Raw genomic sequence first — 226,312 nt, 5'->3', positions numbered from 1 at the left:
GCAACCGTTGGGGCCGACCACCGCCGCCATGTTGCTCGGGAAACTGACCGTCGTCGGGTCGACGAAGGACTTGAAGCCCGCCAGCTTGATGCACTTGAGCCGCATGCGCCCTCCCCCGGATGCTTATCGTTCGGCCAGCGCGGCCAGGACCAGTTGGCTGTTGCGCCGACTGTAGTCGAGCAGCACCTCGCGGATCGCCGCCTCGTCACGTCCGACCACGGCGCGGAGCAATTGCTCGAAGCTGCCGATGAACTGGCTCATTTCGCCTTTGCGGCGTTCCAGGGCCAGATGATAGGTGCGGCTGATGGCCGGCAGGAGGTTTTCCACGGTTTCCTGCAGGTAGGGGTTGGCAGCAAACGGGAAGGCCGCGCGCATGATGTCGAAGCTGGATTCGACGAAAGCGTTGATGTCGCCGCGCTCCAGGTTGTCGAGCAGGCGCCCCTGGATCGCCATGAAGGGCGCCAGATCGCCTTCCTCGCGCCAGGTCCGAGCCACGCTGCTGGCGAGCATGATGTACAGCTCGGTGACCAGCGAATACAGGCTCTCGACATGCGCAGCAGAAAGCTCGGACACCTGCGCGCCACGGCGCGGCAGGATCACCACCAGATGGCGGCGCTCGAGGATCAGCAGCGCCTCGCGCACCGAGCCACGACTGACGTTGAGGGTCTGGGTGACCTTCTGTTCCTGGATGCGCTCGCGTTCCTTGAGTTCGCCCCGGATGATGCGTTCGGCAAGGTGGTGCGCGATCTGCTCAGCCAGGCTGTCCGGGGCCTTGAACGTCATGGTTGTCCTTAGTGATCGGGGGCGCTTTCGAAGGGGTGGTGCGGCCGCGAAGTGTAACACAGGGTGTTACCGCGCCATCCCCTCCGGCGGATGGACGACAGAACAAAGGTTGGTGCGTCCGGCGGGAAGAACGGGCGCAGGATTGTCTGACAATCCTACACATAAAGACTTTTCGGGAGCCGCCCATGTTCGCCTTCCTTTCCCCCGCCTGGATGCTGCGCCTGAAGAAGGCCGGTTACTGGATCTGGCTGGTGCCGGTCTTCGGCATTCCCGTCAGCTATTGGTGGTCGTATGGCAGCGCCCACCCCAACGCCTGGGCCTGGCTGGTGATCACCGTGGTGTTCGGGGTGATCCCGCTGCTGGACTTCGTGGTCGGCCGCGATCCGGCCAACCCGGACGAAATCGACGAAGTGCCGCCCATGGAGCGCGAGGGCTACTACCGCTTCCTCAGCCTGGCGACGGTGCCGCTGCTGCTAGGCATGCTGGTGTACGGCGGCTGGGTGCTGGCCACTTATGACGCCTGGAACTGGGTCGGCCAGCTGGGCTGGATTCTCTCGGTGGGCACCGTGATGGGCGCCATCGGCATCACCGTGTCCCACGAACTGATCCACAAGGACCCCGAACTGGAGCAGAACGCCGGCGGCCTGCTGCTGGCGGCAGTCTGCTACGCGGGCTTCAAGGTCGAGCATGTGCGCGGCCACCATGTGCATGTTTCCACACCGGAAGACGCCTCGTCGTCGCGCTACGGCCAGAGCCTGTACGCCTTCCTGCCGCACGCCTACAAGCACAACTTCCTCAACGCCTGGAAGCTGGAAACCGAACGCCTCAAGCGCAAGGGCCTGCCGGCGCTGCACTGGCGCAACGAGCTGATCGGGTGGTACGTGATCAGTGCGCTGTTCCTGGCGGGCTTCAGCGTCGCCTTCGGCTGGATCGGCGCGCTGTACTTCATCGGCCAGTCGGTGATGGCCTTCACCCTGCTGGAGATCGTCAACTACGTCGAGCACTACGGCCTGCACCGCCGCCGCCTGGAAACCGGCCGCTACGAGCGGACCACCCACGAGCACTCCTGGAACAGCAACTTCCTGCTGACCAACCTGTTCCTCTTCCACCTGCAGCGGCATTCCGACCACCACGCCAACGCCAAGCGGCGCTACCAGGTGCTGCGCCACTTCGACGAAAGCCCGCAATTGCCCAACGGCTACGCCGGGATGATCGTCCTCGCGCTGTTCCCACCGCTCTGGCGAGCCGTGATGAACCCACGGGTGCGGGCCTACTACGCCGGCGAGGAATACCAGCTGAGCGCCACGCAGCAAGCCTGACCCACGCGTTCCAAGCCTTGGCGGCAAGCCTTTACCCCGGCTTGTCGCCTTTTTTGCTTCTGGCTCTTGGTAGGAGCGAGCTTGCTCGCGAAGCTTCTGTACCTGGGACCGCCCTCACCCCAACCCTCTCCCAGAGGGAGAGGGAGAGGGAGCGCATCGGCATGCCCGACTAGTACCGCGCTCACCGGCAATTTGGGCTGTTCGCGAGCAAGCTCGCTCCTACGAAAAGCCGACCTCCCCACACCACTCATCACCTGCGGAAAAACTTTCTGACCTTTTGGACAGAATTTTTATTGACTCGAAAGTCAGCTTTTCATAGATTCACACTCCAGCGCCCTACCAAAAACAAGAACCAGCCTGGAGGCAAGCCTTGATCAGGTTCCTGCTCAACCGCGAGCTGCGCGTCGAAGACCGCCTCGACCCCAATCTCACCGTGCTCAACTACCTGCGTCAGACCCTGGGCAAGACCGGCACCAAGGAGGGCTGCGCCTCCGGTGACTGCGGCGCCTGCACCGTGGTGGTCGGCGAACTGGTCGGCGAAGACGGCGCCGAGCGTATCCGCTATCGCACCCTCAACTCCTGCCTCACCTTCGTTTCCTCGTTGCACGGCAAGCAGCTGATCAGCGTCGATGACTTGAAGCACCGCGGCGAACTGCACGGCGTGCAGCAGGCGATGGTCGATTGCCACGGCTCCCAGTGCGGTTTCTGCACCCCCGGCTTCGTCATGTCGCTGTTCGCCCTGCAGAAGAACACTGCCGGCGAAACCGCCGAGGAGCGCAAGGCCGAGGCCCACGAAGCGCTGGCCGGCAACCTGTGCCGCTGCACCGGCTACCGCCCGATCCTGGATGCCGCCGAGCAGTCCTGCTGTCAGAAGCAGCCCGATCAGTTCGACGCCGCCCAACCCGAGATCATCGCCCAGCTCAAAGCCATTGCCCCGCAGGAGACCGCCGAGCTCAACAGCGGCGACAAGCGCTGCCTGCTGCCGCTGACCATTGCCGACCTGGCCGACATCTATACCGCCAACCCGCAGGCGCGCCTGCTCGCCGGCGGCACCGACCTGGCCCTGGAAGTCACCCAGTTCCACCGCGAACTGCCGGTGATGATCTACGTCGGCCATGTCGAGGAAATGAAGCGCGTCGAAGTCTTCGACGACCGCATCGAGATCGGCGCCGCCACCCCGCTGACCGACTGCTACGAAGCGCTGTCCCGCGACTACCCGGACTTCGGCGAGCTGCTGCACCGCTTCGCCTCGCTGCAGATCCGCAACCAGGGCACCCTGGGCGGCAACATCGGCAACGCATCCCCCATCGGCGACTCACCGCCGCTGCTGATCGCCCTGGGTGCACGCCTGGTGCTGCGCAAGGGTAGCGAGCGCCGCGAACTGCCGATCGATGAATACTTCATCGACTACAAGGTCACCGCGCGCCAGGAAGGCGAGTTCATCGAACAGGTGATCATCCCGCGCCCGCAGGCCAACCAGGCGTTCCGCGCCTACAAGGTCTCCAAGCGCCTGGACGACGACATCTCCGCCGTCTGCGCGGCGTTCCAGATCACCGTGGAAGACTGCCGGATCACCGCCGTGCGCACCGGCTTCGGCGGCATGGCCGCCATCCCGAAACGCGCCAAGGCCTGTGAAGCCGCCCTGCTCGGCCAGACTTTCAACAGCGCCACCTTCGAACGCGCCGCGCAAGCACTGAGCGAAGACTTCACCCCGCTCACCGACTTCCGTGCGAGCAAGGAATACCGCCTGCTCACCGCACAGAACCTGCTGCGCAAGTGCTTCCTGGAACTGGAAGCTCCCCAGGCCGTAACTCGGGTGACCTCTTATGCATAAGCCACACAAGACCCAGGAAGAACTCGCCGAACTGTTCCGCGCCGACCTCACCACCGGCGTCGGCCGCAGCGTCAAGCACGAGAGCGCGCCCAAGCACGTCAGCGGCGAAGCGCAATACATCGATGACCGCCTGGAATTTCCCAACCAGCTGCACGTCTACGCCCGCATGAGCGACCGCGCCCACGCGCGCATCACCAAGCTGGACGTCAGCCCCTGCTACCAGTTCCCCGGCGTCGCCATCGCCATCACCAAGGACGACGTACCCGGCCAGCTGGACATCGGCCCGGTGGTCGCCGGTGACCCACTGCTGGCGGACGGCAAGGTCGAATACGTCGGCCAGATGGTCATCGCCGTCGCCGCCGACAGCCTGGAAACCGCGCGCAAGGCGGCCATGGCCGCGATCATCGAGTACGAAGACCTGGAGCCGGTGCTCGACGTGGTCGAGGCGCTGCGCAAGAAGCATTTCGTGCTCGACAGCCATCAGCACAAGATCGGCGACTCGGAAGCCAAGCTCGCCACCGCGCCGAACCGCATCCAGGGCACCCTGCACATCGGCGGCCAGGAGCACTTCTACCTGGAGACGCAGATTTCCTCGGTGATGCCCACCGAGGACGGCGGCGTGATCGTCTACACCTCCACGCAGAACCCCACCGAAGTGCAGAAGCTGGTGGCCGAAGTGCTGGGCATCTCCTTCAACAAGGTGGTCATCGACATGCGCCGCATGGGCGGCGGCTTCGGCGGCAAGGAGACCCAGGCTGCCGCCCCGGCCTGCCTGTGCGCCGTGATCGCGCGCCTGACCGGTCGCCCGGCGAAGATGCGCCTGCCGCGCGTCGAAGACATGCAAATGACCGGCAAGCGCCACCCCTTCTACGTCGAGTACGACGTGGGCTTCGAGGACGACGGCCTGCTGCACGGCATCAACATCGAACTGGCCGGCAACTGCGGCTACTCGCCGGATCTCTCCGGCTCCATCGTCGACCGCGCGATGTTCCACTCCGACAACGCCTACTTCCTCGGCAACGCCACGGTGAACGGTCACCGCTGCAAGACCAACACCGCGTCGAACACCGCCTACCGCGGTTTCGGCGGCCCGCAGGGCATGGTCGCCATCGAAGAGATCATGGACGCGGTCGCGCGCCACCTCGGCAAGGACCCGCTGGACGTGCGCAAGCGCAACTACTACGGCAAGGACGAGCGCAACGTCACCCACTACTACCAGCAGGTGGAGCACAACCTGCTGCAGGAGATGACCGAGGAACTGGAAGCCAGCGCCGAGTACGCCAAGCGCCGCGCCGAAATCCGCGAGTTCAACGCCAGCAGCCCGGTACTGAAGAAAGGCCTGTCGCTGACCCCGGTGAAATTCGGCATCAGCTTCACCGCCACCTTCCTCAACCAGGCCGGCGCACTGATCCACATCTACACCGACGGCAGCATCCACCTGAACCACGGCGGCACCGAGATGGGCCAGGGCCTGAACACCAAGGTCGCCCAAGTGGTGGCCGAGGTCTTCCAGGTCGACATCGACCGCGTGCAGATCACCGCGACCAACACCGACAAGGTGCCCAACACCTCACCGACCGCTGCTTCCTCCGGTGCCGACCTGAACGGCAAGGCCGCGCAGAACGCCGCCGAGATCATCAAGCAGCGCCTGGTGGAGTTCGCCGCCAAGCACTGGAAGGTCACCGAGGACGACGTCGAGTTCCGCAACAACCAGGTGCGCGTGCGCGACCTCATCCTGCCGTTCGAGGAGCTGATCCAGCAGGCCTACTTCGGCCAGGTATCGCTCTCCTCCACCGGCTTCTACCGCACGCCGAAGATCTACTACGACCGCAGCCAGGCGCGCGGCCGGCCGTTCTACTACTACGCCTATGGCGTGTCCTGCTCGGAAGTGATCGTCGACACCCTCACTGGCGAGTACAAGATGCTGCGCAGTGACATCCTCCATGACGTCGGCGCCTCGCTGAACCCGGCCATCGACATCGGCCAGGTGGAAGGCGGCTTCGTCCAGGGTATGGGCTGGCTGACCATGGAAGAGCTGGTGTGGAACGCCAAGGGCAAGCTGATGACCAACGGCCCGGCGAGCTACAAGATCCCGGCGGTTGCCGACATGCCCATCGACCTGCGGGTGAAGCTGGTGGAAAACCGCAAGAACCCGGAGCAGACGGTGTTCCACTCCAAGGCCGTCGGCGAGCCGCCGTTCATGCTGGGCATCTCGGTGTTCTGCGCGATCAAGGACGCCGTGGCGAGCCTGGCCGACTACCGCGCCCAGCCGCAGATCGACGCCCCGGCCACCCCCGAGCGCGTACTCTGGGGCGTGGAGCAGATGCGCAAGCTGAAGCTGGCCCAGGCGGAGAAGGCGCAGGCCGCAGTAGAGCCGGCGTGATGTGACCATGGGGCACCGCTGGCAGGGAAAGACGTCCCCAATCCCGTCCTCCACCCTGCCAGCGGCGCCCCACCCTTACACCAAACCCTGTAGGAGCGAGCTTGCTCGCGAACCTTCGAGCCCCGCGCCTTGTTCGCGAGCAAGCTCGCTCCTACAAGAACAGAGCCCCACCCAGAGGTTCGTAACGATGAACTGGATCAGTGCCCTCGCCGACCTGCAACAGCGCGCCGAAGCCAGCGTGCTGGTGACCATCATCGAAGAACGCGGCTCGACTCCGCGCAACGCTGGCTCCAAGATGGTCGTCAGTGCCGACAAGCTCTACGACACCATCGGCGGCGGCCACCTCGAATTCAAGGCCATGGCCATCGCCCGCGAGATGCTGCAGAACCGCGAGCGCGAGCCGAAGCTCGAGCGTTTCAGCCTCGGCGCCAGCCTCGGCCAGTGCTGCGGCGGCGCCACCGTGCTGCTGTTCGAGCCCATGGGCCAGCCCCAGGCGCACATCGCCGTGTTCGGCGCCGGCCACGTCGGCCGCGCCCTGGTGCCGCTGCTCGCCAGCCTGCCGTGCAAGGTACGCTGGATCGACTCGCGGGAGGCCGAGTTCCCCGACCACATCCCCGAGGGCGTGACCCGCGCGATCAACGAGGACGTGATCGACGAAATCGACGAGATGCCCGCCGGCAGCTACTTCATCGTCATGACCCACAACCACGCGCTGGACCTGGAGCTGACCGCGAAGATCCTCGAGCGCAACGACTTCACCTACTTCGGCCTGATCGGCTCGGACACCAAGCGCGCCAAGTTCGAACACCGCCTGCGCGACCGTGGTTTCGCCGCCGACACCGTGCAGCGCATGCGCTGCCCCATGGGCATCGGCGAGGTGAAAGGCAAGCTGCCGGTGGAGATCGCCGTGTCCATCGCCGGCGAAGTGATCGCCACCTACAACGCCACCTTCGGTCAGGAGACCGGCAAGGGCGAGAACACCGTGGCCAAACTGTTACCCACGAGCCGCCGCGCGCGCACCGCCGAAAGCGGCGCCTGAAATTTCCGTAGCATGGGCCCATGCCCATCAAGCTCCGGCGCTTGCGAGCGCCCCGGCCCCGAAACACGACTGAAGAGAGATCGATGAGCACTCAAGCCAAAGCCTACCGCGCCAGCATCCTGCACAGCGTCGCCGACCCCGCCGAAGTCGGCGTGGAGAAGTCCTACCAGTACTTCGAGGACGGCATCCTGCTGGTGGAAGACGGCAAGGTCGCCCGCGTCGGCCATGCTGCCGAGCTGCTGCCGCAACTGGGTGGCGTGGAAGTGGTCGAGTACCGCGACGCGCTGATCACCCCCGGCTTCATCGACACCCACATCCACTACCCGCAGACCGGCATGATCGCCTCCTACGGCGAGCAACTGCTGGACTGGCTGAACACCTATACCTTCCCCACCGAGAAGCAGTTCGCCGACCCGGCCCACGCCGCCGACGTCGCCGGCATCTTCCTCAAGGAACTGCTGCGCGCCGGCACCACCACCGCGCTGGTGTTCGGCACCGTGCATCCGCAGTCGGTGGACGCACTGTTCGGCGCGGCCGAGAAACTCGACCTGCGCCTGATCGCCGGCAAGGTGATGATGGACCGCAACGCCCCGGACTACCTGACCGACACCGCCGAAAGCAGTTACACCGACAGCAAGGCGCTGATCGAACGCTGGCACGGCAAGGGCCGCCTGCTCTACGCGGTGACCCCGCGCTTCGCCCCGACCAGCACCCCGGAACAGCTGGACGCCGCCGGACGCCTGCTCAAGGAGCACCCGGGCGTGTACATGCACACGCACCTGTCGGAAAACCTCAAGGAAATCGAGTGGGTCAAGGAACTGTTCCCGGAGCGTAAGGGCTACCTGGACGTCTATGACCACCACGGCCTGCTCGGCCCGCGCTCAGTGTTCGCCCACGGCGTGCACCTGTGTGACGGCGAATGCCAGCGCCTGTCCGAAACCGGATCGGCCGTGGCCTTCTGCCCGACCTCGAACCTGTTCCTGGGCAGCGGCCTGTTCGACCTGGCCAAGCTTGAGAAGCACAAGGTCAAGGTCGGCCTGGGCACCGACGTCGGCGCCGGCACCAGCTTCTCCCAGCTGCAATCGCTGAACGAAGCCTACAAGGTCATGCAGCTGCAGGGCATCAAGCTCGACCCGTTCAAGTCCCTGTACCTGGCCACCCTCGGCGGCGCCCGCGCGCTGGAGCTGGAGGACAAGGTCGGCAGCTTCGCCCAGGGTAACGAGGCCGACTTCGTGGTCCTCGACTACAAGGCCACCCCGCTGCTGGACTACCGCCTGCAGCAGGCCAAGACCCTGGAGGAGAAACTCTTCGCACTGGTCATCCTTGGCGACGACCGTACCGTGAAGGAGACCTTCGCGCACGGCCGCAGCGTGCATCGTCGCGGTTGACCCTTACGGCTTCGGCGCCGGGTCCTTGCTCAGGACCAACCCGGCGCCGGGGCCGCTTTTCTTTCCGGCAGCAATGCCCGCTCCACCGCGTTCACCGGCTCTCGTAGGAGCGGACCTTGTCCGCGAAGGCCAATCGCCGCGCCGATTTCGCGGATAAGATCCGCTCCTACAAAAGCGGCACCCTTGTTATTCCCGCACCTCGACCAGCACCGGGCACGGCGCCCGCTCGATCACCCGCTGCCCCACAGACGGGTCCAGCAACCGCTCGATGCGCCCCAGGTGCCGATGGCCGATCACGATCAGGTCGCACTCCAGCCTCTCGGCCTCACGTAGGATCGCACAAGCCGGATCACCTACCACCACGGCACCCGACGCCACGCACGGCTGCAACTGCGCCACGGCGTCATCCACCAGCGCCTGGGCCTCGTGCTGCTCATGTTCGGCCGGCGGGTACTCCAGCGCGTCCTGGCGCGGCATGGCGAAGGCGCGGTCCACGGCGCAGACCACATGCAACTGCGCGTCATTGCAGCGCGCCAGCTCCCCCGCCGTGGCGACGATGCGTGCTGACTGCGCCGTGCCATCGATGGCCAGCAGAATCCGTTTGAACATGCCTTTCTCCTTCGAAGAGCCAAATCAGCGGTCATTCTTCGGGCCGGAGAACGCACCGTAAAGGCACGCCAAACGTAATGAACCATTGCGTCAAACGCACGCTTGCCCGCCAAGTCCGTCGCAATGGAACATGTCCGCCTCGCCGCCAACCCTTTCGGAGTCGCCATGGCCCTGCCCGATCTCAACCTGCTGGTCGCCCTCAACATCCTGCTGGAAGAAGGCAGCGTGGTCGGCGCAGCGCGGCGCATGCACCTGAGCCCGCCAGCCATGAGCCGCACCCTGTCGCGCATCCGCGAGGCGGTGGGTGACCCAATCATGGTCCGCGCCGGGCGCAACCTGGTGCCCACGCCACGCGCCCTGCAATTGCGCGAGGAAGTCAGCGACCTGGTGGAGCACGCCATGCGCCTGTTCAACGCCAAGGAGAACCTGCGCATGGACCAGCTCGAACGCTGTTTCGTGCTGCGTTCCAACAACGTGCTGGTGGGCGGCTTCGCCTCGCGCATGCTGGCGGTGATGCGCGACGAGGCACCGAGTTGCAGCCTGCGCATCGCCCCCGAAGCGGACTTCGACGACGAAGCCCTGCGACAGAACCGTATCGACCTTTACATCGGCGCCACCTCCACCCTGGAGCCGGAAATCCGCACCCAGACGCTGTTCACCACCAACTTCGTCGGCCTGGCGCGACGCGACCACCCGATCTTCGACGGCGAAATCACCCCGGAGCGCTTCGCCGCCTATCCGCAGATCAGCGTGTCGCGGCGCGGCCGTGCGGTCGGGCCGATCGACGACGAGCTGGCCAACCTCGGCCTCAAGCGCGACATCCGCCTGATCGCGCCGACCTTCCATTCCTCGATCTTCGCCCTGCTGGAAACCGACCTGGTGCTGCCCATCGCCGAGCATTCGCTGTGGCGCCTCGACCGCCTGGGCTTCGCCCTGCGCCAGTTCGACATTCCGCTGCCGCTGAAATCCGTCGTGATCCTCCAGGCCTGGCACCCGCGCTTCGACAACGACCCGGCGCACAGCTGGCTGCGGCAGACGGTGAAGCGCGTGTGCATCGAATTGCGCGAGAGTTCCGGCCTGCTGAGCTGACTGCACAATCAGTGCGCTAAACGCACTGATTAGCTGCAATCATTTCAATTTTCACAGCTATCGCCCTTCCCTAGACTCGGTCGCAAATACCCGAGTTGATTCCTATGCCTTGCACATCACCGCCCACCGGTGGCGGCATCGGCCACCCCCGTGGAGGCCGGCCATGACCGCGCTCGCCCCGATTTCCGTCGCCACTCCGCAACCGGCCGCGCAGCCCGCCAAGCCAGTTGCCCAACCATTCGGCCTGCGCATCGTGGTCGGCATGCTCGGCGTGCTGATCGCCTCCCTCAGCGCCGGTCTCAACGAGAAAGTCACCGACCTGGCCATGACCGATGTGCGCGGTGCGCTGTCCATCGGCCACGACGAAGGCACCTGGCTGCTCGCCCTGTACTCCGCGGCGCAGGTGGCGACCATGGCCTTCGCGCCCTGGTTCTCGGTCACCCTGTCGCTGCGCCGCTTCACCCTCGGTGCCATTGCCGCGTTCGCCCTGCTCGCGCTGCTCTGCCCGTTCGCGCCGAACGTCGAGACGCTCTACCTGCTGCGTCTGCTGCAGGGTTTCGCCGGGGGCTGCATGCCGCCGATGCTGATGACCGTGGCGCTGCGCTTCCTGCCGCCGGGCATCAAGCTCTACGGCCTGGGCGCCTATGCGCTGACCGCCACCTTCGCGCCCAACCTGGGCATGCCGCTGGCAGCGCTGTGGACCGAGTTCGTCGGCTGGCAATGGGTGTTCTGGCAGGTCATTCCGCTCTGCGCCGTGGCGCTGGCCGCCGTCGCCTGGGGCATCCCGCGGGACCCGCTGCGCCTGGAGCGCCTGCGTCAGTTCGATTACGTGGGCCTCGCGCTCGGCTTGCCGGGCATCCTGATGCTGGTGATCGGCCTGTTGCAGGGCGATCGCCTGGACTGGTTCGAATCCGACCTGATCAGCCTGCTGGTGATCGGCGGCGCCGGGCTGCTGGTGGCCTTTTTCATCAATGAGTGGACGCACCCGCTGCCGTTCTTCCGCCTGGACATCCTCAAGCGGCGCAACTTCACCCACTCGCTGGTCACGCTGGCCGGCGTGCTGGTGGTACTCGGCGCCTGCTCCGGCGTGCCGGCCTCCTACCTGGCCTCGGCCCACGGCTATCGACCGCTGCAATCGGCGCCCATGGCGCTGCTGGTGGCTCTGCCGCAACTGATCTCGCTGCCGCTGGTGGCCGCGCTGTGCAACATCCCGCGGGTGGATTGCCGCTGGGTGCTGGCCATCGGTATCAGCCTGTGCGGTCTGTCCGCGTTCGGCATGAGCCAGCTGACCAGCGAATGGACACGGGAGAACTTCTACTGGCTCCTGGCGCTGCAGATCATTGGTCAGCCGATGGCCATCGTGCCCCTGCTGATGTCCGCCACCAGCGTGGTCGCCCCCATCGAAGGGCCGTTCGCCTCGGCCTGGTTCAACAGCGTGCGCGCCTTCTCGGCGGTGCTGGGCAGCGCCATCGTCTCGTTCCTCATGACCTGGCGCGAGCACTACCACTCCAACCGCCTGGTCGACCACCTGGGCAACGCTTCGCAAGCCCTGGATCTGCGCCTGGAGCAACTGGGCGGCGCCGAGAGCCTCGTCCGCCTGGCCGGCCAGGTGCGCGGCCAGGCCGGCGTGCTCGCCGCTTCCGACACCCTGCTGGCGATGGCCTGGCTGGGCGCTGCCCTGCTCGTCCTGATTCCCCTGATGCCGCTGCGGGTCTACCCGCCGCGCCCCGTCACTCCCACTCACTGATAGGTCTGCCCATGTCGAAACTGAGCTCCCGTCGCGGCAGTCTGGCCCTGGTTGCCGTGCTGCTGCTCGCCCTTGTCGTCTACCTGCTGCTGCGCCTGCTCGGTCCGGGTCATGAGCAGAGTACCGACGATGCCTACGTCCACGCCGACTTCACCCTGGTGGCGCCGAAAGTCGCCGGCTTCATCGAGGAAGTGCTGGTGGAAGACAACCAGTCGGTGAAGGCCGGGCAGGTCCTGGCACGCATCGATGCCCGCGACTACCGCGCCGCGCTGGCGGCCGCCGAGGCCGACGTGCTGGCCGCCGAGGCCCGTCATCACCACGTCGCCGCCGACCTGGAGCGCCAGCAGGCGGTGATCGCCCAGACCGCCGCCCAGGTGCAGGCCGACCAGGCCGCGCTGACGTTTGCTTCGCAGGAGCTGAACCGCTATCAGCATCTCGCCAGCCAGGGCGCCGGCACCCTGCAGAACGCCCAGCAGGCGCGCTCCCGTGTCGATTCGGCGAAAGCCGTGCTGGACAAGAACAAGGCAGCCACCCTCGCCGCCCGCAAGCAACTCGACGTGCTGCTGGCCCAGCAGGCCGAAGCCCTTGGCGCGCTCAAGCGCGGCCAGGCGCAGCTGCAACAGGCGCAACTGAACCTCTCCTACACCGAAATCCGCGCGCCCTTCGACGGCATGGTCGGCCGCCGCGCTGTGCGCGTCGGCGCCTACACCACCCCGGGCAATGCGCTGCTGGCGGTGGTACCGCTGCAGGACGCCTACGTGGTCGGCAACTTCCAGGAAACCCAGCTCACCGACGTACAGCCCGGACAGGCCGTGGAAATCAGTATCGACACCTTCCCCGGCGATAAGCTGCGCGGCCACGTCGACAGCATCGCCCCGGCCACCGGCCTGAGTTTCGCGCCCATCGCCCCTGACAACGCCACCGGCAACTTCACCAAGATCGTCCAGCGCATCCCGGTGAAGATCGTCCTCGACGCCGACCAGCCGCTGCGCGACAAGCTGCGCGTGGGCATGTCGGTTATCGCGCGCATCGACACCGGCGCGCATGCCGCGAAAGAACAGAAGGTCGCCGTACAATGATCGCCGCCCGCACGCCCCTGTTCCTCGCCCTCCTCGCGCTCGGCGCTTGCAGCGTCGGCCCGGACTTCCAGCGCCCGGAAGATGCCAACGAGGTGAACTGGTCCGCCCAACGCGGCGACGCGCCGAGCCAGGCGCTCAACGCGCCACAGGAAGCTCAATGGTGGACGCTGCTCGGCGACCCACAACTGGACGACCTGCAACGCCGCGTGGCCGCTGCCAACCTCGACCTGCGCGAAGCCGGTGCGCGCCTGCAGCAAAGCCGGGCGATCCGCCAGGCACTGGGCGGCGACGCCGTGCCCAACGTCGGCGCAGACCTGGGCTACCAGCGCAAGCGCAACAGCGAAGTCGGCCTGAATGACCCGTCCGGCAAGGCGGGCAAGGACAGCTTCAACCAGCTCGATGGCGGCTTCGACCTGTCCTGGGAGCTGGACTTCTGGGGCCGCGTGCGCCGCGAACTGGAGGCGGCCGACGCGAACGTCCAGGCCAGCGAGGAAAGCCGCCGCGACGTGCTGGTCTCGGTGCTCGCCGAGACCGCGCGCAACTACCTGCAACTGCGCGCCGAGCAGGACCTGGAAGCGATCATCCGCAGCAACCTGGAGATCGCCCAACGCAGCCTGGAACTGACCCGCCTGCGCCGCGCCGATGGCGTCGCCACCGAGTTGGACGTGGCCGAAGCGCTGACCCAGGTCGCCAGCATCGAGGCGCGCCTGCCCGACAGCCAGAAGCGCCAGGCACGGCTGATCAACGCCCTCGGCTACCTGCTCGGCGAAGCGCCCGGCGCGTTGCAGTCGGAACTGGCCGAAGCCAGGCCCGTACCGCAACCGCCGCGCGGCGTGCCGGTCGGCCTGCCGTCGGAGCTGGCCCGGCGCCGCCCGGACATCCGTCGCGCCGAAGCCGCGCTACACGCCGCCACCGCCAGCATCGGCGTGGCCAAGGCGGACTTCTACCCGCACATCAGCCTGAACGGCAGCTTCGGCTTCCAGGCGTTGCAACTGTCCAACTTCGGCGACTGGAACAGCCGCACCTTCGGCATCGGCCCGAGCCTGTCGCTGCCAATCTTCGAAGGCGGCCGCCTGAAGGGCATGCTCGCCCTGCGCGAGGCGCAGCAGCAGGAATCAGCCATCGCTTACCGCCGCACGGTACTCAACGCCTGGCGCGAAGTGGACGACGCCCTCACCGACTACGCCGCCGACCAGCGTCGCCTGGCCAGCCTGGACAGCGCCGCCGAACACGGCCGTACCGCCCTGGCCAACGCCCGCGAACAGTACAAGGCCGGTGCCGTGGACTTCCTCAACGTTCTCAGCGCCCAGCGCGAACTGCTGGCCACCGAGGAGCAGCAGGTGCGCGGCCGCGAAGCCGTGGCGACGACTCTGGTGCTGCTTTACAAGTCCCTGGGTGGTGGCTGGCAACAGGCCGAGGAAAGCGCGCGTCGCGACTGATGCGGCGGTTGCCTGCCGCGCCCCCTTCGGCCACGCTGTGGGCCATCGAATCGGCCACGGCGGGCAACATGACCTACGACTTCTGCATCATCGGCGGCGGCATCGTCGGCCTCGCCACAGCCATGCGCCTGCTGCAACTGCGGCCAGGCGCCTCACTGCTCCTGCTGGAAAAGGAAGAGAGCCTCGCTCGCCACCAGACCGGCCACAACAGCGGCGTGATCCACGCCGGCATCTACTACGCGCCGGGCAGCCTCAAGGCCGATCTGTGCAAGCGCGGCGCCCAGGCAACCAAGGACTTCTGCGACGAGCACGAGATCCCCTACGACGTTTGCGGCAAGCTGCTGGTGGCGTCCAGCGCGCTCGAACTGCAGCGTATGGATGCCCTGCTGGAGCGTTCGAAACTCAATGGCCTGGACGTCAGTCGGGTGGATGCCGGCGAGCTACGCGAACTCGAGCCGAACATCGTCGGCCAGGGTGGGCTGTTCGTCTCCAGCACCGGCATTGTCGACTACCGCCAGGTCTGCCGGGCGATGGCCTCGGTGATCGAGCGGGCCGGCGGCGAAGTGCGCCTGGAAGTGCAGGTCAATGCCATCCGCGAGGGCGGCGAGCATGTGCTGATCCGCAGCGGCGAACAGACCTGGAAAGCGAAGCAGCTGGTGGCCTGCGCCGGCCTGCAATCCGACCGCCTGGCGCGGCTGGCGGGCATCGAGGTGCAACACCAGATCATCCCGTTCCGGGGTGAGTACTACCGGCTGCCGGCCAGCCGGAACGACATCGTCCAGCACCTGATCTACCCGATACCCGATCCCACACTGCCCTTCCTCGGTATCCACCTCACGCGGATGATCGACGGCAGCGTCACCGTCGGCCCCAACGCGGTACTCGGCTTCGCCCGCGAGGGCTATCCGAAGTTTTCCACCAACCTGTCCGATGTGGCGGAATACGCGCGCTTCCCCGGCTTCTGGAAAACCATCGGCGCCAACCTGCGCTCGGGCCTGAACGAAATGAAGAACTCGCTGTTCAAGGCTGGCTATCTGGAGCAGTGCCGCAAGTATTGCCCGTCGCTCGAACTGTCCGACCTGCAACCGATGGAAGCCGGCATCCGCGCCCAGGCGGTACTGCGCGACGGCACGCTGGTGCACGACTTCCTGTTCCTCGAGACGCCGCGCATGCTGCACGTGTGCAATGCGCCCTCGCCCGCGGCGACCTCGGCTATCCCCATTGGCGAGATGATTGCGGAGCGGTTACTGAAACCCGCCGGATGAACAGCCTGTAGGACCGAGGGGACGCCTAGTCCTTGCTCGCGAACGGAGTCACCGGTGGCTCCGGAGTTGAGGCATTTCGCGAGCAAGCTCGCTCCTACAAAAATCCACCTGTGCCCCAACAAAAAAGCCCCGCATTGGCGGGGCTTTTTCATGCTCGGCGATCAGGCCGCCGAGTCGGCGTCCGCCTTGCTGCGGCGCGGCTTCTTCTTGCCGGCCAGCAGGTGTGAGAACACCGCGTGGAGGTCGCCGGAGGCGCCGTCGACATCCAGGTTCAGCTTGTCGTCGATGTGCGCCATGTGGTGCATCATCAGGGTCACGGCCTTTTCCTTGTCGCCCTTCTCGATGGCATCGAGGATCTCGTTGTGCTCGTCGAAGGAGCAGTGCGAGCGGCCACCGCTTTCGTACTGGGCGATGATCAGCGAGGTCTGCGACACCAGGCTGCGCTGGAAGCTCACCAGCGGGGCGTTCTTCGCCATCTCGGCAAGCTTCAGGTGGAATTCACCGGAGAGACGGATGCCGGCGCCACGGTCGCCACGGGCGAAGCTGGACTGCTCCTGCTTCACCATGTCGCGCAGCTCGGCCAGCGTATCGCTGCTGGCGTTGTCCACGGCCAGCTCGGTGATGGCGCGCTCGACGGTGCGGCGGGCGAAGAGGATCTGCCGGGCTTCGTCGATGCTCGGGCTGGCCACCACGGCGCCACGGTTCGGGCGCAGCAGCACGACCTGCTCGTGGGCCAGGCGCGACAAGGCGCGGCGAATGATAGTGCGGCTGACGCCGAAGATTTCGCCGAGGGCTTCTTCGCTCAGCTTGGTGCCGGGAGCGAGGCGCTGCTCAAGGATCGCGTCGAAGATGTGCGCGTAAACGATCTCATCCTGAGTGCCGCTGCGGCTCTTGCCATTGCGCGGCTGCTTCCTGATCTGTTGCAACTGGTCGGTCATTGGTGTCGAACCCTGATCAGCCGGAGCGGAGCCGGCGCGAAATCCGTGGGGGCTGGCGATGAGCTGGCGTCGGCCAGGTATTGGGCAACAGTGTACACAAAATGGCCACTATCGTGCAGCCATCACGAGCGAGTCGCGGCTGACGCCAATGGCGCCTCCTCCAGCGGATGTGTCCGACTGCATCCTGCGACCATTCCGAGTCTTTTCTTGTAAAAAATCTTCACTAACACACTAAACATTATTTGAACTTTTTGTACACAACTGCATAATCGCGACGTGACTTCCTGACCCAAAGGTCAACATTCACACCCTCACAACTCTTTCCGTTAGCGCAAGGGACGCAGGTGAACCAGCCGACGGCAAAGGGACCAACAACAAGAGCGTTGAGGAGCACCGCTGTGGAAAGCACCAAACAAGAACAACAAGCCTTTGCATCAAGCCCGCCCGCTACCGGCCTGCTCGAACGCCTGTTCAAGCTCAGCCAGCACGGCACCACCGTGAAGACCGAACTCGCTGCGGGCCTCACGACCTTCATCACCATGGCGTACATCATCTTCGTCAACCCCAACATCATGGCCGACGCCGGCATCGATCACGGCGCCGCGTTCGTCGCGACCTGCCTTGCCGCGGCGCTGGGCTGCTTCCTGATGGGGCTGTACGCCAACTGGCCGGTGGGCCTGGCGCCGGGCATGGGCCTCAACGCCTTCTTCACCTACACCGTGGTCAAGACCATGAACTACAGCTGGGAGATCGCGCTGGGCGCAGTGTTCATCTCCGGCATCGCCTTCATGATCCTGACCTTCTCGCGTATCCGCGAATGGCTGCTCAACAGCATTCCGGTGAGCCTGCGCTTCGCCATGGGCGCCGGCGTCGGCCTGTTCCTGGGGCTGATCGGCCTGAAGACCGCCGGTATCGTGGTTGCAAGCCCGGCCACCCTGGTGCACCTGGGCGACCTGACCAGCCCCGGCCCGCTGCTGGCCGCCATCTGCTTCCTGATGATCGCAGTGCTCGAATACCGCCGCGTGTTCGGCGGCATCCTGATCAGTATCCTGACCGTTACCGTGGCCGGCATCGCCCTGGGCATCGTCAAGTTCGGTGGGGTGTTCTCCATGCCGCCGAGCCTGGCGCCGACCTTCCTGGCAATGGACATTTCCGGCGCGTTCAACGTGACCATGATCAGCGTGATCCTGGCCTTCCTCTTCGTGCACATGTTCGACACCGCCGGCACCCTGATGGGCGTCGCCCAGCGCGCGCACCTGGTGCGCGAGGACGGCCGCATCGAGAACCTGTCCAAGGCAATGAAGGCCGACAGCACCTCCAGCGCCTTCGGCGCGGTGCTCGGCGTACCACCGGTGACCAGCTACGTGGAAAGCGCCGCGGGTGTCGCCGCCGGTGGCCGTACCGGCCTGACCGCTGTCGTAGTGGGCGTGCTGTTCGTCGCGGCGATGTTCTTCGCCCCGCTGGCCGGCATGATCCCCGCCTACGCCACCGCCGGTGCGCTGATCTACGTCGCCATGCTGATGATGGGCGGCATGGCCCACATCGACTGGAAGGAACACACCGAGACCATCCCGGCCATCGTCACCGTGATCATGATGCCGCTGACCTTCTCGGTCGCCGACGGTATCGCCCTGGGCTTCGTGACCTACGTGGCGATGAAGGTCTTCACCGGCCGCCACAAGGACGTGACCGTGAGCCTGTATGCGCTGTGCGCCATCTTCGTGGCCAAGTTCATCTTCCTCTGAACCTCTGTGCTGCAAAATGGAAAACCCCGGCATGCGCCGGGGTTTTCTGCATCAGAAACACACTTTTTGCGGTGCGCCGGTCAGCTCGCGGCGTCGGGGAGAAACATCTCCAGCCACACGTCGGTGCCCACGCCTGACTGGCTGGAAACCCCGATCTGGCCGTCCATCAGTTCTATCAGGCTCCGGCAGAGAGCCAGCCCGAGCCCGGTGCCGCCGCGGCGGATACGCTGCTCGTCCAGCTCATAGGCGAACGGATCGAGCAGACCGGCCAGCTCCGCCTCGGGAATGCCGATGCCCGAATCGCTCACCTCCAGCCGCACCTCGACCAGGCCGCTGCCCTTTCCGCGGGCGCAGAGGCGCACCCGGATCACGCCCTGCTCGGTGAATTTCACCGAATTTTCCAGCAGGTTGGAAAGGATCTTCCGCATGTGCAGCGGGTCGCACCAGACTTTGGGCTGAAGCGCCAGGGCGAAGTCGGTTTCCAGCCCCAGCCCCTTGGCGCTGGCGCTTTCGCGGATCAGCTCCACCTGCCGCTCGACCAGCGCCTGCAGGTCAACTTCCTGCAGCGCCAGTTGCAAGCGGCCGGTCTTCGCGCGGCTGAGCAACTGCAGGTCGTCCAGCACGTGCAGGAGGTTGCCGGCCACCGACCGCGCCACGGTCAGCGGCTCCCGGCGGCGCTCGGGATTGTCCTGGTTCAACGCCAGGTCGATCATCGCGATGATGTTCTGAAGAGGCCCCTGCATCTCGCCGCCGATGCCCGCGAGGAAGAGTGTCTTGCCCCGGCTGATCGAGTCGATGCGCGCGTTGGCGTTGCGCAGGGCACGGACCAGGTCGTCGCGCTGTGTGATATCGATGTTGCCGGTGATGGCTCCCAATAAGGTGCCCTGCGTGTCCCGGTAAGGCCGGGACCAGAAGTGCACAACCTTGCGGCCCTTGATCGAGCTGAACTCCACATCCGCATCGATCGGCTCGCCCTGGACGATTGCCGCCAAGGCTCTGCCCTTGAGCAACTGGGCCTCCTCGTTGCTGGCGAAGATGCCGAGATCGGTGAGGGTGTTGCCGAGCATTTCCTCGCGCGTCTTCCCCAGCACCAGTTGAGCCGCCGAGTTGCAGTGGACGATGCGTCCATCCAGCCCACGGATGCTGACCGGATAGGGAATGGATTCCATCATGTTGCGCAGCAGGTCCAGCTCGCGGCGCTGCTCGTCGTCGAGCTCCTGTTCCACCGTCCCGGACTCTTCCCGTGCCCCACCCTCCACCAGGCCATGGCGGCGACCGATATCGATCAACTCCACCAGTGACTTGGCATGCAGTTTCTGCATCAGGCGCACCTTGTAGGTGCTCACCGTCTTGTCGCTGATCGCCAACTGGTCGGCGATGGCGATGTTGCTCAAGCCGCGCGCCAGCAGTTGCAGCACGCTCAGCTCGCGCACCGACAGTCCCTTGAGGAGGTCGCCATGCCCCGCCTCTTCGGCCGCGCTGACGCTGCCCAGCGCATGACTGGGGAAATAGCTATGGCCCTGGGCGATGGCGCGCACCGCTTCGCGTACGGCCTGCGGGTCTTCCTGCTTGCTGACGAAGCCGGCGGCGCCGGCGGTCAGGCAACGCCCGGCGAAGTATTCGGAGTCCTGCGAGGTCAGCACCAGCACCTTGACTGGCGATTCCTGGGCCGCAAGCCGCTGCAGCACTTCAAGCCCGCCCAGGCGCGGAATCGACAGCTCGAGGATCATCAGGTCCGGCTTGCACTGGCGCACCTGGTGCAAGGCGTCGGGGCCGTTATCCGCCTCGCCGACCACCTCGTGCCGGTCCGCCTCCATCATCAGCCGCAGCGCGTGACGGGTCACCGGTTGCTCATCGACGATCAGAATCCTGCTCATACCGCTCCCTAAAAACAGATTTTTCCCCACTCCTTCTAGCCCAATTACGCCCGAAGCGCCCAGGATTGCTGCGCAATTTTTCCTAAACGGCGGACAAAAAAAAGCCCGCAGTGTGGGCGGGCTGAGGAAGACTCCACGAAGAGTCCGGGAAGGTCTTGCGATGTACTAGCTACCGCGATAGGTGGAGTAGCTGTAGGGGGAAATCAGCAGCGGCACGTGGTAGTGGTCGGCTTCGGAGGCGATGCCGAAACGCAGTACGACCTGGTCGAGGAACGCCGGTTTCGGCAGCTCGACACCACGGGCGCGGTAGTAGTCGCCAGCATTGAACAGCAGCTGGTAGACGCCGGCGCGGAAGTCCTCGCCCTGCAGCAGCGGTTCGTCGCAACGGCCGTCGTCATTGGTCACGCGAGTGGCGATCAGCTCCAGCTGCTGACCTTCGACGCGGTACAGCTCGATCTTGATGCCATGGCCCGGGCAGCCGTGGGCGGAATCCAGTACGTGAGTGGTCAAGCGTCCCATGGGCTTATCGATGTCTCCGGCGCTGCCGGCGGACACCTTCCTCCTCTGTCTTGTTGATTCGAATTCGGTGGGCTGTCGCTCGGACAGCCGGCAAGTGCGTTTGCGCGGAACCGAATATACCCAGTCGCAGGCTTGATTGTATACAAAAAAGTGATTCAGCGTTGCAAAAGCAGCCTCAGCCACCCCCGGAACTCGGGTACCAGAAGCCCGCCGGCAGGGGCCGAAGCCGCCGCTAGACGCGGCCGGACGGGGTCGCTGCGGCGATTTGCGCATCTATAGGGAGGAGAAACAACTGTTGTGCAGATTGTATTTACAGATAGCCAAACATTTTGTATACAATGCACGCATCAACGGCAGCGCCAGGTCCATCGACTCCGCGCAGACCGCCAACCACAAGAAGGAACACTGCAGTGAGCGCCGACTACCCACGCGACCTGATCGGTTACGGCAACAACATTCCCCACCCCCACTGGCCGAACGATGCCCGTATCGCCCTGTCCTTCGTCCTCAACTACGAGGAAGGCGGCGAGCGTTGCATCCTGCACGGAGACAAGGAGTCCGAAGCCTTCCTCTCCGAAATGGTGGCCGCACAGCCGCTCAAGGGCGAGCGCAACATGTGCATGGAATCGCTGTACGAGTACGGTAGCCGCGCTGGCGTATGGCGCCTGCTGAAGCTGTTCAAGAAGTACGACCTGCCGATGACTGTCTTCGCCGTGGCCATGGCCGCCCAGCGTCACCCGGAGGTGATCCGCCAGATGGTCGCCGAAGGTCACGAGATCTGCAGCCACGGCTACCGCTGGATCGACTACCAGTACATGGACGAGGCGCAGGAGCGCGAGCACATGCTCGAAGCCATCCGCATCCTCACCGACCTGACCGGCCAGCGCCCGCAGGGCTGGTACACCGGCCGCCTGGGCCCGAACACCCGCCGCATCGTGCGCGAGGAAGGCGGCTTCCTCTACGACTCCGACACCTACGATGACGACCTGCCCTACTGGGACCCGGCGAGCACCGCCGAGAAGCCGCACCTGGTGATCCCCTACACCCTGGACACCAACGACATGCGCTTCACCCAGGTGCAGGGCTTCAACAAGGGCGACGACTTCTTCGAATACCTCAAGGACGCCTTCGACGTGCTCTATGCCGAAGGGTCCGAAGGCGCGCCGAAGATGCTCTCCATCGGCATGCACTGCCGCCTGCTCGGCCGTCCGGCGCGCATGGCCTCGCTGGAGCGCTTCCTGCAGTACGTGAAAGGCCACGAGAAAGTGTGGATCGCTCGCCGCGTCGACATCGCCAAGCACTGGCACGAGAAACACCCGTTCCAAGCCCAGGAGAACCAGGCATGAGCCGCTTCCAGACCCTGACCCCGGCCAGCCTCGACCGCGCCGCCTTCGTCGCTGCCTTCGCCGACATCTACGAGCACTCGCCGTGGGTCGCCGAGAAGGCCTATGACCTGGGCGTCGACGACAGCCTGAACGACATCGAACTGCTGCAGCAGCGCATGGCCGACATCCTCCTGTCCGCCAGCCATGACGCCCAGCTGGCCCTGATCAACGCGCACCCGGACCTCGCCGGCAAGGCCGCCATCCGTGGCGAGCTGACCGCCTCCAGCACCGCCGAACAGGCCGGTGCCGGCATCCAGGACTGCACCGCCGAAGAGTTCGCCCGCTTCACCGAACTCAACGACGCCTACAAGGCCAAGTTCGGCTTCCCCTTCATCAAGGCCGTGAAGGGCAGCAACCGTCACCAGATCCTGGCGGCGTTCGAAGAGCGCATCCACAACACGCCGGAGCAGGAGTTCCAGACCGCCCTGGCGGAGATCAACAAGATCGCGATGTTCCGCCTGCAGCAACTCTGAGCACGCGGATCTTCATGCCCTCTCCCCTGCGGAGAGGGGTCCATGCGAACAACGAATAAGTAGACCAGCCATGCGTACCCTGAAGATCGAGCCGTTGACCAAGGAAGCCTTCGCCCCGTTCGGTGATGTCATCGAAACCGAAGGCAGCGACTTTTTCATGATCAACAACGGCTCCACCCGCCGTTATCACAAGCTCGCCACCGTCGAGACGGCGCAGCCCGATGACAAGGCGATCATCAGCATCTTCAGCGCCGAATCCCTGGAGATGCCGTTGCGCATCCGCATGCTGGAGCGCCATCCGCAGGGCAGCCAAGCGTTCATTCCGCTGCTCGGCAATCAATTTCTGATCGTGGTCGCGCCAGTTGGCGATGTACCTGTATCGGGTCTCGTCCGCGCTTTCCTGTCCAACGGCAAGCAGGGCGTCAATTACCACCGCGGCGTCTGGCACCACCCGGTGCTGACGATCGAAAAGCGGGATGACTTCCTGGTGGTCGATCGCAGCGGTTCTGGCAACAACTGCGACGAACATTTCTTCACCGAGGACGAACAGCTCCTCCTCGACCCCCAACTAAACTAATAAGAGTGGCCCAAGCGCTGCGACAACGGCGTCCGGGCAAGAGGTAAAAACAGTGGAAGCACATCTCATCGAATGGGCGAACCTGCTGGTTCGCTGGGTACACATGATCGTCGGCATCGCCTGGATCGGTGCCTCGTTCTACTTCGTCTGGCTGGAGAACAACCTCAACCGCGTCAACCCGCGCGAAGGGCTCTCCGGTGATCTCTGGGCGATCCACGGTGGCGGCATCTACCACCTGGAGAAGTACAAGCTCGCACCGCCGAAAATGCCGGACAACCTGCACTGGTTCAAATGGGAGGCCTACTCCACCTGGCTGTCGGGCGTCTGCCTGCTGACCATCGTGTTCTACCTGAACCCGACCCTGTACCTGATCGCTCCGGGCAGTGACCTGGCCCCGGCCGCCGCCATCGCCATCGGCATCGGCTCGCTGGTCGCAGGCTGGTTCATCTACAGCACCCTGTGCGACTCCCCGCTGGGCAAGACCCCCGCCCTGCTCGGCGCCATCCTGTTCGCCCTGATCGTCCTCGCCGCCTACCTGCTCAGCCAGGTGTTCAGCGGTCGCGGTGCCTACCTGCACGTGGGCGCCATCATCGGCACCATCATGGTGGGCAACGTGTTCCGCGTGATCATGCCGGCCCAGCGCGCGCTGGTTAAGGCCATCGAGGAAAACCGCCAGCCCGATCCGGTGCTGCCGGCCAAGGGCCTGCTGCGTTCGCGCCACAACAACTACTTCACCCTGCCGGTGCTGTTCATCATGATCAGCAACCACTTCCCGAGCACCTACGGCAGCCATTACAACTGGCTGATCCTGGCGTGCATCGCGGGCCTGGCGGTGATCGTGCGTCACTACTTCAACACCCGCCACGAAGGCAATGGCATGGCCTGGGCCCTGCCCGCAGGCGCCGTCGGCATGATCGCCCTGGCCTTCGTCACCGGCCCGAACCTCCCCAGCAGCGACAGCGCTGCCAGCGCCCCGGCCGCGAAGGTGGAGTACCAGCCGCTGCCGGAAACCGCCGTCGGTGGCAAAACCGCGACCGAGCGTGCCAAGGAAGAAGCAGCCAAGCCCGCCGTGACCGAACAAGCCCCGGCCCAGGCGCAAGCCTCCTCCGCCGGTAGCGATGCAGGCTTCGACAAGGTCCACCATGTGATCCAGGAACGCTGCGCCGTGTGCCATTCGGCCAAGCCGACCAGCAACCTGTTCAGCACCGCGCCGGCCGGCGTGATGTTCGACACCCCGCAGCAGATCCAGCAGCTCGCCCCGCGCATCCAGGCGCAGGCCGTAGCCTCGCAGGTCATGCCGCTGGGCAACATCACCCAGATGACCCCGGAAGAGCGCAAGCTCGTCGGCGACTGGATCGCCAAGGGCGCCCAGGTAAATTGAGCCTGCGGCACGGCCAGAAGAACCGCACCTTCGGGTGCGGTTTTTTTATGCCCGCGAAACGCCCGGAGTCTGCAAGGGCGTAGGGCGTATAACGTTCGACGTTATACGCCGTTTGACCTTGATTTCAGGGCATTCCAGCCTCAACCGCGGCGCAGACAAAGTGGCCAGGTAAATCGGCGTACAACCGCGAACGGTTGTACGCCCTACGCCATTTTCGAAACAAAAATGTAGTCCATTCGACGTATGGCTACATTTTCCTGTAGACCAGTACACACGCGGCCTAGAGCCTTCCGACACCACCGAGACGAAACGTGACCAGCTAGTTGTATACAAAAATCGATTGAACCCAATACACATCGCAAGTATAAAGTCCCGCACCGCTTCACCCGCTCGGCCCCGGGGGTGAATGATGGCCAGTATCTCCCGGCTGCCGTGCCCGTCCGGCAGCCTGTGACTGACAACAATAAAAACCGAGGTGTTGCATGTCCGTGGTATCTGAGCGCCGCATTCCCGGCTCGCCTGTCGATCAGCGTTTGCCCTTGCTGCAACTGCTGCTGGTCGGCTTCCAGCACGTTCTCCTGATGTACGGCGGCGCCGTCGCCGTCCCGCTGATCGTCGGCCAGGCCGCCGGCCTCTCCCGTGAAGAAATCGCCTTCCTGATCAATGCCGACCTGCTGGTCGCCGGCATCGCCACGCTGGTGCAATCGCTGGGCATCGGCCCGGTGGGCATCCGCATGCCGGTGATGATGGGCGCCAGCTTCGCCGCCGTCGGCAGCATGGTCGCCATGGCCGGGATGCCCGGCGTGGGCCTGAACGGCATCTTCGGCGCCACCATCGCCGCTGGCTTCTTCGGCATGCTCATCGCGCCGTTCATGAGCCGCATCGTGCGCTTCTTCCCGCCGCTGGTGACCGGCACCGTGATCACCTCCATCGGCATGTGCCTGTTCCCGGTGGCGATCAACTGGGCCGGTGGCGGCGCAGGCGCGGCCAACTTCGGCGCGGTCGAATACCTCGCCTTGTCCTCCTTCGTACTCGCCGTCATCCTGCTGATCAACCGCTTCCTGAAAGGCTTCTGGGTCAACGTCTCGGTACTGATCGGCATGCTGCTGGGCTACATCATCGGCGCCAGCATGGGCATGGTCAGCCTGGACGGCATCGAGCAGCGCCCCTGGTTCGACGTGGTCACCCCGCTGCACTTCGGCGCGCCGGAGTTCCACCTGGCTCCCGTGTTGTCCATGTGCCTGGTGGTGGTGATCATCTTCGTCGAATCCACCGGCATGTTCCTCGCCCTGGGCAAGGTCACCGAGACCGAGATCTGCCCCAACCGCCTGCGCCGCGGCCTGCTGTGCGATGCCAGCGCATCGTTCTTCGCCGGCTTCATGAACACCTTCACCCACTCCTCGTTCGCCCAGAACATCGGCCTGGTGCAAATGACCGGCGTGCGCAGCCGCTACGTCACCGCCGCCGCTGCGGTCTTCCTGATCATCCTGAGCCTGCTGCCCAAGGCCGCCTTCCTGGTCGCCTCGATTCCGCCGGCAGTACTGGGCGGCGCCGGCATCGCCATGTTCGGCATGGTCGCCGCCAGCGGCATCCGCATCCTCCACGAGGCGGACATCGTCGACCGCCGCAACCAGTTGCTGGTGGCGGTGAGCATCGGCATGGGCATGGTGCCGGTGGTGCGTCCGGACTTCTTCGCCGCACTGCCCCAGTGGATGGAGCCGATCACCCACAGCGGTATCGCCATGACCTCGATCTGGGCGGTGGTGCTGAACATTCTGTTCAACATCCTCGGTGAACATGGCCGGGACGCCCTCTGCGGACATCACTGAGTCCCTTTCGCGGGCGCTTCCCGGGCGCCCGCTTCAAAGCCGCGCCCACTCCTGCGCGGCTTTTTTTCGCCGGCGATTCAGCCCTCCGGGCGATAGCCCAGGCGCAGCCCACCCCACTGCCGGCCGCCGACGACGATCGGCACCGAGAGGTCATGCATCAGCTCGCCAGTATCGCGGCAGTATGTCTGCAGCAGCATCGGCTGGCTGTGGCTGCCGCAGCGCAGGCCAGTGCGATCATTGAACAGGCGCTTGCTGCGGCTCTTCAGCATGTCGACCTGGACATCCCCGGTAGGCGGATGATTGAACGCCTGGTTGTGGGTCGGCACATAGCCTTCGGCGGTACAGGCAATCGCGAAGACCAGTCCTTCGTGACGCTGCAGCAGGTCCTCCTGAATGCGCGGCAGGACCTCGTCGGTATAGCGGTCGAAGCGCGTGCGGTACTTCTGCGGACGAGTGCCCGGCACCGGCTGGTAATCACGATCGAACAGATCGCCGAGGGCGATTCGGCCGGCATCCAGATCCGCCTCGAAACGCGCGGCAATGGCCTGCGCGCCTTCCCGGGCCAGGTCATAGGCGCGCTGGTGATAATCGTCCAGGGCGACCTGGGCCAAGCGCTCACTGACCGTCTCGGCCTGGGTTTCCAGTTGTAGCGCCGCTTCGGCCAGACGGTGGGTCTGCTCGTCGCTCGCGCGCAGGTCGCCGCGCACCTGCTCGACTGCGGCGAACAGGCTGTCCAACTGGTTGCGGTTGATCTCCGCACCTTCGGCGATTTCGGTGATCTGGGTTTCCACGGTGGCGGCCAGGCCGGCGATATCCTGCAACTGCCGCCCGGTGCCTTCCACCTGGCCGACACCTTGCACCAGGTCGTCGGCCAACTGACGGATCTGCTCCACCACCTCGCTGGTCTGGCGCTGGATGTCCTCGACCATCTGCCCGACTTCGTCGGTCGCCTCGGCGGTGCGCCCGGCCAGCCCGCGCACCTCCTCCGCCACCACCGCGAAGCCGCGCCCATGCTCGCCGGCGCGCGCCGCCTCGATGGCCGCATTGAGCGCCAGCAGGTTGGTCTGGCTGGCGATGGACTGGATCACCTGGGTCACCCGCGCAATGTCCTCGCTGCGCGCATTCAGCGTCTCGATCAGCGCCCGGCTGGCATTGGCGCGCTCGCTGAGCTGGTGCATACAGCCGATGGCTGCCTGCAGATCGCCGCGCCCCAGATCGCTGCCAGCCCTCGCGCGGGTCGCCGCGTCCATCGCCTGGCGGGCCAGGCTGGAGGTGGCGCGCTCGGTATGGATCATCACCTCGGCGCTGCCGACGATCTGCTCGGCAGCCACGACCTGGGACTCAAGCTTCTCCACCAGGCGCTGCACCGAGTAGGACACACCTGCAGCGGACAAGGCATTGCGGCTGGTCCCCCGCGACAACTCACGGGTGAGCTCGGCAACGTCCGGCAGCACCGCCAGCGCACTGGTCGGGACGGCCCTCTGGCGGATGAACCAGGGCCCCCAGAGCAGCGCCGCGGCGAGCAACAGGCACAGCGAAAGCGGCCAGCCGCCCAGCGCTTGCGCAATGAACAGCAGCACCAGGCCACAGGTTTGCAGGGAAAGGATGAGGACGATACGCGGACGCGCGGTATCCATGGCGGCAGCTCTCTTCTGGCGGGCTGTCGGCCGGGACTCGTGCGGCCCGGCCGGGAACCCTGATTATTCTTGTCAGGGCCATTAGGCCGTCTACGCCGGGCTACCGCTATCGTCCCTTAGTAGCACGGGTGGCAGACAGATCGACCGCCCGCCGGTTTCCGTGCGCTCGGCCGGCAAGACCGGTAAAATCTCCGCCCTTTCCGCCGGCGCGAGCGATTTCGCGCCCCCAGCGACCCGCGATCCGACGTACCGATGACCACTGCCACGATGACCGCCACCGCCCGCCCCGAGCCTTCCCGCCGCTTCTCCGTGGCGCCGATGATGGATTGGACGGACCGTCACTGCCGCTTCTTCCTGCGCCAACTGTCCAGCCATGCCCTGCTCTACACGGAAATGGTCACCACTGGCGCGCTGTTGCATGGCGATGCCGCGCGCTTCTTGCGCCATGACGCGTGCGAGCACCCGCTGGCCCTGCAACTGGGCGGGAGCAATCCGGCAGACCTGGCGGCGGCGGCGAAACTCGCCGAGGCCGCCGGTTACGACGAGGTCAACCTGAACGTCGGCTGCCCCAGCGACCGCGTGCAGAACAACATGATCGGCGCCTGCCTGATGGGCCACCCGGCGCTGGTGGCCGACTGCGTGAAAGCCATGCGCGATGCCGTGTCGATCCCGGTGACGGTCAAGCACCGCATCGGCATCAACGGCCGCGACAGCTACGAGGAACTGTGCGACTTCGTCGGCCAGGTACGCGACGCCGGCTGCCGCAGCTTCACCGTGCACGCGCGCATCGCCATTCTCGAAGGCCTTTCGCCCAAGGAGAACCGCGAGATTCCGCCGCTGCGCTACGACATCGCCGCGCAGGTCAAACATGATTTCCCGGACCTGGAAATCATCCTCAACGGTGGCATCAAGACCCTGGACGAGTGCCGCGCGCACCTGCAGGTATTCGACGGCGTGATGCTCGGCCGCGAGGCGTACCACAACCCCTATCTGCTGGCCCAGGTGGACGCCGCGCTGTATGGCTCGGACGTGCCTGCTGTCACCCGCGCCGAAGCCCTGGCGCGCCTGCGCCCCTACATCGAGCGGCATATCGCCGAGGGCGGCGCGATGCACCACGTGACCCGCCATGTCCTCGGTCTGGCCCAGGGTTTCCCGGGGGCGCGGCGCTTCCGCCAATTGCTCTCGGTCGACGTCCACAAGACCAAGGATTCCCTCGGGCTGCTCGATCAGGCCGGAGAACTTCTCGCTGGTCATTGAGTCCCGTTGAGCGGCGCATCGGCCTCGGGTAAGGTCGATGCATCCTCCACGGAAAACTCGCCATGACCTCCAAGCTCGAACAACTCAAGCAATACACCACGGTCGTCGCTGATACCGGCGATTTCGACGCCATTGCCCGCTTGAAGCCGGTGGATGCCACCACCAACCCTTCGCTGCTGCTGAAAGCCGCCGCCCTGCCCCGCTACGCCGAACACCTGGCCCGCGCCACCGAAGGCACCCAGGGTGACGTCGGCCTGGCCTGCGACCGCTTCGCCGTTGCCGTGGGCAAGGACATCCTCGGCGTGATTCCGGGGCGCATTTCCACCGAAGTGGACGCCCGCCTGTCCTTCGATACCGAAGCCACCCTGGAGCGCGCCCGCCGCCTGATCGGCCTGTATGACGAGCACGGCGTGGGCCGCGAGCGCGTGCTGATCAAGATCGCCTCCACCTGGGAAGGCATCCGTGCTGCCGAGCAACTGGAACGCGAAGGCATCCAGACCAACCTGACCCTGCTGTTCTCCTTCGCCCAGGCCGCAGCCTGCGCCGATGCCGGCGTGTTCCTGATCTCGCCCTTCGTCGGCCGCATCTACGACTGGTACAAGAAAGCCAATGGCCGCGACTACGTCGGCGCCGAGGACCCCGGCGTGCAGTCGGTCTCGCGCATCTACCGCTACTACAAGGCCAACGGCTACGAGACCGTGGTGATGGGCGCCAGCTTCCGCAACCTCGGCCAGATCGAACAGCTCGCCGGCTGCGACCGCCTGACCATCAGCCCGGACCTGCTGCAGCAACTGGCCGACGCCCAGGGCGACCTGCCACGCGCCCTGCAGCCCGGTGGCGGCGAAGCGCGTCAGGTGCTGGACGAAAGCACCTTCCGCTGGCAGATGAACGAGGACGCCATGGGTACCGAGAAGCTGGCCGAAGGCATCCGCCTGTTCGCCCGCGACCAGGAAAAGCTCGAAGCGCTGCTCTCCGGCCGGTAAATCAGGCGCGCGCAAACACAAACCGGCGCCCGAGGGCGCCGGTTTTCATTCAGGGACCGGAATCAGTGACGCTCGAGGGCGCTCACCAGGTCGTGGAAAGCCTCGCGATTGGACTCGTTGAGTCCCATCAGGATGCGGTGGGCTTCCAGCACCTTGTTGCGCACCACGTCCTCGGACTGGTCCTGCGGCGGCAGATCGGTGAGGCAATCCGTGCACGGAATCGGACGATCGACGATGTTGAACACCTGATCGAAGCCCATCGACTGCAACAGCCGGGTAATGTCCGGGTTGGTGGTCACCAGCGTGGGCAACAAGCCAACCTTTTGCCGCGACAGGATCGACAGCTTGGCCAGGAGGCCCAGCGTAGTGCTGTCGATGCTCTGGGTTTCCGTGAGATCGATGATGATCGCCGAGAAATTCAGCGCGGCGAAGATTTTTTCAATGGTGGCATCCAGCGCCGAACACAGGGTCAGTCGGACTTCGCCCACGAACTTCAGGACAAATGAGCCATCCTGCTCGGCGAACTGGATTTTACCGGTACTCATGCAAGGTTCCTGCTCAACACCAGCAAGGCAATATCATCCGGCATCTCGGACAACTTGGCCAGTCCGAAGACCTGGCGCAGGCCATCCAGCGTTCCGCCGGCGGCGACGACCTGCTGTGGCAGGGCCGTCTCCTTTTCTTTCAGGGTAGCTCCCGGCAGCACATCGAGAAGGCCGTCGGAGAACAGCGAAAGGCTGAAGGACTTGGGAAGATCCATTACATGATCCTCGTAGGTCGCTTCGTCGAACAGCCCTACCGGCAGGCCACGGCCTTCCAGGTAGCGGGCTTCGCCATCGACATAGAGTACCGGCAGCGGCAAGTGGCCGCCGATGCTGTAGGTCAGGCGATCGGTATCCAGGTCGATCACGCCGCCGAGCATGGTCACGTGCTTGCCCAGCTTGCAGTTGATCAGACCACGGTTGATGTGCGCGAGTACGTCGGACGGCTTGAATTCCGGCAGCATGCCGTTGCGCCGGGACTCGTAGAGCAGGCGCGTGGTCATGAACTTCAGCAGCACGGTGACGAACGCCGAGGAGGCGCCGTGACCGGATACGTCGGCCAGGTAGAAGCCGATGCGGCGGGCATCGACGCGGAAGTAGTCGACGAAATCGCCCGACAGGTACAGCGACGGGATGATCTGGTGGGAGAACACCAGGCCGTCGGATTCCCACGGGGTTTCCGGCAGCATGTTCATCTGCACCTGGCGACCGGCGTTCTGGTCCTCCTGGAGCAGGTTCAGGCTGGCCTGCAGCTCGCGGTTGGCGGCTTCGAGCTTCTCGCGGTAGCGGCGGTTTTCCGAACGCAGGTAGGCACGGTCCAGGGCGCGGCGAACCGAATGCTCCAGGACGGCGAGGTCTTCCAGCGGCTTGATCAGGTAGTCGGCGGCGCCCAGGCGCAAGGCCTCGACCGCGTCGCTCATGACACCGGCACCGGAAAGCACGATGACCGGGGTTTCCACCGCCATCTCGCTGACGCGACGGATAAGCTCCAGGCCATCCATCTGCGGCATGCGCAGGTCGCAGATCACAAGGTCAGGCAGCGCGTGCTCGAATACTTGCAGGCCCTGCTGGCCATTGGTGGCCTGCAGGACGGTGAATCCGCTGTCTTCCAGGTAGGCGGCGAGGCTTTCTCGAACGACGTCGTCGTCATCGATGATCAGCAGCGAGGCACTGGGTTTGTGCATGGGTCATCCAGGCAAACGGCGCCGGAGGTAGTGGTGATGGCGCTCATTCAAGGGAACAACGGCGCGGGTCGGGTGCGACAAGGCGCAGACACTACTCCCATCCGCCCGAGGGTTCAAGCGGGCGCCGCCCGCGACCGGGTCTGCCGGACGCGGGGGCCTGCGCCTGCCGGGCGAAGGGGCCGGATCAGAAGTCGTCTTCGACCTGGCCGTCCTTGACCTTGAACTCGCGGTTCTGCAGGTAGGCGTTGCGGATGAAGTTGTACTTGTCACCGCTGATCAGCTTCTCGGACTTCAGCAGGTCGGCGCGGGTATCGACGATGTCCACGCCGCGCATGCTGTTACGCACCGGCACATTGTCGATGTACGGATAGGGGCCGGTGTAGGAATCCGGGATCAGCGACGGCGCGTCGCGCAGGGTGCTCGGGCCCAGCAGCGGCAGCATCACGTAGGGGCCGCTGCCCACGCCGTAATGGCCGAGGGTCTGGCCGAAGTCTTCGTCGTTGCGGCGCAGGCCCATGTGGGTGGCGACGTCGATGAAACCGGCCAGGCCGAAGGTGGTGTTGAACAGCAGGCGGCTGGTGTCGACGCCGGCACTCTGGAACTTCAGCTGCAGCAGGTCGTTGACCAGGTTCTTCACGTCACCGATGTTGCCGAAGAAGTTGTGCACGCCGTCCTGGACGAAGTTCGGGGTGACGTACTGGTAACCCTGCGCCAGCGGCTTGAGCGCATAGGTGTCGAGGGTGTCGTTGAAGGTGAAGATCGGGCGGTTGACGCTCTCCCACGGGTCATCCTCGCTCGCGGCCTGGGCCAGGAAGGGAATAGTCGCCAGGCAGGTAGCGGCGAGCAGGCTGAGGCAGCGTTTCGTCCATTGGACGCCAAGTGGGCGCATTGATGATTCTCCAGTAAATGACATTCCGGGCTGACCTGAGCAGACCCGCTATGCGGGCGGATTATATAGAACCCCGAGCATTTTGATGACAAGAAGGGGGGCTCGGCGGACTTCGAAATACTCACCGCCGACGACTGACTCACCCTTTGCAACCCAAAGCATAGTGCCACTTCAGTCCGGGAAGCGTGCGTCGATGACAATTTCCAGCGCATCGGAGCGCCAGAACTCCTGGTCCCACTCCACCAGCCGCCCGTCCGCAACGTAGCTGCAGCGCTCCACATACAGGCCTGGCGAGCCGGGCGTGAGCTGCAGCGGCACGGCCTGGGATTCGACCAGCGCCGTGGAATGCATCGCCAGCTCGCAGCGCGACAGCGTCAGTCCCAGGCGCTCGCGCAATACCCTGGTCAACGACCTGTCCAGCGCTTCATCGAGCAGGCCGGGACACCAGTTGGCGTCCAGCGTGATCTCCTCCAGCATCACCGGCCGCTCATCGACCCAGCGGCGACGGCGGACCCGGAACACCTCGGCTTCATCCGCCAGCCCCATGCGCCGCGACAGCGCCGGGCCGGCGGAGCAGCGCTCGGCCGACAACACCTCGGTGCGCGGCGTGCGCCCCTGGGCCTGGACGTAATCCATGAACCCCGTGGTACGCGTCGGGTTGTAGCGAATCCGCGGCGGTGAAACGAACCAGCCGCGGCGATTCTCGCGGTACAGCACGCCTTCGGTTTCCAGCTGCTGCAGCGCCTCGCGCAGGGTCACGCGGGTGCAGCCGAAACGCTCGGCCAGCTCGCGCTCGGGCGGCAGGCGCGGGCCCAGGGCCGACTCGACGACGTCCCGGGCCAACTGGTCGCGGATGCGCAGGTAATGGGGAATGGGTTCGACCGGCATGCGGCTGCCTCCAGAAAATGCGCGGCGAGTATAACGGCTGGAACGGCGACTTCATCGGACCGTCACATTGATCCGCTAGCCTGGCCTAGACCAATTATTAGAAAACCCCACCATGCCTGCCACTACCGACCTTCCGCGCTTCACCACCCTGCTGTTCGGACTGTCCGGCGATCTGGTGGACTTCGGCGCAAGGACGCTGCCGGTTGCCCTGCAGCGCACCTGTCCCGACTGCCCGCCGGAGCGCCTGGCCGTTGCTCTCGCCCTGTCCCCGCACAAAGCCCTCGACCATGCGCTGGGCCGCAGCGCCGATGCGCAGGAGCGCAGTCGCTTCCAGTCCGCCCTGGACGAAGCGGCCCGGGCCCACGCCGAAGCCACGCCCGGCGCCCTGGCTGCCCTGCAGGCGCTGCACAAGCACGGTGTGCCCTGCGCCTGGCTCGACGAACTGCCGACGCCCACCACGCTGCACCTGGCCACCGCACTGGACGAAGGCTTGGCCGCCGGGCTGGCAGTCGGCGGCCGCCAGTGGCCGGCGCCGGATGCCTGCTGGCAGGCGCTGATGCAGCTGGGCAGCCCGCGCCTGGACGGCTGCGTGCTGGTCAGCGGCCAGCCGCGGCTGCTGCAGGCGGGCTTGAACGCCGGGCTGTGGACCATCGGCCTGGCCGCCAGCGGGCCGCTGTGCGGCCAGGCACCGGGCGACTGGGATGCCCTGGCGAACCTGGAGCGCGACCGCCTGCGCGCCCAGGCGACCCTCGGCCTGTACCGCCTCGGCGTGCATTCGGTCATCGATCACCTGGGCGAGCTGGACTCCTGCCTGCAGGACATCGCCGGCCGCCGTCTGAAAGGAGAGAAACCATGAAGCACGCTCGCCACCGCTTCATCGACGAACTGGCCGAACGCTTCGCCAGCCATGGCGCAGAGCCCTACGGCGAGGCCATCAGCCAGGCCGAGCACGCCCTGCAATGCGCAACCCTGGCCGAACGCGCCGGCTGCGCCGACAGCCTGGTGATCGCCGCCCTGCTCCACGACATCGGCCACCTTTACGAAGACCCGGCCGTGCTGGAAACCCGGGACCTGCGCCACGAAGAGTTCGGCGCCAACCTGCTGCGCGAGCTGCTGCCCGAGTCGGTGTGGCAGCCGGTGCGCCTGCACGTCGCCGCCAAGCGCTACCTGTGCGCGGTGGACCCGGCCTACCAGGCCAGCCTGTCCTGGGCCTCGCGACAGAGCCTGGCGCTGCAGGGCGGCGCCTTCGACGAGCGCGCCGCCACCGCCTTCATCAGCGCCCCTCATGCGCAGGACGCCATCACCCTGCGCCGCCTGGACGACCTGGGCAAGGACCCGTCCATGCGCACCCCGGAGCTGGAACACTTCTTCCCGTTGCTCGAACGTCTGCTGCGGGTTGATCGGCATCAGGCAGGGGTGCGCGCGGCGAGTTAAGCTCAAAGGCATGGCGATGGACCTTCTCCCGTCGGGCAGGGTCCATCTTGGTTACGCATCGCAGAAGGACACCACCATGCCGACACAACGCCTCCAGCAAGAACTCCAGACCCTGCGCGAGCAACTGGAGCGCCAGTCACCGCTGACCGAGGAAGACCGCGCTGCGCTGCGCGAGCTGATCAAGGACATCGAGATGCAGCTGGCCAACGAAGAGGCGCTGGCCGACGAGACCCTGACCGACAGCATCAACCTGGCCGTGGAGCGCTTCGAGACGCGCCACCCGACCCTGGCCGGCGCCCTGCGCTCGATCATGCAGAGCCTGGCGAACATGGGGATCTGAGCCCGGTTTCACAAAGCCCGAATGCGAAAAACCCGGCCTGCGCCGGGTTTTTCGTATCCGCGTTTTACTGGCGCGCTGACTTTTACTGGCGCACCAGCCGGCGATTTTCCGGCTGCACGGCTTCGCTGCTGCGGTAGGGGTTGATGTCCAACCCGCCGCGGCGCACGTAGCGTGCGTAGACGGTCAGGCGGGTCGGCTGCAGCAGGCGCTGCAGGTCCAGGTAAATGCGCTCGACGCACTGTTCGTGGAAATCCTGGTGCTGCCGGAAGGACACCACGTAGGCCAGCAGGCTCGCGGCATCCAGGGCCGGGCCGCTGTACTCCACCACCAGCGTGCCCCAGTCCGGCTGGCCGGTGACCGGGCAGTTGGACTTCAGCAGGTGGCTGTACAGCACTTCGTCGACGCGGCGGGTGTCGTCGCAGCGCAGCAGTTCCGGGCGCGGGTGGTCGTAGCTGTCCACCGCCAGGTCCAGGTCGTCGATGCAGGTGCCGTCGAGCAGGGCCACGCCCTCGCCAGCCACTTCATCCAGGCTGCGCACGCGCACGCCCACCGGCGCGCCGGCGGCGGCGGACAGGTCGCGTTCCATCACCGCGCGCACGGCCTCAGCACTGTCGAAGGCGGTCTGGTTCAGTGAGTTGAGGTAGAGCTTGAAGGACTTGGACTCGATGATGTTCGGCGACTGCGCCGGAATGGCGAACTCGCCGATGGCCACCACCGGCTTGCCCGAAGCGGTCAGCCAGGACAGCTCGTAGCAGTTCCAGATGTCCACGCCCTGGTACGGCAGGGTTTGCGCGGTCAGGCCCAGCTCGGCCCACTTGGTGGTCCGGGAAATCGGGAACAGCAGTTCCGGCGCATAGGTGGAAACGTATTCGCTGGATTTACCCAGGGGCGAGTGTTCGGCGGGATGGTGCATGGGGGAACCTGCTGGATCGGCGATGCGGGTGGTGGCGCGAGGTGGCGAGTGTATACAAATTCGCCGGCCCTTTCAGCAGCTGACAGACGAGCCGGGCACCACGTCAACCAAGGACGCTGCATGATCTGCCCTACAAGATCAAAGGCCCCTCACCCTAACCCTCTCCCGCAAGCGGGAGAGGGGACCGTTCGGTGCAGGATGCAGACTTGGTGTCAGCCGGCACGGACAGCTCCCTCTCCTTGGGGAGAGGGCTGGGGTGAGGGGATTGCACTGGCACGGACTAACCGGCGCAACGCCGTTGCTCCTACGAATGCGCCCCGCACAACCAAGGTGGGCATGGCGCCAGGTCAGAACCACATCCGCACCCCGGCGACCCAGTAGCCCTCCTCATCGACCTCCCCTTCCGCTCGGGCGATATCGCCGCTGCGGCCATAGGTCTTGTTCCAGACGTAGCCGAAATAGGGCGCGAACTCCCGGCGCACTTCGTAACGCAGGCGCAATCCGGCCTCCAGATCGCTACCGCCGGCGCCCACGCCGATGTCCCGGTCATCGGCCAACGCCAGGTTGTATTCCAGCGAAGGCTGCAGGATCAGCCGCTGGGTCAGCAGCAGTTCGTACTCGGTCTCCAGGCGCAGCGAAGGGTCGCCGCGTTCGCTGAGGAACAGGTTGGCGTCCACCTCGAACCACTGCGGCGCCAGTCCCTGAATGCCGAGCACCGCGTAGGTGCGCGACGGTCCCGGCTGGTCGTCGTAGCGCACGCCTGCCTGCCAGTCCCAGAAGTCGGCGACCAGGCGCTGGTAGAGCAGCTGCGTTTCGTTGTCGGTGGTCGGACCACCGGCGTCGCGCTCACCCTCCAGCTTCAGGCGCAGCTTCTGGTAGTCGGTGCCGTACCAGCCCTGGGCCTCCCAACCCAGCGCCTGGTCGTTGCCGTGGAAGCGGCTTTCCAGGCGCTGGATCAGCAGCGAGCCCATGGGCATGTCGTCCATCTCGGCACTTTCGGCGGGCAATGCGAGGCCCAGGGTCGCCGCGCAGGCCACCGTTGCTATGCGTTTCATGGCGGTTCCTCAGAGGCTGGCGCTGGCGGGGGCCGGCTCGACTATGACCTTGCGCATCATGCCGGCGGCCATGTGGTAGATCAGGTGGCAGTGGAAGGCCCATTCGCCCAGGGCGTCGGCGGGCACGTCGACGTCCAGGGTGCTGCCCGGCGCCACGCTGACCACGTGCTTGAGCGGGTTGAAGCGGCCGTTGCCCTTGTCCAGCTGCATCCACATGCCGTGCAGGTGCATCGGGTGGGTCATCATGGTGTCATTGACGAAGCGGATGCGTACCCGCTCGCCGTAGGTCAGGCGGATCGGCTCGGCCTCGGAGTACTTCTTGCCGTCGATGGACCAGAAGTAGCGCTCCATGTTGCCGGTCAGGCGGAATTCGAGGGTGCGGTCCGGTGCGCGGTAGTCGGCGTACGGGCGCATGGCCTTGAGGTCCGCGTAGACCAGCAGGCGATTGCCCGGCTCGGCCGGCTGCGGGGTAAGGCCGCTGCCGGGGGCGTAGTCGGACTTCGGCGCGGGAGCGCCGCCCATGGACGAATGGTCCATCCCGGCCATCTGCGAGTGATCCATGCCCGCCATGTTGGAAGGCTCCATTGCAGCCATGCCCGAATCATCCATGCCCTTCATTGTCGAGTGATCCATCCCCGTCATTCCGGAATGATCCATCGCCCCGCCCTGCCCCGGCATCGCCATGTTGCCGTGGTCCTTGCCGCCGTGAGCCATGCCCATGTCCGCCATGGTCAGCAAGGGCCGCTCGCGCAACGGCGGGATCTCGCCCTGCATCCCGGCGCGCGGCGCCAGGGTCGCGCGGGCGTAGCCGCTGCGGTCCATGGCCTCGGCGAAGAAGGTGTAGGCACGGTCTTCCTGCGGCTGCACGATCACGTCGTAGGTCTCGGCCACCGCGATGCGCAGCTCGTCCACCGTCACCGGCTGCACGTCGTTGCCGTCGGCCTGCACCACGGTCATTTTCAGGCCGGGAATGCGCAGGTCGAAGTAGCTCATGCCCGAACCGTTGATGATGCGCAGGCGCACCCGCTCACCGGGCTTGAACAGCCCGCTCCAGTTCTGCTCGGGGTCCTGGCCGTTGACCAGGAAGCGGAAGCCGGCGATGTCGGCGATGTCCGTCGGCGCCATGCGCATGCCGCCCCAGTCCAGGCGGTCGCGCAGGGTCGCCATGAAGCCATTGGCGCTGGAGTCGGCGATGAAGTCGCCAAGGGTGCGCTGGTTGCGGTTGTAGTAATCGCTCTGCTTCTTCAGGTTGGCGAACACGGTTTCCGGTTTGGTGTCGTGCCAGTCGGCCAGCAGCAGGGTGTACTCGCGGTCGTAGCGGTACGGCTCGCGCGCCTTGGGTTCGATCACCAGCGGGCCGTAGAGCCCCTCGATTTCCTGGAAGTCGCTGTGGGCGTGGTACCAGTAGGTGCCCGACTGTTTCACCGTGAAACGGTAGGTGAAGGTCTGGCCAGGCTTGATCCCCGGGAAACTGATGCCCGGCACGCCGTCCTGGGTGTAGGGCAGGATCAGCCCGTGCCAGTGCAGCGAGGTATCGCGGTCGAGGGTGTTGGTGACCCGCAGCTCGACGTCCTCGCCCTCCTTGAAGCGCAGCTCCGGCGCGGGCGTCCGGCCGTTCACCGTGAGCGCCTTGCGCGCCCCGTCGGAGAGCGTCAGCTTGCCCTCGCCAATGGTCAGCTCATACACGCCCGCCTGCACCGCCAGCGGTGCCAGCAGCAGCGCCCCCAGCGCCAAACTCCTTGCGCGGATCATCTCGGCACTCCCGGCTCAGGGCTTGACGTTCAGCTTGCCAACCATGCCGGCCTGGTAGTGCCCCGGGATGTTGCAGGCGAACTCCAGGCTGGTGGCCTTGCTGAAGGTCCAGGTGAGTTCGGCGGTCTTGCCCGGCTCGATCAGCACGGTGTTGGGGTCGTCATGCTTCATCATCTGGCCCATCGGCATGTCGCCGTGGCCCATCTTGCTGTGGTCCATCTTGCTCATGTCGTGCTGCATGCCGGTGGGCGTGAGCATCCCGGAATCCATCATCTGCTGCATTTCCTTCTGGTGGGCGACGTGCATCGCCGCGCTGCCCAGGTTGAACTCATGCAGCAGGTTGCCGCTGTTGTGGATGACGAAGCGCACGGTTTCGCCCGCCTTGACCTCGACGCTCTCCGGCTCGAAGTACATGTCCCCCAGCTTGATCTCCACGGTGCGGGTGGCCTGGGCAGCCTTGGCCGGCTTGCCGAAGTCGTAGCTGGCATCGGCCAGGACTGGCAGGCTGAAGCTCGCGGCGATGGCCAGGGCAGAGACGCAGAACAGGTGACGCAGGGACATATCGCAACTCCTCGATTGGTTTTGATTCATCCTCGCCTTCCGCGCCTGCCGCCTGGCTGTCGGGAAGATTACAGTTCTGTCAGCTTCGCACCCTTCCCGCCTGGCGGGTTTATAAAGGCGACGAAAAAAGCCCGCCGGTTGGCGGGCAAGGGACCTCACGATGAACAGGTTTCAACGATGACGGCTGGCGTCGGCGGCAAGCGCCTGCATGCGCTGGAAGGTGATGTCCCCTCCTCCATCGGCCAGCGCCGGGGCGGCAGGGAACAGCAGAACGGAGAACAGCGTGGCAATGAGCAGGTGCATGGTGGGCCTCCACGAAGAATGTACCGGCAGTTTGCGCGGCCCCGGCTGTCAGAGCGCTGACCCAGTGATTACCCTATCGACAGCTGCGCCACCGGCGCATGAATGGATACCCCCAGATGAAACTCCTGATCGTCGAAGACGAACCCCGCATAGGCCAGTACCTGCAGCAGGGCCTGAGCGAAGCCGGCTTCGCCGTGGACCTCTGCCAGGACGGCGACGACGGCCTGCAACTGGCGCTCTCCGGCGAACACGACCTGCTGATCCTCGATGTCATGCTGCCCGGACGCGACGGCTGGCAGATCCTCCAGGCGGTGCGCCAGACCGGCAGCGCGGTGCCGGTGCTGTTCCTCACCGCGCGTGATGCGGTGGAAGACCGCGTGCGCGGACTGGAGCAAGGCGCCGACGACTACCTGGTGAAACCCTTCGCCTTCGTCGAACTGCTCGCGCGGGTGCGCACCCTGTTGCGCCGGGGTGGCCAGCAGTTGCAGGAAACCACCCTGCAACTGGCCGACCTGGAGCTGGACCTGCTGCGCCGCCGAGTGCAGCGCGCCGGCAAGCGCATCGACCTGACCGCCAAGGAATTCGCCCTGCTGGAACTGTTGCTGCGCCGCAGCGGCGAAGTGCTGCCCAAGTCGCTGATCGCCTCGCAGGTCTGGGACATGAATTTCGACAGCGACACCAACGTCATCGAAGTCGCCATCCGCCGCCTGCGCGCCAAGGTCGACGACGACTTCCCGCAGCGCCTGATCCACACCGTGCGCGGCATGGGCTACGTGCTGGAGGAGCGCGACCCATGCTGAGTGCCCGCCTCTCCCTGGGCGTACGCCTGAGCCTGCTGTTCGCCGCCTGCACCGCCACCGTCTCGCTGCTGGCCGGCATCGTCTTCAGCCGCGCCAGCGAGGCGCACTTCGTCGAGCTGGATCAGCAGTTGCTGAGCGGTAAGCTGGCCATCTTCCGCGACGTGTTGAACGGTGTTGGCAGCGCCGACCAACTCGCGCCACACATTGCTGAGCTGCGCCGCGAACTGGAGCGCCACCCCGACCTGGGCCTGCGACTGCAAGGCCCTGACGGGCAACGCTGGTTCTGGCAACTGCCGACGATGAACATGGCCAGCGACGAGCCCCCTGCCTACCGCGAACTGCAAGCGCCATTGAACGCCGGCCGACCCGATGGCCCGCAGCTGACGCTGATCCTCGACATCACCCACCACCAGCACTTCCTGCAACGCATGCAGCAGCTGATCTGGCTGACCATGAGCCTCTCGGCGCTGGCCACCGCGCTGCTCGGCGCCTGGGCGGCGCGCAGCAGCCTGCGCCCGCTGCGGCGCATGAGCGAGGTCGCCGCGAAGGTCTCGGCGCACTCGCTGACCACCCGCCTCGACGCCGGCCAGATGCCGCAGGAGCTGCGCGGCCTGGCGGCGGAACTGAACGCCATGCTGGCCCGCCTGGAAGAGGCCTTCCAGCGCCTGTCGGCGTTTTCCGCCGATATCGCCCATGAGCTGCGCACCCCGCTCACCGGCCTGCTGACCCAGACCCAGGTGGTGCTGTCGCGCTCGCGCGGCCTGGAGGATTACCGCGAGGCGCTGCACGGCAACCTGGAAGAACTGGAGCGGCTGACCGCCATGGTCAACGACATGCTGTTCCTGGCCAAGGCCGACCACGGCCTGCTCACCCCGAATAGTCAGCCGTTGGCGCTGGCCGGCGAAGTAGACGAGTTGCTGGAGTTCTATGGCCCGCTGGCGGAGGAAAAGTCGATTCGCATGGAGCGCGACGGCGAGCTCCAGGTGCAGGGCGACCGCGCCCTGCTGCGGCGGGTGCTGGCCAACCTGCTGGACAATGCCCTGCGCTTCACCGCCGAAGGCGGTACCGTCCGCGTGCGCCTGGCGCCGGGGCGCCTGAGCGTGGAAAACCCCGGCCGGGAGATTCCCGCCGAGCGCCTGCCGCGCCTGTTCGACCGCTTCTACCGCGCCGACCCGGCCCGCCGCGAGGGCCAGGGAGAACATGCCGGGCTGGGGTTGGCGATCTGCCGGTCAATCGTACGGGCCCACGGCGGGGAGATTCGCTGCGAGTCGGCGGACGGCTGGACGCGCTTCATCATCGAGTTTCCGAAGCTGTAGGCGCTGCCGGGCTGCTGCTCGCGAACGCGCATCCCGGCGCATCGACTCCGACGTCCCGCCGCCGGCCCTGCAGGCCGGTGACGGGACATTCCTGCATCCGCGCCGTTTGCTCTACTGCGCGCGGCAATGCGCGACGACTTCGTCGACCGCGCGCTGCACGTCACCACGCCGGTAGCCCAGCAGCGCGAGATCGGCGGCGTCGGGCTCGTAGGACACCACGTTGCCGCGCCCCGTGTAGATGGCGATGTCGGGCAGCAGCGGATGCTCCTGGTCGAGCGACGGCACATCCTGCGAATGGCCGGCCGCGCGGAAGAACGCCGCAAAGTAGTCGGCGAAGCTGAGGTTCTCGTCGCCGACGAGATAGGCCTTGCCGGTTTCACCACGCTGCAGCGCCCCCCAGATCGCCTCCGACAGCGATTGCGTCGAGATGAAGTTACTGCCGCCGGCCGGCCCGAATACCGGCAACCCCGCAATCTTGCCTTCGGCATAGCCGGTGTACGCGGCGAACATCTCGTTGCGCAGGCCCGGCACCGAGCCGACGACGAACGGCGCATTGACGCTGCACACCACGAACGACGGCGTCGCCAGCGCACGCACGCGTTCGTCGGCCAGGTGGCGCGAGCGCACGTACGGTACCGACTCGATCAGCGCCGGCGCGACCTGCGGATAGAAGCTGCCGACCAGTACGGCGCGCTTCACGCCTGCGGCGCGGGCCAGCGCGAAGAAGCGCGGCACCGCCTCGACGTTCGCGCGCTCCCAGTGCGCGGCTTCGTCAGTGCCGGCCGGCAGGTGGCGAATGTCGTTGCCGGCCGCGAACACGACCGCGTCGAACGGCACGAGATCCTCGCGCGTGAAGTTATCGGCCACGTAGTCGCGCAGCAGCACGTCGAACTGCGCGAGTGCGCTGTCAGCCGCGGGCGGCTTGCGCGCGGCGAGCGTGACCTGGTTGCCCTGCGCGTGCAGGTGCAGCGCGGCATGGCCGCCAATGAGACCGGTACCGCCGACGATCAGGATCTTCATAGTATCTCCGGTAGCGGCGCAGGCGCGCCGCGAGAAATGAACGGATGAAGCCGCTGGCGTGCGGCTGGCGCTCAGAAATTGAAACCGTTGCCCGTGACGACGGGAATGTTGGTCCAGAAGCCCTTCGGGTCGCGATACCAGCCGGCCGCCGCGAGCGCGCCGCCGTCGACGTGCAGCGTCGTACCGGTGACCCATGCGGCGAGCGGGCTCGCGAGGTACAGTGCGGCGCCCGCGATGTCGCCGGGCTCGCCGAAGCGTCCGAGCGGAATCCAGCGCGAGATGTGCTCCTGGTGTTCGGCCGCGACCATCACGCTGACGGGCACCTGCGGCGTCTCGGTGGTTTCGGGCGCGATCTGATTCACGCGGATGCCGGCCGGCCCGAGTTCGAGCGCGAGGCTTTTGGTGAAGCCGGTCAGCGCCGCCTTGAACGACGCGTACACGGTGCAGTTCGGAATCGCACGGAAACCTTCGATCGACGACACGCCGACGATGCTGCCGCCCGCGCCGCGCTTGCGCAGCAACGGCAGCATCGCCTGCGTGACGATGAACACCTGGCGCAGGTTCACGTCGAACAGCCGCGCGATGTCGTCATCGGTGCAGTCGTCGAACGGCTTCGCGATCTGCAGGAAATCGCCGACGTTATTGACGAGCACGTCGAGCCCGCCGAAACGCGCGTCGACCGTCCGCGCGAACGCTTCGACCTCATCGCGGCGCGTGACATCCACGATGCCGACGAGCGCGTCGACCCCCGCCGCCTCAAGCGCGTGCCGCACGTCCTGCGCGCGGGCCGCGTCGATCTCGGCCACGGCGACGCGCGCACCCGCCGCACCGAACGCCTCAGCACAGGCTCGGCCGATACCCGCGCCGCCGCCGGTGACCAGTACAGTCTTGCCGGTGAATGAAATCATCGATGCACTCCTTGGAATGGACAAGCATTGCGCCGCATCACAGCGACGACACCAGTTGCGCGTTGTCGATCCGCAGTTCCGCGCCGTTCACGAAGCGCGATTCGTCGGATGCGAGGAACAGCACGAGATTCGCGACATCCTGTGGGTCGCACATGCGCGCCATCGGATCGCTGCCGATGCCCAGCGCGGCCGGGTCGAGACCGGGCATCAGCGCCTGAGTCATCGGCGTCCAGATCCCGTCGGGATGGATCGAGTTGCAGCGAATCCGGTAGCCGCTGCGCTTGCAGTGCACGGCGACGCTGCGGGTGAGCGCCGTCACCGCGCCTTTCGAGCCGGTGTAGGCGCACATCATCGGCAGCCCGCCGAGCGCGGCGACCGACGACATCATCACGATCGAACCCGGCGTGTCGTTGCCCTTCATCGCGCCGATCGCGTACTTGCAGCCGAGGAAATAGCCGTCCGCGTTGGTGCGCATCACCCGTTGCCAGGTGTCGAGGCTGGTGTCCTCGATCGAGCCGACCGGGCAGATCGCCGCGTTGTTGACCAGCACGTCGAGGCGGCCGAAGCGCTCGAGCGTGGCGGCGATAGCGTGCCGCCAGCCGTCTTCATCGGCGATGTCGTGACGCACGAACATCGCGGCGTCGCCGATCTCACGCGCGAGCGCGTGTCCCGCGTCTTCGTTGATGTCGGACAGCACGACGCGGGCGCCTTCGGCGGCCAGCAGCAGCGCATCCGCGCGGCCGACGCCGCTCGCAGCGCCGGTGACCAGCGCGACCTTGTTTGCGACTCGTTTCATGGATGATCGATTTCCCGTGGTGTGGAAAGAAGGCAGGCGCTCATGCGGCGCCCGGCACGCGACCGGCCTTTACCGCGGCGAGTGCCGCCGCGCCGTAGATATGCGCAATCGTGTCGTCGACGCAGGGGTTGGTGCGCAACTCGTTGCCGCCGTCGACCGCGAAGCTCTGGCCAGTGACCCAGCCCGATTCGGGGCCCGCGAGATAGCGCACCGCGTGCGCGATCGCGTCGGGTTCGCCGAGCGTGCCGAGCGGGACCTGCTCGAGAAAGCTGTCGACCAGCGCGCGGTTGTCGAACATCGGCGCGGTCGCCTCCGAGCGCGTGAGCCCCGGACGCACCGCGTTGACACGGACCTTCGCACTCGCCAGCTCCTCGGCCGCCCCGCGTACGAGCGCCTCGAGCGCAGCCTTCGCGGTGCAGTACCCGGACAGCCAGCGGAAGTTGATCCGCGCGGCGGTCGACGAAATGCAGACGATCGCGCCGCCACCGCTGTCGGCCAGCCGTGGCGCGGCATGACGAATCGCGAGGAACGCGCTGTGCAGGTTCAGGTCGATTTCCTGGCGGAAAGTGTCGGCGTCGTGCATCAGCAGCGGACGGAATCCGGCGCCGCCGACCGTCGGCACGACGATATCGAGGCGTCCATCGAGCGCCCACGCGCAGTCGAGCGCCGCTTGCAGGTCGGCTTCGTCGCACGCGTCACCCGCATGGATCGCGACGCGGCCGCCGGGCACCGCGTCGGTCAGTTGCCGCTGAGTGCGTTCGAGTGCGTCGCGGCGGCGGCCCATCAGCAGGACGGCCGCACCGTCCGCGAGCAGCGCCTGCGCACAGGCCGCGCCGATGCCGCCAGCGCCGCCGGTAACCAGCGCGGTCTGGCCTTCAAGAGGTCGAGACGTTGGCATCGCTCAGCCCTCCAGCGGCAGGTCTTGCGTCCAGTCGAGGTGCAGCGTGCGCGCCGCGAAGCGCCACGTGCCGCCGTCGAACAGGCAACGGTCTCGATAGCGCAGCCCCCAGTCGAGCTTGCGCTTCACCCCGTCGCGCACATAGACGTGGCACGCAACGCCGTAGGTCTCGACGTCGGCCACACCGCCGTCGAACGTGACGAGCTGGTTGTGTACGTGATGCTGGGTGGTTTCGTAGCGTTCGATCGCCCCCATGCCCGCAACGATCGCGTCGCGGTCGTCAAAGCGGAAGCCGGGGCCGGCAAGAGATGCATCGGGGGTGAAGAGCGTGCTGAGCCGCGACCAGTCGCGTCGGTCGACAGCTTGTGCATAGCGGCACGCGAGCTCGTACAACGCGTGGTGGGGATTTGAATCGGTCATGCCGTGCTCCAGAACAGGAAAAGGACGGCCGCGCCGAGCGTGCAGACGCGGAGGCACTACGACAACGGCACGCAGGCTCTCATCGGACCGAACGGGGCTCATCGCCCATACTGATTAGTCGGAATGGAGGATGATCCGTGGCCGGTTACCGTGTACGCCCACTCTCTCCCCGGCAGGACAGCCGACGGCTGCCATCCGGAACGCCTACAAGAACCTTGCCGCTTGAGCAAACAGGCGTGGCGTTCCGGAAAAGAAAAAGGCCCCAACCGGGGCCTTTTTCATCAGCAGGTGGCAGCAATCACTGCCGCATCCCCCGCCCGCTCACCAGCAGGCGCACGCAGAACACATAGAGCACCACCGTCGCCACCAGCATGAACACCACAGCGACACCGATACGAATGTCCGACACGCCGAGGATGCCGTAGCGGAAGGCGTTGACCATGTGCAGGATCGGGTTGGCCAGCGAGACGGTCTGCCAGAACGGCGGCAGCAGGGTGATCGAGTAGAACACCCCGCCCAGGTAGGTCAGCGGCGTCAGCACGAAGGTCGGGATGATCGAGATGTCGTCGAAGTTGCGCGCGAACACCGCGTTGACGAAGCCGCCCATGGAGAAGATGGTCGCCGTCAGCAGCACCACCAGTACGGTGATGCCGATGTGGTGGATCTGCAGGCTGGTGAAGAACAGCGACAACAGCGTCACGATCAGGCCCACCGCCAGGCCGCGCAGCACGCCGCCGGCGACGAAGCCCAGGAGGATGGTGTGCGGCGATACCGGCGACACCAGCAGCTCCTCGATGTTGCGCTGGAACTTGCTGCCGAAGAAGCTCGACACCACGTTGCCGTAGGAGTTGGTGATCACCGACATCATGATCAGGCCCGGCACGATGTACTGCATGTAGGTGAAGCCGCCCATGTCGCCGATCTGCCGGCCGATCAGGTTGCCGAAGATCACGAAGTACAGAACCATGGTGATCGCCGGCGGCAGCAGGGTCTGCGGCCAGATGCGCAGGAAGCGGCGGACTTCGCGGTAGACGATGGTGTTGAGGGCGACCCAGTTGGCGCGCAGATCGCTGCTCATACGGCCACCTTCGACAGATTCTTCTCCACCAGCGACACGAACAGTTCCTCCAGGCGATTGCTCTTGTTGCGCAGGCTCAGCACTTCCACGCCCTGGGCGTTGAGCTGGGCGAACAGGCCGTTGATGCCCATGGCCTTGTCCACCTGCACCTCCAGGGTGTGGTCATCCACCAGGCGCACGGGGTAGCCATCGAGCTTTGGCACCTCGGTGAGCGTCGCCTTCAGGTCGAGGTAGAAGGTCTCCACGTGCAGCTTGCTCAGGAGCTTGCGCATGCTGGTGTTCTCCACGATGGTGCCGTGGTCGATGATCGCGATGTTCCGGCAGAGCTGCTCGGCCTCCTCCAGGTAGTGCGTGGTGAGGATGATGCTGATGCCTTCGCCGTTGAGCTCGGTGAGGAAGTTCCACATCGAGCGGCGCAGCTCGATGTCCACGCCGGCGGTGGGTTCGTCGAGGATCAACAGGCGCGGCTCGTGGACCAGCGCGCGGGCGATCATCAGGCGGCGCTTCATGCCGCCGGACAGCTCGCGGGAGGCGGAATTGCGCTTGTCCCACAGCCCCAGCTGGGTCAGGTACTTCTCGGCGCGGCCCTTGGCCACGCTCATCGGGATGCCGTAGTAGCCGGCCTGGGTGACGACGATGTCGAACACCTTCTCGAACTGGTTGAAGTTGAACTCCTGGGGCACCACGCCCAGGCAACGCTTCAGGCCGTACGGGTCCTTGTCCAGGTCATGGCCGAACACGTTGACCGTGCCGCTGGTCTTGTTCACCAGGGTGGAAAGGATGCCGATGGTGGTGGATTTGCCGGCGCCGTTGGGGCCGAGCAAGGCGAAGAAATCGCCTTCGGCGACGTCCAGATCGATGCCCTTGAGGGCCTGGAAGCCGTTGCCGTAAGTCTTCGTCAGTTGACGGATGGACAGCGCGGAACTCATGGGGATTCCCGTTGCAAGTCTTAGGAATGTCGCAGGTCTTTGGAAAAAGGCCTGCTTGATAATGGTCCGCCGCGAGGATTGCAACCTCCGCGGCGCGCGGCAAAGCCTCAGGTCAGTTCGGTCATCACTGCGTCACGGTAGGCCGGACGCGCCTTCAGGCGTGCGTACCAGGCCTGCAGATGCGGCTGTGACGGGCGCTCGATGGGCATTTCGAACCAAGCATAGATGAAGCTGCCCAGCGGAATGTCACCGATACCCAATTGTTCACCGGAGAGATAGGGCTGCTTGGCCAGCGTCTGCTCGGGGATGTCCAGCAGGCGCGCGCAGGCGTCGAGGGCGGCCTGGATGGCGGCGCTGTCACGCTGCTCCGGCGGGGTGCGCAGGGTGCCCCAGAACAGCGTGCGGAAGGGGCCGGCGAAGGTCGAGGTGGTCCAGTCCATCCACTTCTCCGCGCTGGCGCGTTGCTGCAGGTCCTGCGGGTAGAGCGCCGGGGCGTAGCGCGCGGCCAGGTAGCGGACGATGCTGTTGGACTCCCAGAGGATGAAGCCGTCGTCGTCCAGGGTCGGCACCACGCCGTTGGGGTTCAGTGCGCGGTACGGCGCCTCGTTGACCAGGCCGAACGCGCCGCCGGCGTCGATCCGCTCATAGGCCAGACCCGCCTCCTCCGCGCACCAGAGCGCCTTGCGCACGTTGGAGGAATTCTTCCGGCCCCAGATCTTGAGCATGCTGCGCCTCGCTTGTTGTCGTCATTCGATGGCATCGCGCCCTCCGGGCGCGACTTCGGATGACGGCACCCTACCGACTCGGGCGCCAGGAAAAAAGGCGTCTGCGCTGATGATGACTATCGATTGTGTTCATGCTTCGCCGCTTCGATGCGAAGGTCGCCGGCCAGCGGGGTATCACCGCCGGTGAACAGGTGCGGATAGCACTGCTGCAGGTAGCCGAAGAAGAAGTCCTCCGGCACGTCGGCGAACTGGCCGTGGTCGCGCAGGTATTCCATGTGCCGCTCCCCCGCATGATTGAACGGGTGGAACACACTGTCCTTACGGCCATCGAATTCCAGCGGCAACACGCCGAAAGCCTCGCACAGGCCGATATCGAAAGCCGGCGTGGCCTTGACCCAGCGGCCTTCGAGGAACAGTTCGGTATAGCCGTGCATGGCGAACATCTCGCTGCGCAGCATCTCCAGCAGGCGCGGCGTGGCCAGGTGGTTCTTCACATCGGCCAGGCCGATCCGCGCGGGAATCCCGCAATGCCGTGCGCAGGCCGCCAGCAGCGTCGCCTTGGGCACACAGTAGGACTGCCCGGCCTGCAGCGCGTGGCTGCCGCACAGGGTCTGCGGGTCGAGGCTGAACACATAGGGGTTGTAGCGAATCCGGTCGCGCACCGCGTAGTAGAGCGCTACCGCCTGTTCCAGCGGGGTGCCGCCCTGGCCCCGGTGATTTTCCGCGAACTCGACCACCGCGGGGTGGTCACTATCCACGAAGCGGCTGGGCTTCAAGTATTGCTGCATGGCGCTGTCTCCGCGATCCCTGTCGTTGATGGCGCCGCCAGTCTAACCAGCCGGCGTGCCCGGCAGGCACGGCGATCCGGCCAAGCTGTCCGGTCATGCGGCCATTGGTCATGTTCGGCGGTCTAAGCTTGCGGGGCGTCGCGCCAGGCGCCCACCGCCCTGCCCGCGCACCATTCGTCACCAAGCCCGTCGCGGCCGGTTGCCGTCGTGGCGGACTGTCATGGAGGAATCACCATGCTGCTCATCTGGTTGCTCGTCCTGATTCTCGGCATCGCCTGGCTGGCCCATCGACGCGCCTCGCCGCTCAAGGCCATTGGCCTGGTGGCCGTGTACCTGGTGCTGATGAGCCTGTTCAGCCACGCCCACGCCTGGATGGTGCCGCTCTGGCTGCTCTGGGCGGTGGTGGCAATGACCATCCTTGCCGCTGACCTGCGCCGCGGCCTGTTCAGCTCGCGGCTGTTCGCCTGGTTCAAGCAGACCCTGCCGCCGATGTCGGACACCGAGCGCGAGGCCATCGAGGCCGGCACCGTCTGGTGGGACGGCCAGCTGTTCAGCGGCCGCCCGGACTGGAGCACCCTGCTCGCTTATCCCAGGGCGCAACTGAGCGAGGAAGAACAGGCCTTCGTCGACGGCCCCACCGAGCAATTGTGCGCCATGGTCAGCGACCATGACATCGGCCAGCGCATGGACCTGCCGCCCGAAGCCTGGGCCTTCATCAAGGCGCAGGGTTTCTTCGGCCTGATCATCCCGAAGGAGTACGGCGGCAAGGGTTTCTCCGCCCTCGCCCACTCGCAGGTGGTGATGAAGCTCGCCAGCCGCAGCGGCGACCTCGCCTCCACCGTAATGGTGCCCAACTCCCTGGGCCCGGCCGAGCTGCTGCTGCACTACGGCACCGACGCCCAGCGCCAGCGCTATCTGCCGCGCCTGGCGACCGGTGAAGAAATCCCCTGCTTCGCCCTGACCAGCCCGCAGGCCGGCTCCGACGCCGGCGGCATGACCGACATCGGCATCGTCTGTAGGGGCCAGTGGAACGGCGAGGAAGTCCTCGGCCTGCGCCTGACCTGGGAGAAGCGCTACATCACTCTCGGCCCGGTGGCCACCCTGCTCGGCCTGGCCTTCAAGTGCCATGACCCGGACCACCTGCTGGGCGAGGAAGAAGACCTGGGCATCACCCTGGCGCTGATCCCCACCGACACCCCCGGCGTCGAGATCGGTCGCCGCCACCTGCCGCTGGGCGCGGCCTTCATGAACGGCCCGAACGCCGGCCGGGACGTATTCGTGCCGCTGGACGCCATCATCGGCGGCGCACAGATGATCGGCAAAGGCTGGATGATGCTGATGAACTGCCTGTCGGTGGGCCGTTCCATCTCCCTGCCGGCGGTGGGCACCAGCGCGGCCAAGACCGGCAGCTACGTCAGCGGTCGCTACGCGCGCATTCGCGAACAGTTCAACGTGCCGCTGGCGGCCTTCGAAGGCATCCAGGAGGCCCTGGCGCGCCTCGGCGGCAACGCCTGGATGATGGACAGCGCGCGCATCCTCACCGCCAGTGCGGTGGACCTGGGCGAGAAGCCTTCGGTGCTCTCGGCCATCCTCAAGTACCACCTCACCGAGCGCGGCCGCGAGTGCATCGCCCACGCCATGGACATCCACGGCGGCAAGGGCATCATCATGGGCCCGAACAACTACCTGGGGCGGGCCTGGCAATCCGCGCCGATCTTCATCACCGTCGAGGGCGCCAACATCCTCTCGCGCAACCTGATGATCTTCGGCCAGGGCGCCATCCGCTGCCATCCGTACGTGCTCAAGGAAATGGAGCTGGCGCATCGCGAGGACCAGGACCAGGCCGAGCGCGAGTTCGACCAGTTGCTGCTGAACCACATCGGCTTCGCCGTCGGCAACGCCGCCAGCAGCCTGCTGCTGGGCCTTGGCCTGGGCAGCTTCGACCAGGTGCCGGGCGACCGCCTCAGCCGCCCCTACTACCGCGCGCTCAACCGCCTGGCCGCGGCCTTCGCCCTGCTCGCCGACGTCAGCATGATGCTGCTCGGCGGCGAACTGAAACGCCGCGAACGCCTCTCGGCGCGCCTGGGCGATGCGCTCAGCCATCTCTACCTGGGCTCGGCGGCGCTCAAGCGCTACCACGACCAGGACAACCCGGAGTACCTGCAACCGCTGCTGCGCTGGGCGCTGGAGGAGAACCTGTGCAAGGCCGAGGCGGCGCTGGCCGGGCTGATCGACAACTTCCCCAACCGCCCGTTCGCCTGCCTGCTGCGCATGCTGGTGCTGCCGCTGGGCCGCCGCCATCGCGGCCCGGGTGACAAGCTGGACGCCGAGATCGCCGCCATCCTCGGCGCTCCGTTGGAGAACCCGGCGCTGCAGGCGATCATCCAGGGCGCCTTCCTGCCCAGCGACCCGCAGGACCCGATCGGCAAGCTCGGCGTGGCCTACGACCAGCTCGTCGAGGCGGCCCCGCTACAGGACAAACTGCGCCAGGCGCTGCGCGACGGCCGGGTAATCCCCGCCGCCGGCCAGTCGCCCATCGACGCCGCCCGCGATGCCGGCGTGCTCGAAGGCAACGAGGCGGAAGCCCTGCACGAAGCCGAGCGCGCACGCCGCGCGGTGATCGACGTGGACGACTTCGCCCAGGAGGAGCTGGGCGGCAAGGCCGGCTGAAGCATCCGCCGATAGCTCGGGGGCGCCTGCGGGCGCCCTTCCCGATTGCGCCTTTACCGACGCACAGCAGTGCCGTCTGCGGCCACAGGGTGCACACTGCAGCTGTACCCGTCATGGAGAACACGCCATGCACAGAAGCCTTCCCCTGCTGCTGACGATGCTGCTCGTCGGCGCCGCCCAGGCCGACTCCTGGCTCTACCCCAGTCAACCACGGCCGGTAGCGCCGCCCACGCCGGTCATCGACCCCCTCCAGCAACAGCAGGACAGCCTGCGCCGGCAAAGCGAGATGCGCCAGAACGAGCAGGAGCGTCAACGCCTGCAATACGAAAGCGATCGCCTGCAGATACAGCAGGAGAATCTCCGGCGCCAGCAGGACAGCCAGCGGCTGCAGGACATGCAGCGCCGGCAGAGCGACCAGTTGATCCAGCGGCAGCAGAGCGATCTGCAGCAACAGCAGCTGCAGCAACAGCAACGCCTGCTCGACCAGCAGCAACAGCGGATCGACAACCGCCTGCGGCAGATTCAGTCACGACCGCTGCGCCCCTAGGGCGGCAGAGCCGGTGAAACCCGATATACTCCGCAGCCGTTTCAACGCTGTCCCAGAGGAAGCACCATGGCCAACGCCTATCTCGACCACCACCTCGCCCTGCTCAACCACCTGCGCATGATCCTCGGCGCCCTGGGCGAAGCCGAGCAGGTGCCGGAAGACAATCACGGCCTGTTCCTCGAACGCTTCGACGAACTGATGGCCGAGCTGCCGCGCGATCCGGAAGGCGCCCAGTACCTGGGCCAGGACCTGATCAGCCAGGTCTTCCACCGCTACCCGCAGATCGCCCACCTGGTCCCGCGCGACCTGCTGTGGTTCTTCGGCGGCGACTGCCTGCACTTCATGCCCGACGAAGAACTGCAGATGTACCAGCAGCTCGACGAGCGCCGCTTCGAGGCTGAAGAGAACGGCGAGCCCTTCGACTGGAACCACGAGAAGCAGCTGCTGGCCCTGCCGGACGACACGCCCAAGCACTGACACGCAGTTCGCTTGAACAAGAAAGCCCGCATCGCGCGGGCTTTCTCGTTTCAGGCAGCGAGTGGTCTCAACGGTCGGAAACTACGCCCGCCACCTCTTCCTTGGCCGGGAACAGCAGGCTGGCCACTATCCCCACCGCCAGAATGGCCAGGACGATGAACAGGCTGGTATTGGCATCGATGCTGTAGCCATGGTGGAACAGGTGGTCGGTGGCATTCAGGCCCAGCTTGGCGGCGATGAAGAAAAGCAGCACCACGACCGCCTTCTCCAGGTGCACCAGGTAGCGCTTGAGCGCTTCAAGGACGAAATAGAGCGTCCGCAGGCCCAGGATCGCGAACAGCATGGCGGAGTAGACGATCAGAGGTTCGCGGCTCACCGCGATCACCGCGGGCACCGAGTCGAAGGCGAACAGCACGTCTGAAACCTCGACCACCACCAGGCAGAGGAACAGAGGGGTGGCGAAGAGTGCCCCTCTGGCGGCCAGGCTCAGGCCCTTGTTCTCGGTCTTATGGGCTTCCACTTCGAGCTTGCGGCGGGGCACGAAGAAATGGCGGCCGTACAGTTTCGGCCAGACCGGGAAAAGCCTGCTGGCGAACCTATAGGCTAGATGCTGGGAATAGTCCTCCTCCTCGTCATCGTCGCCGCCGCCCTTGAGCATCATCACGGCGGTCCAGGCGACGATCAGCGAGAACACGATCTCGACCCAGGGGCCGAGGGCCAACAGGCCGGTGCCGATGGCCACGAAGATGCCACGGAAGACGATGGCGCCCAGGATGCCCCAGTACAGCACGCGGTGACGCAGCCCGTCCGGCACCTTGAACCAGGCGAAGATCGCCATGAACACGAACAGGTTGTCGACGCTCAGCACCTTCTCCAGGGCATAGCCGGTCAGGAACAGGCTGGCCGCCTGCGCGCCGTGCTGGACATAGAGGAAACCGGCGAAGGCCAGGGAAATCCCGACCCAGAAGATCGACCAGCCCGCCGCCCGCGCCAGGGAAATGGGGCGGTCGTCGCGGTGCGTCGCCATATCCAACAACAGGGCGGCAAGGGCCAGCCCGACGAATACCGCCAGGGTCAGCGGGGGAAATCCCAGGTGTGTCAGTTCCACGATTGCGTTTCTCTGGATGGGGGTTCAGCCGGCTGTTCCGGCGATGGGTCGGGTCAGGCGGCCGGCCGGGTCGGGCCGGGTGTGCGCCGCCACGGCGGATGGAATGCCCGCCAGTGCGGGTCCTGGGCTGCACGCAACAGGGCATGGTCGCCACGGGTGTCGCCCCAGGCGCGCAGCCGGTAGCGGGTCAACGGGCCGTACGCTGCCTCCAGGCGCAGGACCTTGTTTTCGCAGCGGCAGTTGCCGCCGAGGATGCAGCCGCTCAGGCGGCCATCCCGCACTTCCAGTTCGGTGCCGATCAGCCCGACGCCCAGGCGCTTGGCAAACGGCCGCAACAGCAGCGTCGGCGACGCCGAGCAGAGGGTGACTTCGGCGCCGGACTCAAGCTCGGCCTCGACGCAGCGCAAGCCCGCCGAGCGCAGCAGATAGCGCCAGACAGACCGGCAGTAGGCATCCGCCCGCGCAGATAGCCACTGCACCTCGACACCGCAGAGAAAAGTCGCGATCAGGCAGGCCTTGAGCTCGTCACGACCCAGTCGGCCGACGGCGAATTTCAGGCAAGGCACGGCGAGCCTGGGCAGGCGCCGCAGGAACCCGACGCTACCAAAGGCGAACCACAGGAACGGAATGAAGCTGTCATGCCGGGTCAGGGTGCCGTCGAAATCGAACACCGACAGCACCCTGGCTTCGCCGCGAGGCGCCATGGTCATGCGCGTCTCCATCACGGCGACTCCGGGCCAGCGCCACGCACTTCTGCCGGTGGGCTGGAGTGGACAGGCCGGCGTGCTGACATCGACAGGTCCGGGAAAGGGATCAGCCATGGCATGGGCGTCGAAGCCTCGATCGAGCAGCCTTCAGGAAATCCTGTTCAGCCCGCGCGCAGCGGGATGAACGGAGCCACCTCGATCGCAGTGCAATCGAGCGAAGGCATTCTCAAGCGGCCCCACGACCCGAAATACGGGATTCTTCCCGGGGTAACGTCAGAATCTTCTTGAATGCCGGCGAGCGTCGGTCCTGGCGCCGTCGCCGCCCGGCCCCACCCGGAGCAGCCCGAAGAACAGGCAGAGCGGGTCACGGTGTTGGTGGGTTCGAGCCAGCCCTGAATGACCGGGTTACAGGCTACGCAGCCCGAACGGTGCTCAGGCGCTCTCTCCTCATTCCCAATCGACCTATGCGCTGCAGCCGAGTGCATCGGCCCGTCGCCCTCCCACGTAGTCCGAATCTCCTATCCCGCCTGGGAGTATCGGCCGATGCGAGCCTCCCCGCGGTCTCCCCATAGTGATGGCACGTAGCCGTATAGGGCAAACGGCCAACCTCAATGACTGAAACCGCGCGGGAGAACGTCATGACTACCCATAAGAAAAATGCATCGCCAACGAGCGATGTATCTGTCAGCACCGACCAGCAAGATTACGCACCCGGTAGCACGGCCAACATCACGGCCAGCGGCTTCGCCGCCGGCAGCACCGTGACCTTCCACGTGCAGCACGTCTCGGACGCCGGTCCGGACGGCATCTGGGGCACGCCCGACGACGTGATCGAAATCACCTCCGGCGCCGGACACGACCCGTGGTCCGTGACCGACGGCGGCCCCGGCGATCTCGACGGCGAGGTCAACGGCAGCATCACCACCTCCTGGTACGTGAACCCCGACGACTCGCTCGGCGCCACCTTCCTGCTCACCGCGCAGTCTGGTGACGCCCTGGCGACAGCCTCCTTCACCGACGGTCCGATTGTCGTGGCGACCGGCGCGACCGCTTCGCTGGACGAAACCGCTGGATTGCAGAACGCCACGGCCACCCCCAGTCCGGCGGGAGACGCCAACGACAACGACATCGCGCTGGCTTCCCTGCCCGGTGTCTTCACCACCCGCCTGACGGCACTCGGCGCGGGCACCGCCACGGGTGCCGCCCTGAGTGGCTATACGGGCGCCGCAGGCAACACCGGCAGCAACGCGTTCACCCTCAACCCCGCGCCTGGGGCCGTGATTACCGACGTCAGCTTCACCGACAGTCTCGGCGCGGCGCTCAACGGCCTGGACAGCGGTCTGCAGACCCTCGATGGGACGCACATCCTTCTCTATACGGATACGAACAACAACATCGTCCTGGGCCGCGCCGGAAGCTCGTCGGGCACCATCGTGTTCGCGGCCTATATCGAAGAGACCGGCTCACCGCTCTCGGGCGGCAAGATCTGGACCGTGGAGTACCAGCCACTCAAGCATCCGGATGCCACCAACCCTGACGACGCCGTCAACCTGCTGAACAAGGTGTTCATCGGAGCCGCCCAGGACCTGACCTTCAGCCTGGCCAACGCCCCCTCCGGACAGAACCTGTTCCTGATGTTCACCACGGCGAATCCGACGACCTTTACCGACGCCAGCAATGTCGTGCGGATTTCCAGCCCCGCCATCATCGCCACCGGCAAGGACCCCGCGGACCAGTCGGGCGGGGCCAATATCACCACCGGCGACACCATCAATACCAGCCAGGCGGGCGGCCCGACCACCTTCGGCACCAATAACCAGATGATCGTGGAACAGGAGGGCATTCGCTTCACCTTTGTCACCGGTGCCAGGCAGGACATGACCATTCCCAACCTGGACCAGACCGAAGCGGATGTGGAATCCAATATCGACTTCACCGGCATGTTTAACGCGAGGTCGGCCAGCTTCGACGTGGTGCAGTTGCAAAGCGGCAAGAGCGCGGTGGTGACGATCAACGCCTTCAATACGGCTAAAGAATCCGGCGTGGACTTCGTCAACGGTTATGCAGGCGATACGACGGTCAACATCACCAATGTCCGTGTGATCAACAACAGCACCGGACTGGTGATCGAGAATTCGGACGGCACGGTGAATGATCCGAGCATTGTCATCACCATTACTTCCGGCGTGGCAACCATCACCGGCGTCAAGGCCGGCTACAAGATCGAGTACACCACCTCGGCTGATCACAACCGCGTGCTCGTCCAGAACGGGGCCGCCCTCAATGCCTCGGGCAATAACCACGCCGCCTTCGATATCGGTGGCTTCAAGCTGCTCCAGGTCTCCAATGCGACCGCTGAAATCGGCTCCTCCATGATCTTCGAGGATGACGGGCCATCCGCGACCGGCACCCCGGTGACCGGCACCGTAGACGAAGACGGTCTGCCCAACGGCATTCCCGGCGGGGTCGGCGACGTGGCCGGCGAGGCCACGGTCGCCAGCGGCAGTGTGACCGGCATCTTCCAGTCCGGCGCGGACACGCCGCTGACCTATTCCATGTCCAGCGACACCAGCGGCTTGCCGACACTGAGCTCCGGCGGCACGACCCTGGTCTACAGCGTCGTCGGCAACACGCTCACCGCCACTGCCGGCGTGGGCGGCGCCACCGTGTTCACCTTCAGTCTCACCTCGGCGGGCGCCTACACCTTCACCCTGGTCGGCCCGCTGGATCACCCGGCCGGCAACAATGAAAACGACATCACCCTCAACCTCGGCACCTTGCTTCAAGCCTCCGACAAGGACGGCGATACGGTAACGGCCGCGGCCGAGAAACTGGTCATCACCGTCGATGACGACTCGCCCAACGCGACCGGCACCGCCGTGACCGGCACCGTCGACGAGGACGGCCTGGCCAATGGCATTCCCGGCGGGGTCGGCGACGTGGCCGGCGAGGCCACCGTCGCCAATGGCAGCGTGACCGGCATCTTCCATTCCGGCGCCGACGTACCGCTGACCTATTCGGTGTCCAGTGACACCAGCGGCTTGCAGGCACTGAGTTCCGGTGGCACGGCCCTGGTCTACAGCGTTGTCGGCAATACGCTCACCGCCACGGCCGGCGCGGGCGGCGCGACCGTGTTCACCTTCAGCCTGACCTCGGCGGCCGCCTATACCTTCACCCTGCTCAAGCCGCTGGATCACCCGGCCGGCAACAACGAGAACGACATCAACATCAACCTCGGCACGCTGCTGCAAGCCACCGACAAGGACGGTGACACGGTGACGGCCTCGGCCGAGAAACTGGTGATCACCGTCGATGACGACACGCCGACGGCCACCGGTACCCCGGTGACCGGCACCGTCGACGAAGACGGCCTGGCCAATGGCATTGCCGGCGGTGTCGGCGACGTGGCCGGCGAGGCGACCATCGCCAGCGGCAGCGTGACCGGCATCTTCCAGTCCGGCGCCGACGTGCCGCTGACCTACGGCTTGTCCAGCGACACCAGCGCCTTGCAGGCGCTGAGTTCCGGCGGCACGGCGCTGGTCTACAGCGTTTCGGGCAACACGCTGACCGCCACGGCCGGTGCAGGTGGCGCCACGGTGTTCACCTTCAGCCTGACCTCGGCCGGTGCCTACACCTTCACCCTGCTCAAACCGCTGGATCACCCGGCCGGCAACAATGAAAACGACATCAACATCAACCTCGGCACGCTCCTCCAGGCCACCGACAAGGACAGCGATACAGTGACCGCCGCGGCGGAAAAACTGGTCATCACCGTCAATGACGACACTCCGACCGCGACTGGTACTCCGGTTACCGGCACCGTCGACGAAGATGGCCTGGCCAATGGCATTGCCGGCGGTGTCGGCGACGTAGCCGGCGAGGCCACGGTGGCCAGCGGCAGCGTAACGGGCATTTTCCAGTCCGGCGCCGACGTGCCACTGACCTATGGCTTGTCCAGTGATACCAGCGGCCTGCCGGCACTGAGTTCCGGCGGTACGGCATTGGTCTACAGCGTCTCGGGCAACACCCTTACCGCCACAGCCGGTGCGGGTGGCGCCACGGTGTTCACCTTCAGCCTCACCTCAGCCGGTGCCTATACCTTCACCCTGCTCAAGCCGCTGGATCACCCGGCCGGCAACAATGAAAACGACATCACCCTCAACCTCGGCAGCCTGCTCCAGGCCACCGACAAGGACAGCGACACAGTGACCGCCTCGGCCGAGAAACTGGTCATCACGGTCGATGACGATACCCCGACGGCGACCGGCACCCCGGTCACCGGAACGGTTGACGAAGATGGCCTGGCCAATGGCATTGCCGGCGGTGTCGGTGACGTGGCCGGTGAGGCCACCGTGGCCAGCGGCAGCGTGACCGGCATCTTCCAGTCCGGCGCCGACGTACCGCTGACCTACTCGATGGCCAGCGATACCAGCGGCCTGCCGGCACTGAGTTCCGGCGGTACGGCACTGGTCTACAGCGTCTCGGGAAATACCCTCACCGCCACGGCGGGTGCGGGGGGCGCCACGGTGTTCACCTTCAGCCTGACCTCGGCGGGTGCCTACACCTTCACCCTGCTCAAGCCGCTGGATCACCCGGCCGGCAACAATGAAAACGACATCACCATCAACCTCGGCTCGCTGCTCCAGGCCACCGACAAGGACAGCGATACGGTGACCGCCTCGGCCGAGAAACTGGTGATCACCGTCGATGACGACACCCCGACCGCCACCGGTACGCCGGTCACCGGCACGGTGGACGAAGACGGCCTGGCCAATGGCATTGCCGGCGGTGTCGGTGACGTGGCCGGCGAGGCCACCGTGGCCAGCGGCAGCGTGACCGGCATCTTCCAGTCAGGCGCCGACGTGCCGCTGACCTATGGCTTGTCCAGTGACACCAGCGGCTTGCCGGCACTGAGTTCCGGCGGCACGGCACTGGTCTATGGCGTCGTTGGCAACACGCTCACCGCCACGGCCGGCGCGGGCGGGGCCAGCGTGTTCACCTTCAGCCTCACCGCTGCAGGCGCCTACACCTTCACCCTGCTCAAGCCACTGGATCACCCGGCCGGCAACAATGAAAACGACATCACCATCAACCTGGGTTCGCTGTTGCAGGCCACCGACAAGGACAGCGATACGGTGACCGCCGCGGCGGAAAAACTGGTCATCACCGTCGATGACGACACTCCGACCGCGACTGGTACTCCGGTGACCGGCACCGTCGACGAAGACGGCCTGACCGGTGGTATCCCTGGCGGCATCGGCGACGTGGCGGGCGAAGCCACCGTGGCCAGCGGCAGCGTGACCGGCATCTTCCAGTCCGGCGCCGACGTGCCGCTGACCTATGGCTTGTCCAGTGACACCAGCGCCTTGCAGGCACTGAGCTCCGGCGGCACGGCGCTGGTCTACAGCGTCCTGAACAACACCCTCACCGCCAAGGCCGGTGTCGGCGGCGCCAACGTGTTCACGCTGAGCCTCACCGCCGCGGGTGCCTACACCTTCACCCTGCTCGGCCCGCTGGATCACGCGACCGGTAACAACGAGAACGACATCACCATCAACCTCGGCACCCTGCTGCAAGCGACCGACAAGGACGGCGACACAGTGACTGCCTCGGCCGAGAAGCTGGTCATCACCGTCGACGACGACACGCCGACCCTCGCCTTCGGCAACCTGATCGGGACCGGCAGCACCCTTCCGCAGACCGGGTACTGGGACAAGGCATACGGCGCCGACGGCCTGGGTGCGACCGGCCTGGACATCACGCTGGTGAATGGCCAGTTCACCCTGGTCAGACCGGACAACACGACCACCACCGGGACCGGCACGCTCACCGAGCAGGCGCCTTCGCCGGACGTTAATGGCGCGTACCACTTCGGCGGAGCCCTGACCGGTGACTTTGACAACAACGCCGCAACACCGAACACCAGCGTCGACTACACCCTGACTGCCTATGCCGATGGCAGCTACACACTGGACCTGGTGCAAGGCTTCAGTTCGACGGTCACCTTCAGTAGTGCCGACGGCGCACTGGGCGCCGGCGGGCCTGACCCAGTGCAAACGCTGACAATAGGTACCGAACATGTGGTGTTCTTCAACGCAGTTGCGACGGCCCCGCAGACCGGCGCCAACAGCATCCTGAGCGGCATCGGGCAAGGAGCGACCGACCCCACCGAAGCGCAACTGGAAGCCCTCCCCGCTAACCAGAAGCTGTTCATCGGCGCCTCCAACATGAACGTCAGCACCTCCGGTATTGGTGTCGACAACAACATCCTGCAGGGAACCACGGCGGGCATCGGCTCCGGAGACGAGAGCTTCGTCGTCAACCCCGAGACCTTGTTGACGTCCGTGAAGGTCTTCATCGACAACTCGGTGAGCGGTTACAACCCGGCGACGGAAGAGCTGTACTACACGGCCTACTACGACGACGGCACGACGTCCGGTGCGCCGATCAAGGTACTTGCCGCTGACCTGCACTCGGAGCCTAAGGGACAGGTGTCCTTCACCATCCAGACGGCCACCAACAAGCTGATCGACGCGGTCCAGCTCATCATGGGCAACGGCGACGTCAAGATCCCAACGATCCAGTTCATCAAGCAGGTCGAAAACCTGGCCAGCGACGTCAAGCTGTCGTTCAACGCCACGATCACCGACAAGGATGGGGACACGGCGACCAGTGCCTTCAACGCCAACCTGTTCGCCAGCGACGGGGCCGCTGCAACCTTCAACTACACGCTAGTTGGCACGAGCGGTGCGCGTGACGCCTTCAACGTCGATCTGGCACGCACCGAGAACACCTACCAGGTCACCGGCTTCGATGTGACCGCCGGCCACCACGACGCCATAGTGCTCATTGGCGACCAGGCCTCCACCTTCTCGATCAACAACGCCGGTGCAAACAGCATCGTGACGGTCAACGAGACGGGCGGCCAGGTCACGACCATCACCGTGGTCGGGGTCGACCTGCTCAATACCGATATCGTGCATGGCAGTGCCTGATCCACTGGGCAAGTGAAAGGATGCGAGGGTGGTGTGGAAACCACCCTCGCCTTTCCGCCCCACCGCATCCGCAATGAACGCTCGCGCGCCGCGACGAGCGATGCCTTCGCTCGCCCCTTTCAGATAGGCCGAATCTCCCACCTCGTCTGGGAGTATCGGCCGATGCCCAATCCCTCGCACATCCCCATAGTGGTCGTATGTGGCAGTAAGAGGCCGCACCCCGGCCTGCCTGAGTGGCACTGCCCGGGAGAAAGCCATGACCACCCCGAAGAAATACACGCCGCCTACCGTCACGACTGACCAGCAAGACTATGCCCCCGGTAGCACCGCCATCATCACGGCCGCCGGCTTCCCCGCCGGCAGCACGGTGAGGTTCCAGGTGCAACACGCCACGGGAGCCGGCGCGGATGGCATCTGGGGCACGCCCGACGACGTGCTCGCTACCACCTCCGGTGCGGGACACAACGCCTGGTCCGTGACCGACGGCGGTGCCGGCGATCTCGACGGCAAGGTCAACGGCAGTGTCACCACCTCCTGGTACGTGAATCCCGACGACTCGGCCGGCGCAACCTTCCTGCTCACCGCAACTTCCAGTGACGGGACTGTGGCAACGGCATCCTTTACCGACGACCCGGTCGTCGTGGCGACCGGCGTGACCGTTACCCTGGACGAAACCGCCGGGCTGCAGGACGCCACGGCCACGCCCAACCCTGCGGAAGACTCCAACGACAATGACACCCTGCTGGTCTTGCCCACGGCCTTCGCCACCCGGTTGGGAGTTCTGGGGGCAGGTAGCGCCACGGGCGAAGCCCTGAGCGGCTTTACGGGCGCAGCTGGCGACACCGGCAGCAATGCGTTCACCCTCAATCCCCTGCCCGGCGGGAGCATTACCGATGTCCGCTTCGCCGACAGCGGCGGCGCGGCGCTCAATGGCCTGGACAGCGGCCTGCAGACCCTCGATGGCACCCACATCCTTCTGTATACGGATACCGGCAACAACAACATCCTTGTGGGGCGAGCCGGGAGCGCAGGCGGCGCAATAGTGCTTGCAGCCTATATCCAGGAAACCGGATCGCCGGTCTCGGGCGGCAAGATCTGGACCGTGGAATACCAGCCACTCAAGCATCCGGACGCCACTAATCCCGACGATGCCGTCAACCTGCTGAACAAGGTCTTCATCGGCACCAGCCAGGACCTGACCTTCAGCCTGGCCAACGCGCCTTCCGGGCAGAACCTGTTCCTGATGTTCGCCTCGGCGAACCCGACAACCTTCACCGACGCCAGTAATGTCGTGCGGATATCCAGCCCCGCTATCATCGCCACCGGCAAGGACCCCGCGGACCAGTCGTCGGGCGCCAACATCAACACCGGTGACACCATCAATACCAGCCAGGGCGGCGGCCCCACCACCTTCGGCACCAACAACCAGATGATCGTGGAACAGGAAGGCATCCGCTTCTCGTTCGTCACCGGTGCCCGGCAGAACGTGACCGTTCCCAACCTGGATCAGAACGAAGCGGATGTTGAAGCCAACATCGACTTTACCGGTGTCCTCAATACGAAAACGGCCAGTTTCGACATCGTGCAGCTGCAAAGCGGCAAGAGTGCCGTCGTATCGGTCAGCGCCTTCAGCACTGCGGTTGAATCGGGTGTGAACTTCATCAACGGCTATGGCAACGACACGTCGATCGCCATCAGCAGCGTACGTGTCATCAACATCAGCACCGGGCTGGTGATCGAGAACTCCAATGGCTCGGTGAATGACCCCAACATTTCCATCAGCTTTAACAGCGGGGTTGCAACCATCACCGGCGTGCTGGCCGGTTACAGGATCGAATACACCACGAGCCAGGATCACAACCGTGTGCTCGTGCAGAACGGAGCGCCCGTCAACGCCTCCGGCAATGACCACGCCGACTTCGATGTCGGCGGGTTCAAGCTGCTCCAGGTCACCACCGCGACCGGCGAAATCGGCTCCCAGATGATCTTTGAAGACGATGGTCCGTCCGCGACCGGCACTCCCGCGACCGGCACCGTCGACGAGGACGGTCTGCCCAACGGCATTCCCGGTGGGGTCGGCGACGTGGCCGGCGAGGCCACGGTCGCCAGCGGCAGTGTGACCGGCATCTTCCAGTCCGGCGCCGATGCGCCACTGACCTATGCCATGTCCAGCGATACCAGCGGCCTCCAGGCGCTGAGCTCCGGCGGTACGGCACTGGTCTACAGCGTCGTGGGCAATACGCTCACCGCCACGGCTGGGGTGGGCGGCGCCACCGTATTCACCTTCAGCCTCACCTCGGCGGGCGCCTACACCTTCACCCTGCTCAAGCCGCTGGATCACCCGGCCGGCAATGACGAAAACGACATCACCCTCAACCTTGGCACCCTGCTCAAGGCCACTGACAAGGACGGCGACACAGTCACCGCCGCAGCCGAGAAACTGGTCATCACCGTCGATGACGACACACCCAATGCGACCGGCACCGCCGCGACCGGCACCGTAGACGAAGACGGCCTGCCCAATGGCATTCCGGGCGGGGTCGGCGACGTGGCCGGCGAGGCCACCGTCGCCACCGGCAGCGTGGCCGGCATCTTCCACTCCGGCGCCGACGTGCCGCTGACCTATTCGCTGTCCAGCGACACCAGCGGCTTGCCGGCCCTGACCTCCGGCGGGGTCGCGGTGACCTACAGCGTCCTGGGCAACCTGCTCACCGCCTCGGCCGGTGCGGCCACCGTGTTCACCTTCAGCCTCAACGCGACGACGGGCGCCTACACCTTCACCCTGGTGAGTCCGCTGGATCACCCGGCCGGGAATGACGAGAACGACATCAACATCAGCCTCGGCACCCTGCTCCAGGCCACCGACAAGGACAGCGACACGGTAACGGCCTCCGCAGAGAAGCTGGTCATCACGGTTGACGACGACACCCCGACGGCGACCGGGACGCCTGCCACCGGCACCGTCGACGAGGACGGCCTGCCACACGGTATTGCCGGTGGTGTCGGTGACGTCCCCGGCGAAGCCACAGTCGCCAGCGGCAGCGTGGCCGGCATCTTCCACTCCGGCGCCGACGTGCCCTTGACCTACTCCCTGGGTACCGACACCAGCGGCCTGCCGGCACTGAGTTCCGGCGGGGTGGCGGTAACCTACAGCGTCCTGGGCAACACCCTTACCGCTTCGGCGGGTGCGGCCACCGTATTCACCTTCAGCCTCAACGCGACCACGGGCGCCTACGCCTTCACCCTGATCGGCCCGCTGGATCACCCGGCCGGCAATGACGAGAACGACATCACCCTCAACCTCGGTACGCTGCTCAAGGCCACCGACTTCGACGGTGATACGGTGACGGCCGCGGCCGAGAAGCTGGTCATCACGGTTGACGACGACACCCCGACCGCTACTGGCACTGCGGTGACCGGCACGGTCGACGAAGACGGCCTGCCCAATGGCATCGCCGGCGGGGTCGGCGACGTCCCCGGCGAGGCCACCGTCGCCAGCGGCAGCGTGACGGGCATCTTCCAGTCCGGCGCCGACGTACCGCTGACCTACTCCCTGGGCACCGATACCAGCGGCCTGCCGGCACTGACTTCCGGCGGCGTGGCGGTAACCTACAGCGTGCTGGGCAACCTGCTCACCGCCTCGGCCGGCGCGGCCACCGTGTTCACCTTCAGCCTGAGCTCGACAGGTGACTACAGCTTCACCCTGGTCAGCCCGCTGGATCACCCGGCCGGTAACGATGAGAACGACATCACCATCAACCTCGGCACCCTGCTCAAAGCCACCGATTTCGACGGTGATACAGTCACCGCCGCAGCCGAGAAACTGGTCATCACCGTCGATGACGACACCCCGACAGCTATCGGGACGCCTGCCACCGGCACGGTCGACGAAGACGGCCTGCCCAATGGCATACCGGGCGGCGTCGGCGACGTGCCCGGCGAGGCTACCGTCGCCACCGGCAGCGTGGCCGGTATCTTCCAGTCCGGCGCCGATGTGCCCTTGGCCTACTCCCTGGCTACTGACACCAGCGGCCTGCCGGCACTGACTTCCGGCGGGGTCGCGGTGACCTACGGCGTCCTGGGTAACCTGCTCACCGCATCGGCGGGTGCGGTCACGGTGTTCACCTTCAGCCTCAACGCGACGACAGGCGCCTACACCTTCACTCTGGTCAGCCCGCTGGATCACCCGGCCGGCAATGACGAGAACGACATCAACATCAGCCTCGGCGCCTTGCTGAAGGCCACCGACAAGGACGGCGACACGGTAACGGCCTCCGCCGAGAAGCTGGTCATCACGGTTGACGACGACACCCCGACGGCGACCGGGACGCCTGCAGCCGGCACCGTCGACGAAGACGGCCTGGCCCATGGCATCGCCGGTGGTGTCGGTGACGTGCCCGGCGAGGCTACCGTCGCCAGCGGCAGCGTAACCGGCATCTTCCACTCCGGCGCGGATGTGCCGCTGACCTACTCGCTGTCCGGCGACACCAGCGGCCTGCCGGCCCTGACCTCCGGCGGGGTGGCGGTGACCTACAGCGTCCTGGGCGACACCCTCACCGCCTCGGCGGGTGCGGCCACCGTGTTCACCTTCAGCCTCAACGCGACCACGGGCGCCTACGCCTTCACCCTGCTCAGCCCGCTGGATCACCCGGCCGGCAATGACGAGAACGACATCACCCTCAACCTTGGCACCCTGCTCAAGGCCACCGACTTCGACGGTGATACGGTAACCGCCGAAGCCGAGAAGCTGGTCATCACGGTTGACGACGATACGCCGACCGCCACCGGGACGCCTGCGACCGGCACCGTCGACGAAGATGGCCTGCCGCACGGTATTGCCGGTGGTATCGGCGACGTGGCCGGCGAAGCCACAGTCGCCAGCGGTAGCGTGACGGGCATCTTCCAGTCCGGCGCCGACATACCGCTGACCTATTCGTTGTCCAGCGACACCAGCGGCCTGCCGGCCCTGACCTCCGGTGGGGTGGCGGTAACCTACAGCGTCCTGGGCAATGTACTCACCGCCTCGGCCGGCGCGGCCACCGTATTCACCTTCAGCCTGAGCTCGACAGGTGACTACAGCTTCACCCTGGTCAGCCCGCTGGATCACCCGGCCGGTAACGATGAGAACGACATCAACATCAACCTCGGCACTCTGCTCAAAGCCACCGACTTCGACGGTGATACGGTGACGGCTGCGGCTGAAAAACTGGTCATCACCGTCGATGACGACACCCCGACCGCCACCGGAACTCCGGTAACCGGCACCGTCGACGAAGACGGCCTGGCCAATGGCATCGCCGGTGGGGTCGGCGACGTCCCCGGCGAGGCCACCCTCGCCACCGGCAGCGTGACCGGCATCTTCCAGTCCGGCGCCGACGTGCCGCTGACTTACTCCCTGGGCACCGACACCAGCGGCTTGCCGGCGTTGAGTTCCGGCGGAACGGCGTTGACCTACAGCGTGCTGGGCAACCTGCTCACCGCCTCGGCGGGCGCGGTCAGCGTATTCACCTTCAGCCTGAACGCGACGACGGGCGCCTACACCTTTACCCTGCTCAAACCGCTGGATCACCCAGCCGGCAACAATGAAAACGACATCACCATCAACCTCGGCACGCTGCTGAAAGCCACCGACTTCGATGGTGATACGGTGACAGCTTCGGCCGAGAAACTGGTGATCACCGTCGACGACGATACGCCGACCGCCACCGGAACTCCGGTAACCGGCACCGTCGACGAAGACGGCCTGGCCAATGGCATCGCCGGTGGGATCGGCGATGTCCCCGGCGAGGCCACCGTCGCCACCGGCAGCGTGGCCGGTATCTTCCAATCCGGCGCCGACGTGCCGCTGACTTACTCCTTGGGCACCGATACCAGCGGCTTGCCGGCATTGAGTTCCGGCGGAACGACGTTGACCTACAGCGTCTCGGGCAACCTGCTCACCGCCTCGGCGGGCGCGGTCAGCGTATTCACCTTCAGCCTCAACGCGACAACGGGCGCCTACAGCTTCACCTTGCTCAAACCGCTGGATCACCCGGCCGGGAACAATGAAAACGACATCACCATCAACCTCGGCACGTTACTGAAAGCCACCGACTTCGACGGTGATACGGTGACCGCCTCGGCTGAAAAACTGGTCATCACCGTCGATGATGACACCCCGACCGCCACCGGAACTCCGGCAACCGGCACCGTCGACGAAGACGGCCTGCCCAATGGCATCGCCGGTGGGATCGGCGACGTCCCCGGCACGGCCACCATCGCCACCGGCAGCGTGACGGGCATCTTCCAGTCCGGCGCCGATGTGCCCTTGACCTACTCCCTGGGCACCGACACCAACGGCCTGCCGGCACTGAACTCCGGTGGGGTGGCGGTGACCTACGGCGTTTCGGGCAACACGCTCACCGCCTCGGCGGGAGCGAGCACCGTGTTCACCTTCAGCCTGAACGCGACGACGGGCGCCTACACCTTCACCCTGCTCAAACCGCTGGATCACCCGGCCGGTAACAACGAGAACGACATCACCCTCAACCTCGGCACACTGCTCAAAGCCACTGACTTCGACGGTGATACGGTGACGGCCTCGGCCGAGAAACTGGTCATCACGGTGGACGACGATACGCCGACCGCCACCGGCACCCCGGTCACCGGCACGGTCGATGAAGACGGCCTGCCGGGAGGCATCCCCGGCGGTATCGGCGACGTGGCCGGCGAAGCCACCATCGCCAGCGGCAGCGTGACCGGCATCTTCCAGTCCGGCGCCGATGTGCCGCTGACCTTCGGCTTGTCCAGCGACACCAGCGCCTTGCAGGCCCTGAGTTCCGGCGGCACGGCGCTGACCTACAGCGTCCTGAACAATACCCTCACCGCCTCCGCCGGCGCAGTCAGCGTGTTCACCCTGGCCCTTACCGCAGCGGGTGCCTACACCTTCACGCTGCTCAAACCGCTGGACCACCCGACCGGCAACAACGAGAACGATATCAACATCAACCTCGGCACCCTGCTGCAAGCCACTGACAAGGATGGCGACACGGTGACCGCTGCGGCCGAAAAACTGGTCATCACCGTCGACGACGACACGCCGACCCTTGCCTTTGGCAACCTGATCGGGACCGGCAGCATCCTTCCGCAGACCGGGTACTGGGACAAGGCGTACGGCGCTGACGGACTTGGCGCGAGCGGCCTGGACATCTCGCTGGTGAATGGCCAGTTCACCCTCGTCAGGCCCGACAACTCGACCACCACCGGGACCGGTACGCTCACCGAGCAGTCGCCCTCGCCGGACGTCAATGGCGCATTCCACTTCCTCGGCACCCTGACCGGTGACTTCGACAACAACGCCGCAACGCCAAACACCACCGTCGACTACGCGCTGACCGCCTTTGCCGACGGCAGCTACACCCTGGACCTGGTGCAAGGCTTCAGTTCGACGCTCGTCCTCAGCACCGCCAACGGCGCACTGGGTGCCGGCGGTCCCGACCCGGTGCAAACGTTGACGATCGGCACTGACCATGTGGTGTTCTTCAATGCCGTCGCAACGGCGCCGCAGACCGGCTCCAACAGCATCCTGACCGGCATCGGGCTCGGCTCGACCGACCCCACCGAAGCGCAGTTGCAGACCAACCCCCTGCCGTCGTTCATCGGCTCAAGCGCCTTGAACGTCAGCACCTCCGGCATCGGCATCAACAACAACAACCTGAACGGCAACAACACCTCTGGCGTCAACGCCGGTGACGATAGTTTCGTCGCCAACCCGCAGACCCTGCTGACCTCCGTGAAGGTCTTCATCGACAACTCGGTGGGCGGCTACGACCCAGCCTCGGAAGAGCTGTACTACACGGCCTACTACGATGACGGCACGACGTCCGGTGCCCCGATCAAGGTCGGAGCCGGCGACCTGCACGCGGAAGCGGGGAACCAGCAGTCCTTCACCGTCCAGACGGCCAGCGGCAAGATGATCGACGCGATCCAGCTCACCATGGGCAAGGGCGTGGTCAAGATCCCGACCATCCAGTTCATCACCCAGGTCGAAAGCCTGGCCAGCGACGTCAAGCTGTCGTTCAACGCCACGGTCACGGACAAGGACGGAGACACGGCGAGCAGTGCGTTCGCCGCCAACCTGTTCGCCAACGACGGCGCCGGCGCGACCTTCCAGTACACGCTGGCGGGCACGACCGGTGCACGCGATGCCTTCAACGTCGATCTGTCGCGCCCCGAAAACACTTACCAGGTCACCGGCTTCGATGTGACCGCTGGCCACCACGACGCCATAGTGCTCAACGGCGACCAGGCCTCCACGTTCTCGATCAACAACGCCGGCGCCAACAGCATCGTGACGGTCAACGAGACGGGAGGACAGGTCACGACCATCACCGTGGTCGGGGTCGACCTGCTCAATACCGACATCGTGCACGGCAGCGCCTGATTCATCGAGCGCATAAAAAAAAAAGCGAGGGTGGTGTGGAAACCACCCTCGCTTTTTCATTTCGCCGCCAGAATGAGACTCGCGCACGGGAACAACGAGAACAGGATGGCGCCCTAGGCCCCCCGAAGGGGCTGGGTGTCGTGACGCGGACCGCGGTCCAGCTCCACCCAGGTGGACTCGGGCGACTCTTCGCCAGCGGTGAGCCCGTGCTTCAACGCATACATCAGCAAATCCATGCGATTGATCAGGTTCAGCTTCTGATAAATGCTGCTGAGGTGGTTGTGCACGGTGTGCTCGCTGATGCCCAGGTGCTCGGCGATGCTCATGTACTTGGCGGACGGGTCTTCCACGATGGCGCGAATCAGTTCCCTCTCGCGTACCGTCAGCCGCGCCTGTTTCGGCTGCTCCGGATCGCATTTCAGGTGCATATGCCCGCTCGCGGCATAGCTGGAAAGCCCGCCGGCCCAGGCCCTGTCCAGCCCGATATCACGATGGTGGACGTTGATGATGGCCTGGACGATCGACTCCGTCGGGTCTTCCGCCAGCACCACGCCACGCGCGCCCGCCTCTATCGCCTGGGCAACGGGGACCGATTCATACAACCCCTTGAGCACCAGCACTTTCATTTCGGCTCTGCGCGCGAGCTCCGCGACGACCTCCAGCGGGCTCAACGCATCCGGAAAGAAACTGAAAAAGGTGACATCGGGACGCAACTGGTCGGCAAGATCCAGCGCGTAGGCATAGGTGCTGGCCTGGCCGCCGACTTCCATCTGGGGCCGTCTGGCATTGATGAGATCGTGCAGGCCCATGAGAACGAGGGGCCGGCAGTCGATCAGCATTACGCGTATGGTTTTCTTGTGGTCAGGCATCTTCTTTCTGACCTCCTGAACGATGAACTCTGGCCTACACCCACGGACTATTCGGGATCGGCGATTCGTCCACCCGGCCACCGCGATTGGTGGCTAGGTGCAGGCACCGACAAATCTTGGCGGCGCTTGCTCGGGTATGGACAACTAGGGGGAGCGACTGGTTCTGAGGAGATTTCCATCCGCTGTGCCGGTAAAGGTTGCGGAGGTTTCCAGACGCCGGGGGGGGTGCCGTCGAGATAACAGGAGTGGGAATAGCTACCGCATGCCCAGGATGTTGTGCTCCCTCGACCGGTCAACTGAGTCTAGGCCAGCCACTGCACCCGGCATCGACTTCAACCGCATTGCCAATCGACGGCGAACGCCTGCAGAAAATTAAAAAATCCTTATAAATCAATTTATTATCTTCTAAGGAAGTAACCGGCTGGCCCAATTTCCCAATGCAACAAACGTCAATTAACCGACGAAAGGTGTATCAATGGAAAGAAAAATGTTAATTGCGTCAAACTATCGTCCATGCCGATGTACCGCCCCACCTTATCCCTGCCGAAGCCTCCTGCAACCTCATCCGGCTGGCACCGCCAGACGCGGATGACACCGCCACGCCTCGAATCGCGATCAGGAGCAATGCGAGGCCCCGCCAAACAGGCAGCCGGCACTGAAACCCGATGGAATCAGGGCTGCATGATGTCCTGCACGGAGCGGCTGGGACTCAGCCAGCCATTCACGCTTTCGACACTTTCGGCCGGCGCCCTGCCCGCCCAGCGATTGAGGATGAATACATTGCTGAGGAACTCGTACTGTGTCTTGAGCAGGTCGCGCCGAGCGCGAAATTCGTTGCGCACCGCGGCCAGCACGTCGACGGCGTTGACCATGCCGTAACTCAGCCCTTTCTCCGCGGCCACCCGGGACAGTTGCGCCGAGGACAGGGCCAGACGGCTAGCCTCGATTTTTTCGCCATTGGAATTGGCGGTCAGGTAAGCGCTGGTGATTTCCTTGACCACCCGGCGCCGAGTCTCCTCCCGCTGTTCCTCGGCGACCACCTGGTCCTGGTACAGCCCACGAACCCGCGCCGAGGTCGACCCGCCGCTGTAGATCGGCACCTGGACGCCGACGCCGGCGACATAACTGTCCGTGCGCGGCGCCAGGGCGTTGTTGTAGCCCTCGTTGGTCTGTTGTGCGCTCAGGTTCAGGCTCACGGTCGGGTAGTGCCCACCCTTGCCGCTGCGCAATGCTGCTTCCGCGGCTTCGACGCCGCTCTCGCGGGCCTTCAGCGCCGGGTTCTGCGCTATCCCCTCGCGGACCCAGGTTTCCAGGCTTTGCGCCGAAGCCTGCATGTGCACGTCATCGCGAACCCGGCTGAGCCTCTCCTTGACGGGCCGGCCGACGATCTCCGCCAGGGCCTCGCGGCTGATGGTGGCCTGGTTGCTGGCTTCCAGCTCCTGCGCCGCGAGCAAATCCACACGGGCCTTGAGGTCGAGCTGGTCGGTCACCAGGGCCAGCTGCTTCTCGTACAACGCGCTGACCCGATCCAGGCTTTCCTGCGTGGTTCGGCGCTCCGCCTTCACCAGCTCCAGTTCGTCCTCGGCCGCCAGGGCGGTGAAATAACGCCGCGCCAACTCCACGGTAGCCTCGGCCTGGGCATCCAGGGCTTCGGATTCGGTCTGCTTGGCCAGGCTCTTGAACTTCTTGTAGTTCTCCCACGCCGCCTTGTTGTAGAGGTACTGGCGCACCACCAGGCTGTAGCTCTCGCTATCGTAGCTGTCCTGTATCACGTCGCTTTCCTGCCGGATCTGGTTCACCCCGGCGTTCAGCGCCACCTGCGGCAACAGCGCCCCCAAGGCCTCACGCTGATGCTCCTGCCCCGCCTTGGCCTGCGCGAAGGAGGCCAGTACTTTCGGGTCCTCCAGCCGTGCCTCGCGGTACAACTGCAACAGATCGGTGGAGAGCGTCGACGCACTGACCCCGCTGGCGGTTGCCGCAGCGCTTTGCGCCAGCGCACCGCCCGCCGCCAGCATGAACATCCCCGCCAACAGAACCGCCGACGTGCCCATGCTCACTCCTCGATCATCGATTGCGCCAGGGCATTGCGGGCCGGCTGCATCAGGTACTGCAGCAGCGTGCGCTGCCCCGTGATGATCAGCACGTCCGCCGGCATCCCCGGCACCAACTTGCGCTCACCCAAGGTGTGCACACCGTGTTCGGTAACCCGGACCCGCGCCAGGTAATACGCCGTCCCGGTCTTATCATTGGTCAGGCGGTCCGCCGAGACGCTGCTGACCTCGCCTTCGATCACCGGCGTGGTCGCGGCATTGAAGGCGCTGAAACGGATATCGGCGCGCTTGCCGATGGCGATGCGATCGATATCCACCGGCGGCACCTGAGCCTCGATGATCAGCTCGGAAATCGACGGAACGATGTCCAGCAACGGCGTCCCCGGGTGCACCACACCGCCCACGGTATGCACCGTCATGCCGATCACCATGCCCGCGTCGGGTGCGCGGATGACGATTCGACTGAGCCGGTCTTCCAGGGACGAGGTCTTCTCCCGCAGGTCGTAGAGCTTGGTCTGGACCTCGGCCAGCTGCTTGGCGACCTCGGAATTGAAATCCTTGTCGACCTGCAGAATCTGCAGCTGTGTTTCGTTGATCTGCAGGCGCGCCCGGTTGATCGTGGCGCGGTGATCCGCCACCTCGGACTTGAGCATCTCCAGCTTGCGCTGCTGCTCGACCAGGCGCTGTTTGTCGACGAAGCCTTGCTTGAGCAGGTCGGACAGCTCGCCGATTTCACCGCTGTAGGATTTCTCCAGCTGGAGCTTGGCATCGATCACCGACTCCAGCCCGCTGATCTGCTGGTTCAGTTGGCCAACGCGCTCACGCAACACCGCTATCTGCCCATGCCGCGAGCCCTGCCGGGCGTTGAATACCTGGGTTTCGCTCTGGCGTGCCTCCATGCCCCGAGGACTGGCCAGATCGGCTATCTCGCCGAAGTCGATAGCCGGCAGTGCGTCGCGCTCGGCCTTGAGCCTGGCCTCCATGGCCTTGGCCGCGATCAGTTGGCTGCGGGTCATCTCGTATTCGAAGCGCAGCTGGGCATCATCGAGAACGATCAGCGGATCATCCCGTTTGACGATGTCACCGTCGTGCACCAGCACTTCCTTGACGATGCCGCCTTCCAGGTGCTGGACCGTCTTGCGGTAGGTCTGCACGGTGACCACCCCCGGCGCGTAAACGGCCCCGTCCAGCGGCGCGAAGGCCGCCCAGGTGCCGAACAGGCCGAAGGTCAGCCCGACAATGGCAAGGCCCAGGCGGCGGATCTTGCGATCCGATATCGGCAGGTCGGCGAAGCTTTCAATTTGACGACTGGGCATCGTGGTCGTCCTTACCGGTATCAACCGGAGCAATGCTGGCGCCCGCGGGCATGGCGCGCTGATGGACCTGCTGAACCTGTTGCTGCGCCTGCTGCGCTTGTTGCTGTGCCTGCTGCTGCGCTTGTTGCGCCTGCTGTTGAACCTGCAGCTGCTTTGCGTTGAGCTCGGCCAGCACCTGATCGCGCCCCCCGTAGAGCGTGATGACTCCTTCGTTCATCAGCATGAGCCGGTCGAGTTGCGAGACGATGTTGGTGCGGTGAGTAATGACGAACAGGGTCGCGCCGGTCTGCTTGAGCTGCTGGATGGCCGCCGCCAGGGCGCGGTCGCCGACATCGTCGAGATTGGAGTTGGGCTCGTCGAGCACGATCAGCCGCGGGTTGCCGTACAGGGCACGGGCGAGCCCGATGCGCTGGCGCTGCCCTCCCGACAGCATGACCCCCTCGCTGCCAATGACGGTGTCGTAGCCATCGGGCAGCAGCAGGATCATCTCGTGAACGCCCGCCATCCGGGCCGCCTGGATGACCTTCTCCGAATCGACGTCGGCGAAGCGGGCGATGTTCTCGCCAACGCTGCCTTCGAACAGCTCGATGTCCTGGGGCAGGTAGCCGATGTGCGGCCCGAGCTCATGCTTGTCCCAGGTGCTGATGTCCGCACCATCCAGCCGGACCACCCCATGCTGCGGCGACCAGACCCCCATGAGCGCCCTGACCAGGGTCGACTTGCCGGCGGCGCTGGGGCCGATGATGCCTACCACGCAGCCGGCGGGCACATTGAAGCTGATGTTCTTGATGATCGGGGTCTTCGAGCCCGGTGCCGCGACAACCAGATTCTCGACCTGCACCTGGCCCTGCGGCGCCGGCAACGACATACGCTCGGGTTGCGCCTGCAGTGCCTCGAGGACGCCGCTCAAGCGGTTGTATTGCGAGCGCGCCGAAATGAAGCCCTTCCAACTGGCGATGAGCAGATCGATGGGCGCCAGCGCACGCCCTAGCAGCACGGCCCCGGCGAACACCATGCCCGGCCCTACCTGATGATCCACCGCCAGGTACGCCCCCAACCCCAGCACCAGGGATTGCACGAGGAGCCGGAAGGTCCGGGAAAGCGTACTGACCATGGCGCCTTTGTCGCTCGCCAGGGACTGCAGCAGCAGGACGTTTCGCTGCCGCTGCCCCCAGCGGTCCATCAGGGTTTCCAGCATGCCCATGGACTCGATGACTTCGGCGTTGCGCAGGTTCTTGGTGGTGTAGAGCGTCGCCCCGATATGCTCCTTGTTGGCCTGGGCCAGCGCCGGTGCCGTCAGCTTTTCATTGGCGTACGCGAGCAACAGCAACAACAGCGCGCTGCCCGTCGCCACCCAGCCGAACCAGGGGTGGAACAGGAACATCACCGCGACATAGATCGGCAACCAGGGCGCATCGAAGAAGGCGAACAGGCCGCTGCCGGTGAGGAACTGCCGCAAACCCGTCAGATCATTGAGCGCCTGGGCCGAGGCATCCATGCCGCCGCTGTCCAGGGCCCGCCTGAAACTGGCCTTGTAGACCTGGCGACTGAGCAGCACATCCAGGCGGGTACTGACCCGGACCATGATGCGTGAGCGCACCCACTCCAGAGAGCCGAGGGTGATCACCAGCACGGTCATGATCAGCGTCAGCATGGCCAGGGTCGTCAGGCTGCCGCTGGTAATCACCCGCCCATACACCTGGAGCATATAGAAGGTGGGCACGAGCATCAGCGCGTTGATGAACAGGCTGAAAAAACCGACGGAAAGGAAGCTCTCGCGACAGGCCTTCAATGCGCTCTTCAGATTTTCTTCAGGGGTGCTTCGCATGGACACCTCTGCACGCGAGTCTGACGTGTGTGGAGCTTAGATCACGCCGTAAGAGTCCGTGTAGCAATTGGCCATTTAGCCCAGGGCAAAGCAAACGCTCCCCGAAGCGCGCGCGATCGTTGTTGCGCTGAAGCATCGGCGACGACACGAAAACGAAAAAAGCCCGCGCGATGCGGGCTTTTTCATGGGGATTGCGAATTATTTTTCGAACGCACAAACGAAAACACCGCCCCATGGGGGCGGTGTTTCGATTTTGGAGCGGGAAACGAGACTCGAACTCGCGACCCCGACCTTGGCAAGGTCGTGCTCTACCAACTGAGCTATTCCCGCATCAACTTGTTGCAACCTTCAGCTTTCGCCGAAGGGTAACGCCATTTCATCTTTCGTTTACCGCCGTTGGGCGGTAATCGAGAATTTGGAGCGGGAAACGAGACTCGAACTCGCGACCCCGACCTTGGCAAGGTCGTGCTCTACCAACTGAGCTATTCCCGCAATGGCGTCCCCTAGGGGACTCGAACCCCTGTTACCGCCGTGAAAGGGCGGTGTCCTAGGCCACTAGACGAAGGGGACGCGGCCCGGAACTTACAACATCTTTCCGACTTCTTCGCTTTGCGTTTCCGCGTTTCGCGTCGAAGTGGCGCGCATTCTATGGACCCTTTGAGGGGTCGTCAACCCTCAGAAGAAAATTTTTTTAAATCAAAGACTTCTGGGTAAAAAGCGAGCAACTGCTATCAGAGGTATCACTAAGACATTACACTCGCGAAAAAACCTTCGGGAGCTTTCCAGGTGTCGCCACTCGTCATTACTGTCCTGGTCCTCGTCGGCATCGCTCTGCTGATTGCCATCGGCTACATCAACCATCTGGTCGAGAACCGCAAGCTGGAGCAGGCCCGACAAAAGGCCGACCTGCTCGACCGAGCCCGGCGCTGCTCCGATATTTCCGAGTCCATGCCCGGCCAGTTCATGTCCCCGGCGCTGAAACTGCTGCTCAGCCGTCTCGAGCTGAACCTGGGCGAACGCCTGCTGGCCGTCGACAAGCAGAATACCCAGATAAAGGAACGCATCGCCGAACTGCGCCCGCTCATCGCGCAGGGCGAGTCCATTGCCGTGCGCAATGCGCCGCAAGCCATCCTTACCGAAGCCAAGGCCAAGGACGTGCGCTTCCTCTTCGAAGCCCTGCACGCCCAGGTTACCCGCTGCGCCCAGGATGGCCTGCTGGCGCGTAACGAAGCCCAGCAGTGGGTGAAGGAAATCCGCCACCTGCTCACCCTTCTGCATATCGAGTTCTTCGGCAACCTCGGCCAACAGGCCCTGCAGCAGGGACAACCGGGGCAGGCGCGGCTGGCCTTCGAGCGCGGCGTCCAGTATCTGCGCAAGCAGCAGGACGCCGGCCGCTACCAGGCACCGCTGCAACAGATGGAAAACCAGCTGGCCCGCGCCAATGCGATGGTGCTGGAGAACACCCAGCCCGCCGCCGACGAGAACAGTGCGTTGAACGATGGTCTCAAGGCCCTCGACGACGACGATCTGTGGAAGAAGAAGAACCTTTACGACGACTGACGCGTCGAATCTGCATATCCGGCCACCTACGCCCCAGGAGCCCTCCATGAGCCTCGTAGTATTCGGCGCCCCGCTCTCCCCCTTCGTCCGCAAGGTCCGCCTGTTCTGTGCCGAGAAAGGCCTGGACTACCAGCTGGAGAACGTCAATCCGTTCAACCAGCCCGACTGGTACCGCGAGCTCAATCCGCTGCGCCGCGTGCCGGCGATCCGCGACGGCGACTTCACCCTCGCCGACTCCAGCGTCATCTGCCATTACCTGGAAGACCGCACCCCGCAGCGCGCCCCGCTGTGCGGCGAGACTCCGCAGGCCAAGGCACGTATCCGCTGGCTGGAAAAGTACGCCGACTACGAGGTCGCACCGCTCGCCACATTCACCGTGTTCCGCAACCGCCTGCTCAAGCCGCTGATGGGCAAGCTCTGCGACGAAGCCGCGGTCAAGGGCGCGATGCAGGAGAAGCTGCCGGAGCATTTCGACTACCTGGAGAAATGCCTGGGCGCGAGCCAGTATTTCGTCGACGACCGCTTCAGCCTCGCCGACATCGCCATCGCCAGCCAACTGGTGAACATGCGCCACGGCGGCGAAGAGCTCGACAAACAGCGCTGGCCGGCGCTGGCAGCGCATTTCGAGCGCATCGCCAGCCGCCCCACCCTGGCCGCGATCCTTCAGGGCGAGCAGCAGATCATCGACAAGATCCTGGCCAAGCGCTGATCTGTTCGCCCAAATAAAAAGCCCCGCAATCGCGGGGCTTTTTCATGGAGCCGGGATCAGCAGTCGGTCAGGCGCAGGAAGATCGCCGCCAGACGCTCGATGCCGGCCTGGTCGACTTCACTGAAGCGGCCGACGCTGGGGCTGTCCAGGTCCAGTACGCCGATCAGGCGGCCGTCCTTCACCAGCGGCACCACCAGCTCGCTGTTGGAGGCGCTGTCACAGGCGATGTGACCGGGGAAGGCATGCACATCCTCGATCCGCTGGGTCTCGCGGGTACGTGCCGCCGCACCGCACACGCCCTTGGTGAAGGGAATGCGCACGCAGGCGACCTTGCCCTGGAACGGGCCGAGCACCAGTTCCTCGTTGCGATTGAGGTAGAAGCCGGCCCAGTTCAGGTCCGGCAGCTCGTTGAACAGGAATGCCGAGAACTGGGCAGCGTTGGCAATGAAGTCGCGCTCGTCGGCGAACAGCGACTCCGCCTGCGCGGCCAGCAGCTCATAGCCATCCAGGCCGGCACCGGCCTGTTGCAGATCGATCATGGGGTATCTCCTTCCAGCAGTTGGCGGCCCACCCAGTAGCGGGCGAATTGGTAGGCGCAGCGGCCATTGCGATTGCCGCGCCCGAGAGCCCAGCGGATGGCCTCTTTCTCCAGCGCTTCGTCCCAGCTCCAGCGGGTCAGGCCGGATTTGCGCGCCAGCGCCTCGATCCAGTGGCGGACCACACTGAGGAAGTGTTCCTGGGTGAAGGGATAGAAAGAGAGCCACAGGCCAAAGCGGTCGGACAGGGCGATCTTGTCCTCCACCGCTTCGTTGGGATGCAGTTCGCCGTCGACCATCTGCCAGTTCTCGTTATCACTCTGTCGTTCCGAGACCAGATGGCGGCGATTCGAAGTGGCGTACAGCAGCACGTTGTCCGGCGCCTGTTCCAGCGAGCCGTCGAGCACGCTCTTGAGCACGCGGTAGTCACCCTCGCCGGCATCGAACGAGAGGTCGTCGCAGAACAGCACGAAACGCTGCGGCAGGCCGTGCAGTTGTTCAACGACACGCGGCAAGTCAGCCAGGTGATCGCGCTCGATCTCGATCAGGCGCAGCCCCTCGCAGGCCAGCTCGGCCAGCAGCGCACGCACCAGCGAGGACTTGCCGGTACCGCGCGCGCCCCACAGCAAGGCGTGGTTAGCCGGCTTGCCGGCGACGAACTGGCGGGTGTTGCGCGCCAGCTGGTCGCGCTGCGTGTCGACGCCCAACAGGTCGTCCAGGCGCAGTTCAAGGCTGACGTCCAGAGGCTGCAGGTAACCGCTGCGCCCGTCGCGGTGCCAGCGCGCGGCCAGGCTGCGCGGCCAGTCGATGGGTGCGCGCAAAGCCGGCAGCAAAGGCTCCAGCCGCGCCAGCACCGACTCGGCGCGCGCGAGAAAATCGTTCAAGCGGGAATCCATGCGGCTCTCCACGGATCGTTCGGGGTTCGGCTTCGGGCTATGCCGACAGACGGTTCTGATGGGCTATGCTACGCCGCAGAAAAGCTTTCGCGAGGCGATGCTACGCACTCCATGGATATTGCGCTTACCCATCGCCTCTCGTTCAAGCAGGCCAGCCTTACCGTGCTGGTGGCCTTCCTGCTGGGGACGCTGCTCAGCCTCATCCAGGTTGCCGTCGATTATGCCAGCCAGGACGCCTCCATCAACCGCGAAGTTCGCGCCTTGCTGGATGTCAGCCACAACCCCGCTGCGCGCATCGCCTACAACATCGACGCCGAGCTGGCCCAGGAACTGGTGGTCGGCCTGCTGCGCTCGCCGGCGGTAATCCGCGCCGAAATCATCGACAACGCCGGCACGCCCCTGGCCAGCGCCAACCGGCCGCTCGCGGAAAGCCACCTGCGTCGCCTGAGCGACTTCCTCTTCGGCGAGCAGCGCAGTTATGAAGAGCCGCTGTTCGTCGATCACGCGCCCAGCGAATCCCTCGGCGTGCTGCGCCTGGAGATCGACACCTTCGTGTTCGGCAACGACTTCCTGCGCCGGGCCGGCATGACCTTCATCTCCGGCTTCATCCGCAGCCTGCTGCTGTCGCTGATCCTGCTGGTGCTGTTCTACGCGCTGCTGACCAAGCCGCTGGTGAGCCTGATCGACGCCCTCAGCCGCCACGACCCGCGCTCGCCCTCGCGCCTGCGCCTGCCCTGCCCCGGCGGCCACGAGCACGACGAGATCGGCGTGCTGGTGGAAGTCACCAACCGCCAGCTCAATCGCATCTCGGTGGAAATGGAGCAGCGCCGCGAGGCCGAGGACCGGCTGACCCAGTACCTGGAAGAGCTGGAAAGCATCGTCGCCGCACGCACCGCCGAGCTGAAGGCCGCGAACGCGCGCCTCACCCTGTCCAACCAGGAACTGGAGCAGGCCCGGCAGACCGCCCTGGCCATGGCCCAGGCGCGTGGCAGCTTCCTGGCCAACATGAGCCACGAAATCCGCACCCCGCTCAACGGCCTGCTGGGGATGCTCGGCCTGGCCCTCGACGGCCCGCTGACCACCGAACAGCGCCAGCAGCTGTCCATCGCCCACGATTCGGGCAAGGTGCTGCTGGAGTTGCTCAACGACGTGCTCGACCTGTCCAAGTTCGAGGCTGGCCAGCTGGAGCTGGAACAGATCCCCTTCGACCTCGGCACCCTGGTGGAAGACACCGCCAGCCTGCTGTCGCAGAACGCCGCGCCCGCCGTGGAACTCACCTGCCTGATCAGCCCGAAGTTGCCGGCACAGCACTCGGGGGACCCGACGCGGGTGCGCCAGGTGGTGAGCAACCTGCTGTCCAACGCCCTGAAGTTCACCCGCCTGGGGCGCGTCGATGTCCGCGTCGAGCCACTACGCAATGGTGTGCGCATCAGCGTGCGCGACACCGGTATCGGCATCGCGCCCGAAGCCCTGCAGAAAATCTTCCAGCCCTTCGCCCAGGCCGACGCCGGCATCGCCCGCCAGTACGGCGGCACCGGCCTTGGCCTGGCGCTGACACGCAAACTGTGCGAGGCGATGAAGGGCGAACTGGTGGTGCAATCCGAGCCGGGATTCGGCAGCGAATTCATCGCCACCCTGCCGCTGCCGGCGCTGGAGCCTGCCCAGCCGCCGCAACCGCTGAATGGCCGGCTGATTGTGCAGTGCGCCGCCAGCAGTGGCCTGGCGGCGCTACTGGAACACTGGCTGCCGCACTGGAATGTCAAATACCAGCGCCTGGACATCGACGCGAGCCTGGCCGGCGTGGAGCTGGACGCGCTGCTCTCGGATTGCCCGGACTGCCTGATCACCCTGCGCCGGCACGTGGCCAAGCCCGTCCTGCTGGTCACCGCCTACGGCAACTTCCTTGAACAGCCGCTGACCCAGAGCCTGGCGCCCTTGCGCCAGCTGGCCCGACCGTTGTCGCGGGCGGTGCTTTTCCAAGCTCTAAAGCAGGCGTTCGAGCATCAACCGCTGCCGGCTTCAGCCGACACCGGCACCGCGCAGGCGGAACAGTTCTCGGCACGGGTGCTGCTGGTGGAGGACAACCCGGTCAACCAACTGGTGGCCAAGGGGTTGCTGCAGAAGCTCGGCTGCATCGTGGCCGTCGCCACCAACGGTGAAGAAGCGCTCGCACAGCTGGGCGATGGCACCTTCGACCTGGTGCTGATGGACTGCAACATGCCCGTGATGGATGGCTACCAGGCCACCCAGGCGATTCGTGAAAGCGGGCGCTGGCCGGGCCTGCCGGTCATTGCCCTGACCGCCAACGTCCTGCCGGAGGAGCGCGAGCGCTGCCGCGCCGCCGGCATGGACGACTACCTGGCCAAGCCCTTCCACCGCGACGAACTGGCGGCGACCCTGGAGCGCTGGGTGGATCACCGCCCGCGCTGCTGAGTTCAGCCGTCCAGCCTCATCAACTGCGCCAGCAGCGAATCCAGTTGCTCGCGCAAGCCGTCGGTGACGCTCAGGTCCAGGCCGCTGCGGCACAGCAGGTCCTCGCGCAGCGGCAGCACCTTGTCGCGCAGCGCGATGCCCAATGTGGTCAGCCCGAGATGCACCTCCCGTTCGTCATGCCGTGCCCGGCGACGCTCGACCAGTCCCAGCAGCTCCAGGCGCTTGAGCAACGGCGTCAGGGTGCCGGAGTCGAGCATCAGCCGCTCGCCCAGCGCCTTCACCGACGGCTGCTCCGGCGGCTCGGCCTGCCACTCCCAGAGCACCAGCATCACCAGGTACTGCGGGTAGGTCAGGCCGAGGGCATCGAGCATCGGCCGGTAGCCGCGGATCACCGCGCGCGACACGGCGTACAGGCGGAAGCACAGCTGGTTGTCCAGCTGCAGTTCCGCCGGCAGGGTTGCAACGTCCTTCATCACAGCAGCGCTTCGATCTCGGCGGAAAGCTGCTCGGGCTTGGTGGTCGGGGCGAAGCGCTTGACCACCTTGCCATCCTCGCCGATCAGGAACTTGGTGAAGTTCCACTTGATGCCCTGGCTGCCCAGCAGTCCTGGCGCGCGCTTCTTCAGCTGCACGTAGAGCGGATGGGCTTCGGCGCCATTGACGTCGATCTTCTTGAACAGCGGGAAGCTGACACCGAAGTTCAGCTCGCAGAACTGGGTGATCTCCCCTTCGTTGCCCGGCTCCTGCTTGCCGAACTGGTTGCAGGGGAAGCCGAGCACCACCAGACCCTTGTCCTTGTATTGCCGCCACAGCGTTTCCAGGCCCTTGTATTGCGGGGTGAAGCCGCACTGGCTGGCGGTGTTCACCACCAGCAGCGCCTTGCCGCCGAAATCGGCGAGGGTCTTCTGTTCGCCCTTGATGGTGGTCACGGGAATGTTCAGCAGTGCGTCGCTCATCGGGTGTGGCTCCGAGGGAAGTGGGAAATCAAAGAATAGTGATCAATTAAATTGCGTGCAATTCAATTGATCACGAATCATCCAGTGAATGCCCCGCCATCAGATCCGCACCGATGCAACTTGTAGGAGCGGACTCCGTCCGCGATGCCCTTTAACCAAGCCTCGCGCCGAATCGCGGACAAAGTCCGCTTGTACGTTGTTGTCTGGGTCCCCGCGTTCGCGGGGATGACGTCTGCGGAGGGTGGCGCAAACACCGTCACTCCCGCGAACGCGGGAGCCCAATAGACTGTTGCTTCTACCAGAGAGGCAAAAGAAAAAGCCCGCCGGGTGGCGGGCCTTGGTGTCACGCTTTCGGCACCAGCTTCAGAGACGCCGAGTTGATGCAGTAGCGCAGCCCGGTGGGCCGAGGGCCGTCGGGGAAGACATGACCCAGGTGCGCGTCGCACTTGCCGCAACGCACCTCGATACGATGCATCCCGTGGCTGAAGTCCTCCAGTTCGCGAATCACCTCGCCGTTCACCGGCTGGAAGTAGCTCGGCCAGCCACTGCCCGAATCGTACTTGGCGTCGGAGTCGAACAGCGCGGTGCCGCAGCACACGCAGTGGTAGATGCCGGGGGTCTTGGTGTCGTGGTATTCGCCGGTGAAGGCACGCTCGGTGCCGCCCAGACGGCAGATGTGGAACTGCTCGTCGGTGAGTTCGTCACGCCAGGAATCCAGGGGCTTTTCCAGCTTTTCCATCGATCTGCCTCCATAAACGAAAAAATGCCCGATCCCGCTCTTTTCCGCGAATCAGGCCGCACGTATGATGCGCATGGTTAACGTCAGGTTCAGAATCTGCCGCACAGAGACGTTCTCGCGATAGAAAAGCCTTAAAAACTCTACTTTTTCGAGAAATCCACTGTTTTCCTGTCGATTTTCAGGGTCGACACCAGGGAAAAGCACTTCCGAACCGCTCATTTGACGCCAGTCTGTCACCCGCGTTACAGCCTGCCAAGTCGCCGGCCGCGGACTATTTCGGAATCCCAGATCATGCAGGTCACCAAATCGAACAAGCTCGCCAACGTCTGCTACGACATTCGCGGGCCCGTGCTCAAGCACGCCAAACGCCTGGAAGAGGAAGGCCACCGCATCCTCAAGCTGAACATCGGCAACCCGGCGCCGTTCGGTTTCGAGGCGCCAGACGAAATCCTCCAGGACGTGATCCGCAACCTGCCCACCGCCCAGGGCTACAGCGACTCCAAGGGCCTGTTCAGCGCACGCAAGGCAGTGATGCAGTACTACCAGCAGAAGCAGGTGGAAGGCGTCGGCATCGAGGACATCTACCTGGGCAACGGCGTCTCCGAGCTGATCGTGATGGCCCTGCAGGCCCTGCTCAACAACGGTGACGAGGTGCTGATCCCGGCGCCCGACTACCCGCTGTGGACGGCCTCGGTGGCGCTGGCCGGCGGTAAACCGGTGCACTACCTGTGCGACGAACAGGCCGGCTGGTTCCCCGACCTCGCCGACATGAAGGCCAAGATCACCAGCAACACCAAAGCCCTGGTGCTGATCAACCCGAACAACCCCACCGGCGCGGTGTACTCCCGCGAGGTGCTGCTGGACATCGTCGAACTGGCGCGCCAGCACAACCTGGTGATCTTCTCCGACGAGATCTACGACAAGATCCTCTACGACGAGGCCCAGCACATCTCCACCGCGTCGCTGGCGCCGGACGTGCTCTGCCTGACCTTCAACGGCCTGTCCAAGTCCTACCGCGTGGCCGGCTTCCGCTCCGGCTGGATCGCCATTTCCGGTCCCAAGCACAAGGCGCAGAGCTACATCGAGGGCCTGGATATCCTGGCCAACATGCGCCTGTGCGCCAACGTGCCGAGCCAGCACGCCATCCAGACCGCGCTGGGCGGCTACCAGAGCATCAACGACCTAGTCCTGCCGGGCGGCCGCCTGCTGGAGCAGCGCAACCGTGCCTGGGAATTGCTCAACGACATTCCCGGAGTCAGTTGCGTGAAGCCCATGGGCGCGCTCTATGCCTTCCCGCGCATCGACCCGAAGGTCTGCCCGATCCACAACGACGAGAAATTCGTCCTCGACCTGCTGCTTTCCGAGAAGTTGCTCATCGTTCAGGGCACCGCCTTCAACTGGCCCTGGCCGGATCACTTCCGGGTGGTTACCCTGCCCCGTGTCGATGACCTGGAACAGGCCATCGGCCGCATCGGCAACTTCCTGAAAACCTATCGCCAGTGATCCGATGGACCTGCAGATCGACGACTTCTACAAGGACACCGCAGCCGGCCTGCTGATGCTCTACCGGGCCTTCCCGCGCAAGATCACCCTCTACGTCGAGGACCTGATCGGCCGGGAAGAGCCCGATGAGTTCGGCCTGCCCAGCCAGCGCCACCAGAGCTGCCTGGGCGCCCTGCTGTGGCTGGCCGAGGAAGGCTACCTGCGCTTCGACACAACCATTCGTTACGAAGCGCTGGACCAGGCGGTGCTCAGCGAAAAAGCGTTTCTCCGCCTTACCCGCATCGTCCCCCACGCGGTACGCGACGGCGGCGACCTGCCGCCCAGCGTGCGCCGCGACCAGGCTTCCCTGGCCAACCAGCTGCGCGAAGCCCTCGCAAGCCGTCACAGTGACCGCATCGCACGTCTGACCCGTCTACTCTTCGAGAGTGATCTCGGACGCCCAAGCGACACAGTTTGAAATAGTCCCCGAGTTGAATCACCTCGGGGGCAACCGTATATACCCCGCATACTATTCAGTGATCCTGGGTCCTGCTGTGCCCGGCGATCCGGAAAGCCGCGCTCCCACGCGGTTTTCCCCTAATCCAGCCGTGAGGAGAAGCTTTACGCCATGATGCGCATCCTGTTGTTCCTGGCCACCAACCTGGCAGTTCTGGTGATCGCCAGCATCACCCTGAAACTGCTCGGCGTGGACCGATTCACCGGCCAGAATTACGGTAGCCTTCTGATTTTCTGCGCCGTATTCGGCTTCGCCGGCTCCCTGGTTTCGCTGTTCATCTCCAAGTGGATGGCGAAGATGAGCACCGGCACCGAGATCATCAGCCAGCCGCGCACCCGCCATGAACAGTGGCTGCTGCAGACCGTGGAAGAGCTGTCCCGCGAGGCCGGTATCAAGATGCCGGAAGTGGGCATCTTCCCCGCCTACGAAGCCAACGCCTTCGCCACCGGCTGGAACCGCAACGACGCACTGGTCGCGGTCAGCCAGGGCCTGCTGGAGCGCTTCTCGCCTGAAGAAGTCAAAGCCGTGCTGGCCCACGAGATCGGCCACGTGGCCAACGGCGACATGGTCACCCTGGCGCTGATCCAGGGCGTGGTGAACACCTTCGTGATGTTCTTCGCGCGCATCTTCGGCAACTTCGTCGACAAGGCCATCCTGAAGAACGAAGACGGCCCGGGCATCGGCTACTTCATCGCTACCATCTTCGCCGAGCTGGTCCTGGGCATCCTCGCCAGCATCATCGTCATGTGGTTCTCGCGCAAACGCGAATACCGTGCCGACGAAGCCGGAGCCCGCCTCGCCAGCACCGGTGCGATGATCGCCGCACTGCAACGCCTGCGCGCCGAACAGGGCGTGCCGGTGCAGATGCCCGACTCGCTGCAGGCCTTCGGCATCAACGGCAACCTCAAGCACGGCCTCGCCGGCCTGCTCATGAGCCACCCGCCGCTGGAAGACCGTATCGAAGCCCTGCGCGCCGCTGCTCGCTAAGGCTCGATACGAAACGAAAAAGGGCGACCCTCGGGTCGCCCTTTTTCATTCCTGCCAATCAGCCGCGGCGCAGCGCGAACACCACCTCTTCCAAACGGCTGACACCGCTCTTGAGGAACTTGGGACTCTCGGCCAGCACATCGACGCGCTCCAGCTCCTCGACCTGCCAGAGCTCGGCGAAGTGCCGCCGCACCTCATCGCCCAGCACCGCGAAGGGCGGTCCGTCCATCTCCGCCTGCGGATACTCCAGGGTGATCAGCAGCCCGCGCACCGGGTGCGGCAGGATGCGTTGCAGATGAGCCGCGTAGTCGGCGCGCATCTCTTCCGGCAGTGCGATCAACGCCGCGCGGTCGTACAGGGCGCAGCAGTCGGCCACATGTTCGGCGCTGACGTCGAAGATGTCTCCCTGGAGAATCTCCAGCCGCTCGAAGCGGTAGCGGCGCAGCGGCCCTTCCTCGGTGATCTCCGGCTCGACGCCCAGCTCGGCGAAGAAGTCGACGGCCGCGCGCTCCGCCAGCTCGACACCCAGCACGCGATAGCCCCATTGCGCCAGCCAGAGCATGTCCAGGCTTTTGCCGCACATCGGCACCAGTACCTGCGACTCCGCGGGAACCCCCAGGGTCGCCCATTGGCGATCCAGGCCCGGGTTCACCTTCTGCTGGTGGAAGCCAATCTCGTTGCGCGCCCAGCGCGCCTGCCAGAACTCATGTTGCATGAAGCACCTGCCCTATTGCTGTGCCACGCGAAGAGGTCACCAGCGCCACCCGGCACCGCCCTTCCCGCGCCCTACCTTCCACCTCGACGCGCATCAGCCGCACGGCTAAATCCCAGGCCCGCCGCCTCCCTTGAACACAAGGATTTGGCCGACCCGTTGCACGGCTGAACACGACATCTGATTCGGAAATTTCCGCAAACTCTACCGCATTGACCGACAGACATCCCTTTAATGCGTCCGATGACGGGCCATCCAATCGATCTGCAACTCAGTTGGCATTTCGAGCCCTGACACAGGGGCAGGCAAAAGCCACTTCGACGCATCTCAGGAATCGATCATTCCGGTCGAAAACCCATACTGGTTTTCGATCTGTTCCCGCGTGAACATAGAGTCATTCCTGTAGCGAGGTTCACCATGCTCCCTACCCTGTTCATCTCCCACGGTTCCCCCATGCTGGCCCTGGACCCCGGCGCCAGCGACGCCCCGCTCAAGCGCCTGGCCCGCGAGCTGCCGAGGCCGAAGGCGATCCTGGTGGTCTCCGCCCACTGGGAGACCCCGGACCTGCGCGTCACCGCCGCCGCCCGGCCGGAAACCTGGCACGACTTCTACGGTTTCCCGCGCGAACTCTATGCCGTGCAATATCCCGCCCCCGGCTCGCCGGAGCTGGCGACACGCGTAGTGGAAACGCTGGCGAAGGACGGCCTGCCCGCTACCCTCGATGCGGAACGCCCGCTGGACCACGGCACCTGGGTCCCCCTGAGCCTGATGTACCCGCAGGCGGACATTCCGGTGGTGCAGCTGTCACTTCCCAGCCGCCTCGGCCCGCAGATGCAGGACCGCGTCGGCAAGGCGCTGCGAGCGCTGCGCGAGGAAGGCATCCTGCTGATCGGTTCGGGCAGCATCACCCACAACCTGGGTGAACTGGACTGGCGGGCCGGGCCGGACGTCATCGAGCCCTGGGCCAAGGCATTCCGCGACTGGATGGCCGAACACCTGGCCGCCAACGATGATGCCGCGCTGTTCGACTATCGCCGGCAGGCGCCCTGGGCCGTGCGCAATCACCCCAGCGACGAGCACCTGCTGCCGCTGTACTTCGCCCGCGCCGCCGGTGGCACGCCGATGACGGTCGAGCATGCCGGCTTCACCCTCGGCGCGCTGGGGATGGATATCTACCGCTTCGGTTGAGGGAGCGGCTTTTCGTAGGAGCGGATCTTATCCGCGAAATCTCCGATCAAGAGCTTCGCGGACAAAGTCCGCTCCTACGACAGCCCCCACCCGGAAACGAAAAAGCCCCGCCAAGGCGGGGCTTTTTCATGCGCAAATAACTGACGAATCAGTCTTCGCGGTAACGACGCAGACGCAGAGCCTTGCCGGCGACGCGGGTGTCCTTGAGCTTGGTCAGCAGACGGTCGAGGTTCTCTTCCGGCAGCTCGATCAGGCTGAAGGTCTCGCGAATCTGGATGCGGCCGATAGCCTCGCGGGACAGGCCGCCCTCGTTAAGGATGGCGCCCAGCAGGTTCTTCGCCTGCACGCCGTCACGGGCACCCAGAGCGGTACGGCAACGGGACTTGCCTTCCGACGGCGGAGCCATCGTGCGGGGCGCGCCGCTGCGCTCCGGACGGTCGCCGCGCTCGGGGCGATCGCCACGCTCGCTGCGCTCGTAACGGTCGCTGCGCTCACGCGGGGCGGCCGGGGTCAGCGGCTGTTCGCGGCGGACCGATTCCAGGTCCAGCGCCTTGCCTTCGGTCAGCTTGGCCAGCAGCACGGCAGCCAGGGTATCCATGTCGGTACCCAGGCGACGGCACAGCTCGTCACGCACGGCGCCACGGCTGGCAACGGCGTTGGCCAGCAGCGGTTGCAGGCCGGTGGCCAGGCGGTTCAGACGCGCTTCGAGGACGGTGTCGGCGTCCGGCAGGCGAACTTCGCCGACCTTCTGGCCGGTCACACGCTCGATCACCTGCAGCATGCGGCGCTCGCGCGGAGTCACCAGCAGCAGGGCGCGGCCTTCACGACCGGCACGGCCGGTACGGCCGATGCGGTGTACGTAGGATTCCGGATCGTAGGGCATGTCCACGTTCAGTACGTGGGTGATGCGCGCCACGTCGAGGCCGCGGGCGGCGACGTCGGTGGCGATGACGATGTCCAGCGAACCGTCTTTCAGCGACTCGATCACGCGCTCACGCTGGGCCTGCGGCATGTCGCCGTTCAGCGCGGCGGCACGGTAGCCCTGGCGCTCTAGCAGCTCGGCGATGTCCAGGGTGGCCTGCTTGGTGCGGACGAAGCCGATCAGGGCGTCGAACTGCTCGACTTCCAGCAGACGCAGGATCGAGGCCGGCTTCTGGTCGGCGTGGACCATCAGGTGCACCTGCTCGATGCGGGCGACGGTCTGGGTCTTGGCGGCGATGCGGACGTGCTTGGGCTCTTTCAGGTGGCGCTCGGCGATGCTGCGGATCGAGGCCGGCAGGGTCGCGGAGAACAGCACGGTCTGGCGGCTGGCCGGCATGGCTTCGAAGATCACTTCGAGGTCATCCATGAAGCCGAGCTTGAGCATCTCGTCCGCTTCGTCGAGGACCAGGCGCTCGACGGTGGAGAGCAGGTTCTCGTCGCGACGCAGGTGGTCGCACAGGCGGCCCGGAGTGGCGACCAGTACCTGGGCGCCCTGGCGCAGGGCCTTCAGCTGCGGGCCCATGGGCGCGCCACCGTAGACGGCGACGACGCCGACGCCCGGCATCTGCTTGGAGTAGGTTTCGCAAGCGGTAGCAACCTGCAGGGCCAGCTCGCGGGTCGGAACCAGCACCAGCACCTGGGGTACGCGGCGGCTCGGTTCGATCTTCGACAGCAGCGGCAGCGCGAAGGCGGCGGTCTTGCCGGTACCGGTCTGGGCCTGGCCGATCATGTCGTGGCCTTCGAGGATCACCGGGATCGACTGGGCCTGGATCGGCGACGGCTCTTCGTAACCGACAGCGGCAATTGCAGCGAGAATACTGGGGTGAATACCGAGCGCGGCGAAGCCGGCGGTTTCCTGGGTCATGGGTTTTGCCTCTAGGTACATCCGCAAAGACCCAATAGCCGAGCTGCGCATGCCCTGTACGACAATGAAGTCACCCAGGCAGCTGGAAGCGGGGATTTGCGAAATGAAGATTGGAAGAATACGTCAAGGAAGTCCGCACAGCGGACGCACAGACAGAGCGTGAAAGCACCGAAAAATGCGAGATCCAAAACGGGGCCTTAGCTTGGCCGGCGCGCATCATACCGGAAATTCCGCCGTCATGTGCGTCTTTTCGGACAAGGACCGGCGAACGGTCACGCCTGGACGACTCCGGCAGGGCCGACTATACCGAGCAGGCCCCTCCCTGCCGGATGTCATCGATGAAGCCCAGCAGCACGCCTCGCATCACCCGTGAACGCCGTGACCATGTCCTGCTGCTCGGCCTGAACCGGGTCGACAAGCGCAATGCATTCGACCTGGAGATGCTCAACCAGCTGGCGCTCGCCCTGGGCGACTACGAGCGTGACGACCAGTTGCGCTGCGCCCTGGTATTCGCCCACGGCGACCACTTTACCGCCGGGCTCGACCTGGGCGATGTGAGCGAGACCTTCCGCACGGGCTGGCAGTTCCCAAGCGGCGCCGTGGACCCCTGGGGCACCTTCGGCGGGCCGCGCCTGACCAAGCCGCTGATGGTCGCGGCCCAGGGCTACTGCTTCACCCTCGGCATCGAGTTGATGCTGGCGGCGGATATCAACCTCTGCGCCAGCAACGCGCGCTTCGCCCAGCTGGAAGTGCAGCGCGGCATCTTCCCCTTCGGTGGCGCAACGTTGCGCCTGCACCAGGTGGCCGGCTGGGGCAATGCGATGCGCTGGCTGCTCACCGGCGATCAGTTCGATGCCCACGAGGCCTGCCGCCTGGGGCTGGTGCAGGAAGTCACCGCCCCCGAGGAGCTGATGCCGCGCGCGCTGTGGATGGCCCAGCGAGTCGCCGCTCAGGCTCCACTGGGCATTCGCGCCACCCTGGCGTCGGCTCGCCAGTGCCTGGACGAGGGAGAACTGGCCGCCGCCCGCGAACTGCCGGCGATGGCCAGCCGCCTGTTAAGCAGCGAAGACGCCCAGGAAGGCTTCAAGGCCATGCAGGAAAAACGCGAAGGACGCTTCCTCGGAAAATGAATGGGCGCTGAAATTCACCCTCGGCCCCGTGCAAAAAGCGCTATATCCAAGGTATTAAAAGCGTTCGAAATACCGCTATAAAAATAAATATTTTCCTTTAAAATCAAATACTTAATATCAACAAAACGACTATATACAAGTTCCAATTACGCGTTCAGAGACAAATCTCTACAACTGACATCGAGCGCAGCGCAGTGACTCGTCGGAAGTGCCGTCCGAGCCGCGCTGGATTTAGTCCTTCATGGAGGAACTCGCATGTCAGGCCCGATTCGCGTCTTCGCACTTTCCCTTCTGGTCGTTGCTCTGTCGCTGCAGGGATGCAGCAGTCACGGCGGCGGCAGCCATCATAGTTCCGGCAGCAGCGGCGACAGCGGCGCAGGCACTGCCGACGGCGGTTCGGGCGCCAGCGGCGACGGCAGCACCGGCAGTGGTGACGGCGGAACCGGTGGTACGGGCGGCGGCACCGGCGGTACCGGTGGTGGTACTGGCGGCACCGGCGGCAGCACGGGCGGTACCGGTGGTGGCACGGGTGGCACCGGCGGCGGCACGGGCGGTACCGGTGGTGGCACAGGTGGCACCGGCGGCGGCACGGGCGGTACCGGTGGTGGCACGGGTGGTACCGGTGGCGGCACGGGTGGCACCGGTGGCGGCACGGACGGCACCGGGGGCGGCACGACCATTCCCAACCCTACCACCAGCAATATCCTGAGCGAAACCGGCCAGGTCGTATCCAACGTTGGCGGAACCCTCGGCAACGTCGGCGGCGTGGTCCAGAACGTCGATGTCCCGCTGGTCGGCAGCGGCGTCACCGACAACGCCGGTGGCGTCATCCAGCAGGTTGCCGCGGGCGTGAACCATGTCGGCGCCGGCGTCACCGACGGCCTGGGCAACCTGGCCAACAACCCCAACGCCATCGGCACGACCTTGGCCGGCCCAACCAACCTGGTCAGCCACACTGGCGAGGCAGTCAGCAGCCTCGGCGGCACCGTGGCCGCCGTCGGCGACGGCCCGCTGCTGGCGAACACCCCGCTCAACGGCGTCACCGGCCAGCTCGGTGGCGCGGTGGACGGCGTCGGTGGCCAGATCACCATGCTGGGCGACTCCCTCACTGGCGCGGTAACCACCGGCCCGCTGAGCCAGCTGACCACCCAGCTCAGCGGCACCACCAAGGGCCTGGTAGGCACGGTCGAGAACACGACCCGGACCGTCGGAACCACCACCGGCCTGGCCGCGCCGGTTAACAACCTGCTGACCACCGTTGGCACCGCAGTGACCCAGACCGGCAATCAGGTGACCAGCGAGAGTCCAGCGCTGGCCCCAGTCGGCGGAGCCGTCAGCAATACCGGCCAAGCAGTCAGTGCCGCCGGCGGCCTGGTCAATGGCAGCACGACAGGCACCAGCAATCCGGTGGGTGGACTGGTCGGCGGCGTCACCAGCACGGTCGGCACGGTCACCGGCTCGCTGGGCGGCGCGACGGGTGCCAGCAACCCGGTCGGCGGCCTGGTAGGCGGCGTCACCAACACGGTGGGCACCGTCACCGGCTCCCTGGGCGGCGCGACGGGTTCCAGCAACCCGGTCGGCGGCCTGGTAGGCGGCGTCACCAACACGGTGGGCGCCGTCACCGGCTCCTTGGGCGGCGCGACGGGTGCCAGCAATCCAGTGGGAGGCCTGCTCAACGGTGTCACCAACACGGTCAGCGGAGTGACCGGTACCGGCGGTCTGGTCGCAGGCGCCGGCGTCAGCACCGGCGGCACCAGCTCGGGTACCGGGGTTGCCGTGGGCGCCGGAGTCGGAACCACAAGCGGCACCACTAGCCAGGGAGGCCTGCTGGGTACGGTCGGTGGCACGCTCGGCGGACTGGGCGCCGGGTTGGGGGTTGGCGTCGGGACTCCCCAGCAATAATCCGGACATTTCCCATACTGTGGTAGCCAGGAGCCATTTACGGCTCCTGGCCCTCGCTGAAGTCGGTCTCATGGAGGAGCCAGATGCGCAAACTCGCCGCCTTGACCCTGTTGTTGGCAACCCCTCTCGCCTGGGCCGAGCGCCCGATCCAACTCCCCGGCTCCGATATCGAACAGACCCTGCCCCGCCCCAACCTGCCCGGCGGCGAACTTCGACCGACGGCGCCCAAGGTCACTGCCCCCGCTCCGGCGGCCGAACAACCCGGCCAGATCCTGCAGAAACGCATCCAGCTCAAGCGCATCGAGATCGCCGGCGGCGGCCACTACCCGCTGAACACCTGGCGCCCGTTGCTGGAGCCGCTGACCCAGCGGCCGATCCAGGTCAGCGAACTGGTAGCAGCGGCCAAGGCCATCACCCAGCGTTACCAGGACGACGGCTTCTTCATCTCCTTCGCCTACGTGCCGAATCAGGACTTCAGTGGCGGCGTCGCGCGCATCGTATTGGTCGAAGGCCATATCAGAGAAGTGCGCAGCAGTGGCGACCTGGGCGCCCACCAGGCCCGGGTGGACCGCTGGATCGCCCGCCTGAAGGCCGAACGGCCGCTGACCCGCGAAAGCTTCGAGCGCTTCAGCGTGCTGATGAGCCGCGTACCGGGCCTGCAGCTGGCGATGGCGCTCAATCCGCCTACCACCAGCGACGGCGGCGCGGTGCTGGAGCTAGCCGGCCAGAGCAAGCGCTTCAACACCGGCGCCAACCTCGACTCGCGCCACGGCGAACAGCGCGGCCTGCTCTCCGCCGAGGTGAAGTCGATGCTCGGCTGGGGCGAACAACTGCAGTTCAACTACCTCTACCCGCCGGGCGACGATCACGAGTACTACCGCGCCTGGAACTACAGCCAGTTGCTGGGCGACAACGGCCTGCAACTGACGGCCGGCTACAGCCACTACAACTCCACGCCGGAAGACCAGCTGCGCCTGGCCAACGGCCTGGTGTTCGCCCGCAAGCGGGAAAACGAGCGGGTCAACGCAGGCCTGGGTATTCCACTGGTGCTACGCCGCGACCTGACCTGGGACGTGAACCTGCGCGGCTACACGGTGAACGACACCAGCCGCTACGACCTGGTGGTGCCGAACATCCCCTACCGTGTCGAGCAGAAGAGCAAGCTGCGCGTCGTCGGCGTGGACACCGTGGTCCAGCAGTTCGCCGCCAAGCGCGTGCGCGCCGGCAGCCTGGCTATCTACCATGGCCTGAACGGCATGGGTGCGGAAACCCAGGAGCCGATCCGCAAGGACTTCACCCGCGTGCTGGGCTACGGCGCCCAGCAGGATCAGTTCACCGACCGCTGGCAAGGTGTGGTCACCGCCGGCTTCCAGTGGACCGACGACGTGCTGCCCGACTCGGAACAGGTCACCTACGGCGGCGCCAACTTTGGCCGCGGTTATCCGGACGACCAGGCCAGCGGCGACAAGGGCTGGGGCGCGGCCTACGAGGTGAACTATTCCTTCCTGCGCCAGAGCGTGGTGCTCAACCAGATCCAGCCCTACGCGGTGGTGGACACCGCGCGCACCCACTACACCCAGGATGGCCTGCCCGACGCCAAGCTCGGCTCGGCGGCCGTCGGCGTGCGCCTGACCAACCGCAAGCACTACCTGGTATCGATGGAAGTGGCCAAGCCGTTCGGCGACCGGGCGCTGGACAACAACGAGCGCACCCCGCGCCTGAATTTCGCCTTCAGCTACCAGATCCCCTGAGAACCTGTTTACGATCTCGCGAGCTAGAGCAGAACAAGGCAAAAACAGGCGAGGACGCGGAGTTTACGAGCTGTAAATGAGCAGTCCTCGCCTGTTTTTAACGCAGTTATGCCGACGCGCAGCAGATCGTAAACAGGTTATGAGGACGCGCGCCCGGCTCACTGAGCCGGGCACAGCGAATCGATGTAGCCGCGCAGCGAGTAACCGAGCTTCGGTTCGAGACTTGCGACGCGCTTCTTCAAGGCCCGCAGGTTGAGCTCCTGATCCAGCTCGGCGGGCACGAAGACGATCACGTTGCCCTCCGGCACCGGGCACTCCCAGTAGTGCCTGTGGAAGCGCCCGCGGAGCAGCGCCGCCCCCAGCGGGCGGCCATCGTCGGTGCTCCACTGGTTGATCACCAGCCAGCCGCCAGGGCGCAGGCGCTCGCGGCAGGCGCCGAGGAAATCCCAGGCGATGTGAGCCGGCGCGGGGCCGGTGTCGGTGTAGAGGTCGAGGAAGATCAGGTCCGCCGGCTCGCAGCGCTCCAGCTCCTCCACCGCGTCGCCGATACGCAGGTTCAGGCGCGGATCATCGCCCAGCCCCAGGTGTTCGCGAGCCAGCCGGGGAATCGACGGGCGCAGCTCGATGGCCTCCACCTCCTCCAACGGCAGGTACTTCAGGCAGGCCTGGGTCAGGCTGCCGGCACCGAAGCCCAGGAACAGCGCGCGGCGCGGCGTCGCGTGGCACAGCGCGCCGAGCAGCATGGCCCGCGAGTAGTCGTACTCCAGCCAGCTGGGGTCCTGCATCAGCACGCAGCTCTGCTCGACCTCGTCGCCGAACTCCAGGTACCGGAAGGCGCCGCTCTCCACCACCCGGATCACGCCGAAGACGTCACGCTCCTCGACGATCAGGCGTTCTTCGACCAACTGCTCCTCGCTCATGCCAACGCCCCCGGGAAGGCGACTGTGACATTGCGATCCGCCAGGATGCACAGACGGCGCGGATTGCCATTGAACTGCGAGGGCTGAAGCACGTGATAATCCTTCAAAAACAGGCGTGGATCGCCTGAGCAGCCAGGAGCCGGCTGCCAGGCCCGAAAGCCGCAAGAATAACAGCCCAAGAGGCACATCCGAGCATGTATGCCATCATCGGTGCGGGTCCGGCGGGCCTTTCCGCCGCCCGCCAACTGCAGAAGTACGGCATCCCCTTCACCGGTTTCGAACTGCACGGCGACGTCGGCGGCCTGTGGGACATCGACAATCCCCACAGCACCCTGTACCACTCCGCCCACCTGATTTCCTCCAAGGGCACGACCCAGTTCGACGATTTCCCCATGGACATGGACGTCCCACCTTATCCGCACCACACACAGGTGCTGCGCTACTTTCACGCCTACGCCCGGCACTACGGCCTGCACACTCACTACCGCTTCAACACCCGGGTCACCGCCCTGCTCCGCCAGGAGCGCGGCTGGCGGCTGCGCTGCGAACGCAACGGCGAAGTGCACGAAGGGTTGTTCGATGGGGTGCTGATCGCCAACGGCACCCTGCACACGCCCAACCGGCCGGAACTGCCCGGCGAGTTCAGCGGCGAGATCCTCCACGCCAGCCAGTACCGCAGTGCCGACTGCTTCGAAGGCAAGCGCGTGCTGATCGTCGGCTGCGGCAACTCCGCCTGCGACATCGCGGTGGACGCCGTGCACCGTGCACGCTCCGTGGACCTCTCGGCGCGCCGTGGCTACCACTTCCTGCCGAAGTTCTGCCTGGGCCGGCCGATCGACACCTTCGGCAACCTGGTCCGCCTGCCGCGTCCCCTCAAGCAACGGCTGGACGCGGCGCTGCTGCGCCTGCTGATCGGTCGCCCGTCGGACTATGGCCTGCCCGATCCCAATCACCGGCTGTACGAATCGCACCCGGTGGTGAACTCGCTGGTACTGCACCACCTGGCCCACGGCGACATCCGCGCCCGTCGCGACGTGCGCAGCCTGGACGGACAGCGCGTGGTGTTCAGCGATGGCGAGCGCCAGGAGTACGACCTGATCCTGCTCGCCACCGGCTACCACCTGGACTACCCCTTCATCGACCGCGCGCTGCTCAACTGGCCGCGGGACTGCGCCGCACCGCAGTTGTACCTCAACGCCTTCCATCCGCAGTACGACGACCTGTTCGTGCTCGGCATGCTCGAAGCCTCGGGCCTGGGCTGGCAGGGACGCGCCGAACAGGCCGAGCTGGTCGCCCTGTACATCCGCCAACTGGCGGCGGGCAACCCGGCCGCCGAGCGCTTCCGCCAGTTGAAGCGGATGCTCGCCGGGCAGCGCATCGACGGCGGCTACCAGTACCTGCCGCTGGAACGCATGGCCCACTACGTGGACAAGGACAGCTATCGCCGCAGCGTGCGCGAGCACATTGCCGAGCTGCGCCGCGACCTGCCGCGCACCGCTCCGCTGCAACCGCTGCCGGCGCACTGAGGGCGCGCCGCACGCGGGGCGAGCTGATACCATGGGCCTTCACCGCCCATAGCCGCGAACGAGCCATCGATGAGCCTGCCCTGGAGTCCCGACAGCTGGAGAAGCAAGCCGATCCAGCAACAACCCGCCTACCCCGACGCCGCGCGCCTGAACGACGTCGAGCGCACCCTGGCCGGTTTCCCGCCGCTGGTATTCGCCGGTGAAGCCCGCGAGTTGCGCCGGCAGTTCGCCGAAGTCACCGCCGGACGCGCCTTCCTGCTGCAGGGTGGCGATTGCGCCGAGAGCTTCGCCGAGTTCTCCGCGGCGAAGATCCGCGACACCTTCAAGGTGCTGCTGCAGATGGCCGTGGTGATGACCTTCGCCGCCGGCTGCCCGGTGGTGAAAGTCGGACGCATGGCCGGACAATTTGCCAAGCCGCGATCCTCCGGCGAGGAAACCATCGACGGCGTGACCCTGCCCGCCTATCGCGGCGACATCGTCAACGGCATCGGTTTCGACGAGAAGAGCCGCGTGCCGGACCCGGAGCGCCTGCTGCAGGCCTACCACCAGTCCACCGCCTCGCTGAACCTGCTGCGCGCCTTCGCTGGCGGCGGCTTCGCCGACCTGCACCAGGTGCACCAGTGGAACCTGGACTTCATCGCCAACTCGGCCCTGTCCGAGCGCTACCAGCAGTTGGCCGACCGCATCGACGAAACCCTTGCCTTCATGCGCGCCTGTGGCCTGGACACCGCGCCGCAGCTGCGCGAAACCAGCTTCTTCACCGCCCACGAGGCGCTGCTGCTGAACTACGAGGAAGCCTTCATCCGCCGCGACAGCCTGACCGGCGACTGGTACGACTGCTCAGCGCACATGCTGTGGATCGGCGACCGCACCCGCCAGCCCGATGGCGCCCACGTGGAGATGCTGCGCGGCGTCGGCAACCCGATCGGCGTGAAGGTCGGCCCGAGCATGGACAGCCAGGAGCTGATCCGCCTTATCGACATCCTCAACCCGGACAACGACCCCGGCCGCCTCAACCTCATCGTGCGCATGGGCGCCGACAAGGTCGGCGACGGCCTGCCGCGCCTGATCCAGACCGTACAGCGCGAAGGCAGGCAGGTGCTGTGGAGTTCCGACCCCATGCACGGCAACACCATCAAAGCCTCCAGCGGCTACAAGACACGGGACTTCGCGCGCGTGCTCACCGAGGTGCGGCAGTTCTTCGAGGTACACCAGGCCGAGGGCAGCTACGCCGGCGGCATCCACATCGAGATGACCGGGCAGAACGTCACCGAGTGCATCGGCGGCTCCCGCCCGATCACCGAGGCCGGGCTGAGCGACCGCTACCACACCCATTGCGACCCGCGTCTGAATGCCGACCAATCCCTGGAGCTGGCCTTCCTGATCGCGGAAACGTTGAAACAGGTACGGCGCTGAAGCCGTCACATCGCCAGCAGCCACTGAGTACCCGGCGAGCCGCCTTGCGCGGCTCGCCCTCTTTCAGGCCTCCGCCAGCAGCCCCTGCAGGCGCACGCCCGACGGCCGCTGGCAATTCACCTCCACGCGCTCGAGTCCCAGCCAGTTCGCCATCTCGCCGAGCTGCTGCGCCAGCGCGATCCAGCCCTCCTCTCCCGGCCCCTTCGCCTCCTCATGGACGGCGTGCACCACCAGTTTTCCCGCCACACGATCGGAACGCAGGTCGACCCGCGCCACCAGCTGCTCGTCGAACAGGAAAGGCAGCACGTAGTAGCCATAGACGCGCTTGTGCTGCGGCGTGTAGATCTCCAGGCGATAACGGAAATCGAACAGACGCTCGGTCCGCGCCCGCTCCCACACCAGCGAATCGAAGGGCGAGAGCAAGGCGCTGGCTCGCACCTTGCGCGGGATGACCACGTCGGCCGGGCAGTAACCCGGCGCCTGCCAGCCCTGCACCTGAACCGCCAGCAGAACGCTCGCCTCCACCAGCTCGGCCAGGCGCGCCTTGCTGTCGGCCGGCTCCAGGCGGAAGTAATCGCGCAGGTCCTTCTCGGTGGCAACGCCCAACGCCTGCGCCGAATGCAGCAGCAATCGGCGCTGCGCCTCGGCTTCCTCAAGGTCGGGCTGATCGAGGATGGTGGACGGCAGGACCCGCTCGGGCAGGTCGTAGAGCCGCTCGAAGCCACGGCGCCCGGCCACCGTCACCTCGCCAGCGGCGAACAGCCACTCCAGCGCATGCTTCTCGTCGCTCCAGTCCCACCAGGGCCCGGCGCGCTCTTCGCGGGTCGTCAGGCTGCCGGCGCCCAGCGCGCCCTGCTCCCGCACGGCACTCAACACGCGCTGGATCACCCTTTGTTGCTCGCGACCGAAGCGCGCCAGTTGCTGATAGATGCCGCGCCCGTCAGCAGCCCGGCGCATGCGCCAGCGCATCAGCGGGTACAGCTCCAGTGGCAGGAGCGAGGCTTCGTGGCCCCAGTATTCGAACAAGCGCCGATGCCGCCCGGCACTCCAGGCCGCCTCTTCCAGCAGGGTGGGCGAGTAGTTGCCCAGGCGCGAGAACAGTGGCAGGTAGTGCGAGCGCACCAGCGCATTCACCGAGTCGATCTGCAGTACGCCCAGGCGCTCCAGCAGGCCACGCACGTGGCGGCGCTGTATTTCCCCGCCCGGCCTGCGCAGGGTGAAACCCTGGGCGGCCAGGGCCAGGCGGCGGGCTTGCTTGAGGGACAGCGACTCGACCATCGGCATCGGTGGACTCCAGGGCTGAAAGTGTCCTAGAGCCTAGCGCCAAACGAGATGGCTGACTGCATCAGGCCGGCTCGCCGACCCGTTCGGGCATCGGGAATGGCCGGGCAAAGGTGAACACCTCCGGCGACGCGCCTTGCGCCTGCAACTGCTCCAGCTTGCGCCGCGCCATCCGCACGTCGGGCAACTCTCCCGCTGGCAACCACCACAGCGCCAGGCTCGGCGCCGACAGCTTCTCCATCCAGTCGCGCTTGTTGCGCAGCACGGCCAGGTGCTCGCCGCCGTAGACGTACCCGCGCAGCGCCTCGACCGACTCCCAGACCGACAGGTTGACGATGATCAGCGGATCATCGAAGGCACGAATGGTGGTGGCGTCGCCCTCATCGGTCTGCAAGCGCCAGACGAACCCCGGGCTGGACTCGGCCAGCCGGTTGATGTGATCCAGTTGGTCGACGAAGCCTTTCATCACGGGGTGGTCCAACGGTGCACGGGCCTTGGCGATATTGACCTGGGCGAGATGGTAGTTCGAAGGCATGGGGCATTCCCTGGCGAAGTGGTTTATCCGGTACAACGGCGGGCGGCACGATCTCCCGTGCCGCCCCTGCAGATCAACGTCTCAAATGATCGATCCAGAATGGACGCTCGATTTCCTCCTGGATATCGGCACGGCTCAGGCCGATATCCTTGAGCGCCTCATCGCTCATGCCGGCCAGCAGGCTGCGCTGGCGGGCCAGTTCGCGCCAGCGCAGCACTCGCTGCATGGCACGCCTCCACAGGGGTACGGCCAGTTCCTTGTGGACGTGATAGGACATCGATACGAAACCCAGTTGACCTTTCATCGTGAATCCCTCCGTGTGGGCCTGGATGCAGTCTCGCCTCGGGACTAAGATCAATCCAACGAATCATTCTTATGCAACCCATCTCGGAGATTGATGAATGAGCAGCTTCCCCAGTATCGACAGCGAACTGCTGCGCACCTTCGTCGCCATCGCCGATCACGGCGGCTTCACCCGCGCCGCCGAGGTGGTCAACCGCACCCAGTCGGCGGTGAGCATGCAGATGAAGCGCCTGGAAGAAGACGTGCTGGAGCGCGCACTGTTCGAGCGCGATGGACGCCAGGTGCGCCTGACGCCTGAAGGCCAGGTATTGCTGGGCTTTGCCCGGCGCATCCTTCGCCTGCAGGGCGAGGTGTTCAACACCTTCCGCCAGCCGCACATGGTCGGGGCGGTGAAGATCGGCACGCCCGACGACTACGTGATGCGCTTCCTGCCGGAGATCCTTTCGCGCTTCGCCGAGGCCTATCCGCTGGTCCAGGTGGAAGTGCACTGCGAATCGTCGGCGCAACTGCTGCTGCGCAATGACCTGGACCTGTCCATCGTGACCCGCGAACCGGGAACCGAAATCGGCCAGCTGCTGCGCCAGGAGCCCTTTGTCTGGATGGCCGCCGAGGGCTTCTGTCCGCAGGAGCAGCGCCCACTGCCGCTGGCGATGTTCAACACCGCCTGCTTCTGCCGCGCCTGGGCCTGCAACGCGCTGGAAGCCATGGAAGTGGATTACCGCATCGCCTACAGCAGCCCGAGCCTGTCGGCCCTGTTCGCCGTGGCCAGCGCAGGGCTGGCGGTGACCGCGCAACTGCGCAGCCTGCTCACCGGCAACCTGCGCATCCTGGGTGAGGACGAGGGACTGCCGCAGCTCCCCAACGCCAGCATCGTGCTGCTGCGCGGGACGAAGATGACGCCGGTCACCGACAAGCTGGCGGAGTACATCGTCGAAGGCTTCCGCGCCTGACGAAAGCTGGTCGAGCGCGTACTGGCAGGCAGCCCCATGGCAGGCTGCGAGCCTCCGAACGGCCGGGAATCAGCGTGGCCGCTGTTCAACAAATAGCCATCGCGCTAAATTAATGCGCAATTACCTGTTCATCCCGGACGTTTACCCCAGGACCTCTACCCAGGGCGTCTACCCAGGCCCTCTATCCAGGAGACTGCGATGGCCCAGCCAGACCCGACCTGCGAAGCACTCAAGCTCGACAACCAGCTGTGCTTCGCCCTCTACTCCACGTCCCTGCAGATGACCAAGGTCTACAAGCCGCTGCTGCAGGCGCTGGGGCTCACCTACCCGCAATACATCGCCATGCTGGTGCTGTGGGAAGGCGACGGCATCACCGTCGGCGAGATCAGCGCACGCATGCTCACCGACCCCGGCTCCCTCACCCCGCTGCTCAAGCGCCTGGAGGCCGAAGGCCTGATCACCCGCACTCGCAGCCAGGCCGACGAGCGCGTGGTGCAACTGCGCCTGACCGACAAGGGCCGCGACCTTCGCCGACAAGCGGAGAGCATTCCGGGCTGCATCCTCGCCAGCAGCCGTCTAACGTTGGAAAAGCTCCAGCGCCTCCAGCAGGAACTGGTGGAGCTGCGCGAACAGCTGCAAGGCCCGTAATCCGGGCTTATGCCTGATCGCACTGTTCCTTAGTCCGAAATCTTCCGAAATTTATCTTGCGCACTAAATTAAATAGAACTAACTTTCATCTCACGCACTACTTAGTGCACAAGATATTAACCAGCAAGACAATCGGAGACACCGCCATGCAAACCATCAAAGCCCTCTACACCGCCACCGCTACCGCCACCGGAGGCCGCGACGGCCGCGCCATTTCCTCCGACGGCATCCTCGATGTGAAACTGAGCACCCCGCGCGAACTGGGCGGCCAGGGCGGCGAAGCCACCAACCCGGAACAGCTCTTCGCCGCCGGCTACTCCGCCTGCTTCATCGGCGCCATCAAGTTCGTCGCCAGCCAGAGCAAGAAGCAGATTCCGGCGGACGCCTCGATCACCGGCAAGGTCGGCATCGGCCAGATCCCGGGCGGGTTCGGCCTGGAAGTGGAACTGAACATCAACCTGCCGGGCCTGGATCGCGCCGAGGCCGAGGATCTGGTCGCCAAGGCCCACCAGGTCTGCCCCTACTCCAACGCCACCCGCGGCAACATCGCCGTACGCCTGAACGTGAGCGTCTGAAGAAAGCCAGACGGCAGAAACGAAAAAGCCCGGCATCAGCCGGGCTTTTTCTTGTCTCGGTTCAGGCTCAGGCCTTGACGCGGGACTTGTACTCGCCAGTGCGGGTATCGATTTCGATCGAGTCGCCGATTTCGCAGAAGGCGGAGACCTGAACCTCGGCACCGTTCTTCAGGCGAGCGGTCTTCATCACTTTACCGGAGGTGTCGCCACGGACAGCCGGCTCGGTGTAGACGATTTCGCGAACGATGGTGGTCGGCAGTTCAACGGAGATCACTTTCTCGTTGTAGAACACCGCTTCGCAGACGTCAGTCATGCCGTCTTCGATGAAGGTCAGCACGCCTTCCAGATCGTCTTTCTCGATCTCGTACTGGTTGAACTCGGTGTCCATGAAGACATACAGCGGGTCCGCGAAGTAGGAGTAGGTCACTTCCTTACGGTCGAGGATGATCGGCTCCAGCTTGTCGTCGGCCTTGAACACGGTCTCGGTGCCGGCACCGGTCAGCAGGTTCTTCAGCTTCATCTTGACGACCGCGGAGTTACGGCCGGATTTGTTGAACTCGGCCTTCTGGATGACCCAGGGGGCGCCATTGATGTTGGCAACCTGGCCAGCGCGGAACTCTTGTGCGGTTTTCATACGATTATCCGATTGGATTGGAGACAAAAAACAGGGGCCATATCATAGCCAATTTGTATAAAAACACACCAGCCCCGCCGCAAGATCGGTTTGTTCGGTCAGACGCCGCTGCCAATTTCCAATCCAGGCGGACCACTCTGGGAGCCGCTCCTCCAGCCTCCGCCAGGCCTCGCCGACCTCGCCGCGGCCGTTCCAGGCCAGCCAGAAATCACTCAGCGCCTGCCGCAGCCCTTCGTCCATCCCCTCGGCGAACAACGCCAGGAACGCTTCCAGCTTTTCCAGGTGGATGTCTTCGTCCTGCTGGTAGATGTGCCAGACGAAGGGGCGCCCCGCCCATTGCGCGCGGACGAAGGAGTCCTCGCCACGCACCGCATTGATGTCGCAACTCCACAGCAGCGCGTCGTAGTCCTCCTGGCGGACGAACGGCAGCACCTGTACCCGCAGCGCGCCGCGCTCGCAGCACTGCCCTACCCCCAGCGGCTGCCGTGCCCAGTGCTCGACGTCAGCCAACACTCGACCTTCGGGCACCAGCAGCAGGGTTGGCGAGGCCCCCTCGGCCAGGGTATCCAGCCAGCCGGCGAGTCCGGGGTTTTCATAGGCGAACAGGGAAATGCGCCGCTCCCCGTCGCGCACCTGCACGCCGAGACTTTCGAGAAAACGAACGCTGCTGGCGGGATCGGCCTGGAAGGCGTCCCGACGCCGGATCAGGTCGCCCTCGCGCAGCAGCCCCCCGGTGAGCGACGTGAAGCCGGGGAAATAGAAATACTTCTGCAGGCCGCTGGGCTGCATCGACGGCAGGCCATGGCAGGACTCCACCCAGGACTCGGCGCTGAGGTATTCGAGGTTCAGCCACAACGATGGCTTCGCCCGCCGAGCCATGGCTTCTATATAGGCAGGCGGCATTGAACAGGCGAAGGCTTCGATCACCACATCCGCCGCATCGGTATCCTGCCAGGCCTTCGGCCAGCGTCGCACCTCGACGCCGGACTGCCGCTGCGATTGCGCCTGCTGGTCGGCCTGGGGGCAGATGCGCACGAAGGCGGCCAGGTCATCCACCCACAGGCGCACCGCTTGCCCATGCTCGGTCGCCAACTGGCGAGCCAGACGCCAGGTAACGCCGATGTCGCCATAGTTGTCGACCACGCTGCAGAAGATGTCCCAGCTCGCCATACCCTTGCGCCCAGCTCTTTAGAAGGCGCCAGTGTACCCGCGATCCGGCCTTTTCTCCTTAAGCCGATGAATCCGTTGAAAAAAACATTTGCGTTTGGGAAAACCTTTGAGTAAAGTGCGCGCCTCGACAGACACAGCGCTGTCGAGAAATCTGGTGAGGTGTCCGAGCGGTTGAAGGAGCACGCCTGGAAAGTGTGTATACGAGAAATCGTATCGAGGGTTCGAATCCCTCCCTCACCGCCAGATCATGAAAAAGCCCGGCTAAGCAATTAGCCGGGCTTTTTCGTTATGTCGCCACACTTTTTCACGCCCAGCAAGTTGCCACTTGCGGACAACTGCATAATGGCGATTAAACAGTTGTTCGACGATTGACGACAGTCATCTGACCGCCCAGTTCCCCATCGACAGAAACAGACTACCCTCCCGTCTGACACCCATTGGAAACACTCCTTTGCCAGATTGGACAGTTTTTGCCCAAATCCGCCTCTCGCAACTGCAAATACCGTCCTTACATGAAAAAAAAGTGCCTTACTTGCGTCCAGTCAGTTTACTTACTACAAGTAATGGGTACTATGTAGTCCGGCTAATTTCCCAGTCATGGGAGATTGCTTTTAATGGAAATGTCCACCTTAAGGGGAACACGATGAACAACGTTCTGAAATTCTCTGCTCTGGCTCTGGCTGCTGTTCTGGCCACCGGTTGCAGCAGCCACTCGAAAGAAACCGAAGCACGTCTGACCGCTACTGAAGACGCCGCTGCTCGCGCTCAAGCCCGTGCTGACGAAGCCTATCGCAAGGCTGACGAAGCTCTGGCCGCCGCTCAGAAAGCCCAGCAGACCGCTGACGAGGCTAACGAGCGCGCTCTGCGCATGCTGGACAAAGCCAGCCGCAAGTAATAGATCTTCGGATCTGTTAAAAAACCGACCCCTCGGGGTCGGTTTTTTTATGCCCGCAGAAAGCGCGCGCAAGAAAAAGCCCGCTCGAAGCGGGCTCTTTCAAAGCAGTACGAGTTACTGCAGCGGCATGGCGTCCTGATCGACAGTGGCCGCAACCGGCGCACCCTGCGCTTGCGGCTGGGCAATGGCGACCGGCAGACCATCTTCGGCAGCCACGACTTCACGCACCACGTTCCAGTCCATCTGCATCTGGCTGGCGATGTCTTCGCGCTTGAGCAGCGCATTGATCACTGCAGTGTGCTTGTCGACCACCGACGGATTGCCGTTGTCGTCGATCGGCGCGTGCGCCTCGAGATAGATCTTGCCTTCGCTGCGGCCGAACTTGTACGGCTCGTTGATGATGCGCACCTTGGTGCCCACCGGAATCATCGAGAACAGCTGGGTCACGTCCCAGTTGTACATGCGGAAGCAACCGTGGCTGGTGCGGGTACCGATGCCGAACTTCTTGTTCGAACCGTGGATCAGGTAGCCGTGGAAGCCCAGGCTCATCTTGTACGGACCCAGCGGGTTGTCCGGACCCGCCGGCACCACGGTAGGCAGCGGATCGCCATCGGCTGCGTGCTCGGCGCGGATCGAAGCCGGCGGATACCAGGCCGGGTCCTTGGTCTTGGCGATCACAGTGGTGCTGCCGACCGGCGAGCCCCACCCCTCACGACCGATGCCCAGGGCGTAGGTGTAAACCACATCCTTGCCCTTGGGGTAATAGTAGAGGCGGTACTCGGCCAGGTTGATCACCACGCCTTCGCGCGGTCCCGCCGGCAGGATGAAGCGGGTCGGAATGATCACCTCGGTGCCCACGCCCGGCAGCCAGGCATCGACGCCCGGGTTGGCGGCGATCATTTCGGAGTAGCCGAGGCCGTATTTCTCGCCGAGGTCGGCGAAGGTGTCTTCGTACTTGGCCTTGATCACCTGTACCTGACCGACGATATCGTCGCCCGGCGCCGGCAGCGGCAATTCAATGGCGGAAACGGGGGCCGAGAGCAACGCGGCTAAGGACAGCGAGCAGGCGGCAATGACGCGCGACAACATCCGAGAATCCTTGACATGGGCAATGGGCAAAGGGGAACCAGTTTACCACTGCCAGCCGCGTCACTGGGAGATATCAGACGAGCCAGGAGGCCCGCGCGCCGTGCTTTTCCTGTTCCAGTTGTTTCAGGCAGGCGCCGCACACGCGGCGGTCGCGCAACAGCGGCTTCTCGAGCCCACGCCAGAGAGGCTGGGCCGGCAGCAAGCTGCCGCAGAGCGTGCGGTCGGCCGGCGTTCCCAGCTCCAGTTGGCGCGCGACAAGGTGCACCCGGACCTCGCGGCAGGCGAACAGATCCAGCTGCTCATCGGGCTCGATCAGCTGGTAGGCGAAGTGAGTCCAGGCGGGGCGCGGCATAGGGGCTCCAGAAGGGTGCGCAAACATAGCCGAAAGGCCGTTCGCGGGGAAGCCTTGATACAGCGTAATTCAGAGCAGCGGCTTGAGCGCCGGCCACATATTGTCGAGCAGTTTAGGCTGCGCAGCGAGGGCCGGATGAATGCCATCCGCCTGCATCATTCCCGGCACCCCGCCGACACCGTCGAGGAAGAACGGCACCAGAGCGATTTTCTGCTCCTGGGCGACCGTCTCGAACACCTTGGAGAACGCATCGGTATAACGCTGCCCGTAGTTCGGCGGAAGCCTCATACCCAGCAGCACCACCCTGGCACCCGCCTTCTGCGACAGCTGCACCATGCCGCTAAGATTCTGTTGCAATTGCGCCGGCGCCATTCCACGCAGCCCGTCATTGCCGCCCAACTCGATCACCACCAGCGTCGGCTTCTGTGCGGAAAGCAGCGCCGGCAGGCGCGCGAGGCCACCCGCGCTGGTGTCACCGCTGATCGACGCATTGACCACCTCGTAGCCGAAACCCTGCTCCTTCAGGCGCTTGTCCAGCAGGCTCACCCAGCCCCGGCCGGTATCCAGCCCCAAACCGGCGCTGATACTATCGCCGACGACCAACAGCGTCTGCGCCGCAGCCTGCTGCGCAATCAGAAGCAACGCCAGGCAGCCGCCCATTAGCCATGCACGCATCGGATTCTCCATGAGCGAACGCATTCTCACCGCGCGAAACCTTAGCAAGGTTGTTTCCAGCGCGGAAGGCAAGCTGACGATCCTCCACGACCTCTCCCTCGACCTCTCCCGCGGCGACAGCCTGGCGATCGTCGGCAGTTCAGGCTCCGGCAAATCCACCCTCCTCGGCCTGCTCGCCGGGCTCGACCTGCCGTCAAACGGCGACATCGTCCTGCTCGGCCATGCGCTGGGCAGCCTGGACGAGGATCAGCGCGCACGCGTCCGCGCCGCCCACGTGGGCTTCGTGTTCCAGTCGTTCCAACTGCTCGACAGCCTCAGCGCCCTGGAGAACGTCATGCTGCCGCTGGAGCTCGATGGCCGCGCGGACGCCCGGCAACGCGGCCGCGAACTGCTCGAGCGCGTCGGTCTCGGCCAACGCCTGACCCACTACCCGCGCCAGCTCTCCGGCGGCGAGCAACAGCGCGTCGCCATTGCCCGTGCCTTCGCCGCCGAGCCGGACGTGCTGTTCGCCGACGAACCCACCGGCAACCTCGACACGCACACCGGCGAGCGCATCAGCGACCTGCTGTTCGAACTCAACCGCGAACGCGGCACCACCCTGGTGCTGGTGACCCACGACGAACGCCTGGCCCACCGCTGCCAGCGCCAGATCCGCCTGGAAAGCGGCCACCTGATCGACCACGCCGAACCCTGACGGACGAGAGCCGATGAAGCCACTGTCGCTGCCGAACCTGTTCCGCCTGTCCTTGCGCCAGCTGTGGCGCGAGGGGCGCAGCGGCGAATTGCGGGTTCTGTTCTTCGCCCTGCTGATCGCGGTGGCGGCCAGTTCCGCCATCGGCTATTTCAGCGCCCGGCTCAATGGCGCGATGCTGGTGCGCGCCGCCGAATTCCTCGGCGCCGACCTGGTATTGAGCGGCACCCAACCCGCCACCGGCGAACAGATCGACAGCGGTCTCAGGCTCGGCCTCCAGCACGCGCGCAGCGTCGAATTTTCCAGCGTGGTAGCCACCGACCAGGGCATCCAGCTCAGCAGCGTGAAAGCGGTGGGCGACAGCTACCCCCTGCGCGGCGAACTCAAGAGCGCGCCCGAGCCCCTGCAGCCCGAAGTCGAAGGCGGCCGACCGCAGTCGGGGGAGATCTGGGTCGAGTCGCGTCTGTTGGCGAGCCTCGAACTGAAGGTTGGTGACAGCGTCGACATCGGCCGCAAGTCCCTGCGCATCACCCGCGTACTGACCTATGAGCCGGACCGCGCCGGCGACTTCTACAGCCTGACGCCACGGGTGCTGATGAACCTGCAGGACCTGGACGCCACCGGCGTAGTCCAGCCCGGCAGCCGCGTGCGCTATCGCGACCTCTGGGGCGGCTCGCCGGAGGCGCTGCAGGCCTATAGAAAGGCAACGCAGGACGGCCTCGCCGCCAACCAGCAATTGCAGGACGCCCACCACGGCAACCGGCAGATCGGCGACGCCCTCGGCCGCGCCGAACGCTACCTCAACCTCGCAAGCCTCGCCGCCGTGCTGCTCGCCGGCGTCGCCGTGGCACTCTCGGCCAACCGTTTCGCCACCCGCCGCTTCGACGCCAGCGCACTGCTGCGCTGCCTTGGCCTGTCACGCCGGGAAGCCCTGCTTCTCTATGGAACGCAATTGCTCACCCTGGGGCTGGTCGCCAGTCTCTGCGGCACCGTCCTCGGCTGGCTCGCCCAGCAGGGCCTGATGCATCTGCTGGGCAACCTGCTGCCACCACAGATTCCCGAAGCAGGGATAGTCCCCGCGCTGGCGGGCATGGGAACCGGCCTCGTCGCCCTCGCCGGATTCGCCCTACCTCCGCTGGCCGCACTCGGTCGCGTACCGCCGCTGCGGGTGCTGCGCAGCGACCTGCTGCCGGTGCCGATGCGCACCTGGATGGCCTATACCTGCGCACTGATCGCCCTGGGCCTGATCATGTGGCGCTTGAGCCTGGACCTGAAACTGACCCTCGCCCTGCTCGGCGGCGGCGCCATCGCCGCGGTGATCCTCGGCGTCCTCCTGCTGCTCGCCCTGCGTGGCCTGCGCAGGGCATTGCAAGGCGCCAGCCTGCCCTGGCGCCTTGGCGTCGGCCAGTTGCTGCGCTACCCGTTGGCGGCGGCGGGACAGAGCCTGGCCTTCGGCCTGATCCTGCTGGCCATGGCGCTCATCGCGCTGCTGCGCGGCGAGCTGCTGGACACCTGGCACGCGCAGCTGCCGGCGAACGCGCCGAATCACTTCGCGCTGAACATCCTCCCCGCCGAGAAGGACAGCTTCGAGCAGCGGGTGAAGAAGCTCTCCCCCAACGCCGAAGACCTCTATCCGATGGTGCCCGGTCGCCTGGTGGCGGTGAACGGCCAGCCGGTCCACGCGCTGAGCGAGGACGTCCGCAGCGAGCGCGCCCTGCAACGCGACCTCGGGCTGACCTGGTCGGCGCGCCTGCCCGCAGGCAACCAGATCGTCGCCGGCCAGTGGTGGCAGGCCGGAGAACAGAGCGCCTTGCCCGGCGTTTCGGTGGAAGAGAAGCTCGCCAACAACCTCAGCCTGAAGGTCGGCGACCGCCTGAGCTTCAGTGTCGCCGGCCAGACCCGCGAGGCACAGGTGCGCAGCCTGCGCTCGGTGAAGTGGGACAACTTCCAGCCGAACTTCTTCATGGTCTTCGAGCCCGGCACCCTGACCGACCTGCCGGTGACCTACCTGACCAGCTTCTACCTGCCGATCAGCCAGGAGCGCGACCTGATCGAACTGGCGCGCGCCTTCCCGACCGTCACGCTGCTGCCGGTGGACGCACTGCTCGCACAGCTGCGCAGCATCCTCGATCAGGTGACGCTGGCGGTGGAGTACGTGCTGGTATTCGTCCTCGCCGCCGGCTTCGTGGTGCTCTTCGCCGGCCTGCAGGCCACCCTCGACGAGCGCCTGCGCCAGGGCGCCCTGCTCCGTGCCCTGGGCGCGGAACGCCAGCTGCTGATGCGCACCCGGCGCAGCGAATTCGCCCTGCTCGGCGCGGTCAGCGGGCTGCTGGCGGCGCTGGGCTGCGAGCTGATCAGCTACCTGTTGTACCGGCTGGTCTTCGAGCTGCCGTGGAGCCCGCACCCCTGGCTGCTGGCGCTGCCCGTACTGGGCGCGCTGCTGGTCGGCGGCGCCGGACTGCTCGGCACGCGGCGGGCATTGAGCGTGAGCCCGTTGCGCCTGCTGCGCGAAGGCTGATCGGGTAGACTCCCCTCATCATCCCCGTCACCTCGGAAGCCATGAGCCGTTATCGCCCTCCCCGCCCCGCCGGTACCCCGCTGATCACCCCCGAAGGCGAAGCGCGCCTGCGCGCCGAGCTGCACGAACTGTGGAACGTGCGCCGCCCCCAGGTCACCCAGTCGGTGAGTGAAGCGGCAGCCCAGGGCGACCGCTCGGAAAACGCCGAGTACACCTACGGCAAGAAGATGCTGCGCGAGATCGACAGCCGCGTGCGCTTCCTGCGCAAGCGCCTGGAAAACTGCAAGGTGGTGAGCGAGCGCCCGGCCGACCCGAACAAGGTGTACTTCGGCGCCTGGGTCACCCTGGAGGATGAAGACGGCGAGCAGGCGCGCTATCGCATCGTCGGCCCGGACGAACTCGACCTGCGCAACAACCACATCAGCATCGACTCGCCGCTCGCCCGCGCCCTGGTGGGCAAGCAGCTGGATGCCGAGGTGATGGTGCGCAGCCCGGCTGGCGAGAAGATGTGGTTCGTGATCGAGATCGAGTATCCCTGATCCGTCATCGGCACAGCCCTGTAGGAGCGAGCTTGCTCGCGAACGGAGTCACCGGCAGCGCCAAAGCCGAGGCAGGTTCGCGAGCAAGCTCGCTCCTACAGAATGAGCTCAGAGCGGCTGCGGACGCCGGGTGATCAGCCCCTGCCGGGCGACGCGGGTCAGCTCGCGAACGGTAGACTCCAGCTGCTCGGCGCCCGGTGCCTGGACCACGGCGAAGTCGAAGCTGTCGGAGGGGAAACGGGCGATGTCGGCGACGGTTTCGGCGAACTGGATCAGGAAGGTGCGCGAGCCGTTCCAGCGCTTGGGCCAGCCATCAAGGTAACGGACGAGGGTGGGCTGGTGATTGCCGCCCAGGAGAATCTTCGGGTTGCGGCGCACCAGGCCGGTGGTGATCGGGGCCAGGCGCACATGCGGGTTGGGACAGGTCATGGTGTCACGTCTCCGCCTCAAGGGTCCTGCTGGACGCGGCGAGAGGCACACCGAACCAGCGCTTTAGCGGTATTTCGATGCCGGCATTGCCGCATCCGCGCCCCGCAAGTTGCTACTTAAATCGGCGCTGAGCGGCATCCTAGATAAGCCCCGGCGATACTGTCAAGGCGACTTCAGTCGAGGAATCCCACGATGACCACACCCCCGCTGCGGCTGTTCTTCGCCCTGCCCTGTCCACCGGAGCTGGCGGCGGCGATCTGCGCCTGGCGCGACGGCCTGCACCTGGATGGCCAGAGCGTTGCACAAGCCAACCTGCACCTGACCCTTGCCTTCCTCGGCGCCACTCCCCGTGGTCGCAAGGCGGAACTGCTGGCCATCGGCGCGAGCCTGCCACGCCGCGCCTTCACCCTGCAGTTGGACCACCTGGCACGCTGGAAGAACGGCATCCTGCACCTGGCGCCGAGCGAGGTGCCCAGCGAACTCCACGAGCTGGTGCAGGCCCTGCGCGAAGCATTGCAGGCCCATGCCTTCGAAATCGAGCAACGCCCCTTCCACCCGCACCTCACCCTGGCGCGTCACGCCCACAGCCTGCCCACCGCACAGCCGTTCTTCGAGCTGCCGGCCCGTGCCATCACCCTGTACAGCTCGGAAAACAGTCCGGCCGGCGTGCGTTATCGCCCGCTCGGCGAATGGCCGCTAGACCACGCCTGACTGCGCGTAGTCGAGGAAGCGACGCAGCCCGGCCGTGGGAAACTTGTCGATGTGCAGCGCGCAGAAGAAGGTGCGGCGCAAGGGGCCCAGCGGGTTGTCCAGCCGTACCAGCTCTCCCCGCGCCAATTCCGCCTGCACCACGCGCTGCGACAGGCAGCCGATCCCCACGCCGCGACCGACCAGATGCTTGATCGCCTCGGCATTGCTGATTTCCAGGGGAGCGTTGACGCTGCCCAGGCGCGGCAGTACCTGCTGCTCAAAGGTTACGCGGGTGCCCGACCCCGCCTCGCGCAGCACCCAGCGCGCCGCCGCCAGGTCTTCGAGGGTGACCTGGCGGGCCAGCGCCAGCGGATGACCCGGCGCGACCACCAGCAACAACTCATCGTCGGCCCAGGGCGTGAGCTGGATCTGCGGATGCTGGATCGGCGCCTCGATGAACGCGACATCCAGGCGAAACTCGGCCAGCGCCTCGATCACATCGCGGCTGTTGGCCACCTGCAATTGCAGGCGGCTGTCCGGCAGCTCGGCGAGAAATCCCGCCATCACCTGCGGCAGCAGATAGCCGCCAATGCTGCGGCTCGCCCCCAGGCTCAGCTGTACCGGCGCGGACTCGAACAGCTTCTCCAGTTCCTCACCCTGGGCCAGCAGCGCACTGGCCTTCGGGTAGAAGGCACGGCCGTTGTTGTTCAGCGCCAGGCGCTTGCCACTGCGGTCGAACAATCGCGTTCCCAGTGCGCGCTCCAACTCCTGCAATGCCTGGCTCGCCGCCGACTGCGAAAGCGCGATGCGCGCGGCCGCCTGGGTGACGTTGCCCAGTTCGGCGATGGCGGTGAAGGTCGCCAACTGGCGAAGGGTGATGCGAGGGCCCATATCGATAAAACCGGTCAACTCAATAAGAACAATCCGTTTTTACACTAAGCATGGGCGCGGCACCATGGTTTCACCTTACACAAGGAGCCATTCATGAACGCCCTACGCCGCCTGCCCTACTACCTGCCCGGCGCCCTGCTCTGCCTCGCCATCACCTTCGGCTCGCGCGAGCTGATGGAAATTCCCGCACTGCAACACCTGGGCCTCGGCAGCCTGACCCTGGCCATCCTGATCGGCCTGCTGGCGGGCAACCTCGGGCTGGCCCGCTTCGGCGGCATCCGTCCCGGCGTGGACCTGTCCCGCCAGCAACTGCTGCGCCTGGGCGTGGTGCTCTACGGCTTGCGCCTGACCTTCCAGGACATCGCCGCCCTCGGCCCCGCCGCCCTGGTCATCGACGTGCTGATGGTCGCCAGCACCCTGGGCATGGCCTGGTGGATCGGCGAACGCTGGCTGAAGCTGCCGCGCGAAAGTGCTCTGCTGATCGGCGCCGGCAGCGCCATCTGTGGTGCCGCGGCGGTCATGGCGAGCAGTCCGGTACTCAAGGCGCGCGCCGAGCACACCGCCGTTGCCGTGGCCACCGTAGTGCTGTTCGGCACCCTGGCGATGCTGCTTCACCCGTTGATCTACGCGGCCCTGCCGAACCTGTTCGGCAGCGAGCAGGCGTTCGGCGTGTTCACCGGCTCGACCATCCATGAAGTCGCCCAGGTGGTCGCCGCCGGCCGCGCCATGGACCCGGCCGCCGCTGATGCCGCGCTGATCAGCAAGATGCTGCGGGTCCTGCTGCTGGCCCCGGCGCTGCTGATCCTCGGCCGCGTCGGCTGCGCGGAAGCCGCCGAACCGGGCCAGCGTCGCAAGCTGCACATCCCCGGCTTCGCCGTGGGCTTCCTGCTGGTCACCGGGCTGCGTTCGCTGGGCTGGGTGCCGGAAAGCTGGCTGGCGCCGCTGCAGCAACTGGACGACGTGATGCTGGGCATGGCCATGGCCGCCCTGGGCCTGGCCACCCGCCTGGGCGACCTGCGCAAGGAAGGGCCGAAGCCGCTGCTGCTGGGCGCCGGGCTGTTCGTCTTCCTGCTGGTCGGCGGCGGCCTGATCAATGGCGGCGTGCAGTACCTGTTCCACTGATCCGGCAGGCAAATGAAAAGGGCGGACACCTGATGGTGTCCGCCCTTTTTCGTTACCGCTTCGGCGATCAGCTGGACAACTTGCGATCCAGGGAGAACGGGCCGGCGCCACTGATCAGCAGCGCGACGCTGATCATGATCAGGGTGAAGGCGTATTCGAAGCCGTTCCCCTGAATGAAGAAACCGTTGGCCAGGTGCACGCTGAACACGGCGACCAGCATGGCAACGATCAGCGGGATGCTCGCCAGGCGCACCAGCAGGCCCAGCACCAGCGCCAGACCACCGAAGAACTCCGCGCTGCCGGCCAGGGTGGCCATCAGGTAGCCCGGGGTCACGCCGATGGATTCCAGCCACCCCGCCATGCCCTGCAGGCCCGGACCGCCGAAGGCGCCGAAGAGCTTCTGCGAACCGTGAGCCATGAAAGTCAGGCCGGTGGTGATGCGCAGGACGGCAAGGCCAGCGCCAGCATTGGTGGACATGATGGATTTGATCAGCGAGCTCATGGTGATTCCTTGTGTAGAGGAGAGTGGGCCGCAACCGTGGTTGCTTGGGGATCAATATAGCCAATTATTCCGATATAAAAAGCGCAAAATTACACTGATAACTATCGAATTAATTAATTACTTCTTGATCGCTGCCACGCTCTCTCGTAGCTCCAGGCCATCACGCTCACGCTGATATGCAAGATAGTACTTGTTGATGCTGCTGACATAGTTCACTACGCCTATGCCTAGCTGCTCGGCCGCCACTCGCTCGACCTGGAAGAACCATTGATTGGGGTTGAGCCCCTGGCGCTTGGCTTCCGCGCGCAGACTCTGGACCCGCTCGGGGCCGGCGTTGTAGGCCGCCAGCACGAAGGCCATGCGATCGCGCTCGCTGATCCGCGGGCTGGAGAAGAAACGCTTGCGCAGCATCGCCATGTAGCGGCTGGCGGCCTGCACGTTGTTCTCCTTCTGGTGCACGGTATCCACGCCCACGGCGCGCGCCGCCGCCGGGGTGATCTGCATCAGGCCGGTGGCGCCACCGGAACCGCGCGCGCTGGCATCGAGGTTGGACTCCTTGAATGCCACCGCCGCCAGCGCCAGCCAGTCGACCTTGTTCTGTTCGCCGTAACGCTGCAAGGTCGGACGCACCGCCTCCAGACGCTTGCGATCGGGCGCCACCAGCGGATTGCGCACCTGGTAGGCGCGGCGGTAGAGGCGCTGGAAGGCGCTGTCCTGGTCCGCCGGCGGGCGATAGGCCTTGAGGAAGCCGTTTACGCTGGCGCGCAGCATCGGCGCATCGCGGCGCACGTACCAGGTCATGCTCTCGGTGTTGTCCAGCACCAGGTGGCGATCGATGCGCAGCTTGGTGAAGACCTTGGCCCAACGCTCGGCGATGGGCTGCTCGACCACGGTGTAATTGAAGATGCCGGCCTGGACCATCTCCAGCACGTCTTCCACGGCCAGCGTGGAGTCGGTCCACTCCAGCACCATCGGCGCCATCCGCTTTTGTGCCAGGCGCTCGTTGACCCGCTGGATGGCGTCGCCTGCCGCACTGCCGGCCGGCAGGGTAACGGTGCGACCGGCAAGCTGCTCCAGGCGGATGAGCTTGCGGTTGCCCTGCTTGGTCACCAGCACCAGCGGTACGTCTTCCTTCCACGGCAGGCTGGCGCTGACATTCTGCCCATCGCGGGCCAGCAGGACTTCCCCGGGCGCGACCAGATCGCCCTCGCCGCGCTGCAGGGCGCCGAGCAGTTGATCCTTGGCCTTGGGAATGAATTTGATGGTGAGCGGCTTGCGGCCCGGGGCGCTGTCGTTGAGATACTGCTCGAAGGCCCGTAGGCGACGGTACTCGACGCCGATGGGCTCGCCCTTGATTTCGCCGAAGCTGTTGCGGCTCTGGTTGACCAGAACGCGGAGAGTGCCGCCGGAACGGATGGAGGCCAGGTCACGGCTATCGCTGCTTTCCTGCTCCCAGTTTTCCGGCTGGGCCGTCAGGCGCGCGGCCGCCGGCAGTGGCGTCAGGGCCACGAGGCACAGCAGTAGCAGCAACAGTCGGGTCATCCAGCTCTCCGGGGGCTCGCACTCGGCGAAGGGCCGATTAGAGTGCGGTTTCGGCCGGTAGTTCCCGGCCGCCAAGGGCGCGCAAGACTCTCACAGGAGGGACTCAGTACCAACCCGAAACTTCCGACAAATCTCCGGAAAAGTCCTCAACCTGCTGTTTTTTGAAGAATTTTCGTCTGGAAAGCGGCGTTTGCTATGCTCCGATTCCGGACAAAAGGAACCAAAATGCAACTGATCGACATCGGCGTCAACCTCACTCACCCAAGCTTTGCCGCGGAACGTGAAGCGGTACTCGCTCGTGCCATCGAGGCCGGCGTCGTGCAGATGGTGCTCACCGGCACGAGCCTGGACGACAGCGAACAGGCCCTGGAACTGTGCCGGCAACTGGACGAAAACCAGCGTCTTTACTGCACCGCCGGTGTCCATCCGCACGAGGCCAGCCACTGGGACAGCGGTAGCGCCAAGGTACTTCGCGGCCTGTTGCAGGAAGACCGGGTACGCGCCGTCGGCGAGTGCGGGCTGGACTTCAACCGCGACTTTTCGCCGCGCCCGCAGCAGGAGAAGGCCTTCGAGGAGCAGCTTGCCCTGGCGGTGGAGTTGCAGCGTCCGGTGTTCATCCACGAGCGCGACGCCGCCGAACGCCTGCTGGCGATCCTCAAGGACTTCCGCGACCCGTTGCCCGCCGCCGTGGTGCACTGCTTCACCGGCGAGCGCCGGGCGCTCTACGGCTACCTCGACCTGGACCTGCACATTGGTATCACCGGCTGGATCTGCGACGAGCGCCGCGGCACCCACCTGCAGGAACTGGTGAAGGAGATTCCCGCCGGCCGCCTGATGCTGGAAAGCGACGCGCCCTACCTGCTGCCGCGCACGCTGCGGCCCAAGCCCAAGCACGGCCACAACGAGCCGGCCTACCTGCCGGAGGTGCTGGCCTGCGTGGCGCAGCATCGCGGCGAAAGCCCAGAGCAGGTCGCCGCCCACAGCACCGATTGCGCACGGCGTTTCTTCAACCTTCCCCAGGTGTGAAGCCGCTCTCAAGATTACCGTCCATCGGCCGTTAACCCGGGTGTGGAAGGCGGCTTGATCCTCATCAATGGCCAGCCTTCATCCTTTTCATGACAATGGCGGCGCTTTGCCACCATTCGACCGACAAGAAGACAACCATGGCCGCCTGGATCCGCGACATTTCCCTCAAGTACAAATTCTGGGCCGTAAATGCGGTCGCCTTCGTCACCACCCTGCTGCTGGTGCTGTTCGCCATGCACCAGGAACTCGACGCCCGCAACCAGCAGGCGCGCCAGGGCGCCGAATCGCAGGCCCAGTTGCTCAAGAGCTGGCCGGCGGGCACGCTGCTGCCGTCTTCCTCCAGCCTCGTCAGCTTTGCCGCCGGCAGTGCGCCGCAGATCGCCGGCGTCGACGGCTCCGCCCTTTCCCGCGCCAGCGGCTGGGTCGACCTGCAGGGTGCCCAGAGCCGTGCCGGCGCACTGGCCGGCGCCTACGTGCAGGACATCGGCAATGGCCAGCGGGTTGCCGTCCTGGCGCCGGGCGCCGGCTTCTGGAACGTCTTCGAGGATCGCGCCCTGCCCTACGCCGGCGCCGTGATGATTCTGATGCTCGCGCTGCTGGCCGCCTCGCAGTTGCTGATCCGCTTCATCCTCACCCACCTGCTGACCCTGCGCGACGTGATGCTGCACGTGGAAAAGAGCGGCGACCTGTCCGCACGGGTGCCGCTGGAAAGCCGCGACGAGGTCGGGCAGATGGCCACCGCCTTCAATGCCATGCAGGGCGGCTACCAGCGCGTGGTCGGCACCGTCGCCCAAGCCGCCGGGCGTCTCGACGAAGGCGCGCGCAGCCTCGCCAGCACCATGGGCCAGGTGCGCCAGGGCATGCTCGGCCAGCAGAGCGAGACCGACCAGGCCGCCACCGCCATCAACGAGATGTCCACCACCGTCCACCACATCGCCCAGCACGCCGCCGACACCCGCGACCAATCGCAGGAAGCCGATCGCCTGGCGGGCAACGGCCAGCAAGTGGTCGGCCGGGTCGGCCAATCCATCGCCGGACTGTCCCAGGGCGTACAGCAGACCGCCGAGATGATCCAGCAGCTGGCCCAGGACAGCCACAAGATCAGCAGCGTGGTCAGCGTGATCCACGGCATCGCCGAGCAGACCAACCTGCTCGCCCTCAACGCGGCCATCGAAGCGGCCCGCGCCGGGGAAATGGGCCGAGGCTTCGCCGTGGTGGCCGATGAAGTGCGCAACCTGGCCAAGCGCGTGCAGGACTCCACCGACGAGATCACCCAGATGATCAATGCACTGCAGTCCGGCACCCGCGACGCCGTGGAATTCATGCAGGAAAGCTCGATCAAGGCCGACGGCTGCGTCGAGGAAGCCCGCGAAGCCGGGGAAGCCCTGGCCGCCATCGCCGCCGCCGTGGCGCAGATGCGCGAGAGCAACACGCAGATCGCCGTGGCCGCCGAGCAGCAGAGCCAGGTTGCCGAGGAAATGACCCGTTCGGTGGTGGGCATCCGCGACGTCACCGAACTCACCGTGCAGCAGACCGTGGACTCGGCCGGCACCAGCCACCAGTTGGCCGACCTCGCCGGCGAGCTCAGCCGCGCGATCCGCCAGCTGCGCCTGTAACCCCTATCAGACGCATAGCCAGCGACGATTGGCTGCCCTTTCCAGCCAGGACCTAGACTTCTGACAGATGCCCGCCGCCCGCGGCGGGCCTGTTTCGCACAGGAGTTCGTCCATGGCCAAACGTCATCCCAACCTGCTCGCCTGGCAATGGCGGGGCTACGCCGCCAACCACCGCAACGCCACCAACCTGGCGCTGCACATCCTCGCCGTACCGCTGTTCATCCTCGCCGCCGTGATCCTGGTCAGCGCTCTGCTGCGACTGCACCTGAGCGGTGTCGCCCTGGGCGTGATCGGGATCATCGCCTCGCTGGCGATCCAGGGGCGCGGCCACAAGCTGGAAGAGCAGCCACCGGAACCCTTCGCGGACCGTCAGGACGCCATCGGCCGGTTGCTCGCCGAACAGTTCATTACCTTCCCCCGCTTCGTGCTCAGCGGCGCCTGGTGGCGCGCCTGGAAAAATCGCAGGCGCTGACCAGGGAGCGGCATTTCGGCCATTCAAGTCATGGGGGTATTCGTCGATATAATCGTCGAAATTACGTCATGAGCGGTCGAAATGTCGGTTTTTCGTCATTTTATTGGCTTTTTAGCCTGCCTGTTTATTGGCAGCCAGGTGGCGGCGAGCCCGTCCGTCTCCCTGCCTGCCGAACGCAACGTCCTCACGCTGGAGGTCGCCGGCCGCCCCGAGACCACCCGGCGCCTGTCCCTGTCGGCGCTGGAGCGGCTCCCGCAGCGGACCTATGCCGCCATGCTCCCCGAGGAAGAGCGCATCTCCCACTGGCAGGGCGTCCCGCTCAGCCAGCTGTTCGCGGACGCCCAACTGGGCCAAGCGAAACGCCTGCGCGTCGATGCCCTGAATGACTACTCCGCACTGATCCCGCTGAGTGACCTGAGTGCCCATCAGCCGATCCTCGCCTATCGCCGCGATGACCGTTACATCGGCATCAGCGAGCGCGGCCCCTTGTTCATCATCTATCCGCTGGTGAACCATCCGGAGCTGCGCACCCAGGTCTATTTCAACCGAACCGTCTGGCAGGTCAGCCGCATTACCCTGGAGTGATCGCCTTGCCCCCTCAGCCTCCCGGGCGTCGCTGGCGCCGCCTGACCTTCACCGTCCTCTGCAGCCTGATCGCAGCCCTCACCCTGGGGGCCTGTGCCGCCCTGCTGCTGGTCAACCAGCACGCCCACCAGCTGGCGCATCCCGACGCCCATAGCGAGCTGTGGCAGGCCTACCAGCTGCGCGCCGAACTGGAGCGCTCGCTGGACACCGCCCAGGCCGTACTGGACGGCCGCACGGACAGCGACGCCCTCGCCACCCGCATCGAAGTCCAGATCAGCCTGCTGGCGCCGTTGCGCACGACCCGGGTGTTCAGTCACCTAACCGAGCCACGTCCGGAAATTGGCGAAACCCTCGGGCGGCTCGACCGGCTCAGCGCCGACTGGGCCAGGCGCGCGCCCTGGGGGCAACCCGCAGCGGCGCGGGCGATCGCGCAGGAGATGCTGAGCCAGCTGCCTGCGCTGCTCAAACCCACCCACGAGCTCATCGTCGCCACCCACATCGCCCTGACCAACCAACTCGACGAAGAACGCCAGGACCTGCAACACGCCTTCACCCTGCTCGCCTGGGTACTCGCTGGCCTGGGCCTGTGCTGCGTGCTGCTGACCCGGCAGGTCATCGCCAACTCCAGGCGCAAGCAGCGGCTCACACAGCGCCTCAACGATCTCAACCAGTCCCTGGAAAAACGCGTGGAGCAACGCACCCGGGAGCTGAGCGAACGCAAGTCGCTGCTGCGCTACATCCTCGACACCAGTCCCAGCGACGTGGCGCTGCTCAACGACCATGACGGCCACGCCCATTACGTCAGCCCGGGCCTGCTGCAACGCACCGGCACGGACGACGAGAGCTTCACCCTCTCCCGCCTGTTCGACGACACCGACGAAGAAAGCCGCTTCCGCCTGGCGCTGGACGAGTTCGGCCAGCTCAATGGCTGGGAAACCCGGCTGGCCGGTAACCCGCCTTACTGGGCGGTTGTCTGGGCACGGCGACTGGACCTCGACGGGCAGCCCGCCTCACTGGTCTGGAGCTTCGACATACAGCAGCGCAAGGCGCTGGAACAGGAGCTGCGCCTGCTCGCCAGCACCGACCCGCTGACCGGCCTGCAGAACCGCCACGCCTTCGTCAAACGCGGCGTCACCCTGCTCAAGAGCGCAGAGCGCTATGGGCGCCAGTGCTCGGCGCTGATGCTCGATATCGATCACTTCAAGCGCATCAACGACACCCATGGCCATGGGTTCGGCGACACGGTGCTCAAGGCGGTAGCCAGGGAGCTGAGTCACGGCCTGCGCGAAATCGACCTGCTCGGCCGGCTGGGCGGCGAGGAATTCGCCGCGATCCTCCCGGAGACCGCTCCGCAGCAGGCGCTGCAGGTCGCCGAACGGCTGCGTAACGCCGTGCAGGCGCTGTCCTTCACCACTGAAGACGGCAGCCACCTGCGTCTGACGATGAGCATCGGCGTGGCGGAATGCCTGCCCGGCGAAGTGCGCCTGGAGGACCTGCTGGCCCGCGCCGACCGCGCCCTCTACCGGGCCAAGGACGGCGGCCGCAATCGCACGGAGCTGGCGTCGAGCTAGCCGAAAATGGTCGCCGTCTGCCGGCTGATCGCCAGCAGGCGACCGTCGGTCGCCCAGCAGTGGGCGGCAATGTGGCCGTAGCCGTCGCGCGCGTGCTCGATGGTCGCCCGGTACTGGCACCAGCTATCGACGGGCATTTCCGGCTGCGGCTGGATGAACTCGACGGTCCAGGTCAGCGAACTGGACGGCGCCGGACTCTTGAGGTGCGGCAGCGTCGCCGGCGGCCAGGCGTCGATCAGTGCCAGCAGGTGCGACACTTCCAGCGACGCATCCGCCGCACCGTCGCCGCGAAAACGCATCCAGCCACCCATTTCGACCTCGCGACTGGAAGAGAATGGCATGTGTCCCCGCGCCCAGCGCATCGCGATGTGCTGGGTGAACGCCGGCATCAGCTTGCGAATGAACGGCAGCTCCTGGCAGTGCTCGGGCTCCCGGAAGTCCGGCGCCGGAAGATTCTCCACCTCGACGCTGGAGCTGCGCGATTCGCCGAAGCTGCCCTGCACCAGCGCCACCACCTGGCCGTTCTGCACCGCGCGGCAGAACACCTGACTCACCGACTTGCCCTCGCGCAACGCCTCGGCCTCGAAGCTCACTGGGGTTTCCACCTCGACAGGACCGACGAAGGTGATCGCCAGCGAGCGAACCGGTCGGCCCGCCTGGGTCACCGCCCGCATCGCCTCGTAAGCCGCCGCGGCCACCAGCCCGCCGAAGCTCGCCCGCCCCTGCGCCCAGCTCGTCGGGATGACCACGGAACGCGGCGCAGCGCGCACCGCCTGAAGCATTTCGGTGAAAGTCATGGATCGCTTCCATTCGTAGGATTCGGCAGCGATCTTAGGCCGACAGGCGGCGTGGGAACACCATCCAAAGCGTTGTTCGCTCCGGAAAAAATGGCGTGCCATCAACGCCCTCTATGGTGTCAGCCGAGCGCCTTCTGCAGCGCGTCCAGGCTCTCGTCGGCGTCGCGCTCGGCGAGATCGTGGCGGGCATTCCAGTGCGGTTGCAGCGGCATCAGGTCCAGCTCCCGCTCGCTTCGGATCAGCCACTGCTCATAGTCGTGCCATTCGCCCAGGGCCGTCTGCGCGTCCTTCAGCGGAACGAGCAGGCGCTGCGGCACCGCCGACTCCTCCGGATAGGCTTCCAGCGAATAGCGCACCCGCTTGATCAGCAGGCGCAGGCGGTGACGGTCGTGAGCCGGGTCCTTCAGCGCCAGGCGCAGCTTCTGCCATTCCTTGCCCAGGCGTTTGCGCACCTTGTCGTGCAAGCCCTCCAGCACACCATGGCGCTGCGCGGTGCGCCACAACTGCGGCCAGCCATCCAGGCGCATCAGCAGGCGGTCCCACTGTGGGCTGGCGAGCAACGCGATGTAACCCGAGAGCAAGGCCGGACGGCGCAGGGCCGCCGCCTGTCCGTAGCCCTCGGCCTCCAGCACCGGCAACAGCACCTCCATGTCGCGCAACGGTCCGCTCAGCCGGCCCACCTCGCCCAGCGACTCCTCCAGCTCATCGATGCCCGGCATCCCGCGCACTGCATGCAGCAGGCTGCGCAACCGGCGCACGGCGATGCGCAGATCGTGCAGGGCTTCGGGATCGGAACCGGCGCTCAGGCGGGCGGAGGCGGAAAACAGCGCGACCTCCTGCTCGATCAGATGGGTTACCAGATAGTCGCTGAAGGAGGACACGGCACACTCCGTACAGTGGGATGAGTTATCAGGTTAGTTGGCATGCCGCCGCCAGCAAGTGACCAGCGTCATGCCTCATCGATGTCGCCGCCAGCGCCACGGCAACTCCCGCCGCAGCCGTGCCAGATGCGCGCGCAGCAGCGCGGGGTCGACGGTGGCGCCGCCATAGCGCTGCGCTTCGAACGCTTCGCTGTAGGCGCGAATCGTCTCGGCCTGCTCCGGCAGCGCGAGCATGGCGCGCCCGCTGAAATCGCGGTGCCCCTCCCCCGCATCGCGGCGCAACCCATGCGGCGTGAGCATCTGTTCGAAGCGCTCGAAGCTGCGCAGCTGGACATCCCGCTGGCGCTGCCAGGGCTTGAACAACCCCAGCGCCAGGGCCGCGAGCAACAGCGCTCCGCCACCGACCGTGACCAGCGCCAGCCAGGGACTGTCGGGCGCGCCGAACCAGCGGCGAAGCAGATCGCCCTGCTGCTCGCCCTGGTAACCCAGCACCCAACGCTGCCAGCCATAGTTGATCTGGTCCCAGCTCAGGCGCAGGCCGTTGAGCAGACTGAGCCCCCGGTAACGCAGCGGCGAGAACGGATCGCCGGCGAGGAAGCTGCCCTCGCGGCTCATTGCCTGCTCCAGCCCCAGCTCGATGCGCTCGGGCGATACCGCCCCGGTGGGGTCGACCCGTGTCCAGCCGCTGCCCGCCTGCCAGTACTCCACCCAGGCATGGGCATCGAACTGGTGCACCAGCAGGTAGCTGCCGGCGGGGTTCAATTCGCCACCCTGGTAGCCCGTCACCACCCGCGCGGGAATCCCCGCCGCGCGCAGGACGAAGGTCATGGCACCGGCGTAGTGCTCGCAGAAGCCGGCGCGGGTCTCGAAGAGGAAGCCATCGATACGCTCCGGCCCGGTCGCCGGCGGCTTTAGGGTGTACGCGAAGGGCTGTTCGCGGAACTCCCGCAGCATCGCCTGCGCCAGTTCGCGGGGTTGCGGGTAGCGCTCGCGCAGCTCGCGCGCCCAGGCCCGTGCGCGCGGATTGCCGCCGGCCGGCAGGCCCAGGTTTAGGCGCAGGGCACGGCGGTTGTCGTTGGGCTCGAGCAGTGCGCCGGGCCACGACATGGTGTTGTAGAGCAAGCTCTGACGCACCGGGGATCGACGTTCGAGGCGGAAGTCACTCATCAACTGGGCGTCGCTCGCCCCGTTCTCCGCCACGTCGAGCACGAACAGCCACGGATGGTCGCTCGGCTCCATGACCACCTGATACTCCAGCGCCACGCCCTGCCGCTGCCACTGCGGCGCCGGCGCATCGCGACGCTGGCCAGCCTGGGTCCAACGCTGGCCGTCGAAGTTCTCCAGGGTCAGCGCGCGCCAATAGAGTTGCGAGCGCGGCGGCGGCTCGCCCTTGAAGCTGACGCGGAAGGCCAGTTCGGGAGACTGGCTGAGCTCCACCATGTCCCCGGGCATCATCGAGTCGCTCAGGCCGGTAGTGGCCTTGCCGCCCGGCATTGGCAGCGACCACAGTGGCCCCAGGCGCGGGAACAGCATGAACAGCAGGAGCATCAGCGGCAGCGCCTGCAGCAGCAGGCCACCCGCCAGGCGCAGGGTCGACCCGGGACGGGCGGCGAAGTTGCTCTGCTGCAGGCCGATCAGCGCCGCCAGCAGCGCGGTCACCGGCAGCAGGCTGAAGGCGGCAGCGAGGATGTCGTCCTGGAACAGGTAGCTGGTCACCACCGCGAAGAACCCCAGCAGGATCAGCACCCAGGCATCGCGGCGGGTCTTGAGCTCCACCAGCTTGATGATGAAGGCGGCGATCAGCAGCACCACGCCGGCGTCCAGGCCAATCAGCGAGCCGCGCGAGAACCACACACCGAGCCCGGCGGCGCCGACCAGCGCCAACTTGGCCAGGCCGCTGGGATAGTTGGCACGCATACGAAACACCTGGACGCGCCAGAACGCGCAGCCCAGCCAGAGGCCGACGACCCACAGCGGCAGGTGCTCCAGGTGCGGGATGATCACTACCGCCTGGGCCACCAGCAGCCAGGTCAGCGCGACCCGCGGAATGGGCTGCTCCGCGTTCATGGGCGCTCCCCGAACAGCGCGAGGGCTCGCAGGCAGGCCTCGCGATGAGCCTCACCAGTGGCCACCGGCAGTTGCACGCCCGGCAGGCGCAAGCCGAAGGGTTGCTGGCGCAACGACAGTTGCAGCACCCAGTAGCACAGCCGCGAAAGGCGGCCCTCGATGTCACCGCCAAGCAGCGTGAAGTCCAGCCACAGATTGCGTCCGGCCAGCGCGGAGAAGTCCTTCACTAGCAGCCCCTGGCCACGGGAGTAGGCCTTCCAGTGCAGGCGCCGGCGCGAGTCGCCGGGCTGGTAGGGGCGCAGCCCCTGGAAATCATCGACGCCCTGGCCGCAGGACCGCACGCCCTCCTCCTCGTCAGCTGCCGCGCCACCCTCCAGTGGCAGGTCGCTGGCGAGCGGGTGCGGATACACCAGGCCCGCCTGGTCCAGGTCGAGCCAGCTCCAGGCCACCAGCAGGCCGAGCGGGAAACGGCTCTCTACCCGCAGTCTGCCGGGGCGCAGCCAGCCGCGCCGTTGCGCCGACACATCCAGCCGCAGTTCCTCGGCGCCCTCGGCCGGCACATCGGCGAAGTGCAGCTGCTCCGCCATCCAGCCGATGGCGATGGCCTGGCGCGCGCGCCCTTCCGCATCCAGCCGCACACGGAAGCCCACCTGCTCGCCGACGAACACCGGCATCGCGCCCAGCGCGGTCAGGCGCAGGCCGCCCAGGTTCCGGTAGGTGTGCAGGATGGCGACGATGAACAGCGACAGCAGCAGGAAGGTCAGCCCGTACGCCAGGCTGTTCTGGTAGTTGATCGCCGTCAGCAGCATCAGCGTCAGCGCAACGCCAAACGCCGCGCCCTGGCGGGTGGGAATGATGAAGATGCGGCGCTGGTTGAGTTGCAGCGACGGCGACGGCGGAATCCGCCGGGCGATCCAGCTCTGCCACAGCGGCCTGACCTTGACCAGCATGGCGGGCCCTCAGAGTGCCGGCACTTCGCGCAGCAGCCACTGCACCAGCGCGCCGCCACCGTGCCCGGTGGGGTCGGCCTGGTCACGCAGCCGGTGGCCGGCCACCGACGGCAGCACCGCCTGCACGTCCTCGGGAATCGCATAATCGCGGCCGGCGAGCAGCGCCCAGGCGCGCGCGGCGGCGAGCAGCCCCAGGCTGCCGCGCGGCGACAGCCCGAGGGCGAACGCCGGCTGGCTACGGGTGGCCTCGACCAGGCGCAGCACGTAATCCACCAGCGCATCGCTGGCGCGGACCGCCAGCACCTCGCCCTGCAGCGCCAGCAGCTCCTTGGGATCGAGCATGGGCTCCAGGCGCGGCAGCAGGTCGCGGCGCGCCTCGCCCAGCAGCAGCGCCTTCTCCGCCGCGCGGCCGGGGTAGCCCAGCGACAGGCGCATGAGGAAGCGGTCCAACTGGGACTCCGGGAGCGCGAAGGTGCCGCCCTGGGTCACCGGGTTCTGTGTGGCGATGACGAAGAAGGGATCGGGCAGCGGACGGGTCGCGCCCTCGATGGTCACCTGGCCCTCCTCCATCGCTTCGAGCAAGGCGCTCTGGCTCTTGGGCGTGGCACGGTTGATCTCGTCGGCCAGCACCAGCTCGGCGAAGATCGGCCCCGGATGGAAGACGAACTGCCCGGTCTCCCGGTCGAACACCGAGGTTCCCAGCACGTCGCCGGGCAACAGGTCGGAGGTGAACTGGATGCGCTGGAAACTCAGCCCCAGTACCCGTGCCAGGGCATGGCTCAAGGTGGTCTTGCCCATGCCGGGCAGGTCTTCGATGAGCAGGTGGCCACGGGCCAACAGGCAGGTCAGCGCCAGCCGGACCTGAATCTCCTTGCCGAGCAGAACTTCATCCACTGCCTTCAGGCAATTCTCCAGCTTGGCGCGCATCCTGACCTCTCGCTCTAGGAAAACTCCGATCCTACTGGCCCCGCGCCAGCCGTCATAGGTCCGCACGCATTTCGTCCGCATTCCTGTGAAGCAGCGCGTGCTTCCACTGACCCTAGCGTCCCAGCAGCCGCTCTACCAGCCAACTGGCCGCAGGCCCGGTCGGACGCTGCCGCGACCAGATCACGTCCACGGCCACCCGGCGCGGCCAGCCGGCGACCTTCAGCTCGTGCATACGCCCGCCGGCGAAACGTCCCACCATCCAGCTGGGCAATTCGATCCAGCCAAAGCCCAGCACGGCCATGTCCAGCAACAGCAGGTAGTTCGGCGCGCTCCAGCAACGGCCGCCCAGCAGCGGCGCGGCGTCATCCAGGTAGGTGTTCAAGCGCAACGCCCGGTACGCCAGCAGATCCTCCCGCTCCACCCGTTCGCGGCTGGCCAGCGGATGGTCGCGGCTGACGAACAGGCCGAACTCGGCCTGTTCGCTCAGGGTCGCCGAGCCGATGTCCGGCGGATATTCCCGCTGCGCCGCCAGCAGGCCCAGGCTGGCGCGGCCCTGGACGACCAGGTCGAGCACGTCACCGTGCTCGGCGATCAGCCATTCGAACTCCAGATCCGGGTAGCGCGCGTCGATCTCCGCCAACCGCGCTTCGAACTGCGACGAGGAGTAGGTATCGGACATGGCCAGCGTCACCCGTGACTCCAGGCCGCCGGCGAGCTGCTGGGCGAGCTGGCCGAGACGATCATTGGCCATCAACACCTCTTCCACCCGCCCGAGCAGCGCGTGGCCGGCCTCGGTCAGTTGCGGCTGGCGGGTGCTGCGGTCGAACAGCGGCAGGCCCAGGTCAATCTCCAGGCGGGCGATGGCTTCGCTGACGGTGGACTGGCTCTTGCCCAGCTTGCGCGCGGCGGCGCTGAAGGAGCCGAGGCAGGCAGCCTCGGCGAAGGCTTGCAGGGATTCGGGGGAATATTGCATGGGATGCGCCCTCTTCCATCGGTTTAGCCGATGGTATCCAACTTATATCCAGCCGGTCGACCGATGATAATGGCGCCGGACCGACGGAGTCGGCCCGCAACTGTTATCTGGAGAATCCCATGAGCCCGAACAAAACCCTTAAAGAGCGGCTGTTCCATGCCGTGCTTTTCGAACTGCTGGCGGTCGCCATCTGCGCACCGATCCTGGCCTGGCTGATGGATCGCCCCCTGAGCCACATGGGCGCCATGACCCTGATGTTCTCGGCCATCGCCACCCTGTGGAACATGCTGTTCAACGCCGGTTTCGACCGCGCGCAGAACCGCATGGGCTTCACCCGCACCCTGCCGGTGCGCGTGCTGCACGCCTCGCTGTTCGAACTGGGGCTGATCTTCCTGCTGGTGCCGCTGGCCGCCTGGTGGCTGTCGGTGAGCCTGCTGGAGGCCTTCATCCTGGATATCGGCCTGATCCTGTTCTTCCTGCCCTACGCCATCGTCTTCAACTGGGTATACGACGTGGTGCGCGAGCGCTGGGTAGGCCGGGCGCAGATGGCGCAGGCCAACGGCTGACCCCTCGTAGGGCGTACAACCGTTCGCGGTTGTACGCCGATACAGCGGGATCGTCAGCTGGCGTACTGATTGGGCCCGAAGCGCAGGGTGACGACTGTTCTGGTTGAAGTTCGTGCGGCCGGAAACCAAGGTCAAACGGCGTATAACGTCGAACGTTATACGCCCTACGCCCCTGACACCTTTGCATCCGGCATGTAAAGCGTTCGCGAGCAAGCCCGCTCCCACGAAAAGCAAAAAGCCCGCATTGCGCGGGCTTTTTCGTGTCTGGCGACTTTACGGAGAAGGCACTCAGGCCAGGCTGGCGACGATATCCCGCAGGGCCTTGCCCGGATCGGCGGCCTGGCTGATCGGGCGGCCGATCACCAGGTAGTCCGAACCGTTGTCCAGCGCCTGGCGCGGGGTAAGGATGCGGCGCTGGTCGTCCTGGGCGCTGCCGGCCGGGCGGATGCCGGGGGTGACCAGTTGCAGGGCCGGGTGCGCGGCTTTCAGGGCCGGCGCTTCCTGGGCGGAGCAGACCAGGCCATCCATGCCGGCTTTCTCAGCCAAGGCAGCCAGGCGCAGCACCTGCTCCTGAGGCTCGACGTCCAGGCCGATACCGGCCAGGTCCTCGCGCTCCATGCTGGTCAGCACGGTCACACCGATCAGCAGCGGTTTCGGGCCGTTGAAGGCTTCAAGGGTTTCGCGGCAGGCGCTCATCATGCGCAGGCCACCGGAGCAGTGCACGTTGACCATCCACACGCCCATCTCGGCGGCGGCGCGCACGGCCATCGCAGTGGTGTTGGGGATGTCGTGGAACTTCAGGTCGAGGAAAACTTCGAAGCCGCGGCTATTGAGCGTCTCGACGATACCGGCGGCGCAGCTGGTGAACAGCTCCTTGCCCACCTTCACCCGGCACAGCTTCGGGTCGAGCTGGTCAGCCAGCGCCAGCGCGGCTTCGCGGGTGGGGAAATCCAGGGCGACGATGATCGGGGACTGGCAGGCGGACATGGGCTCTCTCGGAGGTTGCGAAAAAATCGGCGCGTATTGTCGCAGAAACGCGCCGACTTCCGTAGCCCGCCCGGCAGGATTGCTCCGGATCTCAGAACCTGTTTACGATCTCGCGAGCTAGAGCAGAACAAGGCGCAACGACCAACGGGAGTAACAGCCGCAGGCTGGCCCGAAGGGCGAGCGCCAGCGAGTCAAACAGGCGAGGACGCGGAGTTTACGAGCTGTAAATGAGCAGTCCTCGCCTGTTTTTAACGCAGTTATGCCGACGCGCAGCAGATCGTAAACAGGTTCTCAGGCGCTCAGGCGTTCGCGCAGGCGGCCGAGCATCCCCAGCAGGCTGCCGACCTTCTCCCGCTCGCGCTCCTCGCGTGGCGCCTCGGCGATGCGCGCGACCCTGGGTTCGGGCTGCGCGCGCCACAGCAGCGCCTGCTCGGCGGCGGCCTTCAGGCCCTTCTCGAACAGACCGCGACGGATCGGCTTGGGCAGATAACGGAAGATCTGCGCCTGGTTGATCAGCGCCAGCAGCTCCTGGGTATCGCGGAACGGCGTGACCACGATGCTCAGCAGGCGCGGGTGGGCCTGGGCCAGGGATTTGAGCAGCGGCGCGGTATCCTCGCCGGCCAGCTTGAGGTCGCTGACCAGCAGGTCGATCGGCTCGCTGTTCAGCCGCAGGATCGCCTCGGCCAGGTTGCGCGCGCGGTGCAGGCGATGGTTGCCGGCACTGCAGAAGTCGCCGACGCAGGCCAGGGTTTCCGGATCGTCGTCCAGCAGCAGCACGTTGAACGGCGCGGCCAGCCGGCTGATTACCTGTGGATCGGCCACCGCCGGCGCCTGGCGCTGGGCGATCTCCGCCGCCTGGCGCAGGGTGAAGGCCATTTCCTGCGGGTCCCAGGGTTTGGTCAGGTAGCGGAAGATACCGCCACTGTTGAGCGCATCCACCGCCGCATCCAGATCGGAATAGCCGGTGAGGAGAATGCGCAGGGTGTCCGGGACGATCTCCCGGGCCTGGGCCAGCAGCTCGGCACCGGTCATCTGCGGCATGCGCTGGTCGCTGACCAGGATGTCCACCCGCTCCTCGCGCAGACGCTGCAGCGCCTTGTGCGGGTCGGTCTCGGTCAGCACCTCGTAATGGCGGCGGAACTGCATCGCGAGACTGCGCAGGATGCGCTCCTCATCGTCGACGAAGAGGATGCGGACAGGCTGCTGGCTCATGTTCAGGCGCTCCGTTTCAGTTCGCTGGCCTGCGTAAGCGGCAGGCTGATGAGGAATCGCGTGCCGCGCCCCGGCTCGGACGCCACGCGGATGCGGCCACCATGGTCCTGGACGATCTTGTAGCTGATCGACAGGCCCAGGCCCGTGCCCTGCCCCACTGGCTTGGTGGTGAAGAAGGGATCGAAGATGCGTGCGCGCACCTCCTCGCTCATGCCCTTGCCGTTGTCCTGAACCGAGAGGTGCACATGTGTATCGTCCGCCCAGGATTTCACCTGGATCAGGCCGAACCGCTCCATGGCCTGTGCGGCGTTGGTCAGCAGGTTGAGCAGGACCTGGTTGATCTGGCTCGGCGCGCAGGCGACCTTCGGCAACGCGCCCAGCTGGGTCGCCACCTCGGCCTTTTCCTTGATGCTGTTGCGGGCGATCAGCAGCGCACTGCGCACGCAGTCGTTGAGGTCGACTTCCTCGCTGCGGGCGCGGTCCAGGCGGGCGAAGTCCTTCAGCCCACCGACAAGCTCGCCGATCTGCGCCAGGCCGAAGTCGGTGTCGCCGAACAGTTGGTCGAGATCGCCCACCAACTGCTCCAGCGCAGCTTCCTCGCGGGCCTGCTCGAAGAGCCGGCGGGCGCGGGCAAGGTTCTCGGGAGCGCAGGCGGGATCGTCCAGGCACTCGTTGAGCAACGTCTGCGCCTCGGTCAGGCCGAGCAGCGGAACCAGCAGTTCGCGCAGCAGGGCGACGTTGTTCTTCACATACCCCAGCGGCGTGTTCAGCTCGTGGGCGATGCCGGCGACCATCTGGCCAAGGGAGGCCATCTTCTCCGACTGCACCAGTTGTGCCTGGGACTCGCGCAGGTCGTGCAGGGTCTTGTGCAGCACCCGGTTACGCTGGGCAACGCGTTGCTCCATGGCCTTGAGCAGGTCGAGCACGGTGCCAAGGCCAAGGTAGCGCCCCTGCTCGTCCACCAGAACGAAGTCTTCGGTGATGGGGTAGCTCAGTTGGGCGGTGACCTGTTGCGCCGCCTCTTCCAGGCTGAGGTCGGCGCGGACCTTCAAGGGCTCGGGGTTCATCACGTCGCGGGCCGGGCGGCGGCCCCAGAGGTCGCGGCCGAAGCGCTGCATGAAGATGTCCTGCAGGCCGTAGCGGCTGACCAGCCCCTGCGGCATGCCGGCGGCGTCCACCACCGGCAGCGAGAGGAAGGCGCGGTGCTCGGCCGCGAGGAAGCGGTCGGCAACGTCGCTGATGCTCAGCTCCGGAGCCAATGGCGCTACCTGGCGCAGCAGTTCATGCAGGGCGCGGGTGGTCATCGGCGGGTCTCCGGTCGCTGGAATGGGCAGCAGTAGAGCAGCGGCAGATTGCCATCCTGTGACAGCCGTCTCGGCCAACCCAATTTTCATCACGGCTTCATTGCGGCGTAACAATGGGCCTTGGGCTGCGTCTACCGTCTGGAGGGATGACCGCGATGGGAGCCAATGCGATGCCGATCCTGCTCGCCAGCCTGGCGCTGGCATTGCTCATGGGGTTCGCCATCCAGCGCGGCGGCACCTGCCTGGTCGCCGCCATCGAGGAAGCCGTGCAACATCGGCGCTGGACCCGCTTCGCCGCCCTGCTGGAGGCGACGCTGTGGGTCATGGCCGGACTGATCGCCTTGCGCGCGCTCGGCCTTCTGCCAATGGTCCCCATGGGGTTCAGCCTGCACTGGGGAGCCGTCACGGGCGGCCTGCTGCTCGGCGTGGGCGCGCTGGTCAACGGCGGTTGCGTTTTCGGCACCGTCGCCCGGCTCGGCTCCGGCCAGTGGGCCTGGCTGGGCACGCCGCTGGGCTTCCTCGGCGGCTGCTTCCTCGCCCACTACTGGGGGACAACGGCGACGGCCATGCCCATGGCCCTGCCCACCTGGCTGCAGGACCTGCCTCCCGCCCTGCCTGCGCTGGTACTGCTGCCACTGGCGGTGCGCGGCGGCTGGATACTCCACGGCGCATGGCGCACGAGAGCCGCTCCGCAGTCCGCGCACCTGGCGACGCTGGTCATCGCGCTGTGCTTCCTCGGGCTGTTCTGTGTGGTGGGCGCCTGGACCTACACCGATGTCCTCGGCGAACTGGCCACTGGGCGCTTCATGCACCTAGGCCTCCGCGGCCTGCTGCTCCCCGCGCTGTTCGCCGGCGCCTTGCTCGGCGGCTGGACCTCCGGAAGCTGGCAGCATCGCTGTCCACGCGCCGCGGACCTTGCCCGCTGCCTGGCCGGGGGCGCCTTGATGGGCACCGGCGCCAGCCTGGTACCCGGCGGCAACGACAGCCTGATCCTGTTCGGCATGCCACTGCTCTGGCCGAACGCCTGGCTGGCCTTCACCAGCATGTGCCTGAGCATCGTGCTCGCGCTCCGGCTGACGAACTGGCTGAAATGAGCCCCTGCGGCCTGCGCAACCGCCCCGCGCCTGACAACCCCACCCCGCCAGCGTATCGTTAAGGTCTACAACCACTGTCGGAGACGGAACCATGCCCTGGTATGCCTGGTTGATCATGGCCCTCGCCCTGGGCTCGATTGTCGGGGCGCTGATGATGCTGCGCGATACGGCGAAGAAGCTTCCGCTCACCGAGGAACAGCTGCGCCGCATCCACGAACGCAACGCCGAAATGGATGCCAAGGACGCCGAAGACAAGCGTTGAAATCGCTGCAAGTGGCTGACTGGCCAGCCAAAAACCGACGCCAAAGATGGCCAGCAGTAGGGGAAATTGCCTAGACTGAGCCTCCTGGATGGAGGAAAGAATGCTCAGGAAGCTCCTGCCGCTGGCGCCCGTCGTGTTGTTGCTCTGCGGATTCGCGCTGGGTTATGTCCAACCGGTGGGGTTGCTGATCGGCGCCGTCTACGTCGCCTGGACACTCTACGGCGAGCACTTCATGCCACGCCTGCTGTGGTGGCTGCCCTGCCTGGTGATCAGTGTCGCGCTGGCCGCGCACCTGTTGCCCGGCACCATTTCCTGGACGCTCTGGCCCGTGCGCCAACTCAGTCCCGATGCCCCCGTCTATGCCCTGCGCCTGTCCTGGGACAAGGCCCTGGTGGGCGTCACCCTGCTCGCCTGGTGGCTGCGCCGTACGCCGGTGCCGGAGGAAAAGCGCTCACCGGATTTCGCCGCAATCGCCATCGTCACCACCCTCTTCGCCGTGCCCCTGGTGGCCGTGGCCGGCGGGCTGGTGGTGTGGAATCCGAAATGGCCGCCGGGCTTCTGGCTATGGATGCTGGTCAACGTCTGCGTGATCTCGCTCACCGAAGAAGCATTCTTCCGCGGCCTGCTGCAGAGCGAACTGGTACGGCGCTTCGGCGCCCCGTTCGGCGTGGCCGCGTCGAGCATTCTCTTCGGCCTGGTGCACTGGCCGATCAACCCGTTGTTCGCGGTGGTCGCGGGTATCGCGGGGCTCGGTTACGGCCTCGCCTTTCACTTCAGCGGCCGCCTGCTGGTGGCGGTGCTGCTGCATGCGGCGGTGAACAGCCTGCACCTGCTGCTGTTCAGTTATCCGTTGCGGATCATCTGATCCCGCACTGCGGGCTATCCCTGTAGAAGAGCCTTGCGTCGAGCGCCAGAAATTACTCGCGCATCACCAGCAACAACGCCTGCTCCGCCAGCTCATCCAGCGTCAGGCTGCCGTCGGGACGGAACCAGGTGATGGACCAGGACAGCGCCCCGGTGAGGAAGCGCCGCAGGATGAACGGATCGCCCTGGGTGTAGCCCGCCACACGCGCCTCTTGCAGCACTTCCAGCCACATCTGCTCATAGATGTCGCGCAGGCTGAGGATGTAGGCCTGGCCGTCTTCCGACAGCGAGCGCCACTCGTAGACCAGCACCGCCATCGCCTCGCCGGTGCCGCCGGTGATCGACTGCAGCTCACAGCGGATCAGCGCCAGCAGCCGCTCGCGCAGGGTGGTGGCGTCGGCCAGGGCGGCGCGCATCAGCGCGGTGTTGTAGAGGATGGCTTCCTCCATCACCGAGCGCAGGATTTCGTCCTTGCTCTTGAAGTGATGGAAGATGCTGCCGGACTGGATACCCACCGCACTGGCCAGGTCACGCACCGTGGTGCGCTCGTAGCCCTTGCTGCGGAACAGGTGCGCGGCGGTCTGCACCAGCTTGCCACGGGCGCTCTCCGGGTCGGTGATCTGCCCGGTCCCGACCAGCTCCAGCATCACTTCGCGGGCTTTGCGGTCATCCACGCTGTCTCTCTCCCCATCCGGCTCATCTGTTCGCGGCGAATCATCGAAACGCCCTGCAAGTGCTTGTGTTGTTTGACGAAATGTAAGCCCGCGCAACCCAACCAAGCAAGCGCTTGGCCATCCAATGGCTGGGCTGCTGGTGACAAGAGACGTCGAATCGGCCCTTTTCAACCAAGCGCTTGCTTGGTAATGTCATTCCATCACCCAACGTCACGGGCAAAACAATGACTAGAACCGTACGTATCGGCTGCGCCTCCGCCTTCTGGGGCGACACCTCCACCGCCGCCGCCCAGCTGGTGCGTGGTGCGGAGCTGGACTACCTGGTGTTCGACTACCTGGCCGAGATCACTATGTCGATCATGGCCGGCGCGCGCCTGAAGAACCCCGAGGCAGGCTACGCCACCGACTTCGTCGAAGTGATGACACCGCTGCTGGGCGACATCGCGGCGAAAAAGGTCCGCGTGATCAGCAACGCCGGCGGCGTGAACCCCCAGGCCTGCGCCAGCGCCCTCTCCGCCGCCTGCGAGAAGGCCGGTGTGGCGCTGAAGATCGCCATCGTCCACGGCGACAACCTGCAGCCGCGCCTGGGCGAGCTGGCCAAGGCGGGCATTCGCGAGATGTTCAGCGACGCCCCGCTGCCGCCGATGTGCGTGTCGGTCAACGCTTACCTCGGCGCCCCCGGCATAGTCGAAGCGCTGAAGGCCGGCGCCGACATCGTCATCACCGGCCGCGTGGTGGACAGCGCGGTGGTCAGCGCCGCCCTGGTGCATGAATTCGGCTGGGCCTGGAACGACTACGACAAACTGGCCCAGGCCGCCCTGGCCGGGCACATCATCGAATGCGGCGCGCAGTGCACCGGCGGCAACTTCACCGACTGGGAAAGCGTGCCGGACTACGAGCACATCGGCTTCCCCATCGTCGAGGTGCAGGCCGGCGGCGAATTCGTGGTGACCAAGCCGCAGAACACCGGCGGGCTGGTTTCGCCACTGTCGGTGGGCGAGCAGATGCTCTACGAGATCGGCGACCCGCGCGCCTACCTGCTGCCCGACGTGGTCTGCGATTTCACCCAGGTACAGCTCGCCCAGGTCGGCGAAAACCGCGTGGCCGTCAGCGGCGCCCGCGGGCTGCCACCCACCGGGCAATACAAGGTCACCGCCACCTATCCGGACGGCTTCCGCTGCACCGCCAGCTGCCTGATCGCCGGCATCGACGCCGTCAGGAAGGCCGAGCGGGTCAGCCAGGCAATCATTGCCAAGACCGAGGAAATCCTCATGGAGCGTGGCTGGGGCCCGTACCGCGAGGTAAGCGTCGAGCTGCTCGGCAGCGAGGCCACCTACGGCCCGCACGGGCGCCGCGGCGACAGCCGCGAAATCGTGGTGAAGCTCGCCGTGCGCCACAGCCGCAAGGAGGCGCTGGCACTGTTCTCCCGCGAGATTGCCCAGGCCGCCACCGGCATGGCGCCGGGGCTGACCGGCATCGTCGGCGGCCGCCCCACCGTGTATCCGGTGATCCGCCTGTTCTCCTTCCTGATCGACAAGGACGCCTGCGAACTGGCCGTGGACATCGACGGCCAGCGCCTGCCGGTTTCCCTGCCGAAGATCGATCACTTCGACCCGGCGGCACTGGGCGACGACCTCCCGGTTGCCACGGCAAAGGGCCCGGCCCAGGCCAGCGTGCCGCTGGTGAAGCTGGCCGTGGCGCGCTCCGGCGACAAGGGCAACCACAGCAACATCGGCGTGATGGCGCGCCGGCCCGAATACCTGCCGTGGATCGCCGAGGCATTGAGCGAAGGCGCGGTGGCCGAGTGGATGCAGCACGTGCTCGACCCGCAGGTCGGCCGCGTCAGCCGCTGGCACCTGCCGGGCACCCACAGCCTGAATTTCCTGCTGGAAAACGCCCTGGGCGGCGGCGGCGTCGCCAGCCTGCGCATCGACCCGCAGGGCAAGGCCTTCGCCCAGCAGTTGTTGGAATTCCCGGTGGCGGTGCCGCAAACCATCGCCGATGAAGTGAACGCCCACACCCTGTAGGAGCGAGCTTGCTCGCGAACGCTTTTCGCCCCTGGCAACGACATCAGGCGGTTCGCGAGCAAGCTCGCTCCTACGAAAAGCATGCACAAAGAACGATTGAGCAGGACGAGAACCACAAATGGCATACGACTCGATCTTCAAATCCGGCCTGTTCGACGGCCAGACCATCATCGTCACCGGCGGCGGCAGCGGCATCGGCCGTTGCACCGCCCATGAGCTGGCGGCCCTCGGTGCCCACGTGGTGCTTGTCGGGCGCAAGGCCGAGAAGCTGGAGAAGACCGCCGGCGAAATCATCGAGGACGGCGGCAGCGTCAGCTGGCACAGCTGCGACATCCGCGACGAAGAAGCGGTAAAGGCCCTGGTGGCGCAGGTCATCGCCGAGCGCGGGCCGATCCATCACCTGGTCAACAACGCCGGCGGCCAGTACCCCGCGCCGCTGGCATCGATCAACCTGAAAGGCTTCGAGGCCGTGGTGCGCACCAACCTGGTGGGCGGCTTCCTGATGGCCCGCGAAGTGTTCAACCAGAGCCTGAGCAAGACCGGCGGCAGCATCGTCAACATGCTCGCCGACATGTGGGGCGGCATGCCCGGCATGGGCCACTCCGGCGCCGCCCGTGCCGGCATGGAGAACTTCACCAAGACCGCCGCCATCGAGTGGGGCCACGCCGGGGTGCGGGTCAACGCCGTGGCGCCGGGCTGGGTCGCTTCCAGCGGCATGGACACCTACGAAGGCGCGTTCAAGGCAGTGATCCCGACCCTGCGCGAGCACGTGCCGCTCAAGCGCATCGGCACCGAGTCGGAAGTCTCCGCCGCCATCGTCTTCCTGCTCTCCCCCGGCGCCGCCTTCATCAGCGGCAACACCATTCGCATCGACGGCGCCGCCAGCCAGGGCAGCCGCGCCTTCCCGCTGTCGAAGGCGAAGCCGGGGCAGAGCCGCTCCTACAACGGCTTCCACCGTGCCTATCTACCCGATGTCTTGAAGGATCAGGAGTAAGCCATGCCTGTGATCCAGTCGGAAATCGACGCCCAGGGCGAAGACTTCGCCCGCAACCGCGAGGCCATGCTGGCCGCCGTGGCGAGCTTCCGCGAGGTCGAACAGAAGGTGCTGGACAAGGCCACAGAGGCCAAGCCCAAGTTCGACAAGCGCGGCCAGTTGCTGCCGCGCGAGCGCCTGAACCTGCTGCTAGACGCCGGCGCGCCATTCCTCGAAATCGCCTCGCTGGCCGGCTACAAGCTGCACGACGACAAGGACGGCACCCAGGCCGGCGGCGGCATCATTTCCGGCATCGGCTACATCGCCGGGGTGCGCTGCCTGATCACCGCCAGCAACAGCGCGATCAAGGGCGGCACCATCTCTCCCACCGGCCTGAAGAAGACCCTGCGCCTGCAGCAGATCGCCTTCGAGAACAAGCTGCCGGTGGTGGCGCTGACCGAGAGCGGCGGCGCCAACCTGAACTACGCGGCGGAGATCTTCGTCGAGGGCGCACGCGGCTTCGCCAACCAGGCGCGCATGTCGGCGGCGGGCATTCCCCAGGTCACCGTAGTGCACGGCTCGTCCACCGCTGGCGGCGCCTACCAGCCGGGGCTGTCGGACTACGTGGTGGTGGTGCGCGGCAAGGCCAAGATGTTCCTCGCCGGCCCGCCGCTGCTGAAAGCCGCCACCGGCGAGATCGCCACCGATGAAGAGCTGGGCGGCGCCGAACTGCACGCCCAGGTCGCCGGTACCGCCGAGTACCTGGCGGAGAACGACGCCGACGGCGTGCGCCTGGCCCGCGAAATCCTCGCGGCGCTGCCGTGGAATGCGCAGCTGCCGGCTCGCCCGAAGAAAGAATGGGACGCACCGCTATACGCCGCCGAGGAGCTGCTCGGCGTGGTCCCGGCGGACGCGAAGAAGCCCTACGACGTGCGCGAGATCATCGCGCGCATCGCCGACGGCTCGCGCTTCCTCGACTTCAAGAACGAGTTCGACAGCCAGACCGTCTGCGGCCACCTGCACATCGAAGGCCACGCCTGCGGCCTGATCGGCAACAACGGCCCGATCACCCCGCAGGGTGCGGCCAAGGCGGCGCAGTTCATCCAGCTGTGCGAGCAGAGCAACACGCCGATCCTGTTCCTGCACAACACCACCGGCTTCATGGTCGGCACCGAGTCCGAGCGCCTGGGCGTGATCAAGCACGGCTCGAAGATGATCCAGGCGGTGGCCAACGCCACGGTACCCAAGCTGACACTGGTCGTCGGCGGCTCCTACGGCGCCGGCAACTACGCCATGTGCGGCCGCGGGCTGGACCCGCGCTTCATCTTCGCCTGGCCCAACAGCCGCACCGCCGTGATGGGCGGCGCCCAGGCCGGCAAGGTGCTGCGCATCGTCACCGAGGAGAAGCACGCCAAGGAGGGCAAGGAGCCCGACCCGAAGATGCTCGACATGCTCGAACAGATGACCGCGCAGAAGCTCGACGCCCAGTCCACCGCGCTCTACGGCACGGCAAACCTGTGGGACGACGGGCTGATCGACCCGCGCGACACCCGCGCGCTGCTCGGCTACCTGCTGGACATCTGCGCGGAGGCGGCCGTGCGGCCGCTGAAGAACAACAGTTTCGGCGTTGCACGATTTTGACCGTAGGGCGCATGACGCCCCCGGCGTCATCCGCCATACCTGAATTGAAAGATCCCACGGAGAACAAGAAATGATCTTCACCCAGGAACACGAAGAACTCCGCCGTACCGTGCGCAATTTCGTCGAGCGCGAGATCAACCCCTACGTCGACGAGTGGGAAAAGGCCGGTCGCTTCCCGATCCATGAAGTCTTCAAGAAAGCCGGCGACCTGGGCCTGCTGGGCATTTCCAAGCCGGAGAAATTCGGCGGCATGGGCCTGGACTACAGCTACTCGGTGGTGGCCGCCGAGGAGTTCGGCACCATCCATTGCGGCGGCGTGCCGATGGCCCTGGGCGTGCAGACCGACATGTGCACCCCGGCCCTGGCGCGCTTCGGCTCCGACGAGCTGCGCGAGGAGTTCCTGCGCCCGGCCATCGCCGGCGAGATGGTCGGCTGCATCGGCGTCTCCGAAGTGGGTGCCGGATCCGACGTCGCCGGCCTGAAGACCACCGCGCGCAAGGACGGGGACGACTACGTCATCAACGGCAGCAAGATGTGGATCACCAACTCGCCGTCCGCCGACTTCATCTGCCTGCTGGCCAACACCTCGGACGACAAGCCCCACGTCAACAAGTCGCTGATCATGGTGCCGATGAAGTCCAAGGGCATCAGCGTCAGCCCGCACCTGGACAAGCTCGGCATGCGCAGCTCGGAGACCGCCCAGGTGTTCTTCGACGACGTTCGCGTTCCGCAGCGCTACCGCATCGGCGCCGAGGGCACGGGCTTCATGATGCAGATGCTGCAGTTCCAAGAAGAACGCCTGTTCGGCGCCGCCAGCGGGATCAAGGGCCTGGAGTACTGCGTCAACGCCACCATCGATTACTGCAAGGAGCGCAAGACCTTCGGCCAGGCGCTGATCGACAACCAGGTCATCCACTTCCGCATGGCCGAGCTGATGACCGAGATCGAGTGCCTGCGCGCCCTCACCTACCAGGCCACCGAGTTGTACGTGGCCGGCAAGGACGTCACCCGCCTGGCCTCCATGGCCAAGCTCAAGGTCGGCCGCCTGGCCCGCGAGGTCACCGACGCCTGCCTGCAGTACTGGGGCGGCCAGGGCTTCATGTGGGAAAACCCGGTTGCCCGCGCGTACCGCGACACCCGCCTGGTCTCCATCGGCGGCGGCGCGGACGAAATCATGCTGGGCATCATCTGCAAGCTGATGGGCACCCTGCCGGGCAAGAAGAAGGGCTGACGCCATGACCCTGCCGAACTGCGAAACCCTGCTGCTGGAACGTGACGGCGGCGTGCTGCACGTCACCCTCAACCGCCCGGACAGCCGCAACGCCATGAGCCTGGCGATGGTCGGCGAACTGCGTGCGGTGTTCGCCGCCGTGCGCGACGATCGCGCCGTGCGCGCCATCGTCCTGCGCGGCGCCGGCGGACACTTCTGCGCCGGCGGCGACATCAAGGACATGGCCGGCGCCCGCGCCGCCGGTCCCGACGCCTACGCCGCGCTGAACCGCGCCTTCGGCGGCCTGCTGGAGGAAGCCCAGGCGCAGCCGCAGGTCCTGGTCGCCGTGCTGGAAGGCGCGGTGCTGGGCGGCGGCTTCGGCCTGGCCTGCGTCTCGGACATCGCCATTGCGGCGGCGGACGCGCAGTTCGGCCTGCCGGAAACCAGCCTCGGCATCCTCCCGGCACAGATCGCACCCTTCGTGGTGAAACGCATCGGCCTGACCCAGACGCGCCGCCTGGCCCTCACCGCCGCACGCTTCGATGGCCGCGAGGCGCTGCGCCTCGGGCTCGTGCACCTGTGCGCGGAGAGCGCCGAGAGCCTCGGTGAGCAATTGGCGGAGACACTCGACCAAGTCCGCCGCTGCGCCCCCGGCGCCAACGCCGCCACCAAGGCGCTGCTGCTGGCCACCGAGACCGAAGCACTCGGCCCGCTGCTGGACGACGCTGCCCGCCAGTTCGCCGCCGCGGTGACTGGCGCGGAAGGCGCCGAAGGCACCCTGGCCTTCGTACAGAAACGCAAACCGAACTGGGCGCAGTAGCCCCGAGGAACTCCCCATGCCCAGTTTCGACAAGATTCTCATCGCCAACCGCGGCGAGATCGCCTGCCGGGTGATCCGCACCGCCCACGACCTGGGCTACCGCACCGTGGCCGTGTACAGCGAGGCCGACGCCAACGCCCGCCATGTGCAGTTGGCCGACGAGGCCGTGTGCATCGGCCCTGCGCCCGTGGGCCAGTCCTACCTGAAGCAGGAAGCGATTCTCGACGCGGCGAAACGCACCGGCGCCGGCGCGGTCCACCCCGGTTATGGTTTCCTCTCGGAGAACGCCGATTTCGCCCGCGCCTGCGAGGCCGCCGGCATCGTCTTCATCGGCCCCGGCGTGGAAGCCATCCACCTGATGGGCAGCAAGCGCCTGTCGAAGATCGCCATGCTCGAAGCCGGCGTGCCCTGCATTCCCGGCTACGAAGGCGCGGAGCAGGACGACGCCACGCTCACCCGCGAAGCGCAGCGCATCGGCTACCCGCTGATGATCAAGGCCAGCGCTGGCGGCGGCGGGCGCGGCATGCGCCTGGTGACCCGCAGCGAAGACCTCGCCGAGCAACTGCGCACCGCACGCTCGGAGGCGCAGAACGCCTTCGGCAGCGGCGAACTGATCCTGGAGAAAGCCGTGGTACAGCCGCGCCACGTGGAGATCCAGGTGTTCGGCGACCGCCACGGCCACATCGTCTACCTCGGCGAGCGCGACTGCTCGGTGCAGCGCCGCCACCAGAAGGTCATCGAGGAAGCGCCCTGCCCGGTGCTGACCGAAGAGCTGCGCGCCGCCATGGGCAGCGCCGCAGTGAAGGCGGCTGCGTCGGTGAACTACCTCGGCGCCGGCACCGTGGAATTCCTGCTGGATGCCAGCGGCGCCTTCTACTTCCTGGAAATGAATACCCGCCTGCAGGTGGAGCACCCGGTCACCGAACTGGTCACCGGCCAGGACCTGGTGGCCTGGCAGATCCGCGTCGCCGAAGGCCACCCGCTGCCGCTGACCCAGGAGCAGATCCAGCTCAGGGGCCACGCCATCGAAGTGCGCCTGTATGCCGAGGACGCGGGTAGCGGCTTCCTCCCGCAGACCGGCCAGGTATTGCGCTGGACGCCGCCGCAGCTGGATGGCATCCGCATCGACCACGGCCTGCGCGAAGGCCAGCCGGTGACGCCGTTCTACGACCCAATGCTGGCCAAGGTCATCGCCTACGGTGCCACCCGCGACGAGGCCCGGCGCAAGCTGGTGCGCGCCGTGGAGGACTGCGTGCTGCTGGGCGTGACCGGCAACCAGCGCTTCCTCGCCAACCTGCTCAAGCACCCGGAATTCGCCGCCGGCAAGGCCACCACAGCGTTCATCGGCGAGCAGTTCGCCAATGATCCGAGCCTGGCGCCGCGCCAGCCGCAGCCGCTGGAACTGGCCTGCGCCGCCGCCCTGCTCTACCAAGCGTCGGCCAGTGACCGTGCGCATCAGCCGGGGCTTTCCGGTTGGCGCAGCGCCGGCAGCGCGCCGTGGCGATTCGCGCTCAAGCATGGCGAGGAGAAATTCGTCGTCGAGCTGGACGTCCGCGAGCACGGCACCCAGCCGGCGTTGCTGGCGCGTGTTGGCGATAGCGAGATCGCCCTGCGCCTGCTCGGCGAAGAAAACGGCGATGCCATCCTCGAGGCCGACGGCATCCGCCGCCGCCTGCCCTTCCACCACGATGGCGCGCGACTCTGGCTGTACGGCGCGGACGGCAACCTGGAGCTGCTGGACGTCACCCACGAACCGGCCGGCGCCGCCGCTGGCGCGGCCTCCGGCACGGTGAAGGCGCCGATGGATGGCGCCATCGTCGACGTGCTGGTGGCTGAAGGTGCGCGGGTCAGCAAGGGCCAACTGCTGCTGGTGCTGGAAGCGATGAAGATGGAGCACCCGCTCAAGGCCGGCGTCGACGGCGTGATCCGTCGCGTGCAGGTGAGCAAGGGCGAGCAGGTGAAGTCGCGGCAGTTGCTGGTGGAGGTCGAAGCCGAAGATGCCTGAGCCTCATTTCCCCTCACCCCAGCCCTCTCCCCCAGGAGAGGGGGCCGTTCGGAGCGGAAGGGAGGCACGGCATTCATCCTCGCAGCAGACAGTCCCCTCTCCCTCCGGGAGAGGGTTAGGGTGAGGGCAGGTCCGAGCGCACCAGACACCAGGAAGCACATTTCGTAGGAGCGGATTCATCCGCGACGCCATCCGACAAAGACAACAAGAACACGGAGCACCCCATGTCCCTCAAAGGCAAAACCCTCTTCATCACCGGCGCCAGCCGTGGCATCGGCCGCGAGATCGCCCTGCGCGCCGCCCGCGACGGCGCCAACATCGTCATCGCCGCCAAGAGCGCCGAACCCCATCCGAAGCTCGAAGGCACCATCTTCAGCGTCGCCGGGGAAGTCGAGGCCGTCGGCGGCAGAGCCCTGGCCCTGCAACTGGACGTGCGCGACGAGAACGCGGTGCGTGAAGCCATGGCCAAGGCTGCCGAGCATTTCGGCGGCATCGACGCCCTGGTGAACAACGCCGGCGCCATCAAGCTGGTGGGCGTGGAACGCCTGGAGCCCAAGCGCTTCGACCTGATGTACCAGATCAACACCCGCGCCGTGATGGTCTGCAGCCAGGCCGCGCTGCCCTACCTGAAGCAGAGCAAGGGCCACATCCTCAGCCTGTCGCCGCCGCTGAACATCGCCAACAAATGGTTCGCCCAGCACGGTCCCTACACCGTCACCAAGTACGGCATGAGCATGCTCACCCTGGGCATGCACGAGGAGTTCAAGCGCTACGGCATCAGCGTCAATTCGCTGTGGCCGCAGACCATGATCGCCACCGCCGCCATCGAGTTCGAGCTGGGCAGCCGCGAGGCCTTCAAGCGCGCACGCACCCCGGCGATCATGGCCGACGCCGCCTACGCGATCCTCGCAAGCCAAGGCCGCAGCATCAGCGGCCGCCTGCTGATCGACGAGGAGATCCTGCGCGAGCAGGGCCAGACCGACTTCGAGCAGTACCGCTTCGACCCGAACGGCGGCACCCTGGTGCCGGACCTGTTCCTCGACTGACGGTCCGTAGGGCGCATAACGCGGTACGCGTTATCCGCCGTTCGACGCACCACGGCCAACGGCGGATAACCGCAAGCGGTTATTCGCCCTGCGGCTGCTGCGCCCACACCGTTCAGCAATGGGAAACTTCCCAACTGGCCGTCTGGCCATCCCCTCCTAGACTGCGATGAACGCCTCGCCGGCGTGTTTGCCGATCTGCCCTGCGCCGCACGCGCAAGGGCCATAGCCGGTAGCCAGGGAGCATCCTAGAGTCGCGCAGCAACGTCTGCACGCCACGGACAACAATGACAACAAGGGCACGCGTCAATGAGCCACGCTGATCTGATCACCCCGACCCGCTTCCTGGCCCACCTGCCGGCTACCCTCGGCCGCGTGCCGCGCATGCTGCGCGGGCTGTACTACACCGGCATCCGCAACCGCGAGAAGAACCTCTCCCTGGGCTGGGCCCTGGAGCGCGCTGCACGCCTGTACCCGGACAGCCCGGCACTGATCGACGAACGCCGGCGCCTGTCCTATGCCCTCTTCAACGGCTGGGCCAACCGCCTGGCGCGGGCCTTCCAGGCCGAAGGCGTGGGCCACGCCAGCGTGGTGGCAGTGATGCTGGAGAACCGCGCGGAGCTGATGGTGGTGCTCGCCGCCCTGGCCAAGCTCGGCGCCATCGGCGCACTCGTCAACACCACCCAGCGCGGCCAAGTGCTCAGCCACAGCCTGAACCTGGTCAAGCCCAGCCACTTCGTGGTCGGCGAGGAACTGCGCGAAGCCTTCGAAGACGTCCGCCCTGTGCTCGAAAACAGCGGCGGGCGCTGCTACTGGGTGGCCGACGGCGACACCCTGAGCGAACCCAGCCAGCCGCCGGTGGGCTGGCACAACCTGATGCGCATGGCCCAGGAACAGGGCTCGACCAACCTGGCGGAAACCGCCCTGGTACGCCTGAAGGATGCCTGCTTCTACATCTACACCTCAGGCACCACGGGCCTGCCGAAGGCCTCGATCATGAGCCACGGCAAGTGGATCAAGGCCTACGGCGGCTTCGGCCATTCAGGGCTCGGCCTGACCACCAGCGACGTGCTCTACCTGACCCTGCCCTGCTACCACAACAACGCCGTCACCGTGTGCTGGAGCGCGGCGCTGGCCGGCGGCGCGGCCATCGCCCTGCGCCGCCGGTTCTCCGCCAGCGCCTTCTGGAAGGACGTGCAGGCCTACCAGGCAACCTGCTTCGGCTACATCGGCGAACTCTGCCGCTACCTGCTCAACCAGCCGGAATGTCCGGAGGAGCGCGGCAACAGCCTGACCTGCATGATCGGCAACGGCCTGCGTCCGTCGATCTGGAACGAGTTCAAGGCGCGCTTCGGCATCGAGCGGATCACCGAGTTCTACGCCTCCAGCGAAGGCAACATCGGCTTCACCAACGTCTTCAACTTCGACAACACCGTGGGCTTCTCCCCGGCCACCTACGCCATCGTCCGCTACGACCTGGAGAACGACCAGCCGGTGCGCGGCGACAAGGGCTTCATGGAAAAGGTCGACAAGGGCGAGGCGGGCCTGCTGATCAGCGAGATCAGCGACAAGTGGCCGTTCGACGGCTACACCGACCCGTCCAAGAGCGAAGCGGCGATCTTCCGCGACGTGTTCAAGAAAGGCGACGCCTGGTTCAACACCGGCGACCTGATGCGCGACATCGGCTTCAAGCACACCCAGTTCGTCGACCGCCTGGGCGATACCTTCCGCTGGAAGGGCGAGAACGTCTCGACCACCGAGGTGGAGAACGCCCTGGGCGCCTTCCCCATGGTCGAGGATGCGGTGGTCTACGGCGTGGAGATTCCCGGCACCAACGGCCGCTGCGGGATGGCCGCGCTGCGCCTGCGCGACGGCGCCAACCTGGACGGCACGCAACTGGCCGAACACCTTGACCGCGAGCTGCCGGCCTACGCCGTGCCGCTGTTCCTGCGCCTGCTGCAACAGGTGGAGACCACCGGCACCTTCAAGTACAAGAAGACCGACCTCAAGCGCAGCGCCTACGACCCGGAGCAGGTGAGCGAAGCCCTGTTCGTGCGCCTGCCTGGCGAGGCCAGCTACCGGGCATTGGATGGCGGCCTGTTCGAGGCGATCCGCCGCGGCGAGCACCGATTCTAAGCAACCGTAGGGCGTACAACCGTTCGCGGTTGTACGCCGTTATGCCGTGCGCATAGTCGGGCCGTGGTCAGGTCCGAAGCCCCTGGAAATCGGAACTCCGTGGCCAGTCCCGGAGTGCTCTTCGGCCATGCTCAAACGGCGTATGACGTCGAACGTTATACGCCCTACGCCTCGGGAATCCTGGTGCCGGATTGATGCTTCATCACGGGCAGAGTCCGCTCCTACGAGATACATCTGCACTCGGGTCGGCCCTCACCCTAACCCTCTCCCAGGGGGAGAGGGGACCGTTCGGCGCAGGGTCAAATCGAGGTGTCAGCCGGCACGGACAGCTCCCTCTCCTGGGGGAGAGGGCTGGGGTGAGGGGGAGCGCAGGCACGGATTATCCAGAAGAAGACAGTTGCTCCTACAAGAGCGGGTCGGCGCGAGTGCCGGACGGCTATTCGTAGGAGCGGACTCTGTCCGCGATCAGCCTCGCAGCTCACGCCAAAGTCTCAGCAGAGTGCAGATCAGTTGCGGAACTGGAACTGCAGCTCCGCGCCACGGATGTCCGAGTGCCAACTGTCGTCGTTGGTCTCACGCTCGTTGCGTTCGCGCTGGATCAATCGTCCGCCGACCGCGAACGGGCTCTGATCCGTCTTCTCCTCGAACATCGGCGGCAACAGCGGCTTCTCTTCCAGCTCCGGCACCGGTTTGTCCGGCTGCAACTGATGCACCAGATCCCTGGGCAGGCGCAGGTCCAGCTTCACCGGCGGCAGCGGCTGCTTGAGAGCGGGATCGAGCGCCGGCTTCTTCGCCGTCCTCGCCTTGGGGTCAGCCTTGGTCTGGTGCCTGGCAGGCGCTTTCGCTTCAGGCCTGGTTGCCGCTTCGACGGCCGGCGCCTTGGCCGATGCCACCGGCTCAGCCGCAGCCGGCTTCGGTGCAGGCGTGGGGGTTGGCGCCGGCGCCGCGGCGGGCTGCGCGGGCGGAGGAGGGCTTTGGGCCTTGTCCTTGTGCTCGTCGCCACAGGCGGCAAGCAGCAGTGTCAGACAGGCGGCAAGGAGGATTCGGCTGGACGTCATGATCGGGCAGGCGGAAAAAAACGCGCAATGCTGGCGCGAGTCAAACGCTATGGCAAGAGGCCAGTTATCACAAACCTTTGCCGTTACCCCATGAGTCTGTCAGAGGCCGCCTTGCGGCGGCCTGTCATCGGTCAAGGCTTGGCCGGCAGAGCACGCAGCGCGGCGTCGATGTCCAGCTTCGGGAACTGCAGTTGCAAGGCCTGGCGCAGCGCGCGCGCTTCATCCTCCCGCCCCTGCTCCTGCAGCACACGCAAACGCAGCAGGCTGGCCTGGGGCTCTTCCGGCGCCACGGCATCGGCCATCACAGCGCCGGATGCAGCCTCCTCCGCCAGCGCACCGGACGCCTTCGCCGCAGGCGGAGCCGCATGTTGCTGGTTGGCCATGCCGCGGGCGACGGACTCGGCCTTGCGCTTGGCTTCCATTGGCTCCGTGGCGGGAGGCGCGGCGGGCGCCATCGCAGGGGCTGGCGCTGGCGCCGCGCGCATCATGGCAGGTGCGACGGGAGCATCGAATCGTTCGGACGCATCCTCGAAGGTGCGCATGGTCAGGCTCAGGCCGATCCCCAGGGTCGCCAGGCCAGCCACGGCGACACCCCAGCGCTGGCGGCTGCCGGTGCCCAGCAGCCAGTGGCGCAGGCGCTCGGCGAGGCTCGGCTTGCGCGCCTGCACAGCGGCACGGGCGGCGGCCAGGATGCGCGCGTCCAGCTGCGCCGACGGCTGCTCGTCGCTATGCCGGCGGTAGTGCTCGAGCAGTTCCTGCTCGTGCGGATCGCGGTTCATGGGCTCACCTCCTCGGTCGCCGCCGGGTCGGACAGCAACCGGCGCAGTTTCTGCATCGCGTAGCGCAGCCGGCTCTTCACCGTCTCGGCCGGGGTGCGCGTCAGCTCGGCAATCTCGTTCAGTTCCAGGTCGCCGTGGGCACGCAGCAGGAAGACTTCGCGCTGCTCCTCCGGCAGCGCCTCCAGTGCACCCCGCAGGCGCTGCTGGTCGCGACTCAGGACCAGTTCGCGCTCGGGGTCCTCGCTCTCGCCGGACAGCGCATCGCCGTGCAGTTGCTCGTCGAAACTCTCCTGGTGCCCCTGGTGCCGGCCCTGCTTGCGCCAGTGGTCGATCAGCCGGTTGCGGCCGATCTGGTACAGCCAGGTCTTGAAGCTGGCCGCACCCGGCTGGCTGTCGCTGCGGACCAGGCTCAGCCAGGCTTCCTGGAAGACTTCCTCGGCCTGCGCGCTGTCGCCGCACAGACCGCACAGGAAGCGGAACAGGCCGAGGCGATGACGAGCGTAGAGCTCGGCGAAGGCCTCGGCGTCACCTTGTCGATAACGCCGCAGCAGCGCGGCGTCACTGTCGTCCCTGAGGGGTATGTTCACATCACTCGATCCGTGCCTGTTCGGGTACCGGGGTCTGCAGGCTCTGCGCCAGCTCGGCGAGCTGGACGAACTCGCCGCGCAGGCCGAAGCGGTCCTCGCCGCGCGCAGCGCGAGCCAGCTGCACAGTATCGCCGATGTCGAAGGCGCCGGTGTAGCGACCACCCTCCAGTTGCTGGGCGAAGGCGGCCACGGCGGCGGCGAAGCGCAGGTCATCGCTGGCCTGGGCGATGCTCGCACGCTGCTCGGCGGCGCGGATCGGCCGCTCGATCAACTGGCTGGCGCCACCCTGCGGGCCCTTGTAGCGCACGCGCAGCAGGGCAAGTTCATCGCCCTTGGCGTCGGACTTTGCCGCGCTGTTCTGGTAGCGCAGCGGCTCCAGCCAACCCTTGCCGCCGGCCGGGACTATCTCGTAGAGCGCGGTGACCGTGTGCCCGGCGCCGATCTCGCCGGCATCCACCTTGTCGTTGCTGAAGTCCTCGCGCTTGAGCGCGCGGTTCTCGTAGCCGAGCAGACGGTACTCGCTGACCTGGGCCGGGTTGAACTCAAGCTGGATCTTCACGTCCTTGGCGACGACCGCGAGGGTCGAGCTGAGCTGTTCCACCAGCACCTTGCGCGCCTCGCGCAGGTTGTCGATGTAGGCGTAGTTGCCGTCGCCGGCGTCGGCCAGTTGCTCCATGAGCTGCTCGTTGTAGTTGTCCACGCCGTAGCCGAGGGTGGTCAGCGAGACACCACTGCGACGCTTCTCCGCGGCCATCTGTTTGAGCGTCTCGAAGTCGCTGATGCCGACATTGAAGTCGCCGTCGGTGGCCAGCAGGATGCGGTTGATACCCTTGTCCAGGTAGCCCTTCTGCGCCATCCGGTAGGCCAGCTCGATGCCCGAGGCGCCCGCCGTGGAGCCGCCGGCCTGGAGCTGTTCGATGGCGTTGCGGATGGCCGCCTTGTCGCGCCCGGAAGTCGGCTCCAGCACCACCCGCGACTCGCCGGCGTAGACCACCAGGGACACCTTGTCCTGCTCGCGCAGCTGGTCCACCAGCAACTTCAGGGTGCTCTTCACCAGCGGAAGGCCCTCGCGGCGATCCATGGAGCCGGAGACGTCCACCAGGAACACCAGATTGGCCGGCGGCAGTTCGGCAACGCTGCGGTCCGAGGCCTTGATGCCGACGCGCAGCAGGCGGGTGTGCGGATTCCAGGGCGTGGGCGCAAGCTCCGTGGTGATGCCGAACGGCGATGCGGCATCGCTGGGCAGTGCGTAGTCGTAGGGGAAGTAGTTGACCATCTCCTCCAGTCGCACCGCGCCCGTGGGCGGCAACCGGCCCTCGTTGAGGATGCGGCGGACGTTGGCGTAGCTGCCGGTATCGACGTCGATGCTGAAGGTGGAGACCGGGTCCTGGGCGACGGCGTGCACCGGGTTGTCCGGCAGGGTCTGGTACTGCTCGCGGGGCACGTCCACGTAGCCGGACTGCTGCATGTCCGCCATGGGGGCGGGCGCAATGCTCGCCAAGGGCGCCTGGGCGACGTAGCCGGTGGAGCGCTCCTGCTTGGCACTCTCCGCCAACTGCGGCGGCGGACTCGCAGGCGTGGCGACGGGCTCGATCTGGATGGCGTCGGTGCTCGCGGCGGCTTTCTGCTTCGATTCACCCTCGCGGGAAATACCGCAGCCGGCGATGGCGATCAGCAGACCGATGGCGAAGCCCTGGGCGGCAGGGCGAAGGAAGTGAACGGGAAGCGACATGGCGGCGGCCTCGTGGAGGGATTCAACTCCTCAGACGAGGCGGCGCGGGGAAACGGGTTAAAGCGATTTGATCCTCAGCGTAGGGTGTATAACGCTCCGCGTTATACACCGATTGGCCTTGGCATCCTCGCGCGCCGGGCCCAGCCCTGGCATTGGCGGCCGGTCATGGTGTAACGGCGTACAACCGCGAACGGTTGTACGCCCGACGCCAAGTGGACCATCGTCCGGTGGAATCAACGATCAGGCCGCGATCAGCCCTTCCTGGCACAGCTGGCAGGCCAGCATGCCGAGGGTCATGATCGCGCGCTCCGCCTCGCGGTCCCAGGGGATGCCGCAGGTCAGGCGCAGGCAGTTGTTGAACTGCTCGGTGTTACTGAAGATCAGGCCCGGCGCGATGCTGATGCCCTGCTCCAGCGCGCGCACGTGCAGCTCCTTGGTGTTCACCTTGGCCGGCAGGCTGACCCAGAGGATGAAGCCGCCCTTGGGCCGGGTCATCTGCGTGCCTTCGGGGAAGTACTGCTGCACCGCCAGCTGGTAGGCGGTCATGTTCTTGCGGTACTCCTGGCGGATGTAGCGCAGGTGTCGGTCGTAGCCGCCGTTCTCCAGGTAGGCCGCCACGCCCATCTGGGTGACGGTGCACGCCGAATGGGTGGTGAAGGTCTGCAGGCGGCGGATTTCCTCCTGGTAGCGCTCGGTGATGATCCAGCCGATGCGCACGCCGGGGGAAATGGTCTTGGAGAAGCTCGAGCAGTACACCACCCGGCCTTCACGGTCGTGGGCCTTGAGCGCCTTGGTCTGGCCCTGGTCAAACATCAACTCGCCGTAGATGTCGTCCTCGATCACCCCGATGTTGTGCTCGGCGGTGAGCTTGAGCAGTTGCTTCTGACGGTCTTCCGGGATGGTGCCGCCCAGCGGGTTGCTCAGGCGCGGGGTCAGCACCAGCGCCTTGATCGGCCACTGGTTGGCGGCCAGTTGCAGCGCTTCCAGGCTGATGCCGGTGAGCGGGTCGCTGGGGATCTCGATGACCTTGAGGCCCAGGATGTCGGCCAGTTGCAACAGGCCGTAGTAGCTTGGCGACTCCGTGGCGATCAGGTCGCCTGGACGGGTCATCACCCGCAACGCCATATGGATGGCATCCACGCAGCCGTGGGTGATGGTCACTTGGGTCGGATCGACCACCACGCCGGCATCGCGCATGCGGATCGCCACCTGGCGGCGCAGCGGCTCGTAGCCGGGGCTGAACATGTAGCTGAAGGCGCGCGGGCTGGAAAAGCGGGTGACCTTGGCCAACTGCTGGTGCAGTGCACGGACCGGGAGGTAATCCACGTGCGGCACCGCGGCGCCCAGCGGGAACACGCCTTCGCGGCGCGCCTCGGCGAGCACCTGGTTGATGATGCTGCTGCGGGTGACCAGGCCCGGGCGCTCCACCCGGGCGATTTCCGGGGTCGAGGCGGTCAGCGCCGGCGTGCGGTGCACGTAGTAGCCGGACTGCGGGCGCGCGCGGATCAGGCCCTGGTCTTCGAGGGTGGCATAGGCCTGCAGCACCGTGGCGTGGCTGACGTTGAGCTGGGTGCTCAGCTTGCGCACGGACGGCACGCGTTCGCCCGGCTGGTAGACGCCACGGCGGATGTCTTCGGCCAGTTGCTGGGCGATGCGCTGGTACAGAAGCAGATTGGACATGACGGCCATCCCTCGGTCATTGGACCGAAACAGTAGCTAAAAAGCCTCAACTGTTCCAGAACAGTGACAGGGATTGTGCGCGTTACAGTTACCGCTGACCAGCGCTGCGTGCTGCGTCAGACCTCGCCGAGCCAGTCCAGTACGCCGAAGGCGACCAGTTGGGCATCACTGGTCACGCCGAGCTTCTGCATGGCGTTGCGCTTGTGGGTGCTGATGGTCGAGACGCTGCGGTTGGTGCGCTCGGCGATCTCGCCCACGGTGGCACCGTGGGCCAGGCGCCGGATGATGTCCATCTCGGTGGGGCTCAGCGGCCGACCGGTGTGGCGCGGTTGGCGCAAGGTCGGGTCGATGAAGGTGTCGCCACGGCGGACGCGCTGTATGGCATCGGTGAGCACGCTCAGGGCACTGCGCTTGCAGACATAGCCCAGGGCGCCGCACTTCACTACCGACGCGGCCATCAGCGGCGCGCCGAGCAACGAGTACACCAGGATCTGTATGCCGGGGTAGTGGCGGCGCAACCATTCGATCAGGTGAACGCCATCGCGCCCACGCTCGCCCGGCAACGCCATCTCCATGATCAGCAGGTCGGTATCGGTCCATTCGCTCAAAGCGGTCAGCAGACTCTCCGTGTCGCTGACATAGGCTTTCACCTGAGCGTCGCAGTGTTCGGCCAGATAATGTTCCAGCCCCCAACCAATCATCGGTTGGGCATCAGCCACGATCACGTTCAGGGTCTTTTTTTCGGACAGCATTTACGTCTCTCGCTGGTGACTCCCCAGCATGGGGATTAGTCGCACGGGTACATTTTCGCCAACGCCACCCTCGAATAATTTCGAGATGCCCATGCAAAAAGCCCCGTAGCGGGGAGCTCCGGGGCTTCATTTGCAACTCGATGTGACCGGGTGTGCTCAGCGCTCGGCGCCCAACTGGCCCTTTTCGTCAGAGAAGACGATCTCGACCCGGCGATTCTGCGCCCGGCCCAACGACGAGGCATTGTCCGACACCGGATAGGTCTCGCCGTAGCCTTGCACCTGGATGCGCTTGGCATCGACGCCCAGGTCGGACAGGGCGTCAGCCACCGACTGCGCGCGGTCCTTCGACAGTTGCTGGTTCAACTGCTGGTCGCCATCGCTGTCGGTATAGCCTTCGATGCGAATCACCCGGCGCGGGTTGAGCTGGAGGAACTGCACCACCTTGAGCACGGTGCGGTTGGCGGCGGGCTTGAGGTCGGCCTCGCCGCTGTCGAACAGCACGTCGCCGAGGGTCAGCACCAGGCCGCGCTCGGTTTCGTTGGTGGCCAGGCTGACCATCTGCTGTTCCAGCCACTTGTTCTGTTCCTGCACGTTGAGCAGCCGCGCCTCGCGCATGGCCAGTTGCAGGCGCTCGCGCTCGAGCTGCTGCTTGGCCAGGCGTTCCTGGTTCAGCGCGTAGTTGCTGTGCTCGCGGGCAATCTCGCTGTAGCGCTGGCTGAGATAGGAATACTGCAGCACGTCGTCGCTGCTGCCCCAGTAGTTGGACAGGCGCTCGGCACGTGCCAGCGATTCACCGGCGCGGATGACGTCCTTGGGCGCGCTGCGCAGCACCGCGGAATCTTCCTTCACGGACTGGAACTGGGTGCGCGCCTGCTCCAGGGACTTTTCGCTCAACTGGCTGTTGGCGCAGCCCGCCAGCATGACCACGGAGCCCAGCGCCAGAAAACGCAACAGTTGCAGCGAAGTCATTGCGCTTCTCCCAACTGTTTACGTAGGCGATTGATGCTCTTGTTCTGCTCGGCCAGCTGATCCGCACTCTTGCGCGTCAGTTCCTTGGCCTCGGCGAGGCGGGCATCGAGTTCGGCCTGCTCGGCGAGCTGCCGTGCCTTCTTGTTCGACGCCACCGCCAGGGCGCCCTTGGCGGCCTGGTACTTGTCCTCGGCGAGCTTCAGCTCGGCTACGTCATCCGTCGCGCCCACCGCCTTGGCCTGTTCCAGCGCCTGCTCGGTGAGGCGCATCTGCTCGGTGGGTGCAGGGTCGTTCGTTGCGCAACCGGCCAGGGCAAAAAGAGCCAGACCGGCGGCCATCATCCGTCGATTGATCACGAAATCTGTTGTCCTACTGGGTGGGAGTGCTGGCGGGCTGCAACTGCTGCCCCTTCCAGCGGGCCAGGTTGTCCTGCAGCAAGCGCTGCGGGACTCCGGCGGCCGTCAATTCTGTCATTTTTTTCGCCAGTTGTCCGCGCAGCCAGGGGTCGTTGCAGGCCGAGTTGTGCGCCAGGGTGAGGTACAGACCCTCGCTGGAAACCGGCGGCTCCAGTGGCTGGAGGTCATCCACCATGCCGAGGGTAGCGGCCACCGCCAGGCCCGGATAGTGCTCGTAGATCACATAATCGGAACGCTTGAGCAGCAGCTTCTGGAAGGCCTGGGTGAGGCTGGGCACCTCCTCCAGGGTCAATTGCTGCTTGGCGAAGCTGTCGAAATCCGCACCGAAGCTGTTGTTCACCAGGGTGCCGCCCTTCAGGCCGCGCAGGTCCTCCCAGCGCGTATAGGGTAAGGTGGCATCCTTGCGCGTCCAGACCACGCTGTCAGTGCTGAGGAAGGCGGGATGGACGTAATCCATGGTCTCCAGCCGCTCCGGCGTCAGGAAGGCGCCGGCGATCAGATCGACGCGCCCCAGCCGAGCTTCCTCCTGTGCCCGAGCCCAGGAGCCGGTGTAGATCACCCGGATGTCCACGCCGATGGCCTTGCCAATCTGCTCCAGCAGGTCGGCATTGGCGCCGATCAGGCGCTCGGGCTTCATCGGGTCGCGCCACAGATACGGCGGGTACTCCGGGTTGCCGGTGGCGACCAGGCGCTCGCACTTGCCCGCGGCGAGGCCCGCCAGGGAAACCGAAAAGGTCACCAGCAGAAGAGCTGCACGCAGCATCATCGAGTAATGGAGCATGGTTAATCTCGCTTACCGGAAGTAAGAACGGTCATGCTTAGACCTGCAAAGTGCTAGCGTAAAGCACACCATCCCGATTTGGTAATAAGGACTTCTCATGAAGAAAGCCCTTCTGTTCCTCGTCCTGTTGCTCGCCGCCACGGCGGGCGTGTTCTATGCCGTTCCCGCCACGCTGCTGGCCACCGCGCAATTCGCCGAGAGCAGCCGCGCGGGACTGAGCGAGCGCGGACTGACGGTGGACAACCTCGACATCCGCTACTACGAGGGCGGCCCGGACAAGGCCCAGACCATCCTGCTGGTCCACGGTTTCGGCGCCGACAAGAGCAACTGGCTGCGCTTCGCCCGCTACCTCACCAACCGCTACCACGTCATCGCCGTCGACCTTCCGGGCTTCGGCGACAGCAGCCGGCCACAGAACATCAGTTACGACGTCGGCACCCAGGCCGAACGCCTGGCGGACTTCATGCGCGAACTGGGCATCGGCCGCTACCACGTGGTCGGCAACTCCATGGGCGGGCACATCGCCGCCCTGCTCGCCGCGCGCCATCCGAACGAAGTTCTATCGGCCGGCCTGTTCGACAACGCCGGGGTCATGGCACCCCATCAGAGCGAGCTGTTCCAGCGCCTGTTCAAGGGCGAAAACAACCCACTGGTGCTGCGCTCGGTGGAGGACTTCCCCGCCCTGCTCGACTTCGTCTTCGTGCAGCGGCCGCCAATGCCCTCGCGGCTGGAGCACTACGTGGCGGAACGTTCGCTGGAGCGCAGCGCCTTCAACAACATGGTCTTCCAGCAACTGCGCGAACGTTACATCCCGCTGGAGCCGGAACTGCCGAAGATCACCGCACCGACCCTGCTGCTGTGGGGCGATCGCGACCGGGTGCTGGACGTGTCCAGCATCGACGTGATGAAACCGCTGCTGAAGAGACCCAGCGTAGCCATCCTGCGCGATTGCGGCCATGTGCCGATGATCGAACGGCCTGAAGAAACCGCCAGGCTGTATCTGGATTTCCTCCAGCACAGCCAGGCACCGGTCACTGCAGCCAACTGAAGGAGCTGAAAACAGAAACGGCGCCGAGGGCGCCGTTTCTGTTTGAGCCGAAGGTCCGGCCAGTGGCCGGGCTTCAACCTCAGAGCTGGATCAGATTGGGAATCTGCACGTCCGGATTGACGTCCTGCTCGTAGTCCACGCCGGCGATCTCGAAGCCGAACAGACGGAGGAACTCGGTCTTGTAGCCGGTGAAGTCGGTCAGCTGGTACAGGTTCTCGTTGGTCACCTTGTTCCACAGGTCCTTCACGGTGTCCTGCACGTCCGGCTGCAGCTCCTTGTAGTCGGCGCGCAGGCGACCGTCGGCATCCAGGTGCGGCTCGGCGCCATACAGGCTCTCGCGGAACAGGCCATCAACCTGCTCGATGCAACCCTCGTGGGTGCCCTTCTCCTTCATCACCTTGAACAGCAGCGACAGGTACAGCGGCATCATCGGGATGGCCGAGCTGGCCTGGGTGACCACAGCCTTGAGCACGGAAACGCGGGCATCACCGCCGGTGGCGACCAGCTTCTCGCGAATGCCCAGGACCTTCTGGTCCAGATCCTTCTTGGCGGCGCCGATGGAGCCGTTCCAGTACAGGTCGTGGGTGATCTCTTCGCCCAGATAGGTGAAGGCGGTGGTCTTGGCGCCATCGGCCAGCACACCGGCTTCCTGCAGGGCGTCGATCCACATCTGCCAGTCTTCACCGCCCATCACGGCTACGGTGTTGGCAATTTCCTCAGCGGTGGCCGGCTCCATCACGCTTTCCTTGATCACTTCCTTGTCGGTGTCCAGACCACGGAAGTTGACGGTCTTGCCGACCGGCTTGAGCACGGAGTTGAAGACCTCGCCGGTCTTCGGATGGGTGCGGCGCGGAGCGGCCAGGCTGTAGACCACCAGGTCGACCTTGCCCAGGTCCTGCTTGATGGTTTCGATAGTGACCTTCTTCACTTCGTCGGAGAATGCGTCGCCGTTGATGCTGCGCGCATACAGGCCCTTGGCCTTGGCGAACTTCTCGAAGGCGGCCGAGTTGTACCAGCCGGCGGTGCCCGCTTTGGTCTCGCTGCCCGGACGCTCGAAGAACACGCCCAGGGTGTCGGCGCCGGCACCGAAGGCGGCGCTGATGCGCGCGGCCAGGCCGTAACCGGTGGAGGAACCGATGACCAGGACCTTCTTCGGACCGTTGGCGATGGGGCCATGCGCCTCGACGTACTCGATCTGTTCCTTGACGTTGGCTTCACAGCCGGTCGGGTGGGTAGTGACGCAGATGAAGCCACGCACGCGCGGTTTGATGATCATGAAAACCTCGGTAGCCAGGTGTCGATTGAACACATTCAGGAACTGGAGACGTCGCGCATTGTAGATGAGACACCTTCGTCCGGGGACTTATCGGCGAAGATTCGTGACCAATGGGTCATGCACGTGGCAAATCATCCCTTTCCCTAGGGAAATCAAGGACCTGAAATGAAAGAACCCGCCACCAGGGCGGGTTCCTTCAGAAAGCGGATCGGGCTCAGACGGCCTTTTCCAGCTCCGGTACGGCTTCGAACAGGTCGGCGACCAGACCGTAGTCGGCGACCTGGAAGATCGGCGCCTCTTCGTCCTTGTTGATCGCAACGATGACCTTGGAATCCTTCATGCCCGCCAGGTGCTGGATGGCACCGGAGATGCCCACCGCGATGTACAGCTGCGGTGCAACGATCTTGCCGGTCTGGCCGACCTGCATGTCGTTCGGCACGAAGCCGGCATCGACCGCGGCGCGGGAAGCACCGACAGCGGCGCCCAGCTTGTCGGCCAGGGCGTAGAGGATCTTGAAGTTGTCGCCATTGCCCATGCCGCGGCCACCGGAGACCACGATCTTGGCAGCGGTCAGTTCCGGACGGTCGGACTTGGCCAGCTCTTCGCCGACGAAGGCGGACTTGCCGGCGTCAGCCGGGCCGGAAACCGCTTCAACGGCGGCGGAACCGCCTTCGGCAGCAGCGGCGTCGAAGCCGGTGCCACGCACAGTGATGACCTTGACGGCAGCCGAGGACTGCACGGTAGCGATGGCGTTACCGGCGTAGATCGGGCGCTTGAAGGTGTCGGCGCTGACGACTTCGATGATCTCGGAGATCTGGTCGACGTCCAGCAGGGCGGCAACGCGCGGCAGGAAGTTCTTGCCGTTGGTGGTGGCGGCGGCCAGCACGTGGCTGTAGCCCTTGCCCAGCTCAGCGATCAGCGGAGCGACGTTCTCCGGCAGCTGGTGAGCGTAGGCGGCGTTGTCGGCGACCAGCACCTTGGAAACGCCTGCGATCTTGGCAGCAGCTTCGGCCACGCCACCGACGTTCTGGCCAGCGACCAGGACGGCGATGTCGCCACCGATCTTCTGCGCGGCAGCGACGGTGTTCAGGGTGGCAGCGCCCAGTGCGCCGTTGTTGTGCTCAGCGATTACCAGGATAGCCATCAGATTACTTTCGCCTCGTTCTTCAGTTTCTCGACCAGTTCGGCAACGGACTTGACCTTGATGCCAGCGCTACGGGCAGCCGGAGCTTCGACTTTCACGGTCTTCACGGTGGAAGCGGTGGAAACGCCCAGGGCGTCCGGGGTCACCACGTCCAGCGGCTTCTTCTTCGCCTTCATGATGTTGGGCAGCGACGCGTAGCGCGGCTCGTTCAGGCGCAGGTCGGTGGTGACGATCGCCGGCAGGTTCAGGGCAACGGTCTGCAGGCCGCCGTCGATTTCACGGGTGACGTTGACCTTGTCGCCAGCCACTTCGACCTTGGAGGCGAAGGTGCCCTGGGCGTAGCCGGTCAGCGCAGCCAGCATCTGGCCGGTCTGGTTGTTGTCGCTGTCGATGGCCTGCTTGCCGAGGATGACCAGCTGCGGCTGCTCTTTGTCGACGAGGGCCTTCAGCGCCTTGGCGATGGCCAGGGAGCTCAGTTCTTCGTTGGATTCAACGAGGATGGCGCGATCGGCACCCAGAGCCAGCGCGGTACGCAGTTGCTCCTGGGCAGCGGTCGGGCCGACGGAGACCGCAACGATCTCGGTGACGACGCCTTTCTCTTTCAGGCGAACGGCTTCTTCCACGGCGATTTCGCAGAAGGGGTTCATGGACATCTTGACGTTGGCGAGATCGACGCCGGAGTTGTCCGCCTTGACGCGGACCTTGACGTTATAGTCAACCACTCGTTTGACAGCTACAAGAACCTTCATGGATTCCTCGTTATTCTCCGGTGAATAGGAATGTCGCCAGACAGGCCTGGCTGGTAGTGCACGCCATCTGCGACTACATCCAGCGAGACCGCGACCGCAAAACCGCAGGTATCTTGACCGCATCGCCCTGGCGGGTCAATACACGAAAATACCCCAACATAAGCCGCGGACCCCGATTCTATCAGGGCTACGGGCGATTCAAACAAACGTTTGTATTGCGCTCGATAAAGGGTTTAGATATAGCAACAGGTCTAGCTATAATGCGCCCCGCTCTTACCGGGTGGGGGCACGCCCAACCCAATACCTACAAAATGCCCAGAGCCTTGATTCAGGAGAGATCGATAGTGGAACGCGAATTTATGGAATTCGACGTCGTCATCGTCGGCGCCGGCCCTGCCGGTCTGTCCGCCGCCTGCCGACTGAAGCAGAAGGCCGCCGACGCCGGTCAGGAAATCAGCGTCTGTGTGGTCGAGAAGGGTTCCGAAGTGGGCGCCCACATCCTCTCCGGCGCCGTGTTCGAACCGCGCGCGCTGAACGAGCTGTTCCCCAACTGGAAAGAGCTCGAAGCGCCGCTGAACACCCCGGTCAAGCGTGACGACATCTATGTGCTGAAGAGCCCGGAAGCGGCGGCCAAGGTGCCGAACTTCTTCGTGCCCAAGACCATGCACAACGAAGGCAACTACATCATTTCCCTGGGCAACCTGTGCCGCTGGCTGGCCCAGCAGGCCGAAGGCCTGGGCGTCGAGATCTACCCGGGCTTCGCCGCCCAGGAAGCGCTGATCGACGAAAATGGCGTGGTGCGCGGCATCGTCACCGGTGACCTGGGCGTCGACCGCGAAGGCAATCCGAAAGAGGGTTACTACACCCCCGGCATGGAACTGCGCGCCAAGTACACCCTGTTCGCCGAAGGCTGCCGTGGCCACATCGGCAAGCAGCTGATCAAGAAGTACAAGCTCGACAGCGAAGCCGACGCCCAGCATTACGGCATCGGCATCAAGGAAATCTGGGACATCGACCCGGCCAAGCACGAGCAGGGCCTGGTGGTGCACACCGCCGGCTGGCCGCTGAACGACGAGAACCCGGGCGGTTCCTTCCTCTATCACCTGGAGAACAATCAGGTGGTGGTCGGCCTGATCATCGACCTGTCCTACACCAACCCGCACCTGTCGCCGTTCGACGAGTTCCAGCGCTACAAGCACCACCCGGTGATCAAGCAGTACCTGGAAGGCGGCAAGCGCGTGGCTTACGGCGCTCGCGCCATCTGCAAGGGCGGCCTGAACTCGCTGCCGAAGATGGTCTTCCCGGGCGGCGCGCTGATCGGTTGCGACCTGGGCACCCTGAACTTCGCCAAGATCAAGGGCAGCCACACCGCCATGAAGTCCGGCATGCTGGCCGCCGAATCCGTGGCCGAAGCCCTGTTCGCCGGCCGCGAAGGCGGCGACGAGCTGACCAACTACGTCGATGCGTTCAAGGGCAGCTGGCTGTACGACGAGCTGTTCCGCAGCCGCAACTTCGGCGCGGCGATGCACAAGTTCGGCGCCATCGGTGGCGGTGCGTTCAACTTCATCGACCAGAACATCTTCGGCGGCAAGATTCCGTTCACCCTGCACGACACCACTCCGGACTACGCGACCCTGAAGAAGGCCAGCGAAGCGCCGAAGATCGATTACCCCAAGCCCGACGGCAAGATCAGCTTCGACAAGCTGTCCTCGGTGTTCCTCTCCAACACCAACCACGAGGAAGACCAGCCGATCCACCTGAAGCTGACCGACCCGAGCGTGCCGGTGCAGAAGAACCTGCCGCTCTACGACGAGCCTGCGCAGCGCTACTGCCCGGCCGGCGTGTACGAAGTGGTGAGCAACGACGACGGTAGCAAGCGCTTCCAGATCAACGCGCAGAACTGCGTGCACTGCAAGACCTGCGACATCAAGGACCCGGCCCAGAACATCACCTGGGTGGCACCGGAAGGTACCGGCGGCCCGAACTACCCCAACATGTAATGCGTTGGCGGTAATGAAAAAGGCTCCCATTCGGGAGCCTTTTTTTTAACCGAAATCCTCTGGCCGAGGGCGTGTAGCAGACCAAAAAAAGAACTACCAGACTCATTCGGACTATAGAGTCACGGTTGTGGAGCTATGGGGAAGAACTCGCCCGAACTCCACACACCCAGCCATTCCTGCCCATCGATCTCGCGGCTGACGGCTAGTTCGACCAACTGATAGAACACGTTGCGATGGATCAGCGCCTCCAGGTTCACCCGCACCAGCACGTAGGGCGACGGCTCCTGGGTCTGCGGATCAAGCTCCACGCGAATCGGGTGCGCGGCATCGGCTACCACGTCATCCTCGACATTGGTGGTAAAGCGCAGCACCTGCTGCTCCCCCTCGCCTTCTACAACCAAGCTGATTGCGACGAACGGCGCGTCGTCGACCGTGATCCCGCACTTTTCCACCGGCGTGACCAGGAAGTAATCGTCGCCATCGCGGCGGATGATGGTGGAGAACAGCCGCACCATCGGCTTGCGCCCGATCGGCGTGCCCAGGTAATACCAGGTGCCGTCGCGAGCGATGCGCATGTCGATGTCACCGCAGCAGTCCGGGTTCCACAGATGCACCGGCGGCAGCCCCTTGCCCTTGGTGGCGGGAATCTGCGCCAGCAGGTTGCCGGCACGCTCCGGATTCGTCAGGGGGTCGGTCATTGGTATTCCTCGTGCGTCCTCACGCCCAGCAGGCTGCGGGCGTAATCTTCCAGCGGCTGCCCGATCAGGTCGTCGGGCGCTGCATCATAGAATGTCAGAAAACCGCCGCGACTGCGGATGGTGGCACTGTCCACCAGGTAGCGGTTGGAGGTTTCGATGAGCATCACCTGGATCACGCTGCGGTCGCGCCCCACGGCGTTGTCGGTGTCTTCATACTCTTCGTAGCTGCCGACATTGTCTTCCCCACGTGCGAAGCGGGTATAGAGCAGATAGTTGGCGCCCACCGCACGCGCTTCCTTCATCGCCCCCTCAAGCCCCAGCGGCCCCTGGGCGCGCCGCACCATCGGGAAATACTCGACGAAGCCCTTGAACGCTTCCTCCGCCACCACGTTCGGCCGTGCATAGGGATGGCCGGGCGGCACGAAGGGGCCCTGGGCGATGTAGATGAACGAGTCCGGCTGCAGGCGCCAGTTCCCCGTGCGACGGGCCTGGCTGTGGTCGAGGAAGCCGGCATCGCCCACGTAATAGCCGGTGCGCTCGGCCATGTCGCTGGGCGTCATGCAGCCCGCCAGGGCTGCCATGGCGAGAATCGCCAGAAGGGTGCGCATGTCTTGTCTCCACGGCCGGCGTCGAGAAACCAGCACTCGACCGCAGGATGCAGATTCCGCGCCACCCGTAAGCACTTCCCTCGGACACTGCAGCCGCAGTTCAGCCATGGGTGTTTCCCGCCATCGGCTGCGTGGCCGTATCCCCTCCGCTGCCGCAGGCGCGGCCCAGCAGCACGACCTGAAGTTCCTTACGGCGACTGAGGTACTTCGGAACCGTGTCGCTGACGCAATGCGCCGACGCCTGCAGCGAGGCTGGCAACTTTCCGGGCACAAACAGCAGGCCGGCCGCTGTCGAGTTTGCCGAATCAGCCGACAAGCGGGCAACGGGGCGCCCGGCGTAATACACCAGGCGCATGTCCGGCACCTCGAGACTGTAGAGCGGCAGGCTGGGATGCGCCGCGGCAATCCGGGTGACTTCCGGCAACGCCTGGTAGCGATAGGCGAAGACCGTGCGTTCAAGGACGGTATAGAAGACGACAAAACCAAACAGCAGCACCAGGGGCGCCCAGACCATGGCCTTGCGCCGCCAGCCCTCTATCCGGGAAAAGACCTGAACCCAGTGATACGCCAGCAGCAGGGCGACACAGGGGTAGGTCGGCAGGAGGTACTTGGCGTGCTTGTCGCTGAACAGGGAGAACACCACCAGCGGCACGAGAGTCGCGCAAAGCGCCAGAAGCAGCGGCGGACTCTGCCGAATCTGCCGCCAGAGTTGCCGCGGCCCCACCAGCAGCAACAGACAGAACGGAGCAAAATCACCGGCGAGATACAGCAGATAGGCATACCAGGGATCGCTGCCGACGCTGCCGCTGACCTTGTCGACGATGTCCTGCTGGAAGATCGCTTTCCAGACATCCATGCCCTCGTGCAGGGTCACGGCGGCATACCAGGACGCTCCCAGCGACAGGGCGATCAGCCAACCGGGAATGTCGCACAGGTAGGCCCGCGCGCGCTCCTGGCGCTGGACCAGGGAGAAGACCAGCACCGGCAGGGTTACCAGCAGCAGGCTGACCGGCCCCTTGGTCAGCAGGGCGCAACCGAGCAGGACGTAGCTCAGAATGCTCCACCGACGGCGACCATCGACGCACAGATAGACGTATGCGCAGAGCAAGGACAGGAAGCAGAACGCGGTCAGCGTCATCTCGATTTCCGCCCGCCGGGCGAACTGGCTGAACCCTGCGTTGGCCGCCAGGAAAATGCAGGCGAACAGGCCAAGGCCACGCCCACCGATACGGCGCCCCCAATAGAAGGTGCCGGCCAGCGTGGCGAGCGCCAGCAGCGCCGAGGGCAGCCGCACGGCCCACTCCGACACGGCGCCCGTCAGGTACACCGGAATCAGTGCCAGCCAGTAGAAGAGCGGCGGTTTGGCCAGGTAGAGATCGCCGTTCATGTGCGGCAGCAGCCAGTCGTTCGCCTGGTACATCTCGCGAACCGTGACCGCCCTCCGCGCCTCGTTGACGCTGAGGAAGGCGATATCGCCATTACCCCACAGGCACAGGATCAACAGCAGCGCTACAACCACCAAGAACCAGAACCCCTGTTCCAGTTCGATACGTTCCTGCATCAATGCAACCTCCCGCGGTGCAACGGACAAGGACAGAGGATGGGGCAAGGAAAACCGCCCGGCACGCGGAGCATCGCGGGCCGGGATACGACTCGAGCAAGCGGCGGACTGGCGCGACTCGGCCGGATGGCCATGCGCCGCCCCGGCGCGGCGCCCATTCTGCTTCAGCCAGCGGCCGACGGAAACTATCGGATCAACCGCCGATGATCTTCATGACGGTGACGCCGCCGGAGAAGGCGACTTCCTGCTTGTCCGCCAACGCCCGAACCAGCAGGCGCTGGAGCGCCGGCAGGGCCTGATGACGGGGTTTATCGAGGAGATCGCCGACGTAATGGCGATTGCTCGACGACAGGCAGCCATGCAGCCAGCCGGTGGACGACAGGCGCAGGCGCGAGCAGGTACGGCAGAACGGTACACTTTCGTTGGCGATCACGCCGAAGAAGCCCTGTCCCGGCACTTCGTAGCGCAGCGCGGTGGCATCCACGGGCGCGTTGGCCTGGATGTAGGGGTGGCGCGAACCAATCAGCTCCAGCAGCTCCTGCATGCCGATGAACTGCTGGTTGAAGGCATTCGGGTCCCGGGCCAGGTGCCCCATGCGCATCAACTCGATGAAGCGCAGCTCGAAGCCGTGCTCCAGGCAGTAGTCCAGCAGCGGCAGCACCTGGTCGAGGTTCTGCCCGCGCAGCGGCACCATGTTGAGCTTGATCTTCAGGCCAGCCGCGCGAGCCTCTTCGAGCCCCTTGAGCACGGTCGCCAGATCACCGCCACGGGCGATGCGACGGAAGGCATCGGCATCCAGGGTATCGAGGGAAACGTTGAGACGTCGGATACCGCAATCCAGCAGCAACGGCAGCTTCTTCGACAACAGCTGGCCGTTGGTGGTGATGGCGATGTCCTGCAGACCGAGGCGACTGACGCCATGCAGGAAAATATCCAGCTTGGGACTGACCAGCGGCTCGCCGCCGGTCACCCGCAGGCGCTCGATGCCGGCCGCTTCGATCAGGTAGGCGACGCCACGCACCAGGGATTCGGCCGACAGCTCGTCCTGCGCAGCGACCAGACGCTTGCCGTCCGGCACGCAGTAGGTGCAGGCGTAGTTGCAGGCGGCGGTCAGGCTGACCCGAAGGTTGCGAAAGCGCCTGCCCTGGCGGTCGACGATCATGTTCGGCTCCGGCGGGGATTATCCGTTCAGTATATCCCCACCCTCACCCGCCGACCTGTCGCACGAGCGACGATGGACAGTGCGAATATCGACTCAGGCGGCCGGCGTATCGCCGTCGCGCTTGCGCTTGTTGCCCATGCGCACGCCGATGTCCATGAGGAACTGGAAGAAGCCCTCCTGGTCCTCCAGCACTTCGCGCCAGAACGGCGAGTGGTACAGCGCCACGGCGCCGTGCACCAGCGCCCAGGCGGCGCAGTAGTGGAAGTAGGCCGGCACGTCTTCCAGCTTGCCCGCCGCGATGCGTTCCTTGATCAGCTGGCTCAGGCGCTCGAAGTTGGATTCGCGGATCTTGTGCAGCTCCTCGACCATCTCCGGGACCTGGCTGGTCTTCACCACCTTCTCTTCCAGACGATCAAACAGGCGGTAGCGCTGCGGATCGCGCATGCGGAACTCGAAGTAGGCGCGCGACAGGCGCTCCTTGTCCCGTGCCACATCTTCGGAATGGAACAGCGCCGCCAGGTCGCGCTCGTAGTCCAGCATCAGGCGCAGATAGATCTCGGCCTTGGACTTGAAGTGCTTGTAGATGGTGCCTTTGCCGATACCCACCGCATCGGCGATCATTTCGACCGTGACACTGTCTTCGCCCTGCTCCAGGAACAGCTTGAGGGCGGTGTCGAGGATTTCCTGTTCGCGACGACGGAATTCGCGAACCTTGCGCGGCTCTTTCTGCATAAAAAGACTGTTCGGTCAAAAATAGTCAAAATTCGAAGCCGCGTATTATGCCTATTCAGCGCCAAATTGCACGGACCATCCGACATGATTAGCTTCGCCCACGAATTTCCCCAACAGTTCGGCCTTCGCTACCTGAACCACGCAGCTGTAGCGCCCTGGCCCAAGCGAGCGGCCGATGCGGTTGCCGCGTTTGCCCAGGAGAACGTCCTGCTCGGTGCCCGCGACTACCCGCAGTGGCTGACCATCGAAAAGCGCCTGCGCGAGCGCCTGGCGCGCCTGCTCAACGCCCAGACCACCGGCGATATCGCACTGGTGAAGAACACCTCCGAGGCGCTGTCGTTCGTCGCCTTCGGCCTGGACTGGCGCGCGGGCGACCAGGTGGTGATCAGCGACCAGGAGTTCCCCTCCAATCGAATCGTCTGGGAGGCGCTCAAGCCCAGGGGGGTCGAGGTCATTCAGGTCAACCTGAACGGCGCCGACCCCGAGGGTGATCTGCTCGCCGCCTGCGGCCCGCGTACGCGCCTGCTGTCGATCAGCGCCGTACAGTACGCCAGCGGGCTGCGCATGGACCTGGAACGCCTCGGCGCGGGTTGCCGCCAGCGCAGCGTGTTGTTCTGCATCGACGCCATCCAGCAACTCGGCGCCCTGCCCTTCGATGTCCAGGCCTACGACTGCGCCTTCGCCATGGCCGACGGCCACAAGTGGATGCTCGGCCCGGAAGGCCTGGGCGTGTTCTATTGCCGCGCCGCCGAACGGGAACAACTGGCGCTGCAGGAGTACGGCTGGCATATGCTGGAAAACGCCGGCAACTACGATTCGGCCGATTGGCAACCGGCACGCAGCGCGCGGCGCTTCGAGTGCGGCAGCCCGAACATGCTCGGCGCGGTGGCGCTCGACGCCAGCCTGAGCCTGCTGGAAGAAGTTGGCATGACGAAAGTGGGCGCCTTGGTGGAGGAGCGCGTACAGCAGTTGCAGGACGGACTGGCGCGGATCGCCGGCGCGGCCCTGCACAGCCCGCTGAGTCCGGCGCGCCGCGCGGGCATCCTGACTTTCAGCCTGGCCGGTTGGGACAATGCCCGGCTACTGGAGCGCCTGCGCGCGGAACAGGTGGTCTGCATCCAGCGCGGCGCCGGTATTCGCTTCTCACCGCACTTCTACACGACGGAACAGGTGATCGAGGAAACCCTGGCATTGATCGCCGATATCGCGCAGGAATGAGCCCAGGTGCTCAGCCCGCCGTGATGTATTCCAAATCCGTTTAAAAAATACCCGGCCCTCTGTGGCAGCCGCGTCATCTTGACCAATACTTATGAATACCGGTGCGCGGCATCTCCCCCCAAGTGCCCCGCCGGTGAAGGTACCGAGGATCGCGTACCTTATTGTTACACTCCTAATGGTCTTGACCCGGATTCATCCCCCAGAACCCGGGTTTTTTTTGCGCGCGATTTTTGTAAACGCACCGCCGCAATCGCCGCAGCCGCGCTTCGCCCGCCTCGGCAATCAGGCGGCCAGCGGGAACAGGCGACGGAAGTTGGCGGTGGTCTGCTCGGCCAGGGCCTCGAAGCTCACGCCGCGCAGCACAGCCAGGTACTCGGCGACTTCGCGCACGTACTCCGGCAGGTTCGGCTTGCCACGGTACGGCACCGGGGCGAGGTAAGGCGAATCGGTTTCCACCAGCAGGCGGTCGGCCGGCACCTGGCGCGCCACCTCGCGCAACTGTTCGGCATTGCGGAAGGTAACGATGCCCGACAGCGAGATGTAGAAGCCGATATCCAGCGCCGCCCTGGCCATCTCCCAATCCTCGGTGAAGCAGTGCAGCACGCCGGCCTGCGGCAGCGCGGCCTCGCGTAGCAGCGCCAGGGTATCGGCGCGGGCTTCACGGGTGTGGACGATGACGGGCTTGCCGGTGACCTTCGCCGCTTCCAGGTGCAGGCGGAAGGCTTCCTGCTGCAGTTCGGCGGCTTCGGGCTCGTAGTGGTAATCCAGGCCGGTCTCGCCGATGGCGACCACGCGTGGGTGATTCAGCTCGCCCAGCAGCCAGTCCAGCGCCGGCGCGCTGCCCGGCTCCAGGTCCAGCGGATGCACGCCCACCGAGCAGTGCACGTCGGCATAGCGGTCAGCCAGGTCCTTGACCGCCCTGGCGTTGTCCGCGCTGACGCCGATGCACAGGAACTGGCTGACGCCACGCGCGCGGGCAGCGTCCAGCGCAGCATCCAGCGAACCGCCGTGGGCGGCGAGATCGAGGCGATCGAGGTGGCAGTGGGAATCGACCAGCATGAAAACACTCTCCGGAAAATGACGAAGCGCCCCAGGGGGCGCTTCGTGTTTGCAGCCTGTACAGCCTGCCTATTCTACAGGGTATGAGCTACATGGTATGGGTCGGGCGGTCCGACTTCAGCGCGCCGGCGAGGTAAGTCTCGATCTTGTTGCGCGCAGTATTGTCGCCGTCGTTGAACTGCACGCCGATACCCGCCGCACGGTTGCCCTGGGCGCCTTTGGGGGTGATCCAGACAACCTTGCCGGCCACCGGGATCTTCTCCGGCTCATCCATCAGGTTGAGCAGCATGAAGACCTCATCGCCCAGCTTGTAGGTCTTGTTGGTCGGGATGAACAGACCACCGTTGCGAATGAACGGCATGTAGGCGGCATACAGTACGGACTTGTCCTTGATCGTCAGGGACAGGATTCCGTTCCGCGGACCCAGATTCGGTGGCAAGCTCATTCAGCTGTCCTGGCAGTTGTATCCAATGGGCGGATTCTAGCCCGGCCCAGGGAGGCTTGCCCACTGCACGAGCAAGGCTTCGAGAAGCAAGGCACGATTGAGGTTGGCTTTGTTCAGGACTTTCTGCCGCTGCACCAGCAACCAGTCCTGCATCGCCAGCACCTTGCCCTGCCCTGATTTCTCGGCGAGGTACTGCACCACCTTGCGCATATCGGCCAATCCAAGGCCGGTTTCGTCGCGCGCCAGCTGGTAGCGCAGGGTCAGCAAGGCCCAGTCGCAGAACCAGTCGAACAACAGCGGCAGAGGCATCGCGTTCCAGCTCTCCGCCAACTGGCTGGGGGCGACCTGCTGCTTGAGCAGCTTCTTCACCCCGTCCACCACCTGCGCGCGCTGCTCGCGAACGCCCTGCCCATGCAGGCGCAGTGCGGTGAGCGGCGAACCGCCGGCCAGTACCAGCAACTCGTCCAGCCCCTCCGTCGACTCCTCCGGCAAGGCACCGGCCAGCCACGCACGGCTCTGCTCCGCGGTCGGTTGCGGGCAGGCCTGCTGCACGCAGCGGCTCTTGATGGTCGGCAGCAGCCGGCTGGGCTGGTGGCTGATAAGCAGCAGCACCGTGTCGCCGGAGGGCTCCTCCAGGCTTTTCAGCAGGGCGTTGGAAGCATTCAGGTTCATGGCTTCCGCGGGCTCCAGCAGCACCACCTTGCGCCCGCCCAGCTGAGCGGTCTGCACCACGAAACCCACCAATTCACGCACCTGGTCGACACGGATGGGCTTCTCCGGCTCTTCCGGCTCCAGCAGGAAGAAATCCGGGTGGGTACCGGCAGCGAGCAGCTGGCAGGCCTTGCACTGGCCACAGGCCTTACCGTTCGTCGGTTTCTGGCAGAGCAGCAGGTGTACCAGGTTGTCTGCCAGCACACGCTTGCCGATTCCGGCCGGACCGTGCAGCAGGTAGGCGTGGGCATGTCGCTCGCGACCGCTCAGTTGCTGCCAGAGGCCCTGCTGCCAGGGATAGATATCAGCCATGCAGGCGCTCCAGCAGGCTCGGCAGCAGCGCATCCAGGTTGCGCTGCACCTCGGCCAGCGGCTGGGCGGCATCGACGATGCGGTAGCGCGCGGGCTCCGCGCGGGCGCGATCCAGATAGGTGCTGCGCACGGCTTCGAAGAAGGCACGGCCCTCCTGCTCGAAACGGTCGAGCCGGCCGCGAGCTGCGGCGCGGGACAGGCCGATTTCCACCGGCAGATCGAAGACCAAGGTCAGGTCCGGGCGCAGACCGCCCTGGACGAAGGCTTCCAGTTGAGCGATGCGCTCCACCGGCAGGCCGCGGCCACCGCCCTGATAGGCGTAGGTGGCGTCGGTGAAACGGTCGCACAGCACCACGGCGCCGCGCGCCAGGGCCGGGCGGATCACCTCGGCGATATGCTGGGCGCGAGCTGCAAAAACCAGCAGCAGCTCGGTGTCCACCGCCATCTTTTCGTCGCTGGGCGCCAGCAGCAGTTCGCGAATACGCTCGGCCAGCGGGGTACCGCCGGGTTCGCGAGTGAGCTGGACTTCGATGCCGCGCTCGCGCAGGCGTTCGGCCAGGTATTCGCGGTTGGTGCTCTTGCCCGCGCCTTCGGGGCCTTCCAGGGTGATGAACAGGCCGGTCACTCGGCTCTCCTTGATCTCTTGTCGGGCTACTGCGTCGCCGGGGCATCGCCAGCGGGGGCGTTCGGCGCGAGCACCGGTGCCGGGCTGGAACGGTAGTCGGCGCGACGCTTGAGCTGGAATTCCTGGACCGCCTTGTTGTGATCGTCGAGGTTGTCGGAGAAGGCATGGCTGCCATCGCCCCGCGCGACGAAGTACAGGCTCTGTCCGGGCACCGGATTGAGCGCCGCGTGGATGGCCTCACGCCCCGGCAGGGCGATGGGCGTCGGCGGCAGGCCGGCGATCACGTAGGTGTTGTAGGGGGTCGCCTCGCGCAGATCGGCGCGGGTGATCTTGCCGGCATAGCGATCGCCCATGCCGTAGATGACGGTCGGGTCGGTCTGCAGCAGCATGTTCTTTTCCAGGCGACGCACGAAGACCCCGGCGATCTGGCCGCGCTCCTGCGGTACGCCGGTTTCCTTCTCCACCAGCGAGGCCATGATCAGCGCCTGGTAGGCATCCTTGTACGGCAGGTCCGATTCACGCTTGTCCCACTCTTCGGCAAGGATGTTGTCCATGCGCTGGTAGGCCTGTTTCAGCAGGTCGATGTCACGGGTGCCACGGACGAAACGGTAGGTATCCGGGAAGAAGCGCCCTTCGGGGAAAACTCCCGGCTTGCCCAGTTTGGCCATCACCTCGGCATCGCTGAGGCCGGCCAGGGTCTGGCCGAGCTTGGGCTGGCGAGCGAGCAGCTCACGCACCTGATGGAAGGTCCAGCCTTCGACCAGGGTCAGGCCGTACTGCACCACGTCACCGTCGCGCCACTGGTCGAGCAATTCGGCGGCAGTCATGCCGGGCTTGAGGCGGTATTCGCCGCTGTGCAGCGCCTCGCCGGCAAGGTTGAAGCGCCAGTACAGGCGCAGCCAGAACGCGCCATGCAGCACGTCCTCGTCCTGCAAGCGGGTCAGCAGTCCGCCCGGCGTCGCCCCGGAAGGCGCATCGAGCAATCGCTCTTCGGTGAGCTGGAGCGGCTGTTGCAGCGCGCGGTGCTGCTCCCAGGCCGCGAGGCCCAGCACGAGCCCGACCAGCAGCAGGCCGCCTTCCAGCAGCACCAGCAATTTGCGAATCACGTGTCAGGAATCCAGAAGTTCGCGAAGTTGGCCTTGCAGTTTACGGGTCAGCGGCCCGACCGGCCAAGCACGACCGGCAAAGCCACGCACCGGCCAGATGCCGTAGAGGCTGTTGCAGAGAAAGACCTCGTCGACCTGCGCCAGTTCGGCGAAGTCGATATCCCGCACGATGACCGGTAGCCCGAGTTCGCTGGCGCGCTCGATCACTTCGGCGCGCATCACGCCGGCAACGCCGCAACGGCTGAGCTCGGCGGTGACCAGTTCGCCATTGCGGACCAGGAACAGATTGCTGAACACGCCTTCGACGATCCGCCCGGATACATCGCGCATCAGACCCTCGGCAAAGGTCGGATCATCCCATTCGGCGCGTGCCAGCACCTGCTCCAGGCGATTGAGGTGCTTGAGGCCGGCCAGCAAGGGCTGCTCGGCCAGGCGCGTGGCACAGGGGAAGAGCTGCACGCCCTCCTCCCCATGCTTTGCCGGGTAGGCCGGCGCCGGGGAGCCGAGCAACAGGCGACGCACCTGGGCGTCCGCCTGCGGCGCATAGCCGCGCGCGCCTTCGCCACGGGTCAGCATCAGCTTGGCGACGCCATCGCCCAATGCCGTACTGAAGCGCAGCAGTTCGTCTTCGACCCGCTCCAGCGAGACCGGCAGGGCCAGGCGTTGCACGCCCTCTTCCAACCGGGCCATGTGGCGTGCCAACAGGCGCGGACGGCCTGCCGACACGCGAATGGTTTCGAACAGGCCATCGCCGTAGGCCAGTCCGCGATCCCTCACGGACAGGACCTGGGCGCTGCGGCCGTCGACCCAGCTCAGCATCAGCCGTGGAACCGGCGGAACACCAGGGAACCGTTGGTGCCACCAAAGCCGAAGGAGTTCGACAGGGCGATATCGATCGGACGCTCCTTGGGCTGGTGCGCCACCAGGTCCAGATCGCAGCCTTCGTCGGGGTTGTCCAGGTTGATGGTCGGCGGCGCCACCTGGTCGCGCAGGGCGAGCACGCAGAAGATCGCCTCGACCGCACCGGCAGCACCCAGCAGGTGACCCGTCATGGACTTGGTGGAGCTCATCGACAACCGGTAGGCATGCTCGCCGAAGATCGACTTCACCGCGGCGATTTCCGCGATGTCGCCGGCCGGCGTGGAGGTGCCGTGGGCATTGATGTAATCGACCTGCTCCGGGTTCAGGCCGGCGTCACGCAGCGCCGCCTTCATGCAGCGCGCAGCACCCGCGCCGTTTTCCGGCGGAGCGGTCATGTGGTAAGCGTCGCCGCTCATGCCAAAGCCTACGACTTCGGCGTAGATACGCGCGCCACGCGCCTTGGCGTGTTCCAGCTCTTCCAGCACCAGAGCGCCGGCGCCGTCGGAGAGCACGAAGCCGTCGCGGTCCTTGTCCCACGGACGGCTGGCCTTGGCCGGCTCGTCGTTGCGGGTGGACAGTGCGCGGGCCGCGCCGAAGCCGCCCAGCCCCAGGCCACAGGCGGCCATCTCGGAGCCGCCGGCGACCATCACGTCAGCCTCGCCATAGGCGATGTTGCGCGCGGCCATGCCGATGTTGTGGGTGCCGGTGGTGCAGGCGGTGGTGATAGCGTAGTTGGGACCCTGCAGACCGAGGTTGATCGACAGGAACCCGGAAACCATGTTGATGACCGAGCCGGGCACGAAGAACGGCGAGATGCGCCGAGGCCCCTGCTCGAACAGCGAACGGCAGGTATTTTCGATGTTGGTCAGACCGCCGATGCCGGAACCGATGGCAACGCCGATGCGTTCACGGTTGGCGTCGGTGACTTCCAGGCCGGAGTCGCGTACCGCCTGGTAACTGGCGGCCAGGCCGTACTGGATGAACAGGTCGAGTTTGCGAGCTTCCTTGGCGGACATGTACTGCTCGACGTCGAACCCCTTCACCGAACCGCCGAAGCGGGTGGAGAAGGCGGACAGGTCCATGTGTTCGATCGGGGCGATACCACTGCGCCCGGCGAGAATGCCTTCCCAACTGCTCGGCACATCCACACCCAGGGGCGACAACATACCCATGCCGGTGATGACTACGCGTCTACGCGACACTGTGACTTCCTCTCATACGTTTCACGGCAATAACGCCGGCTGATGCCGGCGCTAAAGAAAAGCCGCACGCCTTTGCAGGCCGTGCGGCTTCTTTCGTCGGGGAACCGACGACTACGTCTTATGCCTGGTGGGCAACGATGTAGTCGATGGCTTCCTGAACGGTGGTGATCTTTTCGGCTTGCTCGTCGGGGATTTCGGTCTCGAATTCCTCTTCCAGAGCCATCACCAGCTCAACGGTGTCAAGGGAGTCGGCGCCCAGGTCTTCAACGAAGGAAGCGCTGTTGGTGACTTCTTCTTCCTTAACGCCGAGTTGCTCAGCAACGATCTTCTTGACGCGTTCTTCGATGGTGCTCATACCTTGTTTTCACTCCTATGGACAATCCGTACAGCTGGGCTGCGGGTAAGTGTATAGAAAGGGTTTTCTGCATTTCAAGCTGAACGCTGACGCCCCTTCCCGGCAATCCAGATGCTTTGTCTATTCCAGCGTCACAACGCTTGGAGAATTTTAGACAGCGCATATGACATCGCCGCGAAGGAACACGTCACATCAACTCATGTACATTCCGCCATTCACCGGTACCGTGGCACCCGTTACATAAGCTGCGCCCTCGGAAGCGAGGAATGCTACCACTTTGGCGATCTCTTCTGCTTGCCCCAGTCGACCCAGCGGGATCTGACCGAGCAGCGCTTCACGCTGGGCTTCGGGCAGTTCGCGGGTCATGTCGGTGTCGATGAAGCCCGGAGCGACCGCGTTGACAGTGATAGCACGGGAACCAACTTCGCGCGCCAGAGCGCGGGTGAAGCCTTCCAGGCCGGCCTTCGCAGCAGCGTAGTTGGTCTGCCCGGCATTGCCCATGGCACCGACTACAGAACCGATGTTGATGATGCGGCCCCAGCGCGCTTTGGTCATGCCACGCAGGACGGCTTTCGACAGACGGTAGAGGCTGTTGAGGTTGGTGTTGACCACATCGAACCACTCGTCGTCCTTCATGCGCATCAGCAGGTTATCGCGGGTGATGCCGGCGTTATTGACGACGATAGCCGGAGCACCGGCTTCTTTCTGAATAGCTTCGAGGGTGCTGGTCACGGACTCGTCATTGGAGACATCCAGCACCATGCCCGAACCCTGAATGCCATTGGCCTTGAGGTATTCGGAAATTTTCTGCGCGCCGGACTCGCTGGTGGCGGTGCCGATCACGGTGGCACCCATGCGACCCAGCTCCAGGGCGATGGCCTGGCCGATACCACGGCTCGCGCCGGTAACCAGTGCAACCTTACCTTGCAGACTCATGCTTTATCTCCTGTCAGACCAGCGCCGCGCGTGCCGCCCCGAAGGCGTCCGCGGAATCCAGATTGTGAGTGGTCACGCCCTTGGCGCAACGCTTGTTCAAACCAGCCAGCACCTTGCCCGGGCCGCATTCGACCAGGTCGGTGACACCCTTCTCGGCCAGCAGCTGGACGCTCTCCACCCAGCGTACCGGACTGTACAGCTGAGCCAGCAGATCGCGCTTGAGCACGGCCAGGTCAGCCGGCACCTGAGCGGTAACGTTCTGCACCAGGGCAATCTGCGGCATCTGCCACTGAACAGCTTCGACGGCCTCGGCAAAACGCTCGGCAGCCGGACGCATCAGCTCGCAGTGCGACGGCACGCTGACCGGCAGCGCCACGGCACGCTTGGCGCCGCGAGCCTTGCAGCCTTCGATGGCGCGCTCCACGGCCTTGGCCGCACCGGCGATCACCACCTGGCCCGGCGCGTTGAAGTTCACGGCGCTGACCACTTCGCCCTGGGCGGCCTCGGCACAAGCTGCCAGCACATCGGCATCTTCCAGACCGAGGATGGCCGCCATGCCGCCGGTACCGGCGGGAACAGCTTCCTGCATCAGCTGGCCACGACGCTCGACCAGCTTCACCGCATCGGCGAAAGCCAGGCTGCCGGCGGCGACCAGCGCGGAGTATTCACCCAGGCTATGACCGGCAACGTAGGCCGGCTGCGCGCCACCTTCGGCTTGCCACAGACGCCACAGGGCGATGGAAGCGGTGAGAATGGCGGGCTGGGTCTTGTCGGTCTGGTTCAGGCGCTCTTCCGGCCCCTCCTGCACCAGGGCCCAGAGGTCATAACCCAGGGCTGCGGAGGCTTCGGCAAAGGTATCGCGCACGATGGCGTGCTGGGCGCCCAGCTCGGCAAGCATGCCGAGGGACTGCGAACCTTGACCGGGGAATACGAAGGCGAGGGATGCGGACATTGCAACAGTTCCCTTTTTGTCTGTGTCGTCAAATGGATATCGCCAGCGGAAGCCTGGCGTATTGAACTGACAGTTGGATGACGGTCTGGCGACCGCGGTCACACATTAGAGCAGATGTTCCAGCCGGCCATGCAGCCGTTGAGGCAGATTCTCACGAACTTCGAGCAATGCCCGACGCAACGCACTCTGAATCCCCTCCTCCTTCGCACTGCCATGACTCTTCACCACGATGCCCTGCAGACCCAGGAAACTCGCACCATTGTGCTGCGACGGCGTGAGATCGCCGCGCAGCCGGCGGAGGAACGGCATGGCCATCAGCCCCACCGCCTTGGCCGGCAGACTGGAATTGAACAATTCCTCGAGACGGGCCGCGACCATCGCCGCCAACCCCTCGCTGGACTTGAGCAGGATGTTGCCGACGAAACCGTCGCACACCACCACATCGGCCAGCCCGCGATACAGGCCATCGCCCTCGATGTAGCCGATATAGTTCACCCCGCGCGCCTGCTGCAGCAGACTGGCCGCCAGCTTCACCTGCTGGTTGCCCTTGATGTCCTCGGTACCGACATTCAGCAGCGCCACTCTGGGATTCTGTTTGCCCAGCGTCTCCGCCGCGACGGCGCCCATGACAGCGAACTGATAAAGATGCTCCGCACTGCAATCGACGTTGGCGCCCAGATCGAGCAGATGGCAGTGACCGGTCTGCGTCGGCACGGCGGTAACCATCGCCGGGCGATCGATGCCGGGCAGGGTCTTCAGCAGGTAGCGGGACAGCGCCATCAGCGCACCGGTATTGCCGGCACTGACGCAGGCATGGGCCTTGCCATCCCGAACCAGTTCGAGGGCAACACGCATGGAGGAATCGGGCTTGCCGCGCAATGCCTGGGACGGACGCTCGTCCATCGTGACGACTTCGCTGGCGTGGTGAATGTGAAGGCGCTGGCGCTCGACCGGGGAAAGATCGCGCAAGTGCTCTTCGATCAGAGGAGCCTGGCCGACAAGGACCAGTTGCAGAGAGGCGTACTCGGCCAGAAAGGAAATGCAGGCCGGAACAATGCAGTGGGGACCGTAGTCCCCACCCATTGCATCAATCGCGATGATTGGTGCGGACAAGGATTACTCGTCAGAGCCCTTGTCTACGACCTTACGGCCGCGATAGAAACCGTCCGGGGAGACGTGGTGACGCAGGTGAACTTCACCGGTGCTCTTTTCTACGGACAGAGCGTTCGCGTCCAGGGCATCGTGGGAACGACGCATGTCACGAGCGGAACGGGATTTTTTGTTCTGCTGAACAGCCATGATTGATTAACTCCTAAACGTTTGGGTCACGCTTCAACTGCGCCAGTACGCTGAACGGGTTGGGCCGCTCTTCCACGTTCTCGCTCGGTTCGGGCGCTGTAGCGTATCCCACCGGCTGCTGGCAATCCTCAGGATCATGGACCGGCACGATGGGCAAGGCGAGCAGCAACTCGTCCTCGGCCAGCGAGGTCAGGTCGATGGGGTCATCCCCCACTTCCAGCGCATCGTAGCCACTGGGCAGATCCTCGATCGACTTGCCTTCCGGGATGATGACGTAATCGTACTCACCACCCACATGGAAGTTGGCCGCTTCGAGACAGCGCTGGCATACCATGCTCACCTCGGCGTCGAGTTCGACGTGCATGACCGCCAGCTTCTGCTCGTCACGGAAGAAGGAAAACTTCGCGTGAACATTGCCTTCACTGCTGGTCAGTTGCTCGTTGAGACGTGGCATCTTGGCGATCGGCAGCACACCTTCGAGGGTGGCAGCGCGCTCTACCAGTTTGCGCGGATCAACGTGAGGTGGTATCGGTCCATTCAACATAAGCGCGCCATTATAGGGATGCACCCGGAGCTGTCAAAGGAAATTAGCCATAAACCGCTGTATGGACAGCCCTTTTCGCTAGAATCGCAGCGACGCTCCAAAGGAATCTTCCATGCTCCCCCTGATCCTTGCCTCCGGCTCACCCTACCGCCGCGAATTGTTGCAACGCCTGCGCCTGCCGTTCGAATGCGCAAGCCCCGACATCGACGAAAGCCCGCTTCCCGGCGAAAGCGCCGAGCAACTGGTTAAGCGCTTGGCGGAAAGTAAAGCGCGCGCCCTGAGCCAGCACTACCCCGACCACCTGATCATCGGCTCCGACCAGGCCGCGGTGAACGGCAGCCAGATCCTTGGCAAACCCCACACCATCGAGCGCGCCACGGAACAACTGAAAGCCGCCAGCAGCAAGAGCGTCAGCTTCCTCACCGGACTCTGCCTGCTGAACAGCCAGAGCGGCCGTAGCCAGGTCGATTGCGTGCCATTCACCGTGCACTTCCGCGACCTCGACGACGCGCGCATCCGCCGCTACCTGGAAGCCGAGCAACCCTTCGATTGCGCCGGCAGCTTCAAGGCCGAAGGGCTGGGCGTCAGCCTGTTCCGCTCCACCGAAGGAGAAGACGCCACCAGCCTGATCGGCCTGCCACTGATCCGCCTGGTGGACATGCTGCTGGCCGAGCAAGTGCCCATCCCCTGAAACAGAAAGCCTGAAATGCAGAAAGCCCGGCAATTGCCGGGCCCTCTATATATAGAGAGGAAGGAAATCAACGCAGCGCCGGCCCCTGCCACCCCATCCACAGCGCCAGGCGCTCGGCGACACTGGCACCCAGCTTCTTGGCGAATCGATCGAAGGGGGTTTCCTGGACGGTATAGTCCACCAATTCCTTCTCCTTGATGATCTCGCGCGCCACATAGCTGGTGCTGCCCAGACCATCGATCAACCCCAGCTGCAGCGCCTGCTCGCCGGACCAGATCAGCCCGGAGAACAGCTCGGGATGTTCCTTGTCCTTCAGACGATCGCCACGCCCCTTCTTCACGCTGTCGATGAACTGCTTGTGCGTGGTGTCCAGCACCCGCTGCCAGAACGCTGTTTCATCCGGCTTCTGCGGCTGGAACGGATCGAGGAAGGCCTTGTGCTCGCCCGAGGTGTAGACACGGCGATCCACCCCCAGCTTCTCCATGGTGCCGACGAAACCGAAAGTCGCCGCCGTCACACCAATGGAACCCACCAGGCTGGCCTTGTCGGCATAGATCTGGTCGGCGGCACTGGCAATGTAGTAGGCACCGGAGGCGCCGAGATCACTGATCACAGCATAAAGCTTGATATCCGGATGTTCGCCACGCAGGCGCTTGATTTCATCGTAGATATAGCCGGACTGCACCGGACTGCCGCCCGGGCTATTGATGCGCAGGACGATACCCTTGGTACCGGCATCCTCGAACGCCGAACGCAAGGCACCAACGACATTGTCGGCACTGGCCGGCTCGTCATCGGCAATCATGCCCTTCACTTCGATGAGCGCCGTATGACTGGCACTGCGCGAGGCGGACTTGGACAGACCGCCGAACGGACTGAACAGCGCCAGGGCGACAAACAGATAAAGGAAGGTCAGCAGCTTGAAGAAAATGCCCCAGCGGCGCGATCGACGCTGCTCCTGAACCCCCGCCAGCACTGCCTTCTCCAGCAGCTTCCAGCTCTTGTCGTCACCTGCCCTGGCTTCCGCAGCCTTGCCTTCTTCAGCCTTGCCTTCTTCAGCCTTCCATTCATCCGACATCGTTGCCTACCTCGAGCACCGGCCTTACCGAGCGCCCGGCCAGCCAGGCGCGCAATTCATTGAAATGTTCCACTTCCAGCGCCGGAGCATACTCTCGCAGAGTTTCCAGCGACTGCGCACCATAACCCACCGCAACCGAATCCATTCCGGCACGGCGCGCCATTTCCAGATCGAAAGGCGAATCCCCCACCATCAGCGCATCGCGCGCATCCGCCCGGCAATGCCGAAGGATTTCATGCAGCATGCGCGGATCAGGCTTGCTTGCCGACTCATCGGCAGCGCGGGTGATATCGAAGAAATCGGTCCAACCCTGCCCCGCCAGCACGCGATCCAGCCCCCGGCGATTCTTGCCGGTAGCCACCGCCAACTGGTAACCCGCACGACGAAACTCGACCATCGCCTCAGCAACACCCGGGAACAGCGGCGAAGGCTGCACCTCAAGGCTGAGATAGTGCTCGCCGTAGTCGCGACGGAAGCGCTCCAGCGACTCACCCTCCCCCACTTCGGGATAGAGCGTCTGGATCGCCTCGGGCAGACCGAGACCGATGATGCCCTTGATCGCGTCATCGCTGCGCGCAGGCAGGCCGGAATTGACCGCCGCGACGCGCATCGACTCGACGATACGACCGATGGAATCCACCAGCGTACCATCCCAATCGAAGATCAGCAGGGAGTACTCACGCATCCAGGCGCTCCAGGGTGCGCTGCCAGACCTCATCCACCGGCGCCTCCAGCTCCAGCACCGAACCATCGGGCAGCGGCACGCGCAGGTACGCGGAATGCAGGAACAGACGCTTGCCGCCCAGCTCGCGGATTTCGCGGGAGAAGTCTTCGTCGCCGTACTTGGGGTCACCGGCGATGGAATGCCCGGCATGCTTGGCGTGCACGCGAATCTGGTGGGTACGACCAGTGATCGGGCGCGCCTCCACCAGGGTGGCGAAGTCACCGAAGCGGCGCAGCACCTTGAACTCGGTCAGCGCCTCCTTGCCTTCGGGATTCACTTCCACCACGCGCTCGCCGGAGCGCAGGTTGTTCTTCAGCAGCGGCACGGCGATCTGCTTCTTCGCCGCCGGCCAGTTGCCGCGCACCAGGGCGTGGTAGCGCTTGTCCACTACCCGCTCGCCACGCAGGGCGTCATGCAAATGGCGCAGCATGCTGCGCTTCTTGGCGATCATCAGCAGACCCGACGTATCACGATCCAGGCGATGCACCAACTCCAGATCCTTGCACTCCGGGCGCAGCTGACGGAAAGCCTCGATGACGCCGTAGTTCAGCCCACTACCGCCATGGACGGCGATGCCGGTGGGCTTGTTCACCACGATCAGCGCCTTGTCTTCGAAGACGATGGCGGCTTCCAGGCGCTCCAGCAGCCCCTGCGCCAGCGGCACAGGCTCGTCGCGCTCGGCCAGGCGTAGCGGCGGCACGCGCACCACGTCGCCGGCCTGCAGCTTGTACTCGGGCTTGATGCGACCTTTATTGACCCGCACCTCACCCTTGCGAAGGATGCGGTAGATCAGGGTCTTGGGCACGCCCTTGAGCTGGGTGCGGAGGAAATTGTCGATACGTTGGCCGGCATACTCCGGCGCGACCTCAAGCAGCTGAACGCCGGAAGTCGGAGGGGCGGGATTAGTCATCCGGACATAATAACAATTTTTCATTCAATTGAAGCACTTAATCATTGCTGCTATATTCGGGAGGCCGCCAAAAGTGGCCAGGCCCGCGGATGATCGCGTAATCGCCGTCCCCAACCGCCTGCAAACACATTGAACGGACACGAGGCAGTCCCCTGAAGCGTTGCAACGGCATGAGCGATTCGCCCGCCGACAGCGCCTCGAAATCCAGGCCTTAAGACATGACCACGGCCACCAAGGTAGTCGTGATAAAAGCCAACCCCGCTCCCGGATTCTGCGAGCGGCACCCGGCTCTTAGGGAAATGTGCAGGGCGGAGATGCACAACTGTCGGATTGCGTTGCTTTCATGCCTTGAACGTAGACGCCTTCATCGTCCGCATCTGACAGTCGATTCCTCCTCCTGGTGAGTGCTTGTTCTTACTCGACAAGCAGGAAACGTAGTCGCGGCACAGCAGATTTCTCCTGCTGCCGCTGGACACGGGAATGGTCCGCCATTCCTGAGTACGTGCCTTAGCACCGACCGTGAGAGTCGTGTGTGCCGATCGCCGTTTCCGGTGGCCCCGGAAACCATTGGTACTACATGAAAAGAATGCTGATTAACGCAACTCAACCCGAAGAGTTGCGTGTAGCGCTGGTAGACGGCCAACGCCTGTTCGACCTGGACATCGAGTCCGGTGCGCGCGAACAGAAGAAGGCCAACATCTATAAAGGGCGCATCACCCGCATCGAACCCAGCCTCGAAGCCGCCTTCGTCGACTTCGGCGCCGAGCGCCACGGCTTCCTCCCCCTCAAAGAAATCTCCCGCGAATACTTCAAGAAGAACCCCGAAGGTCGCATCAACATCAAGGATGTGCTCAGCGAGGGCCAGGAAGTCATCGTCCAGGTCGAGAAAGAGGAGCGTGGCAACAAGGGCGCAGCCCTGACCACCTTCATCAGCCTCGCCGGTCGTTACCTGGTGCTGATGCCGAACAACCCGCGCGCCGGCGGCATCTCCCGTCGCATCGAAGGCGAAGAGCGCAACGAGCTGCGCGAAGCCCTGAACGGCCTGAACGTTCCCGGCGACATGGGCCTGATCGTCCGCACCGCTGGCCTGGGCCGCAGCTCCGAAGAGCTGCAGTGGGACCTGGACTACCTGCTGCAACTGTGGGGCGCCATCAAAGAAGCCTCCGGCGAGCGCAGCGGTCCGTTCCTGATCTACCAGGAAAGCAACGTCATCATCCGCGCCATCCGCGACTACCTGCGCCAGGACATCGGCGAAGTGCTGATCGACAGCATCGACGCCCAGGAAGAAGCCCTGAACTTCATCCAGCAGGTCATGCCGCAGTACGCCAGCAAGGTGAAGCTGTACCAGGACAGCGTTCCGCTGTTCAACCGCTTCCAGATCGAGAGCCAGATCGAAACCGCCTTCCAGCGCGAAGTGAAACTGCCGTCGGGCGGTTCCATCGTCATCGACCCGACCGAAGCCCTGGTGTCCATCGACATCAACTCGGCGCGCGCCACCAAAGGCGGCGACATCGAGGAAACCGCGCTGCAGACCAACCTGGAAGCGGCCGAGGAAATCGCCCGCCAGCTGCGCCTGCGTGACATCGGTGGCCTGATCGTCATCGACTTCATCGACATGACCCCGGCGAAGAACCAGCGCGCCGTGGAAGAGCGCGTGCGCGAAGCCCTGGAAGCCGACCGCGCCCGCGTCCAGGTTGGCCGCATCTCCCGCTTCGGCCTGCTGGAAATGTCCCGTCAGCGCCTGCGTCCGTCCCTGGGCGAGACCAGCGGCATCGTCTGCCCGCGCTGCAACGGCCAAGGCATCATCCGCGACGTGGAGTCCCTGTCGCTGGCGATCCTGCGCCTGATCGAGGAAGAAGCCCTGAAGGACCGCACCGCTGAAGTTCGCGCGCGCGTGCCGTTCCAGGTTGCCGCCTTCCTGCTCAACGAGAAGCGCAACGCCATCACCAAGATCGAACTGCGCACCCGCGCGCGCATCTTCATCCTGCCGGACGACCACCTGGAAACCCCGCACTTCGAAGTACAGCGCCTGCGCGACGACAGCCCCGAACTGCTGGCCGGCCAGTCCAGCTACGAGATGGCCCACGTCGAGCACGAGGAAGTCCAGCCGATCAGCTCCACCCGCACCCTGGTCCGCCAGGAAGCCGCGGTGAAGACTGTTTCCCCGCAGACCCCTGCCCCGCAGCAAGCCGCCGCAGCCGCCCCCGCACCGGTTATCGAAGCTCCCAAGCCGATGCCGGAGCCGAGCCTGTTCCAGGGTCTGGTGAAGTCGCTGGTCAGCCTGTTCGCCGGCAGCAAGCCGGAGCAACCGCAACCGGCCGCCGCCGAGAAGCCGGCTGCCGAGCGCAGCGAAGGCCAGGGCGAACGCCGTAACGGTCGCCAGCAGAACCGTCGCCGTGACGGCCGCGATGGCGGCCGTCGCGATGACGAGCGCAAAGAGCGTGGCGAGCGTCGCCGCGACGAGCGTGGCGAACGCGCCGAGCGTCCTGCCCGCGAAGAGCGTCAGCCGCGTGAAGAGCGCGCCGAGCGCCAGCCCCGCGAGGAGCGCCAGCCGCGTGAAGAGCGCGCCGAGCGTCAGCCGCGCGAGGAGCGTCAGCCCCGCGAAGAGCGTGCCGAGCGTCAACCCCGTGAAGAGCGCCAACCGCGTGAAGAGCGCGCCGAGCGCCAGCCGCGCGAAGAGCGTCAACCCCGCGAGGAGCGCGCCGAGCGCCAGCCGCGCGAGGAGCGTCAGCCCCGTGAAGAGCGTGCCGAGCGTCAACCGCGTGAAGAGCGCCAGCCCCGCGAAGAGCGTGGCGAGCGTCCGGCCCGCGAAGAGCGTCAGCCACGCCCTGAGCGTCAGCCCCGTGAAGAGCGCCAGCCGCGCGAGGAGCGTCAGGCCAGCGACGCCGCTGCCCTGGAATCCGAAGAGCTGCTGAACGAGGAACTGCTGGACCAGCAGGACGACCAGGAAGGCGCCGACGGTGAGCGTCCGCGTCGCCGTTCCCGTGGCCAGCGCCGCCGCAGCAACCGCCGCGAGCGTCAGCGCGAAGCCGGTGTCGATGGCGTAGAAGGCGCCGAAGAAGCCGGCGAGCAAGCTGCCGGCGAAGCGCCGAGCGCCGCTCCCGTGATTGCCGCCGCTGTCACTGCCGCCGTCGCTGCCGAAGTTGCCGAAGTTGCCACCGAGCAGCAGCCGGCCGCCGAGGCACCGACCGAAGCCGCTCAGCCGGTGGAGTCCGTCGTGGTCGAGGCCGTGCGCACCGAAAGCGCCCTGGAGCAGACCATCGACTTCCTGACCAAACCCAGCGAGTCCTTCGAGCAGGCTGAAGCCAGCGAAAGCGCAGTCGTGGAAACCGCCCCGGTCGTTGAAGCCCACTCGGAAGAGGTCGTCCAGGCCGCTGTCGAGGCCCAGCCTGAGCCTGCAATCGAAGCTCCGGTCGAAGCTCCGGAAGCCGATACCGCAGTTCCGGCCAACGCCACCGGCCGCGCCTCCAACGACCCGCGCGAGCGTCGTCGCCTGGAGCGCCTGGCCCGCGAAGCTGCCGCAGCTGCTCCGCAGGTCGAAGAGGCACCGGCCGCCATCGTGGTCGAAGAGACCGCGGCTGTGGAAGCCGAAGTCGTGGCCGAGCCGGCTGCCGCCGAAGCTGTCGTGACGGAAGTGGCGAGCGAAGCTCAGGCCGTCGAGCAGACCGAGCAATCGGCTGCCGAGCAGGCTGAAGGCGAAATAGCCGAGAAAACCGAGAAAACCGAGGAAGAAGAAGGCAACGTGGTAGAAAAACACCACAACTGATAGCTTCCTGGTCTGAAAAAGGGGATGCAATTGCATCCCCTTTTTTTATTCCCCGATCGGCAAGGCGATCCGTCTTGCCTGTAGGAGCGAGCTTGCTCGCGAACAACCACAAGACTCCGGAGCCAGGCAATTCGCGAGCAAGCTCGCTCCTACAAAAAGCGCTAACGCCTCCCGGCTCTTCTCAGGAAGCAGACACAAAAAAGGGGATGCCAAGGCATCCCCTTTTTCCCGCGTCCGGAGTGATCTCAGTAGAGATTCGGCTCCATCTCCAGCTCCACACCGAAACGCTGCTGGATGTCGTCACGAATGCGCCCTGCCAACGCATACAACTGCGCGCCGGTCGCCCCGCCGTAATTGACCAGCACCAGCGCCTGCTGCGCATGCACGCCGGCCGCGCCGTCACGGAAGCCCTTCCACCCCGCCTTGTCGATCAACCAGCCTGCTGCCAGCTTCACCAGGCCATCACCTTGCGGATAGGCCACGAGGTCGCTGAAGCGCGCACGCAGCCCGTCCGCCTGGACGGCGGAGACCACAGGATTCTTGAAGAAGCTGCCGGCATTGCCGAGCACCGCCGGGTCGGGCAGCTTTTCGCGGCGGATGGCACAGATCACCCGCGAGACATCAGCCGGTGTCGGCGCGGTAACCCCCTCCTCCACCAGGCGCTGGCGTACCGGACCGTAGTCCAGGTGCAGCTGCGCCGAGCGGCTCAAGGCAAAGCGCACCCGCAGGATCAACCAGCGGCCCGACTCGCGCTTGAAGCGGCTGTCGCGGTAGGCGAAGGCACAGTCCTCCAGGCCGAACTCACGCAGCTCGCCGCTTTCGCGATCCAACGCGGTCAGGCCGGCGAATACGTCCTTGATCTCGACACCGTAGGCACCGATGTTCTGCATGGGCGCGGCGCCCACGGTGCCGGGAATCAGGCTGAGGTTTTCCAGTCCGCCGAAGCCCTGCTCCAGGGTCCAGCGCACGAAGTCGTCCCAGACCTCGCCGGCCTCCGCCTCGACCACCACGCGATCGCCGTCGTCGCTGAGGACGCGAACGCCACGGGAGGCCATGCGCAGCACCAGCGCTTCGACATCACGGGTCAGCAGCAGGTTGCTGCCGCCACCGATCACCATCAGCGGCAGGACCTTTTCGGCAGCGGCGGCGATGCCTTCGCGCACCTCGGCGTCGTCATGGGCCTGGGCGAACCAGCGCGCGGCAACCTCGACGCCGAAAGTGTTATAGGGCTTGAGGGACAGGTTTTCTTGCAATTGCAGCGTCACAGGCGCCTCTTCACTTCCATGAGCAGGCCGTCGCAGGCCCGTTCCACCAGGTCCAACACCTGCTCGAAACCGTCCTCGCCGCCATAGTACGGATCGGGGACCTCATCGATTTCCAGATCGTAGCGGCGCAGGAACAGGTCCAGCTCCGCCTTGCCACCACCGTTGCGCAGACGCGTCAGATCGCGCAGGTTGGCGTTGTCCATGGCGAGGACCAGGTCGTAGCGGGAGAAATCCGCGACGCTGACCTGCCGCGCCCGCAGGCTCGACAGGTCATAGCCCCGGCGCAGCGCGGCGGCACGGGTGCGCGCGTCCGGCGCCTTGCCGATATGCCAGTCGCCAGTGCCGGCCGAGTCGATCTCGATACGATCCTCAAGGCCCGCCTCGCGGACCTTGTGGCGGAACACGCCCTCGGCGGTGGGCGAGCGGCAGATATTACCGAGGCAGACGAACAGGACCTTCATCAGGCCCCCAGGATGCGCCGTACGCGCTCCAGGTCTTCCGGGGTATCGACGCCGGCCTGCGGGGCTTCCAGGGCATCGGCCACGTGGATGCGCACACCGTGCCAGAGCGCACGCAGCTGCTCCAGGCACTCGGTGTCTTCCAGCCAGCACGGGCCCCAGGCCACGAAGTCGCGCAGGAAGCGCGCCCGATAGGCGTAGATGCCAATGTGACGGCGGTAAGGCACGTTGGCCGGCAGGCTTTCGCGATCCACCGCAAAGGCGTCACGCGCCCAGGGCAGCGTGGCGCGACTGAAGGTCAGTGCCAGGCCGTTCTTGTCGCTGACCACCTTGACGATGTTCGGGTTGAACAGCGCAGCCGGGTCGTGGATTTCCTCGCACAGGGTGGCGATGCCCGCCTCCGGGTGCGCAGCGAGGTTGGCGGCCACCTGGTCGATGATCGACGGAGGTACCAGCGGCTCATCGCCCTGCACGTTGACCACGATGGCGTCGTCGGCCAGGCCCAGCGCGTCGGCCACTTCCGCCAGGCGATCGGTGCCGGAGTTGTGGTCGGCACGGGTCAGCACCACCTCGGCACCGAAGCCCTGGCAGGCATCGAAGATGCGCGCATCGTCGGTGGCGACCACCACCTGGGTGGCCGAGCTTTTGCCGGCCTGCGCCCAGACGTGCTGGATCATCGGCTTGCCGGCGATGTCCTGCAGCGGCTTGCCGGGCAGGCGGGTGGATGCGTAGCGGGCGGGAATGACGACGGTGTAGGCCTGGCTCATGGAATCACTTGTCCAGACGTTCGTCGACGTTCAGGGTGCGTGCCTCGCCTTCGAGCATCACCGGGATGCCATCGCGCACCGGGTAGGCCAGGCCGTCGGCCTTGCAGATCAGCTCGGACTTGTCGTCGGTGAGCTTGAGCGGGCCCTTGCACAGCGGACAGGCGAGGATATCGAGGAGTTTCGGGTCCATGGTGCGTTCCTTGAGCTTGAACAGTTTGAATGCGGGCGGCGCAGGTGCGACGACGGATCAGCGGGCGACGAGGCGCTCGAGCTGGGCGTCGAACCAGGCGACGAAAGCCGGCGAGGGCTGCGCTTCGACGGCGAGATACCACCAGTCGGGCGCGGCGAAGGACCGACATTTCACCGCGTCCTTCTCTGTCATGACCAGCGGCAGTTCCGGCGTGAAGCGCAGCTGCTCGGCGGTATAGGCCGCATGGTCGGGGAAGGGATGCGGAATCGGCCGCCAGTTTAGCGCCTCGAGCGTCTTGAAGAAACGCTGCGGGTTGCCGATCCCGGCCAGTGCATGCAGCGCCTGACCAGCGGGGAAATGCTCGACCCCACGGCGCTCGGCGCTGGCCAGGTTGACCAGGGCAGAAGGTCGCAGGACGAAGGAGAAGGCGCCCGTCGGGTCGGACGGCGCGCCGTTGTGCAGCACAGCGTCCACTTCCTGCAGACGCTCGGCCGGCTCGCGCAGCGGGCCCGCGGGCAGGCAGCAGCCGTTGCCCAGGCCCCGTGCGGCGTCGATCAGCACCAGTTCCAGGTCGCGGGCCAGGCGGTAGTGCTGCAGGCCGTCGTCGCAGAGGATCAGGTCCAGCGGCTCCTCGGCGAGCAGTGCACGTACGGCGCTGGAGCGGTCCGGGTCGATCATCAGCGGCACGCCGCTGCGGCGCACGATCATAAGCGGCTCGTCGCCCGCTTCCGCCGCCGACTGCTCGACGCGCACGCGCCAGGGCGTCTGCGGCGGCTTGGCGCCATAGCCACGACTGACCACGCCGACCTTCAGGCCACGGGCGCGGCAGTGTTCGATCAGCCAGAGGATCATCGGCGTCTTGCCGGTACCACCGACCGTGATGTTGCCGACCACGATGATCGGCACCGGCGCGCGGTAGGCCGGCTTGGCGCCGGAGAGGAAGTCCTGCCGGCGGCCGCGGGCGACGCGCCGGTAGAGCAACTCGAGCGGCTTGAGCAGGGCAAGGGCCGGGTGGCCCTTGTACCAGGCGTCGAGCAGGCGGTCGGAGAACGCCATCAGCGCTTCTTGTCCGCCTGGGCCTCGATGGTGGTGATGCGCAGGTGGGTGAAGCCCAGCTTGCCTGCGGCATCCATCGCGGTGACCACGGACTGGTAGTTCACCTTGCCGTCGGCGGTGATCACCACCGGCAGGCTGTTGTCGCCGGCGGACTCACGCTGCATGGCGTTCATCAGGTTTTCCAGGTCGTCGCGCGCCAGGCTCTGGCCGTTCAGGGCGTAGTGGCCCTCGACGCTGATGGAGATTTCCAGTTGCTTGATCTCGGTGGCTTCCGGCGGCGTGCCGCTGACCGCCTCGGGCAGTTCGACCTTGAGCTGAGCCGGCTTGGTGAACGAGGTGCTGACCACGAAGAACAGCAGCAGCACGAAGATCACATCGATCAGCGACGCCAGGTTGATGAAGACGTCCTCGCGGGCCGCTCCGCCCGCTCTGCGGCGGAACTTCACGCTTTGCCTTCCTCGGCGAAATCGACTTCGCGATCGCCCTGGATCACTTCCACCAGCTTGATGGCTTCCTGCTCCATGGCGACGACCAGCTCATCGACGCGGCGCAGCAGGTAGCGGTGGAAGAACACCGCCGGAATCGCCACGATCAGGCCCGAAGCGGTGGTGATCAGGGCCTTGGAGATACCACCGGCGAGCATCGGCGCGTTGGCCATGCCGTCGCCCATGAAGGCGCTGAAGATCTGGATCATGCCGAATACTGTGCCCAGCAGGCCGAGCAGCGGGGCCATGGCGGCGATGGTGCCCAGCGCATTGAGGTAGCGCTCCAGTTCGTGGATGACGCGGGACGCGGCTTCCTCGATGCACTCCTTCATGATCTCGCGACCGTGCTTGGAGTTGGCCAGGCCAGCGGCCAGGATTTCACCCAGCGGGGACGACGCGCGCAGGTCCTTCAGGGCCTGGCTGTTCATCTTCTTGTCCTTGATCTGCTTCCACACCTGGCCGAGCAGTTGCGGTGGGGCCACGCGACTCTTGCGCAGGGTCCAGAGACGTTCAGCGACGATCGCCATGGCAGCGATGGAGCTCAGCAAGATCGGCAGCATCATCCAGCCGCCAGCTTTGACCAGTTCCCACACAGTGGTGAATCCCCTGAAAAAAAGTGGCGCCACTCTAGCACAGGGGCTGTTATGAGCCGACCGCCCCTGTCTCATTTTTCCTGCCAGAAATGTGCGCCTTCCCGCACTCCCCGGAGCTCGCCATGGGCCCCGAGCGTCAGGGCCAGCGCGCCCTCCTGCGCCGTATCGTGAATCGGGATGCCCAATGCACGGAAGCGCTCGACGACCGACGGATGGGGATGGCCATAGGGGTTGTTGGCGCCTCGGGAAATGATTGCGGCGGACGGTGTTACAGCCCTTATGAAGGCGGGTCCGGAAGAACTTCGGCTACCGTGGTGGCCGGCCAGCAACCAGTCGACATGGGCATCCGGGTGCGCGGCCAACCAGGCCAGTTCGCCGGGTTGCGGCAGGTCGCCGGTCAGCAGCAGGCGCTCGTCGTTGGCTTCGATCAGGAGGACGCAGGAGCGATCGTTGCTCTCCCGGGCAACTTCCCAGGCCCAGGCCTCGAAGCTCACGCCGTCGATGGCCCAGCGTTGTCTCCGGCACGACCGGGCTCCCAGGTCGGGAGACAGGCGATCCGGCTCGCCGCTGATCACCTGCGCCGGCCGCAGCGACTTCTTCACCGCCAGGGCACCACCGGCGTGGTCATTGTCGGCGTGGCTGAGCATCAGCAAGTCGAGATGGCCGATTCCCAGGCTGCGCAACGTCGGCACGACCACGCGCTCGCCAATATCGAAGTCTCCGTTGCGCGCACCGGTGTCATACAGCCAGGTCTGGCTGCGGGTACGGATCAACACTGACAGGCCCTGCCCCACATCCAGCACCCGGACCTCGGCCTGCCCCGGCGGCGGCAGCGCAATCGACGGCCAGAACACCGGCAGGAACAGCGCCACCCCGAGCGCGCGCAGCGGCACCCCCGCCGGCGCCAGCAACACCAGCGCGCCGAGCATCGCCAGCAGCAGCGCCCAGGCCGGCGCGGCGACGGGCTGCCAGGCGGGCGCCAGGGCGGCCATCCAACCCAGCAGGCGGAACAGCCACTCCAGCAACCCGCCGGACACCCAGAGCAGTGCCTCGCCCAGCCAGGGAATGCCCAACGCCAGGCTGCCCAGCAAGGCCAGGGGCACGACCAGCATTTCCACCCAGGGCACGGCGATCAGGTTGGCGACCACCCCGGAAATGCTCAGCGGCAGCCCGAGCGCGATGGAAGCAGGCAGCAAGCCGATCGCCATCAGCCACTGTGCGCGCAGCCAGGTGCGCCAGGCCGTCCAGTGCCCCAAGCGCCCGGAAAAGCCGAGGATGAGCAGCGCCACCGCCGCATAGGACAACCAGAAGCCGGGCAGGAGCACAACCAGCGGCTCGGCCAGCAGCACCGCCAGCAAGGCACCGAGCAGCGGCGTCCACAAACCGCGGTGGCGGTAGCGCAGGCGCCACAGCAGGACGATCGAGACCATGATGCAGGCGCGTTGCAGCGGCACCTCGAACCCCGCCATAAAGCTGTAGGCCCAGGCCCCGAGTGCAGCCAGCAGGCAGGCGCAGGGTAGCCAGGGCAAGCGCGGGGGCCAGACGCCGAAACGTGCCAGCCCGGCGACCAGGGCATAGAGCAGACCGGCCAGAAGAGAAATGTGCGAACCGGAAATCACCATCAGGTGCAGGGTTCCGGTGTCCTGCAATACCTGCCAGTCCGCCGTGGTCAGGCCGGACGCATCCCCCAGTACCAGCGCCGCCAGGGCACCGGAGCGGCCATGGGCGTCCACCGCCAGCAAGCGTTGCCGCCAGGCTTCGCGCCAGGCCGGTGGACCGCTGGCCGACTCCAGCCGCTGCCCGTCCTTCACGCTGCCGGTGGCGCCGATACGCTGCGCGGTGAGCCATGCCTCGTAGTCGAAGCCGGCGCCATTGACCATGCCGTGGGGGCGCTTGAGTTTCACCGCCAGGCGCCAACGTTCGCCGCCCTCCACCGGCGGGCCGTCGAACCAGGACAAGCGCAAGGTCCCAGGCACCCGCGCACGCGGGCTGGAGACATCTGAAAGCATGAAGCGCACCGAAGGCCCGGAGCGATCCGGCAGCCCCTCTACCCTGCCCTCCAGCCACAGCGTGCGGCCGTCGAGCGCCCTGTCCAGCCGGTCGTCCAGCGCCCACTGGGCAGACTGGCAGGCCCAGGCGAACCCCAGCAGGAACAGGCCGATGAAATAACCACGGGTGAACAGCAAGGGCACCGCCAGCGCCGCCAGCAGCAACAGCACCCAAGAAGACGGAAGCACCGACAACCAGCGCAGCGCCAGCAGGCCAAGGGCCAGCGCGAGCATCCCTGAACGAGGCAACGGACTCCTCCCTGGAGCCAGTGTGCGACCGCTGGTCAGACCGATCCGCGATCGAGCCGCCACGGTTACACACGGACATACTTGGCAACGAATGACTGTCACCTAGCTAGGCATAATGGGCCGTCGTCCGTCTGCCAGAGATTTCCTTCATGCCGCGCCGAATCTTCAAGCGCTACATGCCGGATCCGGAAAGCATCAGAAGCCACAAGGGCCTGCGCTTTCTCGGACCGCTGATCCAGTCGCCCAACCTCTGGCACCTGAATCGCCGCTCCGTATCCCGCGCCATGGGCATGGGACTGTTCGCCGCCTTCATCCCCATTCCGCTGCAGATGCTGCTGGCCGCCTCCCTGGCGGTGTGGGTGCGGGCCAACCTGCCGATCTCGGTCGGGCTGGTCTGGCTGACCAACCCCATCACCATGCCGCCGGTGTTCTATTGCACCTACAAGATGGGCGCCTGGGTCATGGGAGTTCCCGCGCGCACCCTGCCCGACCACCTGACGTGGGAATGGATCAGCGGCGAGCTGGCTATGCTCTGGCAGCCGTTCCTGCTCGGTTCGGTGATCTGCGGGATTCTGGTGGGCATCCTCGGCTACCTGGCCACTGAGGGTTACTGGCGCTGGTGGATCGGCCGCAGCTGGCGGCGGCGCCAAGCGCTGCGCAATGTGCAGAGCGGAATGTAGGGCGTATAGCGCTCCGCGTTATACGCCGATTGGCCTTGGCCAATACCTGCGCAGGAGTACGCTTGAGCACAGCTGCCCCGTCTCGACGATGGAGTTGACGATACGTCAGGTGTAACGGCGTACAACCGCGAACGGTTGTACGCCCTACGCCAGACACAGCGCACTCCATAACGAAAAAGCCGCCCCTTGGGGCGGCTTTTTCATGGGCCGGTTAATCACTCGTACCGCAGCGACTCCGCCGGCTGGGTCGACGCCGCGCGCCAGGCCGGGTACAGCGTGGCCAGGAAACTCATCGACAGCGCCGCGACGCAGATCAGGACGATATCCAGCACCTGCGGATCGGACGGCAGGTAGTTGATGAAATAGATGTCCGAGTTGAACACGTGGGTACCGGCGACGCGCTCCAGGGCAGCGACGATGGTGGTCACGTTGTACGCCGCCAGGACGCCCAGCACGCAACCGATGACGGTGCCGATCAGGCCGATCACCGTGCCCTGCACCATGAAGATCGCCATGATCTGCCTGGGGGTCGCGCCCAGGGTACGGAGGATGGCAATGTCCGCGCGCTTGTCGGCCACCACCATGATCAGGGTGGCGATGATGTTGAAGGCGGCGACGGCGACGATCAGCAACAGCAGCAGGCCGATCATGGTCTTTTCCATCTTCATCGCGCTGAACAGGCTGCCCTGGGTATGGGTCCAGTCCACCGAGCGGTAGCCGTCGCCCAGCTGTTTGGCGATAGCCGCGCCGATATCCGGCGCCTGGAACAGGTCCTTCAGGGCGATGCGCACGCTCTGCACCTGGCCCGGCTGCCAGCGCATCAGACTGGCGGCATCGTCCACATGGATGAGCGCCAGCGAACTGTCAAGCTCGGCGCCAACCTTGAACACGCCGACGATGTTCAGGCGTTGCATGCGCGGGGTGATGCCGCCGGGCGCGGTGCTAGGCTCGGGGACGATCAGCAGCAGGCTGTCGCCAACGCTGACGTGGAAGCGCCGCGCGGTGATCTCGCCGATGACAACACCGAACTCGCCAGCCTTCAGGTCGTCGAAACGGCCCTGGACCATGTGCTGACCGATGATCGACACCTGGGTTTCCAGCGCCGGGTCGACGCCATCCACCTCGATGGGCTGCATCAGGCCCTTGTACGAGAGCATGCCGTCGACTTCGGTGTAGGGCACCGCGCCGACCACCTGCGGGTTCTTCTTCGCCGCGTCGGCCACGCGCTGCCAGTCGTCCAGCGGGCCGCTGACCGGCTGCAGCACGGCATGCGGAACCATGCCGAGGATGCGCGAGCGCATTTCCTTCTGGAAACCGTTCATCACCGAGAGCACCACGATCATCGCCAGCACGCCCAAGGCGAGGCCGATCATCGAGGTCAGGGAGATGAACGAGATGTAGTGGTTGCGCCGCTTGGCCCGGGTGTAGCGGGTGCCGATGAAGACGGATAGGGGTCTGAACATGGGCGTATTCTCAGGCGGCGACCAGCCGGCCCTCCTCCAGGCGCAGCACACGGTCCATCTGCTGGGCGAGGTGGGTGTCGTGGGTCACCACCAGGAAGGCGGTGCGCAGGGACTGCGACAGTTCCAGCATCAGCTCCTGGATACCGTGGGCGGTATGCTGGTCGAGGTTGCCGGTGGGTTCGTCGAGCAGCACCAGCTGCGGCGTGTTCACCAGGGCTCGGGCAATGGCGACGCGCTGGCGCTCACCGCCGGACAGCTCGGCCGGCTTGTGGCTCAGGCGGTGCCCCAGGCCCACGCGCTCCAGCAGCGCGGTGGCGCGCTGGCGCGCCTCGGGGATCGGCGTCTTGCCGATCAGCAGCGGCATGCAGACGTTCTCCAGCGCGGTGAACTCCGGCAGCAGGTGGTGGAACTGGTAGACGAAACCCAGCGCGCGGTTGCGCAGCAGGCCGCGCTGCTTCTCGTTCAGCGCCGACAGCTGCTCGCCGGCCAGCCAGACGCTGCCGGAGCTGGGCGTGTCGAGGCCGCCGAGCATGTTCAGCAGGGTGCTCTTGCCCGAGCCGGAGCTGCCGACGATGGCGACGCGCTCACCCGGCAGAAGCTCAAGCTGCACGCCGGAGAGGACCTCGACCGACTGCGGGCCCTCCTCGTAGCGCTTGCCAAGGTCGCGGCAGCTAAGGACGGCCAGGTCGTGGTGGGTCGGCTTACTCATAACGCAATGCCTCCGCGGGCTGGGTGCGCGCCGCACGCCAGGCCGGATACAGGGTGGCGAAGAAACTCAGGATCAGCGCGGCGCTGCACACCAGGATCACGTCCTCGCTCATCAGCTGCGAGGGCAGGTAATCGATGAAGTAGACGTCCGCGTTGAGGAATTTGTGGCCCAGCAGGCGCTCCAGCAAGGCGATGGCGCCACTGACGTTGAGTGCCGCGAGGATGCCCAGCACGCCGCCGATCAGGGTGCCGATCACACCGATCACCGTGCCCTGGACCATGAAGGTCGCCATGATCTGCCCCGGCGTGGCGCCCAGGGTGCGCAGGATGGCGATGTCGGCCTTTTTGTCGGTAACGACCATGACCAGGGTGGAAATGATGTTGAACGCAGCAACCGCGACGATCAGCAGCAACAACAGGCCGATCATGGATTTCTCCATGCGGATGGCCTGGTAGAGGTTGCCGTGGCTGCGGGTCCAGTCGCGGGCGAAGTAGTCGTTGCCTTTCAGGGTACGGGCGATTTCCCAGGCGGTGCGCGGCGCCTGGAACAGGTCGTCGAGCTTCAGGCGCAGGCCTTCGACCTGGCCGTCCTTGAGGCGGCGCATGCGCGCGGCATCGTCGATGTGGACCATGGCCACGTAGCCGTCCAGCTCGCCGGCACCGACGTGGAAGGTGCCCACCACAGTGAAGCGTTTCATGCGCGGGAACATGCCGGCCGGGGTGACCGAGACTTCCGGGGCGATGAAGGTGACCTTGTCACCCAGCTTCACGCCGAGGTTCTTCGCCGCCTTGTCGCCGATCAGGATGCCGAACTCGCCGGGCTTGAGGCTCTGCAACGAACCTTCCTGGAAGAACTGGTCAATGATCGAGACCTTGCTCTCCTCGCTCGGGTCCACCGCGTTGATCAGCACCTTCTGCACCGTGCCGCCGGCGCTGAGCAGGCCCTGCATCTGGATGAAGGGCGCGACCTCCAGCACGTTGGGGTGCTGCTGCTTGATCTGCCCGGCGATGCCGCGCCAGTCCTCGATGGGCTGGTACGACTCGACCGTGGCGTGGGGCACCATGCCCAGCACGCGGGTACGCATCTCGTGGTCGAAGCCGTTCATGACCGAGAGCACGACGATCATCACCACCACGCCCAGCGCAAGGCCGATCATGGAGGTGAGCGAAATGAAGGAAACGAAATGACTGCGGCGTTTGGCGCGGGTGTAGCGCGTTCCGATGTAGACGGAAAGGGGTCTGAACATGTGGGGCCGATTGAGAAGATGAAGTGTGCGTCGGGCGCCGGTTCCCTCTGGCGTTCGACTTCCGTGTGGCGAGGCTCGGCAGGCGGCTTTACACTCAGACCATCACTGCCGCCGTGGGTTCGCCATGTCCACTCCAGACGCGGATGACCGCCGCGAATACTATCGTATTGAAGACACGCTCGCATTGGAATTTCGCCCGCTGCGCGAGGACGAGATCCAGTCTGGAGAAGTGCTTCAGGATGATTCCGCGCTGTTCAACCTGCTCAGCGACCTGCACCTGACCGACTTCGAGTCGCAGCACCTGTTGCGCCATATCAACGAGCGCGACCGCCCGTTGGCCAGCTACCTGAAGGTGATCAACAAGCGCATCGACCTGATCGCCCAGGCCCTGACCCAGAGCCTGCTGCGCGAGATCGGTCCGGCCCGGCAGGTCACGCTGTCGGAAGGCGGCATCGACTTTCGCGATGAGCAGCCCCTTCCGGTCGGCCAGGGCCTGGCACTGAAGATCGTCCTGCTGCCCCAGGGCCTGGGCCTGCTGCTGCGTGCCAAGGTCACCCACTGCCGGCAGGATTCCGAGGGCGGCTACGAGATCGGCACGGAATTCGAGACACTCAGCGATGCTCAGCGCCAACTGCTGGCCCGTCACATCCTCCAGCGCCAGGCGCTGGAGCGCCGCTTGGCCAAGGCCCGCGGCGAATGAACAAAGGGAACTCCATGCGCCACCTGCTTCTGTTGCTCTGCCTTGCCACACCCCTGCCACTGATGGCCGATACCCTGGAAATCCCGGTGGGCGACCAGGGCGATCCGCATATCGTCCTGCCGGCCCGCGGGGAGAGCCAGAACGCCGTGCTGGAGCGCTTCGGCCTGCCGGACAACGAGCATCCACCGGTAGGCAAGCCGCCGATCACCCGCTGGGACTACCGTGAATTCAGCGTCTATTTCGAGAGCGGCCGCGTCATCGATGCGGTGCGCCAGCACCACGCACACCCCCTTACGTCTCCCCAGAATCCGTCTCCCAAGGAGCCCCAGTGACTCTGATCTATGGACATCGCGGCGCCAAAGGCGAAGCACCGGAAAACACCCTGACCAGTTTCCAGCGCTGCCTGGAGCACAACGTGAAACGCTGCGAGCTGGACCTGCACCTGTCCCGCGACGGCGAACTGATGGTCATCCACGACTCGACGCTCAAGCGCACCACCGGCCGGCGCGGCAAGGTCTCCGAGCAACTGGCGGACGACCTGGTGACCATGGACGCCCGCGAAGGCGGCCCAGGCTGGGTGCGCCCCTGCCCTATCCCGCGCCTGGCGGAGCTGTTCGAGCGCTGCGAGTTCGAGCACTGGCAACTGGAAGTCAAGAGCGCCTCGAAGGATCGCGCCGGTCGCACGGTGCAGGCGATCCATCACCTGGTGGGCCGTTTCGGCCTGCGTGACCGGATTACCGTGACCTCAAGTTCCCGTACGGTACTGCGCGCCCTGGAAGAGCTGGCGCCGGAGCTGTCCCGCGGGCTGGTGGCCGAGTACGCCTGGCTCGACCCGTTGAAGGTCGCCGCGCACTACCGCTGCGATCTGCTGGCGCTGAACTGGATGCTGTGCACCCCGGAGCGTCTGCTGAAAGCGCAGAAGCAGGGGCTCCATGTGTCTGTATGGACGGTCAACGAGCCGGCCCTGATGCGCCGGCTCGCTGATTTTGGCGTGGATAGCCTGATTACAGACTTTCCCGGTTTGGCCACTGCCACGATCGGGAATCGCTGAGCAGGTTCCCCCCGACCGGCTCAGGCCGCCGGTCAGGGTATTTCAAAAAATCCGGTTCAGGCCGTCGAACGCCGCTACGCGGTAGGCTTCGGCCATGGTCGGATAGTTGAAGGTGGTGTTGACGAAATACTTCAGGGTATTGAGCTCGCCCGGCTGGTTCATGATCGCCTGGCCGATGTGGACGATCTCCGAGGCCTGGTCGCCGAAGCAGTGCACGCCGAGGATTTCCAGGGTTTCGCGGTGGAACAGGATCTTCAGCATGCCCACCGGCTCGTTGGAGATCTGCGCGCGAGCCATGCCCTTGAAGAATGCCTTGCCCACTTCGTAGGGGATCTTCGCGGCGGTCAGCTCGTGCTCGTTCTTGCCGATGGAGCTGATCTCCGGAATGGTGTAGATGCCGGTCGGCACGTCGTTCACGAAGCGCCAGCCGTCGTGCTCGACGATGTTGCCAGCGGCCGAACGGCCCTGGTCGTAGGCGGCGCTGGCCAGGCTCGGCCAACCGATCACATCGCCCGCGGCATAGATGTTCGACACCGAGGTGCGGTAGTTCTCGTCCACCTCGATCTGGCCACGGCTGTTGACCTTGATGCCAATGTTCTCCAGGCCCAGGCGGTCGGTGTTGCCGGTACGGCCGTTGCACCACAGCAGGGCGTCAGCCTTGATCTTCTTGCCCGACTTCAGGTGCAGGATCACACCGTTGTCCAGGCCTTCCACGCGCTCGTATTCCTCGTTGTGACGGATCAGCACGTTGTTGTTGCGCAGGTGGTAGCTCAGCGCATCGGAGATTTCGTCGTCGAGGAAGCTCAGCAGCTGGTCACGGGTGTCAACCAGGTCCACCAGCACGCCCAGGCCGCTGAAGATCGAGGCGTACTCACAGCCGATCACGCCGGCTCCGTAGATGATCAGGCGGCGCGGGGTGTGGCTCAGGGAGAGGATGGTGTCGCTGTCGTAGACGCGCGGGTGGTTGAAGTTGATGTCCGACGGGCGATACGGGCGCGAACCGGTGGCGATGACGAACTGGTCGGCCACCAGGCGCTCCACGGCGCCGCTGGGAGTCACCACTTCAACGGTGCGCTCGTCGACGAAGCTGGCGGTGCCATTGAACATGTCGATGCGGTTGCGCGCGTAGTAGCCGGTGCGCGAGGCAACCTGTTTGGTGATGACCTTCTCGGCGCTTTTCAGCACGTCCGGGAAGGAGAACCAGCGCGGCTCGCCGATCTGGCGGAACATCGGATTGGTGTTGAACTCGATGATCTGCTTCACCGAGTGACGCAGTGCCTTGGACGGGATGGTGCCCAGGTGCGTGCAGTTGCCGCCGACCACGCGACGGCTGTCCACCACCGCCAGCTTGCGCCCGTACTTGGAGGCGTTCATTGCCGCCCCCTCGCCCGCCGGGCCCGTGCCGAGAATCACCACGTCGTAGTTGTAGACAGCCATGCGTACTCCTTCAGAACAGGCCGGGGCGCCCGCGTGGCGCTCCCGGCGAAGCCCCGGCACCACATGCGCCGAGGCGGATCGAAATCATTGGCGCAGCTTAGCCCTGCGGCAAAAGGCTGCACATTAGCGGTTGGTCGGCAGGTAGGCGAATTTTGCCTCCACTACATGCCGGCACCGCACCATCATGCCCGGCGAAGCTTTCATTCAGGCGTCGGAAACAGCGCTTCGAAGCGTGGCGTCACGCGGGTGACGAAGCCCTCGCCCTGGCGCACGATGAAAAACGCCGCCAGACCGTGCTGCTCGGCAAAGGTATAGCCCTCCTCCGGCCCCAGCACCATCAGCAGGGTCGACAGGCCATCGGCGTTCAAGACCTGCGCATCGGCTACAGTGACCGCCGCCAGCGCATGCCTGACCGGCGCGCCGCTGCGCGCATCGAGGGTGTGCGAGTAGCGCTGCCCACCTTCCTCGAAATAGTTGCGGTAGTCGCCGGAGGTGGACAGCCCGAAGCCATCCAGCGCCACCGAGCGCTCCACCTGCCGCTCGCGCTCGCCATTGGGCACTTCCAGGGCGATGCGCCAGGGCGTGCCGTCCGGCTTGCGCCCCACGGCCTTGAGCTCGCCGGTGATCTCCACCAGGTAGTCCGTAAGCCCGAGCTCGGACAGGTGCGCACTGACCTTGTCCACCGCGTAGCCGGCGACGATGCTGTCGAAGTCCAGCTGCGCGTTGACGTCCTTGCAGAGCTGTTCGCCATTCAGATGCAGATGCTGATGGCCGACGCGGGCGCGCTCGCGCTCCAGATCGGCGGCCGCCGGCACCCGCTCGGTGCGCGACTGCGGGCCGAAGCCCCAGAGGTTCATCAGCGGCTCGACGGTGAGGTCGAAGGCGCCGCCGCTCTGCTGCGAAAGCGCCTCGCCGTAGCGCCAGAGCGCCAGCATGTCCGCCGGCAACGCCATGCACGCGCCGGCCGGCAAGGCGTTGAAGCGCGACACCACGGAATCGTCACGGTAGGTGGAGAACTGCTCGTCCAGGCCGCTCAGGATCGTCTCGACCTCGGTCTTGAGCTTCGCGGCATCCGGCGACTGGCCGGCCGGCACGTACTGCACCGTGTAGCTGCTGCCCATGGTCGGGCCACCGAAGCGCTCGACGGACTGCCCGCAACCGCCCAGGCCTGCAAACAGAGGCGCGGCAATCAACAGCACGATCAGCAGTCTTGCACGGGACAAGGTTCTCTCCTTCGCCGCCAGGCGCGCGGCGCCGGGCATTCTACCGCAAGCACCCCGCGCCACTGTTTCCGCTGCGGCAAAGGTGCATTACCAAAAGAAAACGGGAGCCGAAGCTCCCGTTTCTCAACCGGCTCAGGCGTTGGCCTTGGCCGGGGACTTGCGCTTGAACAGGTAGCACGCCCCCATCAGCACGATCCACACCGGGATCGCGTACACCGACACGTCGATGCCCGGGATCTGCAGCATGATGCCGAGGATGAACACCACGAAGGCCAGGCACAGCCAGTTGCCGAAGGGGTACCACAGCGCGCGGAAGAACGGCTGCACGCCCTTGGCCACCATGGCCTTGCGGAACTTCATGTGGGCCAGGCTGATCATCGCCCAGTTGATCACCAGGGCGGCGACCACCAGGGACATCAGCAGCTCCAGCGCCTGGTGCGGGATCACGTAGTTGACCACCACGCAGGCCAGGGTGATGAAGGCCGAGACGCCAATGGCCAACAGCGGTACGCCACGATCATCGACCTTGGCGAAGGCGCGCGGGGCGTCGCCCTGCTCGGCCAGGCCGAAGAGCATGCGGCTGTTGCAGTACACGCAGCTGTTGTAGACCGACAGCGCGGCGGTCAGCACCACGAAGTTCAGGATGTTGGCCGCGATGTCACTGCCCAGCAACGAGAAGACCTTCACGAACGGGCTGCCGCTGTAGGGATCGCCGGCGCTGCTGATGCTCTGCAGCAGGGCATCCCAGGGATACAGCGAAAGCAGCACGGCCAGGGCGCCGATGTAGAAGATCAGGATCCGGTAGATGACCTGGTTGATCGCCTTGGGGATCACCTTCTTCGGCTCGGCGGCTTCGGCGGCAGTGATGCCGACCAGCTCCAGGCCACCGAAGGAGAACATGATGATCGCCAGGACCATGATCAGCCCCTTCCAGCCATTGGGGAAGAAGCCGCCGTGGGCCCACAGGTTGCTCACCGAGGCCTGCGGACCGCCGGTGCCGCTGACCAGCAGCCAGACGCCGAGCAGGATCATGCCGATGATCGCAACGACCTTGATGATCGCGAACCAGAACTCGGTCTCGCCAAAAGCCTTCACGTTGAACAGGTTGATGGCGTTGATCAGAACGAAGAACACCGCCGCGGTCGCCCAGGTGGGGAAGTCCGGCCACCAGAACTGGATGTACTTGCCGACCGCGGTAAGCTCCGACATACCCACCAGGATGTACAGCACCCAGTAGTTCCAGCCGGACATGAAGCCGGCGAAACCGCCCCAGTACTTGTGCGCGAAATGGCTGAAGGAACCGGCGACAGGCTCCTCGACGATCATTTCACCGAGCTGGCGCATGATCAGGAAGGCGATGAAGCCGCCGATGGCGTAGCCGAGGATCATCGACGGGCCGGCGGATTGCAGGACGCCGGCAGAGCCCAGGAAAAGGCCGGTACCGATGGCGCCGCCGAGGGCGATCAGCTGGATGTGGCGGTTCTTCAGGCCGCGCTTCAGCTCGCCTTCATGCAGATGATGTCCATCCATTTGAAGTCTTTCCACGTTCAGGGATTGGCAGATTTTATCGTTGGTATCGGGTGCCACTAACGAAAAACGGGAGCCCGAGAGCTCCCGTTTCCCTATTGCGCCTTACTCAGTGCGGGAAAGCCGGCGGGTTGACGCCAGCCATCTCTTCCATCACGCGGACGACCTGGCAGCTGTAGCCGAACTCGTTGTCGTACCACACGTACAGGACGACGCGGTTGTCGTTGGCGATGGTCGCCTCGGCATCGACGACGCCCGCATGGCGGGAACCGACGAAATCGCTGGAGACCACTTCCTGGGAGGAGACGAAGTCGATCTGCTTCTGCAGGTCCGAGTGCATGGCCATCTGGCGCAGGTACTCGTTGATCTCTTCGCGGTTGGTGGCCTTTTCCAGGTTCAGGTTCAGGATCGCCATGGAAACGTTCGGCGTCGGAACGCGGATGGCGTTGCCGGTCAGCTTGCCCTTCAGAACCGGCAGGGCCTTGGCGGCTGCAGTGGCGGCACCGGTCTCGGTGATCACCATGTTCAGCGGCGCGGCGCGGCCACGACGGCTGCCCTTGTGGAAGTTGTCGATCAGGTTCTGGTCGTTGGTGAACGAGTGAACGGTTTCGACGTGGCCGTTGACGATGCCGTACTGGTCGTTCACGGCTTTCAGCACCGGCACGATGGCGTTGGTGGTGCAGGAAGCGGCGGAAACGATCTTGTCGTCAGCAGTGATGTCGCCATGGTTGATGCCATGCACGATGTTCTTCAGCGCGCCCTTGCCCGGAGCGGTCAGGATCACGCGGTCGACACCCGGGCACTTCAGGTGCTGGCCCAGGCCTTCGGCGTCACGCCACTTGCCGGTGTTGTCGACCAGCAGGGCGTTCTTGATGCCGTACTGGGTGTAGTCGATCGACGCCGGGTCGTTGGAGTAGATCACCTGGATCAGGTTGCCGTTGGCGGTGATGGTGTTGTGTTCTTCATCGATGGTGATGGTGCCTTCGAACGGACCATGCACGGAGTCGCGGCGCAGCAGGCTGGCGCGCTTGACCAGGTCGTTCTCGGCGCCTTTGCGGACGACGATGGCGCGCAGGCGCAGGCCGTCGCCGCCACCGGTCTTCTCAATGAGGATGCGCGCCAGCAGGCGGCCGATGCGGCCGAAGCCGTACAGCACGACGTCGGTGCCTTCGCGGGCGCCGCCGTTCTGCTTGCCGACCACGTCGGCCAGCTCGTCCTTGGTGAACTGCTCGATGCTGCGGCCGTTACCTTCGGCCTTGAACTTGGCAACCATCTTGCCCAGGTCGACGGAAGCGGCGCCCAGCTTGAGCTCGCTCATCGCCTTGAGGATCGGGAAGGTGTCGTGTACCGACAGGCCGCCTTCGGCCAGGCGGTGACGGGCGAAACGGTGCGCTTTGAGGATAGCGATCACCGAACGGTTGATCAGGCCACGGCCGTAGATCGAGGTCACCACGTTGTTGTTACGGTAGAGTTGGCCGATCAGCGGAATCATGGCTTCCGCGAGGGCTTCACGATCGATCCACTCACCGAGACACTGGTCGGGCTTCTGGGTCACGGGCAATACCTTCCACATGTAGGAGAAGAAAAAAGGGGCTACATTATGACGGCGTGAATCTTCTCCGGCAATCCGCGACCGTCGCATGACTGACATCCGTCAATCGGGATAGTTACAATCCGACCGGTCAAATTCCTCGACCGGAGCCACGAACGCCCGTGTCCGTACTGCGCATTCCTTCGCTGCCGACCAGTGCCGGCAAGCAATCCTGGGGCAACCTGCCGGGCGCCGCCCTGAGCCTTGCCATTGCCGAAGCCTCGGCGTCCGCCAATCGTTTCACCCTGCTCTTGACCGCCGACAGCCAGAGCGCCGAGCGCCTGGAGCAGGAGCTGCGCTTCTTCGCGCCGGACCTGCCGGTGCTGCAGCTGCCGGACTGGGAAACCCTGCCCTACGACGTGTTCTCGCCGCACCAGGACATCATTTCCCAGCGCGTCGCCGCCCTGTACCAGCTGCCCGAGCTGCGTCGCGGTGTACTAGTGGTGCCCATCACCACCGCCCTGCACCGCCTGGCGCCGGCCAAGTTCCTGCTCGGCAGCAGCCTGGTGCTGGATGTCGGCCAGAAGCTCGACGTCGAGCAGATGCGCAGCCGCTTCGAGGCCGCCGGCTACCGCTACGTCGATACCGTCTACGAACACGGCGAATTCACCGTGCGCGGCGCGCTGATCGACCTGTTCCCGATGGGCAGCGAGCTGCCCTACCGCATCGACCTGTTCGACGACGAAATCGAGACGCTGCGCACCTTCGACCCGGAAACCCAGCGTTCCATCGACAAGGTGGAAAGCATCCGCCTGCTGCCGGCCCGCGAATTCCCGCTGCGCAAGGAGGCGGTAACCGGTTTCCGTGGCCGCTTCCGCGAGCGCTTCGACGTCGACTACCGCCGCTGTCCGATCTACCAGGACCTGGCCAGCGGCCTGACACCCGCCGGCATCGAGTACTACATCCCGCTGTTCTTCGAAGATGGTGAGACTTCGACGCTGTTCGACTACCTGCCGCAGGACACCCAGGTGTTCTCCCTGCCGGGCATCGAGACCGCCGCCGAGCAGTTCTGGACCGACGTGCGCAACCGCTACGAAGACCGCCGCTACGACCCGGAACGTCCGCTGCTGCCGCCGGCTGAAGTCTTCCTGCCGGTAGAGGACTGCTTCGCCCGCCTGAAGAACTGGCCACGCGTGGTGGTCAGCGCCGACCCCATCGAGTCGGGCGTCGGCCGCGAGCGTTTCCCCGCGCAGCCGCTGCCGGAACTGGCCATCGAGGCCAAGGCCAACGAGCCGCTGGCCCGCCTGCGCCAGTTCATCGAGCAGTTCGACGGGCGCATCCTGTTCACCGCCGAATCCGCCGGCCGCCGCGAGGTGCTGCTGGAACTGCTGGCACGACTGAAGCTGCGCCCGGTGGAAGTTGAAGGCTGGCCGGGCTTCCTGAGCCACAAGGACCGCCTGGCGATCACCATCGCGCCGCTGGACGAAGGCCTGTTGCTGGAAGCGCAGAAGAGTCAGCCGGGCATCGCCCTGATCGCCGAAAGCCCGCTGTTCGGCCAGCGCGTCATGCAGCGCCGCCGCCGCGAGAAGACCCGCGACGGTGGCGAGAACGTCATCAAGAACCTCACCGAACTGCGCGAAGGCGCACCGGTGGTGCACATCGACCACGGCGTCGGCCGCTATATGGGCCTGATCACCCTGGAGATCGACGGCCAGCATGCCGAATTCCTGGCCCTGGCATACGCCGAAGAAGCCAAGCTCTACGTGCCGGTGGCCAGCCTGCATCTGATCGCCCGCTACACCGGCAGCGACGACGCCCTGGCGCCGCTGCACCGGCTGGGCTCGGAAACCTGGCAGAAGGCCAAGCGCAAGGCGGCCGAACAGGTCCGCGACGTCGCCGCCGAGCTGCTGGACATCTACGCCCGTCGCGCCGCGCGCAAGGGCTACGCGTTCAAGGACCCGCAGGCCGACTACGCCACCTTCTCCGCCGGCTTCCCCTTCGAGGAAACCCCGGACCAGCAGACCGCCATCGAATCGGTGGTGGCCGACATGCTCGCCGACAAGCCGATGGACCGCCTGGTCTGCGGCGACGTGGGCTTCGGCAAGACCGAAGTGGCCATGCGCGCGGCCTTCGTCGCGGTGCACAGCGGCAAGCAGGTCGCCGTGCTGGTGCCCACTACCCTCCTCGCCCAGCAGCACTACAACAGCTTCCGCGACCGCTTCGCCGACTGGCCGGTGACGGTCGAGGTGATGAGCCGCTTCAAGTCGGCCAAGGAAGTCGAAGGCGCCGTCGAGCAACTGGCCGAAGGCAAGGTGGACATCGTCATCGGCACCCACAAGCTGCTGCAGGACGACGTCAAGTTCAAGAACCTGGGCCTGGTGATCATCGACGAGGAACACCGTTTCGGCGTGCGCCAGAAGGAACAGCTCAAGGCCCTGCGCAGCGAAGTGGACATCCTCACCCTCACCGCCACGCCGATCCCGCGCACCCTGAACATGGCCGTGGCCGGCATGCGCGACCTGTCGATCATCGCCACGCCGCCGGCACGCCGCCTCTCCGTGCGCACCTTCGTCATGGAAGAGCAGAAGTCGGTGATCAAGGAAGCCCTGCTGCGCGAACTGCTGCGCGGCGGCCAGGTGTACTTCCTGCACAACGAGGTGAAGACCATCGAGAAGTGCGCCCGCGACCTGGCCGAGCTGGTCCCCGAGGCGCGCATCGGCATCGGCCACGGGCAGATGAACGAGCGCGAACTGGAACGGGTGATGAGCGACTTCTACCACAAGCGCTTCAACGTGCTGGTGGCCTCGACCATCATCGAAACCGGCATCGACGTGCCCAGCGCCAACACCATCCTCATCGAGCGCGCCGACAAGTTCGGCCTGGCCCAGTTGCACCAGCTGCGCGGCCGCGTCGGCCGCAGCCACCACCAGGCCTACGCCTACCTGCTCACCCCGCCGCGCAAGCAGATGACCCCGGATGCCGAGAAGCGCCTGGAGGCCATCGCCAACGCCCAAGACCTGGGCGCCGGCTTCGTGCTGGCCACCCATGACCTGGAAATCCGCGGCGCCGGCGAACTGCTCGGCGAAGGCCAGAGCGGGCAGATCCAGGCAGTGGGCTTCACCCTCTACATGGAAATGCTCGAACGCGCGGTGAAGGCCATTCGCAAGGGCGAGCAGCCGAACCTGGAGCAGCCCCTGGGCGGCGGCCCGGACATCAACCTGCGGGTGCCGGCGCTGATCCCCGAGGACTACCTGCCGGACGTCCACGGCCGCCTGATCCTCTACAAGCGCATCGCCAACGCCCTCGACGAAGACGGCCTGCGCGAGCTGCAGGTGGAAATGATCGACCGCTTCGGCCTGCTGCCGGAGCCGGCGAAGAACCTGATGCGTCTGACTTTGCTGAAACTGCAGGCAGAAAAGCTCGGTATCGTGAAGGTAGATGCCGGCCCCCAGGGAGGCCGGGTAGAATTCGCCGCCGATACCTGCGTCGACCCGCTGGTACTGATCAAGATGATCCAGAGCCAGCCCAATCGGTACAAATTCGAAGGGGCCACCCTCTTCAAGTTCCAGGTGCCCATGGAGCGCCCGGAAGAACGCTTCAACACGCTGGAGGCGCTGCTCGAGCGCCTCACGCCACAGACTCACTAAGGACCCCGTGCAATGCGCCTGTTCCAACCCCTGCTGCTGTCCCTGGCACTGCTCTCGCCGGCGGCCTTCGCCGAGCCCTACCAGGTGGAGCTGATTCTCTTCCAGCAGTCCGGCGACGCCGTGTTCGCCAGCCGTCCCGCTCCCGATGACTGGGCCAAGGGCGCGCAGCCGCCGGGCCCGGACAGCTCGCGCCCCACTGCGATGGACGCGCAGGTCGCCAAGCTCAAGCAGAACGAGGGCTTCCAGGTCCTGATGCACAAGGCCTGGCGCCAGGAGATCGATGCCAACCCGGTGAAGATTTCCCTGACCGAAGGCCAGAAGCGGGACGGCCACTTCCCGGTGGAAGGTAGCGTCACCCTGAGCCAGCAGCGCTTCGTGAACACCCAGACCGACTTCTGGATCAACCAGTTCAGCGCCGACGGCCTGCTCTCTGCCAGCCAGCACATGGTCCAGGAAGCCAGCCTGAAGAACAGCGTGCTGACCTACCTCGACCACCCGAGCCTGGGTATGCTGATCAAGGTCAGCCCGCTCAATGCGCGTCCCGCCTCCCCGCCGCCGCCCGGCATGGAAGACGAAGCGCCGACCGGCCCCGACGCACCTCAGCAGCCCGCGCCGGCCGCACCGGCTGACGGCGGCTTCGACGCTCCGCCACCGACACAGCCCAGCCAGCAATAAGGCCCCGAAAAAGGCCGCGCCATGGTCCCCTTCGCCGAGCATCTGCAACGCATACCCTGGCGCCGCCTCTTCCCCGCGGTCACCCTGGTACGTGGCGAAGCCTACGCACGGGAAGGCCGGGCAAGCATCCTGCGCCTCGCCGAGCGCTCGCTGGAGGGCTTGTGCCGGGGATCGGACAACAGCCGGCATCGCCAGCGAATCAGCTTCTCCAGAAGCGGCGACACCCTCGACTGCCAATGCGACTGCCCGGTCGGCTTCGACTGCAAGCATTGCGTCGCCGTGTTGCTGCATCTGCTGGATGAGCAGGACGCCAGCCTCGGCAGCGCGCCAAATCCCGTTGCTATACCCGCCCCAGCCCCCATCAACAGCCTGTCTCCCGACCTGCAGACCTGGCTGAAGAATGCCCCGACAGCGATCAAGGAACGGCCCGAGAGCAGGACAGCCTGCAGCACGCCTCTGTTTTACCAACTGAGCCGGAACGGTCGGGTTTTCATCCACACGCCCCTGCGCAGCGAGAACGGCCAGCTCCAGGGTTACCCGCGCATCGCCTCCATCGCCCTTGCCCTGGGCCAAGGTGTCACCGAGCAGGACCAGCGCATCCTGCTGCGTGCACTCGGCGTGACGGGCGTACAGCCCCATGCCAACGAAGTGATCCTGCAAGGCAGCGACGGAGCAGAACTGCTGGAGTTGATCCTGCGAGACGGGCAACTGTTTCTGGAGCTCGATGACCCTTCCAGCCAATTGCACGCCGGGCCGGTACTGCCCGCCCGGCTTGCCTGGCATACCCGTGACGACGGCTACTACATCGCCAGTTGGACAACCGACGCAAACCCCAAGCCGCAGTTGCTGACCCAACTGATTCCGCCATGGTACGTCGATCGCCACGCCCTGCGCGCCGGCCCAGTGCACCACGATCTACCGGAGGGGCTGGCCAGCTACCTGTCGAGTGCGCCGCCGGTGGCGCCGCAGGAGGCCGCGCTGTTCGGCCTGCAACTCAAGGCCCTGGCCCCGCAGGCACCGCTGCCAACACCCGTCGAGGAGCGGCGGCTGGACGCCCAACCCGTACCGCATCTGCGGCTGAGCACCCTGCGCGACGACAGTTGCAGTGGTGAAGACGAGCACCAGGCCTGCCTGACCTTCGCCTATGGCAAGGAATTCACCCACGGCCCGGCGCGCAGCGGCGAGGCGATCCGCTACCTGGAGGGCAGGACCTTCGTTGTCGTCGAGCGGCAACCCCAGGTCGAGCAGGCCCTGCGCAAGACGCTGCAGAAACTCGGCCTGAAGAAACTCGACAGGTCCTCCACGCCCGATGAACTACGCGACCGCTACGAAAGCTACCGGCCCGCCGAGGAAGCACACTGGGTACAGCTCGTCCGCCAGTTGCCCACGCTCCGCGCTCAGGGCTGGATGATCGAGATCGACGAAGACTTCCCCTTCGACTTCAGCGAAGTCGAAGACTGGTACGCCCACATCGACGAGGAACCCGGCCATGCCTGGTTCGACCTGGAACTGGGGATAGTGGTCGATGGCCAGCAGGTCAGCCTGCTGAACCCGCTCCTGGAACTGATCCGGAAGAGCCCGCCAGCACTGCGCGACGGCCCCGGCGACGGCGAACTCCCCGTCCGCCTCGACGCCCGGCGCCAGGAGGATGGCAGGCCGCTGACCGTGAGCCTGCCCGTGGCCCGGGTGCGAGCCATGCTCCAGCTGCTGCAAGGGCTGCTGCTGGGCAGCCTGCAACGTGACGGCACCCGCCTGCGGGTCCCCAGCGGCGATGCCGGCCAGTTGACCCGACTCGACGAATTCCCGCTGCGCTGGCAAGGCGGCGAACACCTGCTGCGCCTTGCCCGGCGTCTGCGCGACTATCATCAGCAGCCCTGCGTGACACCGGACGGCCTGCGGGCAGAGTTGCGTCCCTACCAGCTGCAGGGCCTCGCCTGGATGCAGGCGCTGCGCGAGCTGGGGCTCGGCGCAATCCTCGGGGACGACATGGGCCTGGGCAAGACCCTGCAGGTGCTGGCCCACATCCTCACGGAAAAGCGCGCCGGACGCCTGGACCTTCCCGCCCTGGTGCTGATGCCCACCAGCCTGGTGGCCAACTGGCAGGACGAGATCGCGCGCTTCGCTCCGGAGCTGCGCGTACTCACCCTGCATGGAAGCGAGCGCCACCGGCACTTCGACGACCTGGCGCAATACGACCTGCTGCTCAGTACCTATGCATTGCTCCCCCGGGACATCGGGGAACTGGCCAGGCAACCGCTGCATCTGGTGGTATTCGACGAAGCGCAATACCTGAAGAACGCCGGCAGCAAATCCGCCCAGGCCGCCGCCCGCCTCGATGCCAGGCAACGCCTGTGCCTGACCGGCACGCCGCTGGAAAACCACCTGGGCGAACTGTGGTCACTGTTCAACCTGATGATGCCGGGCTGGCTGGGGGATGCGCGCCATTTCGCGCGCCTCTACCGCCATCCCATCGAAAAGGCCGGTGACAGCCAGCGCCTGGCGCACCTGAACGCGCGCATCAAGCCCTACCTGCTGCGTCGCCGCAAGGACCAGGTCGCCACCGAACTGCCGCCCAAGAGCGAAATCACCCACCGGGTGGAGCTGGACGAGCGTCAGCGCGATCTCTACGAGACCGTGCGCCTGGCGATGGACCGCAAGGTCCGCGAGGAAATACGCCAGAAAGGGCTGGCGAGCAGCCAGATCGTCGTGCTCGATGCCTTGCTCAAGCTACGCCAGGTCTGCTGCGACCCGCGCCTGCTGCAGGCGGATGTGCCAGCGAAACATTCGGGCAAGCTGAGCGCCCTGCTGGAGATGCTCGACGAACTGCTCGCGGAAGGACGTCGCGTCCTGCTCTTCTCGCAGTTCACCTCGATGCTCGAACTGATCCAGGCGCAGTTGCAGGCACGGGGCATTCCTTACGCGCTGCTCACCGGCGAAACCCGCGACCGTCGCCAGCCGGTGGAGGCCTTCCAGCAGGGACGCGTCCCGCTGTTCCTGATCAGCCTGAAGGCGGGCGGCACCGGCCTGAACCTCACCGCCGCCGACACCGTGATCCACTACGACCCCTGGTGGAACCCGGCCGTGGAGCAGCAGGCCACCGACCGCGCCTACCGCATCGGCCAGGACAAGCCGGTGTTCGTCTACAAGCTGATCGCCCGCGGCACCCTGGAAGAAAAGATCCAGCAATTGCAGGCACGCAAGGCGGCATTGGCCGCCGGTGTACTGGAGGATGGCAAGAACACTGGCCTGCAATTGCAGGAGAGCGATATCGACGCCCTTTTCGCGCCCCTGCCGAAACCGTAGGGCGTACAACCATTCGCGGTTATACGCCGACACACCGGACCTCGAATCCGCACCGTGGCTGAGCTTAGCGCCCTGTAGGAGCGGACCTTGTCCGCGAAAGCCCGAGGTTCCGGAACGACTCAGCTCACCAAAACCCGTCCCAGCACTTCACGCACCTTGCCGATACCTTCGTGCAGCGCCTGCTCGATCTCGGCCATGGTGATGATCCCGCTGGACTTGCCGGCCGCCGGGTTCACCACCAGCGACAGGCACGCATAGGGCAGTTCCAGCTCACGGGCCAGTGCCGCCTCGGGCATGCCGGTCATGCCGACGATGTCGCAGCCGTCACGCTCCAGCTTGGCGATTTCCGCCACGGTTTCCAGGCGCGGCCCCTGGGTCGCGGCATAGACGCCGTGGCTGCTGTGCGGATAGCCCAGCGCCTGCAGCGCGGCGATCAGCTTCTGGCGCAGCGGCTCGTCATAGGGATGGCTGAAATCGATGTGGGTGACGTGATCGATATCGCCGGCGAAGTAGGTGTGCTCACGGCCCCAGGTGTAATCGACGATCTGGTGCGGCACACAGAGGTGGCCGCTGCCCATGGCGGCATGGATACCGCCCACCGCATTGACCGCCAACACTGCCTCGGCGCCGGCCTGCTGCAACGCCCAGAGGTTGGCGCGGTAGTTCACCTGGTGCGGCGGGAATCGATGCGGATGGCCATGGCGCGCCAGGAACAGCACCTCGCGGCCGGCGAACTCGCCGCGCTGGATGGCTGCCGAGGGCGCGCCGTAGGGCGTATCCAGGGAGACGGAGTCCTTCAGGGTCAGGCCTTCCAATTGGGTCAGGCCGGTGCCGCCGATGATGGCGTAGACAGTCATGGCAGTTCCTTAATCGATCAGTTGTGCGGCGCGCAGTTCGCCGACGGCCTGCTGCCAGCGCGGCAGCTGCTTGTATTCGGTGCCCGGCCAGGCCTTGGCGCGCATGCGTTGCAGGCGCTGCGGCGCAGTGACCTTGAGGCGCTGCAAGGCGCTCAGGGCGAGTTCCGCGGAGGCGCGGTCGTTGCACACCAGCCCCATGTCACAGCCCGCCGTCAGCGCAGCCTCGATGCGGTTGGCGGCATCGCCCACCACATGAGCGCCGGCCATGGACAGGTCGTCGCTGAAGATCACCCCGTCGAAACCCAGTTCGCCGCGCAGGATGTCCTGCAGCCAGCGGCGGGAGAAGCCAGCGGGATTCGGATCGACCTGCGGATAGATCACGTGGGCCGGCATCAGTGCGTCCAACTCGCCGGACAGGCGCTGGAACGGAACCAGGTCCACCGCGCGGATCTGCTCCAGCGTGCGTTCGTCTTCCGGAATGCCCACGTGGGAATCCACTTCCGCCCAGCCGTGACCGGGGAAGTGCTTGCCGGTGGCGGCCATGCCGGCGCCATGCATGCCGCGAATGAACGCACCGGCCAGCGCGACCGCGCGCTCCGGATTGCCCTCGAAGGCGCGACTGCCGACCACGGCGCTGCGCTGGTGATCCAGGTCCAGCACCGGGGCGAAGCTGAGGTCCAGGCCTACCGCCAGCACCTCGGTCGCCATCAGCCAGCCGCACTGTTCGGCCAGGCGTTCGGCATTGGGGTTGTCGGCGATGGCACGCATCGCCGGCAAGCGCAGGAAGCCCTGGCGCAGGCGCTGCACGCGACCGCCTTCCTGGTCCACCGCCAGCAGCAAGTCAGGACGCACCGCGCGAATGGCCGCGCAGAGCTCGCGCACCTGACGTGGCGACTCAATGTTGCGGGCAAAGATGATCAGGCCACCCACTTCCGGGTGGCGCAGGATCTGACGGTCCTCGGCGGTCAGCCAGGTACCGCCGATGTCGAGCATCAGGGAGCCTTGCATGTGCATTCCTTAAATAATCTGTGCCGCCTGCCACTGCGGGCAGGCGGCCTCTTCGATACGGACCCGGCAATGGAGGGGAACCCGGGGAAAGAGTTCCAGCAGATCGTCATTGCGCAGGCGGATACAGCCATGGGACAGCGGCGTGCCCATGGGTTCGCAGTCGGGCGTGCCGTGCAGGTAGATGTAACGGCGGAAAGTGTCGACCTCGCCCATCCGGTTATGCCCCGGCACGCAGCCGCTGAGCCAGAGGATGCGCGTGAGAATCCAGTCGCGGCCGGGAAATTCATCGTGCAGCGCCGGGCTCCAGACTTCGCCGGTCCAACGCCGGCCCTTGAGCACCGCGCCCCTGGGCAGCCCGTCGCCGATGCGCGCGCGAACCTGATGCAGGCCGCGCGGCGTGCAACCGGAGCCGCTGCGCTCGCCAGCGCCATTGGCCGCCGTGGACACCGGCAGGCGCACGCGCAGTTGCTCCGCGGCAAAGCCGTAGAGCATCTGATCGGACAGGGATATATGGAGGAGATCGAGGTCAGCCATGGCCGGCTACTTTAGCCGATCAGGCCTGCACCGCCCAGCGCGCCGCCGGGCGTCTTTCAGACTTTGGCCGGCGCGGCGCTCGACTTGCTGCGCGGCTTGAGCTGCGCACCGGCAAGCGAAGGATCGCTGACGCCGCTGTCGGCGCGCATCCCGGCGGCAAGGAACGGCACCATCAGGCGCATCACCTGCTCGATGGAGGTGTTCACGCCGAAGTCGTTCTCGGCCATGGCGCGCAGCGCCTTGATGCCGGACATGCTGAACACCGCGGTACCCAGCATGAAGTGCACGCGCCAGAACAGCTCCAGCGGCGGCAGACGCGGCGCGGCTTCGTGCACCAGCAGCATGTAGCGACGGAACACCTTGCCGTAGACTTCTTCGAGATACTTGCGCAGATGGCCCTGGCTCTGGCTGAAGGCGAGGCCCAGCAGACGCATGAAGATGGACAGGTCGTTGCCACTGCGCGGTTTCACCGCCATGGCCTGGACGACCAGCAGCTCGAGCAGCTCTTCCAGGGTGGCGCGCGGCGCGTCAGGCTTGGCCTGGCGACGGTCCAGTTCCTTTTCGAGACTGATGCAGAACGGTCCGAGGAAGCGCGAGAAGACCGCCTGGATCAGCGCCTTCTTCGAGCCGAAGTGATAGTTCACCGCCGCGAGATTCACCCCCGCCTTGCTGGTGATCAGACGCAAAGAGGTCTCAGCGAAGCCTTTCTCCGCGAACAGCTGTTCCGCAGCATCCAGGATGCGTTCGACGGTTTCCGACTGGGCCATGGCTACTCCGCCTGACAAACACTTGTTTGAAACATACGTTTCAGCCTCTCGCATTGTCAAGCAAAGCGCGACCAATTGTTAACAAAAACATGGTCAAAGCGACAAGGTGACTTCGATTACAGCAAGACGCTTGCCAGCCTGCACAGGTTACATCCCCAGGCACCGCACCGACAGCCGCACGAAATTAGGCATTGCCAGAGCGCCTTCACTGTATATAATTCCAGTCACTGTATAAAAAGCCAGAGTATGGACATGCTGAAGCTGACGCCGCGCCAAGCCGAGATCCTCGCCTTCATCAAACGCTGCCTGGAAGACAACGGCTATCCGCCCACCCGCGCGGAAATCGCCCAGGAACTCGGCTTCAAATCGCCCAACGCCGCCGAGGAACATCTCAAGGCCCTCGCCCGAAAAGGCGCCATCGAGATGACTCCGGGCGCTTCCCGTGGCATCCGCATCCCCGGCTTCGAACCCAAGGCCGCCACCAACGAGGACGAACTGCCGATCATCGGCCGCGTCGCCGCCGGTGCGCCGATCCTTGCCGAGCAGAACGTCGACGACACCTGCCGCATCAACCCCACCTTCTTCAACCCGCCGGCGGACTACCTGCTGCGCGTGCGCGGGCAGAGCATGAAGGACGTCGGCATTCTCGATGGCGACCTGCTCGCCGTGCACATCACCCGCGAAGCGCGCAATGGCCAGATAGTGGTCGCCCGCCTCGGCGAGGAAGTGACCGTGAAGCGCTTCAAGCGCGAAGGCAGCAAGGTCTGGCTGATCGCCGAGAACCCCGAGTTCGCCCCCATCGAGGTCGACCTCAAGGAACAGGAACTGATCATCGAAGGCTTGAGCGTCGGTGTAATCCGTCGCTGAACAGGAGACATCCATGCAGTACCCGCAGCCGCTGAACCTGCCGCAACTCCCGCTGTTCCAGGAAGCACTCTGGGCGAGCGGTACTGCTCCTTTGCTTCCGGAGCTGATGGAAGACGAACCTGCCGACGACGAAAGCGCCTTCAGCGAGATCGCCCTGCGCGGCCTCCCCGGCCAGTGCCTGACACTGCTGGCGCCGATGCTCCGCGAGCTGAGCGAGGAAAGCGACTCGCGCTGGCTGACGTTGATCGCCCCGCCCACCAGCCTGACCCCGGACTGGCTGCGCAAGGCCGGCCTGAACCGCGAACGCATCCTGCTGCTGCCGGCACGCGACCAGGCCGCCGCCCAAGCCTTGGCCTGCGAGGCGCTGCGCCTGGGCAACAGTCATACGGTAGTGAGCTGGTTGAATCTCAACGCCAAGGCGCGCGCGCAGCTATCCCGTGCCGCTGTTACCGGTCAGGCGCAGAGTCTGAATATTCGTCTGGGCTGAAGCAGAAGCTTCGCCGCGAGCGCGGCGAAGCGGCAAAACTCAGTGCAGGACGCGCGGACCTTCGTCGTCCATGCCCATGTCACCACCTTCGGCGAGACGACCGGCCATCTGCACACCGACATTGAACATCGCCTTGGCGATTTCGATGTGCTGGCCCTGCAGGAAGCCTTTGGCGTCAGCGGAGAACTCCAGGGTCACCAGCGACTCCTCATCGTCCGCGCGACGCAGCACGATACGCCCGTCAGGCAGTTCTACGATTTCCAGAAATGAGGTTGGCATAGCGAAGGTTCTCCACAGCAGAACCGGTAGTGTAACAGTCACATCCGCTACACCCTAGCGCAACCTTTCACCAACCGACCGGATGGTCGCAGCTCTGCGTATCAGAGCACCAATCAGAGCTCGGTCAGCGATGCACGGAAGCGCAGCACCAGCTCCTTCAGGGACTTGCGCCAGGCTTCGAGCTCTTCGTTGCTCAGCTCGGCCGGCACCTCTTCGTCGACATTCACCGCCTGGATCAGCGGCTGGGTCGGGTCAACCTTGGCCTTCTTCGGCTCGCTGGGCGGCTGGAACAATGCGGCGTAGGCAGCCAGCAGCCGCCCCAGCCAGGCTTCCGGCGATTGCGCCAGCTCGACCATTTCCGCCAGTTCAGGGCTCGGGGCGGCGGCCAGCACTTCGGCGTTCAGCAGCAGGTCGACACGCGGCGCACCGGCCTGGGGCAGGCGGTAGTATCCGGCGATCTCATGGGCCACGCCAAGCACCGCGCCGTAAAGGTGGAACAGCGCCGCTTCGCGCTCGGCCTGAATTCGCGCCTGGGCGTTCATCGCGCGCGCCGACTCAGCAGCACGCCAGGCTTCCAGGGCGAGACCGGCGAAGAACAGCTTCTGGTTGGTACGGGTATAGAGTTCGTGCGCCATGGCCAAGCCCTCTCGCAATCCACGTCGGCAGTATAAGCGCGCCCCACCTCAGCGGGGCGCGCCTTCCATCAGCGCTTGTCTTCGACCTTCCACTTGCCACCGTCGAAGAAGGCGCGCCAACCGGTGGGCTTGCCTTCGACCTCGGACTGCACGTACTGCTCCTTGGTCTTGCGGCTGAAGCGGATCACCGCCGGGCGGCCATCCGGGTCTTTCGCCGGAGCGGCGAGCAGGAAGTGGTACTTCGGATCCAGCTCTTCCTTGTGCGGCACCAGCTCGCTGACCAGCGGAGCACGGGTCTCGCGGTTCTTCGGGAACTGGCTGGCAGCCAGGAACAGGCCGGACGCGCCGTCACGCAGTACGTAGACGTCGTCCACCTTCTCGCACTTGAGCTCCGGCATGCGGATGGCGTCCATCTTCGGCGGCGCGGGCTCGCCGTTCTTGAGTAGCTTGCGGGTGTTCTTGCAGGTCGCATTGGTGCAACCGAAGAACTTGCCGAAGCGGCCGGTCTTGAGCTGCATCTCGCTGCCGCACTTGTCGCACTCCAGGCTCGGACCTTCGTAGCCCTTGATGCGGTACTGGCCTTCCTCGATCTCGTAGCCGGCGCAGTCCGGGTTGTTGCCACAGATGTGCAGCTTGCGTTTCTCGTCGACCAGGTAGGCGTCCATCGCCGTGCTGCAGATAGGGCAGCGGTGCTTGCCACGCAGCACGCGGGATTCGGATTCACCTTCGTCATCCGCGGCGATTTCATCACCCGGAATCAGATTGACCGTGGCCTTGCAGCGCTCTTTCGGCGGCAGGCTGTAGCCCGAGCAACCGAGGAACACGCCAGTGGAGGCAGTACGGATCATCATCGGCCGGCCGCATTCGCGGCAGGGGATGTCGGTCAGGGTCGGCTGGTTGGCGCGCATGCCGTCATTGGCGGCTTCGGCCAGGTCGAGCTTCTTGCGGAAGTCGCCGTAGAACTCGTCCAGCAGGTGCTTCCAGTCGCGCTCGCCCTGGGCCACGTCATCGAGGTGCTCTTCCATGCCGGCGGTGAAGCCGTAGTCCATCAGGTTGGAGAAGCTCTCGTTGAGGCGGTCGGTGACGATGTCGCCCATCTTTTCCGCATAGAAACGGCGGTTGTGGGTGGTGACGTAGCCACGCTCCTGGATGGTGGAGATGATCGCCGCGTAGGTGGACGGCCGGCCGATGCCACGCTTTTCCAGTTCCTTGACCAGACTGGCTTCGGAGAAGCGCGCCGGCGGCTTGGTGAAGTGCTGGCTCGGATCGAGCTTGAGCAGCTTCATGGTTTCGCCCTGGTTCATCTCCGGCAGGACGTCGTCCTCGCCCGGTTTGCTCTGCTGCGGCAGCACCTTGGTGTAGCCGTCGAACTTGAGGATGCGGCCCTTGGCGCGCAGCTCGAAGTCACCGGCGGCGACGCTGACGGTGGTGGACAGGTATTCGGCCGGCGGCATCTGGCAGGCCACGAACTGGCGCCAGATCAGATCGTACAGGCGCTCGGCGTCGCGCTCCATGCCCGACAGCTGGGTCGGACGCAGGTTGACGTCGGACGGACGAATCGCTTCGTGCGCTTCCTGGGCGCCTTCCTTGCTGGAGTAGAAGTTGGGCTTGGCCGGCAGGTATTTCTTGCCGAACTCGCTGTCGATGAAGCCACGCACCATGTCGATGGCGTCGGCCGACAGGTTGGTCGAGTCGGTACGCATATAGGTGATGTAGCCCGCCTCGTAGAGACGCTGGGCCATCATCATGGTCTTCTTCACCCCGAAGCCCAGGCGGTTGCTCGCGGCCTGCTGCAGGGTGGAAGTGATGAACGGGGCCGAGGGCTTGCTGGAGGTCGGCTTGTCCTCGCGCTTGGCGACGCTGTAGGTGGACGCCTTGAGCTTCTCAAGAGCGGCCATGGCCTGGGCTTCATTCAGCGGCTTGAAGGCTTCGCCCTTCTCACGCACCACTTCGAAGCGGACCTTGTCGTTCTTCGGCGTGCCGAGGTCGGCATGCACTTCCCAGTATTCTTCCGGGACGAAGGCGCGGATTTCACGCTCGCGCTCCACCACCAGCTTCACCGCCACCGACTGTACGCGGCCGGCGGACAGGCCACGGGCGATCTTGGCCCACAGCAGCGGCGAGACCATGTAGCCCACCACGCGGTCGAGGAAGCGGCGCGCCTGCTGGGCATTCACACGGTTGATGTCCAGCTCGCCGGGCTGGGAGAAGGCCTCCTGGATGGCCTTCTTGGTGATTTCGTTGAAGACCACGCGCTTGTAGCGCGAGTCATCGCCGCCGATGGCCTCGCGCAGGTGCCAGGCAATGGCCTCCCCTTCGCGGTCCAAGTCGGTTGCGAGATAGATGGTGTCGGCATCCTTGGCCAGGCGGCGCAGTTCGTCGATCACCTTTTCCTTGCCGGGCAGGATCTCGTACTTGGCCTTCCAGCCGTGCTCCGGGTCGACGCCCATGCGGGTGAAGAGCTGGCGCTTGGCCTTCTCCTTCGGCGACAGGGCCGGTGCCTCGGCAGCGGTCTTGCGCCCTTTGGCCGCAGGCTCCTTCGAAGCGGAAGAGCCGCTGGTGGGCAGGTCGCGGATGTGGCCGATGCTCGACTTCACCACGTACTGGTTGCCCAGGTACTTGTTGATGGTCTTGGCCTTGGCCGGTGATTCCACGATGACCAGCGATTTACCCATGGATCGGAAGATTCCTGCGTCGAAAAGATGAATTAATAAGGAGGGAGGCGCTTGGAGCGGCACCGCTATATATAGTGGCGGTCACGCCGAGGTCAAGCTTGGGTTTCGCTGGACAGGCCGCCCTGAAGACCCAGCGGATCGTTTTCCGCGCTGACCAGGGCGAAGCGCGGAACCCGCTCTCCGTTCACTTCCACCGCCTCGGTGAACATGCTCAGCGGACGCACCCAGAGGCCGAATTCACCGTACAACGCCTGGTAGATCACCAGCGTTTCCTCGGTCTCGGAATGCCGTGCCACGCCCAGCACACGGTACTGCTGGCCCTTGTAGTGTCGATACAGTCCGGTCTGCAGTTGCATGGGTCGTCCTCTTGCGGCTGGCAGAAAAAAGGCCGCGATTGTCCATGTTGCCCTCGTCCCCGGCAACTCCCACCGAGCAGGGCTGAAAAACGAAAGCCGGGGCACAGGGCCCCGGCTCGTCCATCTTCGACAGCTTAGACGGGATCGTCAGATGCGTTCGAAGACGGTGGTGATGCCCTGGCCGAGGCCCACGCACATGGTGGACACGCCCAGGGTACCGCCGTTCTGCTTCATCACGTTCAGCAGGGTGCCGGAGATACGCGCACCGGAGCAGCCGAACGGGTGACCCAGGGCGATGGCGCCGCCGTGCAGGTTGACCTTCTCTTCCATCTTGTCGAGGAGCTTGAGGTCCTTCAGCACCGGCAGGGCCTGTGCGGCGAAGGCTTCGTTGAGCTCGACGAAGTCGATGTCGTTGATGGTCAGGCCGGCGCGCTTGAGCGCCTTGTTGGTCGACGGAACCGGGCCGTAGCCCATGATCGCCGGATCAACGCCCGCAACGGCCATGGCGCGAACCACGGCCATCGGCTGCACGCCGAGGTCCTGGGCGCGCTGGGCGCTCATGACGATCATGCAGGAAGCGCCGTCGGTGATCTGCGAGGAAGTACCCGCGGTCACGGTGCCGCCCTTGGGGTTGAACGCAGGCTTGAGGGCAGCCAGGCTTTCCAGGGTGGTTTCCGGACGGATGGTTTCGTCGAAGTCGAAGACCTTCAGGAAGCCGTTCTCGTCGTAGCCTTCCATCGGGATGATTTCGTCTTTGAACTTGCCTTCCTGGGTCGCTTTCCAGGCCAGCTGGTGCGAACGCACGCCGAACTTGTCCTGCGCCTCGCGGGTGATGCCGTGCATCTTGCCCAGCATCTCGGCGGTCAGGCCCATCATGCCCGACGCCTTGGCAGCGTAGAGGGACATGTGCGGGTTCGGATCGACGCCGTGCATCATGCCGACGTGGCCCATGTGCTCCACGCCGCCGATGACGAAGACGTCACCGTTGCCGGTCTGGATCGCCTGCACGGCGGTGTGCAGGGCGCTCATGGACGAGCCGCACAGGCGGCTGACGGTCTGGCCGGCGCTGGTGTGCGGGATCTGGGTCATCAGCGACGCCATGCGCGCGATGTTCCAGCCTTGCTCCAGGGTCTGGTTCACACAGCCCCAGATCACGTCCTCGACTTCCGCCGGGTCGATCTTCGGGTTGCGTTCCAGAAGCTTGCTGATCAGGTGCGCGGACATGTTCTCCGCACGGGTGTTGCGGTGCATGCCACCCTTCGAACGGCCCATCGGGGTGCGGCCGAAGTCGACAATGACGGCGTCTCTCGGATTCAGGCTCATAAATTCACTCTCGCTCTATTCGTTGCGCACTCAACCGAAGAACTTCTGGCCGTTCTTGGCCATTTCACGCAGCTTCGCGGTCGGGTGGTACAGCGCACCCAGATCGGCGTACTTGTCGGCCAGGGCGACGAATTCGGCCACACCGATGGAGTCGATGTAACGCAGGGCACCGCCACGGAAGGGAGGGAAGCCAATGCCGTAGATCAGGCCCATGTCGGCCTCGGCAGCGGATTCGACGATGCCGTCTTCCAGGCAACGCACGGTTTCCAGGCACAGCGGGATCATCATGTAGTTGATGATGTCCTCGTCGGTCAGCTCGCGCTCTTCGACGACGATGGACTTCAGCAGCTCATAAGCCTGCGGGTCGGAGACTTTCTTCGGCTTGCCGCGCTTGTCGGTCTCGTAGGCGTAGAAGCCCTTGCCGTTCTTCTGGCCAAGGCGGTTGGCTTCGTACATCACGTCGACGGCGGTCTTGCCTTCCACGGCCATGCGGTCCGGGAAGCCCTCAGCCATCACGTCGCGGCCGTGGTGGCCGGTGTCGATGCCGACCACGTCGGACAGGTAGGCCGGGCCCATGGGCCAGCCGAACTTCTCCATGATCTTGTCGATGCGCACGAAGTCCACGCCGAAGCCCAGCAGCTTGGAGAAGCCGCCGAAGTACGGGAACAGTACGCGGTTGACCAGGAAGCCGGGGCAGTCATTCACCACGATGGGGTTCTTGCCCATCTTCTTGGCGTAGGCCACGGTGGTGGCGACGGCAACGTCGCTGGACTTCTCGCCGCGAATAACCTCAACCAGAGGCATCATATGCACCGGGTTGAAGAAGTGCATGCCGACGAAGTTTTCCGGACGCTTCAGCGCCTTGGCCAGCAGGTTGATGGAGATGGTGGAAGTGTTGGACGCGAGAACCGCATCTTCCTTCACCACGCCTTCAACTTCAGCCAGAACGATCTGCTTGACCTTCGGATTCTCGACCACGGCTTCGACGACGATGTCGACGTTGCCGAAATCGCCGTAGGACATGGTCGGGCGAATGGCGTTCAGGGCCTCGGCCATCTTGGCCGGGGTCATGCGGCCTTTTTCGACGCGCTTGCCCAGCAGCTTCGAGGCTTCGTTCAGACCCATCTGGATACCCTCTTCGCGGATATCCTTCATCAGGATCGGAGTGCCCTTGGAAGCGGACTGGTAGGCGATGCCGCCACCCATGATGCCGGCGCCCAGTACGGCAGCCAGTTTCACGTCCTTGGCGATCTCGTCGTACTGCTTGGCCTTCTTCTTCAGGTCCTGGTCGTTGAGGAACAGGCCGATCAGGCTTTGCGCGACCGAGGTCTTGGCCAGTTTCACGAAGCCCTGGGCTTCGATTTCCAGCGCCTTGTCACGGCCGAAGTTGGCGGCCTTCTGGATCGACTTGATGGCTTCGACCGGGGCCGGGTAGTTCGGGCCGGCTTGGCCCGCGACAAAGCCCTTGGCGGTTTCGAAGGCCATCATCTGCTCGATGGCGTTCAGCTTGAGCTTTTCCAGCTTCGGCTGACGGCGGGCCTTGTGATCCAGCTCGCCGGCGATGGCGCGCTTGACCAGGTCCAGGGCGGCGGCTTGCAGCTGCTCAGGAGCCACAACGGCGTCGACGGCGCCGACTTTCAGCGCGTCTTCCGCCTTGTTTTCCTTGCCCGAGGCGATCCACTCGACCGCGTTGTCGCAGCCGATGATGCGCGGCAGGCGAACGGTGCCGCCGAAGCCCGGGTAGATGCCCAGCTTCACTTCCGGCAGGCCGACCTTGGCGGTGGCGCTCATGACACGGAAGTCGGCCGCCAGGCACATTTCCAGACCGCCGCCCAGGGCGATGCCGTTGATCGCGGCTACGGTCGGAACGTTCAGCTCTTCGAAGTCGCTGAAGATCTTGTTGGCTTCGAGGTTGCCGGCCAGCAGCTCTTCGTCGGGCAGCTTGAAGTTGTCGACGAACTCGGTGATGTCGGCACCGACGATGAACACCGCCTTGCCGCTGGTCACGATCACGCCCTTGACGGACGCATCGGCCTTGATGGTATCGACTGCTTGGCGCAGTTCATTCAGGGTGAGTCGGTTGAACTTGTTGACGGACTCGCCCTTGAGGTCGAAATTCAGCTCGACGATGCCGCTCTCAAGAGCCTTAACCGTGATGGCTTTACCTTGGTAAATCATCAACTGATCTCCACGCTAGGGAAGCTTGAAATCACACGTCGGACGCCGTGTATCGAGACCGCCCGGCAGTCGCCGAGGATAGTCCCAAAGCTGGCGGCACACCCGCCGACGCGATAGCCGGGGCGTTCTGTCCGAGTCTTCGCACATGGCAAACGCTCGATTCATACGCCCGTTTGATTTGGGTGCGCCCACCTTCTAGGAAAAGCCGTTGCTTGTCAATCGGCGAGACGCAACAGTCGCGAAGCGGCCGGGACGTCTGGGCCGGAGCATTCAGCAAGCTCACCCTCCTCTATTCACCACGCCTATCGTGACAATTTGCATCTGGCACCTGCGTGCCGGAAAAACCGGTATACAACTGTTCAAACGCAGGAGCGCACGTTAGAGTCCGACAGCAATGGCGATCTGCCTGCTGCTGTCGGAAGGAAGGACTCCGCCCGCCGCGCAGCCGGACCGCCTGGAACCTGTGGAACACAACAACAAGAAGCCCATGGCTC

199 protein-coding genes, 4 tRNA genes and 4 pseudogenes (1 of these 207 cut by a window edge) are annotated in these 226,312 nt (G+C 65.5%); 82 read left to right on the top strand and 125 right to left on the bottom strand.

Annotated features, from left to right (window positions below):
- Positions 1-105: the beginning of a chromosome segregation protein SMC gene (smc, locus tag ACNFBT_RS05155; protein ID WP_416747033.1), read on the bottom strand. 3,384 nt of this gene lie to the left of the window's left edge; the window shows 105 of its 3,489 coding nt (coding positions 1-105); the start codon lies at positions 103-105; its stop codon lies off the left edge, out of view.
- 18 nt (positions 106-123) lie between these two features.
- A complete protein-coding gene (locus ACNFBT_RS05150; protein ID WP_416747032.1) occupies positions 124-783 on the bottom strand; it encodes a GntR family transcriptional regulator in 660 nt (219 codons plus the stop codon).
- 185 nt (positions 784-968) lie between these two features.
- Here ACNFBT_RS05150 and ACNFBT_RS05145 point away from each other — a divergent pair, with 185 nt between their 5' ends.
- The 5 genes from ACNFBT_RS05145 (at position 969) to guaD (ending at position 8,746) form a co-directional block, all read left to right on the top strand.
- Positions 969-2,102, top strand: a complete 1,134-nt coding sequence (locus ACNFBT_RS05145; protein ID WP_416747030.1) for an alkane 1-monooxygenase — start codon at positions 969-971, stop codon at positions 2,100-2,102.
- A gap of 370 nt (positions 2,103-2,472) precedes the next feature.
- Complete coding sequence (xdhA, locus tag ACNFBT_RS05140) at positions 2,473-3,936, top strand: xanthine dehydrogenase small subunit (protein WP_416747028.1); 1,464 nt, start codon at positions 2,473-2,475, stop codon at positions 3,934-3,936.
- On the top strand, positions 3,929-6,319 hold the full coding sequence (gene xdhB, locus ACNFBT_RS05135) for a xanthine dehydrogenase molybdopterin binding subunit (RefSeq protein ID WP_416747027.1): 2,391 nt from the start codon (positions 3,929-3,931) through the stop codon (positions 6,317-6,319). Before xdhA ends, xdhB begins: the two co-directional genes overlap by 8 nt.
- 187 nt (positions 6,320-6,506) lie before the next feature.
- Positions 6,507-7,358: a xanthine dehydrogenase accessory protein XdhC gene (gene xdhC, locus ACNFBT_RS05130; RefSeq protein ID WP_416747025.1), complete on the top strand. Its 852-nt coding sequence runs from the start codon at positions 6,507-6,509 to the stop codon at positions 7,356-7,358.
- Between the two features lie 83 nt (positions 7,359-7,441).
- Entirely contained in the window at positions 7,442-8,746 is a 1,305-nt protein-coding gene (guaD, locus tag ACNFBT_RS05125; RefSeq protein ID WP_416747023.1) for a guanine deaminase, read from the top strand.
- Positions 8,747-8,932: 186 nt separating this feature from the next.
- On the opposite strand, the gene ACNFBT_RS05120 is transcribed toward guaD, so the two are convergent.
- Positions 8,933-9,355 (bottom strand): universal stress protein, encoded by a 423-nt coding sequence (locus ACNFBT_RS05120; RefSeq protein WP_416747022.1) that lies wholly within the window; start codon positions 9,353-9,355, stop codon positions 8,933-8,935.
- Positions 9,356-9,520: 165 nt separating this feature from the next.
- Between ACNFBT_RS05120 and ACNFBT_RS05115 the strand changes: the two genes are divergently transcribed.
- From ACNFBT_RS05115 to lhgO, 5 genes are all read left to right on the top strand, one after another.
- Positions 9,521-10,444, top strand: coding sequence for a LysR substrate-binding domain-containing protein (locus tag ACNFBT_RS05115; RefSeq protein WP_416747021.1), 924 nt, complete (start codon positions 9,521-9,523; stop codon positions 10,442-10,444).
- Between the two features lie 163 nt (positions 10,445-10,607).
- A complete protein-coding gene (locus ACNFBT_RS05110) occupies positions 10,608-12,191 on the top strand; it encodes an MFS transporter (RefSeq protein ID WP_416747019.1) in 1,584 nt (527 codons plus the stop codon).
- Positions 12,192-12,202: 11 nt separating this feature from the next.
- Positions 12,203-13,270 carry an HlyD family secretion protein gene (locus ACNFBT_RS05105; RefSeq protein WP_416747017.1) on the top strand — a complete coding sequence of 356 codons (1,068 nt, stop codon included), beginning with the start codon at positions 12,203-12,205 and terminating at the stop codon, positions 13,268-13,270.
- The gene (locus ACNFBT_RS05100) at positions 13,267-14,709 is read left to right on the top strand and encodes an efflux transporter outer membrane subunit (RefSeq protein ID WP_416747015.1); all 1,443 of its coding nucleotides are present in this window, start codon (positions 13,267-13,269) and stop codon (positions 14,707-14,709) included. Before ACNFBT_RS05105 ends, ACNFBT_RS05100 begins: the two co-directional genes overlap by 4 nt.
- A gap of 68 nt (positions 14,710-14,777) precedes the next feature.
- Positions 14,778-15,974, top strand: a complete 1,197-nt coding sequence (gene lhgO, locus ACNFBT_RS05095) for an L-2-hydroxyglutarate oxidase (RefSeq protein ID WP_416747013.1) — start codon at positions 14,778-14,780, stop codon at positions 15,972-15,974.
- A 161-nt stretch (positions 15,975-16,135) separates the two neighbouring features.
- On the opposite strand, the gene ACNFBT_RS05090 is transcribed toward lhgO, so the two are convergent.
- A complete protein-coding gene (locus ACNFBT_RS05090) occupies positions 16,136-16,912 on the bottom strand; it encodes a GntR family transcriptional regulator (protein WP_254475870.1) in 777 nt (258 codons plus the stop codon).
- 398 nt (positions 16,913-17,310) lie between these two features.
- Here ACNFBT_RS05090 and ACNFBT_RS05085 point away from each other — a divergent pair, with 398 nt between their 5' ends.
- Complete coding sequence (locus ACNFBT_RS05085) at positions 17,311-18,657, top strand: NCS2 family permease (protein WP_416747011.1); 1,347 nt, start codon at positions 17,311-17,313, stop codon at positions 18,655-18,657.
- 80 nt (positions 18,658-18,737) lie between these two features.
- On the opposite strand, the pseudogene ACNFBT_RS05080 reads toward ACNFBT_RS05085, so the two are convergent.
- From ACNFBT_RS05080 to uraH, 3 genes and pseudogenes are all read right to left on the bottom strand, one after another.
- Positions 18,738-19,841: pseudogene (locus ACNFBT_RS05080) on the bottom strand (PAS domain-containing sensor histidine kinase); the annotation flags it as partial.
- A 72-nt stretch (positions 19,842-19,913) separates the two neighbouring features.
- Positions 19,914-20,534 (bottom strand): annotated as a pseudogene (locus ACNFBT_RS05075) (response regulator); the annotation flags it as partial.
- Between the two features lie 165 nt (positions 20,535-20,699).
- Positions 20,700-21,053, bottom strand: coding sequence for a hydroxyisourate hydrolase (gene uraH, locus ACNFBT_RS05070; RefSeq protein ID WP_152224418.1), 354 nt, complete (start codon positions 21,051-21,053; stop codon positions 20,700-20,702).
- Positions 21,054-21,463: 410 nt separating this feature from the next.
- Between uraH and puuE the strand changes: the two genes are divergently transcribed.
- The 5 genes from puuE (at position 21,464) to ACNFBT_RS05045 (ending at position 26,698) form a co-directional block, all read left to right on the top strand.
- Entirely contained in the window at positions 21,464-22,399 is a 936-nt protein-coding gene (gene puuE / locus ACNFBT_RS05065) for an allantoinase PuuE (protein ID WP_416747009.1), read from the top strand.
- Positions 22,396-22,911: a 2-oxo-4-hydroxy-4-carboxy-5-ureidoimidazoline decarboxylase gene (gene uraD, locus ACNFBT_RS05060; protein WP_371229130.1), complete on the top strand. Its 516-nt coding sequence runs from the start codon at positions 22,396-22,398 to the stop codon at positions 22,909-22,911. Before puuE ends, uraD begins: the two co-directional genes overlap by 4 nt.
- Before the next feature lie 70 nt (positions 22,912-22,981).
- A complete protein-coding gene (locus tag ACNFBT_RS05055; protein WP_416747006.1) occupies positions 22,982-23,488 on the top strand; it encodes an ureidoglycolate lyase in 507 nt (168 codons plus the stop codon).
- Between the two features lie 52 nt (positions 23,489-23,540).
- Positions 23,541-24,869 carry a urate hydroxylase PuuD gene (locus ACNFBT_RS05050; protein ID WP_416747004.1) on the top strand — a complete coding sequence of 443 codons (1,329 nt, stop codon included), beginning with the start codon at positions 23,541-23,543 and terminating at the stop codon, positions 24,867-24,869.
- A gap of 482 nt (positions 24,870-25,351) precedes the next feature.
- The gene (locus ACNFBT_RS05045) at positions 25,352-26,698 is read left to right on the top strand and encodes a nucleobase:cation symporter-2 family protein (protein WP_416747002.1); all 1,347 of its coding nucleotides are present in this window, start codon (positions 25,352-25,354) and stop codon (positions 26,696-26,698) included.
- 77 nt (positions 26,699-26,775) lie between these two features.
- Here the strand turns inward: ACNFBT_RS05045 and ACNFBT_RS05040 are convergent, their stop codons facing one another.
- Positions 26,776-27,876: a methyl-accepting chemotaxis protein gene (locus ACNFBT_RS05040; protein ID WP_416747209.1), complete on the bottom strand. Its 1,101-nt coding sequence runs from the start codon at positions 27,874-27,876 to the stop codon at positions 26,776-26,778.
- 726 nt (positions 27,877-28,602) lie between these two features.
- Here ACNFBT_RS05040 and dusA point away from each other — a divergent pair.
- Together dusA and tal are read left to right on the top strand one after the other, a co-directional pair.
- The gene (dusA, locus tag ACNFBT_RS05035) at positions 28,603-29,592 is read left to right on the top strand and encodes a tRNA dihydrouridine(20/20a) synthase DusA (protein WP_416747207.1); all 990 of its coding nucleotides are present in this window, start codon (positions 28,603-28,605) and stop codon (positions 29,590-29,592) included.
- A gap of 62 nt (positions 29,593-29,654) precedes the next feature.
- Positions 29,655-30,575, top strand: coding sequence for a transaldolase (tal, locus tag ACNFBT_RS05030; RefSeq protein ID WP_416747000.1), 921 nt, complete (start codon positions 29,655-29,657; stop codon positions 30,573-30,575).
- A gap of 62 nt (positions 30,576-30,637) precedes the next feature.
- Here the strand turns inward: tal and rssC are convergent, their stop codons facing one another.
- From rssC to ACNFBT_RS05010, 4 genes are all read right to left on the bottom strand, one after another.
- A complete protein-coding gene (rssC, locus tag ACNFBT_RS05025; protein ID WP_416746998.1) occupies positions 30,638-31,120 on the bottom strand; it encodes an anti-sigma factor antagonist RssC in 483 nt (160 codons plus the stop codon).
- A complete protein-coding gene (gene rssB, locus ACNFBT_RS05020; protein ID WP_416746996.1) occupies positions 31,117-32,301 on the bottom strand; it encodes a two-component system response regulator RssB in 1,185 nt (394 codons plus the stop codon). The genes rssC and rssB overlap by 4 nt, the downstream gene beginning before the upstream one ends.
- 184 nt (positions 32,302-32,485) lie before the next feature.
- Positions 32,486-33,190, bottom strand: coding sequence for a VacJ family lipoprotein (locus ACNFBT_RS05015; RefSeq protein WP_416746994.1), 705 nt, complete (start codon positions 33,188-33,190; stop codon positions 32,486-32,488).
- A 171-nt stretch (positions 33,191-33,361) separates the two neighbouring features.
- The gene (locus ACNFBT_RS05010; protein ID WP_416746992.1) at positions 33,362-34,078 is read right to left on the bottom strand and encodes a UTRA domain-containing protein; all 717 of its coding nucleotides are present in this window, start codon (positions 34,076-34,078) and stop codon (positions 33,362-33,364) included.
- A gap of 112 nt (positions 34,079-34,190) precedes the next feature.
- Here ACNFBT_RS05010 and ACNFBT_RS05005 point away from each other — a divergent pair, with 112 nt between their 5' ends.
- From ACNFBT_RS05005 to ACNFBT_RS04995, 3 genes are all read left to right on the top strand, one after another.
- Positions 34,191-34,934, top strand: coding sequence for an HAD family phosphatase (locus tag ACNFBT_RS05005; protein ID WP_416746990.1), 744 nt, complete (start codon positions 34,191-34,193; stop codon positions 34,932-34,934).
- The gene (locus ACNFBT_RS05000; protein ID WP_416746988.1) at positions 34,931-35,512 is read left to right on the top strand and encodes a phosphonate degradation HD-domain oxygenase; all 582 of its coding nucleotides are present in this window, start codon (positions 34,931-34,933) and stop codon (positions 35,510-35,512) included. The genes ACNFBT_RS05005 and ACNFBT_RS05000 overlap by 4 nt, the downstream gene beginning before the upstream one ends.
- A gap of 76 nt (positions 35,513-35,588) precedes the next feature.
- Positions 35,589-35,852, top strand: a complete 264-nt coding sequence (locus ACNFBT_RS04995; RefSeq protein ID WP_416746986.1) for a DUF4404 family protein — start codon at positions 35,589-35,591, stop codon at positions 35,850-35,852.
- Positions 35,853-35,934: 82 nt separating this feature from the next.
- Here ACNFBT_RS04995 and queF read toward each other — a convergent pair whose 3' ends face one another.
- The 5 genes from queF to ACNFBT_RS04970 form a co-directional block, all read right to left on the bottom strand.
- Positions 35,935-36,765, bottom strand: coding sequence for an NADPH-dependent 7-cyano-7-deazaguanine reductase QueF (queF, locus tag ACNFBT_RS04990; RefSeq protein WP_416746984.1), 831 nt, complete (start codon positions 36,763-36,765; stop codon positions 35,935-35,937).
- A 347-nt stretch (positions 36,766-37,112) separates the two neighbouring features.
- Positions 37,113-37,820 carry a copper resistance protein B gene (locus tag ACNFBT_RS04985; RefSeq protein WP_416746982.1) on the bottom strand — a complete coding sequence of 236 codons (708 nt, stop codon included), beginning with the start codon at positions 37,818-37,820 and terminating at the stop codon, positions 37,113-37,115.
- Positions 37,821-37,829: 9 nt separating this feature from the next.
- Positions 37,830-39,572 carry a copper resistance system multicopper oxidase gene (locus ACNFBT_RS04980; RefSeq protein ID WP_416746980.1) on the bottom strand — a complete coding sequence of 581 codons (1,743 nt, stop codon included), beginning with the start codon at positions 39,570-39,572 and terminating at the stop codon, positions 37,830-37,832.
- A gap of 15 nt (positions 39,573-39,587) precedes the next feature.
- Positions 39,588-40,133, bottom strand: coding sequence for a cupredoxin domain-containing protein (locus ACNFBT_RS04975; protein WP_416746978.1), 546 nt, complete (start codon positions 40,131-40,133; stop codon positions 39,588-39,590).
- 171 nt (positions 40,134-40,304) lie between these two features.
- Positions 40,305-40,436 carry a co-regulatory protein PtrA N-terminal domain-containing protein gene (locus ACNFBT_RS04970; RefSeq protein ID WP_416746976.1) on the bottom strand — a complete coding sequence of 44 codons (132 nt, stop codon included), beginning with the start codon at positions 40,434-40,436 and terminating at the stop codon, positions 40,305-40,307.
- 116 nt (positions 40,437-40,552) lie between these two features.
- Here ACNFBT_RS04970 and ACNFBT_RS04965 point away from each other — a divergent pair, with 116 nt between their 5' ends.
- Positions 40,553-41,236, top strand: coding sequence for a heavy metal response regulator transcription factor (locus tag ACNFBT_RS04965; protein ID WP_416746974.1), 684 nt, complete (start codon positions 40,553-40,555; stop codon positions 41,234-41,236).
- Positions 41,230-42,552 carry a heavy metal sensor histidine kinase gene (locus ACNFBT_RS04960; protein WP_416746972.1) on the top strand — a complete coding sequence of 441 codons (1,323 nt, stop codon included), beginning with the start codon at positions 41,230-41,232 and terminating at the stop codon, positions 42,550-42,552. The genes ACNFBT_RS04965 and ACNFBT_RS04960 overlap by 7 nt, the downstream gene beginning before the upstream one ends.
- Positions 42,553-42,663: 111 nt before the next feature.
- Here the strand turns inward: ACNFBT_RS04960 and ACNFBT_RS04955 are convergent, their stop codons facing one another.
- The 9 genes from ACNFBT_RS04955 to ACNFBT_RS04915 all read right to left on the bottom strand — a co-directional run bounded on the left by ACNFBT_RS04955 (position 42,664) and on the right by ACNFBT_RS04915 (position 50,114).
- Positions 42,664-43,572, bottom strand: a complete 909-nt coding sequence (locus ACNFBT_RS04955) for an NAD-dependent epimerase/dehydratase family protein (protein WP_416746970.1) — start codon at positions 43,570-43,572, stop codon at positions 42,664-42,666.
- Positions 43,573-43,643: 71 nt separating this feature from the next.
- Complete coding sequence (locus tag ACNFBT_RS04950; RefSeq protein ID WP_416746968.1) at positions 43,644-44,480, bottom strand: SDR family NAD(P)-dependent oxidoreductase; 837 nt, start codon at positions 44,478-44,480, stop codon at positions 43,644-43,646.
- 37 nt (positions 44,481-44,517) lie between these two features.
- Entirely contained in the window at positions 44,518-45,276 is a 759-nt protein-coding gene (locus ACNFBT_RS04945) for an SDR family oxidoreductase (RefSeq protein ID WP_416746966.1), read from the bottom strand.
- A gap of 40 nt (positions 45,277-45,316) precedes the next feature.
- Positions 45,317-46,174, bottom strand: coding sequence for an SDR family NAD(P)-dependent oxidoreductase (locus ACNFBT_RS04940; protein ID WP_416746964.1), 858 nt, complete (start codon positions 46,172-46,174; stop codon positions 45,317-45,319).
- A gap of 3 nt (positions 46,175-46,177) precedes the next feature.
- Positions 46,178-46,594: a nuclear transport factor 2 family protein gene (locus tag ACNFBT_RS04935; RefSeq protein WP_416746962.1), complete on the bottom strand. Its 417-nt coding sequence runs from the start codon at positions 46,592-46,594 to the stop codon at positions 46,178-46,180.
- A gap of 298 nt (positions 46,595-46,892) precedes the next feature.
- Complete coding sequence (locus tag ACNFBT_RS04930) at positions 46,893-47,672, bottom strand: ABC transporter permease (protein WP_416746960.1); 780 nt, start codon at positions 47,670-47,672, stop codon at positions 46,893-46,895.
- Positions 47,669-48,601 (bottom strand): ABC transporter ATP-binding protein, encoded by a 933-nt coding sequence (locus tag ACNFBT_RS04925; protein WP_416746958.1) that lies wholly within the window; start codon positions 48,599-48,601, stop codon positions 47,669-47,671. Before ACNFBT_RS04925 ends, ACNFBT_RS04930 begins: the two co-directional genes overlap by 4 nt.
- Before the next feature lie 107 nt (positions 48,602-48,708).
- Entirely contained in the window at positions 48,709-49,326 is a 618-nt protein-coding gene (locus ACNFBT_RS04920) for a glutathione S-transferase (protein ID WP_416746956.1), read from the bottom strand.
- Between the two features lie 116 nt (positions 49,327-49,442).
- Positions 49,443-50,114 (bottom strand): transglutaminase-like domain-containing protein, encoded by a 672-nt coding sequence (locus ACNFBT_RS04915; RefSeq protein ID WP_416746954.1) that lies wholly within the window; start codon positions 50,112-50,114, stop codon positions 49,443-49,445.
- Positions 50,115-50,348: 234 nt separating this feature from the next.
- Here ACNFBT_RS04915 and ACNFBT_RS04910 point away from each other — a divergent pair, with 234 nt between their 5' ends.
- The 3 genes from ACNFBT_RS04910 to ACNFBT_RS04900 all read left to right on the top strand — a co-directional run bounded on the left by ACNFBT_RS04910 (position 50,349) and on the right by ACNFBT_RS04900 (position 53,808).
- Positions 50,349-52,784, top strand: a complete 2,436-nt coding sequence (locus ACNFBT_RS04910) for an acyl-CoA dehydrogenase (RefSeq protein WP_416746952.1) — start codon at positions 50,349-50,351, stop codon at positions 52,782-52,784.
- A 127-nt stretch (positions 52,785-52,911) separates the two neighbouring features.
- Positions 52,912-53,331, top strand: coding sequence for a PA2816 family glutamine-rich protein (locus tag ACNFBT_RS04905; protein ID WP_416746950.1), 420 nt, complete (start codon positions 52,912-52,914; stop codon positions 53,329-53,331).
- Between the two features lie 66 nt (positions 53,332-53,397).
- Positions 53,398-53,808 (top strand): PA2817 family protein, encoded by a 411-nt coding sequence (locus tag ACNFBT_RS04900; RefSeq protein WP_416746948.1) that lies wholly within the window; start codon positions 53,398-53,400, stop codon positions 53,806-53,808.
- 67 nt (positions 53,809-53,875) lie between these two features.
- Here ACNFBT_RS04900 and ACNFBT_RS04895 read toward each other — a convergent pair whose 3' ends face one another.
- Complete coding sequence (locus ACNFBT_RS04895) at positions 53,876-54,916, bottom strand: TerC/Alx family metal homeostasis membrane protein (RefSeq protein ID WP_416746946.1); 1,041 nt, start codon at positions 54,914-54,916, stop codon at positions 53,876-53,878.
- A 53-nt stretch (positions 54,917-54,969) separates the two neighbouring features.
- Entirely contained in the window at positions 54,970-55,626 is a 657-nt protein-coding gene (locus ACNFBT_RS04890; protein ID WP_416746944.1) for an HAD-IB family phosphatase, read from the bottom strand.
- Positions 55,627-55,740: 114 nt separating this feature from the next.
- On the opposite strand from ACNFBT_RS04890, the gene ACNFBT_RS04885 reads away from it, so the two are divergent.
- The 3 genes from ACNFBT_RS04885 (at position 55,741) to ACNFBT_RS04875 (ending at position 71,040) form a co-directional block, all read left to right on the top strand.
- On the top strand, positions 55,741-55,911 hold the full coding sequence (locus tag ACNFBT_RS04885) for a hypothetical protein (protein ID WP_416746942.1): 171 nt from the start codon (positions 55,741-55,743) through the stop codon (positions 55,909-55,911).
- Positions 55,912-56,261: 350 nt separating this feature from the next.
- Positions 56,262-62,618 (top strand): beta strand repeat-containing protein, encoded by a 6,357-nt coding sequence (locus tag ACNFBT_RS04880; RefSeq protein ID WP_416746940.1) that lies wholly within the window; start codon positions 56,262-56,264, stop codon positions 62,616-62,618.
- A gap of 256 nt (positions 62,619-62,874) precedes the next feature.
- Positions 62,875-71,040: a DUF5801 repeats-in-toxin domain-containing protein gene (locus ACNFBT_RS04875; RefSeq protein ID WP_416746938.1), complete on the top strand. Its 8,166-nt coding sequence runs from the start codon at positions 62,875-62,877 to the stop codon at positions 71,038-71,040.
- A gap of 113 nt (positions 71,041-71,153) precedes the next feature.
- Here the strand turns inward: ACNFBT_RS04875 and ACNFBT_RS04870 are convergent, their stop codons facing one another.
- From ACNFBT_RS04870 to ACNFBT_RS04840, 7 genes are all read right to left on the bottom strand, one after another.
- Positions 71,154-71,909: a LuxR C-terminal-related transcriptional regulator gene (locus ACNFBT_RS04870; protein WP_416746936.1), complete on the bottom strand. Its 756-nt coding sequence runs from the start codon at positions 71,907-71,909 to the stop codon at positions 71,154-71,156.
- Between the two features lie 671 nt (positions 71,910-72,580).
- Positions 72,581-73,960, bottom strand: coding sequence for a TolC family protein (locus ACNFBT_RS04865; RefSeq protein ID WP_416746934.1), 1,380 nt, complete (start codon positions 73,958-73,960; stop codon positions 72,581-72,583).
- Between the two features lie 2 nt (positions 73,961-73,962).
- A complete protein-coding gene (locus tag ACNFBT_RS04860; RefSeq protein ID WP_416746932.1) occupies positions 73,963-75,276 on the bottom strand; it encodes an HlyD family type I secretion periplasmic adaptor subunit in 1,314 nt (437 codons plus the stop codon).
- Positions 75,257-77,104 (bottom strand): type I secretion system permease/ATPase, encoded by a 1,848-nt coding sequence (locus ACNFBT_RS04855; protein WP_416746930.1) that lies wholly within the window; start codon positions 77,102-77,104, stop codon positions 75,257-75,259. Before ACNFBT_RS04855 ends, ACNFBT_RS04860 begins: the two co-directional genes overlap by 20 nt.
- A gap of 254 nt (positions 77,105-77,358) precedes the next feature.
- Positions 77,359-77,434: transfer RNA gene (locus tag ACNFBT_RS04850), tRNA-Gly, on the bottom strand.
- Between the two features lie 86 nt (positions 77,435-77,520).
- Positions 77,521-77,596: transfer RNA gene (locus ACNFBT_RS04845), tRNA-Gly, on the bottom strand.
- 2 nt (positions 77,597-77,598) lie between these two features.
- Positions 77,599-77,674 (bottom strand) — tRNA-Glu (locus ACNFBT_RS04840).
- Between the two features lie 216 nt (positions 77,675-77,890).
- On the opposite strand from ACNFBT_RS04840, the gene ACNFBT_RS04835 reads away from it, so the two are divergent.
- A complete protein-coding gene (locus ACNFBT_RS04835) occupies positions 77,891-78,664 on the top strand; it encodes a hypothetical protein (RefSeq protein WP_416746929.1) in 774 nt (257 codons plus the stop codon).
- Positions 78,665-78,710: 46 nt separating this feature from the next.
- Positions 78,711-79,373, top strand: a complete 663-nt coding sequence (locus ACNFBT_RS04830; RefSeq protein WP_416746927.1) for a glutathione S-transferase family protein — start codon at positions 78,711-78,713, stop codon at positions 79,371-79,373.
- 56 nt (positions 79,374-79,429) lie between these two features.
- Here ACNFBT_RS04830 and ACNFBT_RS04825 read toward each other — a convergent pair whose 3' ends face one another.
- Both ACNFBT_RS04825 and ACNFBT_RS04820 read right to left on the bottom strand, forming a co-directional pair.
- Entirely contained in the window at positions 79,430-79,912 is a 483-nt protein-coding gene (locus ACNFBT_RS04825; protein WP_416746925.1) for a GAF domain-containing protein, read from the bottom strand.
- Positions 79,909-80,805: an ATP-binding protein gene (locus ACNFBT_RS04820; protein WP_416746923.1), complete on the bottom strand. Its 897-nt coding sequence runs from the start codon at positions 80,803-80,805 to the stop codon at positions 79,909-79,911. The genes ACNFBT_RS04825 and ACNFBT_RS04820 overlap by 4 nt, the downstream gene beginning before the upstream one ends.
- Positions 80,806-80,916: 111 nt before the next feature.
- Between ACNFBT_RS04820 and ACNFBT_RS04815 the strand changes: the two genes are divergently transcribed.
- The gene (locus ACNFBT_RS04815) at positions 80,917-83,238 is read left to right on the top strand and encodes an ATP-binding protein (protein WP_416746921.1); all 2,322 of its coding nucleotides are present in this window, start codon (positions 80,917-80,919) and stop codon (positions 83,236-83,238) included.
- A gap of 2 nt (positions 83,239-83,240) precedes the next feature.
- On the opposite strand, the gene ACNFBT_RS04810 is transcribed toward ACNFBT_RS04815, so the two are convergent.
- The 4 genes from ACNFBT_RS04810 to ACNFBT_RS04795 all read right to left on the bottom strand — a co-directional run bounded on the left by ACNFBT_RS04810 (position 83,241) and on the right by ACNFBT_RS04795 (position 85,151).
- Positions 83,241-83,711, bottom strand: coding sequence for a MarR family winged helix-turn-helix transcriptional regulator (locus ACNFBT_RS04810; RefSeq protein ID WP_416746920.1), 471 nt, complete (start codon positions 83,709-83,711; stop codon positions 83,241-83,243).
- Positions 83,711-84,193, bottom strand: coding sequence for a glutathione peroxidase (locus tag ACNFBT_RS04805; protein ID WP_416746918.1), 483 nt, complete (start codon positions 84,191-84,193; stop codon positions 83,711-83,713). Before ACNFBT_RS04805 ends, ACNFBT_RS04810 begins: the two co-directional genes overlap by 1 nt.
- Positions 84,194-84,536: 343 nt before the next feature.
- Positions 84,537-84,932, bottom strand: a complete 396-nt coding sequence (msrB, locus tag ACNFBT_RS04800) for a peptide-methionine (R)-S-oxide reductase MsrB (protein ID WP_416746916.1) — start codon at positions 84,930-84,932, stop codon at positions 84,537-84,539.
- A gap of 51 nt (positions 84,933-84,983) precedes the next feature.
- On the bottom strand, positions 84,984-85,151 hold the full coding sequence (locus ACNFBT_RS04795) for a hypothetical protein (RefSeq protein ID WP_416746914.1): 168 nt from the start codon (positions 85,149-85,151) through the stop codon (positions 84,984-84,986).
- Between the two features lie 72 nt (positions 85,152-85,223).
- On the opposite strand from ACNFBT_RS04795, the gene ACNFBT_RS04790 reads away from it, so the two are divergent.
- The 3 genes from ACNFBT_RS04790 (at position 85,224) to htpX (ending at position 87,918) form a co-directional block, all read left to right on the top strand.
- Positions 85,224-86,435 (top strand): pyridoxal phosphate-dependent aminotransferase, encoded by a 1,212-nt coding sequence (locus ACNFBT_RS04790; protein WP_416746912.1) that lies wholly within the window; start codon positions 85,224-85,226, stop codon positions 86,433-86,435.
- Positions 86,436-86,439: 4 nt separating this feature from the next.
- Entirely contained in the window at positions 86,440-86,892 is a 453-nt protein-coding gene (locus ACNFBT_RS04785) for a hypothetical protein (protein WP_416746910.1), read from the top strand.
- Positions 86,893-87,042: 150 nt separating this feature from the next.
- A complete protein-coding gene (htpX, locus tag ACNFBT_RS04780; protein ID WP_416746908.1) occupies positions 87,043-87,918 on the top strand; it encodes a protease HtpX in 876 nt (291 codons plus the stop codon).
- Between the two features lie 58 nt (positions 87,919-87,976).
- On the opposite strand, the gene ACNFBT_RS04775 is transcribed toward htpX, so the two are convergent.
- On the bottom strand, positions 87,977-88,633 hold the full coding sequence (locus ACNFBT_RS04775) for a thiopurine S-methyltransferase (RefSeq protein ID WP_416746906.1): 657 nt from the start codon (positions 88,631-88,633) through the stop codon (positions 87,977-87,979).
- A 414-nt stretch (positions 88,634-89,047) separates the two neighbouring features.
- On the opposite strand from ACNFBT_RS04775, the gene ACNFBT_RS04770 reads away from it, so the two are divergent.
- On the top strand, positions 89,048-89,818 hold the full coding sequence (locus ACNFBT_RS04770) for a DODA-type extradiol aromatic ring-opening family dioxygenase (protein ID WP_416746904.1): 771 nt from the start codon (positions 89,048-89,050) through the stop codon (positions 89,816-89,818).
- 148 nt (positions 89,819-89,966) lie between these two features.
- Here the strand turns inward: ACNFBT_RS04770 and ACNFBT_RS04765 are convergent.
- Positions 89,967-91,699: pseudogene (locus ACNFBT_RS04765) on the bottom strand (DEAD/DEAH box helicase).
- 303 nt (positions 91,700-92,002) lie between these two features.
- Between ACNFBT_RS04765 and ACNFBT_RS04760 the strand changes: the two are divergent.
- Complete coding sequence (locus ACNFBT_RS04760) at positions 92,003-92,794, top strand: crotonase/enoyl-CoA hydratase family protein (protein ID WP_416746902.1); 792 nt, start codon at positions 92,003-92,005, stop codon at positions 92,792-92,794.
- Between the two features lie 258 nt (positions 92,795-93,052).
- Here ACNFBT_RS04760 and ACNFBT_RS04755 read toward each other — a convergent pair whose 3' ends face one another.
- Complete coding sequence (locus ACNFBT_RS04755) at positions 93,053-93,652, bottom strand: hypothetical protein (protein ID WP_416746900.1); 600 nt, start codon at positions 93,650-93,652, stop codon at positions 93,053-93,055.
- Between ACNFBT_RS04755 and ACNFBT_RS04750 the strand changes: the two genes are divergently transcribed.
- On the top strand, positions 93,560-94,696 hold the full coding sequence (locus tag ACNFBT_RS04750) for a collagen-like triple helix repeat-containing protein (RefSeq protein ID WP_416746898.1): 1,137 nt from the start codon (positions 93,560-93,562) through the stop codon (positions 94,694-94,696). The two genes, ACNFBT_RS04755 and ACNFBT_RS04750, sit on opposite strands and share 93 nt — an antisense overlap.
- A gap of 83 nt (positions 94,697-94,779) precedes the next feature.
- Positions 94,780-96,447: a ShlB/FhaC/HecB family hemolysin secretion/activation protein gene (locus ACNFBT_RS04745; RefSeq protein WP_416746896.1), complete on the top strand. Its 1,668-nt coding sequence runs from the start codon at positions 94,780-94,782 to the stop codon at positions 96,445-96,447.
- A gap of 158 nt (positions 96,448-96,605) precedes the next feature.
- On the opposite strand, the gene ACNFBT_RS04740 is transcribed toward ACNFBT_RS04745, so the two are convergent.
- Positions 96,606-97,367, bottom strand: coding sequence for a spermidine synthase (locus ACNFBT_RS04740; RefSeq protein WP_416746894.1), 762 nt, complete (start codon positions 97,365-97,367; stop codon positions 96,606-96,608).
- Between the two features lie 194 nt (positions 97,368-97,561).
- Between ACNFBT_RS04740 and ACNFBT_RS04735 the strand changes: the two genes are divergently transcribed.
- Both ACNFBT_RS04735 and ACNFBT_RS04730 read left to right on the top strand, forming a co-directional pair.
- Entirely contained in the window at positions 97,562-98,893 is a 1,332-nt protein-coding gene (locus ACNFBT_RS04735; protein ID WP_416746892.1) for a flavin-containing monooxygenase, read from the top strand.
- 69 nt (positions 98,894-98,962) lie between these two features.
- On the top strand, positions 98,963-100,309 hold the full coding sequence (locus ACNFBT_RS04730; protein WP_416746890.1) for a class II 3-deoxy-7-phosphoheptulonate synthase: 1,347 nt from the start codon (positions 98,963-98,965) through the stop codon (positions 100,307-100,309).
- 63 nt (positions 100,310-100,372) lie between these two features.
- Here ACNFBT_RS04730 and ACNFBT_RS04725 read toward each other — a convergent pair whose 3' ends face one another.
- The 3 genes from ACNFBT_RS04725 to ACNFBT_RS04715 form a co-directional block, all read right to left on the bottom strand.
- Entirely contained in the window at positions 100,373-101,593 is a 1,221-nt protein-coding gene (locus ACNFBT_RS04725) for a winged helix-turn-helix domain-containing protein (protein ID WP_416746888.1), read from the bottom strand.
- Between the two features lie 61 nt (positions 101,594-101,654).
- Positions 101,655-102,125, bottom strand: coding sequence for a DUF3291 domain-containing protein (locus tag ACNFBT_RS04720; RefSeq protein WP_416746886.1), 471 nt, complete (start codon positions 102,123-102,125; stop codon positions 101,655-101,657).
- Positions 102,126-102,198: 73 nt separating this feature from the next.
- The gene (locus ACNFBT_RS04715; protein ID WP_416746884.1) at positions 102,199-102,429 is read right to left on the bottom strand and encodes a DUF1127 domain-containing protein; all 231 of its coding nucleotides are present in this window, start codon (positions 102,427-102,429) and stop codon (positions 102,199-102,201) included.
- A gap of 97 nt (positions 102,430-102,526) precedes the next feature.
- Between ACNFBT_RS04715 and ACNFBT_RS04710 the strand changes: the two genes are divergently transcribed.
- From ACNFBT_RS04710 to ACNFBT_RS04700, 3 genes are all read left to right on the top strand, one after another.
- Positions 102,527-103,378: a LysR substrate-binding domain-containing protein gene (locus tag ACNFBT_RS04710; protein WP_416746882.1), complete on the top strand. Its 852-nt coding sequence runs from the start codon at positions 102,527-102,529 to the stop codon at positions 103,376-103,378.
- A gap of 198 nt (positions 103,379-103,576) precedes the next feature.
- Positions 103,577-104,026 (top strand): MarR family winged helix-turn-helix transcriptional regulator, encoded by a 450-nt coding sequence (locus ACNFBT_RS04705; RefSeq protein WP_416746880.1) that lies wholly within the window; start codon positions 103,577-103,579, stop codon positions 104,024-104,026.
- A gap of 146 nt (positions 104,027-104,172) precedes the next feature.
- On the top strand, positions 104,173-104,601 hold the full coding sequence (locus ACNFBT_RS04700) for an organic hydroperoxide resistance protein (protein WP_416746878.1): 429 nt from the start codon (positions 104,173-104,175) through the stop codon (positions 104,599-104,601).
- Between the two features lie 67 nt (positions 104,602-104,668).
- Here the strand turns inward: ACNFBT_RS04700 and efp are convergent, their stop codons facing one another.
- Together efp and earP are read right to left on the bottom strand one after the other, a co-directional pair.
- Entirely contained in the window at positions 104,669-105,235 is a 567-nt protein-coding gene (gene efp / locus ACNFBT_RS04695; RefSeq protein WP_017517001.1) for an elongation factor P, read from the bottom strand.
- A 42-nt stretch (positions 105,236-105,277) separates the two neighbouring features.
- Positions 105,278-106,405, bottom strand: a complete 1,128-nt coding sequence (earP, locus tag ACNFBT_RS04690) for an elongation factor P maturation arginine rhamnosyltransferase EarP (RefSeq protein WP_416746876.1) — start codon at positions 106,403-106,405, stop codon at positions 105,278-105,280.
- 153 nt (positions 106,406-106,558) lie between these two features.
- On the opposite strand from earP, the gene ACNFBT_RS04685 reads away from it, so the two are divergent.
- Positions 106,559-106,648 (top strand) — tRNA-Ser (locus ACNFBT_RS04685).
- A 400-nt stretch (positions 106,649-107,048) separates the two neighbouring features.
- Positions 107,049-107,300: an outer membrane lipoprotei OprI gene (oprI, locus tag ACNFBT_RS04680; RefSeq protein ID WP_017517003.1), complete on the top strand. Its 252-nt coding sequence runs from the start codon at positions 107,049-107,051 to the stop codon at positions 107,298-107,300.
- Between the two features lie 114 nt (positions 107,301-107,414).
- Here the strand turns inward: oprI and ACNFBT_RS04675 are convergent, their stop codons facing one another.
- From ACNFBT_RS04675 to ACNFBT_RS04665, 3 genes are all read right to left on the bottom strand, one after another.
- On the bottom strand, positions 107,415-108,389 hold the full coding sequence (locus tag ACNFBT_RS04675; protein ID WP_416746873.1) for a L,D-transpeptidase family protein: 975 nt from the start codon (positions 108,387-108,389) through the stop codon (positions 107,415-107,417).
- A 73-nt stretch (positions 108,390-108,462) separates the two neighbouring features.
- Positions 108,463-108,741, bottom strand: a complete 279-nt coding sequence (locus tag ACNFBT_RS04670) for a hypothetical protein (RefSeq protein WP_416746871.1) — start codon at positions 108,739-108,741, stop codon at positions 108,463-108,465.
- 69 nt (positions 108,742-108,810) lie between these two features.
- A complete protein-coding gene (locus ACNFBT_RS04665) occupies positions 108,811-109,416 on the bottom strand; it encodes an arylesterase (protein ID WP_416746869.1) in 606 nt (201 codons plus the stop codon).
- Between the two features lie 10 nt (positions 109,417-109,426).
- On the opposite strand from ACNFBT_RS04665, the gene ACNFBT_RS04660 reads away from it, so the two are divergent.
- The 3 genes from ACNFBT_RS04660 to greB are packed head-to-tail and all read left to right on the top strand — an operon-like array spanning position 109,427 to position 113,164.
- Entirely contained in the window at positions 109,427-110,110 is a 684-nt protein-coding gene (locus tag ACNFBT_RS04660; RefSeq protein ID WP_416746867.1) for an ABC transporter ATP-binding protein, read from the top strand.
- Positions 110,111-110,123: 13 nt separating this feature from the next.
- On the top strand, positions 110,124-112,625 hold the full coding sequence (locus ACNFBT_RS04655; protein ID WP_416746865.1) for an ABC transporter permease: 2,502 nt from the start codon (positions 110,124-110,126) through the stop codon (positions 112,623-112,625).
- 41 nt (positions 112,626-112,666) lie between these two features.
- Positions 112,667-113,164 carry a transcription elongation factor GreB gene (greB, locus tag ACNFBT_RS04650; protein WP_416746863.1) on the top strand — a complete coding sequence of 166 codons (498 nt, stop codon included), beginning with the start codon at positions 112,667-112,669 and terminating at the stop codon, positions 113,162-113,164.
- Between the two features lie 108 nt (positions 113,165-113,272).
- Here the strand turns inward: greB and ACNFBT_RS04645 are convergent, their stop codons facing one another.
- The gene (locus ACNFBT_RS04645; protein ID WP_416746861.1) at positions 113,273-113,593 is read right to left on the bottom strand and encodes a hypothetical protein; all 321 of its coding nucleotides are present in this window, start codon (positions 113,591-113,593) and stop codon (positions 113,273-113,275) included.
- Positions 113,594-113,785: 192 nt separating this feature from the next.
- Between ACNFBT_RS04645 and thpR the strand changes: the two genes are divergently transcribed.
- A complete protein-coding gene (gene thpR, locus ACNFBT_RS04640) occupies positions 113,786-114,304 on the top strand; it encodes an RNA 2',3'-cyclic phosphodiesterase (protein ID WP_416746859.1) in 519 nt (172 codons plus the stop codon).
- Here the strand turns inward: thpR and ACNFBT_RS04635 are convergent.
- Positions 114,290-115,174: a LysR family transcriptional regulator gene (locus tag ACNFBT_RS04635; protein ID WP_416746857.1), complete on the bottom strand. Its 885-nt coding sequence runs from the start codon at positions 115,172-115,174 to the stop codon at positions 114,290-114,292. The genes thpR and ACNFBT_RS04635 overlap by 15 nt on opposite strands.
- A gap of 93 nt (positions 115,175-115,267) precedes the next feature.
- Between ACNFBT_RS04635 and ACNFBT_RS04630 the strand changes: the two genes are divergently transcribed.
- The gene (locus tag ACNFBT_RS04630; RefSeq protein ID WP_416746855.1) at positions 115,268-116,296 is read left to right on the top strand and encodes a YeiH family protein; all 1,029 of its coding nucleotides are present in this window, start codon (positions 115,268-115,270) and stop codon (positions 116,294-116,296) included.
- Between the two features lie 67 nt (positions 116,297-116,363).
- Here ACNFBT_RS04630 and ACNFBT_RS04625 read toward each other — a convergent pair whose 3' ends face one another.
- Positions 116,364-116,798 (bottom strand): DoxX family protein, encoded by a 435-nt coding sequence (locus tag ACNFBT_RS04625; protein ID WP_416746853.1) that lies wholly within the window; start codon positions 116,796-116,798, stop codon positions 116,364-116,366.
- Between the two features lie 117 nt (positions 116,799-116,915).
- Positions 116,916-118,340 carry a transglycosylase SLT domain-containing protein gene (locus ACNFBT_RS04620; RefSeq protein ID WP_416746851.1) on the bottom strand — a complete coding sequence of 475 codons (1,425 nt, stop codon included), beginning with the start codon at positions 118,338-118,340 and terminating at the stop codon, positions 116,916-116,918.
- Positions 118,341-118,565: 225 nt separating this feature from the next.
- On the opposite strand from ACNFBT_RS04620, the gene ACNFBT_RS04615 reads away from it, so the two are divergent.
- The 5 genes from ACNFBT_RS04615 to ACNFBT_RS04595 all read left to right on the top strand — a co-directional run bounded on the left by ACNFBT_RS04615 (position 118,566) and on the right by ACNFBT_RS04595 (position 123,610).
- Positions 118,566-119,366, top strand: a complete 801-nt coding sequence (locus tag ACNFBT_RS04615) for a TatD family hydrolase (protein WP_416746849.1) — start codon at positions 118,566-118,568, stop codon at positions 119,364-119,366.
- 137 nt (positions 119,367-119,503) lie between these two features.
- Positions 119,504-120,982, top strand: a complete 1,479-nt coding sequence (locus ACNFBT_RS04610; protein ID WP_416746847.1) for a methyl-accepting chemotaxis protein — start codon at positions 119,504-119,506, stop codon at positions 120,980-120,982.
- Positions 120,983-121,094: 112 nt separating this feature from the next.
- A complete protein-coding gene (locus ACNFBT_RS04605; RefSeq protein ID WP_416746845.1) occupies positions 121,095-121,454 on the top strand; it encodes an Mpo1-like protein in 360 nt (119 codons plus the stop codon).
- Positions 121,455-121,535: 81 nt separating this feature from the next.
- Positions 121,536-122,039 (top strand): molybdopterin-dependent oxidoreductase, encoded by a 504-nt coding sequence (locus tag ACNFBT_RS04600; RefSeq protein WP_416746844.1) that lies wholly within the window; start codon positions 121,536-121,538, stop codon positions 122,037-122,039.
- Entirely contained in the window at positions 122,039-123,610 is a 1,572-nt protein-coding gene (locus ACNFBT_RS04595) for a GGDEF domain-containing protein (protein WP_416747205.1), read from the top strand. Before ACNFBT_RS04600 ends, ACNFBT_RS04595 begins: the two co-directional genes overlap by 1 nt.
- Here the strand turns inward: ACNFBT_RS04595 and ACNFBT_RS04590 are convergent.
- The 6 genes from ACNFBT_RS04590 to ACNFBT_RS04565 form a co-directional block, all read right to left on the bottom strand.
- Positions 123,607-124,407: an acyl-CoA thioesterase gene (locus ACNFBT_RS04590; protein ID WP_416746842.1), complete on the bottom strand. Its 801-nt coding sequence runs from the start codon at positions 124,405-124,407 to the stop codon at positions 123,607-123,609. The two genes, ACNFBT_RS04595 and ACNFBT_RS04590, sit on opposite strands and share 4 nt — an antisense overlap.
- A 119-nt stretch (positions 124,408-124,526) precedes the next feature.
- Positions 124,527-125,288 (bottom strand): CHAD domain-containing protein, encoded by a 762-nt coding sequence (locus tag ACNFBT_RS04585; protein ID WP_416746840.1) that lies wholly within the window; start codon positions 125,286-125,288, stop codon positions 124,527-124,529.
- A 75-nt stretch (positions 125,289-125,363) separates the two neighbouring features.
- Positions 125,364-127,355, bottom strand: a complete 1,992-nt coding sequence (locus tag ACNFBT_RS04580; RefSeq protein ID WP_416746838.1) for a transglutaminase TgpA family protein — start codon at positions 127,353-127,355, stop codon at positions 125,364-125,366.
- A complete protein-coding gene (locus tag ACNFBT_RS04575; RefSeq protein ID WP_416746836.1) occupies positions 127,352-128,305 on the bottom strand; it encodes a DUF58 domain-containing protein in 954 nt (317 codons plus the stop codon). The genes ACNFBT_RS04580 and ACNFBT_RS04575 overlap by 4 nt, the downstream gene beginning before the upstream one ends.
- A gap of 9 nt (positions 128,306-128,314) precedes the next feature.
- Positions 128,315-129,232: an AAA family ATPase gene (locus ACNFBT_RS04570; protein ID WP_416746835.1), complete on the bottom strand. Its 918-nt coding sequence runs from the start codon at positions 129,230-129,232 to the stop codon at positions 128,315-128,317.
- Positions 129,233-129,344: 112 nt separating this feature from the next.
- Positions 129,345-130,205 carry a LysR family transcriptional regulator gene (locus ACNFBT_RS04565; protein ID WP_416746833.1) on the bottom strand — a complete coding sequence of 287 codons (861 nt, stop codon included), beginning with the start codon at positions 130,203-130,205 and terminating at the stop codon, positions 129,345-129,347.
- A gap of 119 nt (positions 130,206-130,324) precedes the next feature.
- Here ACNFBT_RS04565 and ACNFBT_RS04560 point away from each other — a divergent pair, with 119 nt between their 5' ends.
- Positions 130,325-130,771 (top strand): multidrug/biocide efflux PACE transporter, encoded by a 447-nt coding sequence (locus tag ACNFBT_RS04560; RefSeq protein ID WP_416746831.1) that lies wholly within the window; start codon positions 130,325-130,327, stop codon positions 130,769-130,771.
- 288 nt (positions 130,772-131,059) lie between these two features.
- On the opposite strand, the gene pyrF is transcribed toward ACNFBT_RS04560, so the two are convergent.
- The 3 genes from pyrF to ACNFBT_RS04545 all read right to left on the bottom strand — a co-directional run bounded on the left by pyrF (position 131,060) and on the right by ACNFBT_RS04545 (position 134,274).
- On the bottom strand, positions 131,060-131,758 hold the full coding sequence (gene pyrF, locus ACNFBT_RS04555; protein ID WP_416746829.1) for an orotidine-5'-phosphate decarboxylase: 699 nt from the start codon (positions 131,756-131,758) through the stop codon (positions 131,060-131,062).
- A gap of 291 nt (positions 131,759-132,049) precedes the next feature.
- Positions 132,050-132,970: a response regulator gene (locus ACNFBT_RS04550; protein ID WP_416746827.1), complete on the bottom strand. Its 921-nt coding sequence runs from the start codon at positions 132,968-132,970 to the stop codon at positions 132,050-132,052.
- 2 nt (positions 132,971-132,972) lie between these two features.
- A complete protein-coding gene (locus ACNFBT_RS04545; RefSeq protein ID WP_416746825.1) occupies positions 132,973-134,274 on the bottom strand; it encodes a sensor histidine kinase in 1,302 nt (433 codons plus the stop codon).
- 155 nt (positions 134,275-134,429) lie between these two features.
- On the opposite strand from ACNFBT_RS04545, the gene ACNFBT_RS04540 reads away from it, so the two are divergent.
- The 3 genes from ACNFBT_RS04540 (at position 134,430) to ACNFBT_RS04530 (ending at position 136,495) form a co-directional block, all read left to right on the top strand.
- Positions 134,430-135,368 carry a YeeE/YedE thiosulfate transporter family protein gene (locus tag ACNFBT_RS04540; RefSeq protein ID WP_416746823.1) on the top strand — a complete coding sequence of 313 codons (939 nt, stop codon included), beginning with the start codon at positions 134,430-134,432 and terminating at the stop codon, positions 135,366-135,368.
- Between the two features lie 91 nt (positions 135,369-135,459).
- A complete protein-coding gene (locus tag ACNFBT_RS04535) occupies positions 135,460-135,630 on the top strand; it encodes a DUF2897 family protein (RefSeq protein WP_416746821.1) in 171 nt (56 codons plus the stop codon).
- Between the two features lie 100 nt (positions 135,631-135,730).
- Positions 135,731-136,495 carry a CPBP family intramembrane glutamic endopeptidase gene (locus ACNFBT_RS04530; RefSeq protein WP_416746819.1) on the top strand — a complete coding sequence of 255 codons (765 nt, stop codon included), beginning with the start codon at positions 135,731-135,733 and terminating at the stop codon, positions 136,493-136,495.
- A gap of 52 nt (positions 136,496-136,547) precedes the next feature.
- Here ACNFBT_RS04530 and ACNFBT_RS04525 read toward each other — a convergent pair whose 3' ends face one another.
- The gene (locus tag ACNFBT_RS04525) at positions 136,548-137,168 is read right to left on the bottom strand and encodes a TetR/AcrR family transcriptional regulator (protein WP_416746817.1); all 621 of its coding nucleotides are present in this window, start codon (positions 137,166-137,168) and stop codon (positions 136,548-136,550) included.
- A gap of 224 nt (positions 137,169-137,392) precedes the next feature.
- Here ACNFBT_RS04525 and ACNFBT_RS04520 point away from each other — a divergent pair, with 224 nt between their 5' ends.
- The 8 genes from ACNFBT_RS04520 (at position 137,393) to ACNFBT_RS04485 (ending at position 149,023) form a co-directional block, all read left to right on the top strand.
- Positions 137,393-139,195 carry an acyclic terpene utilization AtuA family protein gene (locus tag ACNFBT_RS04520; RefSeq protein ID WP_416746815.1) on the top strand — a complete coding sequence of 601 codons (1,803 nt, stop codon included), beginning with the start codon at positions 137,393-137,395 and terminating at the stop codon, positions 139,193-139,195.
- 118 nt (positions 139,196-139,313) lie between these two features.
- On the top strand, positions 139,314-140,189 hold the full coding sequence (locus tag ACNFBT_RS04515) for an SDR family oxidoreductase (RefSeq protein ID WP_416746814.1): 876 nt from the start codon (positions 139,314-139,316) through the stop codon (positions 140,187-140,189).
- A 3-nt stretch (positions 140,190-140,192) separates the two neighbouring features.
- Complete coding sequence (gene atuC, locus ACNFBT_RS04510; protein WP_416746811.1) at positions 140,193-141,809, top strand: geranyl-CoA carboxylase subunit beta; 1,617 nt, start codon at positions 140,193-140,195, stop codon at positions 141,807-141,809.
- A 70-nt stretch (positions 141,810-141,879) separates the two neighbouring features.
- The gene (atuD, locus tag ACNFBT_RS04505) at positions 141,880-143,040 is read left to right on the top strand and encodes a citronellyl-CoA dehydrogenase (protein ID WP_416746809.1); all 1,161 of its coding nucleotides are present in this window, start codon (positions 141,880-141,882) and stop codon (positions 143,038-143,040) included.
- Positions 143,041-143,044: 4 nt separating this feature from the next.
- A complete protein-coding gene (atuE, locus tag ACNFBT_RS04500) occupies positions 143,045-143,839 on the top strand; it encodes an isohexenylglutaconyl-CoA hydratase (protein WP_416746807.1) in 795 nt (264 codons plus the stop codon).
- Positions 143,840-143,855: 16 nt separating this feature from the next.
- On the top strand, positions 143,856-145,844 hold the full coding sequence (atuF, locus tag ACNFBT_RS04495; protein WP_416746805.1) for a geranyl-CoA carboxylase subunit apha: 1,989 nt from the start codon (positions 143,856-143,858) through the stop codon (positions 145,842-145,844).
- Positions 145,845-146,068: 224 nt separating this feature from the next.
- Positions 146,069-146,890, top strand: a complete 822-nt coding sequence (locus ACNFBT_RS04490; protein ID WP_416746803.1) for an SDR family oxidoreductase — start codon at positions 146,069-146,071, stop codon at positions 146,888-146,890.
- A 306-nt stretch (positions 146,891-147,196) separates the two neighbouring features.
- The gene (locus tag ACNFBT_RS04485) at positions 147,197-149,023 is read left to right on the top strand and encodes a long-chain-acyl-CoA synthetase (RefSeq protein WP_416746801.1); all 1,827 of its coding nucleotides are present in this window, start codon (positions 147,197-147,199) and stop codon (positions 149,021-149,023) included.
- Positions 149,024-149,529: 506 nt separating this feature from the next.
- Here ACNFBT_RS04485 and ACNFBT_RS04480 read toward each other — a convergent pair.
- From ACNFBT_RS04480 to ACNFBT_RS04440, 9 genes are all read right to left on the bottom strand, one after another.
- The gene (locus ACNFBT_RS04480; RefSeq protein WP_416746799.1) at positions 149,530-150,081 is read right to left on the bottom strand and encodes a hypothetical protein; all 552 of its coding nucleotides are present in this window, start codon (positions 150,079-150,081) and stop codon (positions 149,530-149,532) included.
- A gap of 131 nt (positions 150,082-150,212) precedes the next feature.
- Positions 150,213-150,860, bottom strand: a complete 648-nt coding sequence (locus tag ACNFBT_RS04475) for a hypothetical protein (protein WP_416746797.1) — start codon at positions 150,858-150,860, stop codon at positions 150,213-150,215.
- On the bottom strand, positions 150,857-151,447 hold the full coding sequence (locus tag ACNFBT_RS04470) for an RNA polymerase sigma factor (protein WP_416746795.1): 591 nt from the start codon (positions 151,445-151,447) through the stop codon (positions 150,857-150,859). Before ACNFBT_RS04470 ends, ACNFBT_RS04475 begins: the two co-directional genes overlap by 4 nt.
- 1 nt (position 151,448) lies before the next feature.
- Positions 151,449-153,179 carry a vWA domain-containing protein gene (locus ACNFBT_RS04465; RefSeq protein ID WP_416746793.1) on the bottom strand — a complete coding sequence of 577 codons (1,731 nt, stop codon included), beginning with the start codon at positions 153,177-153,179 and terminating at the stop codon, positions 151,449-151,451.
- A gap of 240 nt (positions 153,180-153,419) precedes the next feature.
- On the bottom strand, positions 153,420-154,859 hold the full coding sequence (locus ACNFBT_RS04460; protein WP_416746791.1) for a PLP-dependent aminotransferase family protein: 1,440 nt from the start codon (positions 154,857-154,859) through the stop codon (positions 153,420-153,422).
- 116 nt (positions 154,860-154,975) lie between these two features.
- A complete protein-coding gene (locus tag ACNFBT_RS04455; protein WP_416746789.1) occupies positions 154,976-155,611 on the bottom strand; it encodes a LuxR C-terminal-related transcriptional regulator in 636 nt (211 codons plus the stop codon).
- A gap of 156 nt (positions 155,612-155,767) precedes the next feature.
- Entirely contained in the window at positions 155,768-156,580 is an 813-nt protein-coding gene (locus ACNFBT_RS04450) for an OmpA family protein (RefSeq protein ID WP_416746787.1), read from the bottom strand.
- Positions 156,577-156,921, bottom strand: coding sequence for a DUF4398 domain-containing protein (locus tag ACNFBT_RS04445; RefSeq protein ID WP_416747203.1), 345 nt, complete (start codon positions 156,919-156,921; stop codon positions 156,577-156,579). The genes ACNFBT_RS04450 and ACNFBT_RS04445 overlap by 4 nt, the downstream gene beginning before the upstream one ends.
- A 28-nt stretch (positions 156,922-156,949) precedes the next feature.
- Positions 156,950-157,777 carry a substrate-binding periplasmic protein gene (locus ACNFBT_RS04440; protein WP_416746785.1) on the bottom strand — a complete coding sequence of 276 codons (828 nt, stop codon included), beginning with the start codon at positions 157,775-157,777 and terminating at the stop codon, positions 156,950-156,952.
- 97 nt (positions 157,778-157,874) lie between these two features.
- Here ACNFBT_RS04440 and ACNFBT_RS04435 point away from each other — a divergent pair, with 97 nt between their 5' ends.
- Complete coding sequence (locus ACNFBT_RS04435) at positions 157,875-158,825, top strand: alpha/beta fold hydrolase (RefSeq protein WP_416746783.1); 951 nt, start codon at positions 157,875-157,877, stop codon at positions 158,823-158,825.
- Positions 158,826-158,904: 79 nt separating this feature from the next.
- Here ACNFBT_RS04435 and fabV read toward each other — a convergent pair whose 3' ends face one another.
- The 3 genes from fabV to ACNFBT_RS04420 form a co-directional block, all read right to left on the bottom strand.
- Positions 158,905-160,101, bottom strand: a complete 1,197-nt coding sequence (gene fabV / locus ACNFBT_RS04430) for an enoyl-ACP reductase FabV (protein WP_416746781.1) — start codon at positions 160,099-160,101, stop codon at positions 158,905-158,907.
- A gap of 214 nt (positions 160,102-160,315) precedes the next feature.
- Positions 160,316-161,245: an electron transfer flavoprotein subunit alpha/FixB family protein gene (locus tag ACNFBT_RS04425; RefSeq protein WP_343572827.1), complete on the bottom strand. Its 930-nt coding sequence runs from the start codon at positions 161,243-161,245 to the stop codon at positions 160,316-160,318.
- The gene (locus ACNFBT_RS04420; RefSeq protein ID WP_416746778.1) at positions 161,245-161,994 is read right to left on the bottom strand and encodes an electron transfer flavoprotein subunit beta/FixA family protein; all 750 of its coding nucleotides are present in this window, start codon (positions 161,992-161,994) and stop codon (positions 161,245-161,247) included. The genes ACNFBT_RS04425 and ACNFBT_RS04420 overlap by 1 nt, the downstream gene beginning before the upstream one ends.
- A gap of 311 nt (positions 161,995-162,305) precedes the next feature.
- On the opposite strand from ACNFBT_RS04420, the gene ACNFBT_RS04415 reads away from it, so the two are divergent.
- Complete coding sequence (locus ACNFBT_RS04415) at positions 162,306-163,994, top strand: electron transfer flavoprotein-ubiquinone oxidoreductase (protein WP_416746776.1); 1,689 nt, start codon at positions 162,306-162,308, stop codon at positions 163,992-163,994.
- 119 nt (positions 163,995-164,113) lie between these two features.
- On the opposite strand, the gene ACNFBT_RS04410 is transcribed toward ACNFBT_RS04415, so the two are convergent.
- From ACNFBT_RS04410 to ACNFBT_RS04390, 5 genes are all read right to left on the bottom strand, one after another.
- Positions 164,114-164,692 carry a DUF1285 domain-containing protein gene (locus ACNFBT_RS04410; protein ID WP_416746775.1) on the bottom strand — a complete coding sequence of 193 codons (579 nt, stop codon included), beginning with the start codon at positions 164,690-164,692 and terminating at the stop codon, positions 164,114-164,116.
- Entirely contained in the window at positions 164,689-165,300 is a 612-nt protein-coding gene (locus ACNFBT_RS04405; RefSeq protein WP_416746773.1) for a DUF4823 domain-containing protein, read from the bottom strand. Before ACNFBT_RS04405 ends, ACNFBT_RS04410 begins: the two co-directional genes overlap by 4 nt.
- Positions 165,301-165,400: 100 nt before the next feature.
- Complete coding sequence (locus ACNFBT_RS04400) at positions 165,401-166,861, bottom strand: ArnT family glycosyltransferase (RefSeq protein WP_416746771.1); 1,461 nt, start codon at positions 166,859-166,861, stop codon at positions 165,401-165,403.
- Positions 166,862-167,054: 193 nt separating this feature from the next.
- The gene (locus ACNFBT_RS04395; RefSeq protein ID WP_416746769.1) at positions 167,055-168,023 is read right to left on the bottom strand and encodes a GTP 3',8-cyclase MoaA; all 969 of its coding nucleotides are present in this window, start codon (positions 168,021-168,023) and stop codon (positions 167,055-167,057) included.
- A 93-nt stretch (positions 168,024-168,116) separates the two neighbouring features.
- Positions 168,117-168,755 carry a TetR/AcrR family transcriptional regulator gene (locus ACNFBT_RS04390; protein WP_152224531.1) on the bottom strand — a complete coding sequence of 213 codons (639 nt, stop codon included), beginning with the start codon at positions 168,753-168,755 and terminating at the stop codon, positions 168,117-168,119.
- Positions 168,756-168,839: 84 nt separating this feature from the next.
- Here ACNFBT_RS04390 and ACNFBT_RS04385 point away from each other — a divergent pair, with 84 nt between their 5' ends.
- Positions 168,840-169,973, top strand: coding sequence for an aminotransferase class V-fold PLP-dependent enzyme (locus ACNFBT_RS04385; RefSeq protein WP_416746766.1), 1,134 nt, complete (start codon positions 168,840-168,842; stop codon positions 169,971-169,973).
- A 282-nt stretch (positions 169,974-170,255) separates the two neighbouring features.
- Here the strand turns inward: ACNFBT_RS04385 and ACNFBT_RS04380 are convergent, their stop codons facing one another.
- The 13 genes from ACNFBT_RS04380 to ACNFBT_RS04320 all read right to left on the bottom strand — a co-directional run bounded on the left by ACNFBT_RS04380 (position 170,256) and on the right by ACNFBT_RS04320 (position 180,380).
- Complete coding sequence (locus tag ACNFBT_RS04380; RefSeq protein ID WP_416746764.1) at positions 170,256-171,032, bottom strand: TatD family hydrolase; 777 nt, start codon at positions 171,030-171,032, stop codon at positions 170,256-170,258.
- Positions 171,033-171,120: 88 nt separating this feature from the next.
- Positions 171,121-171,477 carry a PilZ domain-containing protein gene (locus ACNFBT_RS04375; RefSeq protein WP_009621447.1) on the bottom strand — a complete coding sequence of 119 codons (357 nt, stop codon included), beginning with the start codon at positions 171,475-171,477 and terminating at the stop codon, positions 171,121-171,123.
- Positions 171,478-171,513: 36 nt separating this feature from the next.
- Complete coding sequence (locus ACNFBT_RS04370) at positions 171,514-172,500, bottom strand: DNA polymerase III subunit delta' (protein ID WP_416746762.1); 987 nt, start codon at positions 172,498-172,500, stop codon at positions 171,514-171,516.
- Positions 172,493-173,125 carry a dTMP kinase gene (gene tmk, locus ACNFBT_RS04365; protein WP_416746760.1) on the bottom strand — a complete coding sequence of 211 codons (633 nt, stop codon included), beginning with the start codon at positions 173,123-173,125 and terminating at the stop codon, positions 172,493-172,495. Before tmk ends, ACNFBT_RS04370 begins: the two co-directional genes overlap by 8 nt.
- 26 nt (positions 173,126-173,151) lie before the next feature.
- Positions 173,152-174,228 carry an endolytic transglycosylase MltG gene (mltG, locus tag ACNFBT_RS04360; protein WP_416747201.1) on the bottom strand — a complete coding sequence of 359 codons (1,077 nt, stop codon included), beginning with the start codon at positions 174,226-174,228 and terminating at the stop codon, positions 173,152-173,154.
- A 6-nt stretch (positions 174,229-174,234) separates the two neighbouring features.
- A complete protein-coding gene (gene pabC, locus ACNFBT_RS04355) occupies positions 174,235-175,050 on the bottom strand; it encodes an aminodeoxychorismate lyase (protein WP_416746758.1) in 816 nt (271 codons plus the stop codon).
- Positions 175,050-176,294, bottom strand: coding sequence for a beta-ketoacyl-ACP synthase II (gene fabF, locus ACNFBT_RS04350; protein WP_416746757.1), 1,245 nt, complete (start codon positions 176,292-176,294; stop codon positions 175,050-175,052). The genes pabC and fabF overlap by 1 nt, the downstream gene beginning before the upstream one ends.
- 118 nt (positions 176,295-176,412) lie before the next feature.
- Positions 176,413-176,649: an acyl carrier protein gene (gene acpP / locus ACNFBT_RS04345; protein ID WP_015477931.1), complete on the bottom strand. Its 237-nt coding sequence runs from the start codon at positions 176,647-176,649 to the stop codon at positions 176,413-176,415.
- A gap of 192 nt (positions 176,650-176,841) precedes the next feature.
- Complete coding sequence (gene fabG, locus ACNFBT_RS04340) at positions 176,842-177,585, bottom strand: 3-oxoacyl-ACP reductase FabG (RefSeq protein WP_152224538.1); 744 nt, start codon at positions 177,583-177,585, stop codon at positions 176,842-176,844.
- 13 nt (positions 177,586-177,598) lie between these two features.
- Positions 177,599-178,537: an ACP S-malonyltransferase gene (gene fabD, locus ACNFBT_RS04335; RefSeq protein ID WP_416746754.1), complete on the bottom strand. Its 939-nt coding sequence runs from the start codon at positions 178,535-178,537 to the stop codon at positions 177,599-177,601.
- Between the two features lie 105 nt (positions 178,538-178,642).
- Positions 178,643-179,650 carry a phosphate acyltransferase PlsX gene (gene plsX, locus ACNFBT_RS04330; protein ID WP_416746752.1) on the bottom strand — a complete coding sequence of 336 codons (1,008 nt, stop codon included), beginning with the start codon at positions 179,648-179,650 and terminating at the stop codon, positions 178,643-178,645.
- 3 nt (positions 179,651-179,653) lie between these two features.
- Positions 179,654-179,836 carry a 50S ribosomal protein L32 gene (gene rpmF, locus ACNFBT_RS04325; RefSeq protein ID WP_009621425.1) on the bottom strand — a complete coding sequence of 61 codons (183 nt, stop codon included), beginning with the start codon at positions 179,834-179,836 and terminating at the stop codon, positions 179,654-179,656.
- A 13-nt stretch (positions 179,837-179,849) separates the two neighbouring features.
- Positions 179,850-180,380 carry a YceD family protein gene (locus ACNFBT_RS04320; protein ID WP_416746750.1) on the bottom strand — a complete coding sequence of 177 codons (531 nt, stop codon included), beginning with the start codon at positions 180,378-180,380 and terminating at the stop codon, positions 179,850-179,852.
- Between the two features lie 112 nt (positions 180,381-180,492).
- Here ACNFBT_RS04320 and ACNFBT_RS04315 point away from each other — a divergent pair, with 112 nt between their 5' ends.
- Entirely contained in the window at positions 180,493-181,071 is a 579-nt protein-coding gene (locus ACNFBT_RS04315; protein ID WP_416746748.1) for a Maf family protein, read from the top strand.
- Between the two features lie 67 nt (positions 181,072-181,138).
- Here ACNFBT_RS04315 and sppA read toward each other — a convergent pair whose 3' ends face one another.
- From sppA to rluC, 3 genes are read right to left on the bottom strand one after another with little or no spacing between them, the layout of a single operon-like run.
- The gene (gene sppA / locus ACNFBT_RS04310; protein WP_416746746.1) at positions 181,139-182,149 is read right to left on the bottom strand and encodes a signal peptide peptidase SppA; all 1,011 of its coding nucleotides are present in this window, start codon (positions 182,147-182,149) and stop codon (positions 181,139-181,141) included.
- The gene (locus ACNFBT_RS04305; RefSeq protein ID WP_416746744.1) at positions 182,139-182,834 is read right to left on the bottom strand and encodes an HAD-IA family hydrolase; all 696 of its coding nucleotides are present in this window, start codon (positions 182,832-182,834) and stop codon (positions 182,139-182,141) included. The genes sppA and ACNFBT_RS04305 overlap by 11 nt, the downstream gene beginning before the upstream one ends.
- Positions 182,827-183,783 carry a 23S rRNA pseudouridine(955/2504/2580) synthase RluC gene (gene rluC, locus ACNFBT_RS04300; protein WP_416746742.1) on the bottom strand — a complete coding sequence of 319 codons (957 nt, stop codon included), beginning with the start codon at positions 183,781-183,783 and terminating at the stop codon, positions 182,827-182,829. The genes ACNFBT_RS04305 and rluC overlap by 8 nt, the downstream gene beginning before the upstream one ends.
- 577 nt (positions 183,784-184,360) lie before the next feature.
- On the opposite strand from rluC, the gene rne reads away from it, so the two are divergent.
- On the top strand, positions 184,361-187,549 hold the full coding sequence (gene rne, locus ACNFBT_RS04295) for a ribonuclease E (protein WP_416746740.1): 3,189 nt from the start codon (positions 184,361-184,363) through the stop codon (positions 187,547-187,549).
- Positions 187,550-187,794: 245 nt separating this feature from the next.
- On the opposite strand, the gene murB is transcribed toward rne, so the two are convergent.
- The 8 genes from murB to ACNFBT_RS04255 all read right to left on the bottom strand — a co-directional run bounded on the left by murB (position 187,795) and on the right by ACNFBT_RS04255 (position 194,645).
- Positions 187,795-188,814 carry a UDP-N-acetylmuramate dehydrogenase gene (murB, locus tag ACNFBT_RS04290; protein ID WP_416746738.1) on the bottom strand — a complete coding sequence of 340 codons (1,020 nt, stop codon included), beginning with the start codon at positions 188,812-188,814 and terminating at the stop codon, positions 187,795-187,797.
- Positions 188,811-189,275 carry a low molecular weight protein-tyrosine-phosphatase gene (locus ACNFBT_RS04285; RefSeq protein WP_416746736.1) on the bottom strand — a complete coding sequence of 155 codons (465 nt, stop codon included), beginning with the start codon at positions 189,273-189,275 and terminating at the stop codon, positions 188,811-188,813. The genes murB and ACNFBT_RS04285 overlap by 4 nt, the downstream gene beginning before the upstream one ends.
- Entirely contained in the window at positions 189,275-190,039 is a 765-nt protein-coding gene (gene kdsB, locus ACNFBT_RS04280; protein WP_416746734.1) for a 3-deoxy-manno-octulosonate cytidylyltransferase, read from the bottom strand. Before kdsB ends, ACNFBT_RS04285 begins: the two co-directional genes overlap by 1 nt.
- 4 nt (positions 190,040-190,043) lie before the next feature.
- Positions 190,044-190,229, bottom strand: coding sequence for a Trm112 family protein (locus ACNFBT_RS04275; protein WP_009621404.1), 186 nt, complete (start codon positions 190,227-190,229; stop codon positions 190,044-190,046).
- Between the two features lie 57 nt (positions 190,230-190,286).
- A complete protein-coding gene (gene lpxK, locus ACNFBT_RS04270; protein WP_416746732.1) occupies positions 190,287-191,285 on the bottom strand; it encodes a tetraacyldisaccharide 4'-kinase in 999 nt (332 codons plus the stop codon).
- Positions 191,285-191,731: an ExbD/TolR family protein gene (locus tag ACNFBT_RS04265; RefSeq protein WP_416746730.1), complete on the bottom strand. Its 447-nt coding sequence runs from the start codon at positions 191,729-191,731 to the stop codon at positions 191,285-191,287. Before ACNFBT_RS04265 ends, lpxK begins: the two co-directional genes overlap by 1 nt.
- Complete coding sequence (locus tag ACNFBT_RS04260) at positions 191,728-192,363, bottom strand: MotA/TolQ/ExbB proton channel family protein (protein ID WP_416746728.1); 636 nt, start codon at positions 192,361-192,363, stop codon at positions 191,728-191,730. Before ACNFBT_RS04260 ends, ACNFBT_RS04265 begins: the two co-directional genes overlap by 4 nt.
- Before the next feature lie 71 nt (positions 192,364-192,434).
- On the bottom strand, positions 192,435-194,645 hold the full coding sequence (locus ACNFBT_RS04255) for a DNA internalization-related competence protein ComEC/Rec2 (protein WP_416747199.1): 2,211 nt from the start codon (positions 194,643-194,645) through the stop codon (positions 192,435-192,437).
- Positions 194,646-194,809: 164 nt separating this feature from the next.
- Between ACNFBT_RS04255 and ACNFBT_RS04250 the strand changes: the two genes are divergently transcribed.
- Complete coding sequence (locus ACNFBT_RS04250) at positions 194,810-195,340, top strand: DUF2062 domain-containing protein (RefSeq protein WP_416746726.1); 531 nt, start codon at positions 194,810-194,812, stop codon at positions 195,338-195,340.
- A gap of 215 nt (positions 195,341-195,555) precedes the next feature.
- Here ACNFBT_RS04250 and ACNFBT_RS04245 read toward each other — a convergent pair whose 3' ends face one another.
- Genes ACNFBT_RS04245 through ACNFBT_RS04235 form a run of 3 tightly spaced genes read right to left on the bottom strand, consistent with a single transcriptional unit; the run spans position 195,556 to position 198,758 of the window.
- The gene (locus tag ACNFBT_RS04245) at positions 195,556-196,803 is read right to left on the bottom strand and encodes a lipoprotein-releasing ABC transporter permease subunit (RefSeq protein WP_416746724.1); all 1,248 of its coding nucleotides are present in this window, start codon (positions 196,801-196,803) and stop codon (positions 195,556-195,558) included.
- A 10-nt stretch (positions 196,804-196,813) separates the two neighbouring features.
- Positions 196,814-197,512: a lipoprotein-releasing ABC transporter ATP-binding protein LolD gene (gene lolD, locus ACNFBT_RS04240; RefSeq protein WP_416746722.1), complete on the bottom strand. Its 699-nt coding sequence runs from the start codon at positions 197,510-197,512 to the stop codon at positions 196,814-196,816.
- Positions 197,505-198,758: a lipoprotein-releasing ABC transporter permease subunit gene (locus tag ACNFBT_RS04235; protein ID WP_416746720.1), complete on the bottom strand. Its 1,254-nt coding sequence runs from the start codon at positions 198,756-198,758 to the stop codon at positions 197,505-197,507. The genes lolD and ACNFBT_RS04235 overlap by 8 nt, the downstream gene beginning before the upstream one ends.
- Before the next feature lie 124 nt (positions 198,759-198,882).
- Between ACNFBT_RS04235 and ACNFBT_RS04230 the strand changes: the two genes are divergently transcribed.
- The 3 genes from ACNFBT_RS04230 to ACNFBT_RS04220 are packed head-to-tail and all read left to right on the top strand — an operon-like array spanning position 198,883 to position 200,509.
- Entirely contained in the window at positions 198,883-199,458 is a 576-nt protein-coding gene (locus ACNFBT_RS04230; protein WP_416746718.1) for a PilZ domain-containing protein, read from the top strand.
- A 14-nt stretch (positions 199,459-199,472) separates the two neighbouring features.
- Entirely contained in the window at positions 199,473-199,790 is a 318-nt protein-coding gene (locus ACNFBT_RS04225) for a phosphodiesterase (protein WP_416746717.1), read from the top strand.
- Complete coding sequence (locus ACNFBT_RS04220) at positions 199,787-200,509, top strand: glycerophosphodiester phosphodiesterase (RefSeq protein WP_416746715.1); 723 nt, start codon at positions 199,787-199,789, stop codon at positions 200,507-200,509. Before ACNFBT_RS04225 ends, ACNFBT_RS04220 begins: the two co-directional genes overlap by 4 nt.
- A 42-nt stretch (positions 200,510-200,551) precedes the next feature.
- Here ACNFBT_RS04220 and sthA read toward each other — a convergent pair whose 3' ends face one another.
- From sthA to ACNFBT_RS04200, 4 genes and pseudogenes are all read right to left on the bottom strand, one after another.
- The gene (sthA, locus tag ACNFBT_RS04215) at positions 200,552-201,946 is read right to left on the bottom strand and encodes a Si-specific NAD(P)(+) transhydrogenase (RefSeq protein ID WP_416746713.1); all 1,395 of its coding nucleotides are present in this window, start codon (positions 201,944-201,946) and stop codon (positions 200,552-200,554) included.
- 200 nt (positions 201,947-202,146) lie between these two features.
- Positions 202,147-203,190, bottom strand: coding sequence for an FAD:protein FMN transferase (locus ACNFBT_RS04210; RefSeq protein ID WP_416747197.1), 1,044 nt, complete (start codon positions 203,188-203,190; stop codon positions 202,147-202,149).
- A gap of 141 nt (positions 203,191-203,331) precedes the next feature.
- Positions 203,332-204,699, bottom strand: a pseudogene (locus ACNFBT_RS04205) (amino acid permease); the annotation flags it as partial.
- A 106-nt stretch (positions 204,700-204,805) separates the two neighbouring features.
- Positions 204,806-206,269 (bottom strand): glyceraldehyde-3-phosphate dehydrogenase, encoded by a 1,464-nt coding sequence (locus tag ACNFBT_RS04200; RefSeq protein WP_416746711.1) that lies wholly within the window; start codon positions 206,267-206,269, stop codon positions 204,806-204,808.
- Positions 206,270-206,409: 140 nt separating this feature from the next.
- Between ACNFBT_RS04200 and mfd the strand changes: the two genes are divergently transcribed.
- The 3 genes from mfd to ACNFBT_RS04185 are packed head-to-tail and all read left to right on the top strand — an operon-like array spanning position 206,410 to position 213,852.
- On the top strand, positions 206,410-209,874 hold the full coding sequence (gene mfd / locus ACNFBT_RS04195; RefSeq protein ID WP_416746709.1) for a transcription-repair coupling factor: 3,465 nt from the start codon (positions 206,410-206,412) through the stop codon (positions 209,872-209,874).
- A gap of 12 nt (positions 209,875-209,886) precedes the next feature.
- Positions 209,887-210,549 carry a CsiV family protein gene (locus ACNFBT_RS04190; protein WP_416746707.1) on the top strand — a complete coding sequence of 221 codons (663 nt, stop codon included), beginning with the start codon at positions 209,887-209,889 and terminating at the stop codon, positions 210,547-210,549.
- 21 nt (positions 210,550-210,570) lie between these two features.
- Positions 210,571-213,852, top strand: a complete 3,282-nt coding sequence (locus ACNFBT_RS04185) for an SNF2-related protein (protein WP_416746705.1) — start codon at positions 210,571-210,573, stop codon at positions 213,850-213,852.
- Positions 213,853-213,971: 119 nt separating this feature from the next.
- Here ACNFBT_RS04185 and ACNFBT_RS04180 read toward each other — a convergent pair whose 3' ends face one another.
- Genes ACNFBT_RS04180 through ACNFBT_RS04165 form a run of 4 tightly spaced genes read right to left on the bottom strand, consistent with a single transcriptional unit; the run spans position 213,972 to position 217,018 of the window.
- The gene (locus tag ACNFBT_RS04180) at positions 213,972-214,709 is read right to left on the bottom strand and encodes an S-methyl-5'-thioinosine phosphorylase (RefSeq protein WP_416746703.1); all 738 of its coding nucleotides are present in this window, start codon (positions 214,707-214,709) and stop codon (positions 213,972-213,974) included.
- A 9-nt stretch (positions 214,710-214,718) separates the two neighbouring features.
- The gene (gene nagZ, locus ACNFBT_RS04175) at positions 214,719-215,717 is read right to left on the bottom strand and encodes a beta-N-acetylhexosaminidase (protein WP_416746700.1); all 999 of its coding nucleotides are present in this window, start codon (positions 215,715-215,717) and stop codon (positions 214,719-214,721) included.
- Between the two features lie 9 nt (positions 215,718-215,726).
- Positions 215,727-216,251: a L,D-transpeptidase family protein gene (locus ACNFBT_RS04170; RefSeq protein ID WP_416746697.1), complete on the bottom strand. Its 525-nt coding sequence runs from the start codon at positions 216,249-216,251 to the stop codon at positions 215,727-215,729.
- 56 nt (positions 216,252-216,307) lie between these two features.
- A complete protein-coding gene (locus tag ACNFBT_RS04165) occupies positions 216,308-217,018 on the bottom strand; it encodes a TetR/AcrR family transcriptional regulator (protein ID WP_416746696.1) in 711 nt (236 codons plus the stop codon).
- Positions 217,019-217,270: 252 nt separating this feature from the next.
- Here ACNFBT_RS04165 and lexA point away from each other — a divergent pair, with 252 nt between their 5' ends.
- Together lexA and sulA are read left to right on the top strand one after the other, a co-directional pair.
- Entirely contained in the window at positions 217,271-217,885 is a 615-nt protein-coding gene (lexA, locus tag ACNFBT_RS04160; RefSeq protein ID WP_416746695.1) for a transcriptional repressor LexA, read from the top strand.
- 13 nt (positions 217,886-217,898) lie between these two features.
- Positions 217,899-218,372 carry an SOS-induced cell division inhibitor SulA gene (gene sulA, locus ACNFBT_RS04155; protein WP_416746693.1) on the top strand — a complete coding sequence of 158 codons (474 nt, stop codon included), beginning with the start codon at positions 217,899-217,901 and terminating at the stop codon, positions 218,370-218,372.
- A 39-nt stretch (positions 218,373-218,411) separates the two neighbouring features.
- On the opposite strand, the gene ACNFBT_RS04150 is transcribed toward sulA, so the two are convergent.
- From ACNFBT_RS04150 to fadB, 6 genes are all read right to left on the bottom strand, one after another.
- Positions 218,412-218,651 carry a hypothetical protein gene (locus tag ACNFBT_RS04150; RefSeq protein WP_207884406.1) on the bottom strand — a complete coding sequence of 80 codons (240 nt, stop codon included), beginning with the start codon at positions 218,649-218,651 and terminating at the stop codon, positions 218,412-218,414.
- Positions 218,652-218,764: 113 nt separating this feature from the next.
- Entirely contained in the window at positions 218,765-219,286 is a 522-nt protein-coding gene (locus ACNFBT_RS04145) for a DUF6586 family protein (RefSeq protein WP_416746691.1), read from the bottom strand.
- A gap of 68 nt (positions 219,287-219,354) precedes the next feature.
- Complete coding sequence (gene topA, locus ACNFBT_RS04140; RefSeq protein WP_416746689.1) at positions 219,355-221,961, bottom strand: type I DNA topoisomerase; 2,607 nt, start codon at positions 221,959-221,961, stop codon at positions 219,355-219,357.
- A gap of 92 nt (positions 221,962-222,053) precedes the next feature.
- A complete protein-coding gene (locus tag ACNFBT_RS04135; protein WP_416746687.1) occupies positions 222,054-222,317 on the bottom strand; it encodes a DUF1653 domain-containing protein in 264 nt (87 codons plus the stop codon).
- Between the two features lie 147 nt (positions 222,318-222,464).
- Complete coding sequence (gene fadA, locus ACNFBT_RS04130) at positions 222,465-223,640, bottom strand: acetyl-CoA C-acyltransferase FadA (protein ID WP_152224575.1); 1,176 nt, start codon at positions 223,638-223,640, stop codon at positions 222,465-222,467.
- Between the two features lie 30 nt (positions 223,641-223,670).
- Positions 223,671-225,818: a fatty acid oxidation complex subunit alpha FadB gene (gene fadB, locus ACNFBT_RS04125; protein WP_416746685.1), complete on the bottom strand. Its 2,148-nt coding sequence runs from the start codon at positions 225,816-225,818 to the stop codon at positions 223,671-223,673.
- Positions 225,819-226,312: the final 494 nt, after the last annotated feature.

Source organism: Pseudomonas sp. NY15181 (assembly GCF_048068055.1).
Classification (GTDB): domain Bacteria; phylum Pseudomonadota; class Gammaproteobacteria; order Pseudomonadales; family Pseudomonadaceae; genus Pseudomonas.
The sequence above is the reverse complement of the archived record's forward strand: the minus strand, read 5'-3'. Positions and strand labels throughout refer to the sequence as shown.

What these genes read in the sequence shown, in the direction of transcription:
- ACNFBT_RS05150 (WP_416747032.1), bottom strand. Translation starts at nt 783, where the DNA reads ATGACGTTCAAGGCCCCGGACAGCCTGGCTGAGCAGATCGCGCACCAC.
- ACNFBT_RS05145 (WP_416747030.1), top strand. Translation starts at nt 969, where the DNA reads ATGTTCGCCTTCCTTTCCCCCGCCTGGATGCTGCGCCTGAAGAAGGCC.
- xdhB (WP_416747027.1), top strand. Translation starts at nt 3,929, where the DNA reads ATGCATAAGCCACACAAGACCCAGGAAGAACTCGCCGAACTGTTCCGC.
- xdhC (WP_416747025.1), top strand. Translation starts at nt 6,507, where the DNA reads ATGAACTGGATCAGTGCCCTCGCCGACCTGCAACAGCGCGCCGAAGCC.
- guaD (WP_416747023.1), top strand. Translation starts at nt 7,442, where the DNA reads ATGAGCACTCAAGCCAAAGCCTACCGCGCCAGCATCCTGCACAGCGTC.
- ACNFBT_RS05120 (WP_416747022.1), bottom strand. Translation starts at nt 9,355, where the DNA reads ATGTTCAAACGGATTCTGCTGGCCATCGATGGCACGGCGCAGTCAGCA.
- ACNFBT_RS05115 (WP_416747021.1), top strand. Translation starts at nt 9,521, where the DNA reads ATGGCCCTGCCCGATCTCAACCTGCTGGTCGCCCTCAACATCCTGCTG.
- ACNFBT_RS05110 (WP_416747019.1), top strand. Translation starts at nt 10,608, where the DNA reads ATGACCGCGCTCGCCCCGATTTCCGTCGCCACTCCGCAACCGGCCGCG.
- ACNFBT_RS05105 (WP_416747017.1), top strand. Translation starts at nt 12,203, where the DNA reads ATGTCGAAACTGAGCTCCCGTCGCGGCAGTCTGGCCCTGGTTGCCGTG.
- ACNFBT_RS05100 (WP_416747015.1), top strand. Translation starts at nt 13,267, where the DNA reads ATGATCGCCGCCCGCACGCCCCTGTTCCTCGCCCTCCTCGCGCTCGGC.
- lhgO (WP_416747013.1), top strand. Translation starts at nt 14,778, where the DNA reads ATGACCTACGACTTCTGCATCATCGGCGGCGGCATCGTCGGCCTCGCC.
- ACNFBT_RS05090 (WP_254475870.1), bottom strand. Translation starts at nt 16,912, where the DNA reads ATGACCGACCAGTTGCAACAGATCAGGAAGCAGCCGCGCAATGGCAAG.
- uraH (WP_152224418.1), bottom strand. Translation starts at nt 21,053, where the DNA reads ATGGGACGCTTGACCACTCACGTACTGGATTCCGCCCACGGCTGCCCG.
- uraD (WP_371229130.1), top strand. Translation starts at nt 22,396, where the DNA reads ATGAGCCGCTTCCAGACCCTGACCCCGGCCAGCCTCGACCGCGCCGCC.
- ACNFBT_RS05055 (WP_416747006.1), top strand. Translation starts at nt 22,982, where the DNA reads ATGCGTACCCTGAAGATCGAGCCGTTGACCAAGGAAGCCTTCGCCCCG.
- ACNFBT_RS05045 (WP_416747002.1), top strand. Translation starts at nt 25,352, where the DNA reads ATGTCCGTGGTATCTGAGCGCCGCATTCCCGGCTCGCCTGTCGATCAG.
- ACNFBT_RS05040 (WP_416747209.1), bottom strand. Translation starts at nt 27,876, where the DNA reads ATGCACCAGCTCAGCGAGCGCGCCAATGCCAGCCGGGCGCTGATCGAG.
- dusA (WP_416747207.1), top strand. Translation starts at nt 28,603, where the DNA reads ATGACCGCCACCGCCCGCCCCGAGCCTTCCCGCCGCTTCTCCGTGGCG.
- tal (WP_416747000.1), top strand. Translation starts at nt 29,655, where the DNA reads ATGACCTCCAAGCTCGAACAACTCAAGCAATACACCACGGTCGTCGCT.
- rssC (WP_416746998.1), bottom strand. Translation starts at nt 31,120, where the DNA reads ATGAGTACCGGTAAAATCCAGTTCGCCGAGCAGGATGGCTCATTTGTC.
- rssB (WP_416746996.1), bottom strand. Translation starts at nt 32,301, where the DNA reads ATGCACAAACCCAGTGCCTCGCTGCTGATCATCGATGACGACGACGTC.
- ACNFBT_RS05015 (WP_416746994.1), bottom strand. Translation starts at nt 33,190, where the DNA reads ATGCGCCCACTTGGCGTCCAATGGACGAAACGCTGCCTCAGCCTGCTC.
- ACNFBT_RS05010 (WP_416746992.1), bottom strand. Translation starts at nt 34,078, where the DNA reads ATGCCGGTCGAACCCATTCCCCATTACCTGCGCATCCGCGACCAGTTG.
- ACNFBT_RS05005 (WP_416746990.1), top strand. Translation starts at nt 34,191, where the DNA reads ATGCCTGCCACTACCGACCTTCCGCGCTTCACCACCCTGCTGTTCGGA.
- ACNFBT_RS05000 (WP_416746988.1), top strand. Translation starts at nt 34,931, where the DNA reads ATGAAGCACGCTCGCCACCGCTTCATCGACGAACTGGCCGAACGCTTC.
- ACNFBT_RS04995 (WP_416746986.1), top strand. Translation starts at nt 35,589, where the DNA reads ATGCCGACACAACGCCTCCAGCAAGAACTCCAGACCCTGCGCGAGCAA.
- queF (WP_416746984.1), bottom strand. Translation starts at nt 36,765, where the DNA reads ATGCACCATCCCGCCGAACACTCGCCCCTGGGTAAATCCAGCGAATAC.
- ACNFBT_RS04985 (WP_416746982.1), bottom strand. Translation starts at nt 37,820, where the DNA reads ATGAAACGCATAGCAACGGTGGCCTGCGCGGCGACCCTGGGCCTCGCA.
- ACNFBT_RS04980 (WP_416746980.1), bottom strand. Translation starts at nt 39,572, where the DNA reads ATGATCCGCGCAAGGAGTTTGGCGCTGGGGGCGCTGCTGCTGGCACCG.
- ACNFBT_RS04975 (WP_416746978.1), bottom strand. Translation starts at nt 40,133, where the DNA reads ATGTCCCTGCGTCACCTGTTCTGCGTCTCTGCCCTGGCCATCGCCGCG.
- ACNFBT_RS04970 (WP_416746976.1), bottom strand. Translation starts at nt 40,436, where the DNA reads ATGCACCTGCTCATTGCCACGCTGTTCTCCGTTCTGCTGTTCCCTGCC.
- ACNFBT_RS04965 (WP_416746974.1), top strand. Translation starts at nt 40,553, where the DNA reads ATGAAACTCCTGATCGTCGAAGACGAACCCCGCATAGGCCAGTACCTG.
- ACNFBT_RS04960 (WP_416746972.1), top strand. Translation starts at nt 41,230, where the DNA reads ATGCTGAGTGCCCGCCTCTCCCTGGGCGTACGCCTGAGCCTGCTGTTC.
- ACNFBT_RS04955 (WP_416746970.1), bottom strand. Translation starts at nt 43,572, where the DNA reads ATGAAGATCCTGATCGTCGGCGGTACCGGTCTCATTGGCGGCCATGCC.
- ACNFBT_RS04950 (WP_416746968.1), bottom strand. Translation starts at nt 44,480, where the DNA reads ATGATTTCATTCACCGGCAAGACTGTACTGGTCACCGGCGGCGGCGCG.
- ACNFBT_RS04945 (WP_416746966.1), bottom strand. Translation starts at nt 45,276, where the DNA reads ATGAAACGAGTCGCAAACAAGGTCGCGCTGGTCACCGGCGCTGCGAGC.
- ACNFBT_RS04940 (WP_416746964.1), bottom strand. Translation starts at nt 46,174, where the DNA reads ATGCCAACGTCTCGACCTCTTGAAGGCCAGACCGCGCTGGTTACCGGC.
- ACNFBT_RS04935 (WP_416746962.1), bottom strand. Translation starts at nt 46,594, where the DNA reads ATGACCGATTCAAATCCCCACCACGCGTTGTACGAGCTCGCGTGCCGC.
- ACNFBT_RS04930 (WP_416746960.1), bottom strand. Translation starts at nt 47,672, where the DNA reads ATGAGCAGCGATCTGCGCGCCAACTGGGTCGCCCTCAACACCATCGTC.
- ACNFBT_RS04925 (WP_416746958.1), bottom strand. Translation starts at nt 48,601, where the DNA reads ATGAGTTCCGCGCTGTCCATCCGTCAACTGACGAAGACTTACGGCAAC.
- ACNFBT_RS04920 (WP_416746956.1), bottom strand. Translation starts at nt 49,326, where the DNA reads ATGCTCAAGATCTGGGGCCGGAAGAATTCCTCCAACGTGCGCAAGGCG.
- ACNFBT_RS04915 (WP_416746954.1), bottom strand. Translation starts at nt 50,114, where the DNA reads ATGCAGCAATACTTGAAGCCCAGCCGCTTCGTGGATAGTGACCACCCC.
- ACNFBT_RS04910 (WP_416746952.1), top strand. Translation starts at nt 50,349, where the DNA reads ATGCTGCTCATCTGGTTGCTCGTCCTGATTCTCGGCATCGCCTGGCTG.
- ACNFBT_RS04905 (WP_416746950.1), top strand. Translation starts at nt 52,912, where the DNA reads ATGCACAGAAGCCTTCCCCTGCTGCTGACGATGCTGCTCGTCGGCGCC.
- ACNFBT_RS04900 (WP_416746948.1), top strand. Translation starts at nt 53,398, where the DNA reads ATGGCCAACGCCTATCTCGACCACCACCTCGCCCTGCTCAACCACCTG.
- ACNFBT_RS04890 (WP_416746944.1), bottom strand. Translation starts at nt 55,626, where the DNA reads ATGACCATGGCGCCTCGCGGCGAAGCCAGGGTGCTGTCGGTGTTCGAT.
- ACNFBT_RS04885 (WP_416746942.1), top strand. Translation starts at nt 55,741, where the DNA reads ATGGGCGTCGAAGCCTCGATCGAGCAGCCTTCAGGAAATCCTGTTCAG.
- ACNFBT_RS04880 (WP_416746940.1), top strand. Translation starts at nt 56,262, where the DNA reads ATGACTACCCATAAGAAAAATGCATCGCCAACGAGCGATGTATCTGTC.
- ACNFBT_RS04875 (WP_416746938.1), top strand. Translation starts at nt 62,875, where the DNA reads ATGACCACCCCGAAGAAATACACGCCGCCTACCGTCACGACTGACCAG.
- ACNFBT_RS04870 (WP_416746936.1), bottom strand. Translation starts at nt 71,909, where the DNA reads ATGCCTGACCACAAGAAAACCATACGCGTAATGCTGATCGACTGCCGG.
- ACNFBT_RS04865 (WP_416746934.1), bottom strand. Translation starts at nt 73,960, where the DNA reads ATGGGCACGTCGGCGGTTCTGTTGGCGGGGATGTTCATGCTGGCGGCG.
- ACNFBT_RS04860 (WP_416746932.1), bottom strand. Translation starts at nt 75,276, where the DNA reads ATGCCCAGTCGTCAAATTGAAAGCTTCGCCGACCTGCCGATATCGGAT.
- ACNFBT_RS04855 (WP_416746930.1), bottom strand. Translation starts at nt 77,104, where the DNA reads ATGCGAAGCACCCCTGAAGAAAATCTGAAGAGCGCATTGAAGGCCTGT.
- ACNFBT_RS04830 (WP_416746927.1), top strand. Translation starts at nt 78,711, where the DNA reads ATGAGCCTCGTAGTATTCGGCGCCCCGCTCTCCCCCTTCGTCCGCAAG.
- ACNFBT_RS04825 (WP_416746925.1), bottom strand. Translation starts at nt 79,912, where the DNA reads ATGATCGATCTGCAACAGGCCGGTGCCGGCCTGGATGGCTATGAGCTG.
- ACNFBT_RS04820 (WP_416746923.1), bottom strand. Translation starts at nt 80,805, where the DNA reads ATGGATTCCCGCTTGAACGATTTTCTCGCGCGCGCCGAGTCGGTGCTG.
- ACNFBT_RS04815 (WP_416746921.1), top strand. Translation starts at nt 80,917, where the DNA reads ATGGATATTGCGCTTACCCATCGCCTCTCGTTCAAGCAGGCCAGCCTT.
- ACNFBT_RS04810 (WP_416746920.1), bottom strand. Translation starts at nt 83,711, where the DNA reads ATGAAGGACGTTGCAACCCTGCCGGCGGAACTGCAGCTGGACAACCAG.
- ACNFBT_RS04805 (WP_416746918.1), bottom strand. Translation starts at nt 84,193, where the DNA reads ATGAGCGACGCACTGCTGAACATTCCCGTGACCACCATCAAGGGCGAA.
- msrB (WP_416746916.1), bottom strand. Translation starts at nt 84,932, where the DNA reads ATGGAAAAGCTGGAAAAGCCCCTGGATTCCTGGCGTGACGAACTCACC.
- ACNFBT_RS04795 (WP_416746914.1), bottom strand. Translation starts at nt 85,151, where the DNA reads ATGAGCGGTTCGGAAGTGCTTTTCCCTGGTGTCGACCCTGAAAATCGA.
- ACNFBT_RS04790 (WP_416746912.1), top strand. Translation starts at nt 85,224, where the DNA reads ATGCAGGTCACCAAATCGAACAAGCTCGCCAACGTCTGCTACGACATT.
- ACNFBT_RS04785 (WP_416746910.1), top strand. Translation starts at nt 86,440, where the DNA reads ATGGACCTGCAGATCGACGACTTCTACAAGGACACCGCAGCCGGCCTG.
- htpX (WP_416746908.1), top strand. Translation starts at nt 87,043, where the DNA reads ATGATGCGCATCCTGTTGTTCCTGGCCACCAACCTGGCAGTTCTGGTG.
- ACNFBT_RS04775 (WP_416746906.1), bottom strand. Translation starts at nt 88,633, where the DNA reads ATGCAACATGAGTTCTGGCAGGCGCGCTGGGCGCGCAACGAGATTGGC.
- ACNFBT_RS04770 (WP_416746904.1), top strand. Translation starts at nt 89,048, where the DNA reads ATGCTCCCTACCCTGTTCATCTCCCACGGTTCCCCCATGCTGGCCCTG.
- ACNFBT_RS04760 (WP_416746902.1), top strand. Translation starts at nt 92,003, where the DNA reads ATGAAGCCCAGCAGCACGCCTCGCATCACCCGTGAACGCCGTGACCAT.
- ACNFBT_RS04755 (WP_416746900.1), bottom strand. Translation starts at nt 93,652, where the DNA reads ATGGTTCACGCCCGCGGCAACCTGCTGGATGACGCCACCGGCGTTGTC.
- ACNFBT_RS04745 (WP_416746896.1), top strand. Translation starts at nt 94,780, where the DNA reads ATGCGCAAACTCGCCGCCTTGACCCTGTTGTTGGCAACCCCTCTCGCC.
- ACNFBT_RS04740 (WP_416746894.1), bottom strand. Translation starts at nt 97,367, where the DNA reads ATGAGCGAGGAGCAGTTGGTCGAAGAACGCCTGATCGTCGAGGAGCGT.
- ACNFBT_RS04735 (WP_416746892.1), top strand. Translation starts at nt 97,562, where the DNA reads ATGTATGCCATCATCGGTGCGGGTCCGGCGGGCCTTTCCGCCGCCCGC.
- ACNFBT_RS04730 (WP_416746890.1), top strand. Translation starts at nt 98,963, where the DNA reads ATGAGCCTGCCCTGGAGTCCCGACAGCTGGAGAAGCAAGCCGATCCAG.
- ACNFBT_RS04725 (WP_416746888.1), bottom strand. Translation starts at nt 101,593, where the DNA reads ATGCCGATGGTCGAGTCGCTGTCCCTCAAGCAAGCCCGCCGCCTGGCC.
- ACNFBT_RS04720 (WP_416746886.1), bottom strand. Translation starts at nt 102,125, where the DNA reads ATGCCTTCGAACTACCATCTCGCCCAGGTCAATATCGCCAAGGCCCGT.
- ACNFBT_RS04715 (WP_416746884.1), bottom strand. Translation starts at nt 102,429, where the DNA reads ATGAAAGGTCAACTGGGTTTCGTATCGATGTCCTATCACGTCCACAAG.
- ACNFBT_RS04710 (WP_416746882.1), top strand. Translation starts at nt 102,527, where the DNA reads ATGAGCAGCTTCCCCAGTATCGACAGCGAACTGCTGCGCACCTTCGTC.
- ACNFBT_RS04705 (WP_416746880.1), top strand. Translation starts at nt 103,577, where the DNA reads ATGGCCCAGCCAGACCCGACCTGCGAAGCACTCAAGCTCGACAACCAG.
- ACNFBT_RS04700 (WP_416746878.1), top strand. Translation starts at nt 104,173, where the DNA reads ATGCAAACCATCAAAGCCCTCTACACCGCCACCGCTACCGCCACCGGA.
- efp (WP_017517001.1), bottom strand. Translation starts at nt 105,235, where the DNA reads ATGAAAACCGCACAAGAGTTCCGCGCTGGCCAGGTTGCCAACATCAAT.
- earP (WP_416746876.1), bottom strand. Translation starts at nt 106,405, where the DNA reads ATGGCGAGCTGGGACATCTTCTGCAGCGTGGTCGACAACTATGGCGAC.
- oprI (WP_017517003.1), top strand. Translation starts at nt 107,049, where the DNA reads ATGAACAACGTTCTGAAATTCTCTGCTCTGGCTCTGGCTGCTGTTCTG.
- ACNFBT_RS04675 (WP_416746873.1), bottom strand. Translation starts at nt 108,389, where the DNA reads ATGTTGTCGCGCGTCATTGCCGCCTGCTCGCTGTCCTTAGCCGCGTTG.
- ACNFBT_RS04670 (WP_416746871.1), bottom strand. Translation starts at nt 108,741, where the DNA reads ATGCCGCGCCCCGCCTGGACTCACTTCGCCTACCAGCTGATCGAGCCC.
- ACNFBT_RS04665 (WP_416746869.1), bottom strand. Translation starts at nt 109,416, where the DNA reads ATGCGTGCATGGCTAATGGGCGGCTGCCTGGCGTTGCTTCTGATTGCG.
- ACNFBT_RS04660 (WP_416746867.1), top strand. Translation starts at nt 109,427, where the DNA reads ATGAGCGAACGCATTCTCACCGCGCGAAACCTTAGCAAGGTTGTTTCC.
- ACNFBT_RS04655 (WP_416746865.1), top strand. Translation starts at nt 110,124, where the DNA reads ATGAAGCCACTGTCGCTGCCGAACCTGTTCCGCCTGTCCTTGCGCCAG.
- greB (WP_416746863.1), top strand. Translation starts at nt 112,667, where the DNA reads ATGAGCCGTTATCGCCCTCCCCGCCCCGCCGGTACCCCGCTGATCACC.
- ACNFBT_RS04645 (WP_416746861.1), bottom strand. Translation starts at nt 113,593, where the DNA reads ATGACCTGTCCCAACCCGCATGTGCGCCTGGCCCCGATCACCACCGGC.
- thpR (WP_416746859.1), top strand. Translation starts at nt 113,786, where the DNA reads ATGACCACACCCCCGCTGCGGCTGTTCTTCGCCCTGCCCTGTCCACCG.
- ACNFBT_RS04635 (WP_416746857.1), bottom strand. Translation starts at nt 115,174, where the DNA reads ATGGGCCCTCGCATCACCCTTCGCCAGTTGGCGACCTTCACCGCCATC.
- ACNFBT_RS04630 (WP_416746855.1), top strand. Translation starts at nt 115,268, where the DNA reads ATGAACGCCCTACGCCGCCTGCCCTACTACCTGCCCGGCGCCCTGCTC.
- ACNFBT_RS04625 (WP_416746853.1), bottom strand. Translation starts at nt 116,798, where the DNA reads ATGAGCTCGCTGATCAAATCCATCATGTCCACCAATGCTGGCGCTGGC.
- ACNFBT_RS04620 (WP_416746851.1), bottom strand. Translation starts at nt 118,340, where the DNA reads ATGACCCGACTGTTGCTGCTACTGCTGTGCCTCGTGGCCCTGACGCCA.
- ACNFBT_RS04615 (WP_416746849.1), top strand. Translation starts at nt 118,566, where the DNA reads ATGCAACTGATCGACATCGGCGTCAACCTCACTCACCCAAGCTTTGCC.
- ACNFBT_RS04610 (WP_416746847.1), top strand. Translation starts at nt 119,504, where the DNA reads ATGGCCGCCTGGATCCGCGACATTTCCCTCAAGTACAAATTCTGGGCC.
- ACNFBT_RS04605 (WP_416746845.1), top strand. Translation starts at nt 121,095, where the DNA reads ATGGCCAAACGTCATCCCAACCTGCTCGCCTGGCAATGGCGGGGCTAC.
- ACNFBT_RS04600 (WP_416746844.1), top strand. Translation starts at nt 121,536, where the DNA reads ATGTCGGTTTTTCGTCATTTTATTGGCTTTTTAGCCTGCCTGTTTATT.
- ACNFBT_RS04590 (WP_416746842.1), bottom strand. Translation starts at nt 124,407, where the DNA reads ATGACTTTCACCGAAATGCTTCAGGCGGTGCGCGCTGCGCCGCGTTCC.
- ACNFBT_RS04580 (WP_416746838.1), bottom strand. Translation starts at nt 127,355, where the DNA reads ATGAACGCGGAGCAGCCCATTCCGCGGGTCGCGCTGACCTGGCTGCTG.
- ACNFBT_RS04575 (WP_416746836.1), bottom strand. Translation starts at nt 128,305, where the DNA reads ATGCTGGTCAAGGTCAGGCCGCTGTGGCAGAGCTGGATCGCCCGGCGG.
- ACNFBT_RS04570 (WP_416746835.1), bottom strand. Translation starts at nt 129,232, where the DNA reads ATGCGCGCCAAGCTGGAGAATTGCCTGAAGGCAGTGGATGAAGTTCTG.
- ACNFBT_RS04565 (WP_416746833.1), bottom strand. Translation starts at nt 130,205, where the DNA reads ATGCAATATTCCCCCGAATCCCTGCAAGCCTTCGCCGAGGCTGCCTGC.
- ACNFBT_RS04560 (WP_416746831.1), top strand. Translation starts at nt 130,325, where the DNA reads ATGAGCCCGAACAAAACCCTTAAAGAGCGGCTGTTCCATGCCGTGCTT.
- pyrF (WP_416746829.1), bottom strand. Translation starts at nt 131,758, where the DNA reads ATGTCCGCCTGCCAGTCCCCGATCATCGTCGCCCTGGATTTCCCCACC.
- ACNFBT_RS04550 (WP_416746827.1), bottom strand. Translation starts at nt 132,970, where the DNA reads ATGAGCCAGCAGCCTGTCCGCATCCTCTTCGTCGACGATGAGGAGCGC.
- ACNFBT_RS04545 (WP_416746825.1), bottom strand. Translation starts at nt 134,274, where the DNA reads ATGACCACCCGCGCCCTGCATGAACTGCTGCGCCAGGTAGCGCCATTG.
- ACNFBT_RS04540 (WP_416746823.1), top strand. Translation starts at nt 134,430, where the DNA reads ATGGGAGCCAATGCGATGCCGATCCTGCTCGCCAGCCTGGCGCTGGCA.
- ACNFBT_RS04535 (WP_416746821.1), top strand. Translation starts at nt 135,460, where the DNA reads ATGCCCTGGTATGCCTGGTTGATCATGGCCCTCGCCCTGGGCTCGATT.
- ACNFBT_RS04530 (WP_416746819.1), top strand. Translation starts at nt 135,731, where the DNA reads ATGCTCAGGAAGCTCCTGCCGCTGGCGCCCGTCGTGTTGTTGCTCTGC.
- ACNFBT_RS04520 (WP_416746815.1), top strand. Translation starts at nt 137,393, where the DNA reads ATGACTAGAACCGTACGTATCGGCTGCGCCTCCGCCTTCTGGGGCGAC.
- ACNFBT_RS04515 (WP_416746814.1), top strand. Translation starts at nt 139,314, where the DNA reads ATGGCATACGACTCGATCTTCAAATCCGGCCTGTTCGACGGCCAGACC.
- atuC (WP_416746811.1), top strand. Translation starts at nt 140,193, where the DNA reads ATGCCTGTGATCCAGTCGGAAATCGACGCCCAGGGCGAAGACTTCGCC.
- atuD (WP_416746809.1), top strand. Translation starts at nt 141,880, where the DNA reads ATGATCTTCACCCAGGAACACGAAGAACTCCGCCGTACCGTGCGCAAT.
- atuE (WP_416746807.1), top strand. Translation starts at nt 143,045, where the DNA reads ATGACCCTGCCGAACTGCGAAACCCTGCTGCTGGAACGTGACGGCGGC.
- atuF (WP_416746805.1), top strand. Translation starts at nt 143,856, where the DNA reads ATGCCCAGTTTCGACAAGATTCTCATCGCCAACCGCGGCGAGATCGCC.
- ACNFBT_RS04490 (WP_416746803.1), top strand. Translation starts at nt 146,069, where the DNA reads ATGTCCCTCAAAGGCAAAACCCTCTTCATCACCGGCGCCAGCCGTGGC.
- ACNFBT_RS04485 (WP_416746801.1), top strand. Translation starts at nt 147,197, where the DNA reads ATGAGCCACGCTGATCTGATCACCCCGACCCGCTTCCTGGCCCACCTG.
- ACNFBT_RS04480 (WP_416746799.1), bottom strand. Translation starts at nt 150,081, where the DNA reads ATGACGTCCAGCCGAATCCTCCTTGCCGCCTGTCTGACACTGCTGCTT.
- ACNFBT_RS04475 (WP_416746797.1), bottom strand. Translation starts at nt 150,860, where the DNA reads ATGAACCGCGATCCGCACGAGCAGGAACTGCTCGAGCACTACCGCCGG.
- ACNFBT_RS04465 (WP_416746793.1), bottom strand. Translation starts at nt 153,179, where the DNA reads ATGTCGCTTCCCGTTCACTTCCTTCGCCCTGCCGCCCAGGGCTTCGCC.
- ACNFBT_RS04460 (WP_416746791.1), bottom strand. Translation starts at nt 154,859, where the DNA reads ATGTCCAATCTGCTTCTGTACCAGCGCATCGCCCAGCAACTGGCCGAA.
- ACNFBT_RS04455 (WP_416746789.1), bottom strand. Translation starts at nt 155,611, where the DNA reads ATGCTGTCCGAAAAAAAGACCCTGAACGTGATCGTGGCTGATGCCCAA.
- ACNFBT_RS04450 (WP_416746787.1), bottom strand. Translation starts at nt 156,580, where the DNA reads ATGACTTCGCTGCAACTGTTGCGTTTTCTGGCGCTGGGCTCCGTGGTC.
- ACNFBT_RS04445 (WP_416747203.1), bottom strand. Translation starts at nt 156,921, where the DNA reads ATGATGGCCGCCGGTCTGGCTCTTTTTGCCCTGGCCGGTTGCGCAACG.
- ACNFBT_RS04440 (WP_416746785.1), bottom strand. Translation starts at nt 157,777, where the DNA reads ATGCTCCATTACTCGATGATGCTGCGTGCAGCTCTTCTGCTGGTGACC.
- ACNFBT_RS04435 (WP_416746783.1), top strand. Translation starts at nt 157,875, where the DNA reads ATGAAGAAAGCCCTTCTGTTCCTCGTCCTGTTGCTCGCCGCCACGGCG.
- fabV (WP_416746781.1), bottom strand. Translation starts at nt 160,101, where the DNA reads ATGATCATCAAACCGCGCGTGCGTGGCTTCATCTGCGTCACTACCCAC.
- ACNFBT_RS04425 (WP_343572827.1), bottom strand. Translation starts at nt 161,245, where the DNA reads ATGGCTATCCTGGTAATCGCTGAGCACAACAACGGCGCACTGGGCGCT.
- ACNFBT_RS04420 (WP_416746778.1), bottom strand. Translation starts at nt 161,994, where the DNA reads ATGAAGGTTCTTGTAGCTGTCAAACGAGTGGTTGACTATAACGTCAAG.
- ACNFBT_RS04415 (WP_416746776.1), top strand. Translation starts at nt 162,306, where the DNA reads ATGCCCAGAGCCTTGATTCAGGAGAGATCGATAGTGGAACGCGAATTT.
- ACNFBT_RS04410 (WP_416746775.1), bottom strand. Translation starts at nt 164,692, where the DNA reads ATGACCGACCCCCTGACGAATCCGGAGCGTGCCGGCAACCTGCTGGCG.
- ACNFBT_RS04405 (WP_416746773.1), bottom strand. Translation starts at nt 165,300, where the DNA reads ATGCGCACCCTTCTGGCGATTCTCGCCATGGCAGCCCTGGCGGGCTGC.
- ACNFBT_RS04400 (WP_416746771.1), bottom strand. Translation starts at nt 166,861, where the DNA reads ATGCAGGAACGTATCGAACTGGAACAGGGGTTCTGGTTCTTGGTGGTT.
- ACNFBT_RS04395 (WP_416746769.1), bottom strand. Translation starts at nt 168,023, where the DNA reads ATGATCGTCGACCGCCAGGGCAGGCGCTTTCGCAACCTTCGGGTCAGC.
- ACNFBT_RS04390 (WP_152224531.1), bottom strand. Translation starts at nt 168,755, where the DNA reads ATGCAGAAAGAGCCGCGCAAGGTTCGCGAATTCCGTCGTCGCGAACAG.
- ACNFBT_RS04385 (WP_416746766.1), top strand. Translation starts at nt 168,840, where the DNA reads ATGATTAGCTTCGCCCACGAATTTCCCCAACAGTTCGGCCTTCGCTAC.
- ACNFBT_RS04380 (WP_416746764.1), bottom strand. Translation starts at nt 171,032, where the DNA reads ATGCTGGTCGATTCCCACTGCCACCTCGATCGCCTCGATCTCGCCGCC.
- ACNFBT_RS04375 (WP_009621447.1), bottom strand. Translation starts at nt 171,477, where the DNA reads ATGAGCTTGCCACCGAATCTGGGTCCGCGGAACGGAATCCTGTCCCTG.
- ACNFBT_RS04370 (WP_416746762.1), bottom strand. Translation starts at nt 172,500, where the DNA reads ATGGCTGATATCTATCCCTGGCAGCAGGGCCTCTGGCAGCAACTGAGC.
- pabC (WP_416746758.1), bottom strand. Translation starts at nt 175,050, where the DNA reads ATGCTGAGCTGGGTCGACGGCCGCAGCGCCCAGGTCCTGTCCGTGAGG.
- acpP (WP_015477931.1), bottom strand. Translation starts at nt 176,649, where the DNA reads ATGAGCACCATCGAAGAACGCGTCAAGAAGATCGTTGCTGAGCAACTC.
- fabG (WP_152224538.1), bottom strand. Translation starts at nt 177,585, where the DNA reads ATGAGTCTGCAAGGTAAGGTTGCACTGGTTACCGGCGCGAGCCGTGGT.
- fabD (WP_416746754.1), bottom strand. Translation starts at nt 178,537, where the DNA reads ATGTCCGCATCCCTCGCCTTCGTATTCCCCGGTCAAGGTTCGCAGTCC.
- rpmF (WP_009621425.1), bottom strand. Translation starts at nt 179,836, where the DNA reads ATGGCTGTTCAGCAGAACAAAAAATCCCGTTCCGCTCGTGACATGCGT.
- ACNFBT_RS04320 (WP_416746750.1), bottom strand. Translation starts at nt 180,380, where the DNA reads ATGTTGAATGGACCGATACCACCTCACGTTGATCCGCGCAAACTGGTA.
- ACNFBT_RS04315 (WP_416746748.1), top strand. Translation starts at nt 180,493, where the DNA reads ATGCTCCCCCTGATCCTTGCCTCCGGCTCACCCTACCGCCGCGAATTG.
- sppA (WP_416746746.1), bottom strand. Translation starts at nt 182,149, where the DNA reads ATGTCGGATGAATGGAAGGCTGAAGAAGGCAAGGCTGAAGAAGGCAAG.
- ACNFBT_RS04305 (WP_416746744.1), bottom strand. Translation starts at nt 182,834, where the DNA reads ATGCGTGAGTACTCCCTGCTGATCTTCGATTGGGATGGTACGCTGGTG.
- rluC (WP_416746742.1), bottom strand. Translation starts at nt 183,783, where the DNA reads ATGACTAATCCCGCCCCTCCGACTTCCGGCGTTCAGCTGCTTGAGGTC.
- rne (WP_416746740.1), top strand. Translation starts at nt 184,361, where the DNA reads ATGAAAAGAATGCTGATTAACGCAACTCAACCCGAAGAGTTGCGTGTA.
- ACNFBT_RS04285 (WP_416746736.1), bottom strand. Translation starts at nt 189,275, where the DNA reads ATGAAGGTCCTGTTCGTCTGCCTCGGTAATATCTGCCGCTCGCCCACC.
- kdsB (WP_416746734.1), bottom strand. Translation starts at nt 190,039, where the DNA reads ATGAGCCAGGCCTACACCGTCGTCATTCCCGCCCGCTACGCATCCACC.
- ACNFBT_RS04275 (WP_009621404.1), bottom strand. Translation starts at nt 190,229, where the DNA reads ATGGACCCGAAACTCCTCGATATCCTCGCCTGTCCGCTGTGCAAGGGC.
- lpxK (WP_416746732.1), bottom strand. Translation starts at nt 191,285, where the DNA reads ATGGCGTTCTCCGACCGCCTGCTCGACGCCTGGTACAAGGGCCACCCG.
- ACNFBT_RS04255 (WP_416747199.1), bottom strand. Translation starts at nt 194,645, where the DNA reads ATGCTCGCGCTGGCCCTTGGCCTGCTGGCGCTGCGCTGGTTGTCGGTG.
- ACNFBT_RS04250 (WP_416746726.1), top strand. Translation starts at nt 194,810, where the DNA reads ATGCCGCGCCGAATCTTCAAGCGCTACATGCCGGATCCGGAAAGCATC.
- ACNFBT_RS04245 (WP_416746724.1), bottom strand. Translation starts at nt 196,803, where the DNA reads ATGTTCAGACCCCTATCCGTCTTCATCGGCACCCGCTACACCCGGGCC.
- lolD (WP_416746722.1), bottom strand. Translation starts at nt 197,512, where the DNA reads ATGAGTAAGCCGACCCACCACGACCTGGCCGTCCTTAGCTGCCGCGAC.
- ACNFBT_RS04235 (WP_416746720.1), bottom strand. Translation starts at nt 198,758, where the DNA reads ATGTTCAGACCCCTTTCCGTCTACATCGGAACGCGCTACACCCGCGCC.
- ACNFBT_RS04230 (WP_416746718.1), top strand. Translation starts at nt 198,883, where the DNA reads ATGTCCACTCCAGACGCGGATGACCGCCGCGAATACTATCGTATTGAA.
- ACNFBT_RS04225 (WP_416746717.1), top strand. Translation starts at nt 199,473, where the DNA reads ATGCGCCACCTGCTTCTGTTGCTCTGCCTTGCCACACCCCTGCCACTG.
- sthA (WP_416746713.1), bottom strand. Translation starts at nt 201,946, where the DNA reads ATGGCTGTCTACAACTACGACGTGGTGATTCTCGGCACGGGCCCGGCG.
- ACNFBT_RS04200 (WP_416746711.1), bottom strand. Translation starts at nt 206,269, where the DNA reads ATGTGGAAGGTATTGCCCGTGACCCAGAAGCCCGACCAGTGTCTCGGT.
- ACNFBT_RS04190 (WP_416746707.1), top strand. Translation starts at nt 209,887, where the DNA reads ATGCGCCTGTTCCAACCCCTGCTGCTGTCCCTGGCACTGCTCTCGCCG.
- ACNFBT_RS04185 (WP_416746705.1), top strand. Translation starts at nt 210,571, where the DNA reads ATGGTCCCCTTCGCCGAGCATCTGCAACGCATACCCTGGCGCCGCCTC.
- ACNFBT_RS04180 (WP_416746703.1), bottom strand. Translation starts at nt 214,709, where the DNA reads ATGACTGTCTACGCCATCATCGGCGGCACCGGCCTGACCCAATTGGAA.
- nagZ (WP_416746700.1), bottom strand. Translation starts at nt 215,717, where the DNA reads ATGCAAGGCTCCCTGATGCTCGACATCGGCGGTACCTGGCTGACCGCC.
- ACNFBT_RS04170 (WP_416746697.1), bottom strand. Translation starts at nt 216,251, where the DNA reads ATGGCTGACCTCGATCTCCTCCATATATCCCTGTCCGATCAGATGCTC.
- ACNFBT_RS04165 (WP_416746696.1), bottom strand. Translation starts at nt 217,018, where the DNA reads ATGGCCCAGTCGGAAACCGTCGAACGCATCCTGGATGCTGCGGAACAG.
- lexA (WP_416746695.1), top strand. Translation starts at nt 217,271, where the DNA reads ATGCTGAAGCTGACGCCGCGCCAAGCCGAGATCCTCGCCTTCATCAAA.
- sulA (WP_416746693.1), top strand. Translation starts at nt 217,899, where the DNA reads ATGCAGTACCCGCAGCCGCTGAACCTGCCGCAACTCCCGCTGTTCCAG.
- ACNFBT_RS04150 (WP_207884406.1), bottom strand. Translation starts at nt 218,651, where the DNA reads ATGCCAACCTCATTTCTGGAAATCGTAGAACTGCCTGACGGGCGTATC.
- ACNFBT_RS04145 (WP_416746691.1), bottom strand. Translation starts at nt 219,286, where the DNA reads ATGGCGCACGAACTCTATACCCGTACCAACCAGAAGCTGTTCTTCGCC.
- topA (WP_416746689.1), bottom strand. Translation starts at nt 221,961, where the DNA reads ATGGGTAAATCGCTGGTCATCGTGGAATCACCGGCCAAGGCCAAGACC.
- ACNFBT_RS04135 (WP_416746687.1), bottom strand. Translation starts at nt 222,317, where the DNA reads ATGCAACTGCAGACCGGACTGTATCGACACTACAAGGGCCAGCAGTAC.
- fadA (WP_152224575.1), bottom strand. Translation starts at nt 223,640, where the DNA reads ATGAGCCTGAATCCGAGAGACGCCGTCATTGTCGACTTCGGCCGCACC.
- fadB (WP_416746685.1), bottom strand. Translation starts at nt 225,818, where the DNA reads ATGATTTACCAAGGTAAAGCCATCACGGTTAAGGCTCTTGAGAGCGGC.